Source organism: Zobellia uliginosa (assembly GCF_018860745.1).
In the GTDB taxonomy this organism is placed as follows: domain Bacteria; phylum Bacteroidota; class Bacteroidia; order Flavobacteriales; family Flavobacteriaceae; genus Zobellia; species Zobellia uliginosa_B.
Genome location: NZ_JAHKPY010000003.1, coordinates 632,062 through 862,747 on the forward strand (window position 1 = coordinate 632,062; position 230,686 = coordinate 862,747).

General features: G+C 36.8%; 211 protein-coding genes (1 of these 211 cut by a window edge). 141 read left to right on the forward strand and 70 right to left on the reverse strand.

What is annotated here, in order from left to right; translation table 11 throughout:
• Window positions 1-657: PKD domain-containing protein (locus KO521_RS06435; protein ID WP_215939078.1), on the forward strand; the 657-nt coding region annotated here is incomplete at its 5' end.
• A gap of 113 nt (window positions 658-770) precedes the next feature.
• Here the strand turns inward: KO521_RS06435 and recG are convergent.
• A complete protein-coding gene (gene recG / locus KO521_RS06440) occupies window positions 771-2,876 on the reverse strand; it encodes an ATP-dependent DNA helicase RecG (RefSeq protein ID WP_215939079.1) in 2,106 nt (701 codons plus the stop codon).
• A gap of 77 nt (window positions 2,877-2,953) precedes the next feature.
• Between recG and KO521_RS06445 the strand changes: the two genes are divergently transcribed.
• The gene (locus KO521_RS06445) at window positions 2,954-5,014 is read left to right on the forward strand and encodes a M1 family metallopeptidase (RefSeq protein ID WP_215939080.1); all 2,061 of its coding nucleotides are present in this window, start codon (window positions 2,954-2,956) and stop codon (window positions 5,012-5,014) included.
• Between the two features lie 2 nt (window positions 5,015-5,016).
• Window positions 5,017-5,937, forward strand: coding sequence for a patatin-like phospholipase family protein (locus KO521_RS06450; protein WP_215939081.1), 921 nt, complete (start codon window positions 5,017-5,019; stop codon window positions 5,935-5,937).
• A 67-nt stretch (window positions 5,938-6,004) separates the two neighbouring features.
• Here the strand turns inward: KO521_RS06450 and KO521_RS06455 are convergent, their stop codons facing one another.
• From KO521_RS06455 to KO521_RS06470, 4 genes are all read right to left on the reverse strand, one after another.
• Window positions 6,005-6,526, reverse strand: coding sequence for a hypothetical protein (locus KO521_RS06455; RefSeq protein ID WP_215939082.1), 522 nt, complete (start codon window positions 6,524-6,526; stop codon window positions 6,005-6,007).
• Between the two features lie 75 nt (window positions 6,527-6,601).
• Window positions 6,602-7,372, reverse strand: a complete 771-nt coding sequence (locus tag KO521_RS06460; protein ID WP_215939083.1) for a hypothetical protein — start codon at window positions 7,370-7,372, stop codon at window positions 6,602-6,604.
• Window positions 7,373-7,442: 70 nt separating this feature from the next.
• Window positions 7,443-9,011 carry an FMN-binding glutamate synthase family protein gene (locus KO521_RS06465; RefSeq protein WP_215939084.1) on the reverse strand — a complete coding sequence of 523 codons (1,569 nt, stop codon included), beginning with the start codon at window positions 9,009-9,011 and terminating at the stop codon, window positions 7,443-7,445.
• A 53-nt stretch (window positions 9,012-9,064) separates the two neighbouring features.
• Window positions 9,065-10,339: an amidohydrolase gene (locus tag KO521_RS06470; protein ID WP_215939085.1), complete on the reverse strand. Its 1,275-nt coding sequence runs from the start codon at window positions 10,337-10,339 to the stop codon at window positions 9,065-9,067.
• A gap of 255 nt (window positions 10,340-10,594) precedes the next feature.
• Between KO521_RS06470 and KO521_RS06475 the strand changes: the two genes are divergently transcribed.
• The 4 genes from KO521_RS06475 (at window position 10,595) to KO521_RS06490 (ending at window position 16,748) form a co-directional block, all read left to right on the forward strand.
• Entirely contained in the window at window positions 10,595-12,451 is a 1,857-nt protein-coding gene (locus KO521_RS06475; RefSeq protein ID WP_215939086.1) for a DNA topoisomerase IV subunit B, read from the forward strand.
• 31 nt (window positions 12,452-12,482) lie between these two features.
• Window positions 12,483-15,233: a DNA gyrase/topoisomerase IV subunit A gene (locus KO521_RS06480; protein WP_215939087.1), complete on the forward strand. Its 2,751-nt coding sequence runs from the start codon at window positions 12,483-12,485 to the stop codon at window positions 15,231-15,233.
• Between the two features lie 14 nt (window positions 15,234-15,247).
• On the forward strand, window positions 15,248-15,679 hold the full coding sequence (mscL, locus tag KO521_RS06485) for a large conductance mechanosensitive channel protein MscL (RefSeq protein WP_215939088.1): 432 nt from the start codon (window positions 15,248-15,250) through the stop codon (window positions 15,677-15,679).
• Window positions 15,680-15,791: 112 nt separating this feature from the next.
• Entirely contained in the window at window positions 15,792-16,748 is a 957-nt protein-coding gene (locus KO521_RS06490; RefSeq protein WP_215939089.1) for a sterol desaturase family protein, read from the forward strand.
• Window positions 16,749-16,992: 244 nt separating this feature from the next.
• Here the strand turns inward: KO521_RS06490 and KO521_RS06495 are convergent, their stop codons facing one another.
• Together KO521_RS06495 and KO521_RS06500 are read right to left on the reverse strand one after the other, a co-directional pair.
• On the reverse strand, window positions 16,993-17,370 hold the full coding sequence (locus KO521_RS06495) for a DNA topoisomerase IV (protein ID WP_215939090.1): 378 nt from the start codon (window positions 17,368-17,370) through the stop codon (window positions 16,993-16,995).
• A gap of 30 nt (window positions 17,371-17,400) precedes the next feature.
• Window positions 17,401-17,781, reverse strand: coding sequence for a helix-turn-helix domain-containing protein (locus KO521_RS06500; protein WP_215939091.1), 381 nt, complete (start codon window positions 17,779-17,781; stop codon window positions 17,401-17,403).
• Window positions 17,782-18,070: 289 nt separating this feature from the next.
• Between KO521_RS06500 and KO521_RS06505 the strand changes: the two genes are divergently transcribed.
• The 3 genes from KO521_RS06505 to KO521_RS06515 all read left to right on the forward strand — a co-directional run bounded on the left by KO521_RS06505 (window position 18,071) and on the right by KO521_RS06515 (window position 20,363).
• On the forward strand, window positions 18,071-19,180 hold the full coding sequence (locus KO521_RS06505; RefSeq protein WP_215939092.1) for a M14 family metallopeptidase: 1,110 nt from the start codon (window positions 18,071-18,073) through the stop codon (window positions 19,178-19,180).
• A gap of 115 nt (window positions 19,181-19,295) precedes the next feature.
• Window positions 19,296-19,775: an Lrp/AsnC family transcriptional regulator gene (locus tag KO521_RS06510; protein WP_013995861.1), complete on the forward strand. Its 480-nt coding sequence runs from the start codon at window positions 19,296-19,298 to the stop codon at window positions 19,773-19,775.
• Window positions 19,776-19,847: 72 nt separating this feature from the next.
• The gene (locus KO521_RS06515) at window positions 19,848-20,363 is read left to right on the forward strand and encodes a DinB family protein (RefSeq protein WP_215939093.1); all 516 of its coding nucleotides are present in this window, start codon (window positions 19,848-19,850) and stop codon (window positions 20,361-20,363) included.
• Window positions 20,364-20,391: 28 nt separating this feature from the next.
• Here the strand turns inward: KO521_RS06515 and KO521_RS06520 are convergent, their stop codons facing one another.
• Entirely contained in the window at window positions 20,392-20,712 is a 321-nt protein-coding gene (locus KO521_RS06520; RefSeq protein ID WP_215939094.1) for a hypothetical protein, read from the reverse strand.
• A gap of 131 nt (window positions 20,713-20,843) precedes the next feature.
• Complete coding sequence (gene aroB / locus KO521_RS06525) at window positions 20,844-21,908, reverse strand: 3-dehydroquinate synthase (RefSeq protein ID WP_215939095.1); 1,065 nt, start codon at window positions 21,906-21,908, stop codon at window positions 20,844-20,846.
• Window positions 21,909-22,034: 126 nt separating this feature from the next.
• Here aroB and KO521_RS06530 point away from each other — a divergent pair, with 126 nt between their 5' ends.
• Window positions 22,035-23,204 (forward strand): proline dehydrogenase family protein, encoded by a 1,170-nt coding sequence (locus KO521_RS06530; protein WP_215939096.1) that lies wholly within the window; start codon window positions 22,035-22,037, stop codon window positions 23,202-23,204.
• A gap of 34 nt (window positions 23,205-23,238) precedes the next feature.
• Here KO521_RS06530 and KO521_RS06535 read toward each other — a convergent pair whose 3' ends face one another.
• The 6 genes from KO521_RS06535 to KO521_RS06560 all read right to left on the reverse strand — a co-directional run bounded on the left by KO521_RS06535 (window position 23,239) and on the right by KO521_RS06560 (window position 28,227).
• Entirely contained in the window at window positions 23,239-23,619 is a 381-nt protein-coding gene (locus KO521_RS06535) for a DUF4258 domain-containing protein (protein ID WP_215939097.1), read from the reverse strand.
• A gap of 147 nt (window positions 23,620-23,766) precedes the next feature.
• Window positions 23,767-24,966, reverse strand: coding sequence for an alanine dehydrogenase (locus KO521_RS06540; RefSeq protein ID WP_215939098.1), 1,200 nt, complete (start codon window positions 24,964-24,966; stop codon window positions 23,767-23,769).
• 109 nt (window positions 24,967-25,075) lie between these two features.
• A complete protein-coding gene (locus tag KO521_RS06545) occupies window positions 25,076-25,753 on the reverse strand; it encodes a hypothetical protein (protein ID WP_215939099.1) in 678 nt (225 codons plus the stop codon).
• A gap of 91 nt (window positions 25,754-25,844) precedes the next feature.
• Window positions 25,845-26,078 carry a hypothetical protein gene (locus KO521_RS06550; protein WP_215939100.1) on the reverse strand — a complete coding sequence of 78 codons (234 nt, stop codon included), beginning with the start codon at window positions 26,076-26,078 and terminating at the stop codon, window positions 25,845-25,847.
• 180 nt (window positions 26,079-26,258) lie between these two features.
• Window positions 26,259-26,672, reverse strand: a complete 414-nt coding sequence (gene tsaE, locus KO521_RS06555) for a tRNA (adenosine(37)-N6)-threonylcarbamoyltransferase complex ATPase subunit type 1 TsaE (RefSeq protein WP_215939101.1) — start codon at window positions 26,670-26,672, stop codon at window positions 26,259-26,261.
• A 13-nt stretch (window positions 26,673-26,685) separates the two neighbouring features.
• Window positions 26,686-28,227 carry a bifunctional response regulator/alkaline phosphatase family protein gene (locus KO521_RS06560; protein WP_215939102.1) on the reverse strand — a complete coding sequence of 514 codons (1,542 nt, stop codon included), beginning with the start codon at window positions 28,225-28,227 and terminating at the stop codon, window positions 26,686-26,688.
• 144 nt (window positions 28,228-28,371) lie between these two features.
• On the opposite strand from KO521_RS06560, the gene KO521_RS06565 reads away from it, so the two are divergent.
• From KO521_RS06565 to hisIE, 20 genes are all read left to right on the forward strand, one after another.
• On the forward strand, window positions 28,372-29,601 hold the full coding sequence (locus tag KO521_RS06565; protein WP_215939103.1) for an HD domain-containing protein: 1,230 nt from the start codon (window positions 28,372-28,374) through the stop codon (window positions 29,599-29,601).
• Between the two features lie 23 nt (window positions 29,602-29,624).
• Entirely contained in the window at window positions 29,625-30,674 is a 1,050-nt protein-coding gene (lpxD, locus tag KO521_RS06570; RefSeq protein WP_215939104.1) for a UDP-3-O-(3-hydroxymyristoyl)glucosamine N-acyltransferase, read from the forward strand.
• Window positions 30,655-32,040 (forward strand): bifunctional UDP-3-O-[3-hydroxymyristoyl] N-acetylglucosamine deacetylase/3-hydroxyacyl-ACP dehydratase, encoded by a 1,386-nt coding sequence (locus KO521_RS06575; protein ID WP_215939105.1) that lies wholly within the window; start codon window positions 30,655-30,657, stop codon window positions 32,038-32,040. Before lpxD ends, KO521_RS06575 begins: the two co-directional genes overlap by 20 nt.
• Before the next feature lies 1 nt (window position 32,041).
• Window positions 32,042-32,827, forward strand: a complete 786-nt coding sequence (gene lpxA, locus KO521_RS06580; protein WP_215939106.1) for an acyl-ACP--UDP-N-acetylglucosamine O-acyltransferase — start codon at window positions 32,042-32,044, stop codon at window positions 32,825-32,827.
• Window positions 32,828-32,910: 83 nt separating this feature from the next.
• Window positions 32,911-33,474: an elongation factor P gene (gene efp / locus KO521_RS06585; protein WP_215939107.1), complete on the forward strand. Its 564-nt coding sequence runs from the start codon at window positions 32,911-32,913 to the stop codon at window positions 33,472-33,474.
• Window positions 33,475-33,533: 59 nt separating this feature from the next.
• Window positions 33,534-34,466, forward strand: a complete 933-nt coding sequence (locus tag KO521_RS06590; protein WP_215939108.1) for a UDP-3-O-(3-hydroxymyristoyl)glucosamine N-acyltransferase — start codon at window positions 33,534-33,536, stop codon at window positions 34,464-34,466.
• Window positions 34,467-34,536: 70 nt separating this feature from the next.
• Window positions 34,537-35,409 (forward strand): succinate--CoA ligase subunit alpha, encoded by an 873-nt coding sequence (gene sucD, locus KO521_RS06595; protein ID WP_215939109.1) that lies wholly within the window; start codon window positions 34,537-34,539, stop codon window positions 35,407-35,409.
• A 116-nt stretch (window positions 35,410-35,525) separates the two neighbouring features.
• Window positions 35,526-36,272: a 3-oxoacyl-[acyl-carrier-protein] reductase gene (gene fabG, locus KO521_RS06600; protein ID WP_215939110.1), complete on the forward strand. Its 747-nt coding sequence runs from the start codon at window positions 35,526-35,528 to the stop codon at window positions 36,270-36,272.
• Window positions 36,273-36,338: 66 nt separating this feature from the next.
• Complete coding sequence (locus tag KO521_RS06605; protein WP_215939111.1) at window positions 36,339-38,366, forward strand: VWA domain-containing protein; 2,028 nt, start codon at window positions 36,339-36,341, stop codon at window positions 38,364-38,366.
• A gap of 10 nt (window positions 38,367-38,376) precedes the next feature.
• On the forward strand, window positions 38,377-39,192 hold the full coding sequence (locus KO521_RS06610; protein ID WP_215939112.1) for a prohibitin family protein: 816 nt from the start codon (window positions 38,377-38,379) through the stop codon (window positions 39,190-39,192).
• 203 nt (window positions 39,193-39,395) lie between these two features.
• Entirely contained in the window at window positions 39,396-40,253 is an 858-nt protein-coding gene (gene hisG / locus KO521_RS06615; protein WP_215939113.1) for an ATP phosphoribosyltransferase, read from the forward strand.
• A gap of 9 nt (window positions 40,254-40,262) precedes the next feature.
• Window positions 40,263-40,700: a GNAT family N-acetyltransferase gene (locus KO521_RS06620; protein WP_215939114.1), complete on the forward strand. Its 438-nt coding sequence runs from the start codon at window positions 40,263-40,265 to the stop codon at window positions 40,698-40,700.
• 6 nt (window positions 40,701-40,706) lie between these two features.
• The gene (gene hisD, locus KO521_RS06625) at window positions 40,707-41,996 is read left to right on the forward strand and encodes a histidinol dehydrogenase (protein WP_215939115.1); all 1,290 of its coding nucleotides are present in this window, start codon (window positions 40,707-40,709) and stop codon (window positions 41,994-41,996) included.
• A complete protein-coding gene (hisC, locus tag KO521_RS06630) occupies window positions 41,989-43,038 on the forward strand; it encodes a histidinol-phosphate transaminase (protein WP_215939116.1) in 1,050 nt (349 codons plus the stop codon). The genes hisD and hisC overlap by 8 nt, the downstream gene beginning before the upstream one ends.
• Before the next feature lie 24 nt (window positions 43,039-43,062).
• The gene (gene hisB, locus KO521_RS06635) at window positions 43,063-44,199 is read left to right on the forward strand and encodes a bifunctional histidinol-phosphatase/imidazoleglycerol-phosphate dehydratase HisB (RefSeq protein ID WP_215939117.1); all 1,137 of its coding nucleotides are present in this window, start codon (window positions 43,063-43,065) and stop codon (window positions 44,197-44,199) included.
• Window positions 44,200-44,274: 75 nt separating this feature from the next.
• Entirely contained in the window at window positions 44,275-44,859 is a 585-nt protein-coding gene (gene hisH, locus KO521_RS06640; RefSeq protein WP_215939118.1) for an imidazole glycerol phosphate synthase subunit HisH, read from the forward strand.
• Between the two features lie 225 nt (window positions 44,860-45,084).
• The gene (gene hisA / locus KO521_RS06645; protein WP_215939119.1) at window positions 45,085-45,840 is read left to right on the forward strand and encodes a 1-(5-phosphoribosyl)-5-[(5-phosphoribosylamino)methylideneamino]imidazole-4-carboxamide isomerase; all 756 of its coding nucleotides are present in this window, start codon (window positions 45,085-45,087) and stop codon (window positions 45,838-45,840) included.
• Window positions 45,841-45,872: 32 nt separating this feature from the next.
• Window positions 45,873-46,628, forward strand: coding sequence for an imidazole glycerol phosphate synthase subunit HisF (gene hisF / locus KO521_RS06650; protein ID WP_215939120.1), 756 nt, complete (start codon window positions 45,873-45,875; stop codon window positions 46,626-46,628).
• Window positions 46,629-46,663: 35 nt separating this feature from the next.
• Window positions 46,664-47,356 (forward strand): aspartate/glutamate racemase family protein, encoded by a 693-nt coding sequence (locus KO521_RS06655; RefSeq protein WP_215939121.1) that lies wholly within the window; start codon window positions 46,664-46,666, stop codon window positions 47,354-47,356.
• A 10-nt stretch (window positions 47,357-47,366) separates the two neighbouring features.
• The gene (hisIE, locus tag KO521_RS06660) at window positions 47,367-47,966 is read left to right on the forward strand and encodes a bifunctional phosphoribosyl-AMP cyclohydrolase/phosphoribosyl-ATP diphosphatase HisIE (RefSeq protein ID WP_215939122.1); all 600 of its coding nucleotides are present in this window, start codon (window positions 47,367-47,369) and stop codon (window positions 47,964-47,966) included.
• An 8-nt stretch (window positions 47,967-47,974) separates the two neighbouring features.
• Here the strand turns inward: hisIE and KO521_RS06665 are convergent, their stop codons facing one another.
• From KO521_RS06665 to KO521_RS06680, 4 genes are all read right to left on the reverse strand, one after another.
• On the reverse strand, window positions 47,975-48,697 hold the full coding sequence (locus KO521_RS06665; RefSeq protein ID WP_215939123.1) for a head GIN domain-containing protein: 723 nt from the start codon (window positions 48,695-48,697) through the stop codon (window positions 47,975-47,977).
• Between the two features lie 55 nt (window positions 48,698-48,752).
• On the reverse strand, window positions 48,753-48,947 hold the full coding sequence (locus tag KO521_RS06670) for a hypothetical protein (RefSeq protein ID WP_194527438.1): 195 nt from the start codon (window positions 48,945-48,947) through the stop codon (window positions 48,753-48,755).
• Window positions 48,944-49,612, reverse strand: a complete 669-nt coding sequence (locus tag KO521_RS06675) for a hypothetical protein (RefSeq protein WP_215939124.1) — start codon at window positions 49,610-49,612, stop codon at window positions 48,944-48,946. Before KO521_RS06675 ends, KO521_RS06670 begins: the two co-directional genes overlap by 4 nt.
• Window positions 49,613-49,741: 129 nt before the next feature.
• Window positions 49,742-50,062, reverse strand: coding sequence for a winged helix-turn-helix transcriptional regulator (locus tag KO521_RS06680; protein ID WP_215939125.1), 321 nt, complete (start codon window positions 50,060-50,062; stop codon window positions 49,742-49,744).
• 118 nt (window positions 50,063-50,180) lie between these two features.
• Between KO521_RS06680 and KO521_RS06685 the strand changes: the two genes are divergently transcribed.
• Window positions 50,181-50,693: a lactoylglutathione lyase family protein gene (locus tag KO521_RS06685; RefSeq protein WP_215939126.1), complete on the forward strand. Its 513-nt coding sequence runs from the start codon at window positions 50,181-50,183 to the stop codon at window positions 50,691-50,693.
• Between the two features lie 105 nt (window positions 50,694-50,798).
• On the opposite strand, the gene KO521_RS06690 is transcribed toward KO521_RS06685, so the two are convergent.
• From KO521_RS06690 to KO521_RS06700, 3 genes are read right to left on the reverse strand one after another with little or no spacing between them, the layout of a single operon-like run.
• Window positions 50,799-51,887, reverse strand: a complete 1,089-nt coding sequence (locus KO521_RS06690) for a hypothetical protein (protein WP_215939127.1) — start codon at window positions 51,885-51,887, stop codon at window positions 50,799-50,801.
• Window positions 51,871-52,410 (reverse strand): hypothetical protein, encoded by a 540-nt coding sequence (locus KO521_RS06695; protein WP_215939128.1) that lies wholly within the window; start codon window positions 52,408-52,410, stop codon window positions 51,871-51,873. Before KO521_RS06695 ends, KO521_RS06690 begins: the two co-directional genes overlap by 17 nt.
• Window positions 52,410-52,952: an RNA polymerase sigma factor gene (locus KO521_RS06700; protein WP_252729897.1), complete on the reverse strand. Its 543-nt coding sequence runs from the start codon at window positions 52,950-52,952 to the stop codon at window positions 52,410-52,412. Before KO521_RS06700 ends, KO521_RS06695 begins: the two co-directional genes overlap by 1 nt.
• 239 nt (window positions 52,953-53,191) lie before the next feature.
• Here KO521_RS06700 and KO521_RS06705 point away from each other — a divergent pair, with 239 nt between their 5' ends.
• Entirely contained in the window at window positions 53,192-55,600 is a 2,409-nt protein-coding gene (locus KO521_RS06705; RefSeq protein WP_215939129.1) for a TonB-dependent receptor, read from the forward strand.
• A 4-nt stretch (window positions 55,601-55,604) separates the two neighbouring features.
• Window positions 55,605-56,450: a DUF4249 domain-containing protein gene (locus KO521_RS06710; protein WP_215939130.1), complete on the forward strand. Its 846-nt coding sequence runs from the start codon at window positions 55,605-55,607 to the stop codon at window positions 56,448-56,450.
• Window positions 56,451-56,667: 217 nt separating this feature from the next.
• Here the strand turns inward: KO521_RS06710 and KO521_RS06715 are convergent, their stop codons facing one another.
• Window positions 56,668-57,474: a DUF1853 family protein gene (locus KO521_RS06715; protein WP_215939131.1), complete on the reverse strand. Its 807-nt coding sequence runs from the start codon at window positions 57,472-57,474 to the stop codon at window positions 56,668-56,670.
• A gap of 152 nt (window positions 57,475-57,626) precedes the next feature.
• On the opposite strand from KO521_RS06715, the gene KO521_RS06720 reads away from it, so the two are divergent.
• From KO521_RS06720 to KO521_RS06735, 4 genes are all read left to right on the forward strand, one after another.
• On the forward strand, window positions 57,627-59,024 hold the full coding sequence (locus tag KO521_RS06720; RefSeq protein ID WP_215939132.1) for a Gfo/Idh/MocA family protein: 1,398 nt from the start codon (window positions 57,627-57,629) through the stop codon (window positions 59,022-59,024).
• A gap of 119 nt (window positions 59,025-59,143) precedes the next feature.
• The gene (locus KO521_RS06725) at window positions 59,144-60,301 is read left to right on the forward strand and encodes a vWA domain-containing protein (protein ID WP_194534805.1); all 1,158 of its coding nucleotides are present in this window, start codon (window positions 59,144-59,146) and stop codon (window positions 60,299-60,301) included.
• 16 nt (window positions 60,302-60,317) lie between these two features.
• Entirely contained in the window at window positions 60,318-60,767 is a 450-nt protein-coding gene (locus tag KO521_RS06730; protein ID WP_215939133.1) for a cytochrome c oxidase assembly factor Coa1 family protein, read from the forward strand.
• An 11-nt stretch (window positions 60,768-60,778) separates the two neighbouring features.
• Window positions 60,779-62,248: a magnesium chelatase gene (locus tag KO521_RS06735; RefSeq protein WP_215939134.1), complete on the forward strand. Its 1,470-nt coding sequence runs from the start codon at window positions 60,779-60,781 to the stop codon at window positions 62,246-62,248.
• A 69-nt stretch (window positions 62,249-62,317) separates the two neighbouring features.
• On the opposite strand, the gene KO521_RS06740 is transcribed toward KO521_RS06735, so the two are convergent.
• On the reverse strand, window positions 62,318-63,664 hold the full coding sequence (locus KO521_RS06740) for a Kelch repeat-containing protein (protein ID WP_215939135.1): 1,347 nt from the start codon (window positions 63,662-63,664) through the stop codon (window positions 62,318-62,320).
• 311 nt (window positions 63,665-63,975) lie between these two features.
• Between KO521_RS06740 and KO521_RS06745 the strand changes: the two genes are divergently transcribed.
• On the forward strand, window positions 63,976-66,294 hold the full coding sequence (locus KO521_RS06745) for a chondroitinase-B domain-containing protein (RefSeq protein ID WP_215939136.1): 2,319 nt from the start codon (window positions 63,976-63,978) through the stop codon (window positions 66,292-66,294).
• Window positions 66,295-66,353: 59 nt separating this feature from the next.
• Window positions 66,354-68,696 carry a polysaccharide lyase 6 family protein gene (locus KO521_RS06750; protein ID WP_215939137.1) on the forward strand — a complete coding sequence of 781 codons (2,343 nt, stop codon included), beginning with the start codon at window positions 66,354-66,356 and terminating at the stop codon, window positions 68,694-68,696.
• A gap of 96 nt (window positions 68,697-68,792) precedes the next feature.
• Here the strand turns inward: KO521_RS06750 and KO521_RS06755 are convergent, their stop codons facing one another.
• A complete protein-coding gene (locus tag KO521_RS06755; protein WP_215939138.1) occupies window positions 68,793-70,286 on the reverse strand; it encodes a sensor histidine kinase in 1,494 nt (497 codons plus the stop codon).
• Window positions 70,283-70,981 (reverse strand): response regulator transcription factor, encoded by a 699-nt coding sequence (locus KO521_RS06760; RefSeq protein WP_215939139.1) that lies wholly within the window; start codon window positions 70,979-70,981, stop codon window positions 70,283-70,285. The genes KO521_RS06755 and KO521_RS06760 overlap by 4 nt, the downstream gene beginning before the upstream one ends.
• Window positions 70,982-72,491: 1,510 nt before the next feature.
• Between KO521_RS06760 and KO521_RS06765 the strand changes: the two genes are divergently transcribed.
• Window positions 72,492-73,583, forward strand: coding sequence for a T9SS type A sorting domain-containing protein (locus KO521_RS06765; RefSeq protein ID WP_215939140.1), 1,092 nt, complete (start codon window positions 72,492-72,494; stop codon window positions 73,581-73,583).
• Between the two features lie 100 nt (window positions 73,584-73,683).
• Here the strand turns inward: KO521_RS06765 and KO521_RS06770 are convergent, their stop codons facing one another.
• Both KO521_RS06770 and KO521_RS06775 read right to left on the reverse strand, forming a co-directional pair.
• On the reverse strand, window positions 73,684-74,166 hold the full coding sequence (locus KO521_RS06770) for a hypothetical protein (protein WP_215939141.1): 483 nt from the start codon (window positions 74,164-74,166) through the stop codon (window positions 73,684-73,686).
• 175 nt (window positions 74,167-74,341) lie between these two features.
• The gene (locus tag KO521_RS06775) at window positions 74,342-74,779 is read right to left on the reverse strand and encodes a hypothetical protein (protein ID WP_215939142.1); all 438 of its coding nucleotides are present in this window, start codon (window positions 74,777-74,779) and stop codon (window positions 74,342-74,344) included.
• A gap of 72 nt (window positions 74,780-74,851) precedes the next feature.
• Here KO521_RS06775 and truA point away from each other — a divergent pair, with 72 nt between their 5' ends.
• The 3 genes from truA (at window position 74,852) to KO521_RS06790 (ending at window position 77,651) form a co-directional block, all read left to right on the forward strand.
• Window positions 74,852-75,649 (forward strand): tRNA pseudouridine(38-40) synthase TruA, encoded by a 798-nt coding sequence (truA, locus tag KO521_RS06780; RefSeq protein WP_215939143.1) that lies wholly within the window; start codon window positions 74,852-74,854, stop codon window positions 75,647-75,649.
• Window positions 75,650-75,689: 40 nt separating this feature from the next.
• Entirely contained in the window at window positions 75,690-76,781 is a 1,092-nt protein-coding gene (gene corA / locus KO521_RS06785; RefSeq protein WP_215939144.1) for a magnesium/cobalt transporter CorA, read from the forward strand.
• Between the two features lie 72 nt (window positions 76,782-76,853).
• Complete coding sequence (locus KO521_RS06790) at window positions 76,854-77,651, forward strand: alpha/beta hydrolase (RefSeq protein ID WP_215939145.1); 798 nt, start codon at window positions 76,854-76,856, stop codon at window positions 77,649-77,651.
• 23 nt (window positions 77,652-77,674) lie between these two features.
• Here the strand turns inward: KO521_RS06790 and cysM are convergent, their stop codons facing one another.
• The gene (gene cysM, locus KO521_RS06795; protein WP_215939146.1) at window positions 77,675-78,559 is read right to left on the reverse strand and encodes a cysteine synthase CysM; all 885 of its coding nucleotides are present in this window, start codon (window positions 78,557-78,559) and stop codon (window positions 77,675-77,677) included.
• A complete protein-coding gene (epsC, locus tag KO521_RS06800; protein WP_215939147.1) occupies window positions 78,549-79,343 on the reverse strand; it encodes a serine O-acetyltransferase EpsC in 795 nt (264 codons plus the stop codon). Before epsC ends, cysM begins: the two co-directional genes overlap by 11 nt.
• Before the next feature lie 93 nt (window positions 79,344-79,436).
• Here epsC and KO521_RS06805 point away from each other — a divergent pair, with 93 nt between their 5' ends.
• Window positions 79,437-80,114 (forward strand): DUF2461 domain-containing protein, encoded by a 678-nt coding sequence (locus KO521_RS06805; RefSeq protein ID WP_215939148.1) that lies wholly within the window; start codon window positions 79,437-79,439, stop codon window positions 80,112-80,114.
• Here the strand turns inward: KO521_RS06805 and KO521_RS06810 are convergent.
• Window positions 80,106-80,516 (reverse strand): glyoxalase, encoded by a 411-nt coding sequence (locus KO521_RS06810; protein WP_215939149.1) that lies wholly within the window; start codon window positions 80,514-80,516, stop codon window positions 80,106-80,108. The genes KO521_RS06805 and KO521_RS06810 overlap by 9 nt on opposite strands.
• 157 nt (window positions 80,517-80,673) lie before the next feature.
• Between KO521_RS06810 and KO521_RS06815 the strand changes: the two genes are divergently transcribed.
• From KO521_RS06815 to KO521_RS06830, 4 genes are all read left to right on the forward strand, one after another.
• Entirely contained in the window at window positions 80,674-82,026 is a 1,353-nt protein-coding gene (locus tag KO521_RS06815; protein ID WP_215939150.1) for an NAD-dependent succinate-semialdehyde dehydrogenase, read from the forward strand.
• A gap of 180 nt (window positions 82,027-82,206) precedes the next feature.
• A complete protein-coding gene (locus KO521_RS06820) occupies window positions 82,207-82,806 on the forward strand; it encodes a hypothetical protein (protein WP_215939151.1) in 600 nt (199 codons plus the stop codon).
• Window positions 82,807-82,914: 108 nt separating this feature from the next.
• Window positions 82,915-83,811 (forward strand): DUF72 domain-containing protein, encoded by an 897-nt coding sequence (locus KO521_RS06825; RefSeq protein ID WP_215939152.1) that lies wholly within the window; start codon window positions 82,915-82,917, stop codon window positions 83,809-83,811.
• Between the two features lie 57 nt (window positions 83,812-83,868).
• A complete protein-coding gene (locus KO521_RS06830; RefSeq protein ID WP_215939153.1) occupies window positions 83,869-84,264 on the forward strand; it encodes an acyl-CoA thioesterase in 396 nt (131 codons plus the stop codon).
• On the opposite strand, the gene KO521_RS06835 is transcribed toward KO521_RS06830, so the two are convergent.
• Window positions 84,261-85,562 (reverse strand): dipeptidase, encoded by a 1,302-nt coding sequence (locus KO521_RS06835; RefSeq protein WP_215939154.1) that lies wholly within the window; start codon window positions 85,560-85,562, stop codon window positions 84,261-84,263. The two genes, KO521_RS06830 and KO521_RS06835, sit on opposite strands and share 4 nt — an antisense overlap.
• A gap of 194 nt (window positions 85,563-85,756) precedes the next feature.
• On the opposite strand from KO521_RS06835, the gene KO521_RS06840 reads away from it, so the two are divergent.
• Genes KO521_RS06840 through KO521_RS06865 form a run of 6 tightly spaced genes read left to right on the forward strand, consistent with a single transcriptional unit; the run spans window position 85,757 to window position 94,901 of the window.
• On the forward strand, window positions 85,757-86,491 hold the full coding sequence (locus KO521_RS06840) for an Hpt domain-containing protein (RefSeq protein WP_215939155.1): 735 nt from the start codon (window positions 85,757-85,759) through the stop codon (window positions 86,489-86,491).
• A 10-nt stretch (window positions 86,492-86,501) separates the two neighbouring features.
• Window positions 86,502-86,873, forward strand: coding sequence for a response regulator (locus tag KO521_RS06845; RefSeq protein WP_215939156.1), 372 nt, complete (start codon window positions 86,502-86,504; stop codon window positions 86,871-86,873).
• 1 nt (window position 86,874) lies between these two features.
• Window positions 86,875-89,784, forward strand: coding sequence for a HEAT repeat domain-containing protein (locus KO521_RS06850; RefSeq protein WP_215939157.1), 2,910 nt, complete (start codon window positions 86,875-86,877; stop codon window positions 89,782-89,784).
• Entirely contained in the window at window positions 89,777-91,207 is a 1,431-nt protein-coding gene (locus KO521_RS06855; RefSeq protein WP_215939158.1) for a glycosyltransferase family 2 protein, read from the forward strand. Before KO521_RS06850 ends, KO521_RS06855 begins: the two co-directional genes overlap by 8 nt.
• A gap of 8 nt (window positions 91,208-91,215) precedes the next feature.
• Window positions 91,216-93,603 carry a sulfatase-like hydrolase/transferase gene (locus KO521_RS06860; protein WP_215939159.1) on the forward strand — a complete coding sequence of 796 codons (2,388 nt, stop codon included), beginning with the start codon at window positions 91,216-91,218 and terminating at the stop codon, window positions 93,601-93,603.
• Complete coding sequence (locus KO521_RS06865; RefSeq protein WP_215939160.1) at window positions 93,600-94,901, forward strand: YaiO family outer membrane beta-barrel protein; 1,302 nt, start codon at window positions 93,600-93,602, stop codon at window positions 94,899-94,901. The genes KO521_RS06860 and KO521_RS06865 overlap by 4 nt, the downstream gene beginning before the upstream one ends.
• 11 nt (window positions 94,902-94,912) lie before the next feature.
• Here the strand turns inward: KO521_RS06865 and KO521_RS06870 are convergent, their stop codons facing one another.
• Both KO521_RS06870 and KO521_RS06875 read right to left on the reverse strand, forming a co-directional pair.
• The gene (locus KO521_RS06870; protein ID WP_215939161.1) at window positions 94,913-96,211 is read right to left on the reverse strand and encodes a hypothetical protein; all 1,299 of its coding nucleotides are present in this window, start codon (window positions 96,209-96,211) and stop codon (window positions 94,913-94,915) included.
• 850 nt (window positions 96,212-97,061) lie between these two features.
• A complete protein-coding gene (locus tag KO521_RS06875; protein ID WP_038232786.1) occupies window positions 97,062-97,925 on the reverse strand; it encodes a sigma-70 family RNA polymerase sigma factor in 864 nt (287 codons plus the stop codon).
• Window positions 97,926-98,095: 170 nt separating this feature from the next.
• Here KO521_RS06875 and KO521_RS06880 point away from each other — a divergent pair, with 170 nt between their 5' ends.
• The 4 genes from KO521_RS06880 (at window position 98,096) to KO521_RS06895 (ending at window position 102,548) form a co-directional block, all read left to right on the forward strand.
• The gene (locus tag KO521_RS06880) at window positions 98,096-98,605 is read left to right on the forward strand and encodes a DUF6155 family protein (RefSeq protein WP_215939162.1); all 510 of its coding nucleotides are present in this window, start codon (window positions 98,096-98,098) and stop codon (window positions 98,603-98,605) included.
• A gap of 2 nt (window positions 98,606-98,607) precedes the next feature.
• Window positions 98,608-99,537 (forward strand): 2-hydroxyacid dehydrogenase, encoded by a 930-nt coding sequence (locus KO521_RS06885; protein WP_215939163.1) that lies wholly within the window; start codon window positions 98,608-98,610, stop codon window positions 99,535-99,537.
• 197 nt (window positions 99,538-99,734) lie between these two features.
• Window positions 99,735-101,246, forward strand: coding sequence for a DEAD/DEAH box helicase (locus tag KO521_RS06890; protein ID WP_215939164.1), 1,512 nt, complete (start codon window positions 99,735-99,737; stop codon window positions 101,244-101,246).
• A gap of 57 nt (window positions 101,247-101,303) precedes the next feature.
• Entirely contained in the window at window positions 101,304-102,548 is a 1,245-nt protein-coding gene (locus KO521_RS06895) for a glycosyltransferase (RefSeq protein WP_215939165.1), read from the forward strand.
• A gap of 195 nt (window positions 102,549-102,743) precedes the next feature.
• Here the strand turns inward: KO521_RS06895 and KO521_RS06900 are convergent, their stop codons facing one another.
• From KO521_RS06900 to KO521_RS06910, 3 genes are read right to left on the reverse strand one after another with little or no spacing between them, the layout of a single operon-like run.
• Window positions 102,744-104,960: a PAS domain-containing sensor histidine kinase gene (locus KO521_RS06900; protein WP_215939166.1), complete on the reverse strand. Its 2,217-nt coding sequence runs from the start codon at window positions 104,958-104,960 to the stop codon at window positions 102,744-102,746.
• A 56-nt stretch (window positions 104,961-105,016) separates the two neighbouring features.
• Window positions 105,017-105,433: a response regulator gene (locus KO521_RS06905; protein ID WP_215939167.1), complete on the reverse strand. Its 417-nt coding sequence runs from the start codon at window positions 105,431-105,433 to the stop codon at window positions 105,017-105,019.
• 6 nt (window positions 105,434-105,439) lie between these two features.
• Window positions 105,440-108,052 (reverse strand): PAS domain-containing sensor histidine kinase, encoded by a 2,613-nt coding sequence (locus tag KO521_RS06910; RefSeq protein WP_215939168.1) that lies wholly within the window; start codon window positions 108,050-108,052, stop codon window positions 105,440-105,442.
• 357 nt (window positions 108,053-108,409) lie between these two features.
• Here KO521_RS06910 and KO521_RS06915 point away from each other — a divergent pair, with 357 nt between their 5' ends.
• Window positions 108,410-109,252 carry a 1,4-dihydroxy-2-naphthoyl-CoA synthase gene (locus KO521_RS06915; RefSeq protein ID WP_215939575.1) on the forward strand — a complete coding sequence of 281 codons (843 nt, stop codon included), beginning with the start codon at window positions 108,410-108,412 and terminating at the stop codon, window positions 109,250-109,252.
• 280 nt (window positions 109,253-109,532) lie between these two features.
• On the opposite strand, the gene KO521_RS06920 is transcribed toward KO521_RS06915, so the two are convergent.
• Window positions 109,533-110,861, reverse strand: a complete 1,329-nt coding sequence (locus KO521_RS06920; RefSeq protein ID WP_215939169.1) for a serine hydrolase domain-containing protein — start codon at window positions 110,859-110,861, stop codon at window positions 109,533-109,535.
• Between the two features lie 96 nt (window positions 110,862-110,957).
• On the opposite strand from KO521_RS06920, the gene KO521_RS06925 reads away from it, so the two are divergent.
• From KO521_RS06925 to KO521_RS06940, 4 genes are read left to right on the forward strand one after another with little or no spacing between them, the layout of a single operon-like run.
• Window positions 110,958-111,917 (forward strand): 2-hydroxyacid dehydrogenase, encoded by a 960-nt coding sequence (locus tag KO521_RS06925; protein WP_215939170.1) that lies wholly within the window; start codon window positions 110,958-110,960, stop codon window positions 111,915-111,917.
• A 46-nt stretch (window positions 111,918-111,963) separates the two neighbouring features.
• Window positions 111,964-112,368: a 3D domain-containing protein gene (locus tag KO521_RS06930; RefSeq protein ID WP_252729902.1), complete on the forward strand. Its 405-nt coding sequence runs from the start codon at window positions 111,964-111,966 to the stop codon at window positions 112,366-112,368.
• Window positions 112,365-113,060: an N-acetylmuramoyl-L-alanine amidase gene (locus tag KO521_RS06935; protein WP_215939171.1), complete on the forward strand. Its 696-nt coding sequence runs from the start codon at window positions 112,365-112,367 to the stop codon at window positions 113,058-113,060. The genes KO521_RS06930 and KO521_RS06935 overlap by 4 nt, the downstream gene beginning before the upstream one ends.
• A complete protein-coding gene (locus KO521_RS06940; protein WP_215939172.1) occupies window positions 113,057-114,523 on the forward strand; it encodes a M14 family zinc carboxypeptidase in 1,467 nt (488 codons plus the stop codon). The genes KO521_RS06935 and KO521_RS06940 overlap by 4 nt, the downstream gene beginning before the upstream one ends.
• A gap of 15 nt (window positions 114,524-114,538) precedes the next feature.
• Here the strand turns inward: KO521_RS06940 and KO521_RS06945 are convergent, their stop codons facing one another.
• The 3 genes from KO521_RS06945 to KO521_RS06955 all read right to left on the reverse strand — a co-directional run bounded on the left by KO521_RS06945 (window position 114,539) and on the right by KO521_RS06955 (window position 117,061).
• Window positions 114,539-114,856 carry a hypothetical protein gene (locus tag KO521_RS06945; protein ID WP_215939173.1) on the reverse strand — a complete coding sequence of 106 codons (318 nt, stop codon included), beginning with the start codon at window positions 114,854-114,856 and terminating at the stop codon, window positions 114,539-114,541.
• Window positions 114,857-114,927: 71 nt separating this feature from the next.
• On the reverse strand, window positions 114,928-115,755 hold the full coding sequence (locus tag KO521_RS06950) for an OmpA/MotB family protein (RefSeq protein ID WP_215939174.1): 828 nt from the start codon (window positions 115,753-115,755) through the stop codon (window positions 114,928-114,930).
• Between the two features lie 220 nt (window positions 115,756-115,975).
• On the reverse strand, window positions 115,976-117,061 hold the full coding sequence (locus tag KO521_RS06955; protein ID WP_215939175.1) for a vWA domain-containing protein: 1,086 nt from the start codon (window positions 117,059-117,061) through the stop codon (window positions 115,976-115,978).
• 324 nt (window positions 117,062-117,385) lie between these two features.
• On the opposite strand from KO521_RS06955, the gene KO521_RS06960 reads away from it, so the two are divergent.
• The 8 genes from KO521_RS06960 (at window position 117,386) to KO521_RS06995 (ending at window position 124,954) form a co-directional block, all read left to right on the forward strand.
• A complete protein-coding gene (locus KO521_RS06960; RefSeq protein ID WP_215939176.1) occupies window positions 117,386-117,847 on the forward strand; it encodes a (2Fe-2S)-binding protein in 462 nt (153 codons plus the stop codon).
• Between the two features lie 57 nt (window positions 117,848-117,904).
• On the forward strand, window positions 117,905-120,133 hold the full coding sequence (locus KO521_RS06965) for a xanthine dehydrogenase family protein molybdopterin-binding subunit (protein WP_215939177.1): 2,229 nt from the start codon (window positions 117,905-117,907) through the stop codon (window positions 120,131-120,133).
• A 51-nt stretch (window positions 120,134-120,184) separates the two neighbouring features.
• Complete coding sequence (locus KO521_RS06970) at window positions 120,185-121,195, forward strand: XdhC family protein (RefSeq protein ID WP_215939178.1); 1,011 nt, start codon at window positions 120,185-120,187, stop codon at window positions 121,193-121,195.
• Window positions 121,195-121,803, forward strand: coding sequence for a nucleotidyltransferase family protein (locus KO521_RS06975; protein ID WP_215939179.1), 609 nt, complete (start codon window positions 121,195-121,197; stop codon window positions 121,801-121,803). Before KO521_RS06970 ends, KO521_RS06975 begins: the two co-directional genes overlap by 1 nt.
• Window positions 121,793-122,878 carry an amidohydrolase family protein gene (locus KO521_RS06980; protein WP_215939180.1) on the forward strand — a complete coding sequence of 362 codons (1,086 nt, stop codon included), beginning with the start codon at window positions 121,793-121,795 and terminating at the stop codon, window positions 122,876-122,878. Before KO521_RS06975 ends, KO521_RS06980 begins: the two co-directional genes overlap by 11 nt.
• 97 nt (window positions 122,879-122,975) lie before the next feature.
• Complete coding sequence (locus KO521_RS06985) at window positions 122,976-123,992, forward strand: M4 family metallopeptidase (protein WP_215939181.1); 1,017 nt, start codon at window positions 122,976-122,978, stop codon at window positions 123,990-123,992.
• Entirely contained in the window at window positions 123,992-124,258 is a 267-nt protein-coding gene (locus tag KO521_RS06990; protein ID WP_215939182.1) for a protealysin inhibitor emfourin, read from the forward strand. Before KO521_RS06985 ends, KO521_RS06990 begins: the two co-directional genes overlap by 1 nt.
• Before the next feature lie 24 nt (window positions 124,259-124,282).
• A complete protein-coding gene (locus KO521_RS06995) occupies window positions 124,283-124,954 on the forward strand; it encodes a haloacid dehalogenase type II (protein ID WP_215939183.1) in 672 nt (223 codons plus the stop codon).
• Here the strand turns inward: KO521_RS06995 and KO521_RS07000 are convergent.
• Together KO521_RS07000 and KO521_RS07005 are read right to left on the reverse strand one after the other, a co-directional pair.
• Window positions 124,951-125,094 (reverse strand): hypothetical protein, encoded by a 144-nt coding sequence (locus KO521_RS07000; protein WP_215939184.1) that lies wholly within the window; start codon window positions 125,092-125,094, stop codon window positions 124,951-124,953. The two genes, KO521_RS06995 and KO521_RS07000, sit on opposite strands and share 4 nt — an antisense overlap.
• Before the next feature lie 269 nt (window positions 125,095-125,363).
• Entirely contained in the window at window positions 125,364-125,990 is a 627-nt protein-coding gene (locus tag KO521_RS07005) for a GntR family transcriptional regulator (RefSeq protein WP_252729907.1), read from the reverse strand.
• A gap of 205 nt (window positions 125,991-126,195) precedes the next feature.
• Here KO521_RS07005 and KO521_RS07010 point away from each other — a divergent pair, with 205 nt between their 5' ends.
• Window positions 126,196-127,035, forward strand: a complete 840-nt coding sequence (locus tag KO521_RS07010) for a hypothetical protein (protein WP_215939186.1) — start codon at window positions 126,196-126,198, stop codon at window positions 127,033-127,035.
• Between the two features lie 76 nt (window positions 127,036-127,111).
• On the opposite strand, the gene KO521_RS07015 is transcribed toward KO521_RS07010, so the two are convergent.
• Window positions 127,112-128,578: a c-type cytochrome gene (locus KO521_RS07015; protein ID WP_215939187.1), complete on the reverse strand. Its 1,467-nt coding sequence runs from the start codon at window positions 128,576-128,578 to the stop codon at window positions 127,112-127,114.
• Window positions 128,579-128,985: 407 nt separating this feature from the next.
• Here KO521_RS07015 and KO521_RS07020 point away from each other — a divergent pair, with 407 nt between their 5' ends.
• On the forward strand, window positions 128,986-129,441 hold the full coding sequence (locus tag KO521_RS07020) for a cold-shock protein (RefSeq protein ID WP_215939188.1): 456 nt from the start codon (window positions 128,986-128,988) through the stop codon (window positions 129,439-129,441).
• A gap of 74 nt (window positions 129,442-129,515) precedes the next feature.
• Window positions 129,516-130,199 carry a 3-keto-disaccharide hydrolase gene (locus KO521_RS07025; protein ID WP_215939189.1) on the forward strand — a complete coding sequence of 228 codons (684 nt, stop codon included), beginning with the start codon at window positions 129,516-129,518 and terminating at the stop codon, window positions 130,197-130,199.
• A gap of 7 nt (window positions 130,200-130,206) precedes the next feature.
• On the opposite strand, the gene KO521_RS07030 is transcribed toward KO521_RS07025, so the two are convergent.
• Window positions 130,207-130,806: a pseudouridine synthase gene (locus tag KO521_RS07030; RefSeq protein WP_215939190.1), complete on the reverse strand. Its 600-nt coding sequence runs from the start codon at window positions 130,804-130,806 to the stop codon at window positions 130,207-130,209.
• Between the two features lie 163 nt (window positions 130,807-130,969).
• On the opposite strand from KO521_RS07030, the gene KO521_RS07035 reads away from it, so the two are divergent.
• The 13 genes from KO521_RS07035 to KO521_RS07095 all read left to right on the forward strand — a co-directional run bounded on the left by KO521_RS07035 (window position 130,970) and on the right by KO521_RS07095 (window position 142,422).
• Window positions 130,970-131,599, forward strand: coding sequence for an SDR family oxidoreductase (locus KO521_RS07035; protein ID WP_215939191.1), 630 nt, complete (start codon window positions 130,970-130,972; stop codon window positions 131,597-131,599).
• A 73-nt stretch (window positions 131,600-131,672) separates the two neighbouring features.
• Window positions 131,673-132,599: a sugar phosphate isomerase/epimerase family protein gene (locus KO521_RS07040; RefSeq protein WP_252729908.1), complete on the forward strand. Its 927-nt coding sequence runs from the start codon at window positions 131,673-131,675 to the stop codon at window positions 132,597-132,599.
• A 9-nt stretch (window positions 132,600-132,608) separates the two neighbouring features.
• Complete coding sequence (locus KO521_RS07045; RefSeq protein WP_215939192.1) at window positions 132,609-133,811, forward strand: PQQ-dependent sugar dehydrogenase; 1,203 nt, start codon at window positions 132,609-132,611, stop codon at window positions 133,809-133,811.
• Window positions 133,812-134,153: 342 nt separating this feature from the next.
• Window positions 134,154-135,140, forward strand: a complete 987-nt coding sequence (locus KO521_RS07050) for a hypothetical protein (RefSeq protein WP_215939193.1) — start codon at window positions 134,154-134,156, stop codon at window positions 135,138-135,140.
• A 259-nt stretch (window positions 135,141-135,399) separates the two neighbouring features.
• Window positions 135,400-136,044, forward strand: a complete 645-nt coding sequence (locus KO521_RS07055; protein WP_252729914.1) for a CPBP family intramembrane glutamic endopeptidase — start codon at window positions 135,400-135,402, stop codon at window positions 136,042-136,044.
• A 47-nt stretch (window positions 136,045-136,091) separates the two neighbouring features.
• On the forward strand, window positions 136,092-136,625 hold the full coding sequence (locus tag KO521_RS07060; protein ID WP_252729916.1) for a DUF4269 domain-containing protein: 534 nt from the start codon (window positions 136,092-136,094) through the stop codon (window positions 136,623-136,625).
• A 472-nt stretch (window positions 136,626-137,097) separates the two neighbouring features.
• Entirely contained in the window at window positions 137,098-137,634 is a 537-nt protein-coding gene (locus KO521_RS07065) for a GNAT family N-acetyltransferase (protein ID WP_215939195.1), read from the forward strand.
• A gap of 154 nt (window positions 137,635-137,788) precedes the next feature.
• Window positions 137,789-138,520 carry a peroxiredoxin gene (locus KO521_RS07070; protein ID WP_215939196.1) on the forward strand — a complete coding sequence of 244 codons (732 nt, stop codon included), beginning with the start codon at window positions 137,789-137,791 and terminating at the stop codon, window positions 138,518-138,520.
• A 205-nt stretch (window positions 138,521-138,725) separates the two neighbouring features.
• The gene (locus KO521_RS07075; RefSeq protein WP_215939197.1) at window positions 138,726-139,919 is read left to right on the forward strand and encodes an Nramp family divalent metal transporter; all 1,194 of its coding nucleotides are present in this window, start codon (window positions 138,726-138,728) and stop codon (window positions 139,917-139,919) included.
• Window positions 139,920-140,132: 213 nt separating this feature from the next.
• On the forward strand, window positions 140,133-140,615 hold the full coding sequence (locus KO521_RS07080) for a MarR family winged helix-turn-helix transcriptional regulator (RefSeq protein WP_215939198.1): 483 nt from the start codon (window positions 140,133-140,135) through the stop codon (window positions 140,613-140,615).
• Window positions 140,612-140,857 (forward strand): YgjV family protein, encoded by a 246-nt coding sequence (locus KO521_RS07085; protein ID WP_194534874.1) that lies wholly within the window; start codon window positions 140,612-140,614, stop codon window positions 140,855-140,857. Before KO521_RS07080 ends, KO521_RS07085 begins: the two co-directional genes overlap by 4 nt.
• A gap of 87 nt (window positions 140,858-140,944) precedes the next feature.
• Complete coding sequence (locus KO521_RS07090; protein ID WP_215939199.1) at window positions 140,945-141,481, forward strand: sigma-70 family RNA polymerase sigma factor; 537 nt, start codon at window positions 140,945-140,947, stop codon at window positions 141,479-141,481.
• Between the two features lie 56 nt (window positions 141,482-141,537).
• On the forward strand, window positions 141,538-142,422 hold the full coding sequence (locus KO521_RS07095; RefSeq protein ID WP_215939200.1) for a PhzF family phenazine biosynthesis protein: 885 nt from the start codon (window positions 141,538-141,540) through the stop codon (window positions 142,420-142,422).
• A 149-nt stretch (window positions 142,423-142,571) separates the two neighbouring features.
• Here KO521_RS07095 and KO521_RS07100 read toward each other — a convergent pair whose 3' ends face one another.
• Window positions 142,572-143,570, reverse strand: a complete 999-nt coding sequence (locus KO521_RS07100) for a hypothetical protein (RefSeq protein WP_215939201.1) — start codon at window positions 143,568-143,570, stop codon at window positions 142,572-142,574.
• A 318-nt stretch (window positions 143,571-143,888) separates the two neighbouring features.
• Here KO521_RS07100 and KO521_RS07105 point away from each other — a divergent pair, with 318 nt between their 5' ends.
• Window positions 143,889-144,452, forward strand: coding sequence for a Crp/Fnr family transcriptional regulator (locus tag KO521_RS07105; RefSeq protein WP_215939202.1), 564 nt, complete (start codon window positions 143,889-143,891; stop codon window positions 144,450-144,452).
• Between the two features lie 259 nt (window positions 144,453-144,711).
• Window positions 144,712-145,101 (forward strand): RidA family protein, encoded by a 390-nt coding sequence (locus tag KO521_RS07110; RefSeq protein WP_215939203.1) that lies wholly within the window; start codon window positions 144,712-144,714, stop codon window positions 145,099-145,101.
• Between the two features lie 87 nt (window positions 145,102-145,188).
• Here the strand turns inward: KO521_RS07110 and KO521_RS07115 are convergent, their stop codons facing one another.
• The 5 genes from KO521_RS07115 to KO521_RS07135 are packed head-to-tail and all read right to left on the reverse strand — an operon-like array spanning window position 145,189 to window position 149,338.
• Complete coding sequence (locus KO521_RS07115) at window positions 145,189-145,866, reverse strand: type 1 glutamine amidotransferase domain-containing protein (protein ID WP_215939204.1); 678 nt, start codon at window positions 145,864-145,866, stop codon at window positions 145,189-145,191.
• A gap of 23 nt (window positions 145,867-145,889) precedes the next feature.
• Window positions 145,890-147,050 carry an iron-containing alcohol dehydrogenase gene (locus tag KO521_RS07120; protein WP_215939205.1) on the reverse strand — a complete coding sequence of 387 codons (1,161 nt, stop codon included), beginning with the start codon at window positions 147,048-147,050 and terminating at the stop codon, window positions 145,890-145,892.
• Between the two features lie 33 nt (window positions 147,051-147,083).
• Entirely contained in the window at window positions 147,084-148,079 is a 996-nt protein-coding gene (locus KO521_RS07125; RefSeq protein ID WP_215939206.1) for an NADP-dependent oxidoreductase, read from the reverse strand.
• Window positions 148,080-148,098: 19 nt separating this feature from the next.
• Window positions 148,099-148,731, reverse strand: a complete 633-nt coding sequence (locus tag KO521_RS07130; protein WP_215939207.1) for a nitroreductase family protein — start codon at window positions 148,729-148,731, stop codon at window positions 148,099-148,101.
• Window positions 148,732-148,759: 28 nt separating this feature from the next.
• The gene (locus KO521_RS07135; RefSeq protein ID WP_215939208.1) at window positions 148,760-149,338 is read right to left on the reverse strand and encodes a TetR/AcrR family transcriptional regulator; all 579 of its coding nucleotides are present in this window, start codon (window positions 149,336-149,338) and stop codon (window positions 148,760-148,762) included.
• Window positions 149,339-149,529: 191 nt separating this feature from the next.
• On the opposite strand from KO521_RS07135, the gene KO521_RS07140 reads away from it, so the two are divergent.
• On the forward strand, window positions 149,530-150,006 hold the full coding sequence (locus KO521_RS07140) for a GAF domain-containing protein (RefSeq protein ID WP_215939209.1): 477 nt from the start codon (window positions 149,530-149,532) through the stop codon (window positions 150,004-150,006).
• Between the two features lie 8 nt (window positions 150,007-150,014).
• Here the strand turns inward: KO521_RS07140 and KO521_RS07145 are convergent, their stop codons facing one another.
• Window positions 150,015-150,776 carry a DUF481 domain-containing protein gene (locus KO521_RS07145; protein WP_215939210.1) on the reverse strand — a complete coding sequence of 254 codons (762 nt, stop codon included), beginning with the start codon at window positions 150,774-150,776 and terminating at the stop codon, window positions 150,015-150,017.
• Between the two features lie 219 nt (window positions 150,777-150,995).
• Here KO521_RS07145 and KO521_RS07150 point away from each other — a divergent pair, with 219 nt between their 5' ends.
• Window positions 150,996-152,210 carry a sensor histidine kinase gene (locus KO521_RS07150; protein WP_215939211.1) on the forward strand — a complete coding sequence of 405 codons (1,215 nt, stop codon included), beginning with the start codon at window positions 150,996-150,998 and terminating at the stop codon, window positions 152,208-152,210.
• 13 nt (window positions 152,211-152,223) lie between these two features.
• Here KO521_RS07150 and KO521_RS07155 read toward each other — a convergent pair whose 3' ends face one another.
• The gene (locus KO521_RS07155; protein WP_215939212.1) at window positions 152,224-153,684 is read right to left on the reverse strand and encodes a pyridoxal phosphate-dependent decarboxylase family protein; all 1,461 of its coding nucleotides are present in this window, start codon (window positions 153,682-153,684) and stop codon (window positions 152,224-152,226) included.
• 112 nt (window positions 153,685-153,796) lie between these two features.
• Here KO521_RS07155 and KO521_RS07160 point away from each other — a divergent pair, with 112 nt between their 5' ends.
• Both KO521_RS07160 and KO521_RS07165 read left to right on the forward strand, forming a co-directional pair.
• Window positions 153,797-154,678, forward strand: coding sequence for a LysR substrate-binding domain-containing protein (locus KO521_RS07160; RefSeq protein WP_215939213.1), 882 nt, complete (start codon window positions 153,797-153,799; stop codon window positions 154,676-154,678).
• Window positions 154,679-155,167: 489 nt separating this feature from the next.
• On the forward strand, window positions 155,168-155,755 hold the full coding sequence (locus KO521_RS07165; protein ID WP_215939214.1) for a thioredoxin family protein: 588 nt from the start codon (window positions 155,168-155,170) through the stop codon (window positions 155,753-155,755).
• On the opposite strand, the gene KO521_RS07170 is transcribed toward KO521_RS07165, so the two are convergent.
• Entirely contained in the window at window positions 155,749-156,666 is a 918-nt protein-coding gene (locus KO521_RS07170) for an AraC family transcriptional regulator (protein WP_215939215.1), read from the reverse strand. The genes KO521_RS07165 and KO521_RS07170 overlap by 7 nt on opposite strands.
• Window positions 156,667-156,838: 172 nt before the next feature.
• On the opposite strand from KO521_RS07170, the gene KO521_RS07175 reads away from it, so the two are divergent.
• The 19 genes from KO521_RS07175 (at window position 156,839) to KO521_RS07265 (ending at window position 175,523) form a co-directional block, all read left to right on the forward strand.
• Window positions 156,839-157,894, forward strand: a complete 1,056-nt coding sequence (locus KO521_RS07175; protein WP_215939216.1) for an L-dopachrome tautomerase-related protein — start codon at window positions 156,839-156,841, stop codon at window positions 157,892-157,894.
• Between the two features lie 17 nt (window positions 157,895-157,911).
• Window positions 157,912-158,211 (forward strand): putative quinol monooxygenase, encoded by a 300-nt coding sequence (locus KO521_RS07180; protein ID WP_194550220.1) that lies wholly within the window; start codon window positions 157,912-157,914, stop codon window positions 158,209-158,211.
• Window positions 158,212-158,400: 189 nt separating this feature from the next.
• Window positions 158,401-159,180: a glycine betaine ABC transporter substrate-binding protein gene (locus tag KO521_RS07185; protein ID WP_194550219.1), complete on the forward strand. Its 780-nt coding sequence runs from the start codon at window positions 158,401-158,403 to the stop codon at window positions 159,178-159,180.
• A 13-nt stretch (window positions 159,181-159,193) separates the two neighbouring features.
• A complete protein-coding gene (locus KO521_RS07190) occupies window positions 159,194-160,291 on the forward strand; it encodes an L-dopachrome tautomerase-related protein (protein ID WP_215939217.1) in 1,098 nt (365 codons plus the stop codon).
• A gap of 11 nt (window positions 160,292-160,302) precedes the next feature.
• Window positions 160,303-160,932 (forward strand): alpha-ketoglutarate-dependent dioxygenase AlkB family protein, encoded by a 630-nt coding sequence (locus KO521_RS07195; protein ID WP_215939218.1) that lies wholly within the window; start codon window positions 160,303-160,305, stop codon window positions 160,930-160,932.
• Window positions 160,933-160,993: 61 nt separating this feature from the next.
• On the forward strand, window positions 160,994-161,293 hold the full coding sequence (locus KO521_RS07200) for a putative quinol monooxygenase (RefSeq protein ID WP_215939219.1): 300 nt from the start codon (window positions 160,994-160,996) through the stop codon (window positions 161,291-161,293).
• Between the two features lie 209 nt (window positions 161,294-161,502).
• Window positions 161,503-162,162, forward strand: coding sequence for an oxygen-insensitive NAD(P)H nitroreductase (gene nfsB, locus KO521_RS07205; protein WP_215939220.1), 660 nt, complete (start codon window positions 161,503-161,505; stop codon window positions 162,160-162,162).
• Window positions 162,163-162,182: 20 nt separating this feature from the next.
• Entirely contained in the window at window positions 162,183-163,190 is a 1,008-nt protein-coding gene (locus tag KO521_RS07210) for a zinc-binding alcohol dehydrogenase family protein (RefSeq protein WP_215939221.1), read from the forward strand.
• Between the two features lie 30 nt (window positions 163,191-163,220).
• Window positions 163,221-163,694, forward strand: coding sequence for a cupin domain-containing protein (locus tag KO521_RS07215; RefSeq protein ID WP_215939222.1), 474 nt, complete (start codon window positions 163,221-163,223; stop codon window positions 163,692-163,694).
• A 335-nt stretch (window positions 163,695-164,029) separates the two neighbouring features.
• Window positions 164,030-165,583 (forward strand): DEAD/DEAH box helicase, encoded by a 1,554-nt coding sequence (locus KO521_RS07220; RefSeq protein WP_215939223.1) that lies wholly within the window; start codon window positions 164,030-164,032, stop codon window positions 165,581-165,583.
• A 32-nt stretch (window positions 165,584-165,615) separates the two neighbouring features.
• Entirely contained in the window at window positions 165,616-166,482 is an 867-nt protein-coding gene (locus KO521_RS07225) for an AraC family transcriptional regulator (RefSeq protein WP_215939224.1), read from the forward strand.
• Window positions 166,483-166,693: 211 nt separating this feature from the next.
• A complete protein-coding gene (locus KO521_RS07230) occupies window positions 166,694-167,539 on the forward strand; it encodes an enoyl-CoA hydratase/isomerase family protein (protein WP_215939225.1) in 846 nt (281 codons plus the stop codon).
• Window positions 167,540-167,700: 161 nt separating this feature from the next.
• Window positions 167,701-168,684, forward strand: coding sequence for a zinc-dependent alcohol dehydrogenase family protein (locus KO521_RS07235; protein WP_215939226.1), 984 nt, complete (start codon window positions 167,701-167,703; stop codon window positions 168,682-168,684).
• A gap of 243 nt (window positions 168,685-168,927) precedes the next feature.
• The gene (locus KO521_RS07240; protein ID WP_215939227.1) at window positions 168,928-169,890 is read left to right on the forward strand and encodes a 2OG-Fe(II) oxygenase; all 963 of its coding nucleotides are present in this window, start codon (window positions 168,928-168,930) and stop codon (window positions 169,888-169,890) included.
• A 74-nt stretch (window positions 169,891-169,964) separates the two neighbouring features.
• Window positions 169,965-170,756, forward strand: a complete 792-nt coding sequence (locus KO521_RS07245; protein WP_215939228.1) for an SDR family NAD(P)-dependent oxidoreductase — start codon at window positions 169,965-169,967, stop codon at window positions 170,754-170,756.
• Between the two features lie 81 nt (window positions 170,757-170,837).
• Window positions 170,838-171,431, forward strand: a complete 594-nt coding sequence (locus KO521_RS07250; RefSeq protein ID WP_215939229.1) for an NAD(P)H-dependent oxidoreductase — start codon at window positions 170,838-170,840, stop codon at window positions 171,429-171,431.
• A gap of 4 nt (window positions 171,432-171,435) precedes the next feature.
• Complete coding sequence (locus KO521_RS07255; protein ID WP_215939230.1) at window positions 171,436-173,322, forward strand: monovalent cation:proton antiporter-2 (CPA2) family protein; 1,887 nt, start codon at window positions 171,436-171,438, stop codon at window positions 173,320-173,322.
• Window positions 173,323-173,611: 289 nt separating this feature from the next.
• A complete protein-coding gene (locus tag KO521_RS07260; protein WP_215939231.1) occupies window positions 173,612-174,577 on the forward strand; it encodes a family 16 glycosylhydrolase in 966 nt (321 codons plus the stop codon).
• A 220-nt stretch (window positions 174,578-174,797) separates the two neighbouring features.
• The gene (locus KO521_RS07265; RefSeq protein WP_215939232.1) at window positions 174,798-175,523 is read left to right on the forward strand and encodes a phosphatase PAP2 family protein; all 726 of its coding nucleotides are present in this window, start codon (window positions 174,798-174,800) and stop codon (window positions 175,521-175,523) included.
• A gap of 216 nt (window positions 175,524-175,739) precedes the next feature.
• Here KO521_RS07265 and KO521_RS07270 read toward each other — a convergent pair whose 3' ends face one another.
• From KO521_RS07270 to KO521_RS07280, 3 genes are all read right to left on the reverse strand, one after another.
• A complete protein-coding gene (locus KO521_RS07270) occupies window positions 175,740-176,048 on the reverse strand; it encodes a DUF3817 domain-containing protein (protein ID WP_215939233.1) in 309 nt (102 codons plus the stop codon).
• A 2-nt stretch (window positions 176,049-176,050) separates the two neighbouring features.
• Complete coding sequence (locus KO521_RS07275; protein WP_215939234.1) at window positions 176,051-176,509, reverse strand: hypothetical protein; 459 nt, start codon at window positions 176,507-176,509, stop codon at window positions 176,051-176,053.
• 68 nt (window positions 176,510-176,577) lie between these two features.
• Entirely contained in the window at window positions 176,578-177,171 is a 594-nt protein-coding gene (locus KO521_RS07280; RefSeq protein ID WP_215939235.1) for a TetR/AcrR family transcriptional regulator, read from the reverse strand.
• 922 nt (window positions 177,172-178,093) lie between these two features.
• On the opposite strand from KO521_RS07280, the gene KO521_RS07285 reads away from it, so the two are divergent.
• The 12 genes from KO521_RS07285 to KO521_RS07340 all read left to right on the forward strand — a co-directional run bounded on the left by KO521_RS07285 (window position 178,094) and on the right by KO521_RS07340 (window position 191,007).
• The gene (locus tag KO521_RS07285; RefSeq protein ID WP_215939236.1) at window positions 178,094-179,569 is read left to right on the forward strand and encodes a CotH kinase family protein; all 1,476 of its coding nucleotides are present in this window, start codon (window positions 178,094-178,096) and stop codon (window positions 179,567-179,569) included.
• A gap of 705 nt (window positions 179,570-180,274) precedes the next feature.
• Window positions 180,275-181,606, forward strand: coding sequence for a TolC family protein (locus KO521_RS07290; RefSeq protein ID WP_215939237.1), 1,332 nt, complete (start codon window positions 180,275-180,277; stop codon window positions 181,604-181,606).
• Window positions 181,606-182,838, forward strand: coding sequence for an efflux RND transporter periplasmic adaptor subunit (locus tag KO521_RS07295; protein ID WP_436801484.1), 1,233 nt, complete (start codon window positions 181,606-181,608; stop codon window positions 182,836-182,838). The genes KO521_RS07290 and KO521_RS07295 overlap by 1 nt, the downstream gene beginning before the upstream one ends.
• A 2-nt stretch (window positions 182,839-182,840) precedes the next feature.
• Entirely contained in the window at window positions 182,841-183,584 is a 744-nt protein-coding gene (locus tag KO521_RS07300; protein ID WP_215939239.1) for an ABC transporter ATP-binding protein, read from the forward strand.
• Between the two features lie 2 nt (window positions 183,585-183,586).
• Window positions 183,587-184,807, forward strand: coding sequence for an ABC transporter permease (locus KO521_RS07305; RefSeq protein WP_215939240.1), 1,221 nt, complete (start codon window positions 183,587-183,589; stop codon window positions 184,805-184,807).
• A 6-nt stretch (window positions 184,808-184,813) separates the two neighbouring features.
• Complete coding sequence (locus KO521_RS07310) at window positions 184,814-185,848, forward strand: sensor histidine kinase (protein WP_252729918.1); 1,035 nt, start codon at window positions 184,814-184,816, stop codon at window positions 185,846-185,848.
• A complete protein-coding gene (locus KO521_RS07315; protein ID WP_215939241.1) occupies window positions 185,849-186,586 on the forward strand; it encodes a LytR/AlgR family response regulator transcription factor in 738 nt (245 codons plus the stop codon).
• A 139-nt stretch (window positions 186,587-186,725) separates the two neighbouring features.
• Window positions 186,726-187,232 (forward strand): GreA/GreB family elongation factor, encoded by a 507-nt coding sequence (locus tag KO521_RS07320; RefSeq protein ID WP_215939242.1) that lies wholly within the window; start codon window positions 186,726-186,728, stop codon window positions 187,230-187,232.
• Window positions 187,233-187,396: 164 nt separating this feature from the next.
• Entirely contained in the window at window positions 187,397-187,843 is a 447-nt protein-coding gene (locus KO521_RS07325; protein WP_215939243.1) for a KTSC domain-containing protein, read from the forward strand.
• A gap of 123 nt (window positions 187,844-187,966) precedes the next feature.
• Window positions 187,967-189,298, forward strand: coding sequence for a DEAD/DEAH box helicase (locus KO521_RS07330; protein WP_215939244.1), 1,332 nt, complete (start codon window positions 187,967-187,969; stop codon window positions 189,296-189,298).
• Between the two features lie 3 nt (window positions 189,299-189,301).
• The gene (locus KO521_RS07335; protein ID WP_215939245.1) at window positions 189,302-190,615 is read left to right on the forward strand and encodes a DEAD/DEAH box helicase; all 1,314 of its coding nucleotides are present in this window, start codon (window positions 189,302-189,304) and stop codon (window positions 190,613-190,615) included.
• A 200-nt stretch (window positions 190,616-190,815) separates the two neighbouring features.
• Entirely contained in the window at window positions 190,816-191,007 is a 192-nt protein-coding gene (locus KO521_RS07340) for a cold-shock protein (protein ID WP_194527301.1), read from the forward strand.
• Between the two features lie 57 nt (window positions 191,008-191,064).
• Here KO521_RS07340 and KO521_RS07345 read toward each other — a convergent pair whose 3' ends face one another.
• Window positions 191,065-191,820, reverse strand: coding sequence for a helix-turn-helix domain-containing protein (locus tag KO521_RS07345; protein WP_215939246.1), 756 nt, complete (start codon window positions 191,818-191,820; stop codon window positions 191,065-191,067).
• 241 nt (window positions 191,821-192,061) lie between these two features.
• Here KO521_RS07345 and KO521_RS07350 point away from each other — a divergent pair, with 241 nt between their 5' ends.
• From KO521_RS07350 to KO521_RS07380, 7 genes are all read left to right on the forward strand, one after another.
• A complete protein-coding gene (locus KO521_RS07350; RefSeq protein ID WP_215939247.1) occupies window positions 192,062-192,457 on the forward strand; it encodes a YbjN domain-containing protein in 396 nt (131 codons plus the stop codon).
• A 12-nt stretch (window positions 192,458-192,469) separates the two neighbouring features.
• Window positions 192,470-193,183, forward strand: coding sequence for a PspA/IM30 family protein (locus KO521_RS07355; protein ID WP_215939248.1), 714 nt, complete (start codon window positions 192,470-192,472; stop codon window positions 193,181-193,183).
• A gap of 4 nt (window positions 193,184-193,187) precedes the next feature.
• Window positions 193,188-193,898, forward strand: coding sequence for an OB-fold-containig protein (locus tag KO521_RS07360; protein WP_215939249.1), 711 nt, complete (start codon window positions 193,188-193,190; stop codon window positions 193,896-193,898).
• A gap of 14 nt (window positions 193,899-193,912) precedes the next feature.
• Window positions 193,913-195,979 (forward strand): SPFH domain-containing protein, encoded by a 2,067-nt coding sequence (locus KO521_RS07365; RefSeq protein WP_215939250.1) that lies wholly within the window; start codon window positions 193,913-193,915, stop codon window positions 195,977-195,979.
• 62 nt (window positions 195,980-196,041) lie between these two features.
• Window positions 196,042-200,931, forward strand: coding sequence for a DNA repair ATPase (locus KO521_RS07370; RefSeq protein WP_215939251.1), 4,890 nt, complete (start codon window positions 196,042-196,044; stop codon window positions 200,929-200,931).
• A 248-nt stretch (window positions 200,932-201,179) separates the two neighbouring features.
• Entirely contained in the window at window positions 201,180-201,770 is a 591-nt protein-coding gene (locus KO521_RS07375; RefSeq protein WP_215939252.1) for a DUF6515 family protein, read from the forward strand.
• A gap of 262 nt (window positions 201,771-202,032) precedes the next feature.
• Window positions 202,033-203,583, forward strand: coding sequence for an SDR family oxidoreductase (locus tag KO521_RS07380; protein ID WP_215939253.1), 1,551 nt, complete (start codon window positions 202,033-202,035; stop codon window positions 203,581-203,583).
• 13 nt (window positions 203,584-203,596) lie between these two features.
• Here KO521_RS07380 and KO521_RS07385 read toward each other — a convergent pair whose 3' ends face one another.
• From KO521_RS07385 to KO521_RS07395, 3 genes are all read right to left on the reverse strand, one after another.
• Window positions 203,597-204,208, reverse strand: a complete 612-nt coding sequence (locus KO521_RS07385; protein WP_215939254.1) for a DEAD/DEAH box helicase — start codon at window positions 204,206-204,208, stop codon at window positions 203,597-203,599.
• A gap of 199 nt (window positions 204,209-204,407) precedes the next feature.
• Entirely contained in the window at window positions 204,408-204,893 is a 486-nt protein-coding gene (locus KO521_RS07390; protein ID WP_215939255.1) for a hypothetical protein, read from the reverse strand.
• 143 nt (window positions 204,894-205,036) lie between these two features.
• Window positions 205,037-205,936, reverse strand: a complete 900-nt coding sequence (locus KO521_RS07395; protein WP_215939256.1) for an EamA family transporter — start codon at window positions 205,934-205,936, stop codon at window positions 205,037-205,039.
• Window positions 205,937-206,162: 226 nt separating this feature from the next.
• On the opposite strand from KO521_RS07395, the gene KO521_RS07400 reads away from it, so the two are divergent.
• The 5 genes from KO521_RS07400 (at window position 206,163) to KO521_RS07420 (ending at window position 212,262) form a co-directional block, all read left to right on the forward strand.
• Window positions 206,163-207,371 carry a patatin-like phospholipase family protein gene (locus KO521_RS07400; RefSeq protein WP_215939257.1) on the forward strand — a complete coding sequence of 403 codons (1,209 nt, stop codon included), beginning with the start codon at window positions 206,163-206,165 and terminating at the stop codon, window positions 207,369-207,371.
• Window positions 207,372-207,603: 232 nt separating this feature from the next.
• Window positions 207,604-208,359, forward strand: a complete 756-nt coding sequence (locus KO521_RS07405) for an HNH endonuclease (protein WP_215939258.1) — start codon at window positions 207,604-207,606, stop codon at window positions 208,357-208,359.
• Complete coding sequence (locus KO521_RS07410; RefSeq protein WP_215939259.1) at window positions 208,356-209,111, forward strand: HpaII family restriction endonuclease; 756 nt, start codon at window positions 208,356-208,358, stop codon at window positions 209,109-209,111. The genes KO521_RS07405 and KO521_RS07410 overlap by 4 nt, the downstream gene beginning before the upstream one ends.
• Window positions 209,112-209,326: 215 nt before the next feature.
• Window positions 209,327-210,595, forward strand: a complete 1,269-nt coding sequence (locus KO521_RS07415) for a DUF2130 domain-containing protein (protein WP_215939260.1) — start codon at window positions 209,327-209,329, stop codon at window positions 210,593-210,595.
• Between the two features lie 191 nt (window positions 210,596-210,786).
• Window positions 210,787-212,262, forward strand: a complete 1,476-nt coding sequence (locus KO521_RS07420; protein ID WP_215939261.1) for a T9SS type A sorting domain-containing protein — start codon at window positions 210,787-210,789, stop codon at window positions 212,260-212,262.
• Window positions 212,263-212,299: 37 nt separating this feature from the next.
• Here KO521_RS07420 and KO521_RS07425 read toward each other — a convergent pair whose 3' ends face one another.
• The 3 genes from KO521_RS07425 to KO521_RS07435 are packed head-to-tail and all read right to left on the reverse strand — an operon-like array spanning window position 212,300 to window position 214,672.
• A complete protein-coding gene (locus KO521_RS07425; protein ID WP_194530527.1) occupies window positions 212,300-212,620 on the reverse strand; it encodes a DUF1330 domain-containing protein in 321 nt (106 codons plus the stop codon).
• Between the two features lie 6 nt (window positions 212,621-212,626).
• The gene (locus KO521_RS07430) at window positions 212,627-213,688 is read right to left on the reverse strand and encodes a Glu/Leu/Phe/Val dehydrogenase dimerization domain-containing protein (RefSeq protein ID WP_215939262.1); all 1,062 of its coding nucleotides are present in this window, start codon (window positions 213,686-213,688) and stop codon (window positions 212,627-212,629) included.
• A 9-nt stretch (window positions 213,689-213,697) separates the two neighbouring features.
• Complete coding sequence (locus KO521_RS07435) at window positions 213,698-214,672, reverse strand: quinone oxidoreductase family protein (RefSeq protein ID WP_215939263.1); 975 nt, start codon at window positions 214,670-214,672, stop codon at window positions 213,698-213,700.
• A gap of 105 nt (window positions 214,673-214,777) precedes the next feature.
• Here KO521_RS07435 and KO521_RS07440 point away from each other — a divergent pair, with 105 nt between their 5' ends.
• Complete coding sequence (locus KO521_RS07440) at window positions 214,778-215,233, forward strand: MarR family winged helix-turn-helix transcriptional regulator (RefSeq protein WP_252729920.1); 456 nt, start codon at window positions 214,778-214,780, stop codon at window positions 215,231-215,233.
• A gap of 286 nt (window positions 215,234-215,519) precedes the next feature.
• On the opposite strand, the gene KO521_RS07445 is transcribed toward KO521_RS07440, so the two are convergent.
• Window positions 215,520-215,882, reverse strand: coding sequence for a hypothetical protein (locus tag KO521_RS07445; RefSeq protein WP_215939264.1), 363 nt, complete (start codon window positions 215,880-215,882; stop codon window positions 215,520-215,522).
• 134 nt (window positions 215,883-216,016) lie between these two features.
• Window positions 216,017-216,709, reverse strand: coding sequence for a nitroreductase family protein (locus KO521_RS07450; protein WP_215939265.1), 693 nt, complete (start codon window positions 216,707-216,709; stop codon window positions 216,017-216,019).
• Window positions 216,710-217,049: 340 nt separating this feature from the next.
• Here KO521_RS07450 and KO521_RS07455 point away from each other — a divergent pair, with 340 nt between their 5' ends.
• The gene (locus tag KO521_RS07455; protein WP_215939266.1) at window positions 217,050-217,850 is read left to right on the forward strand and encodes a DUF6503 family protein; all 801 of its coding nucleotides are present in this window, start codon (window positions 217,050-217,052) and stop codon (window positions 217,848-217,850) included.
• An 84-nt stretch (window positions 217,851-217,934) separates the two neighbouring features.
• On the opposite strand, the gene KO521_RS07460 is transcribed toward KO521_RS07455, so the two are convergent.
• From KO521_RS07460 to KO521_RS07470, 3 genes are all read right to left on the reverse strand, one after another.
• A complete protein-coding gene (locus tag KO521_RS07460) occupies window positions 217,935-218,981 on the reverse strand; it encodes an alpha/beta fold hydrolase (RefSeq protein WP_215939267.1) in 1,047 nt (348 codons plus the stop codon).
• The gene (locus KO521_RS07465; protein ID WP_215939268.1) at window positions 218,981-219,601 is read right to left on the reverse strand and encodes a hypothetical protein; all 621 of its coding nucleotides are present in this window, start codon (window positions 219,599-219,601) and stop codon (window positions 218,981-218,983) included. The genes KO521_RS07460 and KO521_RS07465 overlap by 1 nt, the downstream gene beginning before the upstream one ends.
• 349 nt (window positions 219,602-219,950) lie before the next feature.
• Window positions 219,951-221,474, reverse strand: coding sequence for a sulfatase family protein (locus KO521_RS07470; protein WP_215939269.1), 1,524 nt, complete (start codon window positions 221,472-221,474; stop codon window positions 219,951-219,953).
• A 425-nt stretch (window positions 221,475-221,899) separates the two neighbouring features.
• Here KO521_RS07470 and KO521_RS07475 point away from each other — a divergent pair, with 425 nt between their 5' ends.
• A complete protein-coding gene (locus tag KO521_RS07475; RefSeq protein WP_215939270.1) occupies window positions 221,900-227,359 on the forward strand; it encodes a hypothetical protein in 5,460 nt (1,819 codons plus the stop codon).
• Window positions 227,360-227,417: 58 nt separating this feature from the next.
• Here KO521_RS07475 and KO521_RS07480 read toward each other — a convergent pair whose 3' ends face one another.
• A complete protein-coding gene (locus tag KO521_RS07480; protein WP_215939271.1) occupies window positions 227,418-229,466 on the reverse strand; it encodes a tetratricopeptide repeat-containing sensor histidine kinase in 2,049 nt (682 codons plus the stop codon).
• A 483-nt stretch (window positions 229,467-229,949) separates the two neighbouring features.
• Here KO521_RS07480 and KO521_RS07485 point away from each other — a divergent pair, with 483 nt between their 5' ends.
• Window positions 229,950-230,686, forward strand: partial view of a hypothetical protein gene (locus KO521_RS07485; RefSeq protein ID WP_215939272.1) — the 5' portion only. It continues 424 nt past the right edge of the window; the window shows 737 of its 1,161 coding nt (coding positions 1-737); its start codon is at window positions 229,950-229,952; the stop codon falls past the right edge of the window.

A 230,686-nucleotide genomic window follows, 5' to 3' on the forward strand; every position in this document is an offset into this window, starting at 1 on the left:
GTAACCCTAACTGTTACGGACAACCGTGGTGCAACGGATTCCGAAACCGTAACGATAACTGTTAGTGAAACTTCTAATCAGCCGCCAAAGGCAAATGCAGGAGCCAACCAGAGTATCACTTTACCTACAAATATGGTTACTTTGGATGGTTCGGACAGCGAAGATTTAGATGGTAGTATTAAGTTTTATAAATGGACAAAAGTTGGAGGAACTGGTACTATTAACAGTCCAAACAGTATAAGTACATCTGTAACGGGCTTGACGAACGTAGGAAGCTATACATTTATACTTACTGTGACCGATAATGAAAATGCTGAGTCTAGTGATTTAGTAATTGTAACAGTTTCTGATCCAGTTGTGCCAAAGGCAACATGGAATGGCTCACAAAATGTAAGTATTGGACAACCATCGGTTAGCGGGACGGTTACAATTTCAGGTGGACCAATGACTTTTATTTTTGGAATAGGTTCATCAGGACCTGAGAGCGGAATTATAACCTTTATAATAGATGGAAAGTCGTACACAGCATCTGTCTCAGGAGGGGGGGCGAACGAACGAATAACCGAAAGTTTCCCTCCTGGGACATATAATTACAGCCTAACTTTAAGTGGTTCTGGTAATTATAGCGGAGGTGTTAATGCTCAGGGAAGTCCATAAAGATATTAATTCTTTATTAATTTTTAATTTTGGTATAACTCAAAACACATTTTTTATTTATCATCTGAATAAAGTACAATTTTAAAATCACCAAATGAAATTTTAGTTTATTCTCAACTTATATAATTCCAAATATTCTTGTATTTCACAAGCTGCGAGTAAGCATGTCTGATAACTAAATTTTCTGGTTTTTCAAGAGAAGGGTCGTCTTTTAAAATTTGCATGGCATGGTAGCGAGCTGTTTTGAGAATGTCATTATCTTTTACAATATCTGCAATTTTTAAATTGAGTACGCCGCTTTGTTGAGTTCCCATAATATCACCTGGGCCTCGTAGTTTTAAATCGACTTCTGCAATTTCAAAACCATCGTTGGTCTGTACCATGGTTTGAAGTCTAGTTTTTGCTTCTGTAGACAATTTATGACTCGTCATTAATATACAGAAACTTTGGTCGGCACCACGACCTACACGACCTCGAAGCTGGTGTAATTGCGATAGTCCAAAACGTTCCGCACTCTCGATGATCATTACCGAAGCATTGGGAACGTTAACCCCAACTTCAATAACTGTTGTAGCTACCATAATTTGAGTTTCGCCTTTTACAAACCGTTCCATTTCGTAATCTTTGTCCGCTGGTTTCATTTGTCCGTGGACAATTGAAATTTGATAATCTGGCATTGGAAAATCGCGAGCAATACTCTCATACCCATCCATTAAATCCTTATAATCCAAAGCTTCGGACTCTTGAATAAGAGGATATACGATGTAAATTTGACGGCCTTTCTTTATTTCGTCCCGTATGAATTGAAATACTTTTAAACGATTACTATCAAACCTGTGTACGGTTTTTATGGGTTTTCTTCCAGGAGGAAGCTCATCAATAGTTGAAACATCCAAATCGCCATATAGACTCATGGCCAATGTTCTCGGAATAGGCGTTGCCGTCATTACAAGAATGTGAGGTGGTATTTCATTTTTATGCCAGAGTTTAGAGCGCTGCGCTACACCAAAACGGTGTTGTTCGTCTACTATAGCCAAACCCAAATTTTTAAATTTCACTTTGTCTTCAAGAAGCGCGTGTGTACCAATAAGAATCTGGAGTTCTCCGCTTTCTAACTGTTCATGAATAGGGCGGCGAGCAGATTTCTTGACGGAACCTGTTAAAAGAGCACAAGTAATCCCTGTACCTTCTAATAATTCTGAAATACCTGTATAATGTTGATTTGCTAAAATTTCCGTGGGCGCCATTAGGCAAGCTTGAAAATCATTGTCTATTGCCAAAAGCATAGCCATAACCGCAACAATGGTCTTTCCGGAACCAACATCTCCTTGCAGCAATCTATTCATTTGGGCATTACTTCCCAAGTCCCCTCTAATTTCTTTGATTACTCTTTTTTGAGCGCCTGTGAGTTCAAAAGGTAAGTGGTTTTTGTAGAATTCATTAAATATTGTTCCTACCTGATCAAAATTAAACCCTTTTATTTTCTTCTTGTGAAGCATGTTCTTCGCAATCAGCTGCATTTGGATATAAAAGAGTTCTTCAAATTTTAATCTGTACTGTGCTTTTGCTAAGAGCTCTTGATTCTTTGGAAAATGTATGTTGAAAAGTGACTCGCTTTTGGGCAGCAGCTTTAATTCAAATAATAATTTTTCAGAAAGGGTTTCTGTGAACCGGCCTTTGGTTTCAATAAATATTTGTTGGACCAACTTGCTTATCATTCTATTAGAAATACCTTTATTGCTAAGTTTTTCAGTAGAGGGGTAAACAGGTTGCATAGCTATCTTAAGACCTTGTTCGTGGTCTTTTTGAGGCTCCATCTCCGGGTGCGGCATTGAAAACTTGCCGTTAAACCAATTGCACTTTCCAAAAATTACATAAGGCGTATTGAGCTTTATGTTCTCACGAATCCATTTTTGACCTCTAAACCACACTAATTCCATTTCCCCTGTATCATCAACAAAACTTGCTACAAGACGTTTACCTTTTTTCTGTTCTACGGTTTTGAGGTGGACAATCTTACCAACTATTTGTACATCTGCATTGCTACGCTGTAACTGTCCAATTTTATAATAGTGGGTTTTGTCTATGTATCTATTGGGGAAAAGATTCAGTAAATCTTGAAACGTATGTATCCCCAGTTCAGACTGCAAGGTCTCAGCACGATTAGGTCCAACACCTTTTAAGTATACAATAGGAGTCTGAAGTGAATTAGCGTTCATGGGACTAAATTAAGTGATAGTATAATTGCAACAAACTAAAACGTTAAATTTGGTGTACAATTTGTTCCTAAGACTTCATGAGAAACCTTTTCGCACTCTTTTTTTTCTTTTCGATATGTTCTTGCTTTGGTCAGCATCAAGATAAAGTCGACTTTATTCAAGCCGATGTGTTTATTGAGCCTATTCCATTAAATAAGGAGATAAAAGGGGGTGTGATTTATCGGTTTGACATACTTCAAAATGTTGATTCCGTTTTCCTTGATGCCAAAGATATGGCATTTACAAAAGTTGAACTGGACGGAAAAAAAGTGGATTTTGTTAAAACGGACAAAACCATTTCAATTTATAAAAAGTTTAAAAAAGACAAATCGTATAAACTCACTATTGAGTATTTAGCCAAACCAAAGCAAACCGTTTATTTTTTAGGCTGGGGAGATACTATAGAAGGGAACGAACAGATTTGGACGCAGGGTCAAGGCAAGTATACCAGTCATTGGTTGCCCAGCTTTGATGATATGAACGAGAAAGTTGAGTTTGATTTATTTATTCAGGCGGGTAGAAAATTTGATGCAATAGCAAATGGTAAATTAGCTGTGGTTCCTCCTCAAATGGATGATAAACCTGTTTGGCTTTTTAATATGGAAAAACCCATGAGCAGTTATCTTCTGGCTTTTGCTATTGGTGATTACAGTAAACAGGAAATAGCTTCTTCTAGTGGCGTGCCCATTGAAAATTATTATTATCCTCAAGATAGTACAAGGCTAGAGCCAACTTACCGTTATACACAACAAATTTTTGATTTTCTAGAAGATGAAATTGGAGTGCCTTACCCATGGCAGAATTACAAACAGATTCCTGTTCGCGACTTTCTGTACGCAGGAATGGAAAATACCGGAACTACAATTTTTTCAGATGGATATGTTATTGATTCCACTGCTTTTGTAGATAAAAATTTTGTAAATATCAATGCCCATGAGATGGCGCACCAGTGGTTTGGGAACTTGGTCACTGAAAAGGACGGAAACCACCATTGGCTGCATGAAGGATTCGCAACTTATTATGCTTATTTAGCCGAAAAGGAAATTTTTGGCGACGACCATTTTTTTTGGAAGTTGTTTGAAACGGCAAAAGAGCTTCAGGAAATATCTGAGAATGGTAAAGGGCAAGCTTTGGTAGACCCCAAAGCGAGTAGTGCTACTTTTTATGAAAAGGGAGCATGGGCCTTGGTTATGTTAAAAGATAAAGTGGGGGATGAGGCGTTTAAAAAAGGGGTTTCAGCTTATTTGAATAAACATCAGTTTAAGAATGTAACAATTGATGATTTTATAAAGGAAATTGAACTGGCATCAGCTTTAAATCTAGATGGGTTTAGAGCAAAGTGGTTGTTGTCCACTGAGTTTCCTTATACAGATGTGAAGACCTTTCTAATGGCGAAAAACAAATCTATCCGGACTTTTTTCCTATCTAACCATTCCGAAAAAGATCTTAGTGTTTGGCTATATGAAAAATGGCCCATAGAATATAAAGAGGCATTAATAGATAAATTTGAGAAAGGTATAGTCACAGGCGGATTGGAGATGATATTAATGGAAAGTCCTTATTTAGAAGTTCGTCAAAAAGGGCTTCAGCTAATTCAAAAAATTCCAATCAACAAAAAGGAAGCAGTGGAGAAATTATTGACGGATAAAAGTTATGTGACCCAAGAACTGGCTTTGTATAAACTATGGTCAAATTTTCCTGAAAGTCAAAAAGTGTATTTAGATGCTACTAAAAGTGTTATTGGCTTGCCAAACAAAAATGTACGGCTATTGTGGTTGTTGTTAGCGGTTGCCACTAATGATTATGAAGCTCAAAACACCACAAAGTATTTTGCGGAATTGAGCGGTTATACTTCTCCGGAATATGGATGGGAAGTTCGTATGTCCGCATTTCAATACTTGCGCGAAATAGGTTTTACAGATGAGGGACTCCTTAATCTTATCTATGCCACAAATCACCATTCATGGCAGTTTAAGAGATTTGCCAGAAGTTTAATAGATGAACTTTTGGAAGATGAAGATTATAAAATTCGTATCCAAAAACTGGTTGGGAAACTAAACGAAGACGAATCACGTTATATGAATACAAAACTTAAGTAATAATGAGGGCATTGGTTATATCGGGTGGAGGTAGTAAAGGTGCTTTTGCAGGCGGCGTTGCGCAATACCTAATGGAAGAACTTCATCATGAATACGATTTTTTTCTTGGCACCTCTACAGGTAGTTTGCTTATTTCTCACTTAGCTCTAGCTAAAATTGAAAAAATAAAAGAGGTTTATACAAATGTGAATCAGCATAGTATTTTTAGTAATTGCCCGTTTACGATTCAAAAAAAACATGGTGTGCATACCATTGGGATAGATCACTGGAATGTTCTGAAGAACTTTTACAAAGGAAGAAAGACCTTTGGAGAAAGTAGAAACCTTCTAAAACTGATAAAAAACACCTTAACAGTAGAGGAGTTCGAAAATTTGAAGAACGGCCCCAAAGAGATTATAGCAACGGTTAGCAATCTTTCTTTAAATCAGGTAGAGTACAAAAGTATTAATGATTGCACTTATGATGAGTTTTGTGAGTGGATTTGGATTTCATGCAACTACACACCTTTTATGAGTTTAGTCCGCAAGAATGGCTGTGAATATGCAGATGGAGGATTGGGAAACATGGTGCCTATAGAAGAAGCTCTTAAAAGAGGAGCTACTGAAGTTGACGTTATTGTTTTACAAACCGAAGTAAGTCACTTAAATCGTTTGCCGTCCCGAAACGCCTTCTCATTACTGACCACAATGTTTGAATATATGCTAGACCGTATTGAGCATCAAAATATTCGTATAGGTAAATACGTGGCAAAGCATAATGATGCTATTATAAACTTCTATTATACGCCAACGGTATTGACTACAAATTCATTGATTTTTGACAAGGAGAAAATGACGGTGTGGTGGAAGAGTGGTTACAACTTCGCAAAATTTAAAAATATAGAACTAAATCAAATAGAGCCAGAAAAGGGAGAGGTGTTGTAAAACTAAAACCGCCCTAAATAATAAATATTAGAGCGGCTTGTTTTAAACTGGTTAAGTTTATTATATTTTATTTCCAGAGAAAACCTATTTCCTTTTTTATATAAGATAAAGCTGTTGAGGAAGGTGATTGTTTTTCCATGGTTTCGGTTAGAATATCCTCACGTAATTTATCTGCAGATTCCGTTTCGCTCATTGCTGCTTTTCTAATCATTTGAACAGTTGCGCTTTTGGCTGCTTTAATAACGTTCCAACATTCATCTGTCATATAAATCTGTTGAGACAGGTTATGCTCAAATTCCGTCTCTATACTTTTTATCAAAAGGCTTTCGTATGCATTCTTGTCCGTAGATTTTGGAGCTACTCTTACCACTAGACTAGGTATAGCGATGCGCTCAAGAAAAAGTGCCATACGCTCGTATGCTTGTAAACGAACAGGTATAGTATTCTTCTGCGAGTCTTTGTGTAATAGAAAGCGTCTGCGGCCATCTTCGTTTTTAGTATGCAACTTAAAAAAGTAAAAGGCAACGACCCCTGTAACTACTGCAGGCAATAAAAAGCCGAACATTTGTAAAATTCCTTCTCCAGACATTTTTTTGGTATTTGGTTTATTTGGATAATAGAACGGGGGATTTTATCAAAAAGTATACAAAAAACGGGATAACTTTTAGTTCTTCATCTGCTCTCTTACCATGAGATAAAATTTATTGAAATCAGGGTGAATATTGACTTGTACACCTTCTTTTAAATTTCCATCTCTACCCAAGGCCATAATACGCTCAGGAGCAATTTTAAATTTCTTCTGAAGGAGTGAAGCTATTGCCATGGCTTGTTTTGCCGGTGTTTCTATGTCTCCTGTCATGCTCAAACCTTCTATGGTAACACTTGTACTTGGATTTGCCATTAAAATATTAGCAATTTTTTCTGTCCAGGCTTCCGCTTCCGGAGTAAGTGCAGTACCCGTATCGCTTCCGTATAAACTTGATAAATCCGATGAAACAACAACAGCCCCTTCAGAAACACTTATTTTGGCATTTTCGCCCATGGTTTGCTTAACATTGGTCAAAACAAGAATAGTTATGGAATCATTGGTGGCAATTGATGCTTTTATAGCTTTTAGCTGGTCTTCTTTAGCCTCAAGATTAGCCATTGCAGTAGTTACCATATTAGAGTTCTTGTTAGAAACTTCTGCAAAACTGTTCAGGTTCTTCATTAAAGTGTTATTTGCCGTTTGAAGCTCAGTAACCTGGGTTTCGAAAGATTCTGCTTTGGTTACTGCTACTTTTTCGTTCTTTCTTGCGTCAAATATTTCTCCATTTACAGAGTCCAACTGCATTTTTAATTGAGCTATTTCTTCTAGAAGGTCACTTTTTCGTTGTGCTTGTAACGATAAGCTAGCGAAAAGAATAAGAGCAAGGGTAAGTAGGGCGTGTTTCATAAATTGCTTAGATTTAATTCGTGTTATATGATTTGGAAAAAATAAAACGTCTAACAAATGTATATTATTCTTAGCTGTTTTCACAATGCTTTCCTCCCAAGTGGATACAATCATGCAGTTTTTGCATATTGACAAAAGGAACCTTAGCCTTGTTATAACCGTAAGAAGAAGCCAAGCTTCGGTTCAAGTCGTTATCATCTACGTTAAGCTGAATATCATCCATTGTATATTGGCAAGGGTGTTCATAACCAGAAGCATGTGTAATTTCTAAGAGTTCCTTTCTAAAGGTCATAAAATATTGCGCCAGACGGTCAGATTTTAGAGGTACATCAATACCTTTTTGCAACCATTTGTTTTGTGTAGCCACTCCTGCTGGACAGCGGTTGGTATGGCAAACTTGGGCTTGGATACAACCTATACTCATCATAGCTTCACGGGCTACATTAATACAATCTACGCCCATTGCAAATGCCATTGCCGCTTTGGCCGGAAATCCTAATTTACCACTGCCAATAAATACAACACGGTCAGTTAACTTTCGGGTCAAGAAAACTTTATAAAGACTGGAAAAACCATATACCCAAGGTAAGGAAACGTGGTCAGCAAAAGATGGAGGAGCAGCACCAGTGCCGCCTTCACCACCGTCTATGGTAATAAAATCGGGCCCCTTTCCTGTTTTTACCATCAAATCTGCCAGTTCTTCCCATTGGTTCAATTTACCTATAGCTCCTTTAATACCGACGGGTAACCCAGTTTCTTCTGCAATTTTCTCAATAAGCTCCAATAGCTCTTGTACATTATTAAAAGCTTTGTGTGTGGCGGGAGAAAGCACATCTTTACCTACTTCAACGCCTCTTATCTCGGCTAATTCCGGGGTTATTTTTGCGCCTGGCAGTACGCCTCCCTTCCCGGGTTTAGCGCCTTGTGATAATTTAATTTCTATAGCTTTTACGCTTGGGTTTTCCGCAACGAGCTTTTTCATTTTTTCCATGGAAAAGTTTCCGTCCGGTGTACGAACTCCAAAATAACCCGTTCCAAAATGAAAAATAACATCGCCACCTTGCTTGTGGTATGATGAGAGCCCGCCTTCTCCGGTATTGTGATATGCATCTGCTTTAGCAACACCTCTGTTCATAGCTTCTATGGCAGCGGCCGATAATGAGCCAAAACTCATGGCAGATACATTAATTATGGAGCTGGGTCTAAAAGGCTTCCTTCTTTGATTGTAAGCTCCCATAACCTTAGCACAGGGAATAAATGTTTTGTCCGTTATATTTATATGATTTTCAGGCACCTTATATGCCATCATTTGATTTTTTACAAAAATATGTTGATGGGCATAAATATCTCTGTCCGTTCCAAAACCCTCATAGTTGTTTTCTTTCTTTGCAGAAGCATATATCCATCCTCTTTCTATTCGGTTAAATGGAAGTTCTTCTCGATTGTTGGCCACAAAATATTGACGCATTTCTGGCCCTATACTTTCTAACCAATACCGTAAATGGCCTACTACGGGAAAGTTGTGAGAGATGGTATGAGAGCGTTGAAAAAAGATATCTCGGAAGGCAACAATCAGAAGAAAGACTACACCCCATACCCACCACGAAATACTCTCAAAAAAGGAAATAAATTGCTCCATAAATGTGTGAAATACTATTTAAACTGATTATTTAAGTTATATTTTTTAAAATATTATTTATCAAGGTAATCAATACTCATTTCGGTCAACGCCTTTACCCCTAATAGCAAACCGCTGTCATCTATTATGAAATCCGGTGTATGATGTGGAAAAGATTCTGTATTCCCAGGGGTCATTCCTCCTAAAAAAAAGAAAAAACCCGGTACTTCCCTTTGATAATAAGAGAAGTCTTCAGCACCTGTAACGGCTTTTTGTGTTTGTACATTGTCCGCTCCCGCAACTTTGTTGAGAGTGGGTATCATTTTTGTAACTAAATCAGGGTCGTTGTAAGTGATGTCTGTAGCATCTTTTATTTCAATAGTTGCTTCGCCACCGTATGCTTTTGCCAAGGCGGGAACCATTTCTTTCATTCTTTTGTTGATGAGGGTTTTCATGTCATAGTCCAGTGTACGTATGGTGCCGATCATTTCTGCGCTTTCGGGTATAATATTAAATCGTACACCGCTTGTTATTTTACCTACGGTTATTACCGCTGCTTCATTGGTTAGTTCTGCTTCGCGGCTGATTATGGTTTGCAATCCATCAATAATTTTGGCGCTAATTAGAATGGGGTCAATACCCGACCAAGGTCTTGCTCCGTGACTCTGCTTACCTTTTACGTTAATCACAAATTTTTGTGCAGCGGCCATAGTGCCACCAGACTTGTAGCGTATAACGCCTACAGGTGTTTGCGAATTAATATGGAGCCCAAAAATAGCGTCCACATCCGGATTTTTAAGAACACCTTCTTTTACCATTAATAAGGCTCCTCCCTCTTCACCCTCTGGCGGGCCTTCTTCGGCAGGTTGAAATATAAATTTAACCGTTCCCTTAATTTGATCGGTGTGTTTTGATAGTATCTCCGCTACACCCATTAAAATGGCCATATGTGTATCGTGCCCACAAGCATGCATAACGGGCACTTTTTCCCCTTTATAATCTGTTGTGACTGTAGATTTGTATGGAAGATCGTTGCGCTCAAAAACAGGAAGGGCATCAATATCAGCACGCAATGCTATGACTTTACCGGGTTTCTTCCCTTTTAAAACACCTACTACTCCAGTATGGGCAACGCCGGTCTGCACTTCCATTCCTAGTGAACTTAGGTGCTTTGCTATTTTTTCCGCGGTTTTAAACTCGCGATTGGACAATTCCGGACTTTGGTGAATCTCCCTCCGCCATTCAATTACTTTGGGCTCTATGGTTTTGTAATCTTTCTCAAAATTTTGGGCGAGGGTAGAAGCAAGACTTCCTAAAAATAGAATTAATACTAACAGGAGTTTTTTCATTCTTTAATTTTTTAAGGTAAACATTCAATGTTTGACGGCTTTGTGTAGGTGTATTCCGTTTGTTACAGATTGAATTGCATTAGATTTTCAAATTTTTATCTAAAATAGCTCGTAATGACCGCTAAATTTGCCATATTAAGCGAATATATCAACAAAATGCATAAATTCATTGTTAATTACTTTAACAGTTTGGGGTTTCATCTTTTTAATTGTCGTATTATCTTTATCGGTAGTTTAGTTCCAAACCCCTGATTTATGTCCGAAAATTCCAATTACACAGAAGATAACATCCGTTCACTCGACTGGAAAGAACACATTCGATTGCGACCTGGTATGTACATCGGTAAATTGGGTGATGGTTCTTCGGCGGATGACGGGATTTATATTCTTCTAAAAGAAACTATTGACAACTGTATAGATGAATTTGTGATGGGGGCGGGTAAGACCGTTGAGATTTCAATTCAGGGCGATAGGGTAATCGTTCGTGATTATGGTCGTGGTATTCCTTTAGGAAAGGTGGTAGATGTTGTTTCTAAAATGAACACTGGCGGTAAGTATGATTCCCGTGCGTTCAAAAAGTCTGTTGGTCTAAACGGGGTGGGTACAAAAGCGGTAAATGCACTTTCCAGTTATTTCAGGGTTGAAAGTACAAGGGACGGAAAATCAAAGTCCGCTGAGTTTCAAATCGGAGAGCTACAGAATGAGGAACTTCTTGAAGAGACTACAAGACGGCGTGGTACAAAGGTTAGTTTTACGCCAGATGAATCTATCTTCAAAAAATTTAAGTACAGAGCTGAGTATGTGGAACGCATGGTCAAGAACTATGTATATCTAAATCCAGGATTGACCATTGTTTTTAATGGGGAGAAATTTCACTCAGAAAACGGATTAAAAGATTTACTTGAGGATAATAACAATACAGATGATTTTCTTTACCCTGTAATTCATTTAAAGGGCGATGATATTGAAATAGCGCTTACGCATAGCAAAACACAGTACAGCGAGGAATATCATTCTTTTGTAAACGGGCAAAACACTACACAAGGAGGAACGCACCAGACAGCGTTCCGTGAGGCTTTGGTAAAAACCATTCGTGAGTTTTATGGTAAAAATTACGAGTCTTCTGATATTAGGAAATCCGTGATATCCGCCATATCCATAAAAGTGATGGAGCCGGTTTTTGAAAGTCAGACCAAAACCAAATTAGGTTCTACTGATATGGGTGGTGAACTGCCTACGGTAAGAACATATATAAATGACTTTGTTGGAAAGTACCTTGATAATTATCTGCACAAGAATCCGGATACCAGGGAAGCTTTACAGCGAAAAATTTTACAAGCAGAAAGGGAGCGTAAGGAATTGTCCGGTATTCGCAAACTGGCGAAAGACAGGGCAAAAAAAGCAAACCTTCACAATAAGAAATTACGTGATTGCCGTATTCATTTAGGTGATACCAAAAAAGACAGGAATTTAGAAAGTACACTTTTTATTACAGAGGGTGATTCTGCTTCCGGATCAATTACGAAATCTCGTGATGTTAATACACAGGCGGTTTTTAGCCTAAAAGGAAAGCCTTTAAATTCCTATGGATTATCTAAAAAAATAGTCTACGAGAATGAAGAGTTCAATTTGTTGCAGGCAGCATTGAACATTGAAGAGTCTATGGAGGACTTGCGATATAATAATATTGTTATCGCAACTGATGCGGATGTTGATGGTATGCACATTCGCTTACTGTTGATTACCTTCTTTTTGCAATTCTTTCCTGAATTGATAAAAGAGAATCATTTGTATATTTTGCAAACTCCGTTATTCCGTGTTCGGAACAAGAAGGAGACTATTTATTGCTACAGCGAAGAAGAGCGGAAAAATGCAATGGAGAAACTTTCGGGCAAACCGGAAATTACCCGTTTCAAAGGTCTGGGAGAAATTTCACCAGACGAGTTTCAGCATTTTATTGGAGCTGATATCCGGTTGGAGCCGGTAATGTTAGATAAGGCGATGTCTATTGAACAACTATTAAGTTTCTATATGGGAAAAAATACCCCGGATCGTCAAAAATTTATCATTGAAAATCTTAAAGTAGAGATTGACTTGGTAGAGGAAAAATAATTATAAACCAAAGAAATACGAGTTTTTCTGAATGGAGGAAAATGACGAACTGAACGAAGCTGAAAACCAGAATTCACCTGAAAATCATTCTGGAGAATCTGCTGATCAGAACCAGGAGCAGCCTGAAAATATTGAAGTAACGGAAGGTGAAGAACAATCACCAGACGATGCTCTTACCCGTGTAACGGGCATGTACAAGGATTGGTTTTTAGATTATGCATCTTACGTAATTTTAGAACGTGCCGTACCTGCAATCGAAGATGGATTCAAGCCGGTGCAGCGCCGTATCATGCATTCACTTAAGGATCTTGACGATGGGCGTTACAACAAAGTAGCAAACGTAGTGGGGCACACTATGCAGTACCACCCGCATGGTGATGCGAGTATTGCGGATGCTATGGTGCAGATTGGTCAAAAAGACTTATTGATCGATACACAGGGAAACTGGGGTAATATCTTGACCGGTGATCGTGCTGCGGCTTCAAGGTATATTGAAGCTCGACTTTCAAAATTTGCGTTGGACGTGGTTTTTAGTCCGAAGATTACCGAGTGGCAGCAGTCATATGATGGTCGTAAAAAAGAACCTGTAAACCTTCCCGTTAAGTTTCCGTTGCTTTTAACGCAAGGGGCAGAAGGTATTGCGGTTGGTCTTTCTACCAAGATAATGCCGCACAACTTTGTTGAGGTTATAGATGCTTCCATCAAGCATTTAAAAGGTCAGCGTTTTAAGTTGTTTCCTGATTTTCCTACCGCAGGAATTATTGACGTATCCAATTATAATGAAGGGTTAAGAGGAGGAAAAATAAGAGTCCGGGCTAAAATAGCACAGCACTCGAAGAACACATTGATTATAAGTGAAATACCTTTCGGCACTAACACCTCTTCTTTAATAGATTCTATATTAAAAGCAAACGATAAGGGCAAGATAAAAATAAAAAAAATAGAGGATAATACTGCTGCAGAAGTGGAAATCTTAGTTCATCTGCCTACAGGTATTTCACCTGACAGGACTATTGATGCTCTTTACGCCTTTACAGCTTGTGAATCTTCAATTTCGCCATTGGGTTGTATTATAGAGGACAACAAGCCTCTGTTTATTGGAGTCATTGAAATGCTGCGCCGTTCAACCGATGCTACAGTGGAATTACTTCGCCAAGAATTGGAAATTCAACTTTCGGAATTAGAGGAGCAATGGCATTTTGCTTCGCTGGAAAGAATATTCATTGAAAACCGCATTTATCGGGATATAGAGGATGAGGAAACCTGGGAAGGGGTAATAACCGCAATCGATAAAGGTTTGGCTCCGTTTACAAAACATCTTAGACGTACGGTTACAGAAGAAGATATTGTACGTCTTACTGAAATTCGTATTAAACGTATCTCAAAATTCGATTTGGATAAAGCGCAGCAATACCTTGATAATTTAGAAGAAAAGATTGCAGAGGTCAAGCATCATTTAGCGCATCTTGTGGATTATGCCATTGCGTATTTCCAAAGATTAAAAGACACTTACGGTGAAGGTCGTGAGCGCAAATCTGAGATACGTCTTTTTGATGATATTGAGGCTACCAAGGTGGTTATTAGAAATACTAAATTATATGTAAACCGAGAAGAGGGTTTTGTAGGTACGTCCTTAAAAAGGGATGAATATGTTACCGATTGTAGTGATATAGACGATATAATTGCCTTTACACAAGATGGTAAAATGATGGTCTTTAAAGTAGATTCAAAAACATTTGTTGGCAAGGGTATTATATATGTGGCTGTTTTCAAGAAAAAAGATAAGCGCACTGTTTATAATATGATTTATAGGGATGGCAAAGGAGGGGCAACCTATATTAAACGGTTTAATGTTACCAGCATCACTAGAGACAAACATTATGAAATGGGGAGTGGCAAGGCTGGTACTTTTGTGCATTATTTTTCCGGAAACCCTAATGGAGAGGCAGAAGTAGTTACCGTTAATCTGCGTCATGTAGGTAGTATCAAAAAATTGAAATGGGATATTGATTTTGCCAATATCATGATTAAAGGGCGTTCTTCAAAAGGAAATATTGTCACCAAGTATTCTGTAAAGCGTATTGAGTTAAAGGAAAAGGGGCTTTCTACCTTAAAACCAAGAAAATTATGGTTTGATGATACGGTCCAGCGTTTAAATATCGATAACAGAGGTGATTTCTTAGGAGAATTCACAAGTGAGGATCGTTTGCTGATCGTAAATCAAAACGGACTTGTTAAAACCGTTATTCCTGAATTAACTTTGCATTTTGACGAGGACGTGGTTGTTCTTGAAAAATGGATTCCTAAAAAACCGCTTTCCGTGGTGTATTGGGAAGGCGAAAAAGAACTATTTTATGTAAAACGTTTTGTAATAGACCAACCGGATAAGGAGGAAAATGTATTAACGGACCATCCTAAATCTCATTTGGAGATTGCTAGCACGGACTATAGGCCAGTGATAGAATTGGTCTTTGCAAAGAAGCGTGGTCAAGACCGTAAAGAGAACTTAGAGATTAGCCTTGAGGATTTTATTTCCTTGAAAGGAATAGGGGCAATGGGCAACCAGTTAACAAAAGATAAGGTTTTGGAAATAAACAGATTAGAGCCATTACCTTATGTAGAGCCTGAACCTATTGAAACTAAAGAAATAGAAGTGATAGGAGAGGAGAATGTAAATAAATCGGGGAGTACTGATAGCGCTAAAGCAGGAAAAACAGAAACAGGCGACAAACCTAGTAAAGGAGATGATGATGAAGATGTTCAAACCTCTTTGTTTGAATAAACAGTAAATCTATTATGAAAAATTTTATACAGGAATTCAAGAATTTTGCCATAAAAGGTAATATGATTGATATGGCGATCGGTATAATTATCGGTACAGCATTTAATAATGTAATCAACACGCTGGTTAAAAAAGTTATTATGCCGCCATTATCGCTACTTACCGATGATGTAAACCTGAGCAGTAAAAAATATATACTCCGTGAGGCCATTAGTGATGTTCAGGAAGTAGCAATTGGATATGGCGAAATGTTAGAGGTTCTAATTGATTTTTTGATTATAGCATTAACGATTTTTGTTGTCATAAAAGGGTTTCATAGCTTTAAGTCAAAGGCGGAAGACCCTGATAATAAAGAGGTTGAAACGCCAAAAAATATTGAATTGTTGGCAAGTTTGGAAAAGCTAATGCAGGAACAGAATACTTTGTTACGAAATAAAAAAATGTAATCACTTCAGAAATTGGCATCTATGTAGGCTATGTTAGAATAGTCTTAATTAATGGGGTTTACACAAATTAGGCCTTATTAATGCTATCTTTGCAAAAAAAAATTGTTTAAATATGGATTTGACGAACCCTCTAGTTTATGGCGTACCCTGCTTTATAGCATTTATATTGCTGGAAATCTCCTATAGTCACACGCATGGAGATAAAGACCTCTACGTTTGGAAAGATTTTATGGCAAGTGGAGCAATGGGTATCGGTTCGGCAATATTAGGTCCGCTTATTAAAATTACGGTTCTAATTACCGTTTTCACATATACTTATGAATTTTTCAATCCAATTGTTGATGGGGTACGTACCAACATTATGGGGTACGAATCTTTTGGCTATGCTTGGTATGTCTTTGTTTTGTGTCAATTAGCAGATGACTTCACATACTATTGGTTTCATAGGGCCAACCATGAAGTAAGATTACTATGGGCGGCGCACATTGTTCATCATTCTTCTGATCATTTTAATTTGGGTACGGCTATACGTAATGGTTGGTTTACACTTCTGTACAAGCCCTTTTTCTATATGTGGATGCCTGCTATAGGTTTCCCTGTTGAAGTTGTGATTTTTGCTTTGGCTATTGAGTCTTTCTGGCAGTTTCAGTTGCATTCTCAGTACGTACCAAAAATGGGATGGGTAGAAAAGATTTTTAATACACATACTATGCACCAGGTACATCACGCGCAAAATGTGGAGTATTTAGATAAGAATCACGGAGGTTTCTTGAATATTTTTGACAAGATTTTTGGTACTTGGAAAGAATTGGATGAAGATATTGAGGTGAAATTTGGGGTGATTCACGCGCCAAAATCCTATAACCCTATTGTAATATTAACACATGAGTTCAAAGATATTTGGGCGGACGTTAAAAAGGCTAAAAAATTCTCTCATAAGTTGATGTATATTTTCGGACCTCCAGGTTGGAGCCCAGATGGCAGTACGCTTACGGTTAAGCAACAGCAGCGATTATCTAGAGAGCATAGTGAGAAAAGCCCAGAGGTTGCTTATAGTAGACCTAACTAAATGAAAATTTAAACATCCGCATAAAATAGCCCGACTTCTTGAAGTTGGGCTATTTGTTTTTTGGAACGAAGAGAGGCTTTTAAGTCTCTTTGCTATGTTTGTAACGGAATTACATCCCTTTCCGTTTATGATGTCTTAAAAAAGCTGAGAAAGCTGTTTTCTAAAATGTAATAAACCTTTAGAAAGAGATTGGATGTGGTTCAAATTCAAATGCGATCTTACAGTTCAATTGTTGGATGCGTTGTTATTTGATTTTAATAGCGGTACCCCTGTCATGCTTGTTCTGGCCTACAATATTAAATTCAAAGGTATATGAATCCTTTGTGGTGGTCAGTATTTTCATGTGAATTGACTGTTCTTCGGATTTGTTCTTCGGGTTCAGTTTCTTTGTGATGTACTCGCAATCGTTTATCCATCGCACAGAAGAAGAATCGGACTTGCCGTTAAAATAATCAACCTCCAAGTTACCATCACGAATGAACGTGGTCGTTTGCTCTTCACCATCTATAGTTGTGGTAAAACTAAATTCCCCGTTTTTAAAGTCGGCACAATTTCTTTCAGGCTCATAGCAAGAAGTCATAAGAAATAGTGCTGAGAGTATAGGAAGTATTTTCTGTATCATCTCAACAAAATTAAAGAAAATAAAAGTCTGTTATTTGTTATAAGCGTCAAAACTTCCGTCGATATAAAAAATAACAATCTTATCAATTTTCTTCTCAGGCGAGGGAATGGTTCTGGTTGGGGTTTCGTCAGATTCAATCTTCGGTTTTGGTGAAGAGGGTGTTTTGACAATCTGCTTTTCGGAATCGGAAGGGAACGAGCCTTTGCCGTTCAATAGCCAGTACAAATTTACTTCAGGAAAAACGCCTACCACTTTAAGAACAAAATCTAAACTTGGTTTATTTCGTCCGGATAGAAGATGAGAAATACTTGATCGTTGCACATTAATTCTATCGGCAAAACTAGAGGCTGAGAGCCCGTAATAACGTAGTAAATGCTCAAGACGCTCAATAAAATCAGAAGTGTTTACCATTGTAAATAATATTAGGTTAAAAGTAATGAAAACGTTTGTTATTTAATAAAAAACCTAACTAATTAATAGAATTAATCCAATTTTGATGTTTAAGTAAGTAAAAGTAAAATACTGATTTACAGTTAAATATATTAATTATATAATATAAGCGAGTGCGCATCTCTTTTTTTGGTTACAAATGTATCTTATTACAGAAAATGAATCATAAAAATAGTTTACAAATGTATATTTAGTTAATTACAATTGTAAATAATTAAGATGTTACTTTTGTAATCATAAATAATGGCAAATGAGTATTTCGGAATCTGATTACAGTTTGATAAAAGAAAAATCAGTTGGTGGGCGTTACGTGATTAACGAGCAAATCCTTCAGTTTTTAGAGAATAATAATAGGAAACTTTTAATTAGAGCGATAGGTAAATCTGTTCAAGAAAGAGAAATAAAGAGTCTAAAATTGGGGACAGGTCCTATTAAGATTTTAATGTGGTCTCAGATGCATGGGAATGAATCTACAACTACAAAAGCGGTTTTGGATTTTATTAATTATTTAAATGCAGATTTTGCTGTAGCTTCATTTATTTTGGAACGATGTACATTGATGATCATACCTATGTTAAATCCTGATGGTGCCGCGGCTTATACGCGAATAAATGCAAATGATATAGATTTAAATAGAGATGCTCAAAATAGAACGCAACCTGAAAGTGTGGTTTTAAGAAAGGCATTTGATGACTTTGAACCACATTACTGTTTTAATCTTCATGATCAGCGCACAATTTTCAATGTTGGAAATACGCCTAAACCTGCAACGGTTTCATTCCTAGCACCAGCTCATGATCCAGAGCGTACTATTTCAAAAACAAGAGGTGTTAGTATGCAATTGATTGTGGCAATGAATAAAACTTTGCAAGAAATTATTCCGGGACAAGTCGGTAGATATGATGACGGCTTTAATAGCAATTGCGTTGGGGATAGCTTTCAAATGCTTCATGTGCCTACCATTTTGTTTGAATCTGGTCATTTTCCAAAAGATTATGAAAGAGAGCGTACAAGGGAATTTATTTTTCGTGCTATGATAAGCGCGGTACAAACTATCGCTGAAAACAAAATTGATAATTATAAGAGAGATGATTATTTTCAGATACCCGAAAATGGTAAACTCTTTTTTGACATACTAATTAAAAATGCCGAGATTATTGATTCAAGTTTGAAAGAAAGTGCCTCTATAGGAGTACTTTATAAAGAAATATTAAGCAAAGGAAGGGTTGAGTTTGAACCCGTAATCGATAAAAGGGGTGTTCTTTCCGATTATTATGGACATGAAATTTATGACTGTTCAAACGAAGCAGATTTAATTAAACTTAGACAACAGTCTTTTTATCAGCTTGTTAAAGAATGAATTTTTGAGCATAATTTTTCAAAACCATTGAATCCTTACGTTTTTGTTAAAAAAACACAAGTTTTAATGCGTATTATATCATAATTTTTTATTTTTGCCCAAAACACGACCAAATATGGGAAAAGTAAAATTAGACGAGATAGATCACCAGATTCTGGATATGTTAATTGATAACACCAGAACTCCATTTACCGATATAGCTAAAAAGCTTTTGATTTCTGCAGGAACAGTTCACGTTCGTGTTAAGAAAATGGAAGAAGCAGGTATAATAAAAGGGTCTTCTCTTACATTGGATTATGTAAAACTTGGATATGCATTTATAGCTTACGTTGGTATATTTTTAGAAAAAACGCATCAAACCAAATTTGTTTTAGAGCGTTTGGAGCAAATACCAAATGTAACCGTCGCTCATATTACTACAGGAAAATTCAATATTTTCTGTAAAATTAGAGCAAAGGATACCAATCATGCTAAAAACATTATTTTTAGAATAGATGATATTGATGGAATTAGCCGTACGGAAACAATGATTTCATTGGAAGAAAGCATTAATGATAAGAAGAGGTTAATGCATACGATTTTTAACGAATTGTAAATTTGACTTTTAAACAATTATTTAAATTCCCGGGTAGTTTCTTCTACTTGGGAATTTTTTATTTTAGAGCTTATGAGAACTTCAGAATTGAATATAGCCCCACCCGTTCCATTTTATAAAACCTACATAGATGTACTGGGCGAAGTAGATTTGTTAGAGATGCTGGAACGACAACTTCAGAATTTTCCAAATTTCATTGAAAGCATCCCTAGTAGCAAACTGTCTCATGCGTATCAATCAGATAAGTGGACCATAGCCGAAGTCCTATTACATATTATTGATTCTGAAAGGGTTTTTCAATACCGTTCTTTACGATTTTCAAGAGGTGATAAAACGCCTTTGCCGGGCTTTGAACAAGACTTGTACGCTCCTAGTTCTAAGGCGGAAAAACGCACAAAAGAAAGTATAATAGAAGAATACAGGGCCGTAAGGCAATCCACCATAGCACTCTATAAGAGTTTTGATACAGATACTCTACAGAATGAAGGAATAGCCAGTAATTTATCCTGGAATGTTGCTACTTTAGGTTTTGTTATTTGTGGACACCAAAAGTACCATCGCAATATATTGCGAGAGCGATATCTTTAGTAAAGCTTAACTATATGGTCAACCTTGTTTAGTCTTGGTCTTCAGCCTTGAAATCTGACTCGCCATCTAAATCATAATTTTGGTTTTCCGTATCTACGGGTAAAGTTACTTTTTCAAGTTCCTTTTCGATATTCTCTTCAAAATTGGCAATAAAATTAGAAAGGCTCTTGCTTATCTTGACAAGGTAGATCGTGTCTTTTGTTTTTAGCTCAACGGCCTCAACTGTTTCGCCTTTTAAGTTTTTAAAAACAATGATGTCATCGTCTCCGTAGCCATCAGAATATGTTTCTATTAACAAAGCTCCAAGTTCACGGTCTAACTTTTTGTAATCAACTAATTTACGTAACATAGTAGGTTGGTTTTGTTCCCGTTAGTTTCGGGTAGGTTATTGATTTGGGTTATAAATCTGTACCTAAACTATGTCTTTTTTGCCACGGTTTCTTCAAAGAGTTGTCAAACTAGAGGAATTAGTATATGTAACTATTGTTCAGCGTAGTAAGCAAAAGCATCTTTATACAATTCATGGGGAATAGTAATATCAATTTCCGGTTTCCCGATTGCTGAAATAAGTACGAAATTAATGTTACCGTGAGAATTCTTTTTATCAAATTTCAATAAAGATAATATACTGGTAATGTCTTCGCTGGAAAAACTAACCTTATCATAATGGGAAAGAAAAGTAGCTTTTATATCCGCTAATTCTTCATAGGATAGGCCAAGGAGTTCTTTGGATAAATAGGCCTCTAGAATCATGCCTATACCAATGGCCTCACCATGCAGTAAGGTCTTGTGTACTTTGCTTTCCAGGAAATAGGACTCAATAGCATGACCTAAAGTGTGACCGTAGTTTAATATTTTCCGTAAATGTTGTTCCGTGGGGTCCTGTAACACAACTTCGTTCTTTATAACTACGGAATCATAAATCAAATCATCAATATTTAAGAAATCGGTTACTTTTTTAAGGTTCTCCCAATAATTTTTATTTTGAATAAGTCCATGTTTCAGCATCTCCGCAAAACCACTTTTTAATTGTCGTTCTTCCAGTGTTTTTAAAAAACCGGTAACTATCAGTACCATTTCCGGTTGGTTGATGACGCCAATTTGATTTTTAAGTGGGCCAAGGTCCACTCCGGTTTTTCCTCCAACTGAAGCATCAACCATAGAAAGGAGGGTAGTTGGCACATTAATAAAGTCTATACCCCTTTTAAAGGTTGAAGCTACAAATCCTCCTAAATCAGTCAAAACACCTCCACCTAGATTAATGACAAGGCTTTTTCGGTCGCCATCAAGTTCTGATAAAGCGCTCCAAACCCCCGTGCAGGTATCAATATTTTTGTTCTCTTCCCCAGATTCTATTTCTATAATCTCAAAATCATAATCTCCTTGTATCTGCGCCATAAATATCGGTAAACAGTTTTCATGGGTGTTTTCGTCTACTAAGATGAAGATTTTAGAATAGGTTTTGTTTGAAAGGTGAGCATTTAACGCATCGTACGCTCTTTGATTAAAATGTACTGCGTAAGAAGATGATGATATAGATTGCATTAATAATTTTTTTATTTCGCCTATGCGGGATATTTTTTACGGACTGGTTCACAAAATAAAGCATATTTTTTATCTAAAGAATACAATTTCTGTCTTTATATTTGGTGCAGCTAGAAATCACTGTAAATGAAACAAATTTTTGAAGATACTGCAACCGCTTTTGCATTGAAAACCGACTCTGAGCTTGAACGTGCTTATTTCTTGTTCCGAATGATCGCAAATGAGCCTCTTGTAAGAATAGGAACCGCAATGACAAATTTTGCTATAAAAGCACATCTCCCTGTTGAAGGTTTGATAAGGGCTACCGTCTTTGACCACTTTTGCGGAGGTGTAAATGAGAGGGATTGTATGCCTGTAGTTGATAAAATGTACACTAAAAATGTGTGCTCTGTTTTGGATTATTCGGTGGAGGGAAAAGATACGGAAGATCCTTTTGATGATGCCATGGAAATGATTTTGAAAGTGTTGGATTTCGTAAAGGAAAAAGACGCTATTCCCTTTGCCGTTTTTAAACCTACGGGTTATGGTAGATTCGCTCTTTTTCAAAAGCTCAATGAAGGAAAATCCTTAACGGCTAAAGAAGAAGAAGAATGGCAAAGAGTTGTAGCCAGATTTGATAAGACTTGTAAAAAGGCGCATGATTTAGATGTTTCGTTGCTTATTGATGCGGAAGAGAGCTGGATGCAGGATGCGGCGGATCAATTGGTGGAAGAAATGATGCGTAAATATAATAAGGAAAAAGCAGTAGTATTCAATACGCTGCAGATGTACCGGTGGGATCGGTTGGATTATTTAAAAGAGCTGCAGAAGCGTGCCAATAAAGATGGATTCAGAATTGGAATGAAAGTAGTGCGCGGAGCGTACATGGAGAAAGAAAATGAAAGAGCTGAGGAAAAAGGGTATAAATCCCCTATTTGTGCTTCAAAACAAGAAACCGATGATAATTTTGATAATGCCGTAGCCTATATACTGAATCATCTGGATACTGTTTCAATCTTTGCCGGCACGCACAATGAAGATAGTTCATATAAATTGATGCGTCTTTTGGCAGAGAAAGGTATTGCCAATAATGATAACCGTGTATGGTTTGGGCAATTGTATGGCATGAGTGATCATATCTCTTTTAACCTTGCGGCCAAAGAATATAATGTAGCCAAATATCTTCCATTTGGCCCTGTACGTGATGTAATGCCTTATTTGATTCGTCGCGCAGAGGAAAATACATCGGTAGCAGGTCAAACCACAAGAGAATTGTCTTTGCTGAAAAAAGAAAGACAGCGAAGAAAAATAGTGTAAAATCTTTTTAGCCCCAGAATTTTAGTTTGGGTGTTTAAAATGAAATAGATTCTAGTAGTGCTTTTTCTTGACAGTTTCTCACCTTAAGTGTAGCTTCCTTCTCCTTAATAGAGCCTTCTATGATGTAGGTTTTGCATGGGGAGGTTTTGGTTTGGCTACTAGAAAAATCTACCTCACCATTTCTTAGAATATTAATAATATCTACTGTATCCAGTTTCTTTTCAGAAAAAAGTCTACTTACGTCTTCAGAATAGGACATAGGTTTTGAGCGGATGTCCTTTAATGTTCTGCAGTTCGGAAAATAGCAAAAAGAAACCCCTGTTTCCTCAGATTTTTTCTTGAAAAAGAACGTTAAAAAAACAATTCCGATAGAAAGTCCTATAAGATAAAAGCCTAAACGTTTTAAGAAATCCATTAGCGTTATTTGCTGATTTTAATGTTTTGGAATTTTCATTTCAGCGGATTTTTCTTAAAGTAGATAAGTCCGTTCAAAACGATTGCAAAAATAGGGATAAACAGTCTATTTATAGTCAGGAAGTAAAATTGTTATTAGAGGAAATTCTTAAAAAATAAGAAAATTAATGTCACTATACTGCAAATCAAACCATTCGCCTACAGATTTGTTGGTCAGTATTCCGTGATACATGTATAGTCCGTTTCGCAAACCTTTGTCAAACCGAAGTGAATTCTCTAACCCCCCATTTTCACCTAATTCCAATAAGTAGGGAGTAAAAATATTACTAATAGAAAGAGTGGCTGTTTTTGGATAACGAGAAGGAATATTCGGAACCCCGTAGTGGATTACCCCAAATTTTTCGCAGGTAGGTTTATTATGCGTAGTAACGGTGCTAGTTTCAAAACATCCCCCCATATCTATACTTACATCAATTATTACCGCACCTTTTTTCATGTGCTCTACCATGCCGCTAGTTACAACTACTGGCGATCGGTCTTTTCCGCGGGTAGCGCCAATAGCTACATCACAACGCTTTAAAGATTTTAAAAGGTTTTTAGGTTGAATAGTGGAAGTGTAAACCGTTTGTCTTAAGTTAGACTGTATGCTGCGAAGTTTTGAAATGGAATTATCAAAAATCTTAACATTAGCTCCAAGTCCAATGGCGGAACGAGCCGCAAATTCACCAACAGTTCCTGCTCCAATAATTACTACTTCAACGGGCGGTACACCACTAATATTACCGAACATGAGTCCGTTGCCATCATTGGTGGCCGCCATAATTTCAGAGGCGATCAGAACAGAAGATATTCCTGCAATTTCACTTAAAGAACGAACGGCAGGGTATTTGCCATCTTCATCTCGGATATATTCAAAAGCAATAGCGGTAATTCGTTTCTTGGCCATTTTTTCAAAATAGGCCTTGTTTTGTGTTTTTATCTGTAAAGCCGAAATGATAGTTGTTTGCGGATTCATCATTTCAATCTCCGAAAGGGTAGGGGGTTCTACCTTTAAAAGTAAAGGACAGGAAAAAACCTTTTTAGTATCTCTGGTTATTTCACCTCCGGCATTCGTATATTCTAAATCCGTATAATGAGCTCCCTCTCCAGCTCCCGCTTCAATTAGTACGCGGTGACCGTTAGAGGTTATGGCGTTAACAGCATCCGGAGTAAGGCAAACTCGTTGCTCTTGATATTGATTTTCTTTTGGGATGCCTATAAAAAGCTCACCCTTTTGTCGGAGAATTTCCAAGGTTTCCTCTTGTGGAAGCAACTGATGTTTGCTAAAAGGAGAAGAAGGTTGGTTCATAGTTATTACATCTAATCGTACGATACGCGATTAATAGTAAAAATACGACATTTTGTTGAACTTTAGATGATACAGCATTTTGCTACATCATAAAACAAGGAGGCTGAAATTAAAATTTTAAGTGTAACCAGTTAGTGAGCCTATGTTGAAACTGTTTTATAGTAGATTCAATATTATGGGTAGACAATTTCGTTTCAATTTTATCGGACATAGATTGGTATCCTTTGGGCTTATTGGAAGTTTCTGAAGAAATAAATTTATCTAGTTTTTTGTCCTTAGATCTGTCTGCCTGCTTTTTCTTTAAAGCCGCTAACTCCGCCTCCATCGCTTCTAAATCAATACCATTAACATGTTTATCATATAATTTGATTCGGATGAAATAAACAATAGGTACCACAATCATACAAAATGGAAGTAGCCAAAGTATATTTTCGGAGTCGATATATTTATCATCCGAAATAACACCCTCGAAGATTTGGAAAGCATACATCAAAGCTGGGATTAAAATAATGTGATACCACCAGTGTTTGCAAGTTAAGAACCAGATTAATAAAAGGTATAGAGGAACGACCTTGCCTAATAAAAACCAGACATAAACATTAATATTTGGAAATCCGTTTTTAGTAATAATGATTCCCAAAAAATTTATCACTGCATCGGGGTCACTTGAAACATACTCATGTAATTTAAAAATAAAAGGAGATATTAATACTAAGAATGCTATAAACGATTCAATTAATATCCTCTTCTTGATTTTAAGTCGAGTCTCTTTCGATTCTTCGGTCATTTGGCCTTAATTATCATTTATTCGATAAGTTGCTAACGAAAAAAAGGACAATTTATGATTGTCCTTTTAAAATTAAATAAACATTTTGGATTTATTTTCTTCTGCTATCTCCGTTTATTAATTGAGTTTTGTCAACACTTCTTCTGTTATCACCATTGATCAATTGCGTTTTGTCAACACTTCTTCTTCTTTTGTCACCATTAATTAACTGTGTTTTGTCGACACCTTCATCATATAAAGAATCATTTGAAGCAACATCGCTAGATTCGCAGGAAACAGTTAACAGGGCAACACATGCCAAAAGGCCAAATACTAAGTTTTTCATTTTTAGGGGTTTTAAATAAAGATTATTTAGTTATTTAGTCAAAAGTAGGAAAAAAAACTTTCGAAAGTACGTTTTTAAACGTTAATAAGGAGCTTTTTGTCCGATAAATGCTACAAGTTAACTAAATTAACAAGTTTTGTACAATAATCTGAATTTCCGATAAAAAAAATAAACATACCATTATAAATCCATTTTGATACGTCTTGTCTGCATGTCTATAATTTCTATGTGTATGTTCGTACTGTGTTCTGGCAGAAAGGATTCAATTTTATTAGGCCATTCAATAAAAATCCAAGCATCTTGGTTTAGATAATCTTCAAAACCCATGTCTAATGCCTCCATTTCATCATTTAATCTATAAAAATCAAAATGAAAGGCTATTAGATCTCCTTTTTCATTGTCGTATTCATTCACAATTCCAAATGTTGGGCTATTTCCTGGCGCTGTAACGCCTAAATTTTTTACAATTGCTTTTATTAGTGTGGTTTTCCCTGCTCCCATGGCCGCATGGAAAAGTAGGGTTTTATGCGGAGCTTTTTCAATTACCTTTTTGGCAACTTTATCAATCTCATTTTCTGTATAAGTAATATTCATAAATCAGCAAGTACTATTTTGGCGATAAAACTATGAAAGGAATAATCATTTCTTCAAGAGATACCCCACCATGTTGGTAGGTATTCCTGTAATAGCTAACATAGTGATTGTAATTGTTGGGATAGGCAAAAAACAAGTCATTTTTAGCAAATATAAATGAGCTACTCATATTTATACGTGGTAAATGAATATGTGCAGGGTCTTTGGCGGCTAGAACATCTTTGTCTTCGTAAGTAAGGCTTCTGCCGGTTTTATAACGCAGGTTGAGGCTGGTTTCTTTATCGCCAATGACCTTGGAGGGTTGTTTTACGTTGATTGTGCCATGGTCTGTGGTGATAATCAGTTTCATTCCCATTTGTTGTGCCTGCTGAATTATCTCTAATAAAGGAGAGTTCTTGAACCAACTCTGGGTTAATGATCGATAGGCTTTGTCGTTACTTGCTAGTTCTTTAATGACTTCCATTTCTGTTTTTGAGTGTGAAATCATGTCTACAAAGTTGTAAACGAGTACCGTAAGATCATTATCTTTTTGCGACTTAAAATTTTGTGAAAGATTTTTGCCTTGTTTTAGGGTGCTTATTTTATGGTACTCCCATTTAATGTTCAGGGCTAATCGTTTAATTTGCTCTCTTAGAAAGTCGGCTTCATGAAGGTTTTTGCCTCCTTCATCAGTGTCATTTTTCCACCACTGTGGATATTTCCTTTCCATGGCCATTGGGGTGAGTCCAGAAAATATTGCATTACGGGCATACTGTGTGGCTGTTGGTAAAATACTAAAATAAGATTCCTCCTTGTTTTTTTTGTAAAAAGAACTTACCGAATCTTCAAACGCATACCATTGATCGTATCTTAAGTTGTCAATAACCAGAAGTAGTGTAGGGCCGTCCTTCAACTCTGGTTTTACTAATTCTTTGAATAAGGTATGTGAAAGTACAGGCCCGTTGCCTTCAAACCAGCTTTCGTAATTTCGTTCTACGAATTTTCCAAAATGGTTATTAGCTTCGGCTTTTTGAGACTCCAGAATTTCAAACATACTACTATCTTCAATATCTTCTAAGCGTAGTTCCCAATATATAAGACGCTTATAAAGATCAACCCATTCTTCAACTGTGTTTACCATGGATAGGTCCATGGCAATTTTTCTAAATTCTTGTTGATAGTTGGATGTGGTTTTTTCTGAAACTAAACGTGAATGATCTAAGTTCTTTTTTAGGGATAGAAGAATTTGGTTAGGATTAACAGGTTTAATTAGGTAATCTGCTATTTTAGAGCCAATAGCTTCCTCCATTATAAATTCTTCTTCACTTTTGGTAATCATAACTACAGGAATTGATGAATCTAACACTTTAATTTCGGCTAAAGTTTCCAAACCTGATATACCGGGCATGTTTTCATCTAAAAAAATTATATCAACCCTGGATTTTTGCAGCTCTTCTATGGCTTCTTGTCCACTTTGGCAGGTGATGACATCGTATCCCTTTCCTTGTAAAAATATAATATGTGGTTTGAGTAGGTCAATTTCGTCATCTACCCATAAAATACTGATTTTGCTCATGTAAAAATTGTGTTACCTCAATTTGAAAACGGTAAAGATGGTCTTTACAAAAAAAGTGGACTATCAAAAAATCAATTTACCGCGTCTATTACTTTGTCTTTTGCCTAACTTTACCATCGTGAACATTGCAAAGCAACCCTCATTTTGATAAACTCTAGGAAACTTAAAATCTTTAATGATCCAATTTACGGATTTATTACTATTCCCAACGGACTAATATTTGACTTGATCGGTCATCCCTATTTTCAGAGATTGCGAAGAATATCTCAAATGGGCTTGTCTTATTTGGTATATCCGGGGGCTCATCATACCCGTTTTCATCATGCTTTGGGGTCCATGCATTTAATGCAGAAAGCGCTGCAGGTATTGAAGTACAAGGGTGTTGAGATTAACAAGAAAGAGGAAGAGGGGCTCTATATTGCTATACTTTTACATGATATTGGCCACGGTCCATTCTCTCATGCTATGGAACATAGTATTGTAGAAAGCACGGATCACGAATACATTTCCCTACAGTTTATGCAGGCTTTAAATGAAATTTTTAAGGGAAAATTAACGCTTGCTATATCAATTTTCAAAGGTCAATATGAAAAACGATTCTTAAATCAGTTAGTCTCTAGTCAACTAGATATGGACCGTTTGGATTATCTTAAAAGGGATAGTTTCTATACAGGCGTAGCTGAAGGGAATATAAATTCAGAACGTTTAATTACCATGCTAAATGTGGTTGACGGTAACCTAGTGGTGGAAGAAAAAGGAATTTATTCCGTAGAAAAATTCTTGATGGCTCGCAGATTCATGTATTGGCAGGTGTACTTGCATAAGACAGGCATTGTAGCTGAACAATTATTGATACGTATTCTTAAGCGTGCTAAGGAAATCATGCATGAAGGCAAGGTTATTGTTTGTAGTGATGCGCTTAGGTTTTTTATGGAGAACCGGGTAGAAAAGGAAAATTTCGACCAGAAAATTTTAAACACTTTTTCTAAGTTAGATGATGTAGATGTTTTAGCTGCTATAAAATTGTGGCAAGAACATGATGATTTTGTGTTATCTAACTTGTGTGAAATGCTTCTTAATCGTCATTTTTTAAAGGTTAAACTAAAAAATAGTTCTATTGATAGGTCGCTTCTTGAAAAACATGCAAAACGGGTAAAGGAAAAATATAAACTAACAGATCAGGAAACATCCTATTTTGTTTTTGAAGGAAAGATAGAGAACAAGGCTTATGACCGCCATCATCAGAACATCAATATATTAAGGAAGAATAAAAAGCTTATAGACGTTGCACGAGCGTCTGATCAGCTAAATTTGAAAGCCCTTTCTAAAACAGTTACAAAATATTATATCTGCTATCCCAAAGATTCTGTTTAACTATTTTTCTTACTTTTGTGCCCATGGTATTTACAGCAGGTCAAATTGCAGGTATTTTAGAAGGTGAACTAGAAGGAAATCCGGAGGTTACCGTTCACAAATTGGCCAAGATAGAGGAGGGCGAGAAAGGCGCTTTGACTTTTTTGGCCAACCCCAAATATACTTCCCATATTTATTCCACTAAAGCTTCCATTACAATAGTTAATAAGGATTTTGTTCCAGAGCATAAGCTTGAGACTATACTAATTAAAGTAGAGGATGCTTATGAGGCTTTTTCAAAAATATTGGAATTCTACAATCAGGTTAAGAACAACAAGATAGGTATAGAGGAACCGGTGTTTAAATCGGAATCCGCAACTTATGGTACCGATTTTTATCTGGGAGCCTTTTCTTATTTAGGTAATAATGTAAAGATCGGTAACAATGTAAAAATACACCCCAATGTATATGTCGGTGATAATGTTTCTATTGCGGATAACGTTACCATTTTTGCTGGTGCTAAAGTTTATTCGGAAACTATTATCGGCAATAATTGTGTTATTAATAGTGGAGTAGTCATAGGTGCTGATGGATTTGGGTTTAGTCCCGATAAAAATGGAGAGTACCAAAAAGTACCGCAGACCGGCAACGTTATCCTGGAGGATAATGTAGACGTGGGAGCTGGCACCACTATAGACAGGGCTACTTTGGGTTCTACTATTTTACGTAGAGGTGTAAAATTGGATAATCAAATTCAAATTGCGCACAATGTAGAAATTGGAGAACATACTGTAATAGCGGCACAAACCGGAATTGCAGGTTCAACCAAGATAGGAAGGCGTTGTATGATTGGCGGTCAAGTTGGTATCGTCGGTCACATAACTATTGGAGACAATGTAAAGATACAGGCTCAATCAGGAATAGGCCGTAATATAAAGAGTAACGAAGTATTACAGGGGTCTCCAGCCTTAAACTATGGAGATTATAATAAGTCATACGTTTACTTCAAGAATTTACCGAAGATTTTAAATCGAATTGACGAACTGGAAAAAAACTACAGCGATCAATACAAGAATGAAACAGAGAACCATTAAGAAAGAGGTTATTCTAAAGGGCGTTGGTCTTCATACCGGTGCCGAGGTAACCATGAAATTTGTTCCCGCACCAGAAAACCACGGGTACGCATTTAAGAGAGTAGACCTAGAAGGAGAACCGATTATTGAGGCTGATGCCAAATATGTAATCAATACTCAGAGAGGTACTAATTTAGAAAAGAGAGGAGTTAAAATCCAGACTTCAGAGCATGTTTTGGCTGCTTTTGTTGGGTTGGAAATAGACAACGTTCTTATAGAACTAGATGCTCCAGAACCTCCGATTATGGACGGTTCTTCTAAATATTTCGTAGAAGCATTAGAAACTGCTGGCGTCGTTGAACAAGAAGCGGAGCGTGAAGAGTACATTGTAAAGGATGTTATTAGCTATAAGGATGAAGCTACAGGTAGCGAAATAACCGTTATACCTTCAGACGAGTATCAGGTAACTACAATGGTAGATTTTGGTACCAAAGTTTTGGGAACTCAAAATGCGACTTTGGAACGGGTGTCCGATTTCAAGAATGAAATTTCCGAAGCACGTACGTTTAGTTTTCTTCATGAGCTTGAAATGCTTTTGGAAAACGGACTCATTAAAGGAGGGGATCTTAATAATGCCATTGTTTACGTGGATAAAGAGATTTCAGAAGAAACCATGCAGAAGCTGGAAAAGGCCTTCAACAAAAAGAAGCTAACAGTTAAGCCAAACGGAATTCTAGATAACCTTACTTTGCACCAGCCAAATGAGGCCGCCCGTCATAAGTTACTTGACGTAATTGGAGATGTTGCTTTGGCCGGCACACGCATTAGAGGTAAGATAATTGCCAATAAGCCAGGTCATTATGTAAACACTCAGTTTGCTAAAAAACTGGCTAATATTATAAAATTAGAGAAACGAAATAAAGTTCCTCAATATGATTTGAACCAACCGCCTTTGATGGATATCCATCAAATTATGGATGTATTGCCTCATAGACCTCCGTTTTTGTTGATCGATCGTATTTTAGAATTATCGGATACGCACGTAGTGGGAATGAAAAACGTAACGATGAATGAGAATTTCTTTGTTGGTCATTTTCCCGGATCACCAGTTATGCCAGGTGTCTTACAAGTTGAGGCGATGGCTCAAACAGGAGGTATTCTAGTATTGAGTACGGTTCCTGACCCAGAAAATTACTTGACTTTCTTTATGAAAATGGACAACGTTAAGTTTAAACAGAAAGTACTCCCAGGCGATACGTTAACATTTCACTGTAGTCTTATAACACCTATAAGAAGAGGTATTTGTCATATGCAAGCTTATGCTTACGCAAATAACAAGTTGGTATGTGAAGCAGAATTAATGGCGCAAATAGCTAAAAAGAAATAGAATGAATCAACCCCTTGCCTATATACACCCAGGCGCAAAAATTGCTAAAAATGTTGTGGTAGAACCTTTTACCACAATTCATAACAACGTAACCATAGGTGATGGCACTTGGATCGGTTCTAACGTAACTATAATGGAAGGTGCTCGTATCGGTAAAAATTGTAATATTTTTCCTGGTGCCGTAATTTCAGCTCCGCCCCAGGATCTAAAATATAATGGCGAAGATACTATTGTGACTATCGGTAATAACACTACTATTAGAGAGTGTGCTACTATTCATAAAGGTACTTCTGATAGAAATAAAACGGTAATTGGAGAGAATTGTTTAATTATGGCATATTGTCATATAGCTCACGATTGTATTGTAGGGGATAATTGTATCTTTTCAAACAATTCTACACTAGCGGGCCATGTTACCATTGGAGATAACGTTATTCTGGCAGGCTTGGTGGCGGTGCATCAATTTGTGTCAGTGGGTCAACATGCCTTTGTTACGGGTGGGTCATTGGTAAGAAAAGATGTACCTCCCTTCGTGAAGGCTGCCCGTGAACCTTTATCCTACGTAGGAATCAATTCTGTAGGTTTGCGTAGACGTGGTTTTTCTTCGGAAAAAATCCGTGAAATACAGAATATTTATCGCATTTTATATCAAAAGCACTATAACAATTCACAAGCAACTCAAATTATAGAAGCTGAAATGGAAGCCACTCCTGAAAGGGATGAGATTCTTCAATTTATTCGTGATTCCCAACGTGGAATAATGAAAGGGTATTTCAGCAATAATTAATCATAGATTTTAGAAAGGAAACCAATCTCGATTTTGAGTTGGGTATTCACAAAAAAATCAATCAATAAAATAGTAGATCACAAATGGCATCAACATCAGATATTAGAAAAGGACTTTGCATTCGTTACAATAATGATATTTACAAAATCATTGAGTTTTTACACGTTAAACCGGGTAAAGGTCCTGCTTTTGTTCGTACCAAATTAAAAAGTGTTTCCACTGGTAAAGTATTGGATAACACATTTTCTGCAGGACATAAAATTGAAGATGTGCGCGTTGAAACTCGCTCATATCAGTTTTTATACCCTGAAGGTGAAACTTTTCACTTTATGAACACGGATGATTATAACCAAATCACACTTCAGGAAAGTTCTCTTGATGCTCCAGGATTATTGAAGGAAGGTGAAGTTGTGAAAATCCTTTTCAATACGGAAGACAGCATGCCATTATCTGTGGAAATGCCTGCTAGTGTTGTATTAGAGGTTACCTATACAGAGCCTGGAGTAAAAGGTAATACGGCAACTAATGCAACTAAGCCTGCAAAAGTTGAAACAGGAGCAGAAGTAAATGTTCCTTTGTTCATTAATGAAGGTGATAAAATTAAGGTAGAGACCGAAAAAGGAACCTATATGGAACGTGTTAAGTAGTAGTAACTTATTTAACTGGTTATATAATTTTTTAAAGTAATAATTCATATTCTGTTCCATTGAAATTTCCACAACCACAAAATCTAAAAACAATTGCCGGATTAATCAACTGTGATTATGTTGGTGCAGATGATTTTCAGGTGTTGGGTATGAACGAGATTCATGTGGTACAAAAGGGTGATATTGTTTTTGTAGACCATCCTAAATACTATGATAAAGCACTGGCTTCAAAAGCAACAATTGTGCTAATTAATAAAAAAGTAGAATGTCCAGAAGGAAAGGCGTTACTGATTTCTGATGATCCTTTTCGCGATTTTAATAAACTTTCGGTTCATTTTAGACCGTTTGAAAGAGCAGCTAGTGCAGTTGCGATTTCTGCAGAAATAGGGGAGGGATCTGTAATACAGCCTAATGCTTTTATAGGCAATAATGTAAAAATCGGGAAGAACTGCCTAATTCATGCAAATGTCTGTTTGTATGATAATTGTATAATTGGAGATAATGTTATCGTTCACTCCGGTTCTGTTCTAGGTGGAGATGCTTTTTATTATAAAAATCGTCCAGAAGGTTTTGATAAACTCATTTCTTGTGGTCGTGTTGTAATTGAAGACCATGTTGAAATTGGCGCGCTTTGCACTATAGACAAAGGAGTTACCGGAGATACAACCATTAAGAAAGGAACCAAGTTGGATAATCAAGTACATGTTGGGCATGACACTGTAATAGGTGAAAAATGCTTGATTGCATCGCAAACCGGTATTGCGGGGTGTGTAATAATAGAAGATGAAGTAACGTTGTGGGGCCAAGTAGGCACCAATAGCGGAATTACAATAGGAAAGAAAGCGGTAATCATGGGCCAAACTGGAGTAACTAAGTCCGTTGTGGGCGGTAAGAGTTATTTTGGCACACCCATTGAAGAATCACGTGAAAAGCTAAAACAATTGGCTTATGTGAAGAAAATTCCATTCATTCTTAAAAAATTAAAAGAATAATATGCCGTCTGAGTTCAGATTTCATTTGTAAACCTATATTTTTGTCACATTAAAATAAACTAGAGAGTATATGAGCGTTTTAGTCAATAAAGATTCCAAGATAATAGTTCAGGGCTTTACAGGTAGTGAAGGTACTTTTCACGCAGAACAAATGATCGAGTACGGAACCAACGTTGTTGGTGGTGTAACACCGGGTAAAGGTGGTCAAGAACATTTGGGAAGACCTGTTTTTAATACAGTAGAAGAAGCTGTGGAAAAAGTTGGAGCAGATACTACGATAATTTTCGTACCACCGGCTTTTGCCGCTGATGCTATTATGGAAGCCGCTAGTGCAGGTATTAAGGTAATTATTACTATTACTGAAGGTATACCTGTTGCCGATATGGTGAAGGCATCAAATTATATTGAACATATGGATTGCCGTTTGGTAGGTCCTAATTGTCCTGGTGTAATTACTCCAGGAGAGGCTAAAGTAGGTATCATGCCTGGTTTTGTGTTCAAAAAAGGAAACGTTGGTATCGTATCTAAGTCAGGTACATTAACTTATGAGGCTGCGGACCAAGTAGTACGTCAAGGTTTAGGAATTACAACGGCTATCGGTATTGGTGGTGATCCAATTATAGGTACTACTACAAAAGAAGCTGTTGAGCTTTTGATTAATGACCCAGAAACGAATTGTGTTGTTATGATCGGTGAAATAGGTGGTCAATTAGAAGCGGATGCTGCTAAATGGTACAAAGAAAGTGGAAGTAAGAAACCGATTGTAGGTTTTATTGCGGGTGAAACTGCTCCCGCAGGTAGAACCATGGGCCACGCTGGTGCTATTGTAGGAGGAAGCGATGATACGGCTCAAGCTAAAAAGAAAATCATGAGAGAACACGGAATACACGTGGTAGATTCTCCAGCAGAGATTGGCTTGAAAGTTAAAGAAGTCATGGGTTAATTCCCTTACGGATATATGAATCCCGTTTTCGATATTTCGGAAACGGGATTTTTTTATAGCCGTTTTATGAAACAAAACTTATATTTGAAGTAGAACAAAGCAAATCTATTTAGAACATGAAATTGTTAGAAGGGAAAAACGCGATTATTACAGGGGCCAGTAGAGGAATAGGAACTGGTATCGCAAGAGTTTTCGCTGAAAACGGAGCTAATGTAGCTTTTACATATAGCTCTAGCGAAGCACCGGCATTAGAACTTGAAAAAGAACTAACGGCGTTAGGCATAAAAGCGAAGGCTTACAAAAGTAATGCTGCAAGTTTTGAAGCTGCGGAAAAACTGGTTGCCGCTGTTCTTCAAGATTTTGGAGGTATAGATATTCTGATTAACAATGCGGGTATTACTAAAGATAATTTGCTTATGCGTATGTCAGAGGCTGATTTTGATAGCGTTATAGAAATTAACTTAAAATCTGTTTTCAATATGACCAAAGCGGTTCAGCGTACCATGTTGAAACAAAGAAAAGGAAGTATTGTAAATATGAGTAGTGTGGTTGGTGTTAAAGGTAATGCAGGACAGACCAACTATGCGGCTTCTAAAGCGGGTATGATTGGTTTTACTAAATCTGTTGCTTTGGAGCTAGGCTCAAGAAATATTAGATGTAATGCCGTAGCACCAGGTTTTATTGAAACTGAAATGACCGGTAGATTAGATGAAAAAGTAGTACAAGGTTGGAGAGATGGTATTCCTCTTAAAAGAGGTGGTTCTCCAGAAGATATTGCAAATGTCTGTCTTTTCTTTGCTTCGGACTTATCTGCCTATGTTACGGGTCAGGTACTGAACGTAGATGGTGGCATGCTTACATAAGATATATATTCCCGGAAGGTCGTTAATGCTCTTCCGGGCAGTATAGCTTCAAAAGAAACTTCCTTAATGAATACCCAGACGATTCTATTTATAATCTTAGCCGCAATTGTTTCGTTGGTGCTGGTGTTGTTTCAATATTTTTATAAAAATAAACGTAAAGGTAAGCTCTACATTGCGTTGGCATTTTTGCGTTTTATTGCTTTTTTCTGCGGATTCCTACTTCTTATTAATCCAAAATTCACCAAAAACGAGTATACCACTGAGAAAGTTAATTTGTTGGTGTTGACGGATAATTCTTCTTCTGTAGCTTATTCCAAATCAACTATAGAAAAGACAGTAGAGAGTCTTAAGCAGAGAAATGAACTAAAAGAGCGTTTTTCAATTTCGGAATATAATTTTGGAACAACTTTAAAGGGTAATGACAGCCTGACTTTTACCGAAAAAAATACGAATATTTCAAAAGCATTATCGGCATTAAAAGAAGTGTATTCTTCTACCAATTCTGCTGTCGTACTAATTTCCGATGGAAACCAAACATTAGGGCGCGATTATGATTTTCAGAGCGAACAACAGCAATTTCCTGTGTACCCCGTTGCTGTAGGTGATACTACCCGTTATGAAGATATGGCCATTTCTCAAGTAAATACAAATAGATACGCCTTCCTAGAGAACAAATATCCCGTAGAAATATATGTTTCGTACACAGGAAATGAGAAAACAAGTGTTCCTGTGCAGGTCTCATTAGATGGTAAGACCGTTTTTAGGCAAACACTGTCATTTTCTAATACGAATTCGAGTGAGGTTGTGCATACGCTTCTTGACGCGAATACTGTTGGGGCTAGAAATCTTCAGATTTCTGTTGGGGAACTTAAAAATGAACGAAATGTAGCGAACAATAAACGAACGGTAGTTGTAGAGGTTATAGATGAGAAAACGAATATAGCCTTGGTTTCTAGTCTGCTGCATCCGGATATCGGAGCTTTAAAAAAATCCATAGAAAGCAATGGCCAGCGCTCAGTTTCAATTCTAAAGCCTAATGGTAAAGCTAATACATGGGAGGATGTAGATCTTTTTGTTCTATATCAGCCCAATGGGTCATTTAAAGACTTGTTTGATTATATTGAGAAAAAACAGGCCAATACATTTACGATTACAGGTCCAAAAACGGATTGGAACTTCCTGAACAAGGTACAAAAAGAATACACCAAGAATAGTTATAATCAAGAAGAAGAGGTCTTCCCAGTTCTAAATAAGGGCTTTGGACTTTTTGGTAGCGGAGATTTCTTTGTAGATGATTTTCCGCCACTTCATAGTAGTTTGGGAGATATAGTATTGCATGGTAAGAATGATGTATTGTTGACTCAACGAATAAAAGGTATTGATTTAAATCAGCCACTATTATCTGTGTTTGAAAGAGGAAAAAAAAGAGATGCAGTACTGTTTGGGGAGAATATCTGGAAGTGGCGTATGCAGGCGTACAGAAATTTACAGAGTTTTAAGAATTTTGATGACCTTATGGGTAAGCTGGTTTTATATTTGGCCACAAATAAATCTAGACAAAGACTCACTTTGGACTATGAAAATATTTACGCAGGTAGTAGCAAAACTAGAATTTCCGCGACTTACTTTGACAAAGCATTTGTTTTTGATTCAAATGCTGAAATAGTACTTAAGCTAAAAAATGTAAAGACAAATGCAGTTGTAGAAATACCCATGTTATTGAAAGGGAACTACTATGAGGCAGATCTAAAAAATTTACCAGCTGGGACATATGATTTTACTGCAACAGTAAAAAAAGATAACTTATCTAAGTCGGGAAGTTTTACTATTTTGGATTTTGATGTAGAAAAACAGTTCTTGGCTACGGATGACAAAAAGTTGAAACGGTTGGCTGAGAATACGGGCGGACGCTTGTTTTACCCTGATGAGAATGAGGATTTAATAGCAGCATTATCAAATGACAAACGCTTTTTGCCTACTCAGAAAAACAAGCAAAATGTCGTATCTTTGATAGATTTCAGACTTGTGTTAGGACTAATGGTTATCGCCCTAGCTATAGAATGGTTTTTGAGAAAATATAATGGATTAATATAAATTAAAATAAATGGACAAATTACCCAAGATTGCATTACCAGTAATATTCGTTTTTATAGTTGTCATCATCTTGATTTCAAAATCTGCCGTTACCATAGGTTCTGGTGAGGCCGGTGTGCTTTATAAAACTTTTGGAGGTGGTGTTGTAACTGATGAGCCACCTTTGGGCGAAGGTTTTCATGTAGTCGCGCCTTGGAACAAGGTTTTCGTTTATGAAGTAAGGCAACAAGAAGTACTTGAGCAAATGAACGTTTTGTCAAGTAATGGTCTGGATATTAAATTGGAAGCATCTGCATGGTTTGAACCCATCCGTAGTGACTTAGGAAAGTTGCATCAAGAAAAAGGAGAGGCTTATGTTCAGCGGGTATTGCTGCCAACAATACGATCGGCAGCTCGTTCGGTAGTTGGGCGTTACACACCGGAACAATTATATTCAAGTAAAAGAGATGCCATTCAGCAAGAGATATTTGACGAGACTCAAAAAATTGTGTCAGGTCAATATATTCAATTGAATGAAATATTGGTAAGAGATGTTACATTACCACCAACCATTAAAGATGCTATTGAGCGTAAATTAAAACAAGAGCAAGAGTCTTTAGAGTATGAGTTTAGACTGGTTACCGCTAAAAAGGAGGCGGAAAAAGTAACCATTGAAGCTCAAGGTAAGGCAGATGCGAACAAAATTTTGAGTGCATCTCTAACAGACAAGATTCTGCAGGACAAAGGTATCGATGCAACGTTGAAGCTGGCGCAGTCTGCAAATGCTAAAGTTGTAGTTGTTGGTAGTGGTGAATCAGGATTACCTTTAATATTGGGAAATAACTAAAATAAATTTGGTCGATTAAAATTTAGTTTTAATTTTACGCTTGTAATGAAAAACATAACTACACATCATCATTTCCATATTCACGCTCAGGCGAGGTAGGAATGTATTGTAGTAGTGCAACATATTTAAAAACCCGTTTGAGCAATCAAACGGGTTTTACTTTTAGAGCTCTTTTGATGGCTTGAACATAACCAAAGAAGAAAATGACAAAAATTAGAATTGCTATTCAGAAATCAGGTCGGTTAAATGAAGATTCACTTCAAATCTTAAAAGATTGCGGTGTTTCTATTGATAATGGAAAAGATCAATTAAAAGCCTCTTCAAGAAACTTTCCGTTAGAAGCGTTTTATCTTCGTAACGGAGATATTCCACAGTATTTAAGAGACGGTGTGGTTGACATTGCTATTATAGGCGAAAACGTGTTAATTGAGAAAGGTGAAGATATTGGAATAGCTGAAAAATTAGGTTTTTCAAAGTGCAAGGTGTCTTTGGCCGTACCTAAATCAGTGAAATATAAATCGGTTCAAGATTTTGAAGGTAAGCGTATTGCTACTTCATACCCAAATACGGTTAAAAAGTATTTAAAGGAAAAAGGAGTAAACTCAGATTTACACATCATTAATGGTTCTGTGGAAATTGCGCCAAACATTGGTTTAGCAGATGGTATTTGCGATATTGTTTCCAGTGGTAGTACACTTTTCAAAAATAACTTGAAAGAAGTTGAAGTAATGCTGACCAGTGAAGCTGTTTTAGCGGTTTCTCCTAAAATATCCGAAGAAAGAAAGGAGCTCTTAAGTAAACTTCAGTTTAGAATAAAATCAGTTCTCCAGGCACGTCAATCAAAATATGTTCTTTTAAATGCACCTAATGACAGACTGGATAAAGTATTAACACTGTTACCAGGAATGAGAAGCCCAACAGTTTTGCCATTGGCAGAAGAAGGTTGGAGCTCTGTTCACACGGTAATCAACAAGGACAAATTCTGGGATGTTATAGATGAGCTCAAACAAGCTGGAGCAGAAGGTATTCTGGTTTGCCCGATCGAAAAGATGGTACTTTAGTTTTCAGCGATGGAGGGCGAATTGATACTGGAACTGATTCCTTATGAAAAAATGGAGTCGATTCTACCTTTGGTCTATGATTTAAATGAAGGTAAGCTTTCAAAAGAGGTATTGCAAACCCGGTTGGAATCAATGAAGGCTATGGGCGGTTATGAATGTCTCGGGGTATATGATAATGAAAACCTAATTGCTTGTTGTGGTGTTTGGTTTTTACATAAGTTGTATAAAGGCAAACATATTGAGCTTGATAATGTGTTTGTAAATGAAAAATACCGTAGTAGAGGAGTAGGTAAACTCATGATGGATTGGCTCGTAGATTATGCAAAAACTAAGGATTGTAATAGTCTTGAACTCAATGCTTATGTAGCAAACGAAAAGGGAGTAAAGTTTTGGAAACGTCATAATTTTGTTCCTTTAGGATATCATATGATCAAGAATTTAGAGTAAGAAACGATGAAAAAAATATATAATCCTAATAAATCGGATTGGAGCTCGGTATTGGAGCGCCCAACACAAACGGTTGCGGATATAGAAGAGACCGTTGAGGCAATTTTTAGAGAAGTGCAAAGCAATGGTAATGCCACTATAAAAAAGTACACTGAGCAGTTTGATGGTGTTTCACTTGAAAATTTAATAGTTTCTGAGCAAGAAATAGTAGAGGCCGAAAGCTTAGTTTCTCAGGAGCTAAAGGATGCTATTCAATTGGCGAAAAATAATATTGAGGTTTTTCATAAAGCGCAGAAAACGGACAAAGTTACTGTGGAAACTGCGAATGGTGTGCAATGCTGGCAAGAAAAAAGACCCATACAAAAAGTAGGGCTTTATATTCCCGGTGGTACGGCACCTTTATTTTCTACAATCTTAATGCTTGCTGTGCCCGCTACCATTGCAGGTTGTGAAGAATTGGTATTGTGTTCGCCTCCAAATAAAGAAGGGAAAATCAACCCAGCTATTCTATATACCGCAAATTTATGTGGCGTTAAGAAAATCTTTAAAGTAGGCGGTATTCAGGCAATTGCCGCTATGACATTCGGAACGGAGACTATTCCTGAAGTTTATAAAATATTTGGTCCAGGTAACCAATACGTAACGGTTGCCAAGCAGATTGCAACTAAATATGGAATTTCAATAGATATGCCGGCGGGACCTAGTGAATTGTTGGTTTTGGCAGATGATTCCGCAAACCCAGCTTTTGTAGCTTCAGATTTGTTGAGCCAGGCGGAGCACGGTGTTGATAGTCAGGTGATTTTGGTATCTACTTCTAAATCTATGATTGATGTTGTGGAAAGCGAAGTTGAGGCACAGCTTCAAAAGTTACCTAGAAAAGAGATTGCAGAGAAAGCTATCGCCAATAGTAAGCTGATATATGTTGAGAATGACCAAACGGCAAATGACCTTATAAATGAATATGGCCCTGAGCACTATATTATTTGTGCGGAAAATGCGGGTTTCTTTATCGATAACGTTAAAAATGCAGGTTCTGTTTTCATAGGCAACTACACTCCTGAAAGTGCAGGTGATTATGCCTCAGGAACGAATCATACGTTGCCTACCAATGGTTACGCCAAGCAGTATAGTGGTGTAAACCTAGATAGTTTTATGAAGAGTATGACGTTTCAGAAAATCAGTGAAACGGGTATTCAAGAAATCGGAAATGCCATTGAAATTATGGCAGAAGCCGAAGGGCTTCAAGCACACAAAAATGCAGTGACACTCCGACTCAACAGTTTGAAAAATGAATAAGCAGTTCAATATACAAAATCTCATCAGAGAGAACGTAAAAGGCTTGAATCCTTATAGTTCTGCTCGGGATGAGTACGTTTCAGATGGTTCCGAGATGGTGTTTTTAGACGCGAATGAAAATCCGTATGAGAATGGAGTAAATCGGTATCCTGACCCGCAGCAAAGAGGTTTAAAGTCGGTTTTAGCGGAACAGAAAGATATTTCGGCCGACAATATTCTTTTGGGGAATGGAAGTGATGAAGTATTGGATTTAATTTTCAGGACGTTTTGCGAACCTAAAATTGATAATATAATTTCTTTACCTCCAACTTATGGCATGTACAAAGTATTGTCTGGGATTAATACGGTAGAGAATAGGGAAGTGCTTTTGACCGAAAATTTCCAACCAGATGTTGAAGCTATTTTAAATACGGTTGATGAGCATTCAAAGCTGTTATTTTTATGCTCTCCAAACAATCCTACCGGGAATATATTTCGTGAAGATATTATGGTTAATTTGTTGAATAAATTCAATGGTTTGGTGGTTATTGATGAGGCATATATAGATTTTGCAGAAAGCGAAAGCTGGGTCTCTAGATTGTCCGAATTTCCAAATTTAGTGGTGACACAAACGCTTTCCAAAGCATACGGAATGGCCGGTATTCGCTTGGGAATTTGTATGGCATCCAAAGAAATTATAGCAGCACTCAACAAAATCAAACCACCATATAACGTCAATGAACTCACGCAGCAAAAAGCTTTAGAACGGGTTCTTGACGTACAGTCTGTAAAAAGCGAAGTATCCAGTATATTAAATGAAAGAGAGCAATTACTTAAAGTATTGCGTGAAGTATCATTTGTAGAGAAAATATATGCTTCTGATGCCAATTTTGTGCTGGCTAAAGTAGATGATGCCAATAAACGATATAGCCAAGTATTGGCAGAAGGAGTGGTAGTTCGGAATCGAACAACGCAACCCCTTTGTGAGAATACATTACGTTTTACCGTGGGTACGCCAACGGAAAATAAAAAATTAATAGAAGTGCTGAATAAACTGACCTAAACTCAAAGTTCAAGAAACCATATCATGGCAAAGAAAGTTTTATTTATAGATAGAGACGGAACGATTATTAAAGAAACCGTTGACGAGCAAATTGATGCGTTTGAGAAGATGATTTTCTATCCTAAGGCATTTACTTTTTTGGGTAAAATAGCCAAGGAATTAGATTATGAACTGGTAATGATCACCAATCAAGACGGACTTGGAACAGATGTTTTTCCTGAGGATACATTTTGGCCGGTTCATAATTTTATATTGAAGTCTTTTGAGAATGAAGGCGTTGTCTTTGACAAGGTTTTTCTAGACCGTACGTTTCCCCATGAAAATGCAAATACCAGAAAACCAGGTACAGGTTTGTTGACCGAGTATTTTGCGGAGGAGTATGATTTAAAAAATTCATTCGTAATCGGTGATCGATTGACGGATGTTGAACTGGCTAAAAATCTAGGCTCAAAAGGAATTTTTATTAATGATGATACCAACTTAGGTACGGGTGAAATCACAGTGAAACGTGATGCTTTGGATTCGGTTATTGCCCTAGAAAGTAATGATTGGGAAAAAATTTACGAGTTTTTGAAGTTGGAAAACCGAGTGTCAGAAACGCACAGAAAAACTAATGAAACGGATATTTACATCAACCTAAACCTGGACGGGACGGGCAAAAGCAATATCAAAACAGGACTTTCTTTCTTTGACCATATGCTAGATCAATTGGCTCGCCATGGTCAAATGGACTTGGAAATCAAAGTAAATGGTGACTTGGAAGTAGATGAGCACCATACTATTGAAGATACAGCTATTGCTTTAGGAGAGGTTTTTCACACGGCACTAGGTTCTAAAATGGGGATTGAACGCTACGGTTTCTGCCTTCCTATGGACGACTGTTTAGCACAAGTGGCCATAGATTTTGGTGGACGTAACTGGTTAGTGTGGGATGCGGAATTTAATCGTGAAATGGTGGGGGATATGCCTACGGAAATGTTTTATCATTTCTTTAAATCATTCACGGACGGGGCCAAAGCCAACCTAAATGTAAAAGCGGAAGGTAAAAACGAACATCACAAGATTGAGGCTATATTTAAAGCCTTTGCAAAGGCAATTAAAATGGCCGTGAAACGTGATGTAGAAAAAATGGTGTTGCCAAGTACAAAGGGAATGCTTTAAATAATAGTATGAAGTATTGAGTACAAAGTATTGATTTTCTTTGTACTCAATACTCGGTACTCATGACTAGAAAAGATGAAAATAGTAATCATAAACTACGGTGCAGGTAATATTCAGAGTATCAAATTTGCTATAAAGCGTTTGGGCTATGAAGCAATTTTGAGTCACGATATAGTAGAAATACAGTTTGCTGATAAGGTTATTTTTCCTGGTGTGGGCGAGGCGAGTAGTGCCATGTCTAAATTACGGGCGAGCGGCTTGGACAAACTGATTCCGAATTTGAAGCAGCCTGTCTTGGGTATATGCTTGGGGATGCAGTTAATGTGCCATTCTTCAGAAGAAGGTGATACTAAAGGCTTAGGTATTTTTGATGTGGATGTAATCAAATTCACAAATGAGGTTAAGGTTCCACAGATTGGTTGGAATCAGATTACCAACTTAAAGTCGGAGCTTTTTAAAAATATTGAGGACAAAGAGCATATTTATTTAGTTCACAGTTTTTATGCGCCACTTTGCAAAGAAACCATAGCGGAATCAGAATACGGAATAAAATACAGCGCTGCACTGGCGAAGAATAATTTTTATGGCACCCAATTTCACCCGGAGAAAAGTAGTGATATAGGCGAAAGGATTCTTGAGAATTTTTTGAAGAATATATAGAAGAATTAGTACTGAGTACAGAGTATTGAGATTCCAAAGGTGAAATATATAAAATATGGCTTAGTTAGAAGTAGAACAAAAGGATGGTTAAACGAAAAAAAGCTTTAGCAAAGCATTTTTTTAAGGGTGTTTTCATAACTTTTACTAACTACTAACTACTAACTACTAACTACTAACTACTAACTACTAACTACTAACTACTAACTACTAACTACTAACTAAACAATGAGAATAATACCAGCAATAGACATCATAGATGGTAAATGTGTTCGCCTTTCAAAAGGGGATTATGATACCAAGAAAATATATAATGAGAATCCGTTAGAAGTTGCCAAAGAGTTTGAGGCCCATGGTATTCAATATTTACATTTAGTAGATTTAGATGGTGCTAAAAGCAAGCATATCGTAAATCATAAGATTTTGGAGCAGATAGCTTGCGGTACTACGCTGAACATTGATTTTGGAGGCGGACTGAAAACGGACGATGATTTGCGAATCGCATTTGAGAGTGGTGCTAATCAGATAACCGGTGGTAGTATTGCTGTAAAAGATAAGGAGACTTTTTCCAATTGGATTCAAACCTATGGAGCCGAAAAAATTATTTTGGGTGCGGATGCCAAAGATGAAAAAGTAGCAGTTTCCGGTTGGCAAGAAGAGTCAAAGGAAGAATTGATTCCGTTTATTTCATCATATCAGGAAAAAGGAATCGCTTATGTAATCTGTACGGATATTTCAAAGGATGGAATGCTGGAAGGTCCTTCTTTTGACTTGTATAAAAAGATTTTAGCACAATGTAAAGAGGTTGGTGGTAATGTAAGCCAAGGATTAAAATTGATTGCCAGTGGTGGAATTTCTACTTTTGATGAATTGCCAAAACTGGCAGAGATGGGATGTGAAGGTACAATCATTGGAAAAGCCATTTATGAAAATAGGATCAGCCTAAAACAGTTGGAAGATTTTATTTTGGAAATAGGGATGTAGATAAGAAATTAAAGTAAAACGAACATTGTACTATGTTAGCAAAGAGAATCATACCCTGCTTGGATATAAAGGACGGGAGAACGGTAAAAGGCGTAAATTTCGTTGATTTACGTGATGCGGGCGACCCAGTGGAATTGGCAGAGATCTATAGTAAAGAAGGAGCGGACGAGCTTGTTTTTCTGGATATTTCGGCAACAGAACAAAAACGCAAGACTTTAGCCGAACTGGTTTACCATGTAGCGGAGAAAGTAAGTATTCCTTTTACTGTGGGAGGAGGAATTTCATCTGTTGAAGATGTTGATGTTCTTTTGCACAATGGAGCGGATAAGGTTTCCATTAATTCATCGGCAGTAAAAAATCCACAGTTAATAAACGACTTGGTGGCTAAATTCGGTTCACAGTGTATTGTGGTAGCCATAGATGCCAAACAGATAGATGGTGAGTGGATTGTTCATTTGGTAGGAGGTAAAGTACCTACGGAACGTAAACTGTTTGAATGGGCCAAAGAAGTTGAAGAGCGTGGTGCAGGAGAAATTCTTTTTACCTCAATGGATCATGACGGTACCAAAGACGGTTTTGCGAACGAAGCGTTGAGCAAACTAAGCACGGAATTGAACATTCCCATAATTGCATCGGGTGGTGCAGGAAATATGCAACATTTTACGGATACCTTTGTAGAAGGAAAAGCAGATGCAGCGCTTGCAGCCAGTGTTTTTCATTTTAAGGAAATTGGTATTAAAGATTTGAAAGAAGAGTTAAAAGATAAAGGAATTCCCGTACGATTATAAGTTCGATTTGGACTCTAACCGATAAATAAGAGATAATGAAAAAAATAGGTCTAATAGGAGGCATCACTTGGCAGTCAACACAGTTGTATTATCAGTTGTTGAACACAAAAGTAGCTGAAACTTTAGGAGGTTCTAGTTCCTGTGAGTGTCTTATTGAATCTGTTAACTTTGCGGAGATTTCGGAAAAACAGGGCAAAGGAGATTGGGATTCCTTACATGAGAAGATGGCGGATATTGCCTTGCGTTTACAAAATGCCGGTGCGGAAGTTATTCTCATTTGTGCGAACACCATGCATTTGAGTGTTCCTATAATTACACAAAAAATAGCTATTCCTATTTTGCATATTGCAGAGGTAGCCGGAGAAGCGGTAAAAGCCAAGGGATGTCAAAAAGTGCTTTTATTGGGTACAAAATATACTATGGAACTGGATTTTTATAAGGATATCCTTAAGAATCAGTTTCAAATAGAAGTTTTAATTCCTTCTAAAGAAGATAGAGAGGTGGTTCATGACGTAATATATCATGAACTCTCCAAAGGCATTATTACCGAAGAATCAAAAAAGAAATATTTAGACATTATTGGCAAAGCCGAAAAAGAAGGAGCGCAAGGTGTTATTTTAGGTTGTAACGAAATACCGTTACTAATTCAACAAGAAGATTGTACGATAGCGGTTATAGATACCACAAAAGAACATGCTCATGCGGCCGTAAAATTCGCACTAGCTTAAAATATTTACGATGAAAATAGATTTCAATAAAAATGGAGACGGACTTGTGCCGGCAATTATTCAGGACGCAGTTACAAAAAACGTTTTGATGTTTGGGTACATGAACCAAGAGGCTTTTGACAAAACTGAAGAGACCAAAAAAGTAACGTTTTATAGTCGCACCAAAAAAAGATTGTGGACCAAAGGCGAGGAGAGCGGAAACTTCTTGGAGCTGGTAGATATTAAAAACGATTGTGACGATGATACACTTCTAGTTTTTGTAAAACCCGTAGGTCCTACTTGTCATAAAGGAACAGATACGTGTTGGAACGAAGAAAACACTTCAAATTTTGGATTTCTATCTCAATTGGAAGAAGTTATAACACAGCGTCGTGAAGCTTCGGATTCTAGTAAATCATATGTTGCCTCTTTATTTGAAAAGGGCATAAACAAAATAGCCCAAAAGGTTGGTGAGGAAGCCGTGGAAACTGTAATAGAGGCCATGGATGATAAGGATGACCTCTTTTTATATGAAAGTGCAGATTTACTTTTTCATTACTTAATATTACTTCAGGCAAAAGGATTCACCTTAAAAGATATAGAAGCGGAACTAGTAAAACGACATAAATAGTCGTTTTACTAGTTTCTGTTTTTTAGCTGTGAAGCACCTTTTATTCGTTCATGATTGATAACCGCAGTACCCTTGTAGTTTAGAGTGCTCGCTCCCGTTGCCTCTACATCTATTGATTCCGTGGCAGTAAGAAAAGCTTCACTGGCTCCTGAAAGATCTATGTTCAAACGCTCTATTTGTAAATCGTAATTTCTAAAATCACTGCTTCCGGAAAGGTTGGCATGTACGGATTTTACTTCCCCGTAAATATCGGCTTCAGATGCACCGTTAAGGTCAACATTCAGATAATCTGCAAAGACTTCACCGGTAAGGTCAGACGCTCCTGAAAGCTCGATTTTACCACGTTCGGTATTCCAAGGACTTTCTAAGGTTACGCTTGCTGCTCCAGAGAGGTCGAATTCAGAAATATCTTTGGTGGTTATAAAAGCCTTCAATGTGGGATTGCCACTTACTGTTGTGTATCTTTTAAGTTTGATGATAACTTCGTTTCCTTCTCGTGCAACAACAATACGGTCTTGTAAATTGTCATTCGCTTCAATTTGGATTTCCTCTTCATTATCTGAAAAGGTAACGTAGACATCAAAAGCATTGGAAACTTTTAATTTGTCATAATCAGAAATTGTTAAATCTTTGGTGGTGATTTCATCCGAAGCTCGTATATGGTCATAGTCACAAGAGGTAAGAATTCCACATGCCACGGCCATGGCGATAAAAATCGTTTTTGTTTTCATTTTGATTGTTTTTAAGCTCGCCCAAAGGGAAAGCAGATTGATGAATTGTGGTGTTTTAGACGTTTACTAAACGCTCCTGAAGCTTAACTACAGGAATCCACTGAAAGTTAATGGGTGACCATTCTTCTTTAGTTGAGGAACTACCGGTACAATTGTTTCTAAGAAATACTTGGTTGTTTTCACTGAATACATGCTGTGTTTCTATAACATCGTGACAATGCGGACAGATTTTTTCGTTTGTTGCTTTCATTGTACGTTCTTTTTGTATCTATTACGACCCATATTAAAAATACCCACTTTAACTCCTATTCCGGCCGAAAAGCCATTAATACGAGTAGTGCGTGTAGGGGGAAGTTCAATTCTACTAGAAAAACGATACTTGACGCCTGCTTCTAGTTGCAAATAGCGAGAGATATTAAAAAGAGCACTTACGCCAGGTTCGGCTACGAAGACAACATCAAAATCATCTTCGGTAAGCTCTTCTTCGTAGGTATCATCATCTTGAAAACGATTATCAATATAACCAACGCCACCGGCACCCAATAAAAGGGGAAAAGAAAGATTAACACGTTTTTTACTAAAGAAAATAGGTTCTAAGTGAAGACCGCCGTAGGCACCTATTAAGTCTTCGTAACGCGCTAGACTGTTGTTATAAATATCTTGTTCCGAGTATAGAAAATTGCCCGCAAAGCCTATTTCAAATTGACGATTGGCTACATAGGCAACTTTAAGCCCGCCCATGAATGCATTTTGGTCATCAATTTCGCCAACACCCATAGTAAGACCTAGGTATACCCCGTGAACGACATTGTTACGATCATTAAATTCCAAGTATTCTTCCGTTTCATTTTGGGCGGAACTAAAGAAAGTTGCTCCCAAACATAGTATAAGAAGACCCGTTTGTAATAATTTCATCACTGTTCATTTTTTGATTGATTACCTAATAGACAACCTAAGGCACGAAAAGTTGCATCAAAAACGAATTATTTTCAAAAAAAATGAATTTTTTACTGTAATAGGCATCATGGGAAGTGAAAAGGATACTTAATTTAATGGCGGATTACTATTGTCGGCGCCCCATTTATCCAGACTTTCCAAGATGTCTTTGAGTGATTTTCCTTTTTCTGTTAAACCGTATTCAACTTTTGGAGGAACCACGGGAAATACCTCTCTTAGGACCAACCCGTCTTTTTCTAGTTCACGTACAGTTTGAGTAAACATCTTATTTGATATTCCTATAATTTTTTTCTGCAAAACGCCCGAACGTAATGGCCTGTCAAGAAGATGAAACAGAACAATTGGTTTCCACTTGGTACCGATTAAATTCATGGTGTAATCTAAAGGGCAGTAATTTTTGTTATTCATTTTAGATACAAAATGTTGATAATTAGAAATTTACTCTTTTTGGTAACTATATAACTTTTGGGTAAGTTATTGTCTATAAGTCAAATATAGGTTTGTTTTGTAGTGTAAAACTAAAAATATGAACACAAATAAAGAGTATCCAAAATCATTTTCACATATTGGTATTACGGTTCCCAAATTAATAGAAGCCGTTACATTTTATTCTGATGTAATGGGGTGGTATGTGATAATGGCTCCATCAAAAGTTAAAAAAGAAAAAGAAACAGCCATTGGCCAGATGTGTATTGATGTTTTTGGTGAAGACTGGGAAGAATTTGAAATTGCCCACATGTCCACTTCAGATGGTGTTGGAATAGAATTATTTTCATTTCCACAGGGGGTTAAAGAGGCACCAAATTTTAATCCTTTCAATACGGGACTATTCCATTTCTGCATACAAGACCCAAACATTGAAGATTTGGTTGATAAAATTGTAGCGTATGGTGGAAAGCAGCGTATGCCCATAAGGTCTTATTATCCTAATGAAAAGCCCTATAGAATGTGTTATGTGGAAGACCCTTTCGGAATTGTTTTTGAAATCTACTCGCACAGTTATGAGTTGACGTATTCTTCCGGGGCATATACGGAGTAATTGAAACAAAATTTAAAATGAAAGCCACCAACACTCTTTAAGTATTGGTGGCTATTTTCGGTTCATAGAAGTTATCAAAGGCTAGCTGCTCACTTCCCACTATATCTAAAGCTCTTTGAGTAATACCACGCCCTTTTTTCCGGTAATGGAAATATGACCTTGCACTTTCTTACCATAAACAGCGTTGATTTCACGAAGCTTTTTACCCTTATCCAGCATCTCCGAATCTACATCGTGAAATGATTTAGGTAAGCGCACCAGGCCTTCCTCCAGTACTGCCGAGAATTCGTGAGGAAAGTCCGTAATATTAAGACTTACTTCTGATGACTCTTGCTCAATAATAATTGTACCATTAGTAGATAGGATGTGATCAACTCTAAAATCAGATATTTTCAGGACCAAATCTATATCCTTTGCCAACCTTCCCAATTGAATCGTACTGAACTTGAGCATCCCGTAAAAAGTACCTATTTCCTCCAGGTCCACCTCATCCTTATTGGAATAGAATTCTAAAGAACCAATAGTGTGCATGCTTATATCACTGCCACTACTGTTTAAGCGCATAGTGTTTGAATCGTCCATATCCAACCCACCATTCTTCAGGTCAAGGTTCGCATAATAGATGTTTTTAGCTCGTAATTTTCCGTATTTTAGATTAATATCGGCTTTATTCAAATTATCATTTATCCACATATCGCCATGTTGCACATCGGCTTTTAAAACTCCTCTCCAATCTTCTATAAAAACATCGCCAAATTTATTAATGATTTCCATTTCTGCCTTTTCGGGCATGTAGACTTTGTAATCTATTTGCACATTACTTCGGTCAAAATCAAAAGGGTTAGCCTTCTCAAAAAGATTGGAAAAGAAACCAGAACTGTTTTCTCCAATCTCATAACCAACGGATAAAAAATCATCGCTTTCGCGAAGAATAGGTCTAATTCGCTCTAGAAGCTCTCGGGCGTTGTCACTCTTTTTATGGGTAACAGTAATATTCACAGTAATGGAAACCTCATTTTTGGTCCATCCGTAGATATTAATATTGCCGTATTTATTGTCTAAATGAATTTCTCCCCCGTTGGTAAACCCGTAGGTCTTGTTTACCTTTTTAGACACTTTTTCCTGCGCCATGACCGGAAGGCCAAGGAGCATCACCGCAGCAAAAAGGAGCAGTTTTTTATAAAGTGTATCCATAATCCTCATCTTTTAATTTTGATTCGTTTAGCTGGCGCAGTAGGTTCTCTATGAGCTCTATTCGCTTTCGGTAATTAGAAACAATAGCTTCCAATACCAATTCGTTATCCAGGTTGTTCTTCATCTCCAACTTCAACTGTTCGTATTCGGTATCCAATTCGTCCATAAAGGATAAAAACTCTTCTTTATCGGCATCTGATAGTTTGTCATTATTCTTTACCAATTGTACTTGGTAGGATACCAAGCCTTTGTAATGCATATCTATATCCTGTAATTCTTTGGATACAAAATTGTTCTCATTCGTAGAGCCATTTAGAAACGAGATACCGATCAGCCCGGAAATTCCTAGGATAACAAGTACAGTTGCCGCAATACGCAGCATAGGCAATTTCCATAGCGGGATTACCTTAGGTTCAGAAGGTTCAAGTTGAGCCTCTATATTTGCCCAAAGCTTGGCGCGATCTGCCTTTTGGTCATCAAAAGATGCTTTACTTGCCCTAATATGTTTTTCAAAATTGTCCATTATAAGGTGTTTATAATTTCAACTAGTTTCTTTTTGGCCCTGTGATACTGAGATTTGGAGGTTGATGTTGTAATGCCCAACACTTCACCAATTTCTATATGATCATAGCCTTCCAGTAAATACAGGTTGATAATATTTTTGTAACCTAAAGGCAGTTTTTCAATACCCATCTTAACTTTTTGAATATCAATTGCATCTACCGGGTCATTATGTATTTCTTCCGTTAGGTGATACTCATGATCATCCATGGCGGCTAAAGGAAGACGCTTTACTTTTAGATGATTTATGCTTTTGTTGATGACTATCCGTTTAAGCCATGCTCCAAAAGTTGACTCATATTTAAAGTTGTGCAGATTTTTAAAAGCATCTACAAAACTATCTTGCACAATGTCTTCCGCATCTTCTTTGACCCCCAAAAATCGCATCCCAATGTTATACATAGCATCTACATAGAGCTCGTACAGTTGGTACTGTGCGTTTCTATCGCCAGACTTGCTGCTTTCAACAAGGGACTTATGCGTAAAACGGATTTCGGTTTTCAATTAATTAAAGAGGGTTATTTGTTCTCTACAATTAGGTTTCAATAGCAAAGACAAGCAAAAGTTGCAAGGGTTGCATTTAGGGAGGAATATTTTAATGCTAAGATATTAATATAATAGGATTTATATTTTTCTGATTTACTAGCTTCGTACTTATATAATTGGAGAAAAAAACAAAGAGATGCAACCTTCTTGCAATTTGGTTGTCAATAGAAGTGTTCATCAATCAAAATAAAAATAAAATGATAAAAAAAAGAATTAAAAAGCTGGCTGGGCAAAGGTTAAAGGCCTTTTTCAGCCTGTTGCTATTGCTCATAAGCGCTTATAGTATGGCGCAGGAAAACTACACCGTAAGCGGAAAAATAACAGATCAACTTAACGGCGAAACCCTATTTGGTGCATCCGTATTTTTGGAAGAGACAACAATAGGAGTAGTTACCAATGAATACGGATTTTATTCCATTACAGCTCCGGAAGGCAACTATCGCCTACATATTTCTTACATGGGGTATTCAGACAAATACCAAGCGGTTACATTGGATAAAAACCAGCAGTTCGATTTTGAAATTTCGGAAGCCTCAACCGAGCTGGAAGAGGTGGTGGTTAGCGCAGATGAACCGGAAAGAGCTGTTTTGCGAAAACCGGAAATGAGTGTCGCTAAAATGAATATAGCAACCGTAAAGCAAATGCCCGTTGTTTTGGGAGAGGTAGATATTTTAAAGTCGTTACAAATGCTTCCTGGGGTAACCAATAATGGAGAAGGTACCGGTGGATTTCATGTACGAGGTGGTGCGGGTGACCAGAACTTGGTTTTATTGGATGAGGCAATAATTTACAATACTTCGCACATGTTCGGATTCTTTTCTGTGTTCAATGCAGATGCTATTAAGGATGTAAAATTATACAAAGGGGGAATTCCTGCCAGATATGGTGGTAGAGTTTCTTCCGTGCTGGATGTTCGTCAAAAAGATGGTAATAGTAAGCAATTTGCTGCAACAGGAGGAATAGGTATAATATCTAGTCGTCTTGCCTTAGAAGGTCCGTTGTTCAATGATAAAGGTTCTTTTTTAATAGCGGGTAGACGCTCATATGCCGATATATTGTTAAAAGCTGCAGGTGAGGACAACAGTGTCAGCTTTTATGACTTAAATTTAAAAACGAATTACAAAATAAATACGAACAACAGACTATATCTCTCTGGTTATTTTGGAAGGGATTCTTTTGAGCTAGGAGAGAATTTTGAAAGTAGTTATGGTAATTCAACAGGGAATTTGCGTTGGAACCATATTTTTAACGACCGGCTTTTTTCGAACCTTTCAGCAGTCTATAGTAAGTATGATTATGATCTAGGAATTACTACTGCAGAGTTTGATTGGGTTTCTTCCATCACAAATTATAACCTGAAGTATGATTTTAAATATTATTTGAGTGATAAGTTTAAACTAGATTTTGGGGCAAGTGGTATTTATTATGATTTTGATCCAGGGAAAATCAGTCCAACTTCAGAAACTTCAGCGGTAAATCCATTTACATTAGATAGTAAAAAAGCAATAGAAAGCGGAGTCTATATTAATGCGGAACATAAACTTACCGATAAGTTAACCGCCCAATACGGGTTGCGTTATAGCGGATTTACAAGACTTGGTGGGCAGGCAATGGTTGATTATGCCAACGAACAACCTGTAGTCTATAATCCCGCTTTGGATATCTATGAACGAGGAACCGCAATAGGGGAGACCAATTATGAAAAAGGAGATGCCATAGAAAAATTCGGAAATTTTGAACCTAGAGCATCTCTGGCGTATGTTTTAAATGACAACTCCTCCTTAAAAGCAGGTTTTTCGCGAGTTGCTCAATATATTCATTTGCTATCTAATACTTCTTCTGCTACACCATTGGATGTTTGGGCCCCAAGCGGCCAGTTTATAAAACCACAATTATCCAATCAATATGCATTAGGATACTTCAGGAATTTTAAGGATAAAGTGTATTCTATGGAGGCCGAAGTCTATTTTAAAAACACAGATAATAGAATCGATTATATTGATGGGTCTGATCTAATAGGGCAAAATACCATAGAAACCGAAATCTTAACAGGGGAATCAAGAGCGTATGGTCTTGAACTCTTATTACGAAAAAATGAAGGCGACTTCACGGGGTGGATTGCATACACTTTGTCAAAATCAGAACAACGAACTCCAGGTGGTATTGCCGGTGGATTGGGAATAAACGATGGGGATTGGTATAACACCCCTTATGATAGAACCCATGATATTTCTATTTCTGGGGCTTATAAGTTGAATGATAAATTAAGTTTTGGTGCCAATCTCGTATTTCAGACCGGTAGGCCGGTAACCTACCCAAATGGGCAGTATGAATATGAGGGTATTTCTGTGGCTAGTTATGCGGATAGAAATTCTGATCGTTTACCGTCTTATCACCGCTTAGATTTGTCGGTTAATTACAAACCGAATCGTAAACCGGAAAAACGTTTTAAAGGGGAGTGGGTTTTAGGTATCTATAACGCCTATAATCGTAAAAATGCCGCATCTATTTCCTTTGGTCAAAATTTAGAGACTGGAGCGAATGAAGCCACCAGAACGGCTATTTTTGGCATCGTTCCTTCGATAACTTATAATTTTAAATTTTAGAAACATGCACAACTATATAAAAATCACCGTATTAATTTTAATGACATCAATTACGTCTTGTACTGATGTTATTGACGTAGAGGTTCAAGAAGATACTACCCGGTTAGTTATTCAAGCCTCCTTGGATTGGGAAAAAGGAACTGCAGGAAATGAACAGTTTGTAAAATTGAGTACATCTACCAATTTTTTTGAAACTTCCAGTAGTACAGCTATTACTGGTGCATCTGTTTCAGTAATTAATGACACGAGTGGCGATGAATTTGTTTTTGCAGACCAAAATAACGGTATGTATGCCACTTCTGATTTCGTACCGGTTCTGAATCAGTCCTACACATTGGAAATTGTTTATAATGGTGAAACCTACACGGCAAAAGAAACATTAACGCCAGTTACTGATATCACGGATTTGTATCAAGGACGTGAAGATGGTTTTGATGACGAAGAGCTAGAATTACATGTGGAATTTACAGACCCTGAAGATGAAGAGAATTATTACCTATTTAGATTTCAGAAGGAAGGCGATTTATTGCCAGAATTTGAGGTGGGTGATGATGAGTTTATTAATGGTAATGAAATAGATACTTGGTATGAAACTGAAGAAGATGAAGATACAGATAAAATAGAAGCGATTCAGCCAGGTGATGTCGTTACGGTAGAGATGTACGGTGTGTCAGAAGCATACTATAATTATATGGATATCTTGATAGACCAAATAGGTGGAGTAGGTATTTTTTCTGCAACCCCCGTAGCGGTAAAAGGAAACTGCATCAACTTAACAAATCCTGATAATTATGCCCATGGTTATTTTAGAGTGACGCAAGTAGTGAAAGGGAGTTATACTTTTGAGTGATTTGGGTTGGTATTGAGTAGTTGGTATGGAGTAGTTGGTATGGAGTGTAGAGAAGAAAGTATTGGGTAGTTGTTTACAGTTTTAAAAGTTGGTATTGACGGATAATTAAAATAAAAAAAGCTTAGGTAAAGCATTTTTATGATGGGATTTTTTTTTCTTCTACTAACTACTAACTACTAACTACTAACTAATAACTCTCACCACTAACTACTAACTCTCACCACCAAACCACGAAAAACTTTTCGAACTCGGTATCGGATTTTTTCATCCAGAGCATAGGTGCATTTTCATTTAGGTTGCGCAAGTTTACTTCCATTAAGGTTTCAAAATGAGATGACCAACGTACTTTTTTATGGGGTTCAATTACCCATTCAGATTTGCTAGGAATGTAGTATTTATGAGGCTTAAATGCATTCTTTTCAAATTCATTGAACCTTAACCAATAGCCGTATATACATTCTTTGTTTAATGGGGTAATGTCCACTGTATTATTTGAGAAAGGCGTATAGAGTTGTGCCTTAAAACACGCCTGGTGCTCAATCTCTCCATGGTTTATTCCTGTTTCAGATAATGTTCTAATCCCACTTTCGGAATGTAAAAGAGCAAATTGTTTGTCTTTTATTTTTTCCATTTTCGTAAAGAACATATCTCTACGATTCGGCCCAATTAATCGGTGGATGGGTTCTGAAATCGTGGGGTCTATAATATAGAATTTATAGGTCAGTTCCACGTGAATCAGTTTTTTTGTCTCTCTGTTTTTAAGGATGAAATCGATTTCGCCAATGGTACGTTTTTCATCTTTTACAGGTTGGTTACTTAGGACCAGGTCATAGGTGCTGTTTCGTATTAAAAGTTGAGTAAATACATGTTCCATTTGATGACCTAAACGCAATTTTTTTAAAATGGGCTTTGGAAGAAATCTGTTCATTTTCAATTCTGGAAAAACAAATTGCTCTATCCCAAATTTCTCACCCGTCCACAAGACTGGCGTATTTAAAAATCCTAAACATTGTTCTTTTATCATCTTTTACGAAGATATGTTCTCTAAATGTGCTGTCAAAAAAATAAACGGCACTTTGTAAGACTTTGTTAGTGACAGCTCCAAAAGGGTTCAGATTAGGTAAAACTTCTTTATATTGTAGTTTCATATCTACAACAACTCACAAAAAAAGACAGATGAACTCAAATAGAAGAAATTTTCTAAAAAAAACATCATTGGTGGGAGCGGGCATTGCTCTAACACCAAGTATTTCCCAAGCTAATTTTCTAGGATCGGAGCGCCCTTTTTCTTCGCAATACATGGGTGACTTTAAAGCCCCAAAATTAGATAAAGTACGTTTTGCTTTTATTGGCGTAGGTGAAAGAGGTTCTGGTCATATAGCTCAAATTGCGGCTATAGAAAATACAGAAGTTGTTGCCATCTCCGATCTGTATGAGGACTTAGCCAAAAAGTCTGCAGATGTATGTAAAGAAGCGGGTAAAGGTCAAAGACATAAAAAGGTAAAGTTATATACCGATGGTGAAAACGATTGGAAAAAAATGCTGGAAAAAGAAAAGCCAGATGCCGTAATAATAGCTACTCCATGGGGGTTACACGCACCAATGGCCATAGCGGCTATGAACGCAGGGGCGCATGCTTTTGTAGAAGTCCCAATTGCTTTGTCAGTTAAAGAAATGTGGCAAATTGTAGATGCCTCAGAGAAGACCAAAAAGCACTGTATGATGATGGAAAACGTCAACTATGGTAGAGATGAGTTATTGTATTTAAATGTGTGCCGTCAAGGTGCTATTGGAGAATTATTGCATGGTGAAGCCGCTTACATTCATGAATTACGCTTCCAAATGGATCAAGTAGACCGTGGTACGGGTTCTTGGAGAACTCCACATTATGCAAATAGAAACGGAAACCTTTATCCCACACATGGCCTAGGCCCTGTGGCGCAATATATGAACGTAGGTAGAACGGATGATAACTTTAAGTTTATAAACTCATTTTCTTCTCCTTCTAAAGGTAGGCATTTGTACGCTGAAAAGAATTTCCCAGCAGACCACAAATGGAATAAATTGGATTATAAGGGAGGTGACATCAATACCTCCATCATAAAAACAACTTTAGGTAGGACCATTATGGTACAATGGGATGAAACGAGTCCACGGCCGTACACACGCCACAACATGATTCAAGGCACAAAAGGCACTTTGGCGGGATTCCCAACTCGTGTAGCCATAGAAGGTGGTGTTGAAGGTGCAACTGACGATCACCACCATTGGGCAGAGGGTGATGGATTGGCAAAAATATATGAGAAATATGAACACCCATTATACAAAAGAGTAGGAGAATTAGCAACAAAAATGGGCGGTCATGGTGGCATGGATTTTATGATGCTATTTCGTATTGTAGAATGCTTAAGAAACGGAGAACCTTTGGATCAAAATGTATACGAAGGTTGTCTTTGGAGTGCAGTTGCGCCTTTAAGTGAAGCTTCCGTAGCAAGTAATGGCGCTCCACAAGAATTTCCGGATTTTACCCGCGGCGCTTGGAAAACTACAGCGCCTCTTGGTATTATAAGTTAAAACATTCTTTCTCTTCAAAAATTAGCAAAGTTGCTATACTTTGGACTGACAATAGCCTGCAACCGTTAACATTTCCTAAAAATGGAGGTGTTAACGGTTTTATTAAGTAATTTTATATAATGGCTATGAACACAAGAAAAGGGTTCCGGTTTTCAACGTATGAAGCACCGGAACAAACTCCTTTCGATAAACTTTTTGATATTTTTCAAGAACTCATAACCCATACTTCGGGTGATTTTGACGAGGCCATAGATTGGCTTCGTGAATTGGATAAGGAGTATGAACTGACGGATGATGAATATACGATTGATGATTTTATTGAGGAGTTAAAGGCAAAAGGATACATTCAGGAAGAATTTGACGATGATGCTGCCGGTGGAGAAGGAGAAGAGGGCGATGAAAATGGTGGGAAAGGAAATATTTCTATTACTGCTAAAATGGAACGCCTTATTCGCCAACGTGCATTAGATCAGATTTTTGGTAAAATTAAACGGAGTGGTTCCGGAAATCACAAAACTGGTAAATCTGGACAAGGAGATGAACATACCGGCGATTTGCGAGAATACCGTTATGGTGATGGTTTAGAACATATTTCAATGACCGAAAGTCTGAAAAATGCCCAAATCAATCATGGTATGGGCAGCTTCACTTTAAATGAAGATGATTTAGTAGTTGAGGATACGCAGCATAAAGCACAGATGAGCACCGTTCTGATGATAGATATTAGCCACAGTATGATTCTGTATGGTGAAGATCGCATTACGCCTGCAAAAAAAGTGGCGATGGCATTGGCAGAGTTGATTACGACTCGCTATCCAAAGGATACTTTGGATATTTTGGTTTTTGGTAACGATGCTTGGCCTATTCCCATAAAGGACCTTCCGTACTTAAAGGTAGGGCCATATCATACCAATACGGTAGCTGGACTTCAGTTGGCAATGGATATGCTGCGACGTAAACGGAATACCAATAAGCAGATTTTTATGATTACTGATGGAAAGCCCAGTTGTTTGAGGCTTCCTGATGGTTCTTATTATAAGAATAGTGTGGGCTTGGATGAATATATAGTGGAGAAATGTTATAACATGGCACGGCAGGCTCGGAAATTACATATTCCTATTACCACCTTTATGATTGCACAAGATGCCTATTTAATGCAGTTTATCCGGCATTTTACGGAAGCCAACAAAGGCAAGGCATTCTTTACAGGTTTACAAGGTTTGGGTGAAATGATTTTTGAAGATTACGAAACGAATAGGAGAAAGAGATTGAAATAAGACGGGGCTAAACGGAATGACAACATATAAAAAACCTTGGTTTAAAAGAAAACGCACTTGGTTTTCGTTGTTTTTCTTGATTTGTATGAGCTTATTTATTTCGACCTTACCAAAGGATTTACCTAAAAATGTAGTGTATTTGGCAAGGGCATATTCTGAGCCTGAAGTCACAGAAGGAGCCTTAGCGATCACTAGAAAGAATTCGAAGATAATTGAACTGTTGGGCAATGTGAAACTTATTGGAACCTTTGATTTGTTAGAAGGTTCAGTAGGATATTCAAAACAAGGAGATACAATAGCTATAACTGTAAAGTTAAAAGGCGATAAAAAGGAAAAAAAGATTGGTGCTAATATGGATGTATTAGCAGAAAAAGTAAATGGAAGATGGCAATATTTAAATATTAAAGTACGAATTAAAAGACCGGAAGATTTAAAACAAACCATTCCTATTTTTGATAAACAATAGTATAGAAACATATGATTTTGAAACATAAAGAGATTACCACATTAAAGGAGTTAAAAGCTGCAGGTTACCAGGGCAAGTCGATAAAAGATGAGTTGCGAGACAATCTCATTCAAAAAATAAAAAAAGGGGAAGAAACTTTCCCGGGAGTATGGGGTTATGAAGATTCCGTTATTCCAGAGTTGGAGCGCGCTATTTTATCTCGGCATAATATTAATTTACTAGGATTGCGTGGTCAGGCCAAAACTCGTTTAGCTCACTTAATGGTAGATTTATTAGACGAATACATTCCGGTAGTGGAGGGTTCTGAAATTAATGATGACCCTATGAAACCAATGTCTAGATACGCCATGGAACTTATAAAAGAAAAAGGAGATGATACACCAATTTCTTGGTTACATAAAGATGAGCGTTTTGCAGAAAAATTAGCAACACCGGATGTTACCGTGGCCGATTTGATTGGTGATGTAGATCCAATAAAAGCGGCCAACCTTAAATTGTCTTATGCAGATGATAGGGTAATTCATTTTGGAATGATTCCGCGTGCTAACCGTTGTATTTTTGTAATCAATGAACTTCCGGATTTACAAGCTCGGATTCAAGTTTCGCTATTTAATATTTTGGAGGAAGGCGATATTCAGATTCGTGGTTTTAAATTGCGTTTACCATTGGATATTCAATTTGTATTCACTGCAAACCCTGAAGATTATACCAACAGGGGAAGTATTGTAACACCGTTAAAAGATAGAATTGGGTCTCAAATATTAACCCATTATCCAGAGGATATTGAAACGGCAAGAAAAATCACGGAACAAGAAGCGCATCTTGATGCACGCCAAACGGATGCAGTTTACGTGCCGGATTTGGCAAAAGACTTGTTGGAACAAATCATTTTTGAAGCACGTGACAGTGAGTATGTAGATGCTAAGAGTGGGGTAAGTGCAAGAACAAGTATTACTGCCTTTGAAAATTTATTGAGTACTGCCGAAAGAAGGGCATTATTGACTGACGCTGATAGTACATTGGTACGGTTGAGCGATTTCATGGGGGTGGTTCCCGCGATTACCGGTAAAATAGAGCTGGTTTACGAAGGAGAGCAAGAAGGTGCTGATGGTGTTGCCGCAATATTGATTGATGATGCCGTAAAAAGTCTGTTTCCTCAATACTTTCCTGCTATAAACAAATTGGAAAGAAAAGATGCTCCATCTCCTTATGATGACTTATTAAGTTGGTTCTTTCAAGGGGAAGGTTTTGAACTTCTAGATGAGTTTACCGATGAGGAATATAAACGGACTTTAGATAGTATTCCTGAGCTGAGTCAACTGGTAAAAGAACATCAACCAGATTTTCCAAAAGAAGATATATACTTTTTAAAGGAATTGGTTTTATGGGGATTGGTATCGCATAAAAAACTAAGCAAAAACAGATTTGCAGAAGGATATCAATTCAAAGACCTCTATGGTAGCTATATAGACGGTTTGTAAAAAAAATGGCATAAAAAGCAAAAAGCCCTTTCGTTAGAAAGGGCTTTTTTAATATTTGTAGAACTCTAATTATTCAATGACCCATACATCATTGTAGTGACTTCTAAGATTATCATCTTGGTCAATATTCAATCCACCGGAAATAAGTATTTTATTTTCAAATAACACAGAAGCGTGTCCTAATCTTCCAGTATAGGAATCGTTACCGTTCAATTTATTCCATTGGGTTCCATTCTCTGAATACCACACGTCTGCAAACGAAACAACATCTTGTTCCATTGTTTCTTGGTTCGTTAAAGCTTGCCAGCCACCAATGACCCACATTTTGTTATCATAAACCAATGAAGTTTGATTGGCACGAATTTCGAATACGGATTCAGTAGCTACTTCCGTCCAGTTAATACCATCTGTTGATGTATAAATATCATTATAGAATAAAGGTGAAAAATCTTGAATTGTAGTTCCTCCCATTAAATACATTTTACCATCAAATACAACAGTAGTGTGGTCTGTACGTGGTGAAAATTGGGTGCTTGAGGCAGCTTCTGTCCAAGTTATCCCATCTTCGGAATACCAAACGTCATTCATTTGCTCAGATCCTTTAGTACCACCAATTACCCAAAGCTTGCCATCATAAACTACAGTAGAATGCCCTTCTCTAGAACCAAATGGACCGGATAAATCGTTCCGTACCCAATCTATTCCATTGGTAGAGGACCAGATGTCACTAAAACCACCGCCAATAATCCAAAACTTGTTTTTGAAAACAATAGCGGTATGATTACTTTTACCACCAAATCCAAACGGATCCTCTGCTACTAGTTCCCATACTTTTCCATCTGTGGAAGACCAAACATCCTTATAACTTGAGTTGTCGTCCTGACCGCCGATCAACCATAGTTTTCCATCAAATTCGGTAATACTATGATTTCTTCGATCACTAAATTCTGCATTGGTGACCAAAGCTGATTCCGATAGGGTAAGTCCTTTGGTGGTAAAGCTAAAGACATCTGTACTTTCGGTTTCACCACCTTTACCATCCATAGCGATCACTTTCCAGTAGTATACTTTGTTTCGGTTCAAACCTTCGGTTATAGTATATTCTGTTGTTGTTAAGTTTTCTGCTATCGTTGTTTCAGGAGATTCGTTGGTGTCTAAAAGTAATTTATAGGTAATGTCATCCCCATCTTGATCCGTTGTAGCGCTCCACATCAAAAGCGGATTCATTTCAATATCTGATGCACCATTGTTTACAGCGGTTAGGTTGAATGTATCTGGTGCATTGTTATCAGGGTTCTGTTCTTCTTCTGGTTGCTCTGTATCCGTTTCAGGTACATCTACATCTAAATCATCACTAGAACATGCGCCAAAAATCAAAAGGGAAGTACTGATAAATAGTAGGTTTTTAAACTTCATGATAGGGATTTTAAGTTAGAAGTATATAACTAGTGATATTTAAAAAAATTTGAAGATTTAGACCAAGTGTAACTTCTGCCAGACGAACATCAGATTCAAATAATAACAGGGTTGCCCGGGTGTTTATTAAATAATGGAAAGATGTCCTTTATAGCTAATTCATATAACTTGTAATGTCTAAATAGTTTGTTTAAAAGAATAAATGAGTTATATTTGGTAAACCAGTTTGGTAAACCAATTAAAATCAGTAAACCAAACTTGCAACGGGTTCTAGAATTGAATAGAATAAACGCTCTCAACAAACTTCAAGAATGAAAACTAGTCTATTAATCATAAGTACCGCTATTTTATTTTTATCCTTTACCAAATCACCTCAAAAGGAAGGTGTTTTTGTAAAGAACAGTACCGAGCTGAATGCGGCAATAGAAACAGCAAGTCCTGGAGATGAAATTATCATGGCCAATGGGAATTGGAACGACATACAAATTAAGTTTGTAGGTTATGGCAATGAGAAACAACCTATTACTTTAAGAGCGGAAACAGCCGGTAAAGTGCATATTGGTGGGCAATCAGATTTAAAACTGGGGGGTGAGTATTTGGTGGTTAGCGGTCTTTATTTTACTAATGGCGCATCTCCTTCTAATGCCGTTATTAATTTTGCTATCAACAAGGATACGGTTGCTAATCATTCCCGTGTAACCAATACCGTAATTCTAGACTATAATAAAGCCCAAAGAAACCAAACGGACCTTTGGGTACTTTTTAATGGAAGATATAACGAGTTGGACCATTGTTACATTGCAGGCAAATCTAACAGAGGGCCAACAGTTAGAATTGATTTGGCAGGTAACCAAAGCATAAAGAACCATCATAAAATTCATGATAACTATTTTGGACCAAGACCTCCAAAAGGCGGACCCAGTGCAGAAACTATTCAACTTGGTAATAGTTATACCTCAATGGCGCCAAGTTATACGGTGGTGTCAAATAATTTCTTTGATAGATGTAATGGGGAAGTAGAGATTATTTCTAGCAAAACCAATTTTAATGAGTTTAGGAACAATGTCTTTTATAAGAGTGAAGGTTCTTTGGTAACCAGGCATGGTAATTACTGTATTGTAGACGGTAATTATTTTATAGGCGACACTAATTCGGAGCAAATAGGAGGAATACGGTTGATAGGTACCGGACATTGGGTCACTAATAATTATTTCTATGACCTAAAGGGAAAAACTTTTAGAAGTCCGCTTGCTGTAATGAATGGAATACCAAAATCGCCGCTTAACAGATATTTGCAAGTGACGGATGTTGTGGTGGCCAATAACTCATGGGTTAACTGTGACTCTCCTTGGCAGTTTGGAGTAGGGACAAATGTGGATCAAAAGAATATTCTTCCGCTTTCTGAAATCAGGTCGGCTAGACCTATTCGTACGATTGTAGCGAATAATTTAATTTATAACGATAAAGGTGATGCCCAACCCATTATTGCTCACGACTCCATAGATGGAATTGATTTTGAGAGTAATATAATTAATAATCAAGGTGTTTCTTTTACTGAGGTTTCAGGTTTGGAATCCAAGGATTTTAATGTATTGGAATTGGAGAAAAACATTTTTGTACCTGCAAGCGATATTTCAGGTGTGAAGCCATATAATGGATTTGAATTTGACCAGATTAAAACGGATATTTTTGGAAACTCCAGGGAGGATAAAAATTCTGTTGGAGCCGTCGTTAAAGCACCAGCCGAAAAACCAAATCTTATGGATAGGTCACAATACGGTCCAGATTGGTATACTTCTGAAACGGCAAATAGTGTTGTTAACAAGACTTATTCTGTAGGTTCTGTCTCTCAATTGACAAAAGCTATTGAAAAAGCTAAAAGTGGAGATACCATAGTTTTAACTTCAAGTCGGTATAAACTGAAAAACTTATTAAAGATTGATAAGAAACTCACTATTCACTCCGCAGATGCAAATAAAAAAGCAATCATTCAATATAATGGTCCGGTAAAAACTCCAGCATTTGAAATGAATCCAAAAGGACAGCTTACCTTAAAAAGTGTTATTCTAAAAGGAACCAATGGGCAATATGCCTTTGCAAGTTTAAAGAATAACATGTCCAGCCTGTATAATTTAACGGTTATGGATTCTGAAATATCTGATTTTGATTATGTGCTAAAAGCCTATAAATATTCGTTCTCGGAATACATTGTATTTAAAGGTACCGTGATTGCTAATTGTGCAAACGGAATAGAATTGTCTGAGGAAACGGATGATCGTGGTGAGTACAATGCCGAGAATATTTTAATTGATGCTTGTCAATTTAAAGAAGTAAGCAAAAATGTTATTGATTACTACAGGGGCGGCTATGACGAATCTACGGTAGGTGGAAACCTAAAAGTAATAAACAGTAGCTTCACTACATGTGGAGCACAGGAGGAAGATGGTATTTTATTAAATACTTACGGTATTATTAATGTGGAACTTTCAGGGAACAAATTTCTAGATAATGAAGTGAAATTTGTAGCTCGTCTATGGGGGGCAAAAAATAATACACATGCTAATAATGAAATAGAAAACTCAGGTGAAATGGCTGTTGAGGAAAACCTTCCGCTAAAGTTAATGTACTAATATAAGCCTGATTAAAGTTGTGAGACTATTTCTCACTTTCAGTTAACCAACTATTACAAATGAGACACTTACGTAAATTTTTATCGTTGATTATGATTACTGCTACTTGTTCTTTTGCTGAGGCCCAGCAAACAGCAACAGTAAAAAACGTAGCGGAATTTGAAAAAGCACTTCAAAATGTACAACCTGGCGAAAGTATTGTTCTTGCTAATGGCGTATGGACGGATGCAGAGCTTTTATTTGAAGCTAATGGTACTGCTGAAAAACCGATTACGCTGACGGTTGAAGAAAAAGGAAAAGTAACCTTAGAAGGAGCTTCAAATTTAAGAATCGCCGGGAATCATCTAATTGTTAGAGGTCTCGTTTTTAAAAATGGATACACCCCAACTAATGCCGTGATTTCTTTTAGGAAAAGTAGGGAAGAAATGGCAAATAATTCTAGATTAACAGAATGTGTTATCGATAATTTTAATAATCCAGAACGTCAAGTACAGGATTATTGGGTTACTATTTATGGCAAAAATAACAGAATAGACCATAACCATATTGTGGGTAAAAAGAATTTGGGAGTTACTATGATTGTAGGTCTGGATACTAAAGATAGTAGAGAGAACAATCATAAAATAGACCACAACTATTTTGGACCCCGCCCTACCTATGGAAACAATGGAGGTGAGACGTTAAGAATAGGAACCAGTCACCATGCATTGGAAAATTCCAATACTTTGGTAGAATCTAACTATTTTGATAGAACCAATGGCGAGCACGAAATAATATCAAATAAATCTTGTCAGAATATTTTTAAATACAATACTTTTTTTGAATGTACAGGAACATTAACCATGCGTCACGGAAATGAAACCTTGGTAGATGGAAACGTATTTATTGGTAACGGAAAACCTAGTACAGGTGGTGTTCGTGTAATTAACGAAACACAAACGGTGATCAATAATTACCATATTGGTTTAACGGGGTATCGTTTTAGAGGTGCATTTGTAATGATGAACGGAGTACCCAATTCGCCGCCAAACCGTTATGTACCCGTAATCGACTCTAAAGTGAACAACAATACTTTCGTGAATTGTGATAATATCCTTTTTGGAGCAGGAAGTGACGAAGAAAGAAGTCAAGCGCCACGAACATCGGAATTTTCAGAGAATATTGTTTATAATGATGTTAAGAAGGACATCTTTACCATTGATGATGATATTAGCGGGATTATCTTTAAGAATAATATTTTAGGAAAAAACTCTGAAACCAGTATTGAAAAAGGCTTTAAGAATGCAGATATTAAATTGATAAAAAATGAACAAGGGTTTTTAATTCCTACATCCAAAAAAATCAAAACTAAGGTTACGATTAGTCCAAAAATTGCAACCAAAGAGAATACAGGTACAACATGGTATTCCAAAGCGGACAACAGTTTAGCATTAAATTCAGGTAAAACGATAAAAGTAAAAGCTGGAATCAATACTTTGTTTGATATCGTAAAAAAATCGGAAGCGGGAGATATTATTGAGTTGGAAGAAGGAGGTAGTTATTTGTTGACAAAAGCAGTAAAAATTAAACACCCACTAACGTTTAAAACTAACGGAGTTAAAAAGGCGACTATTCTATTCGAAAGAATGATGGCTTTTGAAATTCAAAATGGAGGTAGTCTGTCTTTGGAAAGCATCACTTTTGATGGTGCTAAATCTCCTGATTACGCAGGTAATTCGGTTATCAGTACCAGTAAAAACTCTATGAATGACAACTACAAATTGTTTATTGATAACTGTGAGTTTAAAGATTTGGTCGTAAACCATTCTTTTGATGTACTGCGGGTTTCCAAAGGCACATTTGCAGATACCATCAGCATTCAAAATTCAACCTTCAAAAAAATTACGGGGAGCATCGCTGCATTAGATAAGGAAACGGATGATATTGGCGCTTATAACGTGGAGTATTTTATTATGAAAAACAACACTATAAGCGATTTACAGGGAGCTGCTTTACGTTTGTATAGAGGAGGTAAGGATGAAAGTACTTTTGGGCCTTTCTTGGAAGTTGATCACAACGTGTTCGATAATGTAGGTTTCGGAAAGAAAAACAAATACAAATCGGCTATCTCTTTATATGGCGTACAGGAAACAGATATTAAGAATAATATTTTTAAGGATAGTAAAGCCATAGAAATGCATTTGGTAGTAGGTGAGCCAATAGTTAAGGTTCGTAATAATGCGCTAAGCAATTCGGATGAAATGGTTGTGACAGGAGATCAGAAGTATTTTGTAGAAAACCAATGGGATTTGGCCCCTGAATTCACGGATGGTTCTTATTCTTTAAGTGCGGATTCTCCGCTAAAAGGAAAAGCTACGGACGGCAGGGATTTAGGAGTAACTACAGGGAGTAAGGTGAATTGAGAAAACAAACTCAACTATTGTTTATTTCCACAGTTTATAAAATTGATAAAGCTGAGCACTCCTTCGTTGTCTTACGAATAGTGCTCAGTTTTTGTTTTAAACTTGATAAGCTGGGAGGTTGAAAATAAAAGAGCTTCCTTCTTTAGGTTTACTCAACACGGTAATGGTAGTGTCATGTAAGTCCATTATCTTTTTCACTATGGCCAAACCAAGGCCGTAACCTTGCTTTTTAGCGCTCTTGTCTACTTGTTTGTAACGATCAAAAATAAAAGGCTGTTCATTTACAGGGATTCCGGTACCAGTATCAGTAATGTTAATTTCAACGTTTTTTCCTTTTTTCTGAAGCGATAGTGTAACCTTTCCATTCGCTTGGGTATACTTCAGTGCATTTTCTATCAGATTCTGCAAAGCTCTTTCCACAAGACTAACATCTGCAAAGACCATACAGTTTTCTTCAGGATTGTCTAATTGAAGATCAATTTGTTTTTGTTCAGCCAGTACTCTAAACTTTGCAATCAAATCATGCGATAGTTCGGTGATAGAGAAAGGTTCTTTTACTGGAGTTACTTGTTCGGCTTCCAGTTTAGAATATTCAAAAAGCTGATTGATTAGGTTTGACAATTTATCTACGTTATCGTGTGTAATTTGCAGATACTCTTGCTTTTGACCTTCAGATAGTGAATCGTTTTTAATCTGTAAAGTTTCAATATAACCTTTTAAAATAGCCAAGGGAGTCCTAAGGTCATGAGAGACATTGGCAATCAATTCCCTTCGTAACAAATCAATAGATTGCATTTTGTCCATGTTACCAACAATACTGTCTGCCATTTCATTAAACGAGTTGGCAAACACTTCAATGTCCGAATTTTCAGGATTTATAATTCGCGCCTGTAAATCTCCGTCGTGGAACTTACGGACGGTTTTTGTTATCAAACGTAAATTTTTGGTCAAGAACCAAATGGCAATAAGACCGATTATCAATGAGAAAAGCATGGTCAGTAAAGTGGCACCAATTCCTAATTTGGTAAAATATTGACTCAATAGGTTATCACTTACTTCTTGGAACTTTTCACCGGCAAGAACAATGTAAACAAACCCGTTTCGGCCATCCACAGAATAAGGTGCTGCAGAGAATATCTTTTGCTCTCCAATATTTCTTGGGTCATCACCCAGAACAAAACGCTCCCCTTTATTTTTAATAAAGAATTCTATGGGAGATAAGGAGACACTTTTAATTGAGCTTTTATCGCCATGGTCCAGTACTACGGAATACAAAACTTCTCCCGTTTCATTTAGTAAGTAAACCTCAATACTTTGGTTAACTGCCATCATATCGTGCATTAAATCTCCAAAAAGAGGTTTATTTACACTACCGTCAGCAAGAAATGGTGAAGCATCTTTAAATTTTTCAGCGATTACGTGATTAGCAACATCGGCATTAAGACGTTGGGTGGTCTCTTGGCTATACTTATTGGCAAAATAACCGGTAATAAATATGAATGAAGCCCCCATTAATAAGACAAGAAGTACAAATGCCAACCAGAGTTTTTTGACCAGCTTAGGCGTTAATGTTTTTTCTTTCTGACTCATAGTGATATGTCTTCGTTAAACTTATAGCCCACGCCCCAAGTAGTTAGAATAAAAGTAGGGTTGGCCATGTCAGATTCTATTTTAGCTCGTAGACGATTAATGTGAGAATTCACGGTATGTTCATAGCCTTCAAAATTGTATCCCCAAATCATGTTCAGTAATTCTGTTCGTGAGTAGTTTCTCCCTGGATTTGAAGCCATTAAAACCAGAAGTTCAAATTCCTTGGGAGATAGTTCAACTTTAGTATCGTTCAAAAGCACTTTTCGTTTATCAATATCTATAAACAGGCCTTCACAAGTTATGGTTGCAGTATTGTCAGCTTTGGATTGCTGGTTGTCCGTACGCCGCATTACAGCTTTGACGCGGGCTAACAACTCTCTAATGCTAAACGGTTTTGTGATATAATCGTCAGCACCTATTTCTAGCCCAAGCACTCTATCTATTTCTTCCGATTTTGCCGTTAGCATAATTACGGGTGTGTCCTTTTCCGTCCTTAATTTTTTACAAATTTCAACCCCATCCATACTTGGCAGGGTCAAATCCAATAGAATAAGGTCATAATCGTTATTCAAAGCCATCAGCAACCCTTCGGCACCATCCATGGCTTTGGCAGTCTTATAAATAAGATCGGTAAGATGAATCTCTAACAGTTTGATGATTTCTGGATCATCTTCTATAATCAATATTTCTTTCATAATTCTAAGTACGAATGACGTTAAAAAGTATCACATAGTTATCACAGTGTTTCTAAATTAGATAAACGGTAGGTAATGGTCTATTATATCCTTTGAAACCCGAAAATTATTGATAACCTGATGCTTAAGTCGTAAAAGTTCACAAAAGTATCACGGAATTAAAAGAAAACTTTAGCTTTTTGTGACTTTTCCATTCAATATATCAACTAGTTTGGGTACAACTTAAAAACAGATTATTATGGAAAGAAAATTACTTTTTAATTTGAATACGAACCACAGGCCACGCGCATTGTCGTGGTCTGCACTTTTGCTGACTTTTGTGATGTTTTTAATGTCACCTGAAATTTCCGCAAAAGATATAGAGGGCGCCTCTGTTGGCGGAGAAATTATCGGAGGTCCTTTTGAATTTTGTGTAGGGGATGATTATCCAGACCATGTTTCTGATGTAGAAGTCATGGGTAATAGTGGGGAAAACTCACAATGGGTAGTGACTGATGAGACCGGTAAAATACTGGGATTACCACCAAATCCCGAAGCAGTAAATTTTGATGGTGCTGGCGCAGGAACCTGCTTGATATGGCATCTAAGTTATTCTGAAGGCTTGAAAGGTTTAGAAGGAGGCCAAAACGTTTCTGGGCTAGAAGGCGAATACGACTTTTCAAACTCTATTACTGTATATAGAAATCAGCCTGACGGTGGCACAATGACGGGAGGGCCTTTTGAGTTCTACGTGGACGGCAGCCCCGATATGGTCAGCGGGATAGCTGTAACAGGTGAACGTTCTGGGAAGAACAGTACGTTCGTGATAACGGACGAGGAGGGGAAGATATTGGGCATTCCACCATCCATGGCGGCCGTTGAGGGTGTAGATTTTGACGGAGCGGGAGCGGGCACTTGCCTTATCTGGCACCTGCGTTACGAGGACGGACTTGAAGGTGCCGAGATGGGCCTTAATGCAAACGACCTTGTGGGATGTTACGACCTTTCCAATCCGATAGAGGTGGTACGAAAAGAGAGAACGATGGTCAATGCCGGGGAACTTTCCGGAGGTCCGTTCTATTTCTGTGTGGACGGCACCGAGGATATGGTTTCCGGGATAACACTTAGCGGAGAAGCCATGGGAACGAACAGTTCTTTCGTAATCACGGATGATACTGGAAAAATACTGGGACTGCCGCCAACAATGGATGCCGTTGAAGGCGTCAACTTCGATGGGGCAGGAGCAGGTACCTGTCTGATTTGGTACCTGAGATATGAAGAGGGACTTGAAGGAGCTGAGATGGGAATGAACGCGAATGACCTTCAAGGTACTTTCGACCTCTCCAACCCCATAACGGTAGTGCGCACCAAAACCGATGCCGGCACGTTAACGGGCGGACCTTTCGAGTTCTACGTGGACGGTACCCCAGATATGGTCAGCGGGATAACCGTTACGGGCGAGCGTTCGGGCAAGAACAGTACGTTCGTGATCACGGACGAGGAAGGGAAGATATTGGGCATTCCACCATCCATGGCGGCCGTTGAGGGCGTAGATTTTGACGGAGCGGGAGCGGGCACTTGCCTTATCTGGCACCTGCGTTACGAGGACGGACTTGAAGGTGCCGAGATGGGCCTTAACGCGAACGACCTTGTGGGATGTTACGATCTTTCCAATCCGATAGAGGTGGTGCGAAAAGAGAGAACGATGGTCAATGCCGGGGAACTTTCCGGAGGTCCGTTCTATTTCTGTGTGGACGGCACCGAGGATATGGTTTCCGGGATAACACTTAGCGGAGAAGCCATGGGAACGAACAGTTCTTTCGTAATCACGGATGATACTGGAAAAATACTGGGACTACCGCCAACAATGGATGCCGTTGAAGGCGTCAACTTCGATGGGGCAGGAGCAGGTACCTGTCTGATTTGGTACCTGAGATATGAAGACGGACTTGAAGGAGCTGAGATGGGAATGAACGCGAACGACCTTCAGGGTACTTTCGACCTTTCCAACCCCATAACGGTAGTGCGCACCAAAACCGATGCCGGCACGTTAACGGGAGGGCCTTTTGAGTTCTACGTGGACGGCAGCCCCGATATGGTCAGCGGGATAACCGTTACGGGCGAGCGTTCGGGCAAGAACAGTACGTTCGTGATCACGGACGAGGAGGGGAAGATATTGGGCATTCCACCATCCATGGCGGCCGTAGAAGGCGTAGATTTTGACGGAGCGGGAGCGGGCACTTGCCTTATCTGGCATTTACGTTACGAGGACGGACTTGAAGGTGCCGAGATGGGCCTTAACGCGAACGACCTTATGGGATGTTACGACCTTTCCAATCCGATAGAGGTGGTGCGTAAGGATGTTCCAGTTACTGAAGTAACTGCGAAAGCGTATCCTATACCGGCATTGGATGTGTTGAATGTTTCTTTGCCCGAGTTCACTGCAAGAAATGTTGATGTCTACTTATTTGATGCTGCGGGTAATCCAGTACAAAATTTGGTTAGTCAAGTAAGAGACCAAAAAATTGCTCTCAATGTGCAATCGGTACCAGGAGGTATATATTTTCTGCGAGTTAGCCAGCCAAATGGTAAAATGATTACTAGAAAAATTATAATCAAGTAATCCCAAGATTGACGTTGAATTTTTTAAATAGGATAGTACTTATTTAAAAAGAAAACCCCGTTGTAAAACGGGGTTTTATTATATAAATGCTATTGAACTTTCACTCCCAAGAATCAATTTGTTGGTTCATGTCATCAAAGATATATGGTCCTACCATATCTCTTCGATATTTAATAGCCAAAAGAGTCAGGCCCAATAAGAGCACATGTAATATGAATATTAATATTCCTACAGGGAAAAAACTAGATGGAATGATATGATTTTCGAACTCGGAAAAGCTTGTAAGAATATATAATGACTCCACAGTTTTAAATACATAAACACCAAAAACGGCATATAGAATATATTCTAGATTTCGCATTTGTGGATCGGTTAATTCATCTTCTTTAATTTTAAACCACAACACATATAAAAATGTAATATGACATAAAGTTAACAAAGGAAAAATATAATTGTTGGCTTTTAATAGATAAAAAGTGTTTGTATAGAGGCCGTAAAAACTAAAAATAATGAGTGCGGCAATGATTGCTATAGAAACATTTATGGTTCTTTTCCAGGGGAATATTTTTAATATAAACTTCATAAAAATTTGTTTTCCAGTGGTTCGGGGTTAAATAAGGAGACTAAAAAACGTCATTTTTCCTACTTTATTTAAAATAATCGTTAAAACGCAGTAAGCTTTGTTCATCTCAATTGCCTAATAGTTATTGGAGCACTTGCCACGTGTTAAGTAATCTATTTCGCCCTTATGGACAATATTATGAAATCCAACCTTTAGAATAGCATGATTTTGAAAATAAAAGTAGGGCAATACTAATTACAATTACCATAATAGGTAAAAACATAGCAGAAGTACCATATACTTCAAAAGTATTACTCATTAAAAACTGATACAGATTTTGAGCTATAACTCCGATAAGGGACACCAAAAATAACGTACGTGCCCATTTCTTTCTAAATAACAAGGCAATGCAAGCTAAGGTTCCTCCCCAAACGGCAATTGCATATGCGGAGGTAACCCAAACAGGCCTTGATTCATAAAGTAATCTTTGGTCTTGGGGTAAAGTACCCAAATCTTCTATGGTCATAAACGCATCGGCGAGATAAGCAAAAACACCCATTAAATTCCAGAGTAGGGCGAGTGTACTTACTATCCAGAACCATTTAGGCGGTCTGATGGATGAATTGATTTTCATTTGATAGGTTTTAATAGTTGGTTTATACAAAATACAAAAAAAATGGTAGCTTGGCAGTAAATAAACAATTGCATGCAAATACCCCGTTATTGTTATTTGGTTCGTCTTCAATATTTAGGCTTTCGGTATAGTGGATGGCAAAAACAACCTGGTCAAAAAACGGTTGAGTCAATGCTATCCAAAACCTTGAAGTTTATATTGGGTGGTACCAAGTTTAAAATTTTAGGAGCCGGTCGTACAGATGCCAAAGTTTCTGCCTCCAATATGGTTTTTGAATTGTTTATTGAAGAAGAACCTTTGGTTAATATGGACTCGTTTCTAAAAATCTTCAATAAGAACCTTCCACCAGATATAAGGGTGTTGGCTATTACGGAAACGAATAGTGCTTTTAATATTATTCAAGATGCAAAGGTTAAGGAATACGTTTACTTATTTTCGCATGGCCAAAAAAACCACCCTTTTTGCGCTCCTTTCCTGGCTAATATTTTAGAGGAACTTGACATAGACATAATGACCAAAGCAGCTAGTTTTTTTCAAGGAACTCATAATTTTCAAACTTACACGGCAAGACTCCAAGAAAACACTAAAACAGTACGTACCATAATCTCTTGTGAATTAAAGGAAAACGAACTTTTAAAAGCTAATTTCTTTCCAAAAAAAAGTTACGCCTTGCATGTTAGTGGTAAAGGTTTTATGAGATATCAGATACGCATGATGATGGGAGCCTTAATTCAACTAGGGAAAGGGGAATTGTCCATTGCGGACATCCAAGATTCCTTACAACCGCAAAGTACCATGAAGCTTACATATGTGGCACCAGGGTCAGGACTTCTTTTGCACGACCTGCAATTTATTGATCAGGAAATCTAATTCTACGCTTCTTATTATATTTATAAAAACTATTCTGTTCATGGCAAGACGAAAAAGGTTAGGGAAAATACTTCCAAAGAAAGCATCCAAATTTCAGAAGAAAATGGGCAAGGCTCCTGGAACTATTACCTACATGGGTAGAAGGGAGGGAGGCACTAGTGTTGTAAATATTCTTGAGTATAACGAACAAATCTATAATGAACATATTCCAGGAGATATAGATGCCATAGTAGCCCACAAAGAATTACCTGAAATTTCATGGATTGATATAGTAGGTATTAGCGATGAAGTTTTTATAGATAAAATAGGAAAACGATTTGGTCTTAACCCTCTTGTTTTAGAAGATATTGTGGATACCCACCAAAGACCAAAAATTGATGAGTATGAGGATTATATTTTCAGTGTTTTTAAAATGCTGTATATAAATGAAGAACAAGAAATCGTATACGAACATGTAGCAATGGTATTAATGGAAGGGTGTGTGCTGGTTTTTCAAGAAATGGACGATGATGTTTTTAAAGGGGTAAGACAACGAATTAAAAGTAAATCGGGCCGTATACGAACTAGGGGGTCCGATTACTTGTTATTCGCGTTGATTGATGCTATTGTGGATAATTACTTTGTAGTTCTAGAACATTTAAATCATAAAATAGAGTCCTTGGAAGAAGTTGTATATGACAATCCTACGCCGGAGATTGCCCAAGAAATTCAACAAATCAAAAAGGAGGTTTTACGAATTAGACGTTGGATTTTTCCTGTAAAAGAATTAATCAGTCGTTTGATTGATACAGAGAATTCTTTAATTACTAAGGATACCAAAGTTTTTCTTAGAGATGCCCTTGATCATTCTTTGGAAATTAATGAAAGTATCCAAATTTATAGGGAAATGTCTATGAGTCTCATGGAAATGTATATGAGCAATATGAGTAATAAGATGAATGAGGTCATGAAGGTCTTGACCATAATGGCTTCTATTTTTATTCCGCTTACATTTATTGCGGGTATCTATGGAATGAACTTTGAAAACATGCCAGAACTTCATTTTAAATACGGTTATTATTATGTTTGGGGGCTTATGATAGCGCTCTTTATAGGTATGATGATATATTTTAAGAGGAAAAATTGGTTGTGATAGTGCCTCTCTCTTTCATATTGTTATTTGTATTTTTTCAAAATAATTAGCACTAACAAAACTTAGTACTTCATGCGAAGATTAAAAAAATGGGGATTAATACTTACAATTTTATATGTTTTAATTACGGTCATAGCTTATAAATATCAAGAGCGATTAGTATTCTTTCCATCAACAATGCCACTTAATCATACTTACGATTTTTGTCAGGATTTTAAAGAGTTTAATTTAACTGCCAAGGACGGCGCCAAATTAAATGCAGTGCATATAAAACAAGACAGTTCAAAAGGCGTCGTTGTTTATTTTCATGGAAATTCGGGTAATATTTCTCATCTTATACACGTAGCCAATCTTTTTTCTCAAAAGGGATATGAATCTATTCTGGTAGATTATAGAACTTTCGGTAAAAGCACCGGTATTATGAGCGAACAAGCGCTATACGATGATGCACAGCTGTTTTATGACTATGCCAAGGAAATGTATGGCGAAGACGAGATCTTAGTTTACGGACGTTCATTTGGCTCCGGAATCGCAACTTGGTTAGCATCCAATAATAAACCGGAGAAATTGGTTTTGGAATCTCCGTTTTATAGCGCTGTAACCCTTGGTAAACATCGCTTTCCATTTTTACCTATAGATTGGTTGTCCAAGTTTAGATTTCCCTCTCATGAATATATTCAACATGTGGACTGTCCTGTTTATATTTTCCACGGAAAGGAAGACAGAGTAATTCCTTATGAATCTGCGAAAAAACTGTATGGGGCTATACCTGGAAACAATAAAGAACTTTTTAGTATCTCTGATGCAGGACATAATTATCTTCAGGATTTTCAGGTCTTTAAAGAGGGGATGAGTAAGGTGTTAGATTAAAGAACGAATATTCTGAAGGCCTGTTAATCGAATAGGTCAGATGAAAGGTAACGGTCTCCCCGGTCACAAACAATGGAAACTATTATCCCGCTTTGTAGTGTTTCGGCAAGTCGTAATGCTGCCGCTGCTGCACCGCCACTACTCATTCCAGAAAAAATGCCTTCCTCCTTGGCCAACCTCTTCGCCATTTCCCTAGCTTCCTCTTGGCTAACCTCAATCGTTTGGTCTACTTTTTTAGCATCAAAAATTTTCGGAAGATATTCTTTAGGCCACTTTCTAATGCCAGGAATGCTAGATTCATCGGTAGGTTGAACACCAACAATCTGAATATCGGAATTTTGTTCTTTTAGATAGGTGGAAGTGCCCATAATAGTTCCCGTGGTTCCCATAGCAGAAACAAAGTGGGTTACCTTATTACCTGTATCTCTCCAGATTTCTGGTCCTGTAGATTTGTAATGTGCTTTCCAGTTATCATTGTTAGAAAATTGGTTCATCATTACATATCCTTCATTTTTCACCTTTGCTTCGGCATAATCCCTTGCTCCTTCAATACCAACATCGGCAGGGGTAAGGGTAACTTTTGCTCCGTAAGCACGCATGGTCTTTACACGTTCTATTGTACTATTTTCTGACATTACCAATTCTATATCTAAACCATAAATACCAGCAATCATAGCCAATGCAATACCCGTGTTCCCGCTTGTAGCTTCGATAAGTTTTGAATTTTTATCAAAATCCCCTCGCTCAAGTCCATTTTTAATCATGTTAAAAGCGGCACGATCCTTAACGCTTCCGCCGGGATTGTGGCCTTCCATTTTAAAATATAGGGTAACATTAGGATTTTTGTTCAATACCTTGGATTCAACCAAAGGGGTATTACCGATTAGGTCTAGGATACTATGAGACATTAGGTAGGGTTTTAATTTTAATATCAGGCGTATGAAAAACAGTAGAATTTGCAGGAACAGAAGCTGTTAACCATGCATTACCACCAATAATAGAGTTTTCTCCAATAACCGTCTTCCCACCTAAGATCGTTGCGTTTGCGTAAATCGTAACGTTATTTTCAATTGTAGGGTGTCGTTTGGTGCTTTGCAGATGTTTCGCAACATACAACCCGCCTAAAGTTACGCCTTGATAAATTTTCACATGTTCTTTAATAATGGCTGTTTCGCCAATAACCACTCCTGTTCCATGGTCAATATGAAAAGAGTCACCTATTTGCGCTCCCGGATTAATATCCACACCAGTCTGGCGGTGTGCATATTCAGTCATTAATCTTGGGACCAAAGGAAAACCCTCATTATAGAGTTCATGCGCCAAGCGATAAATGGCAATGGCGTAAAATCCAGGATATGCCATATATACTTCCTCAACGGATAAAGATGCCGGATCACAATTTACAGTTGCTTCGGCATCAAGATTAAGACGTTCTAATATTTTAGGAAGTTTTTCAACGTAATTTTCCCAAACTTTTTTACAGGGCTTTTGAGTATCCCAACAGGCCAAATCAACCACATCGTCAAAAAGCATTTCTAATTTGTCTAGATTTTTTTCTACAGGCGTGTCAATATCAAAGAGGGTATAAAAGAGTAGATTGGTAAACTCTTCAACTTTTTCTTTAAGTCTGTATCTTAAATTAGGCTGTTTCTTGTGCCTATTAATTTTATCAATGATAGAAGTATGGTCCATATGCGATTGCTGAAAGGGCTAAATTACTCATAAATCTAAAAGCCGATTTCCTAAAAAGGTTAACTTTATCTAAAATAACAACATTTAGGTCGTATGTTAGATCCCATAATTACGAAAGGAACACTCAATTTTCTGATTCAGCTTAAAAAAAATGATAACAGGGAATGGTTTACCGAAAACAAACCGGAGTTTAAAACCCATGAACAGAGCGTAAAAGCTTTTTTTGAGGCTGTAGCGGGCAAATTAGGAGCGCATGATGAAATAGAGAAAACCAAAATGTTTCGTATTTACAGGGATGTTCGCTTTTCAAAAGACAAAACACCTTATAAGGCACATCTTGCCGGTTCTTTTTCTAGGGCGGGTGCCCAACGTCGCGGGGGCTATTATTTACATATAAAACCTGGAGATTCATTTTTGGCAACTGGTTTTTGGAATCCCAATAAGCACGATTTATTGCGTATTCGCAAAGAATTGGAACAGGATGCTTCTGAAATGAGAGAAATTATATCCAAAAGTTCTTTCAAAAAGGTATGGGGAGAACTCCAGGGAGATGAGCTTAAAACTGCTCCCAAAGGCTTTGACAAGGAGCATAAGGATATTGATTTAATAAAAAAGAAGCAGTTCATTTTTACCCGAAAACTTTTAGATAAAGAGGTGCTTTCTCCCAATTTTGCGGAAGAGGTCGATAAGGCCTACAGTGCAATTAGACCTTTTTTTGATTATATGAGCGATGTGCTTACGACCAATTTGAATGGGGAATCTTTATTGTAGAAGCACTTTCTCTTCGAAAAGTTGAATCTGGTCTTTAAGACGGTCTATTACCATGTTCATCATCCGCTTGTTTAAAGCAGAAGAGTTTTTGATATAGGTTTCATACTCTTCCACTGTGAATTGGCCAATAACGATTCCTTTCAAGGAATTACGAAACTTAATATCCTTTTGAATGGCGTTTTCTATGAATTCAAATCTTTTTTCCAGTGAAAGCTCGTAGAAACTGTTTTTGTGTTTTGCAATGTAATTCTTGAAAACAGCCACAAACATAAAATTTTGGAGCTTAAGAATAGGGCGAAGCGTCAGGTTTTGAAACCTTTCGTTATCACTCATGCCGTCAGTTATCTTGGCGGAAGTAATTTCTGGACGAATACTTAGTAAATTGCGAGATCGATCGCTCATAATAGGGGTTTTTATAAAGGTAGATATAAAGAGGGCTGTGCCTTTTTGTGTCAAAATTAGTTTTTAACGAGGTTATGAACATTAAGACAATGTATTTACTTTGTTTTGGAAATGGAACACCTACCATAATCTTGTTGATATAATAAAAAAACGAAAGATGAAAGAATCAATAAATCCTTATAACGGAGAAAAGTTGTTTGAATTTAAAGAGTTGAATGATAGTCAGTTGGTTGAAAAAATTAAAGTAGCACATGAATGTCATCTTAATTGGAAAGAGACCTCTTATGCTGAGCGTTCTAAAATGATGGTCAAAGCAGCAGAAGAGCTCAAAAGCAACAAAAGGAAATACGCTGAGATTATTACCAAAGAAATGGGTAAGCCAATTTCACAAGCCATAGCAGAGGTTGAAAAATGTGCATGGGCATGTGAGTATTATGCTGAAAATGCAGAAGAGCAATTAAAAGATGAAGTCATAGAAACCGATGCGGAAACTAGCTATGTAAAATATCAACCTTTGGGAGTTGTTTTGGCGGTCATGCCATGGAACTATCCATTTTGGCAGGTATTTAGGTTTGCTGCTCCAAATTTAATGGCAGGTAATGTAGGTATTTTAAAACATGCTTCAAATGTCATGAAATCTGCGGAAATGATTCAAGAGGTATTTGAAAATGTTGGTTTTCCAATGGGTTGTTTCCAAAATTTAGTACTAAGTAGCGATAAGATTAAATCGGTATTGGAAAATGACTTGGTGAAGGCGGTAACGCTAACTGGAAGTAAACCGGCGGGTGCATCCGTTGCATCTATAGCCGGAGATAACATTAAAAAATCCGTCCTAGAACTAGGTGGGAGCAACGCTTTGATAGTATTTGATGATGCCAATTTAAAAGAGACCATAGAAACCTGCGCTAAAGCACGTTTTCAAAACGTTGGCCAGAGTTGTATTGCCGGCAAAAGGCTTCTGGTCCATAAAAGCATTGCAAAGGAGTTTACAGAGCTATATATAGAACGAGTTAAAGAATTTATAGTTGGCGATCCTATGGATGAGGAAACTTACATTGGCGTAATGGCAAGGGAAGATTTAGCGGAAGACCTAGAAAAACAGGTTTCCGGTTCTGTTGAAATGGGAGCAAAGGTGGTATTAGGCGGAAATAGGAAAGGCACTTATTTTGAGCCGACAATACTAACGGATGTTACTTTAGATATGCCAATTTTTAAAGAAGAAACCTTTGGCCCAGCTATTGGAATTACCACATTTGACACGGATCAGGAGGCGGTAGAACTTTCCAATAGTTCGGTTTTTGGATTGGGTGTGAGCATCTTTACTTCAAATAATGAGCGGGTAAAAGACCTCGTTCCTAAACTTAATGAAGGTGCGGTTTTTGTTAATGAATTAGTTAAAAGTGACCCAAGATTGCCATTTGGAGGAGTGGGTATATCGGGTTACGGAAGAGAGCTTTCATCACATGGCATAAAGGAATTTTTGAACAGGAAAACGGTATATGTCAAGTAATGAAGTAATACTTTAATAAAATCTTATAATGCACTAAAAAACAAGTTTTTAATTTTTAAATTAATTATAAATATTTCCGATTTTAAAGTTGAGTAGTAGTTTTAGACGATAAAGTTTGCTCATTTTTGAAACGTTCGTATCTTGTATTGAATATGAATCTTTGTAATAAACAGTTATCAGATGCGTAAACATTTAGTATTGGCATTATTGGTTGTAACAGCTACTACCTATGCTCAGAAAATGAAAGTAAGTCAAGGTGATATCAAAAACCTGAAAGACATTTCGGCCTATTCCTTAAAATTCGACTACAGCAATCTTGAAATTCCTAAGTATGATTCTGAGGAAGATTTTTTAGCTGATAAAATGGCGAAACGGGAGGAAAAAGAAGCCGGTAAAGGTGAGGAATTTAAAAAGTCATGGTTTGCCGATCGTGAAGAGCGCTACGAGCCTAAATTCATTGAATCTTTTAACAAACGTTTTGATGACGGAGAGGTAAGTGTTTCAATGGATGATGCCGATTATACCATGAAAATACATTCAACCAAAATTTATGCCGGTTACAATGTTGGTATAGTTAGAAAAAATGCGGAAATATCTGCAATCATCACCGTTTATGAGACTGCGAACCCAACCAATATATTACTAGAAGGTTCGTATTCCGATGTTCAGGGATATGGTGCCATGGGAAACGACTATAATAGTGGTTATCGCATTTCAGAATGCTATGCTAAACTAGCCAAAAATATAGCTGGTTTCATTATAAAAAAAGCAATGAAGTAGTGTGTATAAAGGTTTTATGATAAAAGCGGCTGCGTGTATAGCCGCTTTTTTATTTTAGGGTGACTTCGTATTTTAAATTAAAAGAGCAATATTAGAAATTGAATTAAAATGAAATTTGGAAAAGTAGAGCATCCGGAACTAATTGACTTTACCCTGCCAGAAGACCATGCAGCTACTGCGGGAGTTTTGTCAAGTGCCGATAAAGCTCAACCTCTGCATATTTCTATTGGTTGTGCGAAGTGGAACCGTAAAGATCTTAAGAATTTCTACCCCCGTGGTACAAAAGATGAATTGGTATATTACAGTTCTCAGTTTAATAGTATTGAGTTGAACGCCACTTTTTATCGTATTTTTCCTGGGGAGCAGTATGAGAAATGGTATGATAAGACGCCAGAAGGCTTTACGTTTTTTCCAAAGATTTCTAGAGATATAAGTCATATTAGGCGCTTAAACGAAGCCTCCCTGCCCATATTAGATAGGTATTTGGAGAATACTTCTAACCTAAAAGATAAGTTGGGAACTATATTCTTACAAATGCATGACAATTTTGGACCTAAAAATTGGGACAGAGTAGTGCGCTTTGTGGAGTATTGGCCTAAAGAGTTTCCTCTAGCTATGGAATTTAGGCATACGGACTGGTTCAATAACGAAAATGTGAGCCAGGAACTGTACCATCTTCTACAAGAAAACAATATTGCAAATATTATTGTGGATACCGCTGGACGTAGGGATATGCTCCATATGCGCCTAACCAACAATGAAGCCTTTGTGCGTTATGTTGGAGCCAATCATGTGAGTGATTATAATCGTCTGGATGATTGGATAGAAAGATTAGATAGTTGGAAAAATCAAGGTCTTAGGAATATACATTTTTTTGTGCATCAAAACATGGAATTGGAGTCCCCTTTGTTATCGGCGCGATTTATTGCCAAATTGAATAAAAAATGGGACACCGACCTGCAAATCCCAAAAACCTTGCAAGATTCTACCGGTAAACTATTTTAAGCAGTGTTTCTTTCCTAATTTTACTTCAAAATTCAACACACTTAAACCATTAGTATCATGAGGTATCATTCTAGGAAATGGGTCAAACCCGGAGATTTAAATGCTAACGAAACCTTATTTGGGGGTCGCGTATTGGCTTGGATAGATGAACAGGCTGCTTTATACAGTATAATTCAATTGGAGAGCAAAAAGGTAGTTACCAAATACATGTCAGAAATCAACTTTATGAGTTCTGCTGTAAAGGGTGATATTGTTGAGATTGGTATGGAGGTTGTAAAATTCGGTAAATCCTCATTAACCTTGAACTGTGAGGTCAGAAACAAAATGACCCATGAGACTATCGTTACGGTTGACAATATTATAATGGTGAACCTTGGCGAAAACGGGAAACCCAAGCCTCATGGGAAAACAAAAATTGAATACGTTGTAGACCGATTGGCGTCAGACGATTAAGGTTTTTGAATGTCTTTGGCAATAGCCTGAACTTCGTCTAATACACGCATTAGGTTTTCGCCCCATAATTTGGCGATTTCTTCTTCGGTATATCCACGTTTTACAAGCTCTAAGGTTACATTAAAGGTTTCAGAGGCATCTGACCAGCCTTTAATACCTCCGCCACCATCAAAATCAGAACTAATACCTACATGGTCGATTCCTATTAAATCGACTATGTAGTCTATGTGGTCTACAAAATCTGATACATCTACCATTGGCGGAGCGTCTGGAGACTTATCTGCTATTGAAATTCCGATCTTTTTTACTTTAGGGTAATTCTTCATGAAAGTTTCCTTCTGCGCATCAGTTAGGGAACTAAACTGGTCTCGGGTATACCATTCAAGTCCCATAGAGTCCGCTACTTTTTCCAAGATACCTTTGGTGTAAGCATTGTATGCCTCATCTTTTTCAGTATTTAGATAAGAGCTAAAAGCAACGGTCTGTACAACTCCACCGTTTTCTTTCATAAGTTTTAATTGTTCATCATCCAAGTTCCTGCTATGATTGCACAGGGCCCGAGCGGAAGAATGAGATGCAATTATAGGTGCTTTAGATAAAGCGATCATCTGTTTTATAGCTTCTTTGGAAGGATGGGATACGTCTACCATAATACCAAGTCTATTCATCTCTATTATAGCTTTTTGACCCAGTTCACTTAAACCATTATGAAGCCATACACTATCTTTTTCCCCTGTATTGGAATCACTAAATTGGCTATGACCATTATGTGCCAAGGATATATAACGCGCCCCTTGATCATAATACTTCTTAAAGTTCGTAAGATCATCACCCATTGGGTATGCATTTTCAACACCGATCATGGCTACTTTTTTTCCTGACGCATGTATACGTTTTACATCCTTGGAAGTTAAGGCGAGTTCAATTTCTTCTGGAGCTATTTCTTCGCATAAACGATGAATGGATTCAAACTTTGAAATCGCATTTTTTTCTGCCTTAGCATAGCCTTCTTTTGTTAGCGTGTCTTGCCCCGTATAGACGATAAGCCAAGTAACATCCAAACCACCTTCTTTCATTTTGGGTAGATTTATCTGTGTTTCCAGACGTTGTGTATAGTTGAGCGTATGGGTGAAGTTGTTGACATTGATGTCGTTATGCGTATCTATCGTAACTACTTTTTCATGGATTCTCTTAGCTTTCTCCTCTACGGTTTCAGAGGGTGTTTCTTGTGTTTTCTTGTTGGTTTGGGCACAGGACATGACGGATAGGATACTTAATAAATAGATAAAATGCTTCATATTGATAGGGTTTAAACATCCAATTTAAGCACTTTGACAACATTAATGGGCTTCTAGAGAACATAAAGTTGCCCACACTTAACTAAAAAGAGAATTTTACTTTAAGAGCATATTTTAATTAAGATATTTATAAATGAAGTAATGAAAAAATAGTAAAATATCAGTCCCTTTCTTATTAACCTAAACTATCCAAATTGAAAACGAAAAACCTACTTTTCCAATTAACGGATTTAGAGTCTCACTTAAATGATTTTTCAGCTGAAAAATTAACTACAGAAGAGGCTTTTCATCTAAAAATATCTTTCCAGCACTTTAAAAAGAACCTTTTGGAATTGGTGTTCCTTTCCAAGGAGAAGCCCAATGCCCCCAGTAATACTGGTCGGGAGAAAAAATCTGCTATTAGGACCATTGAGTTTGAAAATGCATACCCCGAATTAGATATCGAGACTTATGAAGCTATTGTTGAGCATCATAAATCATATGGTAATGTTTTAAAGGATCTTAAAATTGAAAGCGCTATGGATAAAAAAGATGTTTTAATTCTAAAAGGAAAGAACAATAGCAACCAAAAATTAGATACTCAAATAGATTTAAGCCTTATTCTAGAGGAATGTATGGGCGAAATGAGCCTTTTACGTGAGCTAATAACTCTTTTCATAGGAAACGCCTTAGAGTTCATGGGAGCAGCTAAATTACATCTTCAGAGCGAAGATTTTGAACAATTAGATCTAGCGGCACATAAAGTAAAAGCCGGATTGGCCATGATGCGTACAGATGGTCTTCTTGATTTGATAATTCAGATACAAAAGGGCTGTAAGCTAGATAAAGACCCTAAGCATCTGGAATTTCTTTGTAAGTGTTTTAATGATGAATTTCCTAAAGTGAAGAAGGCATTGGACAATGCTTATGTTGAGTTGACAAATAGCTAAATCTCTTACAATGACCAAAAAGCGATTATTGTTAGCAGAAGACGATGAGCTACTGGCGTCATTACTCAACTTTCGATTAAAGAAAGGAGGATACGAGGTGAGCCATAGTGCCAACGGCAAGGAGGTAAAGGAATATTTGGAGCAACAAATGCCAGATATAATCGTAAGTGATATTATGATGCCCTATTTCTCAGGTATGGAGCTTATTGCTTATGTACGGAAAGAACTGAAATCTCAAATACCAATCATTATAATATCATCTGCGGGAAACGAAGAAAACGTTCTAAATGCATTTGAACTGGGGGCAAACGACTTTATATCAAAACCGGTAAGTCCATCGGAGCTTTTGGTGCGCGTTGCCCGCGAACTGAATAAAATTTAATTTGCTAAAGACCTATAACACATATTATGGGGTAGCTTTTATAACGGCACCTAAAATAGACACGGAACTTCTGTGGGGGTTATCTATATTCTTTACTGGGCTGGCTTTAGTTTACTTTGCTTTTATTTTCTTTTTTAGAAACAGAATAACTTCTACCGCAGCACTTACCAAACAACGCAAGAAAGAACTCTCTCCTATGATCAGTGAGTTTTTATTTCACGAGGAAGATGCTGATAAGGGAGAGAAATCTAATTACATCTCTTTAAAAATCGAAATTAGAGAACTTCTTAAAGATAACTTCAATAGAAAAATTCTTGTGGAGGTTCTTATGGATTTAAGAAAAGATGTTTCTGGAGATACCCAGATAAGACTTTTTAACCTTTACCAAGATTTAGGTTTGGAAAAAGATGCTTTCGACAAACTTAAAAGTTGGCATTGGGAAATTGTTTCTAAAGGTATTTTGGAACTCACCCAAATGCGAGTAGAAACTGCTTATGGATTCATTACCAAATTCATAAACCATAGAAAAAGCACTATTAGGAAACAAGCAGAAATAGCTACGGTTACCTTAAAACCCGAAGGGATAAATTATTTTCTAGACACCACACGCTACAGAATATCAGAATGGCAGCAGCTGAAATTATTGGATGTAATCCGCAATCAGGAAAATTTTCAGCCGCCTAGATTTAGAATGTGGTTGACTTCAAAAAACAAACATGTGGTTCTTTTTGCCTTAAGGCTAATAAAGTATTACAACCAGAATGATGCAAATACTTCACTAATAGAGTTGGTAAAGCATAAGGACAACCAAATTAGAAATGAGGCAATTGGCTGTATTAAAGAATTTTATGTGGTAGAATCCATACCAACTCTTAAAGCTGTGTTCAAAAAGTGTAATACGGACAGTAAGATTGCAGTATTGGGTGCAATAGCTGATCTCGGGAGTATAGAAGACATTGGTTTTTTAAAAACCTCAGCAAGAAATGAAAGTAATTTTTCCGTATCCAGTAAGGCCTTAGCTGCAATAAATACAATAGCTCCCGATACGGTTATGCCTTATGAAAACATAGAAAAGTCAAAAGCTTATATAGCCGATTTTGAGGAAGAAATTCCCCCTAAGAATATTGAAAATGTTGAAAAATCCTTACCTGAAATCGTTCAAGCTCCTATCAAGAAGGTAGAGGAGATGCAGGAAACAGGGAATATTGAGAATTTAGAGCTGAATCATGTTTTAGAAGAACAAAAAAACGATCAAACTATTAGGCCTCTTGAAAATTCAGAAGAGGAGGATATCCAGATTGATAGGCTATCAGATGTGATTGCCCAGGAAACAAAAGATGAGGAGCATTTAGAAGAGGAAAAAGAAGTACAGCTTCAGGTGATTAAGAACATTCCTCCAAATGCCGAGCATAAAGTACCTTCTCCAAAGAAAATTGAAGTGACAGAAATTACCGAAATGATGGTAATAGACCCTGTAATCGTAACATTTATTCACAAAGAATTAACTAGTGCTGGTGGGGAAACATTCTCAAAATCCTCTTTAAGATTCGACTTTTTGCCGATAGTAACTATAACCGAAACACACCTTAACCAAACTATAACAAAATACAAACCCATGGCCGATTCAGATAATAGCAGCCTAGACATAAGAAGTATTGATGTTGAATACGAAATCGTCAGTTCTACAACAGGAACCAAAGCACCTCCAGAGCATCTAGATTTTGATATTTCTACAGTTGACTTTCTTCCTATAGTAATTGATGGTAAAAATGAAGTGGAAGTTTATAATGAGGAAGTATCAACGGATCAAACTGATATTAAAGATTCTCCGGAATTGTTAAATGAAGTAAACGAACTGGATTTTCTGCCAATTGTAATGGACAACGAAGTATTGGATGAACAGGTGGTGCCAGATGAAAATACAGAAATAAAAGATTCTGAGGATTTAAATAGCCTAGAAGGCTACACCTTATCTGATTTTGAAGTTCAGTTTGAAAATACAGAAAATTTGGAACCTATTGAAAATGAAGAAATTTCAGAAGAGGAAAATGATATGGATGAACCTCACATCGTTAAGGGGTCTGAAGACGTCATTTCATGGTTAATGGCCGAAAATGAACTTCGTGACATTGAAACAGAAGATAGTACCAAGCCTTATGCAGATTTAATTCCGGAACCGATTTATTACAATGAACATGAAGCTTATATGATGGGCTTGCTTGATGATTTGGAAGAAATGGGTGATCATCGTGAGGTACCTTTATTACAAGAACTTTTAGCAGAAGAGAATAAAAGCTTCATTAAAGATCGTATCAATAGCCTTATTGAACGATTTTCATATACTGGTAACGGAAACAAAACCATTAGTGAGCCACTAGAGGAACCCACCATAGATTTGCCCGCTTTTAATGTGTTTGCAGATTTGTTCAAGAATATTGATGACGAATCTAAGATGGTGCTTCTAGATGAGATTGTTTATGTAGGAGACGAAAAAGAAATTGCTTTTCTAGATACGCTCTTGGACAGCTCAAATTTAAAAATTAGGGAAAGGGCACAGGAAGTCTTAAAACTTTTGGTGGAAAAAGTATCAAGAAAAACTGAATTCGAAAAAGACCTGCTCCCAAAACCCGTGGGAGAACTGCCTATAGACCTTTCACTTTTAGAACCCTTTGATGATTCTAAATCAAAAAAGAAGAATATTCCTCTTCAAAAACCGGTTACCTCAGCTCAGGACACTCTTATTTCTGATTTTGATTTTGAATTGATAGATACGGAAGTGTTGGATAAGAAGTATGATGAGAAAGTATTGGATATTGAGGTGGAGGTTACAGAAGTAGGTTTGGATGAGAGCTCATTTTTTACGAGCATTAGAGATTTACCTAGAAAATTGATAGGTAAATTAAATGGATAGTACATTCTTTAATATTGTTTTGGATTACATAAACATCGTTTTCTTGATGTTTACTGTCATTCTATTTACATTATTTACCTTAATGGGAATTTTATCTACTAGAAATTCTATCCATTACAGAAAGAAGAACAGTTTTGGGAACCTTTCAAAAGTTATGGCATCACCTTTGTCGCCAAGTATAACTATTATAGCGCCTGCTTATAACGAAGGAATGACCATTGTTGAGAATATACGTTCGCTTATGTCCCTTCGCTACGTAAACTATGAGGTTATGGTCGTTAATGACGGTAGTAAGGATGACACGCTTCAAAAGATGATAGATGCGTATGACCTTGTAAAAATAGAGCAAAAAATAGATCCTAATTGGAAGAACAAACCCATTCGTGGTATTTATAAATCCCCACATAGGGCCTTTTCCAAACTAACGGTTATTGATAAAGAAAACGGAGGAAAGTCAGATGCATTGAATACGGGCATGGCGCTTTCCACTAACCGCTATGTAGGTTGTATAGATGTAGATTGCCTTCTGCTTCCAGACGCTTTGTTGCACGTGGTTAAATCATTTTATCAACGTTCCGAAAAAAGGGTGATTGCCGTAGGCGGTGTTATACGGGTTGCCAATTCCTGTGTAATAGAAGGCGGGCAGTTAGAAGAAATACGTTTGCCTACCAATTGGTTGGCACGATTTCAGTTATTGGAGTATACTCGCTCTTTTATTTTGGGAAGAATGGCCTGGGGCAGTATAGATAGTCTTTTGATTATTTCCGGAGCTTTTGGTTTTTTTGATAGAGAAATAGCTATGGCCGTTGGTGGCTATGATACGGGAACCGTGGGAGAGGATATGGAAATCGTTTTTAAGATGCGTAGATATATGCATGACCGCAAAGAGCCATACACCATAGAATATATTCCTGATCCATTATGTTGGACAGAAGTTCCAGAAGACCTTAAAATACTAGTTAACCAAAGAGATAGATGGGCCAGGGGCAACTTGGAGACTTTGTTCAAGCACAAAGACATGTTCTTTAATTCTAAATATGGCCGGTTGGGCTTATTGAGTTATCCGTATTGGTTCTTTTATGAGTGGTTGGCTCCTCTAATGGAATTTTTTGGCTTTTTCAGTATTATCCTATTCATATATCTAGGCATATTAAATTGGGACTTCTTTGTGGCCATAACGGCAATGGTATATCTATTCTCCGTGATGTTTTCGTTTTATGCCATTTTATGGGATGTATACAGTTACAATGAATACAAGAAAACAAAAGATATACTAACCCTCATGCTTTGCGCCATTATTGAACCTGTATTGTTCCACCCAATTGTGGTGTGGTCCGCTGTTAGGGGGAATTACAAGAAATTATTTAAAATTAAATCGGGCTGGGGATCCCAGGTTCGAAAAGGTTTTGCCAAAGCCAGTTAAAAGTACAGATGAATACAAGCACTATAGACCGGTATACTTTAAAACACTACACAAGATTGATGATTTCATTCTTTGGTAGTCTTTTGGTGCTTACCATCTACCAATATACTACGCTCTATTTTAAAGGTGTTGTGGATATTATCTTTGGCTCTAGTTTTTTTATAGCTGTTGTACATCAAATGGGTTTTACCTCTTTGGTGGGTGTGATTTTGGCATTCCCATTTAACTTCTGGGAAAATTTACGCCCTAGATATGGTTTCAATTTGATTTTTGTATTGCTCTTAATTCTATTGCTTATAGAGGCAACGCTTATTAGCTATTTCTGTACGGCCTTGGTTCCTTTGGGTTCCGATTTATTGGGTTATAGCTTTAAGGATATAAAAATGACGGTTGCTAATTCTGGGGGAATCTCTTGGATTATTCCTTTAGCCTTCACAGTAATTATTAGCATGTTTGTTGGGTTGTACAAAATTTCATCAAAATACTATCATCACATTAGTAAAATGTATCCGTTTACCATCATTTTACTTAGTATGTTCATTGCTACTCTTTTTATTGAAGGTAAACCCATAAATCACAATAAAACACAATACCTAGCTCTTAATTTATATGATACATCTACGGAAGACACTTCGTATAATTCTGATGTGGAGTTTCCTTTGATAAAAACGCAACCTACAGAAAACGTACTGGGAGAATATTTTGAGCTAAAGGAGGAAAAGCCGAACATTGTATTCATAATGGTGGAAGGCTTGGGGCGCGATTTTGTGGGGGAAGGAGCGGAGTATGGTGGGTTTACACCTTTTTTAGATTCGTTGACCACAAAATCCTTGTATTGGGAAAATTGCCTAAGTAATACCGGACGTACTTTTGGTGTACTACCATCATTACTAGGTTCATTACCTTTTGGGAAGAGTGGTTTTATGGAACTTGAAAAATATCCTAATAAACTCACTTTGTTCAGTATACTTAAAAACAATGGGTATCATACTTCTTTCTACCAAGGCACTAATAGTTCTTTTGATAATGTAGACCGTTTCCTTTCAAGCGAAAATTTGGATTTTGTTTTAGACAAGTCGGGGTTTGGTAGTAAGTACCAGATGCAGGAAGAAGATGCCGCAGGTGCTTCTTGGGGTTATCCGGATAAAGAACTATTTAAAAAAAGTATGAGTTTGCACCGTAATGCAGAGCAGCCTCGTATGGAGGTTTATATGACGATTAGCACGCACGAACCATTTATGCCTCCTAAACAGGATTTATATGAAGCCGAGGTTGCTAAACTATTGTCTCAGGGGGATTTTGATGGTAAAACCGAGAAAGTAATAGAAAAGAATGACAATGTCTTTGCTTCATTGCTTTACACGGATGACGCTGTTAAATACGCTTTTGAAGAGTACCGTAAACAGCCTAATTATGATAACACCATTTTTATAATAACCGGCGATCACAGATTGATTCCAATACCACAAAGAAGTAATATAAGTCGTTTTCATGTGCCGCTGATAATGTATAGTCCGCTTTTAAAGAAAACAAGAAAAATGAGTGCGGTAAATTCCCATTTTGATGTTACCCCTACATTGTTAGCATTAATGGAATCCAAATATGAACTTACAATGCCTAAGAAGGTTGCTTGGATGGGAAATGCATTGGATATGAGTGAAAAATTCCAATCAAATAAAAACATTCCCTTAATGCGAAATAAGAATGAATTGAAGGAGTTTGTAGACGGTGAAAAATTCTACTCTGACGGGTCTGTTTATTCTTTGGATGATAATATGGAAGTGGGGTCCACTTTTGGAAGTTCTAATAGCGAGGATAAGTTAATGGCCTTTAAGTCTATGAACGCTTATGTTACGAATAACAACAAAATAATCCCTGATAGCCAAGCTATTTTTTCGATTAAAAAAGAAAAATTCGACGCTTCGGAGATAGTCTGGATAAATAGCGTTTACAACGGTCAGAATTTTGATAAGGTTTATATGATTGCCAGAGAATTGGCTTTTGAAAGAGAGTATAAGAAATCTTTGTTATTAAGCAGATATATCCTATCGGAAGCTCCTAGCCATATAGACACTAAAATTCTAACAGGTAGGGTTAATGTTTGGATGGGTAATTATGATAAGTCAATTGAAATATTACAAGAATGCATTAAGATGAATCCGAATTATATTGATTCTTATTCTGCCTTGTTTGATGTCTACTATTGGTCCGAACGACCTAAAGAAGCGTTAGAATTAGTAGCTAAAGTACAGGAGAATAGTTCAAGCGCCCATGAAATAAAAGATAAGATAGCACGTGCACGAAGAGAGGCCAAGAAGAAAAGAATTACCGCATCCATAGAAAAACATGAAATGCCCAATACGCAGACCGCTCTAAACACGTTTGAATTAGAATGAGTTTTAAAACTACATATCTACTGTTGTTTTGGGGTTTCGCCGGTATATTGGCCAATGGTCAAGATGTGGGTTATAATGAAGCTAGGAATTTAGCCTATGGAGGCGACTATATAGCAGCAAATACGATGCTAACCAAATTGGTAGGCAATGGTTCAAAAGATAAAGCGGCTCGTTCTTTGTTGGCTAGCACGTATAGTTGGAACGGTGAATATGATAAGGCACGGGATGAATTCAACATCATAGTTTCATCGGATAGGGAGAATAGAGATGTGTGGATAGCTGCTATTAAAAATGAACTTTATGCAAAGAATAATGCAACTGCAATTGGTTTGGCCAATAAGGCTTTAGTTTATCTTGATAATGACGCTGAGGTTGAAAGGTTAAAGAAGCTTGCCGAAAAAGGTATAACAGATACAGCATATCCGGAATCCGGATGGTTCAATCAAGATGATTCTGTTGAGGTAAAAAACGAAATAGTAGATCTTACGGAAGTAAAGGCGGCAGAAACACCAAAGCTAGAAGGATTAGATACGCTAGCAGCAAAAACACCCGTTACGGAGGAAGTGTTTAAAAATAAAGTTTCGGTAAGAAATTCCGCAACGGTTTATGATACCAGATATGACCCTATGTTCTATTCTAGTATTTCGTACAATAGGCAAACTTTGGCAGGAACCCTTATTCCTAGAATAAATTACAGTAACCGTTTAGAAACAAACGGGGTACAGTACGAATTGGATTTTTATCCAAAATTTTCAAATCGATTTTATGCGTATTTAAATTACGGATTGTCAAATGCTTCTATATATCCTAAACATAAATTTGGCGGTGATCTCTATGCGAATCTTCCAGGTGCTTTTGAGTTCTCGGCTGGGGGAAGATATATCAGTTATGACAATACCAACGTATCTGTAATAACTAACTCTTTAGGGCACTATAGAGGTAATTACTATATCTCTTTACGTTCCTATATAACACCTATGCCAGATAATTTAACCCGGTTTTCTGGAAACCTACTGGTTCGGAAATACTTAAAAGATGCAGAAAACTATCTAGGATTAAATTTGGGTATGGGGTATTCTCCGGAATTAAGACAATTGACTTCAGGAGATGAATTATTAGCAGAAACTCTTTTATATGTAGAGTCGCAACGCTTAAGTTTGGAATACCAATTTACGGGTAAGAACAATCCAAACATTTACAGAGCTAATCTGGGAGCTACTCGCCAAGAATTGGCATTTGCTTCTGGCCAATTCTTTTATGGAGTTTCAGCAGGAATTACTTATGAGGTTAAATTCTAAAAAATGTAAGGCTATTTACTTTTTTTTCCGTCCTGTGTATCAAACATCCATTTATCTGCATACATGCCATACACCAGGCCTATTTCATTCTCCTGTACATACTTTTCATCTTTACCTGGGTCAAAGTTTACGTTGAAGACATAAACTTTAATACCTGCGTCGCGTAATTGTAATATCAATTTATGCTGTGCAGCTAATATTCTACGGGAGAACGCTACATGTTTTACGTTGTTAATAGCCAGCCATTGGATTTTATCGCCTCTTATTTTCAATAAAGGCTCTTGGGAAATCATGGCATTTATGCCATTCTGCGAAGCTTCCTCTACAGCCATAGGGCTAAAAAGTTCCATGATTAAGCGATTTTTGTCTATAAATTGATTTGCGAAAGCAATGGGGTCATTTATCTTATCGGTAATTAGGGTAGCATCGGGGTGCGCTTTAAACCATGCGTTGATTCCCTTTAAATCCAACGTTGTATACGACCCGTAAATTCTATGCTTCATAAATTCCGAATGGGAGGGAGGAAGCGTTCCGGAATAATCCGTAAATCTTGCCCACATGGCCCAATCATGGGCAGCAACTAGTTTTCCGTCAGATGTTTCAATAATATCAAGTTCAAAAAGCCTAAATCCCTTTTTATAGTTTTCATCTAAGGAATTTTTGCTGTTTGTAGATTTAACGCCATCTATTTCACCTCCGGCATGTGCTATATACCGGTTGTTATTGGGTTCGAATTCATAGGTGATACGCGGGAAATAAATTTCTTCATCTTTTGATATACTCGGAACAGCCTCAGAAATTGTTAGAGAACTATCGTTTACCTCTTCCGTAATCATACCATTAAAATTATGCATAACATAGGCTTGGCGACCTTTAAGGAATCCTAGTTTCTCAAAACCCATTTGCTTCAACTCAGCTGAGGTGTTTAATTCACCATTTACCGCAGAATCATGGGCCAAAATGGCAAAGGTGGCTTTGCTAGCCTTTAACTTCTTCAATATGGCTGTTAGTTTTATTGCCTCATCAGAACTGGAATAGGTGTCAAAGGTTTTAAATTCAAAAGTGTCAGCAGAATGAAAATGAATTACAGTCAGTCCGCGTTGGGGATACTCCGTTTGACCCGCAATAGTAAAACTACTCTTTTGTCTTGCATTAAAACCATGGCTATTTAAAGTAATGGTCTGGGTTTTCGTAGAAACTGAAGAAAAATTTGGTTCAACATGCATCTTTAATAAAATACCTTCAGAAGCAATCATGCAAAAGTTGGTCAACATAAATATTAGAGTGGCTATTTGTGCTTTGTTTTTCATGTTATAGGTCTGAATGAGATACGGATACCTTTTGTAAATGTTTAAGTGAGATTCTAATACCTAATATTTAGGTTTTGATAACGTTTTAAAAGGCATGCTTATTGCTATATAGATAGAGAAAGAGAAATTGATTTGGTTTCTATTTTAAAAGCCGACTTTACTTACTAAAAATCATATTTGGTATTTGATTTTTTTAATTGGATATCCAAAAGCTTAGGTTAGTAGAATAAAGTAGCATAGATAAGGTTTGTGCTGGCCAAAAAAGCCCGGACAGCCTGTAAACATTGGTGTTTAAAACCGTTAAAAGTTTGAAATACAGAGAGTAGCAGATGAAATGAGTCATTTTTACGATGAATTGCACACCGGTTTTGTTCTTGAGAAGGGCATCTTTACAAGATTAACAGGTTTGACAACATTTTTCATTCGTTACACCACAATTTGTTGTTGAAGGCTGTCTTAATGAATAAGTTTACATCATAATAATAAGACACCGAATCAAAATATTAACTTAACCTATACAGATTATGCTTTACGATACCTACGGAGAAGAATACCTATCATTTCTACAAGACTTAAATGAGATTTTAAGTTTAAACGAATTGGTTGAATTAGATTATATGTAATCAGGATCCCAAATCCATTGAACCCCTTTAATACCTACAACTATGGCAAATCAAAACCCAGACAATGCAGCCTATTTAAATTTTATTAAAAATTTGAATGAAATCTTAAACAGTGAACAGATTAACAAATTAAATTTTTCTTAGTTATTTAGTGAATATTAGTTGTTCAAAAAAAGCCCTGACGTTTTTGCGTCAGGGCTTTTTTAATTGTTATTGTTCTTATAAACCTATCCTAGATAGGTCTTAAGTAATTTACTCCTTGAATTGTGACGTAATTTTCTAATGGCCTTTTCGCGAATCTGACGCACTCTTTCTCTCGTAAGGTCAAAAGTTTGCCCTATCTCCGCCAAAGTCATAGATTGCTGATCACCAATTCCGTAATACAATTTAACCACATCTGCCTCTCTTGGGGACAAAGTTTCCAAAGCGCGGTTAATTTCAGTATTCAGGGATTGCTGCATTAGGATTTTATCCGGCTTTGGAGATTCACCACTACGAAGTACGTCATATAGGTTGGAATCCTCACCTTCGCGAAGGGGCGCATCCATAGAAACGTGTCTTCCCGAGTTTTTCATGGATTGCTTCACCTCGCTAACAGTCATCTCTAGCTCTTTGGCTATTTCCTCTGCAGATGGTGGTCTTTCGTGCGCTTGTTCTAAATAAGAGAATGTCTTTTTTATCTTATTTATAGAACCAATTTTATTCAACGGTAGACGTACTACACGTGACTGCTCAGCAAGAGCCTGAAGAATAGATTGGCGAATCCACCATACGGCATACGATATAAATTTAAACCCACGGGTCTCATCAAAGCGTTTTGCCGCTTTTACAAGCCCAAGGTTACCTTCGTTAATTAGATCGGGTAACTTTAAACCTTGATTCTGATATTGTTTGGCCACGGAGACTACAAATCGTAGGTTGGCTGTAGTTAATTTTTCTAGGGCTGCTTGATCTCCAGCACGTATTCTTTGTGCGAGTTCTACTTCCTCAGACGCATTGATCAGATCAATTTTACTGATATCTTGCAAGTATTTGTCCAATGATTTCGATTCACGGTTTGTTACTTGCTTGATAATCTTTAGTTGCCTCATATATCTAGTATGTTTAGGATTACTACAAGAGTACAGTATACATTTTTATTATCAATTTTCCAAAGTATTGTCAGTATTCTTATACAAAATTTATGAGAAGTATAAGGTTTTTAGTACGAATGTAGGCGGATTCCCTTTGTTGGGTTATTTTTGAAATCAAATGATATCAAATGAGTAAAAGGAAGCTAAAGAAGTACCTCTCTGAAATAGATAAAGGCGCTATAGAGGAGCAGCTTTTGGATCTTTATGAACGTTTTCCTGAAGTAAAAGAGTATTATAACTTTATTTTCAATCCAAAAGAAGATAAGCTAGTACAGGAGGCCAAGACAAAAATAAGCAATGAATACTTCCCTGTAAGACGTAAAAGACCAAGGGCAAGGCGCTCCGTGGCTCAAAAATTCATAAAGCACTTTAGAAAACTGGGTGTGGATCCGCATCTTATAGCAGATGTTATGCTCTATAATCTAGAAATAGCCCAAGTGTTTGAAAAAGGCAGAAACATACCGGATTCATTCTATAAAAGCATGATGAATTCCTTTACGGAAGCGGTTCAGTTTATATCCGTGAACGGACTTTTACCGGAATACAAAGAACGTATTGTTAAAATTTACTCGATTACGGAAGAAGAAAATTGGCAATTTGGGGAGGGTTTTTCCAGAGCTTTGGATATAATAGATTAAATATGGCAATAGTAATCATTAGGCAAGACGATAAAATTGAGCTTTGGAAAAAAGCACTTCTAACTAAAGACCCTGATCTTGAAGTTTATGGCTACCAAGAAAATCATCCTAAAGAGAAAATAGAAATGGCGTTGGTCTGGAAGCATCCAAATGGTGCATTGGTGGACTATCCCAACTTAAAGTTAATAGCATCTAGTGGAGCTGGAGTTGATTTTATTATCGAGGATGAGACTGCCCCAAAAAATCTTCCCATAACACGTGTAGTAGATGATATGTTGGCAAAAGACATGAGCGAACATGTGTTGGCGGTCATATTAAGTCACCTAAAAAATCTTGATCAGTATAAAATAAATCAAATTAAAGGTATCTGGAAGCCTATGCAATACCATCGCATCTCGGATTTTACAGTTGGTATTATGGGAATGGGGGCTTTGGGAAAAGAATTGGCTACGGATTTAGTTAAATACGGATTTAAAGTTCGGGGCTGGGCTAACTCAGAAAAAAACATCGATAATGTAACTTGTTATGCTGGAGCGTCTGGCTTTGATGATTTTTTAAAGACCGCTCAAATTTTAGTTTGTCTTTTACCTCTTACGGATGAAACCTCTGGGATTTTGAATAAAAAACTATTTAAAAAGCTTCCCCGGAATGCATACGTAATTAACGTGGCTAGAGGAGGGCATATGGTTGATGAAGATTTGTTGGAGATGTTGAACAATGGTCATCTATCAGGTGCAGGGTTGGATGTATATCATCAAGAACCAATACCAAAAGAACATCCTTTTTGGAGTCATGAAAAAATACAGATGACACCACATTACGCCAGTGTTTCGGATACAAATTCTGTAGTGCCACAAATTTTGGATAATTATGAAAGGCTAATTAAAGGCAAAAAATTGCTAAATGAGGTTGTCATGCATAGAGGCTATTAATTATATGTTGTACGTATCATAAAAAGTTAGATAAACATCCTATTTATCTAGTTGGGGCGGAGCTTTTGTTTCTTCTTTTTATCGATTTAGTTGTAATAAATTTCAGATAAGTACAAATTTCCTTTAATTTTGTAAAATTGAGAATTTTGGGAAACCCCACCTGCTCGCAATATTGAACGCTAAATTTTAGACCCTACTTGGAGTTAAAAAAAAATACTACCGAAAAACAACTGTACGACTATCAGATTGAAGATCTGAATACCATTTTCAAGCATCTTGAGGATCCGGAAGAAACAGGAAATCTACTTTATCAATTGCCTACAGGTGGTGGTAAAACCGTAGTTTTTTCTGAGATTGCTCGGCGTTATATTGAAAAAACAGGTAAGAAAGTAGTTGTGCTTACGCACCGTATCGAACTAAGCACGCAAACTTCCAGAATGCTGAAAAGTTTTGGTGTCAAGAATAAAATCATAAATAGCGAGGTAAAGGAACTTACGGATCAGGATGATTTTATGTGTTTTGTTGCCATGGTGGAAACCTTGAACAATAGACTACAGGAAGAGAAAGTAGAAATCAATGATATTGGTCTGGTCATTATTGATGAAGCCCACTATAATTCATTTAGGAAGCTTTTTAAGTTTTTCAAAAAATCTACAATTTTAGGAGTTACGGCAACGCCATTGAGTTCCAATATTAAGTTGCCCATGAAAGACAACTATCAGAAGTTGATAGTTGGTGAATCCATAGGTGCTTTGATCAAGAGAAATTTCTTGGCTCAAGGTAATATGTATAACTATGATGTAAGTTTGCAGAGTCTAAAACTGGGTATTAGCGGAGATTACACCGTTAAATCATCAGATGAACTGTACAGTAACCAAAGTATGTTGGGCAAACTGTTATCTGCGTACAAAGAGATTGCAGAGGGTACAAAAACATTAATATTCAACAACGGTATCAACACTTCTCGTTACGTGTATGAAACCTTTAAAAAGGCCGGGTACAATGTTAGGCATTTAGATAATAAGAATACGGCTTCTGAGCGAAAGGAGATCTTAGAGTGGTTCTCTAATACACCAGATGCTATACTTACATCGGTAAGCATCCTTACCACCGGTTTTGACGAGCCTTCCGTTGAAACCATTATTTTGAATAGGGCTACAAGGTCGTTAACTTTATATTTTCAGATGATTGGTCGTGGGTCCCGTATAATGCCCAATAAGAGCGAATTTACTGTTGTAGATCTAGGGAATAATGTAGCTAGATTTGGTTTATGGGATGCACCAATCGATTGGCAGGAAATTTTTCATTTTCCCGATTTTTATCTTGAAAACATCAAGAATGATGAAGAAATTGAAAAGGAATTTGTTTATGAAATGCCGGCAGCTCTTCGTGAAAAATTTAAAAACTCTACCAACATTGAGTTCAATATAAAAGAAGAATACAAAAAAGTTTTTGCACAAGGACTTAGATCTAAAATTGTGTTGGAACGCAGTATTGACCAGCATGCCCAAATTTGTGTAGAGAATTCGGAAGATGTTTTTGATGCCCGTATTTTGGCAAAAGAACTCAAAGAGGAAATTAAATACCGTGTGCGTCAATATTCCTACTGTATCATGAACAATACAAAAAATTACAAAGAGTGGTTGGAAGAGGACTACGAGCGTAAATTGCGTTCCAGTATCTCAAAAATGTTTGCGGACAGGATGTAATTTCTATTTTAGAAATTGTATTTTAATTACCAGTTATTTACAGGAAAATAAGGTAAAGTGAAACAAAACGTACTTTTGGTTATAGGTTTTACTTGGCCGGAACCCGCTTCTACTGCCGCAGGAAACCGGATGCTGGAGCTACTGGATTTCTTTGGAAGCGAAGGTTACGAAATCACTTTTGCCAGTGCGGCTTCCCCAACAGAACTATCTCTAGACACCCAGGAATTGGGTATTCGGTCAAGGTCCATCGTTTTAAACGATTCTGCTTTTGACATTTTTATTAAAGAACTAGACCCTGAAGTGGTTCTGTTTGATCGTTTCCTGACGGAAGAGCAGTTTGGCTGGAGGGTTTCTGAAAATGCGCCAGATGCCCTTAAAATACTTGATACGGAAGATTTACATTCTCTAAGAAAGGTGAGGGAGATCTGTCATAAAAAAGACATACCGTTTTCAATAGATGCTTGGATGCAAGATGATATTACCAAGCGCGAAGTGGCCAGTATTCTCCGATCCGATTTGTCTTTAATGGTCTCTACTTTTGAGATGCAATTGCTGACGGAAACCTTAAAATTAGATTCGAATTTAGTATTGCATTTGCCTTTTATTCTGGATAAAATAGAACCGGAAGCTCAGGAAAAATGGGTGAGTTTTGGCAAACGATCAAATTTTGTGTGTATTGGAAACGGGAGACATGCACCTAATGTAGATGCGGTTTTGTGGCTCTATAAAGAGATTTGGCCTTTGATCAGAAAAGAACTGTCTAAAGCCCAAGTTTACATTTATGGAGCTTACATGCCTCAACAGATTAGCGAGTTGCATAAACCTGAAATAGGTTTTCATATAAAAGGATGGACTGAAAACGCAAATGAAATTTTGGAACAAGCGCGCTTAAATCTGGCGCCTTTGCGTTTTGGTGCGGGTATAAAGGGAAAACTAACAACGGCGATGTTGAATGGTACACCTAGCATTACTACTGGAATAGGGGCAGAGGGTATGCATAAAAATTTGCCATGGAGTGGAGTAATTGCCGAAACTACAGAAGATTTTGTACATGAAGCTGTAGGGCTTTACAAGAATGAGAAAGAATGGAATGCAGCACAGCAGCATGGAGTGGCTATCATTAATAAATTTTATAACCGAGCAAATTTAAGTGAGAAACTCTCACGGAAATTAATTTTTTTACGGGAAAATTTACGCGCACATAGGCTAGAAAATTTTATAGGAAGTCTGTTGATGCACCAGACGATGCAAAGCACAAAGTACCTCTCTAAATGGATTGAAGAAAAAAACAAGAAGATGTAGTACTCTTCTTTTAGTTCCCTAAGATCTATGCCTTTTCTATTGTTTCTTGAAGTCTATCGCTTTTAATGAGCCTTAATAGGTTTAAATGTCCAATAAAATAAGACCGAGTAATGTTTTTGGGTTGTTCCGATAGGCAGATATAAAACCGAAAACTTCTTCTCCATAAAGAAAAACGGAACTATATGTTGCATACCTCTAAATGAAATGAATAGTAAAGGTAGTGCCAAGATTCACTTGACTTGTTACCGTAATAGTTCCGCCCATAGCTTCAATTTGAGTCTTGGTCATAAAGAGGCCGATCCCTTTGGCTTCTGGGTGGTTGTGAAACACTTTGTTTAGGCCAAATATTTTGTGCCCATGTTTGTCTAAATCTATTCCCAGGCCATTATCCCTAAAGCTTAAGGTAACTTTACCATCAGTAATTTTTGAACTTACAGTAATTTCAGGAATACGGTTATCGGATTTATATTTTAATGCGTTTCCAATTAAATTTTGAAAAAAGCTTTCTAAATAGATTTTGTGGTACCAAACAACATCTACTTCTGAAAAACCACTTTTAATTATGGCTTGTGTTCTTTCAATTTCTGCGGTGAAAATTTCCTTGGTCTTGGTCAAGGTTTCACTAAAAGAAAGGTTGCTGCGTTCTAATGAAGTATGACTTTTTGCCGTTAAAGCTTCGATTAATGTGTTTAGTGTTAAGGTGAGATGGGAAATAACCGTTTCAAATTTTTTAAACAATTCATCGCGTTCAGCCTCATCTTCCATCAATTTATATAAATCCACAAGGGAATTTAGATTGCTTACCGGTGCTCTTAAATTATGAGAGGTTATTTGTGTAAAGTCCGCTAGCTGATGATTTTGAGCTGTAAGTTCTTTGGTTAGGATTTCTAAAGCTTTATTTGACTTTAAAATTTTGGCTTCTGCTATTTTATCGGAAGTAATATCGCGCACCGCCATGGATATAATTAATCCTTCATCTGTTTGCAATGGACCAAGAGTAGCAATTACAGGAATTTCTCTGCCGGATTTATGTATCATATAAAAGTCTTCGCCAAGGTCTATGGTTACTGCCTTCATATTTGTTAAAAATTGGTCTTTTTGTATAGCTCCTTTTTCGTTGAATCTAGGGGGAATCAGTTTCTCTATAGGTTTTCCTATAATTTCCTGCGTAGCGTAACCGAATAATTTGGTTGCTTCTTTGTTTATCATTTGTACAATGCCACCTATACCTATAATAAATGTTGCACTAGGGGCAGAATCTACTAACCCTTTAAACTTGGCCTCTTGTAATTGTTGTTCGGTTACATCTTGGCAAGTACCTACAAGCTTTGTTATTTCGTCCTGTTCATTTACAATGACCTCTCCCAATAATAAGATCCATTTAATAGTACCATCCTTTAAAAGAATGCGATGTATGATCTTGTCAAATCGTCTATTTTCTCTTGCCTTTGCAAAATGTTCGGTTACTATGGCCTGGTCTTCCGGATGTACATAGCCAATATAGGTGTTGAATTCTAGCTTAGAGTTTTGCTCCTGCTTAAAAAGATAGTATAAGTTAGCAGACCAGAAGACTTCATTGGTTACAGCATTTAAATCCCAGTGGCCTAATAAGGCTTTTTGTTCGGCAAAGCTTAACAGTTCGTTCTTTCTGACCAACTCACTTTCTATATCTTTATAACTGGTAATATCTTGGCAAATACCGATAACATTTATTATTTCTCCTTTATCGTCTAGGTGAATATCTCCTGATACTTGTATCATTCTTATAGTGCCATCCAAGGGCGGCATCCGATGGGTAAAATTGTTGAAAAATTTATTTTTAAGATTTAAGGCCAATTGCTTTTCAACATATTCCTTATCCTCTGTATTTACCTTGGATAACAAGGTGCCCACTGGTATTGGGATGTTGCTTGGGACGTCTATCATACGTGCCATATTCTCTGAGCAAACGAATGTATTGGTTTTAGTATTCCAGTTCCAATGCCCTAACTTTGCTTTTTCTTCTGCAAGATTTAGTAATTGGTTTTGTTTATAGAACGTTTCTTGAGATTTTTTACTTTTTGTAATGTCTTGCACGATACCAAAAATCTCTGTGCATTTCCCATTTTCCAATTTACGAGTTGCAATAACATGGAGCCATATTAAATCTCCTTTTAGGGTTTTGAACTCTAGTTCGTCATCATAGGGCGTGCCAGACTTTATCAACTCGTTAACACCTTTTGCAATTGATTTTTCGGTAGCGCTAGGTCTCTCAAAAGGAGTATCTTGTCCTCTAACCAATTTAGTATCGTAGGGCAGTTGTAATACTTCGCAAGTAACCTTGTCTAGCATGTAAACCCCTGTTTTCACTTCTAATTTCCAAGTGCCAATCCGTAACATGGCACGAATGGCTATTCCGCTCTTATCATCCATTACGACTGTGCTTTGTTATACGCTTCACTTAAACTTTAAAATTGGTACTTGTATGGTTATACGTTTAGATTTTGCAGCGTTCTCTCCATAATTTCTTTAAGTTTATCGCTTTTTAATGGTTTTGATAAATAATCCACAACGGAGGTGTAGCTCTTTGCTTTTTCAATATCTTCCGGGTCTACAGAAGAAGAAACCATGTAAATAGAGATTGGCCTACTTAATTTTGACTCAATAGCTTGGTAATCTTTTAAAAACTGAAATCCATCCATTATTGGCATATCTATATCCAATAATATAAGGTGCGGTAGATTGTCCGGATTATTTAGATTGTCCGTAATGCAAGTGATAGCTTCTTCTCCGTTAGGAAAAACAGAGGTTTTGTGTTCTATCTTCGAGAATTTTGCCGATTGAATAATAGTAAACCTGTAAATATCGTCATCGTCAATAATACACAGGTGAAAGGGGTTTTGCATGTTTTTTTAAATAAAATGAATACTAAAAGTAGAGCCTTGATCTACTTCACTGTTAACTGTAATTTTACCGCCCATAGCCTCAATTTGTGTTTTGGTCATAAAAAGGCCAATACCCTTTGCTTCTGGATGGTTATGAAATACTTTGTTTAACCCAAAAATTTTGTGTCCGTGTTTTTTTAAGTCAATACCAAGACCATTGTCCTTAAAGCTTAAAACTACTTTTCCATCAATTAATTTTGAATAGACCTCTATCTGAGGGGCGTGTGTCCTGGATTTATATTTTAATGCATTGCCAATTAGATTTTGAAAGATACTTTCCAAATATATTTTATGGTAACATATAGAATTCACCTCAGAAAAGTCACTGGTTATAACGGCATTTGTCCTTTGAATTTCCGCAGTGAAAATTTCTTCTGTTTTGGTTAACGTATCTCTAAAGGAAAGGTCATTGCGCTCTAATGAAGTATGGCTTTTTGCAGATAAAGCTTCTATAAGTGTATTTAAGGTGAGCGTTAGATGGGAGATTACGGTTTCAAATTTCGTAAACAATTCTTTACGGTCTTCTTCATCTTCCATCATTTTATAAATCTCAACTAGTGAGTTTAGATTGCTTACAGGAGCACGTAGATTATGGGAGGTGATTTGGGTAAAATCCGCAAGTTGATGATTTTGTGCGGTAAGCTCTTTTGTTAAGAGTTCTAAATCATTTTTTGCTTTTAAAATTTTACGTTCAGCGGATCTTTCAGTAGAAATATCTCTTATTACCATGGAAATTATAAGTCCACCTTTAATCCTAAGTGGCCCTAGCGTTACTTCTACCGGTATTTCGTTGCCAGCTTTATCTTTCATATAGAAATCTTCGCCAATATCAATTTTTTGTATTTTAGGATTGGCAAGAAATCTTTCTTTATGTGGTGCTCTCTTTTCTTTTAACCGTAAAGGAATAAGGGTTTCCACAGATTTGCCAACAAGCTCTTCCGAGGTGTAACCAAATAAGTTTACGGCCTCCTTATTAATCATCTCTACAATGTTGCCAGCACCCAAGATAAGGGTTGCGTTAGGCGCAGACTCTAAAAGCCCCTTAAATTTAATTTCTTGGGCACGCTGTTCACTTACATCTTGTAAAGTGCCAATCATTTCAATTAGGTTGCCAGATTTGTCAACGTTCACCGTGGCCAAAAGCTCCACTGTTTTAATAGATCCATCATGCAAAACAATACGATGAATTACTCTTTCAAAAATTTTATTTTCCCTAAGATTGTTGATTTTGGTGGTTACCATTTTCCTGTCTTCAGGATGTATATGTGTAAAATAAGTATCAAAAATTATTTCATCGTTTTCATTGATTTCAAAAATACGATAGAGGTTTGCAGACCATCTAATAATATTGGTAGAGAGGTCCCATTGCCAATTACCAATTTTTGAAATTTCCTCAGCAAAATTTAAAAGTTGGTTTTTACTGACAAGTTCATTTTCAATTCTTTTTTGATTGGTAACGTCTTGTGAGATACCTAAAACGTGGAGTACACTACCGTCCTTGTTTGTGTTAACTTTACCATACACTTGTATGTATCTGGTTCTACCATGAACGATAATTCTATGCAAAAAGCCTTCGAAAGATTTGGTTCTAACTATGTTATTTAAACAATCATTAAAATAATCTACGTCTTTGGGGTGGACATCTTGCAACAATTTACTTAAAGGAAATTGCTCATTTTCCTTGACGCTAAGAACACGCGCCATATTATCCGAACAAGTAACAAAATTTGTATGAGGGTCCCATTGCCAATATCCAAATTGCGCTTTTTCCTGAGCAACATTAAATAATTGGTTTCTCTTAAGAAGCTCGTTTTCAAAGTGCTTTCTGGCAGTAATATCTTGAGAGCTACACATAAAACCTGTTAACTCATCCTTATCATTAAAAATAGGCTCTCCTAAAACTTGAATAACACGTTCAACACCATTTTCAAAGATAAACCTGTGAACAAGAGTTTTAAAGTATTTGTTTTTTACTGCATTTTTTAAATGCTTTAGGGTATATTCCAAATCTTCCGGATGTATGCCTTCGGTTAATTTTTCAATTGTAATGGGTTTGCCAAAAGGAGTCCCTATGACACGAGATATGTTTTCTGAACATGTAATTAGATTCATGGTCAAATCCCATTTCCAGTGTCCTAAATTTGCTTTGTTTTCTGTATAATCCAATAGTCTTTTTTTATTGGACAATTCTTTTTCAGATACTTTTCTATCCGTAATGTCCTGTAGCATTCCAGAAATACTTATGCACTCTCCGTTACTGTAATCTCCTTTTCCTATCAGAAGTATCCATAATTCCTTTCCTTCAGGAAGGACAACCATTAATTCATGGTTAAATGATGTCTTGTGTACTATTGCCTGGTTTAGCAAATCTTGAATGTGATTCCATTTGTCTTGGTTTGAACAATTTGGTGGTTTTTCGTTTTTAGTTAAAACCGTATCGTGGGGTAGCTGTAAAATTTCACAGGATATATTGTCTAGTAAATAGATGCCAGCTTTGGTGTCTAGCTGCCAATAACCTATTCTGGCTATAGCATTTAAATCGGTTATCGAAATCTCTATATTTTGTTTTTTCTTACCCATATCTAATTACAATCTTATAAAATATTAAGAAAAAGACTAAGATAGTACAATGTAAAACTTAAATTATCTGAAATTTATTCTTTAGAAATTAAATGCATATAATTTGCTAAATTAATTTTTTTTAATCTAAAATACTGTAAATAAGGTTGTTTATTGGTTATTGTAATAAATTCATACCTACTTTTCTCTAATAGAAAAATTTTTCAACTAAAAATTATAGAAAGTTATGTTGTTTAATATTACATATATACGTGTAGGAAAAAGATTATTTTTTTTAATAAAATAGGGTTTACAAATTGTTGTAATAGTCTTTTGTTTTTTCAAATTGTTTTACTTTGCAATGCTTAAACTTTTATGATGCAAAAACCAAACTGGCAAACCGCTATAGAATTTGAAGACATAACTTATAAAAAAAGCAATGGTGTAGCCCGTATTGCTTTTAATAGACCAAATGTCCGTAATGCTTTTAGACCCAAAACAACCAGCGAGTTGTTCAAGGCTTTTTATGATGCGCAAGAAGATACTTCTATTGGAGTAGTTTTACTTTCTGCAGAAGGCCCTTCCACTAAAGATGGGATTTATTCTTTTTGTAGTGGCGGTGATCAAAAGGCTAGGGGAGACCAAGGATATGTTGGCGAAGATGGTATGCACCGTTTGAATATTCTAGAAGTTCAACGTCAAATACGTTTTATGCCTAAAGCAGTTATTGCCGTCGTGCCAGGTTGGGCTGTTGGAGGTGGGCATAGCCTTCATGTAGTTTGCGATTTAACCCTGGCCAGTAAGGAGCATGCTATTTTTAAACAAACGGATGCAGATGTCACAAGTTTTGACGGGGGATATGGCTCTGCTTATCTTGCTAAAATGGTAGGGCAGAAAAAAGCGCGCGAGATCTTTTTCTTGGGCCGAAACTATTCTGCACAAGAGGCCTATGAAATGGGTATGGTAAATGCGGTTATTCCTCATGACGAGTTAGAGGACACAGCATACCAATGGGCACAAGAAATTCTGGAAAAATCACCTACTTCTATCAAAATGCTAAAGTTTGCTATGAACCTAACCGATGATGGTATGGTGGGGCAACAAGTTTTTGCTGGGGAGGCCACACGCTTGGCTTATGGTACAGAAGAGGCAAAGGAAGGTAGAAACGCCTTCTTGGAAAAACGAAAGCCCAATTTTGGAAAAAATAAATACATCCCTTGATCTATATAGGGCTTTATGAAGTGTTTAAGTTGTATTTTCTGAAAATACAAGCCTCTTAAAACCAGAAAAAGCCTTCCCTGTCCGGAAAAGGCTCTTTCATCGAGAACACTATATGAAAATGAAAAAATTTACTTCTTGTTTTTTATTACACTGTAAACTTAGCATGAAGCTGCTTTACAACGAAACTATTGTTGCAAGGCAAGAGAAAATTGTTGTGTAACTACAATAAAAAGATATTTAAGCTTTTTCTTACGTGTTTCGTGAGCCTTAAAAATATTGGTTATTTGATAGCTGCGAGTATATTTTTCAAAAAGAGATTAATATCAAAGTCAGGTTCTTCAGCTAGGCCAGTACGCACCACAACCAAATCTTTAGAAGGAATAATAAATACACGCTGGCCTTGGTACCCGTTTGCGGAATAAAGGTCTTTGGGAACATCTGGATATTTTCCATTGGCATTTAACCAAAAATGCCCCCCGTACGTTCCGTTGGAATGTATGGTGGGTTCGGATACATAATTAACCCAAGAAGTTGCAAAGAGCTGTTCTCCGTTCCAATTTCCCTTGTTAAGATAAAGTAGTCCAAACTTGGCCCAGTCGCGTGTGTTGGCCCAAGCATAGGAAGACCCAACAAAATTTCCTTTCATATCAGTTTCTATAAGCATGCTGCTCATTCCTATTTTATCAATAAGGGCTTCATAGGGGTAGTTGATATAGTCCTGGTGAGAACTAAAACGTTTTCTCAAAATACCGGACAGTAAATTTGAAGTTCCTGAAGAATAGTTCCACACGTCAGTTGGGGGAGCTATTGTTTCTTTTTCGCCCTGAGCCTTAGTCATATCCGCATCCATAAAAAGCATACGGGTAACATCTGAAATTGAGGTGTAGTCTTCATCCCAGGCAAGTCCGCTTTGCATTCGCAAGAGGTGGTTCAAAGTAATTTTTTTTCTATCATCGTTCTCCCAACCGTCTAATAGTACGGGTTCGTTCAAATCTATTTTTCCTTGATATTCTAGAACCCCATATAAAGTAGCCAGTACGCTCTTGGTCATGCTCCATCCTAAAATTGGGGTGTCTTTCGTAAAACCTTCTAAGTATTTTTCTCCAATGATATGATTTTTATGCGCTACTAAAACAGTTCGTGTTTTTTGAATTTCGTTATTTGCAAAAGCTAGTTCTATCCCCTTTTGTAAAAGGTCGTAATCTACATTATCAAAAACAGTGTCTTTACCTTCTTTGTCACCGTAAGGAAAAGCTAGATTATTTTCATTTTTTACGCGTTGTGGAATTGGTATTTTAGTGTTAGGGTCATAGTCATCATTAACTAATGTACAGCCTAATCCTTCATTACAAATTGCTTTTCTTTCCATAAGTCCAAAAACAGAAGCAGATGCGCTGTTGCCATCCGTCTCTACATCAGCAAGATTAATTAGGGGTACATCATTATCGTTCATTTCAACAGATTCTGCACTGCGATTTGTTAGGAAAACGGTAGAGGCCATGTTTTTTGAAGCATAGCCAGAAATGAAATTCAGTTTGGGGAAATTAAAATATACTGCCACTGCTATAATTACGAATAAAATTAAAAAAATACGTTTGAGGATTTTCATAGAAAATTTTTGATTTTAAAATGAAAAGTACACTATAAGCATGTAAAAGTACAGGAATTTGTAAAACCGTTTGTTAGTTTTTATAAATTGCCGACCATGAAAATACTTGTACCCTTAAATATTCCGGATATTGGAGTAGAAATGTTGAAAAGTGAAGGCCTAGAAGTTACCAAATGGACTAAAGACAGGCCTATGACCAAAGCAGAGCTTTATGAAGCTGCATCTAATCATGACGGGCTTTTAAGTACAAATAACTACAAATTTGATGCTGAATTTTTAAACGCAAATAAGCACCTTAAAATCATTTCACAATACGCGGCCGGTTATGACAATATAGATTTAGAGGAAGCAAAAAAAATAGGAATTCTTATTGCAAATGCTCCAAATTCCATGACAGATGCTACGGCAGATATGGCCTTTACTTTAATGCTGGCGGTATCCAGAAAAATACTTTTTATGCACAAAACCATAGCAAAGGGAGAATGGCAACATTTTAGGCCTCAAGCGCATTTGGGTATAGAATTAAAAAACAAAACAGTAGGGGTTTTTGGATTGGGAAGAATTGGATTAGAATTTGCACGCCGTTGTAAGGGAGCTTACAATATGAATGTTATTTACTGTAATCGCTCTTTAAATCAAGAAGCAGAAGAACTATTACAGGCTAAAAAAGTAAGTTTTCAGGAGCTTTTGGAACAGAGTGATGTTGTCTCCGCTCACTGTGCGCTAACAGATGATACCAAGCATAAGTTTAACGAGGATGCTTTTAGAAGCATGAAGGCCACTTCTATTTTCGTGAATACCGCACGTGGCCAGGTACATCATGAGAAAGATTTGATTGCGGCTTTACAGAAGAATTATATATGGGGAGCAGGTCTAGACGTAACAGATCCTGAGCCTATGAAAAAAGATAATCCTTTACTTGCTATGGAAAATGTTGCGGTAACGCCCCACATAGGATCGGCTACTATAGAGGCTAGGAATAAAATGTCCGTTTTTGCGGCAAGAAATATAATCGCCCTTCACAAAGGGGAGCCTATTCCGTACCTCGTATCTTAAAAATTATGTAGCTTTAAGGTAAATCCCTTCAGCCATGTATAAAAAAATGACCCTGATCTTGTTTTTATCTTGTCTGTGTGATGCATGCACCGAAAGTGATAGGGATTATGTTTGGAAAAGTAGAACGGTTAATGTATCGGCTTACAATTCAGTAGAGTGGCAAACTGATGATGAGCCCAGTGTTGCAGCTTGGGGGGACACTCTAAAACCGGGAATGAAAACGGTGGCAGTCTCTCAAGATTTGCTTCAGCTTGGTTTGGAGCAAGGCACACAATTAAAGATCAAAGGTTTAAAAGGTATTTATATCGTAAAGGATAGAATGAACAGTCGCTGGAAAAATAAAATCGATATTTATATGGGAAATGATATTGAAAAAGCACGGGAGTGGGGCATGAAGGAAATAAAGATAGAATATCGCGTAAAACGTAAAGCCAATACAAAAACCGAATGATTCAAAATTCTAGGGCACTTATTGCCATTTGCATTTTAGTGATTTTCGCTAATTGTAAACCGATTAAGGAGTCTGTTAATATTCCCGAGCTAATAGATAGACCCATAGTTTTTGATGAAAACCGAAAACAACTTACGCTGGAATATCTTGAAAACAGGTATGGAATTCAACAAGAATCTCCTACTATAGAACCAAAAATGATTGTGCTACATTGGACGGTCATTCCCACCTTAGAAGAATCTTTTGAAGCTTTTAATCCTTCGGTTTTACCTAATTGGAGGCCGGATATAAAGGGCGTAAGTGGGCTAAATGTTTCTTCTCAATTTATAGTAGACCGGGATGGGGCTATTTATCAACTTTTACCAGAAACCACTATGGCCAGGCATGTAATTGGTTTAAATCATTGTGCTATCGGTATAGAGAATGTGGGTGGAACTGATGCTTTACCTTTAACGGAAGCACAACTTAAATCTAATATTGCACTAGTAAAATATTTGGCCAACAAGTATGTAATTGATTATCTCATAGGCCACTATGAATACACTTTATTCGAAAACCATCCATTGTGGTTAGAAAAGGACAAAGGGTATAGAACCAAAAAAACCGACCCTGGAGAAGATTTTATGTATAAAGTGAGACAAGCCACTAAAAACCTTAATTTTGAACCTCTACCAAAACCAATTACCCCATGAAAATACAGATTATCGTTTTATTTCTGTTCGCAAACTTATTTTGTTCTGCGCAGCAGAAAGATGTTACTACTCTGCTTTATGATACTTACGAAACGTATAAAGAACCTTCGCTTCGCAAAAGGCGTATAAAGCATTCTGACTTACAGCCCTTAATTGAAAAATATAGGAAAAACGATAAATTCAAAGTGAATAGGGTGGGAACTTCAATTGAAGGCCGTGCGTTATCACTTATAAGCATTGGAGAAGGGGGTACCCATGTTTTTCTCTGGTCTCAAATGCATGGTGATGAGACAACGGCTACCCAAGCAATTTTTGATATTTTCAATCTTTTTGATAGTCCTGATTTTGAAGCGGAAAAGCAAGAGATTTTAGCCAGTTGCACTTTGCATTTTCTGCCAATGCTGAATCCTGATGGTGCTGAAGTATTTCAACGTAGAAACCGCTTGGGAATCGATATTAATCGTGATGCGTTACGGCTGCAATCCCCGGAAGGGCAAACTTTAAAGCGAGTGCGGGACAGTTTAAATGCGGATTTTGGTTTTAACCTGCATGATCAGAGCACCTACTATAATGCGGAAAGAACGGAAAAACCAGCTACTATCTCATATTTGGCACCTGCCTATAATTATGAAAAGGATATTAACGAAAAACGGGGTAACGCCATGAAGGTAATCGTGTTTATGAACAGCATAATTCAAAAATACGCAGCAGGACAGGTAGGGCGCTATAATGACGATTTTGAACCAAGGGCTTTTGGAGATAATATACAGAAGTGGGGCACAAGTACCATTTTAATTGAGTCTGGAGGTTATCTTGGCGATGTTGAAAAGCAAGAAATCAGAAAACTGAATTATGTTTCAATACTGTCTGCCATTTATTCTATAGCAACTGAAAATTATAAGAAAATCGCTTTGGGGGAATATGAGAAAATTCCAGAAAATGACCGGAAGCTTTTCGACCTTAAAATAGAAAATGTAACCTACCCACTTTTAGGAAAGGACTATGTTTTAGATATAGGAATGAACCGTTTGGAAGTAGACAAAGAAGACCATGATGATTTTTGGTACAGCAGTCGTATCTTAGATCAGGGAGACCTTTCAACATATTACGGGTATGAAACTTTAGATGCCACCGGATATAGGGTAACACCTGGCAAGGTGTACCCTAAGTTGTTGAGTTCAATAGACGCTTTGGCTGCTATGGATATCAGGTCTTTATTGAAATCCGGGTACACGTATGTTCGTGTTGAGAACATTCCATCAGCTAAGTTAGCATCACCTTTTCCTATTCATATGATAGGCAAGCGCTACGAAGTTCCAGAATTTTCAATTGAAGTAGGCTTCAACCCAACCTTTCTTCTTAAAAAAGGAGAAGATATAACGCATGCCGTAATAAATGGTTTCCTTATTGACCTTAGTAGTGATAAGAAAATCAATTTTAAAAATGCAATGATTTACAGGTAAGGGATGTTTTAGCCTTTAATACCCAAATCTCGTTGCCATTTCGGACATTTCAGTGGCGTGAATGCCAATTTTAAAATACGCTGAAATTGCTACCGTAGCTATAATCGTAAACAACGATATCGTTAAAGCTTGGTACCACTTAGGCATTCCTTGTAAAGCGGTGTTCTGAATAATAATTGTAAATACATCCATATGTGTTCTAATTTTGCCATTTAGCATAGCATTCGTTCTCGGATGTAGGAATTCATTTTCGAATATGGGGTACTCGTTCTCTTTAGACAGCGAAGTAGCCAAAAACCCTACTGAATATTGTTTTAATTCGTTGTAACGCATAAAAAAAAGGGAGAACGGTATGTCCTCCCTTTTTCAATCACCAAGTTTAATAACTTGAAAAATTATAGGTCTTAAAGTGATTCGGCATCCAAAAGTGCAAAGAACTTGTTCAAGTTAGGAATGATAACGATTTTAGTACGTCTATTCGTTGCTCTGTTCTCTCTTGTGTCGTTATCTACTAAAGGCAAATAGCTACTTCTTCCGGCAGCAATCATCTTAGTAGGGTCAACGTTGTATTTGTTCTGTAGAATATCTACAACGCTAGTGGCACGTTTTACGCTTAAATCCCAGTTGTTACGGAACATTTCAGTGCTAATGGTTTTAGAGTCGGTATGACCTTCTACCATAACTTCCATACTTGGTTCAGAATTGATTACTTCCGCCAATTTACCTAGGATTTTATTTGCTTTACTGCTTACACGGTAGCTACCACTGTTAAACAGAAGTTTATCAGAGATGTTGATCATAACAACAGTCTTGTCAATATTAACATCTACATCATCTTCATCATCAGAAATAGATTTTTTTAAGTTGTAAGATATCGCCAAGTTCATAGAATCTTGTAAAGTTTTAGCCTCTGCCAATTTGGTAGGGTCAACTTTTGCAAGAGTAGATCGCATTTTAGCTTTGGTGTTGTTGCTCATTACGGCAACATCATCTACTGAAGTCATTTGGCTATCGTTGATTTCCTTTAAAGAATTGATTTTAGAATTGTACTCGGTAACACGAGCCTCTATCTTAGTCATTTTTCCTTCAAGCTCTTCCTTTTCAACTTGGGTCTTAGTTAATGCGCTTTGCGTTTCAGATAGATTGTTTTCAAGCTCAACATATTTTTTCTTTGAAACACAAGATGCCATTAGTGTAACGGCAAGCGTACTTAGGATAATAGATTTTTTCATTTTCAAATGTTTTGTTATAAAGTATTTTGATACTAGTGATACGAAGTAGGTTTAAAATTGGATGTCAAAGACTTCTTAAGATTAACGCTCGAAAGTCTAATAAAAACGATGAACGTTAGCTTAACTAATTGATTTTAAGTTATTAAAAGTTGAAAGTAAGGTAAAAAAAAAGACACCTAAAATAGGTGTCTTTTTTTTGTTTTTTTCTGAGTTTTACTAGCTATTCGCAGCCTCCGGTAAACCCATCCGCATTGAATTTGGTTTGAACAGCACCTTGTAGGCTTCCTTCTGTTACTTGAATGGCTAAGTTATTATCTCCACTTCTTTTAGGACTACAGTACTCAAAAAGGTAAAAACTACTTGCGCGTTCCGAAACTAAATCCGATATCCTGTTGAAGGTATCCTCTAAATCATCTTTGTTAGCCGCAAATTCGCTAGATGTTTTTCCTAGTGCCGTTAAGACAGCAGTATCAATTTCACCACCCAAACCAATAGTGAAAAAAGAAATATTAGGGTCTGCGGTGTCAACTTTTTCCTGAGCTGCATCTTTTGAATATCTAGAAGCTTGGTCAGTACCATCCGTAAAGATAACTACGGAAGCAGCTCCAATTCTTTCATCTTGGGTGCTTTCGTTCAATAATTCAGTAGCCTTATCGGTTGCCTTTATCACGGCACCATAAAGGTCTGTTGAAGCATCGCTACTAATATTAGCATCAATAGTTGCAATGGCCTGTGTCAATTCTGATTTTTCTGAAGTTAATGGATTAAGTTCATGAAGAACATCTTCTCCATCAAACCAATAAATGGCCATTTTATACGATTCTTGAGTTGTTTCAGGCATAACCGTATTTACAAAACTGGTACTTGCTGTTTTCAATTCTTCTAAGCTAGTCTCTAAAACACTACCGCTTAAATCAAGAATCAATAATGTATTACTTGAGAATATCTGTTCGTTAGGTGATATTCTAGCATTGGATTCGGAAGTTGAAATGGTATTGAAACAGTCGTCATTCCTTCCTTGCTCGTAGATGGTAAATTGATCCGCGGTTAAACCAGAAACTGGAGTGCCATCGCTATTAGAGACTTTAAAGAAAATAGAAACTTTCCCTGGATCTGTAGTGTACTGGTCTTGTATAGAGAGAATTAAATCGTTCTCGCCTAGGTCAAGGCATTTATCTACGGATTGCCCTTCCCCGAATCCATCGCCTGTGTTGAGGGCATAATTTACATCATCATCTGCATTTCCACAGGAAACGAATAAAGAAATGGATAGGAAAAATAGAATAAGCTTAAAGGAGGAATTCATTTTCGAGATTTTTACGTTCAACCAACACAACGTTAATTTTCGATTTAAAGTATGAATACGTTAAAAAAATATGTTAATAAATGTTAAGACCGCAAAACAGCCGGGTTATTAAGTTTTTAATAAAATCAATGTTTAGCTTATTGCCTACCAATGAAATTAAAAAGTATTGAAGTCTGGATGTTTGAAGGTTAGGGGCTTAAGGTTTGCCAATAGTTGTGAAGTAAGTTTTCAGAAGACCAAAGAAATTGTTAAAGTGCCAATTTAAGGTTATAATTTTAATATCTTGTAATGCTATAACAGCAAATCAAAACTAAAACGATATTTATGCCAACCTATCAACTAACGGTAAACGGAAAAGCTCATACGGTAGAAGCTAGTGAAGACACCCCATTATTATGGGTTTTACGAGATCATTTAGATATGGTCGGTACAAAGTTTGGTTGTGGCATTGCACAATGTGGGGCCTGTACGGTTCACGTTGATGGCAATGCTACAAGAAGTTGTTCATTACCGGTAGCATCTGCCGCAGGAATGTCCATTACAACAATAGAGGGTTTATCAGAAGATGGTTCGCATCCTGTGCAACAAGCTTGGAAGGAAGTAGATGTTCCCCAATGTGGGTATTGCCAAGCAGGTCAAATGATGACGGCTTCTGCTTTTCTAGCTCAAAATCCAAATCCTACAGAAGAAGAGATTAAAGATGCAATGAACGGTAACATCTGTAGATGTGCCGCATACAACCGTATTAGAAAAGCGGTAGGCGTAGCTGCTGAAAAAATGGCCTAAAAAAAATACTATTACGCTTTTAGAATATAAAAGCTGCAATTGTTTAAAATACTGCACATGTCAACACCATCCATACAATTCAGTCGAAGAAATTTTTTACGCACGTCATCACTGGCGAGTGGGGGACTTTTAATAGGTTTCAACCTTTTTACCGCATGTAAATCTGATGTAAAACCACCTGTGGATTTGGCGAATTTAAACTACAATGATTTTAATGCGTTTATAAAAATAGCCAAAAACGGAGCGGTGACTATTTTTTCACCAAATCCTGAAATTGGTCAGGGTGTTAAAACCTCAATGCCCATGATCATTGCCGAGGAACTAGATGTTTCTTGGGATAATGTATATGTGCAACAAGGAGTGCTTGATACCAAAAATTATACAAGACAGATTGCCGGAGGTAGCCAATCCATTCGTTTTGGTTGGGACGCCCTTCGTCAAACGGGAGCTACGGCAAAGCAAATGTTAGTGAACGCTGCAGCTGCGCGTTGGGGTGTAGATGCATCCGAACTTTCGGTTAGTGAAGGAGTCATTTCCAATAAAGCAGGAGAGACTTTAAGCTATGGAGATGTGGTAGATGAAGCTGCAGTTTTAGAAGTTCCTGAAAATGTTACGTTAAAAGAGCCAAAGGATTATACCATCATTGGAACGGATAAACGTAATGTAGATATTAATAAGATAATAACAGGGAAGCCATTATACGGAATGGATTATAAAGAAGACGGGATGTTGTATGCGGCTGTTCTTAGACCGCCTGCTTTTGGTCAGGAACTGGTTTCTTTTGATGCTACTGACGCTAAAGCCCTTCCAGGTGTGGTTGATGTTATTCAAATTGGTGATATGGCAAAAGCTCTTTTAAGCGAAGAGGAAGTAAATTGGACGGCTCAACTTAGTGGTAGTGGAAAAGTAGTTGTTCTGGCAAACTCTACTTGGGAAGCTTTTAAAGGAAAAGAAGCGATTAAAGCCACTTGGTCAGACGCTACACCTTTGGAAAGCACGGAGTTTCATGATAAAAAATTAAACGGACTGTTAGATGGTAAGGACTTTGTTACCATGCGAAAAGATGGCGATGTAAATAAAGCATTCGCAAAAGCGGATAAAGTTTTGGAACGTACTTACGAATCTCCATTCTTGCCCCATAACTGTATGGAGCCTATGAATTTCTTTGCCAATGTTACGGATGAAAAAATTCATTTGGTAGGTCCTGTTCAGACTCCAGAGGATGCTGCCAATACGGTTGCGGCACTTTTAGGCCGTGATGTTGCCGATATTCATTTAGAAATGACCCGTATGGGTGGTGGTTTTGGAAGAAGGCTATATGGCGACTTTGTTTACGAAGCGGCAGAGATTAGCGCTACGGTTAAAAAACCGATTAAAATGGTTTCTTCTCGTGAGGATGATATGTCTACGGGAGTGTACAGACCAGCGATCAAGTATAGGATTAAGGCGGCAATAAAGGATGGTCAGTTAACAGGCTATCAATTAAAGGAGGCTGCAATTAACACGAATATGTATGGTTTGATTCCTAATTTCTTTCCTGCTGGTGCCGTAGAGAATTATCAAGTTGATGTAGCTAATTATAAAAGTAACATTACAACGGGCGCATGGCGGGCTCCATATACCAATTTCTTAGCGTATGCTGAGCAGAGCTTCTTTGATGAGCTTGCAGAGGAAATGGAAGTCGATAAAATTAAAATGCGTTTAGACCTTTTGGAAAAAGTAAAAGGTACGGAAGATGAACGTATTCAATATTCGCCGGAACGCATGCAAGATGTAATTAAAATGGCCGTAGATAAGTCCGGTTGGGGTAAACAGCCCAAAGGAACGTATCAAGGGTTTGTGGCATATTACTGCCATAATACCCACGTTGCCGAAGTAGCGGATGTACAGATTGAAAATGGTCTGCCGGTCGTAAAAAAAGTGACTTGTATAGTTGACTGCGGTATTGTGATAAACCCAATGGGTGCTTTAAATCAAATTGAGGGCGGTATCGTTGATGGAATAGGACATAGTATGTATGGCAGTTTCGGATTTGAAAACGGAAAACCAACAGCTAACAATTATGATAAGTATCGTTTGGGTCGTATGAAGGAAGCGCCGGTTGTGGAAACTCATTTGGTTCAAAATGAGCTTTCTCCAACAGGGTTAGGAGAACCTACTTTGCCACCAGCAGGTGGCGCGGTAGCAAATGCCTTAAAAGCGGCTACAGGAAAAAGAGCCTACAAGCAGCCATTTATTCAGCAAGAGGAGCTATGGAAGGTAAAAAAAGAGGAGATATTGGGTTAGGAGCATGAAACCTAGTTTAATATCATTTTTCTTTAAACTATTCCGTTTTATATGACGCATGAATTAAAAAACATTATTAGGGCCTTTAAGGTCGCAAAAGAAAAGAAGCAAAAGACCGTCCTCGCGACGGTCGTTGCTTTAGAGGGCTCTTCATACCGTCGTCCGGGAGTGCGTATGCTCATTCGTGAAGACGGGAAAAGAACAGGGGCGGTAAGTGGCGGTTGTGTGGAAAAAGAAATCATTAGACAGGCGCAAAGCATTTTTTCTGATGATATGCCCAAAATGATGGTTTACGATGGTAGATATCGATTGGGTTGTGAAGGTGTTTTATATATTTTGATTGAACCTTTTGTTCCTAGTCACGCTTTTCTTGATGCTTTTAATGACGTGCTAAATAACAGGGCTCAATTTAATATTGTTTCAACTTTTACCAAAGAAGAAGGAAACCATTCAGATTTAGGTTCTTTTTTTATTTTTGGCGAAGAGAAATTTGCAGTGCGACCTGGTGTTGTTTTGGATAATAAAAGAACTTTGTTTGAGCAGGAAATGAACCCTTGTTTTAAGTTGGTAATAATAGGCGCGGAACATGATGCGGTTCAGCTGTGTTCTTTTGCCTCTTTGGCAGGTTGGGAAGTAACCATTGTTGCCGCTGCTGCAGAGGAAAAGAGCATTAATGATTTTCCTGGAGCAAGTCTTTTTCTTGCGGAAGAACCAGAAATGCTATCCATAAAATTGATTGACAAGCAAACTGCAATTGTTTTAATGACACATAGTTACGTTCGTGACTTAAAGTATCTGTTAACCATAAAAAAATCACGACCTATATACTTGGGATTATTGGGTCCTACTCAGCGCAGAGAGAAACTTTTAAATGAATTCATAGAACATTACCCCGAAGTTTCAGATACTTTTTTAGATATCATTCATGGTCCTGCAGGTTTGGATATTGGTGCGGAAACTGCGCAGGAAATCGCATTGGCTATTCTATCGGAAATACTTTCGGTAACGAGAAATAAGGAGCCTATAATGCTTAAAAATAAACAAGGAAGAATACACACCTAATGAATAAAAAACAGCACCATATTGCCGTAATGGTATTGGCAGCTGGAGCTTCCACAAGAATGGGGAAACCAAAACAACTCCTTCCTTGGAAAAACACTACGTTATTGGGGCACGTAATTCAGACCGCTAAAGCTTCAAAGGCTAGTAATGTATTAGCCGTTCTAGGTGCTCATGCAGACCTAATTAAATCAAACATAAAAGAAAAGGTTGTTTTTTTAGAGAATACTTCATGGCAGTCAGGACTAGGAACGTCTGTTACTGCTGGGACAGAATGGTTGCTTCAAGCTGATATAGAATTTCAAGGCATTCTGATTATGTTGGCGGATCAGCCATTAATCGACCCAGAATATTTGAATATGTTGATAGCTATCTCCAAACAAAATCCGGACAAAATTATCGCATCAGCCTATAAAAAACGGTCTGGAGTTCCTGCTATTTTCCCTAAAAAATATGCGGATGATCTTTTAAAACTGAATAAGGATTTTGGAGCAAAACATCTATTGCAACAGGAGCAACTTAATGTAGTCAAGATACCTGCTGCGCACCGTATATTGGATATTGACACTCAGAACGATTATGAACAATTAAAAAGAAGGAATGAAATTTAAAATTAAATTTATCTTATTCATATGGGTAAGTAATTTTTTGACTGCTCAAGAAATGGGTTTTGAAGAATACAATCCAAAATCTACTTTAGTCGTACCTGTTCACGAAGTGGTAAAAGCTAAATATCCATTTGTAGACATTCATAGTCATCAAAGAAGCATGAATGCTCAGCGTCTTAAAAGTTTGGTTGCTGACATGGATGCACTTAATGAAGCTGTTATGGTGAATTTGAGTGGGGGTTCTGGAAATAAGTTAGCTGAAAGCGTAAATAACATTGCGGAAAACTATTCAAATAGATTCGTTGTTTTTGCAAATGTAGATTTTGATGGAGCGGGAAAACCGGGTTGGACAGAAAAGACCGTTGCCCAATTGGAAACGGATATAAAAAAAGGAGCAAGAGGTCTAAAGGTCTTTAAGAGTTTAGGGTTGAGAAACACGGATAGTGACGGTAAGCGATTGGCGGTTGATGATGCTCGTTTAGACCCTATTTGGGCTAAATGTGGAGAGTTGGGTGTCCCGGTATTGATTCACTCTGCAGACCCAAAATCTTTTTGGGATGATATGAATTCGGATAACGAACGTTGGTTGGAATTGAAAACACATTCGAGAAGAAAACGCTCGGATACAGATCCTGCACCATGGCAACAAATCATAGATGAACAACATAAAATGTTCAAAAAACATCCAAAAACAAAGTTTATTAATGCCCATATGGGTTGGTACGCCAATAACTTAAAGCTACTGGGGAGTTACTTGGATGATATTCCCAATATGTCCGTTGGTATTGCTGCGGTAATAGCAGAATTGGGGCGTCAACCACAGAATGCGCGGGATTTTTTCATTAAATACCAAGACCGGATTCTATTTGGAAAGGATAGCTGGAAGCCAGAGGAGTTCCCAACCTATTTTAGAGTATTGGAAACCAATGATGAGTATTTTCCTTATTATAAAAAATATCATGCGTTTTGGGCTATGTACGGCTTGAACCTACCTGATGAAGTTTTGAGAAAAGTATATTATAAAAATGCCATGAATTTGGTTCCGGGCTTGGATAAAAGTCTGTTTCCTAAAGAATAGTTAGTATTAAAAAAATCATCTTTTGTAAACAGCTTAACGTATATATTTTGTAAAAGGATTAAGAACGAACGATATTAAAACCCTAAATTTTAGAACTATGTGCAAAAAAACCGAATGCTATATCATTCCTCCATACCTACTTGAAAAACTGGCCAAACATGGTAACAGTAGTTGTAAGCGAGCTTTAAACGATACGGGAAGGATTACGGAAAGGAGACGCAGTAGCTTAAACAACCTATTGTTGCGCAACCCAGCAGAAGGGAGTGGCGATAGATTCGTATACGATTCTCAGAACCAATTTGAGCAGCGTCAAAAATTGATAAGACAGGAAGGTCAGGAAGCAGTGGAAGATCAAACGGTAAACAATGCTTACGATACCTCCGGTTTCGTGCGTCAGTATTTTCAGGAAACTTTTGGATTGAATTCTATTGATGGTAAAGGGTTGGATATTATTTCTAACGTGCATTATGGCGAAGCATATAATAATGCGTATTGGGATGGTGATGAAATGACGTATGGAGATGGAGATGGAAAGGAGTTTACTGATTTTGCCAGTGCTATTGATGTGGTGGCCCATGAATTGGCCCATGGTTTGACTCAGTTTTTTGCCAATTTGGAATACCAGAGTCAACCTGGGGCGCTTAATGAGCATTTTTCGGACGTCTTTGGAACTGTAATTAAACAGAAATACTTGCAACAAGATATCTCTGAAGCAGATTGGTTAATAGGCGATACTGTTGTTACCGAAGAATTTCCCGGCGTGGCCATCCGATCTATGAAAGCTCCTGGGACAGCAAATGATTTTGACACCCAACCGGACCATATGGATAATTATTATAATGGTATGGGTGATAATCAAGGGGTACATATCAACTCGGGTATTCCTAATAAGGCTTTTTACTTATGTTGTCTTGAAATAGGGATTGATGATTGTGCATTGATATGGTTTGAGACTTTAAAGGCACTCTGGCGCACGGCAGATTTCAATGACATGGTTGAAACTTTGGTTAGTACGGCACAGCAGCTTATTTTAGAAAATAAAGTTACTGAGAAAGCTGTTGAAGCGATAAGTGCAAGTTTTTCGCAAGTAGGTTTAACTCCAATCGTAGTATAATGAAATATGATATTAACATAGAAGGTGGTTTTATGGGTATTCCCAAGAGACTTGAGGGAGAAATAAAACTGGACAAGAACGAAGAACAAGAAATGCGGGATGCTATTAGCATCAGGCAAGAAGACCAAGGTCATTTGCGAGATGGTTTTATGTATACGGTGAAGTTGACTGATGAAGAAGGGGTGTATGAATCGCAATTCAACGAATCTAATTTGCCCAAGAAAATCAGACATTTTATAACCGATATCCAGAAAGGTGGCAACTGAACTACATTTAAAACATCAGATAAAATGAAGAAGCCCAAGTTGCTTATTTTTGATATTAACGAAACGTTGTTGAACTTAAAACCGTTAACCGTTGCAATAAACAAGTCATTAGATTCAAAACATGCTTTCTCTCTGTGGTTCAGAACGTTGCTTCATTATTCTTTAGTTGAAACTTTAACTGGTAATTATGTGGATTTTAGCGTTATAGGAAAAGCTACTTTGCAAATGACCATGCAAAAGTTTAATAAAAACTTATCGGAAGATGTGTTGGATTCTATTTTAGGAAACATTAGAAAATTACCTGCACATGAGGATGTAAAGGAAGGGTTGAAGATTCTGAAGGAAGATGGCATTAAACTTGTAGCGCTTTCCAACAGTAATGAACAACTTTTGAACGAACAGCTACAATTTGCTGGGATTGCTTCTTTTTTTGATGCCATTGTTTCGGTCCAGGCGGTAGCTAGCTATAAACCAGAGCCGGCTCCGTATAAAGCCGTACTTTCTAAAATGGGCATATCACCAGAAAATACCATAATGGTTGCTGCTCACGGTTGGGATATTTTAGGTGCTAAGCGCGCAGGTTTACGAACAGCCTTTGTTGCACGTAAAGGTCACGCTATTTATCCTTTGGACGGAACACCGGAGATAGAGGGCAAAACTATTCTTGATGTAGCCCATACAATTTTAAAAAACTAGTTCTTGACTAGTTCGTCTTTGTCGTTCAAATCACCATAATCTTGAAAAATACCACAAGAGTATTCTTTCTTGATTAAAGATTTTTCTTCTTGCTTTCTCTTTTTGGCCAAAACTTCGATTTGAGGAGATAAGTAACCCATGGTTTTTGTTTTTTAGGTATCGTTAGAACGCCCTTAGTATAAAATTGTTGTCTTCGTTTTCAGTTTTTAGTCTAAATACAATTCAAATGTAAATGGGTAATCTGAAACCGAATATAATTTTACAAAAACTTTGTGATTTGTTGACCTATGAGTTGATAATGAACTACATAGAGGTATTCAACAATTTACTCCAGAACCATGAAGATATTGTTTTAGTTGTATGAAAATCACTAAAAATAATTAGGAAATTAAGATATTCGTTGAAAAATCTATAATACCACAAGTTGCTTTTCAATATAGCTTTTTACCAACATTAAATTCATTTTTAGAACTAGTGCAGCGGAGGGTATATTATCATCCTCAATGGCTGAAATTATAGCATCGTGTTGATCATTGGAGTTGTAATGGTAAGAATCGTTGGACATAAAAGCACGTTCGTAGAAAAATACACGGGTTTTCAAGTCTTTCAAAATTTGTTGAAAAACAGGGTTTTTATAGTTGGAAGTAAGCAGTCTGTGAAACTCCATATACGCATTCACCCGATTTTGAGCATCTTCTGAATTTGCAATACAATCTCTCTGTTTTTTGAGTTTGGATATTGAAAATTCATCAAAATTAGACTCTTCTAATGCCAGAACTTCCAAGTGGGCTACAAGTTCGTAAAGATTCTTTGCTTCTTCCGGATTTACCGCTGCAATTACAAATCCGCGGTTGGGAATAGCGCGTACAATGTGAGATTGCTGTAGTTGGGTAAGCGCTTCTCTAATAGGCGTTACACTTACTTTAAGCTTGCGGGATAAAGCGGCCAGATTAATGCCTTGCCCAGGTTGTAAATCGCCTTTTTGCATTTGTTTTAAAAGATGCTCCCTTACTTTATCACGTAATATTATACTCATTCCCATTTTGTAAATATAAGTATCGTATACGATTTTTCGGTTCTTTTTGTAAACTGTTTTATTACATTGATAAAGGGTTTTATTAAAATATGACCTTATATTTTGCCATCTGCAAGTATTTTGATGCCGTTCATCCAATTAAGATCCTTAACTATAATATGCTGCATTATTTCCCGTTTTTGAACGATAACCTAAAATCTTAAATATGACTTCCTATTTTAAACTTATTAGACCTTATGTTCTTGTTGGTGCATTTTCATTGTTAGCTTTTAGCTGTTCTGATGAGACCGATGAAATTCTAGATATAGGTCAAGAACAAGAAGATAAGCAAGAGCAAAAATTAGAATTGGAGCAAACGGAATTAGCCACTATTTTTGATTTAGAAGATTTGTCCAGTGCAGCGGATATAACGATTGATGGAATATATGGAAATCGCGATTCTTCTAATTCAGGAAAAGATGAAACGTGCTACACGGCGGTATATACGGATAAAGGTTTTACCGCAACCTTTAATGATTGTGAAGCTGCAACTAATGATTATATAATGAGTGGCTCAATAGAGGTAGTTTATGGTGATGAAGGTGATGCTCATAATTATACGGTTACTTATAACGATTTTTCAGTTGGTGGTATACAGTTAAATGGTAAAAGATCGGTAGGGGTTTCTGTAGAGGGATCTGTAAACGGATATGATTTGATTCTTGATATTGATGTAGATATGGGTGTAGTTTTGGAAGATGGTCGTGAACTTTCCGAAGAAGGCACTAAAAACTATAGGTTCATGTCTACAGATTCTGGCGAAGGCTATGTTTTGCAAATGAACGGAGAGTGGATAGTCAATACTGATGATGACACTTATAATATAGATATTGCAAATGTATTACAAGCGGAGTCGTCTTGTGATTATATTGGAAAAGGTATAATGGAACTTGCTAAAAACGGATTAACGGTAGATGTTGATTTTGGTGATGGTTCTTGTGATGATGTTGCAGACCTTATTTATCCTGATGGCACTAAAGAAGTTATTTTGCTTAAAAAAGAATAAAACTGTTATTTATTAAAAAAGCCCTTGTCATATTATGGCAAGGGCTTTTTTAATTGATTTTATTTAATTGAGAATATTATAAAGTTTTTAGATACTCCAGTAAAGCTAGACGCTGTTCGTTGGTTAATTTATCACCGAAAATGTGTCCGCCGTTTCCATATCCTTTTAAAGTGGTGTCATAGGTTTCTTTATCTGTTTTAAAAACTTCTTCGGTATAATTCCAACCTAAATTTTCTTTGTCATAATCAGTACTATTAAAACTTCTGCTCCAATATTTTGGGCGTGTTGAGCTGTCTAATACTTGGGCAATGGTAGCTACGGAACCATTGTGAAAATATGGAGCTGTTGCCCAAACACCGTCTAAAGGAGGCGCTAAATACCCCCCTTCGGCATTAAACTCCAAACCAGCGGAACCTGTCCCGAACCAACCAGTATTGAACCAATCTAAAAAGTAATCGTTTACATTGGAAGGCGTAGTGTATAGGTCGGAAAGTGCAGGGTCTGTCCCAATGGTTTTCAAGGAGACCAGAAGATTGGGGTATGACTCGTCATCGCCATAAGAACCGTGACATTTCACACAGTTTTCCTCAAATATAGGTTTGCCTTGGGCAGCACGATCGTCATCAATTTCAAAAGGATAAGAAGGAGCTTCCAAACTATAAATATAGGCTAGGATATCCGGCATTTTTGTATCTAGTTCTTCGGCTTTGGTTTTGTCGTCCAAAGTTAAAAGGGCTGAACCAATAAAAGATTTACAAAAATCCTTACGTCCAATAGCATGGTAGAACATGGCGTTCTTTTTCTTTAATAACCACCAAGCGGGCACGTCAGTTGGTATAACTTCATCACTTACATTAACATTTGGGGTATCTGTCCATTCCAACGAATTTTTATCTCTATGCGCTGCTAGAACTCTAGTGATTTTATCTGCAGGATTGGCCCCACGGGTTTTTGTAAGCGTTTTAGGGCCAATGGCTTCTATACTTTTCCTGAACTGGTTATAAGCCGCCCATTCATCACTGTTTGGACCACCATAAAGCAAAGAAATGCCGGTACTTACCAGGCCAATATTATCAGCTCTGTTGATGGTGAAGTCAGCCGCGTGGTTTCCCAATCCTACAACAAACTCATTATTTATAAAACCGGCATGACAGGACATGCAATTGGGAGAAACTATCCGGACCCCATTTGCTGCGTCAACCGCAGTATATTCATAAGCAATATTGGCATTATCTCCACTACGTTCTAAGACATTGGTGTTATCTTCTCCAGAGCCTTGTACAAAGGCTTGATACGGCACTCCAGAACTCATATAGTTACCGTTGATCAAAAAGTCATACCCCTTTACAACATCTCCAATTCTCTGGGCGGAAGAAGGAATAGCGTCCAGCTCTAATATGGGTTCAGGTTCCGGTTCGGGATTTGGGGCGGGAGATTGCTCATCCGGATCAGGAACTGGTTCATAATTGTTGCTGTCACTAGAGCAGGCATAACCAAAAAGCAATAGACCTGTAAGTGCAAAGATTTTAACGTGCTTTTTCAAAACATTAAATTTTACTCGCTTTAAGGAGAGCGATGTGACGCGGGCGTAAGATAGTAATAAAGCTGATTATAGTTATTTGATATTGATAATAAAACCAATATGCGGGAAGGAAACGGCGTTTTGTATAAAAGAAAGTATGGATAAATTGCCGCCCTAACTGTATATTATGACTTCTTTTTTGTATAAATCCATAACCGTTCATCGATTACTTTAAATATTGTTAAATGACCCACTGTCATTTTGTTTGTAAAAGGATGTTTATAATGTTGATAACAAGTATTTTGTGGGTTCGAACAAAGAATACGTCAACCCGTTGTACTCCCTGAATTTCTTCGATTATAAATGCAAAAAAAATCAAAATAATTTCTTACCTTATCCTCCTAATTTTAAAACAAGAAAAATACCGAATGGCTAAATCTCAGCAAACCTATAATAAGACTGAAAAAGAGAAGAAACGTTTAAAAAAACGTGAAGAAAAAGCAAAGAAAAAAACTGCACGTAAAGCGGCTGCAAAAGAGAATGATGAAGGAATTCCATTTGCTTATGTTGACTTTAATGGTAACCTTGTGGACACTCCGCCAGACCCATCACAAAAAATTCAGGTTGATGCCGAGGACATTGTTCTGGGGATTCCTAAGAAAGAAGAAGGAGACCAAGAAGAATTTGATCCGGTACGTAACGGAAAAGTGTCTTATTTTGATTTCTCAAAAGGATTCGGTTTCATTATCGATTCAGAGAACCAAGAAAAATACTTCGTTCACGTGAGTGGTCTTATTGACGAAATTAACGAGAACGACAAAGTATCTTTTGAACTTGAAAGAGGTATGAAAGGTATGAATGCCGTTAGAGTCAAGAAAATATAGCACTCTTATTGCTTCGCAATTTTCTGATTGCATCGTTTAATTAGGACATTACTTCGTGTCCGATTTTTATACTTATGAAAAAATTAATTTTGGTTTTTTCAGTACTTTTTGTCACATTATGGTCATGCAAACCAACAGCTAAAAGTCTGTTTAACGGTAAAGACCTTAGCGGTTGGCATATAGATGTTCCAGCAATGGATAGTACCGATGCAAGAAACCCCTTTATTATAAGAGATGGCATGTTGGTTAGCTTAGGCACGCCAGCAGGCCATATTATTACTGATGCTTCTTATGAGGATTTCCGACTTGATGTGGAATATCGTTTTGCAGGAGAACCAGGTAATTGTGGTGTTCTGGTTTTTGCTTCTACACCGCGTTCTTTATATAAAATGTTCCCAAAATCTATTGAGGTTCAAATGATGCATGAAAATGCAGGTGATTTTTGGTGTATCGTTGAGGATATTAAGGTGATAAATATGGAATCTCGTCGCGGTCCAAGAGAAGAGTGGGGGATTACCGAAGGAAAAAAACGAAGAATTCTTAATCTGACAGATGGTTCTGAAAGTCCATTAGGTGAATGGAACCACATGGTCATAGAATGTCTGGAAAACGAGATTAAGGTGTGGCTGAATGGGGACTTGGTAAACTACGGTTTTGATGCTACGGCACGAACAGGACAGATTGCCTTACAGGCCGAAGGGTCAGAAGTAGAGTTCAGAAAGATCTTGCTAACACCTATTGACGAACTCACAGAATAATCTGGTTTTATTTTAACTTTAAATTCAATTTTTGCGGTAAGTTGGAAAGAGCTATCACGTCAGATGGATTCATTCCTTTTAAGGTAATCTCGCCAATTCGTACCCGTACCAATCTCAGTGTGGGAAAGCCTACAACTGCGGTCATCTTACGTACTTGTCTAAATTTTCCTTCCGTTAAAGTAACTGACAACCAAGAATTAGGCCTATGGGTTCCAACTCGTAAAAGATGATGCGGTTCTGGAAAATCGGGCTCATCAGTAATCAGTTTAGCGTCACAAGGTTTTGTCAAATATTTTTTACCCTCAATACCAATCTCAACTCCTTTTTGTAATTTTTCTATAGCTTCGGGGGTAATGATACCATCTAATTGGGCATAATACTCCTTTTCTATTCCCGAGCGGTTAACGGTATCGCTCAGTTTGCCGTCTGTAGTCATTAATAACAGGCCTTCTGATTTTAAATCTAATCGGCCTATTGCCATAATAGTATCATCAAAAGCATGAAGCTCACTAATGAAACGTTTGGTTCGCTTCTCCTTAATATTATTGGACCCCATTTGACTTATAAATCCAAATGGCTTATATATTTTATAATGTTTGTGGGACATGAAGTTAAATTAGGGTGTAAAGATAAGGTAGACTTTAGTTCATTTGCTAAATGTAAAATAGCGTATAAGCTTATGTATATGTCTTTGGGTTAAAAATGCATTAATCTGCATCAACTAAACAGCTCAGTGTAGTATAATTTTGTTACAACTAAAAAATAATGAAATGGAAAATGTATTAGTAGCAGGCGCCAATGGCACTACAGGAAAAAAAATAGTAAAGCTTTTAAATGAATCTCAATATTTCAATCCAATTGCCATGATTCGCAAAGAATCGCAGAAAGAGCAATTCGAAAAGGATAATATCACCACGGTTATGGGTGATTTAGAAAAGGACATATCCCATACAGTAAAGAATATAGACAAGGTAATTTTTGCAGCAGGTTCGGGAGGAAAAAAGGTAGAAGCTGTTGATCAGGAAGGTGCTAAGAAATTAGTAGATGCCGCAAAAACAGCAAATCTCAAGAAATTTGTGATGCTCAGTTCTATGGGAGCAGAGAACCCGGCTGAGGCAAGTGAACTAAAAGAATATTTAAAGGCAAAACACAACGCAGACGTTTATCTCAAAGATAGTAATCTAACTTATGCCATAGTGCGACCAGGTTCGTTAACTAACGATAAAGGTACGGGAAAGATAAAGGCCCAAGCAAATTTAGAGCAATCGGGGTCGATTAGTAGAGATGATGTTGCCCAAACGTTAGTACGTTCTTTACATGATGATGCCGTTAAGAATGCTACTTTCGAAATCTTGGAAGGTGAAACTTTAATTGGAGAGGCCATAGATTCGGTTTCATAAAGTGTATATATTTTCGGTCGTACGGAAAGATTGTAATATATTCGGGTTTGTCTTTTAAGGCAAACCCATTTTTTTGTTGAAATTTTATGAAATCGCCCCATTTAATATGTATAGAAGAGACTTTATAAAACGGAGTAGTTTGGCTTATGCAGCTACATTTTTGCCGGTAACGGGCTTTACTATAAAAAACAAACCCAAATTTAAAATGGGATTGCAATTATTTACTATTAGAGATGCCATGAAAGCAGACCCATTGGGCAGTTTGAAAAAAGCAAAGGCTATGGGCTACGAAGACTTGGAAATTTATGGTTTTGATCCTGAACAAATAGGATATTATGGTTATGAGGCAAAAGAGTTTAAGTTAATATTAGACGACCTTAACCTTACAACTACTAGTGGGCATTATGACTTTTCGTCCTATTTTGATAAACCCGATGATGAACTTAAAAGCTATTTGAACTCTTGTATTCAAGGAGCACATATTCTTAACAAATCTTATATTACTTGGCCTTGGTTGGCACCTGAATTCCGAACCATTGAAAACTATAAAATGCTTAGCGGTAAACTCAATTGGATGGCAGAGCACGTAAATTCCGCCGGACTTGGTTTTGCCTATCATAACCACGATTTTGAATTTACGGACCATAATGGGCAAACCGGGTATGACATTCTATTAGAGGAAACAGATCCTGAATTGGTAAAATTACAGATGGATATGTATTGGGTAATGCATTCCTCAAAAAAAACACCACAACAACTTATTGCGGCAAATCCCGATCGCTATGTAATGTGGCATATAAAAGACATGGATAAAGTTTCTCGCGATTATACGGAATTGGGTAATGGCTCTATAGATTATGGGGCTATGCTTTCTCAGATAGACATCGGTGCATTACAGTATTATTATATTGAGCAAGGCAGTAATTTTGCTCAGAACTCCATGCAGAGTATTGCGGACAGCGCTAAATTTTTCAAAAAAAACTTACGACAATACCTTTAAAACAAACACATGAAAAACAACACTATTAAATCATTTTTAATCGCTATGACGGTTGTAGGTCTTGCCGCCTGTAATGAAAAAAAACAGAAAGTAGAGGAGAAAGAACCTATGGTAAACTATGATGAACCAGTTTCTGAACTGCCCGTTGACCGTTTGAACTTGCCCGCTGGTTTTAAAATAGAAGTATATGCAGATGGTATAGATGGTGCACGTTCCATGGCCATGGGAGATAACGGAACCTTGTTCGTTGGCACAAGAAATGAAAAACGTATTTACGCCGTTCAAGATCGCGATAAAGATTTTAAAGCAGATCATATTATTGAGCTAGATTCAACCTTGGAATCTCCCAACGGAGTGGCTTTTAGAAATGGGTCGCTTTATGTAGCGGATGTAAGTAAGCTTTTTAGATATGATAATATTGAGGAAAATCTAGACAGTGTTCCTAAGCCAACCTTGATTTATGAAGACTATCCTGAAAATTTTCACCATGGGTGGAAATACATTGCTTTTGGACCGGATGATAAGCTGTACGTGCCCGTAGGCGCACCTTGTAATATTTGCGATTCTACTTCCGTAGACAAGCGTTTTGCTTCTATTACCCGTATGGATCCGGACGGAAGTAACCGTGAGGTTTTTGCCCATGGCATTAGGAATACCGTTGGTTTTACATGGCACCCAGAAACCAAGGAAATGTACTTTACGGATAACGGTAGGGATATGATGGGCGATGATATTCCTCCATGCGAGTTGAACCGTGTTACGGAAGCCGGCCAGCATTTTGGTTATCCGTTTTGTCATGGTGGTACAATTAAAGACCCTGAGTTTGGTGACCAACATCCCTGTTCGGATTTTATAGCCCCTGTACAGACCTTAGGTGCCCATGTTGCGCCGTTAGGGGTCAAGTTTTATACGGGCGATATGTTTCCTGAAAAGTACAAGCAGTATGCTTTTATAGCTGAGCATGGCTCTTGGAACCGCTCCAAAAAATCTGGATATAGAATTTCTTTGGTAAAGTTTGAAAACAATGAAGCGGTGGCCTATGAAACCCTTATTGATGGCTGGTTAGATGATGAAACCCAAGATCAATTTGGTAGGCCTGTAGATTTATTATTTCTAAAAGATGGTTCGTTATTAATTTCCGATGATTTTGGAGATGCTATTTATCGTGTGAGTTTTGATGATGGGGAAAGCCAAGTAGCGAGTGTGGAGTAAGGAATAGTATGGTTACAGTTATATTAAACCTATAAAGTATGAAAATACATCGTTTGTATTCTGAAATTGGATATAACGATGTATTTTTCGTTTTGTTAGGCTGCGCTAATATTTATACAGATGATGGAACTTCTACGTTTATTGAATATTTCAACTAATACTCTGAAGGATGTTGAAATGAATATAAGACTCCAATACGAAACTGCTTCAGGAATTTTTGATCTGGAAAAATTGAAATTAATAGGAATTCCAGAAAACTATATAAGAAACGTCTCATAATTTAAAGCAAAATCAATCAGTTTCTTTTTCTACCAATCTAGAATCTTCCCTTAATTAAAAATTATGAAGTCATGTTTTAAATCAATAATTATAGTCCTTACCAGTTTGACGATTATACCTGCATACGCACAAGAGATTATTGATTCGTACAGGCAGGCAAAAAACGATAGTTTGCGAATAGGTGAATTGGACACTGATTTTTTAAAATTCACAGAAAAAGGGTATATGTTGGCTTTACCGGATAACGGAAAAGTAAATGGAGTCCTTATCTTTTTTGAAGACGCTAAATTTGATAACAAGAATAATAGCGCAAAACAAATCTATTCCCAATCAAATAAATCAGGATACGCAGTTTTGTCCGTTTCAACAGAAATACCGTTAGACTTTTTCTTCTCGGATACTTCAATTATAGATGCCCACAGCACAATAGAAAAGGCGTTCAAGGAAAATAAGCTGCCCAATGAAAATGTATTCTTAATGGGCGTAGGTTTATCAGGACATTGTGTTTTAAAATATGTAGAATTTGTAAAGAAAACCAATCTAAGTTTTATATTAAATATTTCTGGATTAGTAGTTTGTGATGCTCCCTTAGATTGGGTTAGACAGTATAATGAAGGAAAAAGAGATAGAAGAATAAACTTTGATGAAGGAGCGGTTTGGGAAGGCACTTTCTCTAATTTTGTTCTTGAAAAAAACCTTGGAGGCACTCCAGTAACCAACCTTGAAAATTACCTTGAATTTTCAACCTATAGTTATTCTGATGAAACTAATAGGCATATTGAATATTTTAAGAAATATCCCGTAAGGGCGTATATAGAAGTCGCTATAGAATACTGGTTGGAGAAAAAACGGAAAACCACAATTGATAATAATGGTCCGGATATGGTTGGATTCATTGCCCAGTTGAAACTGGCTGGAAATAAAAATTCAGATTTGGTTATCTTTTATCCCCAAGACAGTAAAACGGAGAAAAAAAATACCGCCGCGACTTGGGTGGCAGTAGATAAGGATGAACTTATGGTTTGGGTAAAAAAGCAATCTTCTAATTGAATATGAAAGGCTGAAACCATACAGATGAAAAAGAAGTGGAATGCATAAACTTTTATGCCCCATTATGCGCACACTGAATACAAAGAGTAGAAAAATGTTAATGCAGCTTTATAAGTGTAAATAAAGTGTATAGGTTAGAAAAAATTTAGATGCAAAAAAAGTGAAAGCTGAACTTAAACCGTTTTGGAGTAAGTTTTTTAAATTCGATTGGAAATTCGGGTTGTTTCTTCTCTTAGTTATTTGTGTACCAAGGTTTCTAATGGTATTACAAGCCAATCAGACAGGTAATTACGGTCCTATTGGTGTTATTATGGTTGTCTCTGCACTAGTCCCATTTATTTTTTTAAATAAAACTGCAAGAAATAAGATTGGTTTTAGAGGATCTAAGAAATGGAGTGCATTGGCATTGGCTTTAGGAGTAGGAGCTGCTTTTAGTTTTTTACTATACTTTTTAGGTCAGGAACTATATGGCAATTCATTTCAAAACTGGTATGAATATATTGGTAAATCATACCAAATTCCTGATGTAATTTCAGCTGAAGATAAGCTTTTTCTGTTCTCAATTATGGCAAGTACGGGTATGATATTTAGTCCTATTGGTGAAGAGTTGTTCTTTAGGGGTATTGTTCATGGAGCTTTTGCGAAGTCCGTAGGAGAAAAAAACGCATCGCTTATAGATAGTTCTGCTTTTGCGCTTACACATATAGCTCATTTTGGATTGTTGCATATAGATGGTAGATGGTATTTTTATAGTATTCCAACGCTGATATGGGTTTTGGGAATGTTCGTTGTTAGTCTCATATTTTTTAGAATGAAAACTTCTTCAGATTCTCTATGGGGCCCTATTATTTGTCATGCTGGGTTCAATTTAGGTATGATTTATAGTATATTCTACTTACTTTAAATTATAAAATGCAAGTACAGTTTTTAGAATTCTAATTAGGGATTGAATTGATCACAGACTTTAAAAATATAGTATACCTAAAACAAGGTAACGAGCGGCAAAAGTTGGCCTATGCCGCAATCGCTAAATATCAGGTATTAGAGAAACTAGAAGATTACAATCCTATTTTAACGGGTACGATTCCTATTGAAATAGATTTGCCGGATAGTGATTTAGATATAATTTGCCATTGCAAAGACCACATGCGGTTTGGAGACTTTTTAGAGAAGAAGTTTGGCAATGAAACAGATTTCAAATTAACCACTACACTCCAAAACGGAATTGAGGCTACGGTAGCAACATTCATAGCTGATGATTTTGAGTTTGAAATTTTTGGTCAAAACGTACCAACGGAAAGACAAAACGCCTACCGGCATATGTTAATTGAGCATTGGCTTATACAGGAGAAAGGAAACGATTTTAAACAGGCCGTTGTAGAATTGAAATCAAAAGGTTTCAAGACCGAACCTGCTTTTGCTAAATTATTAGGAATTAAAGGAGATCCGTATGTGGAGTTACTAAAACTGGAAGATAATCTATAACTAGAAACATAAAGCAAAACCGGACACTTATCTTAATTCTAATTACTTGTTTTATTTCATTTTCTCTATGTGCTCAGAGCGTAATTATAGGGTTAAAGAATTTTTATTTCAAGAACAGGATGCCAAGATTTTCTTCCAGACAAAGTATATGTTAATACCTGTTAGGTTTAGAAAGCCTGCTTTTAGGTACTGAACCGTAAGTAGATAAAGCCAGGCTAGCGCGAGCGTCACGCTCGTACCCACAACTAAAAAGGGTAATCATCTTAAAGCATGCGGGCTATTCGGCACAAACAAGATGCCTACGCTAGCGTAAAAAATGTAATCTAAGATTTTGTTTATTAATAATTTAGCGCAAACTTTTCGGGAAAAGAGCTTTAATTCTACCCTAACTATTGCAAGCATAGTTCTGGCAACTGATTACTACACTATAAAAGCATATTTTAGTTTAGCAACCTAGAACAGGACTATTCAAATGCATAAGTTAACAACAGACCTATATTTAGAATCTATTACGATAGGAGAATATCAAGAGCTATATGACTTAATGTCTAAAATATATCCGCCTGCATATTCACATTTGTGGCCGGACAAGGGAGCTTCGTATATAAACAGTTTATACGCTAAAGAGAATTTAGGCAAAGAGCTTGATCAGCCAAATTCCCAATACTTTTTCATCACCTATAAAAATGAAAAAGCGGGAATTTTAAAAATACTCTTAAATGAATCTTTGCCTACTGCACATGCAGTTAATGGAACCAAACTGCAACGTATTTATTTAGGCCAGTCACTGCAAGGTAAAGGTATTGGCAAAACGCTTATCCTTTGGATTGAGCAGGTATACAGAACCACGGAAAAATCAACTTTATGGCTAGAGGTTATGGATACACAACACCAGGCACTTCGGTTTTATGAGAAGTTAGGTTTTAAAAAGGTGAGTAGTTTTAGTTTTGATTCGGAGTTTATGTACGAGCCTATGAGGGGCATGTACCGAATGGCTAAGGAGATTTGAGAATTTCACTTTTTAATGGAGAAGTAAAAAAACAGTAACGCACTACTATAATCTTTCCGCAAGACAATTAAATCAATCTTTGTAACCAAGGTAACTGTGGAGATTTTGATTGTGAAATACCTTCGTACCATTATTAATTATAAATATAAACGTAATGGAACAAAATCAAGAATATGAGACCATCAGCATGCCAAGAATAGGAGATGCCGCCCCAGAATTTAAAGCAGTAACAACACAAGGAGATATCAATTTTCCTGCGGATTATAAAGGAAGTTGGGTCATTCTTTTTAGTCACCCGGCTGATTTTACACCAGTCTGTACTTCTGAATTTATGACTTTCGCCTCCATGGAAGATAAATTTAATGAGGCAAATTGTAAGCTTGTAGGACTTTCTATAGACGGTTTGTACAGCCATATAGCGTGGCTACGTACTATAAAGGAAAAAATAGAGTACAAGGGAATGAAAAATATTGAAGTTACCTTTCCTTTAATTGAGGACATTAGCATGAATGTAGCTAAGAAGTACGGTATGATACAGCCCAATGAAGATACCACAAAGGCGGTAAGGGCAGTTTTTTTCATTGATCCTAAAGGAATTATCAGAACTATGATTTACTATCCTTTAAGTTTAGGAAGAAATTTTGACGAATTATACAGGGTAATAATTGCTTTACAGGCAGCCGATGAATTTGATGTGGCAACTCCAGCTGATTGGCGCCCTGGCGATGATGTTATTGTTGGTCCTGCAGGTTCTTGTGGTACAGCTCAAGATAGAATGCAAGATGATGATATTGATTGTAAGGACTGGTTTTTCTGTACCAAGAAATTAGATAAAGATATGGTGCTGAATAGAATATTGAAAAATAAGCTAGTAGCGGAAGTATAGCTTAAAATTTGTACTAAAAAAAGAGGGTGCTGGTTTCAAAACCAATACCCTCTTTTTTTTAGTTATATATAAGCGTAGTGCTTGTACGTTTGCTTGATAGTAAATATCCTTATATTTAAATTTTTGTGTGAAAAACATCATTTTAAATTAATCTGTATTTTTTAGAATTACAGAAGGGTATAGCGCAACACCGCAATAAAAAACTATGTTTAAAAAAGTAGGCCCCGGGGTATTGGTAGCAGCAGCATTTATAGGTCCGGGCACGGTTACCGCATGCACGTTGGCTGGAGTTGAGTTTGGCTATGCACTTTTGTGGGCTATGCTTCTTTCCGTAATCTCCACCATAATTTTGCAAGAAATGTCGGCTCGCTTGGGCATCATCACACAAAAAGGCTTGGCAGCTGTTATTAAGCAAGAATTAAAGACGCCTTGGGTAAGAAATACGGTCATCACCATTGTTCTAAGTGCCATCGTTATTGGTAATACTGCTTATGAAGCCGGTAATATAGGAGGGGCATCATTAGGACTGGAAGCCATTTTTGGAGAGCGGTTCACGCCTTTTTATCCTTGGGTAGTTGGCTTTTCTGCATTTGTTTTACTCTATATAGGGGATTATAAAGTGCTAGAAAAAGTATTGGTTTCTTTAGTACTTGTTATGAGTCTTTCTTTTTTACTTACGGCCATAATCACTAAGCCCGATATTTTAGCTGTATTAAAAGGAGTGTTTGTGCCATCTGTTCCTAAGGAAAGTATATTAACGATTATAGCTTTGGTGGGTACCACTGTAGTTCCTTACAACTTGTTTTTACACGCTTCTTTGGTAAGTGAAAAATGGAAATCACCCAATGATTTAAAATCAGTTAAAAAAGATACCTACATATCAATTGCAGTTGGAGGATTAGTATCTATGTCCATTATCATTGCCGCAACAACAATTCAAAGCGGTGAAGTAAAAAGCGTGATGGATTTGGCCAAGGGCTTGGAGCCGCTTTATGGCAATGCTGCTAAATATTTTATGGGGATTGGGCTTTTTGCGGCTGGAATTACCTCGTCTATTACAGCGCCATTGGCAGCAGCCTATGTTGCAAATAGTTGTTTTGGTTGGAATGTTGGAATGAATCATATTAAATTTAAAATGGTTTGGATGGTTATTGTAGTCATCGGAGTTGTTTTTATGTCCTTAGGTATTAAACCCATAGAAATTATAAAATTTGCTCAAATAGCGAATGGCATCCTGTTACCGGTAATTGCAATTTTTTTGCTTTGGGTGGTGAATAGAGTGGCTGTTATGGGTAACTACAAGAATACCTTGCTGCAGAATATTTTGGGAAGTGGTATTATTATTCTCGCTATACTATTAGGAGCTAAAAGTATTTTTAAAGTGATTGGCGTTTTGTAGCAGTGCTGTCTATTCTTATAAAGTCAGTACAATCCTTAACTATAGGGTATAAATGTAATTTAGTGTTAATTTCATTGCAACTTAATTTTTGATCTTTTTTGCTTACAAGTTGACTCCAAAATATATCGGTTGGGCCACGTATAGATTTTTTACACTTATGTAACCAGTTACGATTAAATTATTATATTTGCGTAACCAGTTACGTATAATAGAATGAATGATTTTTTATCAGAGATTGAATTTGCAGGATTAAACAGTAGAATAAAACGGTTGAGTGACGAGATACTATATAGTACCAGAGATTATTATAAGACCATGGGATTGGATATTGAACCCAATTGGCACTTAATTTTTCTGTTGTTAGAGAAGTATGATTCTATGACCATAACGGACATATCAAAAGAATTAAGAATGTCGCATCCCGCTTGTGTGAAAATCATAAATAAAATGAAGAAGAAGGGGTACGTGAATTCTAGAACGGATGATAATGATTTACGCAAACAATTGTTGGAGTTGTCCGAAAAATCATTAAAACAGCTCCCCGTTTTTCGGGAACATTGGAATGCGGGCGCGAAGACCACCGAAGATTTGATGGAAAATAGTCCTCATTTTATTGATGAGTTAAAAGAGATAGAATTACGAATAAGCGAAAAAAGTTATAAAGAAAGAACCTTAAAACATTTAAATTTGAAATGAATCTGTTTGCTGAAATACTAGGATATATTGCAATTGCGACGGGCTTCTTCGCAGCTACAAAAAAAGAAATGGGGGCATTTAGAATATGGCACCTAATTTCAAGTTTTTTCTATATTATTTATGGGTTTTTCTTAGAATCCGCACCATTGATTATTGCAGGAGTGGTCTTCTGTATTATTCACGTGTATCACTTGTATAAGATGAAAGGCAATCAAATCAATAAACCTCAGAAGACACAATAGGGCAGATGTAATTAGATTTCTTATTTTTAGGTGAAATTGCAGGACTATTGATTTAAAAATCAGTAGTCCTGTTCAAATCTTTTTAGTTTGAAGCTAGATACACAAGCCATATGGATTGACCTAAATGAAGAACTGTACAAGTTTATTTTGGGTAAGGTTAACGATGAACAAACGGCTAAAGATATTCATCAAGAAGTTTTCTTAAAGATTGAAACTAAGATTTATCAACTAAAACATTCTTCAAAAATTACTTCTCGGATGTATACAATTACTAGGAACACCATTATTGGTTACTTCCGCAAAGCGAAGAATCAAAACATAGCCATAGGTGATTTGGATATTCCGGAAACAGCACGGGACAATTTTGAATATGCGAATTTATCCAATTGCATCAATTCAAAAATAGATAGTCTTTCCGCAGAACATAAGGAAGCAATTGTTTTAACGTCCTTTAAAAACTATTCTCAAAAGGAACTCGCTCAACATCTAAAAATCTCTTATTCCGGAACAAAATCAAGAGTTCAAAAAGCCCGAGAAATTTTGAAAGATAATATATTGGACTGCCCTAATGTTGCCTCCGATAGTTCTGGAAAAATAATCGATTTTGAAAAGAATGAAGATTAGCTACGTCTTTTTCCTTTTCATTCCGTCTATAAGTTGTAACCCAATACATAGATACAATGAACACTTCAAAAAAGAAAGTAACAGTACAGATTCTTAATGCCTTTGCCGAAAACGGAAAAGGAGGAAACCCCGCAGGAGTAGTGCTCAATGCAGATGAACTCACTGCAAAAAACAAATTAGAAATAGCTAGAAAAGTAGGTTTTTCTGAAACCTCATTCGTTTCGAAATCCAAGACAGAAGATTTTAAGTTGGACTTCTTTACGCCTAACAAACAAATAGCCCATTGTGGCCACGCCACCGTAGCTACGTTTTCATATTTAAAACAAATAGGGGCCTTAAAAAGCGATAGATCTTCCAAAGAAACCATTGATGGAAGCCGGAAAATTAAGATGATAGGAGACTTGGCTTTTATGGAGCAATTGGCTCCAAAATATTTAGATATTAGTCATAAAGAAAGTGATATTCTAAAATCCTTGGGGTTAAGCAAGACTGACCTTTTACTGAATGCTCCAATCCAATTAGTGAACACGGGAAACTCATTTATACTAATTCCGGTAAAGAGCAAAGAGATACTTAACAGCATAGTTCCAGATTTAAACCTAATAACTGAAGTCAGTAAGGAATTTGATTTGATAGGTTATTATGTTTTTTCCACCGAAACGGAAAGTACAGCATATGATGCTACTTCAAGAATGTTCGCACCCAGTTATGGAATTGAAGAAGAAGCAGGAACAGGAATGGCTGCCGGGCCGCTTGCCAGTTATCTGTTTGACGTTTTGAAAATGGAGCAGAGCAGTTTTAAAATCCAACAAGGAAAATATATGAAAGTACCTTCGCCTAGCTTAATTGTAGTAAATCTACAGATTGAAAAAGACGAGATAATGGGCTTGATGGCTGGAGGAGTAGGGTTGCTTCAACGTGAAATAGAGATTGATATTTAATAATAAACCACCTTACACTAGAAATGTAAGGTGGTTTAGTTGTAAACACTCCAAACTTTTACTCGATAATCGAGATTAAATGCTCCGAGGCTTGTCTCGAAATCAAAATGTATTCTTTTTAATGCCTCGTGGACTTGTCCCGAGGTAGTTTACTTCGTTGTTATTTCGCCCATTTGGATGACTTCAAAATTGTTTAGGGTAACTTGTTTTAACGCTCTAAGGTCGTCATTATCCCAGTTTTCATCTGGCGCGCCGGATATGAACATATTTGACCCAACATCTGCTAGTATTAACCCGTATTTTTTCATTGCTTGAAGAATTATTTTATTTGTTTCAGAAAAATCACTGGTATCAAATGTTGGTTTAAGTCTTAAAACAGCACCAAAAGGTAATAATTCACCGTTTGTATTGCCAGAAACTAAATGACGTGCCGGATGTATATACCCCTCATAAATTTTAGATCTAGGAATGGTGAACCTAATGGGGTGGTCTATTTCTCCTTTTTCAATTTCACTATACCTAACCAGTAATGGAAAAATTGGTAAACCTGCCGCATCTGCTGATGTCCATCCATCTGGCCTAAAGGTATTTTCATTTAAATCAAATGCAGCAGCACTTGCCACTTCAAAACCAGTACCAACTTGTTTTGAATAAAATAATTCATACAACATACCATTTTCTATATCTACAGAAATAACATGACTATCTCCTTTTCCATTACCTTCAATTGGTGCATCTAGGGGAATAGGAAAAGGACCCTTATCGCTTTCTGAAGGATAACCGTTTTCACTAAAAGAAATAGGCACATTTTCTTGGCTACCATCAACTACAACATAAGGTATGCCAATTGGAGCATCATTGTACAAACCACTACCAAAATCAGGAAAAAGCCCAGAATTTAAACCTATATTTTCTAGTATGATATCTGAATGTGGGTCTACAGGGCTATTGGTAACCTCTTTATTTAATGGATGATTTGATGGAAAAATCTGAATGTTCTCTGCACTAGATAGTTCAACTGATCCACTAGATAGCTCATTTGATTCACTATCGTCAATTAGAATTGTATCTGACTCCGATGAACAAGAAGTAGCGAGTATTACCATTGGTACAATTAAAAGACATTTTAGGTGAAGCAAATATTTCATAATTATAGATTTTTTTTGGTACGGTTTGATGGAGTAGTTTTTAATAATATGGCAACGTAAGATGTAAAAACGATTTTGTTAGCTAAAAGTCTTGCTCCTTGATTATTACTGGTGATGACGTTAGTTGAAAACTTCTTTCCTTATTCATTATTGTTATATGGTTTAAAAAAAATAGAGTTAGTAAAATATATTTGTGCAGTATTGAATAGAACTTCTAGAGACCTCATATTTTTTGGCGTTCTGATTTTTCGGAAATCTATTTATAAAAGTTCGTAAATTTTCAGTTCAAAAGAAGCATAAAACAAAACGTTATTCAAAATGGGTGATCGGCTTAGAAAACATATTGAGGAAGTAGTTCCTTTAAGTGATGACGAATATGCCTTTGTCCTGTCTCATTTCTCAAAAGAAGCCTATGGCAAGAATGATTTTATTATTCAGCAAGGAGAATCCGTAAACCATTGCTATTTTGTTATATCCGGACTTTTAAAATTGGACTATAATGGTCTAGATGGAAAAGATCATATTATATCTTTTGCTATGGAAAATTGGTGGGAAAGTGATTTTGCTGCTTTTTTTACCCAAACAAAGGCTCAGATGTCATTGCAATGTATTGAGGAAACTCATGTGCTAAGCATTAGTTTAAATAATTATAACAAACTGGCCGCGGACTTTCCTAAAATGGAATATTTCTTTTTAAAGAAATCCAATGCAGGTCATATAGCTTCCCAAAGAAGAATTTTATCTTTTTTAACTTCAAGTGCCAAAGAAAGGTATGAACAACTGTTGGAACAATATCCAATACTATTTCAACGAGTTCCTAAAATGCTTTTGGCTTCCTACTTGGGCGTATCCCGCGAAACACTCAGTAGGCTATCCCATTAAGAATCTTTTACTCGATAATCGAGATCAAATGCTCCGAGGTTTGCCTCATAATCAAAGCGTATTTCTTTTTATGTCTCGTGGACTTACCTCGAGGTTTCTAATTTTTTTTTCATAATTGTGATGTTTGTCACACAATAGTGAGTACCGAAGTTTAAATCTTTGTAAAGCACCTAATAATTAAATAGGTGACAAATAAAAAGAAATTTTAGTAATCGTGTTAGTGACCATTACATTGGTTTCCGCACAACATCAAAATCAAATGAAAAAAAGAATAGTTAACCCATGGAAATGGCAAAACGAAAGAAGTTATGTACAAGCTGTTGAAGTGACCAATACACAAGGAACACTCCATATATCTGGCCAGACGGCAATTGATGCAGATGGAAAATCTAGCACGGAGGATATGAAGCAGCAGTTGATAAAGGCAATTGAAAATCTAGAAAAGGTTATAGAAGAAGCCGGTTATGAATGTAGAAATATAGTTAGGTTAAACATTTACACGACATCTACCGAAGAGTTTTTTAGCTGCTTTGATGTGTTTCAAAATTGGACAAAGGAGAATAACGTGCAACAGGCAAGTACGGTCATTGAAGTGAAAGGCTTATTTGAAACTCTAAAAATCGAATTGGAAGCGACCGTAGTTAAGTAGGGTTGCAATAACTCCAAGAGAAATATATAAAACAAAAAAAGCTTACCGGATACCGGTAAGCTTTCTTACTAATTGGGGGATATGCAATTAGTTTAAACTAGCCAAAAGTTTCTCGGCTACTAACTCAGATGATGCAGGATTTTGTCCTGTAATTAAGTTGCCATCTTGTAAAGCGTAGGCAGCCCAATCTTCACCTTTGGAGTAGATACCTCCATTTTCTTTCAATGCATTCTCTACTAAGAAAGGAACTACATCCGTAAGTTGAACTGCATCTTCTTCTGTATTTGTGAATCCGGTTACTTTTTTACCTTTCACCAAGAATTCTCCGTCTTGTCCTTTTACGTTTTTTAAAGCAGCAGGCGCGTGACATACAAAAGCAATAGGTTTTTTCTGTGCGTTGAATTTTTGAATCAATGCTATAGAATTAGCATCGTTCGCCAAATCCCATAACGGACCGTGACCACCAGGATAAAAAACTGCATCAAAATCATCGGCGTTCATATCTGCCAATACTTTTGTGTTCTTGATTTTTTCTTGAGCTACAGCGTCTTTTTCAAAACGCTCTGTATCTGCAGTACTTGCATCTTGAGTATTACTACTAGGATCTATTGGTGCAGCGCCACCTTTTGGAGTTGCCAAAGTAATATCAGCACCTTTGTCCAATAATGTATAATATGGATTTGCGAATTCTTCTACCCAAAATCCAGTTTTTTTACCTGTGTCTCCCAATTTATCATGAGAGGTTAAAACGAATAATATTTTCATCTTTTTTAGTTTTTCAATTATTATTAATATGCCATTTTTACAATCTTCTCAGCATCCTGAGGTGTTAAAGCTTGGCGTTCACCAAGACCTTTCCAACCACGATCGGTAAAACGTTGTGCAATTTTTTCTGCGGTACCTTCATACTCAGAAGTGTAGTCAGACAATTTGGTATCAATACCTAACTCTTTAAAGAAAGCTTCCGTTTTTTCAATAGCAGCATACGCTTTATCATCCACACTTCCTTCGGTAATGTTCCAAACGCGCTCTCCGTATTGAGCCAATTTTTCTTTCTTCGCCTCAAAGTTATACTTGTAATGACTTGGTGCCACTACTGCCAAAGTTCTTGCGTGATCAATTCCGTACATTGCCGTAAGCTCGTGGCCCATCATATGTACAGCCCAGTCTCCAGGAACACCTTGTTGAATAAGTCCGTTTAGTGCCATAGTACAGCTCCACATAAAGTTGGCCGCAGCCTCATAATCAGTAGGGTCTTTAATTACTCTAGGAGCAATCTCAATAAGGGTCTGTAGAATACCTTCGGCAAAACGGTCTTGTAAAAGTCCGCCTGCTGGGTACGTCATATATTGTTCAAGAACGTGTGTAAACGCATCGGTAATTCCATTTACCAACTGTCTTTCTGGAATAGAGGTAATTACCTGTGGATCCAATACCGAAAACTGTGGGAATAGGGCAGGACCTCCAAAAGCTAACTTCTCTTGAGTTTCTTTTCTAGAGATAACCGTTCCCGAGTTCATTTCTGAACCTGTTGCCGGTAAAGTTAAAACCGTTCCAAAAGGCATTCCTTTTTTAATAGGCTTTCTTTTTTGCACGAAGTCCCATGGTTCATCACCTTCATAAACTGCAGCAGCAGACAAGAATTTAGTTCCGTCAATGACCGAACCACCACCAACAGCTAATAGATATGTAATATTCTCTTCCTTAATTACCTTTAGGGCATCCATAAGAACAGCGTATTCCGGGTTGGCAGGTATGCCACCAAACTCAACCACATTGGCATTGGCCAAAGCCGCCTTTACTTGGTCGTATATACCATTTTTCTTAATACTTCCACCTCCGTAAAGCATTAATACCTTAGCGTCAGAAGGTATTTCTTCTATTATTTTTTTGATTGTATCTTTTCCAAATATAATTTTGGTAGGATTCTTAAATTCAAAATTCGTCATAGTTCCTTTTCTTTAATTTTTTTAATTCAATCGTTATATTTTAACGATCATTTTTCCTTTGTTTTTTCCATCGAATAAATCGATAAAAGCTTGAGGGATATTTTCAAATCCTTCAACAATGGTCTCACTGTAGGTTAATTTGCCTTCAGCCAACCAAGTGGATAAATGTTTCATAGCTTCAGGGAATTTCTCGCTATAGTTTGAAACAATAAATCCTTGCATTAGCGCGCTATTCTTAACTAAAAAAGGTTGTACGCTAACACTTTTAGGCAGTTCTGTATTGTTGTATACAGAGATAGCACCACAAATAATCATTCTTGCAAAGTGATTTATGTTGAACAGCACCGCGTCCGAAATAGGACCGCCAACGTTATCAAAATAAACATCAACTCCGTTTGGCGCTGCTTTTGCAATAGCGGCCGTCATGTCTTCCGTAGTATTGTAATTAATGCCTTCATCAAAACCGAATTTTGATTTTAGCATATCTACTTTTTCATCGCTACCCGCTATACCAATAACACGAAGACCCAATATTTTACCTATTTGGCCAACCACACTACCTACGGCACCAGCCGCGCCAGAAACCACAAGAGTTTCTCCTTTTTTAGGCTTACCAATTTCAGTAAGACCTAAATAAGCGGTTAAACCGGTCATTCCTAAAATTCCCAAATAAGTACTTAAGGGAGCTTTTTTACCATCAACTTTTGTAAGACCTTCACCATTGGAAACCTGTTGGGTACTCCAATTAAGCATTCCGGCAAGGTAGTCGCCATTGTTAAATTCCTTGTGCTTAGATGCAATAACTTTTGCCACTATGCCTGAATGAACAGGTTTGTTCAATTCAAAAGGAGGCACGTACGACTTAGCATCGCTCATTCTTCCTCTCAAATAAGGGTCTACAGAAACGTAAGTCGTTTCCAAAAGCAACTCACCATCTTTAATATTTAAAGGCGAATCATTTTCTACAAATTCGAAATCAGAGACCGAAGGTTTTCCCTTAGGTCTGTTTTTTAATAATATAGTTTTCATAGTAGTATTCTTTTTGTAATTAGTCCATTACGGTTACCAAGTCTTCAGTGCTTTTTCTCACCTTAACCAAATTTGCCAACCAATCTTCATCTGTTTTTCTGTAGCCGATTGGCAACAATACACAGCTACGTAAACCTTTTGCTCTTAGACCAAGAATTTCATCTACAGCATCCGGATCAAAACCTTCCATTGGTGTGGAATCAACCCCTTCAAAAGCAGCAGCCGTAAGTGCTTCGGCAAAGGCTATGTATGCTTGTCTTGCTGCATGTTGAAAGTTGACTTCTGGGTCCCGTTGTGGATACATGCCCAATAATTGCTGTCTGTAATTTTCAAAACCTTCATTTTTAAACCCGCGAATTTCATTGGTTAAATCGAACATCTTATTAATCCGCTCTTCCGTATAGTTATCCCAAGCAGCGAAAACCAATAAGTGAGAACAATCTGTCACTACAGATTGGTTCCAAGCTACAGGCTTTATCTTTTCCTTTAGTTCTTGATTGGTTACCACTATTATTTCAAAAGGTTGTAAACCGCTAGAAGTAGGGGCAAGGCGAGCAGCTTCTAAAATAATGTCTACTTTTTCTTGTGGTACCGTTTTACCGTTCATTGCTTTAGTAGCGTATCTCCATTTTAATTTATCAAGTAATTCCATTTCTATTTTATATTTAAGATGATCGTATTTATTTTTTTATACTGCTCCATGCAGACTGGTAAGCTTCTTCTAAGTGGCTTTCATTTAATTGAAAGCCGCCTCTCTTTTGTGCTATCATTAAAAACGACAACGGGTTAATTGCATAGGCATATAATATGTAATCTGATAAGGGTTTGATAATGCCTTCTTTTTTACCACGTTCCCATAAATCCAATAAAGGTTGTAAGTGTTTAATGCCTTCTTGTCTGCTGGGTTCATCTATCATAGGTGTGTTGTCACACTGTGCAAGAAACATGGCCTCTTCGCATTCTTTTAATTTAAAGTCAGCAATACGCTTCCATATAATTTCAAAACCTTCTTCAACTCCCATTTTAGGATTAAATGTGGCAAACGCATATTGGGTAAAAGCCGCTTTCACTTCTATATATACTTGGTTAACCAAATCCTGCTTGTTCTCAAAATAGAGATATATAGTAGCAGGGGATACATTAGCCATTTTTGCAATCTTAGACATAGGCGCTGCATGGAACCCGCTGTTGTTTACTAACTCTATTGTGGCTTTCACCAATGCATTTCTTTTAATTTCGCTTTTTGTTAATTCTGCCATGATTTACAATTCTGGTACAAAGATATAAACAAAAATGAACGTTCATTCTTTTTTAACAAATGTTTAGTTTTTCAATTTTAATAGGGAAGGAGTATCCTCGGTTTACTTTAGTAAATTTGTAGGTAAAGGCTACTGTAAAATATGGGAGTTTTAGAAAAATGCAAACAACCAATTTAGTTAATATCAAGATTATGAGTGATAAGCAAGAATTGACAATAGACACTATTTTATCCAAATTGAAGCAAAACAATATAGATTGGCAACACGTTTTAGAAAATGTAATTAGTGTTTTTGATTGTACTACCGGAACCATTCATTTTTTAGATCAAGAAACAAAATTGTTACAGATACAGGCGCATAAAGGAATTCCTCCTTTTTTAATACCAAAGCTGTCTACTATTCCTATTGGTAAAGGAATGGCAGGCATTGCCGCTGAACGTAAGGAAGCGGTTGAAATGTGCAATTTGCAAACCGATGATTCTGGTGTAGCGCGTCCTGCAGCCAAAGAAACTAAAGTGGAAGGTTCTATTGCCGTACCTATGTTGCTAAATGGAAAACTTTTTGGAACCTTGGGTATAGCTAAACCAATATCTTACGATTTTACGGAGGATGAACGCAATAGTCTTCTTAAAATTGGTGAAGCTATGAGTAAGGCTTTATTAGCCTAGTTTTTTGATTAAAGGGAAAATGTAAGCCCTAGTTTAAGGTTGGAAGAACGATCACTTTCGGTAGTAGTTGAAAAACTGCTATAAGAATAATTGTATAAGGCAGAAATACTTAAGTGTCCCGTTAACGGCATTTCTGCTTTCAATTGGCTGAGTACCCGGTGGTTGGCTATGTAGCGGTATAGGGGCTGAAAATATACCGTGCCCGTAAAATCCAATCTAGTTTTAGGGAATGAATAGGTAGCCGACAGGTAGCTGCTGTTTCTGTGGTTGTAAAATCGATCTTCAGAATCTACGAGCTTCTCAATTTCATACATATATGCATTCCCGAAATAGACTTTTGCATGGTCTTGCGATATTAATTTTAAGCGAACTCCCACGCCTGCTAAATTTCTGTTGGATATGGTGAGAAGGGTGTTGTTCTGATTTTGTATAAAGCCTTCCAGTCTCAAGAAATCCGTAATTTTATGGTTGTATCTTAAATGAAAAAAGTAGGAGTTCTGAAAATCTTCGTCCTTACTTCTTATGAGGTTGTAATTACCGATAAAAAATAAAATTTTCTTCAGGTCCCTAGATTTTAACTGGGTTGTGATATTAGAACCTATTTGTAGAATATAGGCACCATTGTTATCCGTATAGTTAAAGAGTAAATCACTTTTTAGAGCAAAACGAACCGAATCTTTTTGCATGCGTTTAGATTCAATATTAACCAACTGTGCATTAACCTTACAAATGAAAATTAATAGAAAACAAAAGGATAATAGAAATTTCATGTACTAACCGATTTTATGAAAATGCAAAATTATCCAATTTCTTCTTTAATCAAATAGCTTATAGGGTTAATCTTACACTAAGTATTATTTTGATAAAAAATAGCAATCAACAGTGTAAACAGAAGGTAAAAATCATATAATTCAGTATTTTGCATAGAGCCGGAGGTATGTATGGGGTTAAATTGAAATATGGGAATAAATAATTAAAGGGCGATAGTTATGGAAATACTTGGGGAATTACAAAAGGATATTAATGACATTCAATCAATTAGTATCGTACCCACTATTTTAGATGTGGTCTGTAGAGCTACAGGCATGAGGTTTGCTGCCATTGCTCGGGTAACTGAAAAAACATGGATTACTTGCGGGGTTTTGGACGGAGTGCCATTGGGGCTTGCCATTGGTGATGAACTTGAGATAAGTACCACATTTTGTAAACAAGTTCGTGAAAGTAATAGCTTGGTAGTAATTGATCATGTGGATAAAGACGCAGTATATCACGACCACCCAATACCTGCACAATATGGATTTCAAAGCTATATTTCCGTACCTATAGTACGAAATGATGGAGCTTTCTTTGGTACACTTTGTGCTTTGGACCCTGAGCCTAACAGAGTCAATACTGCCGAAATTATAGGTATGTTCACCATGTTCACAGAGCTGATAGCATTTCATTTAGAAGCTATTGAGAAAATGGAGAAACAGGATAACGTTCTCAAAAAGAAAAATATAGAATTAGCGGCATATGATTTTATATCAAGCCATGATTTGCAAGAACCGCTACGTAAAATTCAGATTTTAACCAGTGCGCTGGAAAGGAAAGAGAAAGATAACCTTTCCGAAAGTGGAAAAAAGTATTTTAAATCCATTAAGAAAGCAGCCAAGAGAATGCGCAACATTTTTAAAGATCTGTTGACCTATTCGGAAGCGGAGTTTAAACCTCAAAGTTTTAAAGAGCGAGATTTAAAGGAGCTGGCTATACAGGCAAAATCAAGGCTTAGCAAGCAAATAGATAAGACGAACGCCATTGTAAATATAGATGAGCTGTGTAGGTTAAGTGTGGTTCCTATACAAATAGAACAGCTTTTCTATAATCTATTCGCTAATAGTTTGAATTTTAAAAGTGAGGATAGACCGTTACTAATTGAAGTAAGTAGCTCTCAAGGTTTGGGCGATACCTTTGGTGTTAAAGGTCTGCAAGCTAATGTAAAGTATTGTGAAATTACGGTAAAGGATAATGGTGTGGGATTTGATCAGCAATACAGCGAAAAAATATTTGATATTTTTCAACGACTTAAAACTAATGAAGATGATAAATCCACAGGCATAGGTCTTTCCATTGTAAAAAGAATTGTAGAAAACCATCAAGGAAAAATCATCGCTCTAGGAAAGCCAGATTATTTTGCTGTTTTTAAAATGTATTTACCTCTATAGCAAAGTTTCTTTATTAAGCCAACAGGGTTGTTTTATTCAAGATGAAGCTCCCTTGTTTTTCAATCTCATTGAGGAGTTCTATAAAATCCGATTTAGAGGTTAATGGATTCATAACCGTGCAACGCAATGTGCGTTGGTCAGCTATTGTGGTCTGTACAATATAGAAATTTCCTGAGGCGACTATTTTTTTTCTAATATCAGTATTCAAAGTATTCAATTCACTGATGCTCATATTTTTATGAGGTGCATATCTAAAATTCACAATATTGGATTCTGGTTCATGTACTAACTGAAAACTGGACTTTTCACTAACCAATTCTGATAGTGTTTTGGCAGAATCATATAACTGGTTCACATTTTTTTCAAAAATACCCATCCCATGCGTTTTAAGAATGAGATAAACCTGCGCCGATAAGAATGGTTTACTGCATTCAAAGGTTCTCTTTGCGGAATTATACCATTCTTCTGTTTCTGGAGAATCCCAAAGATATTGTGCTCGCTGCGCAAAGGTGCGGTATACTTTGTTTCCTTCTTTGAAAACCAAGGCAGTATTAAGAACGGGAGTCATTAACATTTTGTGAAAGTCTATGGCAACAGAATCTGCTTTTTCAATTCCTTTGGCGCGATTCCTATATTTTTCAGAAAAGACAACTGCCCCACCATGTGCCCCATCAACATGTAACCAAAGATTGTGTGCTTCACTAAATTTAGATAGCTCTTTAAGATCATCATATGAACCAGTGGCAGTAGACCCGGCACAGCCAATTATGCAAAATACATGAAGGCCATCGGCTTTGGCCTTTTCTAAATAACAGGGCAATAAATCTGTACGAATCTTAAAATTAGAATCCACAGGAACTTTAATGATTCCCTTATCTCCTAAGCCTAATATGCGTGCAGCCCTATCAATACAATAATGGGCTTCTGCAGAAACCAATACCGCTAGCTTTTTATTATGACCCTCTTCCCATACGTTATGCGGTGCTTTATCTTTTCTAGCAGCTAATAATGCTGTTAGATTGGCTAGACTACCCCCTGACGTCATTATTCCAGAGGAGGAAGAACCGTAGCCAATTTTTTTTGCCGTAAAATCTGTTATAACCCGCTCCATGGCATTAGAAACAGGACCCATTTCGTAAACCCCGGTGCTATTGTTTATCATGTTGGTTACCAGTCCGGTAAGTGCTGATATAGGAGCAGGGGCAGCTGTTTGGTGACCCATGTATTTGGGGTGTTGTGTTTGCTGTGAACGTTGGAGTATTGTTTTTAATGTTTGAATAGGCTCAGATGTAATACCTAAACTTTCTTTCCAAAATTGAAATTCCTCATCTGGAGCGTTATCAGGATAGACCTTATGTGCTTTCTTATTTTGTAGATCGCCTAAATGATCTGCAAGCGCATCTATCAATTCCTTTCCTAACATTCTAAATTGTTCTACGTCATAAACATCTGCAAGGCTACTTTCTGTGGTCATACTGAATATTTTAGAATTGAACATCTTCCCGTTCAGCACAAAACTAGGCAACAGTAGTTATAAATATAAATACTTAATTTTGATGAATTAATAACAAATATGTATTAGTTACATGGATTTACAACATATACGCAGCGCTATTCTCTTGTCAAAAAAACTGAATTTTACAAAGACAGCTGAGGCTCTCCATATTGTTCAGCCCGCTTTGAGTCGTAAAATTAAACAGTTGGAAGAAGCTATTGCATCACCACTTTTTATAAGAAACAAACGAAATGTTGAGTTGACCCATGCGGGAGCCTATTTCGTTTCCGAGATGGAGAAATTACTCATGCAGTATGATTTTATTCTAAAACGAACCACTCAAATTCATAAAGGGGAGGCCGGGGAATTGAAAATTGGTTTTACGCACTCCGTAATGCAATCCATTCTCCCGGAAATTTTAATAGATATCAGGAAGAATCTTCCAAATATTAAGACAATTTTGAAGGAGCTCAACAACCGGGACCAGTATGTGCGTCTGCAAACTGGGGAATTAGATATTGGTTTTGCAACGAACCCATTAGTACCAGTAGGATTAAAGAGCAAAGTTTTGCACATAGACAACTACGCGGTACTGCTCCCTAAGGCTTATGATTTAAGTAGGTTGGATGAACTGGGTTTTTTTGCATTTGCAAAGGAGCCCTTTATCTTTCCATCAAAAACAGATGGGCCTAATTATGTGAATATTATAGAATCTATTTGTACGGGAGCTGGTTTTATACCTAATGTTGTTCATGAAACGGATTCGGTAAGTACAAGTATAAGATTGATAGAAGCAGGTATGGGAGTATCTCTGGAACCAATTTCATCTATAAGAGGGTTACATTTGCCCATTGATTTTCATGAATTAAAAGATACACCTCAAAAAGCACAATTAACTATGATTTGGAATCCAAAATTAGAAACGGAACATCCAAAATTATTTGGTTTGTTAAATGCTTTTAATGAGCTTTAAAACTTCTATGGAAAGTGCAAAATTTTGTTATTTATGATGGCCGAGGTTACTGGAATTGCGTTTTAGAGGGAAAAAATAGACGTAATATAACGGGTGTAATTCCTATAAAATTTGCATTTTTTGGTATTTTTTAACATATGGTGCATAAAAAGCATCAAGATATATTTGTTAAAAATATAGTCTTGTTGTAATAAAAGAGGTCGTTTTAGTTCCTATTTTTAAATATATACTAATAATATGTCGTTTTTATGTGATTTTATCAAGGTATCATAGCATAGCATAAAAACAAAAATGCAAAAAAACCTTTATTTATACCTAAGTTAGTGGAATTAATTATTAAATTAATGTATGGTGCATTAACGGTTTGTTGGTACTGTAGAAAACGGCTTTCGGGTAATTCAAAATCCGGTTTATTAGGTTTAGAAAAAACAGGAATACGAATGGTTAAATTACGAATTAAGGATAGCCAATCTCCCAAATTATAGAATCATGACATTTGTTTTGTCTAGCATGATGGAATTGGGGAATAAAGCCCCGGATTTTACGCTTCCCGATACGGTTTCGGGAGAACTCATCTCATTGAGTCAAATTAAATCAGAAATTGCTACAGTTGTACTTTTTATTTGTAACCACTGTTTGTTTGTTCAACATATCAATTCCAAATTGGTAGAATTGGCCAACAAGTATCAATCGTTGGGCATGCAATTTGTAGCTATAAGCAGCAATGATATTAAACAATTTCCGCAAGACGACCCTGTTTTTATGGCTCAAATGGCAAAATATAATAAGTATTCTTTCCCGTATTTGTATGATGAATCTCAAGATGTAGCACTAGACTATGGAGCTGAGAGTAATCCTGATTTATTTGTTTTTGATAAAAGATTGGAGTGTGTTTATACTGGACGTTTTGATATGACCAGACCTGGGGTGCAATCTGCCACCGGAAGTGATTTGTCTGCCGCTCTTGACGCCGTGTTAAATGGAGAAGAGGTGGACCCAAATCAATATCCCAGCATGGGAACTAGTATTGCATGGAAAAGAGGCACCTCTAAAAACAATTTCAATATGTTTTACTGATTTGCCACGCTCAAATCTGTATTTCTTGGTGTGGAACAAGAGCTGCGTTTCAATAATATATATTCTCCATTCTTCTTAAATTCCCGAATAGAGGTGCCTATGTAACGCTTAAAAGTTTTGGATAAATGGCTAACATCTGTAAAGCCTAAATCATCTGCTATTTGAGTTAGGGTAAAATCCGAATTTAATAAGCGTATCTCAACAAGCTTTAGTTTTCCTTTTATTATGTATTCCCTTAGTGATAAATTTGTCTGCTTTTTGAAAAATTCACTTACATACGTAGGGGACATCATAAAGACTTCCGCTAGGTTTTCAATTCTTAGGAGTTCTGGGGAATCTATGTTTTCATTGATGTAGGTCAGCATTTTGGTAATACGGTCATCGGTATTTTTTTGAGGAATTTCATAGAAACTACCTTTTTTTATATTTCTTATTAGAATTTCCGTAACGGAAATCATCAGGCTCTGAATTAGTGCGAAGGATTTATTTTCACGATCTCTAGATTCCTGCAATATAATAGAGGTTAACTTTTTTAGATACTCTCTGTCTTTTTCACTTTTAATAATGTCACCCGGCAACTGATTGTAATTGGATAAGATGTACGATGCCTCTTTAAACCACTCATTTCTATCAATAGTAATCTTGTTCGCATTTTTAAAGAAAGAATCGGTAAACTTTAAAAAGACAAAACGTGTCGGTTTTATGATGGTAAAAGAATGGCATTTTAATGGCGGTAGCAAAAACATGCTATTCTTCTCATATGTATAATCGTTGTAGTTGATGCATTGGGTACCTTTTCCTTCCTTTACTAATACCAGCTCAAAAAAATTATTCTTAACGGGTCGTTGTTTCCAATCCGTCAGTTCAATTTCTTGTATTTCAAAAGGTTTATGTGCTTCTAGTATCTGCATAATAGGCCATTTAGGCTGCTAAAATACAATTTTATACGACCACAGTGCTGGTTTATATTCATTTTAACCTTTAAAAATACATAATTATCCTTTTTCTATACTTCTAAAGAGATACAAGTACAAATATCTTTGCCTTGTATTTATAAACGAATCAAATTTTAAAAATAACTATATGAAAAAAGTACTATTGGTATCCGCTTTAGCATCTGTATTTATGATGTGTAAATCACCAAACGAGAAAAAAAAGGTGACCGTTCAAGAATCAGCGCCAACCGAAAATGTTTCACAAGAAATAAAAACTGTAGAAACTATTTTTGCTAGTGATACCATAAGACCTGGTAATCTAGCTTTAACTGGTGATGGTAGATTATTTGTTACCATGAACCCTATGATGTCACCTGACACTAAAGTTTTTGAAGTGTATAAAAATGGTGAAAATAAGGCTTACCCAAACGCCGAATATGCGACCGGCGAAAACTCGGTTTTTAAGGCAGTTATTGGAATAAGAGCTGACAGCAATGACAATCTTTGGTTATTGGATATGGGAAACAAGCAATTTGTGATTTGGGATACTAAGTCAGAAAAATTAGTTAAAACTATAAAAATTCCGGCAAACGTAGTAAAACCGGCTAGTTTTTTACAGGATTTTGTGATTGATGAAAAACACAACCGTGTGATAATTGCAGATATGACCCAGGGTGATTTAAAAAGTGCGCCTGAGCCTGCATTTATCGTAATCAATACCGAGAATGGGGAAGCTAAGAGAATGGCACAGAGTCATCGATCATTGATGCCAGAAATGGAAGGTGGTTTCGCGCTAAATCCAATAGCTATTGATCCACTATATAACTGGGTATATTTTGGAGCCTTACACGGCAACACCATGTATAGGGTACCTGCAGCTAACTTTGGTAGCGATGAAGAACTAGTAAATTCTATAGAAACATATGGTAAAAAATCATACTCAGACGGCATGGCAGTAGATGCTGTCGGAAATGTGTATGTAACTAATGTAACAGATGGGGAAATAGGGCTATCTACTAAAGAAGCTTATGTTCCTTTAGCAAAAATTCCTGAAGGGCAATCTTGGCCAGATGGTCTTTATGTAGCTAACGATGGATTTTTATACGCTACAATTGATCAATTAAATAGAATACCACCTATGAACAATGGAAAAGATGATAGTGAAGGCCCTTATTTAGTAGTTAAAACAGAATTAGTAAAGTAATTTATAAACAAAACATCATGAGAAAATCATATTTGACAATAATAGCAAGAATTTTAGTAAAAGAGGAGCATAGAGAGTTTGTAAAAGCAGAATTACTTAAACTGTTAGATGTTACAAGAGCTGAGGAAGGTAATATTAGTTATGACCTTCACCAAGACAATGAAAATCCTAATTTTTTCTTATTTCATGAAAAGTGGGTTAATCGTGAGTTATGGCAAAAACATATGGATAATAAATATTTGGCCCATTATATGAAAGTAACTGATGGCAAAGTGGAAGAGTTTATATTAAATGAAATGTCGGAAATAGGGAACTAATAAATTTTTAAACACACGCAAGTAATACTGCGTGTGTGTTTATTTAAAACTAAATTTTTTTCAGTAACCAGATTTAGTTGTACAGATTTAATTGTACAGATTTAGGTAAGTAAATTGTCTTTCTTTTAAAAGCTACTTCTATCTAGATTAAAGTTGCAATTTCATGTTTCATTTTTAAAATTATAACAGATGTCAAAATCAATAAATTTAGGAGTAACCGATTTGTCTTTTCATCGTATAGCGGCCTCTTTGGTAGCCAACACACTGGAAGAAATAGGTTTTACCGTAAAACGCACATATTCACCTCACGAAGAGAATTTTGAGCGATTAAAAACAGGCGATGTAGATATATTGGCTTCGGCATGGTTGCCTTCCAGTCACGGTATTTATAAAAATGAGGTTGAAAAAGTAGTTCCTTTAGTAGAATTAGGACTTCACTATAAACCGTATGCTCTTTGGGGAGTACCAGATTATGTGCCAGAAAAAGAGGTTTCAAAGATTGCAGATTTGCTGAAACCAAATGTAGTATCAAAAATTAAAAAGGATATTCAAGGGATAAACCCAGGTGCTGGAATTACGCGTTTTTCTATTCAGATGATGAATGATTACGGACTTAATGACGCAGGATATTCATTTCATACCGGTACTGAAGAAGATTGCTTCAGTGCTTTTGAAAATGCGGTTGAAAAGAAAGAATGGATAATTATCCCTCTTTGGAAACCTCAATTTTTACATTATAAATACAATATAAGAGAACTAAAAGAACCTAAAGGTCTATTAGGTAGTGTTGACAAAGCTGTCTTATTGCTACGCAAAGACAAAGAAAATATGTTCAATAAGAAGCATCTTCAAAAATTAGATGGTTTACAATTCACTAATGACATTATTGCAGAATTAGACTATAAGGTTTCACGAGAAGGTAAAAATATAGATGAAGTAACAAAGCGGTGGTTGAAAAATCACCATTAAAAAAGAACACACAATGAAAAAACATATATTTATTTTGACTACAATTTTAACAGGCATGACGGCAAATGCACAAACAGAAGCTGAAGTTTTTACCACAACTGATGAAGCCGTGGGGAACATCACATTTACTAATAAGGGCGATTTGGTATACAGCCAACATCCTTTTTTTGAACCTGTAATCAGAGTTAAGATTATGGATGCCAAAACTAAGGAGAGTAAACCATTCCCCAATGAAGCATGGAATACACCTAGAGATACAGACGATAATTATTTAAGCAATGTATTAGGTATTAGAAATGATGAAAACGGAATTATTTGGATGCTAGATATGGCACAGCGTAATAATGTTACTCCAAAAATTGTCGGTTGGAACATGATTACCAATCAATTGGAACGTATCTACTATTTACCTGAATCATCTGCGCCAAAAGAATCACAACCAAATGATATGGTTGTAGATACTAAAAACGGATATTTTATTATAGCGGATGAAGGTATTGGTAATGGGGGAAATGGTAGTAAAGGGGCTTTTATTGTAGTTGATATGAAAACCGGTAAAACACGACGTGTTTTAGAAGGTACACGTACAACTTCACCAGAAAATACTCCTACGGTTATTAATGGTGAACATTTAGCTGTTGACGGTAAAGATTTGCTGATTGGTAATGACGGTATAACCGCCGATGCCAATTTTGAGTATATCTATTACGGCCCATTGAACGGAACTAAAATTTATAGAGTTAAAACGGTTGATTTGGTAAACGAAAATTTATCCGAAGATGAGCTCGACAGTAGAATTGAAACGTATTCTGAAAAGCCTAATAATGGCGGTATGAGTATCGATAAAGACGGTAACCTATATCTAACTGCTATAGAAACAAATAGAGTCGCTGTGGTACTAGCAAAAGATAGAAGTGTAAAAACTATGGCCCAAGACGAAAATATGGTTTGGCCGGATGGTGTAAGCTATAATCATGTAGATGGTTACATGTATGTATCTGCAGCTCAGGTAAACAGAGGTTCTGCCTTCAATGAAGGTAAAAGCGTTGCCACCAAACCCTTTTATATCTTTAGATTTCAACCTTTTGTAGAGGGCGTTTCATTTAGATAATTAGAAAAGAGATGGATTTATTTAGTCAAACAGACCTATTTTTCACAAATGAAGTCCGTAAAATAGAATTTGATCTACCAGGAGCCGATGTTACTTTATTTGAGAATTTCTTTAGTTTAGAAGAAAGTAATAAGTTGTATGCTAGCTTACTTCAAAATACACCTTGGCAGCAAGAGCAAATTACCATTCACGGTAAATTGGTAGATTACCCTAGGTTGACCGCTTGGTACGGAGATGCTGACAAAGACATTAAATACACGAATACAAAAAGTAAAATGCATTTATGGAATGATGATTTACTTTTCATTAAAGAACGTATAGAGAAGGAGGTAGCTATTAAATTTACACGCTGTTTGCTCAATTATTATCGCGACGGAAAAGATAGCGTAGACTGGCATCAAGATTATAAAGGAGAACAAAGAAAAAATACGGTCATTGCTTCTGTTACCTTTGGTGCAACCAGACCCTTTCAATTAAAACATGTATCAAGAACAGATTTAAAACGATTAGATATTCCATTGGCAAATGGTAGCCTTCTATTGATGCAAGGCGCTACCCAGGAAAATTGGAAGCATAAAATACCGAAGACCGCAAAACAGATTTCCCCAAGAATTAACCTAACCTTTAGATGGATCGGTTAATTTATCCGCTATCAATCTTTACTTTTATAATTCGAATTTTTGAACCAATTTAAAGCATCTTATGAAAAAATCTTATTTAACCTTAGTGGTACATATTTTAGTAAAAGAAGAATTTAGAGAAGAAATAAAAGCCGAGTTGCTAAAACTTGTTAGTCCCACTAGAGGAGAAGAAGGTTGTATTGCTTACGACTTACATCAAGATAACGATAACCCCAATCTGTTCTTATTTCACGAAAAATGGGTGAATCAAGATTATTTGACAAAACATTCGCAAAGTGACCATATTGCAGCCTATAGACTTGCTTCTAAAGATAAGCTTGAGAATGTTTCATCTTATAAAATGACAGAGCTTACCAATTAGAATTGTAATTATAAAGGCTTAACATTAAATTAATGTATTAAAAACCGGTAATTTTACCTATAACAAGCTTCTTTTGGCAATATTTTAAGATTTTACCATTTAAAAACCTCTATTTATACCTTATTCTCCTTTTTTTGTACTCTGTTTAGAGTGTTTGTTACAATTATCTTTGTTTTAAAATAAGAATCAACGGTATTAAATATAAAAAGATGAATTTACAAGAAACTATAGATTGGAGATACACAACAAAAGAATACAATACAAGCAAGAAAATATCTGATGCAGATATGACTAAAGTCAAAAACTTGTTGAGAATGAGTCCTTCTAGTGTAAACCTTCAACCTTGGCATTTTATAGTTACCGAAACTGCAGAAGGTAAAGCACGTATAGCAAAAGGAACTCAAGGTTTTTTTAGCTTCAATGAGCCAAAAGTAACTAATGCCTCTGCTGTTGTATTGTTTTGTTCTAAAATTGATGCGAATGATGCATACTACCAGCACATTGCAGACACTCAAGATAAAGATGGAAGATTTCCTAATGAGGATATTAAAAATGGATTTTTAGGGGCTGTAAAAGCTTTTACAGGGATTCATAAATACGATTTAAAAGATTTACAGCACTGGATGGAAAAGCAAGTCTATCTTAACATTGGAAATTTTTTATTAGGCGTTGCAAGTTTAGGTATTGATGCTACACCCATGGAGGGTATTGATGTAAAAGCTTTAGATGAAGAATTCGGATTAAGAGAAAAAGGATTCACCTCTTTAGTTGCTGTTTCTTTAGGATATAGAGCGGAATCTGATTTCAACTCTCCTGATAAAACGCCAAAATCTAGATTAGCGGAAAGTGAAATTTTTACGATAATATAATTTTAAAAATTCTAATACAGATGAAAGCAATAGGATACAAAGAGAACCTTCCAATTGACAATATAAAGTCTTTGCAAGATGTAGAATTGGAAACTCCAAAAGCTACGGGAAGAGATATTTTAGTAGAAATAAAAGCTATTTCTGTAAATCCTGTAGATTATAAAATTAGAGCCAACAGACCTTCTCCAGATGATAATTGGAGTGTAATTGGTTGGGATGCAACGGGAATTGTAACTGCTATTGGAGAAGATGTGACTCATTTTAACGTTGGGGATGAAGTTTGGTATGCCGGTGATTTAACACGACAAGGAAGTAATGCCGAATATCAAGTTGTAGATGAGCGTATTGTGGGTAAAAAACCTTCAAGTTTATCTTATGCTGAAGCTGCTGCATTACCATTAACCACACTTACAGCCTATGAAATGTTGTTTGATCGATTAGAGGTATCTAAAGACGATGCCAATAAATCTATTTTGGTTATCGGTGCTGCCGGTGGTGTAGGTTCTATTTTGGTGCAATTGGCTAAAAAACTGACGAAGTTGAACATTATAGGTACGGCTTCTCGTGAAGAAACTACGTCTTGGTTAAAAGAATTAGGTGCAGACACGGTTATTAACCACAAAAATAAATTGAGCGAAGAGTTCGAGAAATACAATTTACCGGCTCCAGAATATGTAGTAAGCTTAAATGCTACGGAACACCACGTAGATGAAATTGCTAAACTAATTAAACCTCAAGGGAAATTCGGATTTATAGACGATCCAAAATCGCTAAATGTAATGCCTTTTAAAGGTAAAGCGGTTTCTACGCATATAGAGTTAATGTTTACGCGCTCAATGTTTCAGACCGAAGACATGATTGAGCAACATAACATCTTAAATAAAGCTTCTGAATTGATAGATAACGGAACCGTAAGAACTACATTAGGTGAAAACTTCGGAACTATAAATGCTGAAAACCTTAGAAAAGCACATGCTTTCTTAGAAACAGGCAAAGCAAAAGGTAAAATTGTTTTGGAGGGGTTTTAGACTCAATGAATCAAATAAAACACATGTAAAATGAATTTCAAGTCAATTATAGCAGCAGTAGCTGTAACAGTATTTTTTGCTAGCAATACAGCAAACGCTCAAGTAAACACCATAGATTCTGTAGCAACCTCAAAAGTGCAACATTTTAATTTTGATGATATGGAATCTGAAACTATTGGAAAAGGTATCAAACGTAAATGGTTTCACGGTGAAAAAGGACAAATGACCATTTTCGATTTAGAGAAAGATGCACATATTCCTTGGCACCAACACCCTAACGAACAGATTACTTACATCATGTCTGGGAAGGTAAAAATCAAGACTATAATAGATGGTAAAGAGGAATTGGTAATTGTCTCTGGTGGTGAAGTAATTGTATTTCCTGAGAATGTACCGCACGAATTTTGGGCATTGGAAAAAACGGTGGATTTAGATGTCCACGTTCCGGTACGTCAAGACTGGTTGAGTAAAGAATTACCGGAATATTTAAAGAAAAGTGAATAAGATGAAAAAGTGTAGCGACCAAGCCTTTTTATATTTTCAGGTTTAAACTTATTGTTGAAGGCGTTTCTTTTAGATAAGGCTTAGTTAAATACTGAACAACCAGTCTAAAAGCCACTTTTTTTAAGTGGCTTTTTCATTTTAACGCTTTCTTGAATGTGTAAAGCAAACTGAAGTATTCAATTTTTAAGCGGTAGACTTTGTAAGATTAGTACGATGAATATCAGATAATCGATATCATTTATAAAAACGGCGGTGAATTGTTTCGGAAAGCCCTTCAATATATTAGTAATTACTTTCCGAAGGTTTTACCTTTGCATGCTACAGAAAATGATATCATGCAAGAGACTCAATTTGAACTACAAGAAAAGAAGACTGAAAAAGAACTTTATAGCTACCAGCAAGGTGCCATTCAGCGCATATTTGAAAAGTTCGATAATGAAAGAGATGATTATCATCTTTTATATCAACTACCAACAGGAGGTGGAAAGACCGTAATTTTTTCTGAAATGGTCCGCCAATACCTTAAAAATCACTCGAAAAAGGTTTTGGTAATGACACACCGTGTAGAGCTCTGTAACCAGACTTCTAAAATGCTCACCAGTTTTGGAGTGGTTAATAAAGTAGTCAACAGCAAAGCCAATTTAGATGACCATGAACGTTACAACTGTTATGTTGCCATGGTAGAAACACTAAATAATAGGCTTAACGATGGTATATTGGATATTTCGGATGTTGGCCTGGTCATTGTGGATGAGGCTCATTATAATTCCTTTACAAAACTGTTCAAGTTTTTCGAAAATTCTTTTATTCTTGGCGTTACCGCTACGCCTTTAAGCTCCAATAAGGAGCTGCCCATGAATGGTAATTATGATGAGCTAATTCCTGGGGAATCCATAGAAAACTTAATAGAAAACGACTTTCTGGCCAGGGCTGAAACGTATCAATATGATATGGGGTTAACCTCTTTGGAAGTAGGTTCCAATGGAGACTATACCGTTAAATCTTCTTCTGACCTTTATACGAGCCCTTCCATGTTGAATAAATTATTGGAAGCTTATACTTTACATTCCAAGGGTAAAAAAACGTTGATATTCAACAATGGTATAGAAACCTCAATTCAAGTTTATCATACCTTCAATGATGCCGGTTTGCCCATTATGCATTTGGATAATAACGCTACGAAAAAACAACGAAAACAAATATTGAATTGGTTTCATGAAACTCCAAATGCCATACTAACTTCTGTAAGTATTTTAACGACTGGTTTTGATGAACCCACCATAGATACCATCATCCTTAACAGGGCCACAAAATCGTTAACCTTGTACTACCAAATGATTGGTAGGGGTTCTCGTGTGCTAAACAACAAATCTAAATTCACCGTCATAGATCTTGGTAATAATATATATCGTTTTGGACCTTGGGGAGCGGACCTGGATTGGGAGACCATTTTTAAATCTCCAAATTTCTACATAGATCGTATAAAGGACGATGAGGATATTGAAGGTTCTTTTAAACATGAGTTGGCCGATGACATTCGTGAAGAATTTTCAAAATCTAAGGATACTTACCTAGATATTAAAGCTGTATATAAGGAAGCGACCTTTTCCGGAGAATCTTCTAAAGTGGTATTGGAAAAATCCATTGAACAACATGCCTATATCTGTATAGAAAACAGTGAAGATGTGTATGATGCGCTTGCGTTGGCAAAATTACTTAAAGATGATATAGATAATAGGATACAAGTTTATGGCAAGTGCATAAGTAAAAGCACCTATAATTTTATCAATTGGCTGAAAATGGATTACCAAAAAAAGCTTAATGCCTATCTTAGAGAAAACTTTGATACCGTTTTTGAGCAGATTCACGGGCATCTGCCGGAAGATTAGTCGACTTAATTCTCCGTTGAAAAGAAAACACTATGGCGCGTACTATCATTGAAAATATTGTAATTGCGAAATACAAGGACCAAACATTTTTTGAGTTTTGTAAATACACGACTATTCGTTTTTTTGAAATTGTATATTTTGAAAAAGGAACAGGAACTATTAAAATCAATGGTAATACTGTACCCTATACTTCTAACAGTGTTTTTGTTTTTATTCCTGACGATATTTACATCGTAAACCCTGATTCTGCGACCACTACAGTGGCTATAAAATTTTTAAAGAGCTTTTTTAGAAAAACATCTGCGCTAAACGAAACCTTACCAGTTAATGATTGGTTTCGAAAAATCGAAGAAATACTAAATAGCGAAAGTCATCAGCTTCGTGAAATGCAATTTGCAACCGAATCTGACCGGTCACACTTAGTATCTCTTATTAACATGGTTGCGACTGAATATATGAGCGAGCAAACTTTTGATATTTTCATTATTCAAAATTCCGTATCGGTTATTCTACATCTTATTGCCAGAAATATTCAATTCATTAATACGGCAGATACGGTAAAGAATGTGAAGTCATCTAAAATTCAACAAATCATTAACTACATTCACGCCAATATTTACAATTCCGAATTGCTTACCACCAAAAGTCTGGCAGAGGAATTTCATATGTCAGATAATTATATGAGTGAATATTTTAAAAAGCATACTGATGTTTCATTAAAGAAATACATTATCAACTACAAGTTAAAACTTGTAGAAACCCGATTAAAGTACACAGACATGCAATTTTCAGAAATAGCATTGGAATTGGGCTTTACAGATTCTAGTCATTTGAACAAGACTTTCCAAAGCTATAAAGGGATGACTATCGGTGCTTATAAGGCTACTATATCGGCATAAGCTTTACATAAAATATTTTAAGTCAGTATTAGTAATGGTTCAAAGTAATCGCTATTACTACTGGCTTTCTTATTTCATCTACTCAGAAAAATACCATTTACCTCTTTTTTTACCAAAACCACTTTGTTTTATACCCATTTTAAGCTGGTGTCCCTAAATAACTTTGTACTGTAATTAATACAGAATAAATATCAACCAAAAACATACTATTATGGACTACAAGAATTTTCAAACATTTACGGCAGAACAAAAAGGCGGAATTTTAAAAATTGATATCAACTTTGGACCAGTAAACGTACAAGGACAAGAAATGTTAGCAGATTTAAGCAGCCTTTGTTTACGGTTAGAAAGAGATAGAAGCGTAAAAGTTGTGGTTTTTGAATCTTCAAATCCAGGATATTGGGTATGTCATTATGATACGAACCTATTAAAAGATATGTCTACAGAAGCTGTTCCAAGAAATGAAGTGCAATTATTAGATCTTCAGTCGGTATTGGAAAGACTGAGCAAGGTACCACAAGCAACTATTGCGAAAATTGAAGGTTTTGCAAGAGGAGGAGGAAATGAAATGGCGTTGGCGTTAGATATGCGTTTTGCAGCTAGAGGAAAGGCTAAGTTCATGCAGATGGAAGTTGGCATGGGAATTTTACCCTGTGGTGGTGGAGCGTCTCGTATGGCTAGACAAACAGGATTAGGAAAAGCACTAGAAATTATTCTAGGAGCAAGAGATTGGGATGCCGATGAAGCTGAAAAATTCGGGACTATAAACAAAGCCTTAGACGCAGATGAAATTGGAGCTTATGTAGATGCCTTAGCACAACGTATATCTCAATTTCCAGCAGATTCTATTGCCGCTAGTAAACGTGCAGTATACGCGTCCATAGATTTACCAATAAAAGAAGCTTTAAAAGAAGAAGCATACCAATTGTTTCAAGCTACGAGTAGAACTCCTGCAATAAAAAGATTTGCCTATGCAGATGATAACGGAGCACAGTTTGACCATAATAACCAAAAGAATTGGGAGCAAATGGTGATGGATATTCAAGAAGTGAATTAAGGCGCTGAGCGCCATACGCTTTGCGCCAAGCGCATTTCGCATATCGCTTTTCAATTTTTATGTAGAGCGCATAGCGCACAGCGAACAACGAACAACGAACAACGAACAACGAACAACGAAAAACAATTAAATATTAACGAAATAAATAAAGAAGAAAGATTATGAAAGCAATGTTATTAAACAGTTACGGAGAAAATTCAAATTTTGAAGTTTCAGAAATAGCAAAACCAGCTGTAAAAGTAAATCACGTTTTAGTGAAAATAGCGGCATCTAGTGTCAATACTATTGATATGATGATTAAAAATATGGGGACAGATTTACCTTTGTCTCCTGCTACTCCAGCTTTATTAGGTATGGATTTTTCCGGAGTAATTGAAGCTGTTGGAGAAGGTGTAGAGGGTTATGCTGTAGGCGATGAAGTATACGGTTGTGCTGGTGGATTAGCAGATTTACCTGGAACATTGACAGAATACATTGTAGCCGATAGTAGTTTAATTGGTCACAAACCAAAAGACTTGACTATGCGCGAAACTGCAGCTTTACCTTTAGTTGCAATTACAGCTTATGAAGGTTTGACAAGAGCAGGCGTAAAAGCAGGTCAAAAAGTATTAATTCATGGTGGTTCTGGCGGTGTTGGTCATTTAGCGGTACAACTGGCTAAATATTTTGGAGCAGAAGTTTTTGCTACTGGTACAGGTGACAAACAAAAAGCAATTGTTGAAAAATTCGGGGCAACCTTTATCGATTTTAAAACTGAAAAAGTAGCAGATTATACAGCAAAATATACCGATGGTGGTTTTGATGTTGTTTTTGATACCGTTGGTGGTCCAAACCTGACAAACTCTATGGAAGCAGTTGCCCTAAACGGTCATATTTCCACAACGGTTTCCTTGTTGGAAATCGATTTAACTCCGTTGCACTTTAAAGGAGCATCATTACACGTGGTCTTTATGTTGATTCCGATGTTACATAACTTCAAAAGAGAAAATCACGGTAGTATTTTAGAAAAATTAGCTGAAATTTCTAACGAAGGTCATTTAACTCCGATTGTTGATGAAAATCAATTTTCATTAGAGCAAGTAGGTGATGCTTACGCACACTTAGCTAGTGGTACAGCTATTGGTAAAGTTGTGGTTGAAAACTAAATAATAGTAAATAAAATATGTAGTAAGATTAGAGTTGCAGGCTCTAAACATGTCGATTAATATGTACTGTTGAATGCCCCAGAAATGGGGCATTTTTTTGCTTTAAAAAAAAACCTTGAAATTTACCTAAACAACCGTTTTTACTACCAAAAAATTACTGCTGTCTCATACTACCTTTGTTATCAGAATAAGTAAATAAAACCAAAATACTTTTAAAGAGGTTTTGATTAAAACAAATATATCATGAAAACAATAACAAATACAAATGCACTCGCACAAGCTCGTGCGCTTAAACTACCAACTCGCGAAGCTTCACTAAATCGTGATCCTTCTGTGTCACAATTTTGGAATAGTAACCGAGAGTTACTTGAAGATGCTTGGAGCGAATGGGAAATTGAAAACAAAGACGGTTTGCTAGTTCCTGATGAAACCTTACTTGATCCGAAATTAAGAAAAGCTATAAACGATGCTTGGAAAAATCCAGAAAAGGAAAATGCTGTTGCTGATTTATGGGAAGAGATTATTCCTGGGGTATATTCTGCTCAGTTTTTTGATTTGGAACGTCTAGCAGATTTTCGTAAATATCTAGAAGCTACGGTAAATTCTGAAATTCCCAGACGTGCACCTTATGGCATTCAGTTGAATCGTTATGGCGTTATGTTAGACCCACGTTCAGAAGGTCATCTTGCTGCACCCAATTTTCAGGCATTTTACAACGAAATCATGGATCGCTATATGCGTCCGATCGCCCGTTTATTACTAGGTACTTATGGCTACGATAACCAAACCTTTGGTTTTTCTATTCAGTACAATCCAGATAAGGATAAAGATTTGCATGCCCATACGGATGCTTCTGCAGCTACCTTGAATATCAATATTAACTTACCTGAAGAAAAATTTACAGGTTCACAAGTCGATTTTCATGATACGTCTACAAGAAAGGTTGTTCAAACTATCTTTGAACCCGGCAAGGCAATAATTCATACTGGCAAAGTACCTCATGCTACCCATCCAATTACTAGCGGACAACGTAGTAACTTGGTTGTATGGTTGTATGGAGATCGTATGCAAATACCACGAGGGGGTGCAAGTAGTTATGGTAGTGTTGATAATTCAACATCAAAAGTTGTTGCAGCAGAAAATATTACGGCTCGCGAGCGTTGGAGTTTACCAGAAGGTCCCAAAGATACCTTTGCACCGTTTTAAAAATAAAAGAAAACAGAATTTTGGCAGAACATATTCTGCCAAAATTCCATTTATAAAATACTAAAGTCTAAAAAATGAAACATATATTAATTACGGGAAGCACAGACGGTATAGGAAAGCTACTGGCGCTTCGTTTGGCGAAAGAAGGTCATTTTGTTGGCGTTCATGGTAGAACCGATGCTAAGTTAAAGGCTACTGTAACCGAAATCAAAGCGGAATCAAAGAATGACAATATAGTAGGTTTTTTAGCTGATTTCTCAAACTTGTCAGAGGTTAAACAAATGGCAAAAGAAGTTGCTGAAAAAATGCTGAAAATTGATGTTTTGGTAAACAATGCCGGTGTTTTGAAAACTAAAACTGATACTGCTTCGAACGGAGTAGATGTTCGTTTAACAGTAAACTATTTAGCACCATATCAATTTACAAATGCGGTATTACCGTTATTGAAAAAGTCAGATACACCTAGAATTGTAAATCTTAGTTCTGCGGCACAATCCCCAGTTTCTTTAAGTGCATTAAAAGGTGAAATGAATTTAGGGGCTAATGATGCTTATGCTCAAAGTAAATTAGCGTTGACCATGTGGAGTTTTGATTTGGCAAAAAAAGAACCAAGTATTTTGGTTGTTGCCGTGAACCCAGGTTCGTTATTGAATACCAAAATGGCAAAGGAAGCCTACGGTCAACATTGGTCTCCTGCAGAAAAGGGAGTAGATATTCTTTATGATTTAAGTATGACCGACAAAGCGAAAACAAACGCTTATTTCGATAATGATAAAGGAAGTTATGCTCAAGCACACCCAGATGCCTATGATGATGAAAAAATTAAAGAATTGGTTGAGTTAAGTAATACAACTGTTTTACATTAGAAGGACTAATTAATGCCTATATTTCTTTTAAATAATAACTAGATTGATTTGTTACTTATCATTTTCAACTAAATTAGTAAAATGAAGAATATATTGGTTTTGTTTTCTCACCCTAAATTCGAAAAATCTAGGGCCAATGCTATTTTAGTTGATAAAGTCAAAAATCGGAAAGGGGTAACGTTTCATGATCTATATGAGTGTTACCCTGATTTTAATATAGATGTAGATGCGGAAAGGACATTAATGGAGGCACATGATATTATCATTTTTCATTACCCCTTTTATTGGTATAGCTGTCCTCCATTAATGAAGCAGTGGATAGATATGGTATTGGAGTTTGGTTGGGCTTATGGCCCCTCCGGAAATGCACTTTTAGATAAAAAATGGATAAACGTAATTACAACCGGAGGGTCTAAAGCTATGTATTGCGAAAACGGTACCAATTGTTATGCTATAAATGATTTTTTACGTCCATTTCAACAAACGGCCAACTTATGTGGTATGGGTTACTTGCCTCCTTTTGCGGTGATGGGTACCCATAAAATAGAAGATGAAACTTTGCATGCGTATGCCGATCAATATGATAAATTATTAGATCTATTGATTCAGGACCTAGTAGTTGTCGATATAGGCAGCACCTCTTTTTTAAATGATATTGCACAATTAAATACGTAAAGCTATGACGGGGAGTATTCTTTTTGAAGCTATTGTCTTTTTATTAGGCGCTATTATTTGTGTTTCTATAGCCAAGCGCATAGGGCTTAGTTCTGTTTTAGGATACTTAATTGCAGGTGTATTAATAGGGCCGTACGTCTTGGGATTTATAGGAAATGAAGGTGAGGATATTTTGCATTTTGCTGAGTTCGGGGTGGTAATGATGCTATTTTTAATAGGATTGGAGATAGAACCCAAAAACTTTTGGAAAATGAGGAAGACTATAATGGGTATGGGGGGTATTCAAGTCGCAAGCACCATGTTACTTTCCTATTTTTTGTTCGTTTTGTTTGGTTTTGATTGGAAGGTAGCTTTAACGTTTTCCATGGCAGTAGCCTTATCATCTACGGCTATAGCACTCCAAACCATAAAGGAAAAAGGACTTTTGAACACTACTTTCGGGACCTCATCTTTTTCCATTTTACTTTTCCAGGATATTATCGTGATTTTTATGTTAGGTGCCTTGCCTTTATTGGTAAACACAGATAAAACACAAACAGAAAATAGTGGGGAGCATGCTAATTTACTTCAAAATTTACCTTTAGGCTTGCAAACCTTGGCTATCTTGGTTTCTGTTGCTGCAATTGTTGTAGCAGGCCGTTTTTTAATTGTTCCTCTATTACGTAAAGTTGCCAAAACTGGAGTTCGTGAATTGCTTATAGCTGCGGCTTTGCTTATTGTTTTTAGTATTTCGTTTTTGATGGAGTTGGTAGGCTTAAGTCCGGCATTGGGCGCTTTTCTAGGAGGTGTAGTTTTATCAAATAGCGAATTTAAGCACGAGCTTGAAAGCACATTGGAGCCTTTTAAAAATTTGCTTCTAGGTCTGTTCTTTATGGCAGTTGGTGCTTCTATAAACTTTATTGTTATTGCTAAAAGTCCTTTGACTGTAGGAGGCATTCTAGTTGCTGTTATTCTCTTAAAAGGTTTGGTGCTATTTGTTACGGGAAGTCTTTTCAAATTAAGATTGAATCAAAAATTATTACTGACGTTTAGTTTGGCTCAGGTAGGGGAATTTGCTTTTGTACTGCTGTCATTTGCTTTCTCCTTAAATATTTTGGAGCAGGAGCAATTGGATATTATGCTCGTGGTCACAGCCTTGACAATGACCGTTACACCAATTATCGGAATGATAAACGAACGGGTTTTGTTACCACGATTAGGCACGAAGGAATCTATAAAAAGACCAATGGATCATATAGCGAAATCTCAGAAAGTAATTTTAGTAGGTTTTGGTCATTTCGGGAGTACTATTGGTCGCTTTTTACGCACTCACGGTGTAGAAGCAACTATTTTGGACCATGATTCCAATAGAGTGGATTTTCTACGTAAAATGGGTTTTGAGGTATATTATGGAGACGCAACCAGAACAGATTTACTAGAGTCTGCAGGTATAACGGAAGCTAATATTTTGATTTGTGCCATGGATAATCCGGAGGTGGTAAAACAATTAGCAAAAACCGTAAAGAATAAATACCCTCAAGTAAAGCTAATGGTGCGTGCTAGGGATCGGTATGCTGCTTACGAGTTTTTAAATATGGAGATAGACCATATTTATAGAGAATCTTTGGAAACGTCCTTAAAATTGGCCAGTGAAGTTCTAAGTCAAATGGGTTTTAGAAAATATACGTTACAACGCCAAATCCAGAATTTTATAAAGTACGATGAAGATAGCCTTAAACGATTGGCCAAAGAGAAGAAAATAGGTGATGAAAATTATATTTTTAAAGCACGTAAGGAACTAGAGCACCAAGAAAAATTATTAGAACAGGATTTTAAAAGGGGTATTGTTGAGTTTGATACCCATTGGGATGGGGAACAAATAAGGGCGGCTTTGGAAAATTCTAAAATATAAAATCGATTTACATTATTCGAAGTGGCTGATTATGGTTTGTTAAGCTAATTTTTTCTTTTTTTATTTCAAATGGATACAACGTATTTCTACGGTTGTGCCTATTCTGGGTCAAGTATATTAAAATTTGACTTTCTTTCTTATTTGTCAATATTCAATCATCTACAGATAATGTGTTAGAAATTGTACAGTGAATTTTTACCCATGTCAAGTTTTTGATCAGTGGTTTTTTTTACTTCAACAGGGTTCATCCTGTATCTTGGTGAAATCAAAGAAATAGAAAAAAGCCTCAATGAATTCTATAAAAATAGGAACCGTAATTCTCAGTCTTATTTGTCTTTGCTGTAAGAGCGAACCCCAAGAACAGCCTGAGCCACAACAAATTGAACAAAAATTACCGAATGAAGAGGCACTAACACCTACGGAAGGTGTTGAAGATGAAAATGAGACGAATGATATAAATAATAACATGGTATATGATTTTACCGGAAAAACACCGCCACAAGCGCCAGAAGGAATGGAGTGGAAGCTCGTTGATGAACTGACCGACGAATTTGGGAGTAACAATCTAAACACGTCTAAATGGACAAAATCATTATGGAATTATGGTGTTCCTGTCCAAATGATAGGGGAAAATTCAGGAGTAACAGATGGTAATCTCTGGATAAAAGCAACCCTGAACGATGATAAAGAACGTTGGTTTCAGAGCTCTCGAGTAATGTCCTTAGCTCAAATTAATTATCCTATGTATACAGTTAGCAGAATAAAAAATGCACACATATCTGCCTATAACACCTTTTGGATGAACAATGGAAACATTTCAAATCGAAATGAAATCGATATTATAGAAAACAATTCTAATCCTTCATGCAACTGCCAGCCAGATTTTCCATGGCAAATGAACGCTCAGTACTTTCATGTGGTAAATGATGATACCAAACGCAACAAAGGCAATTATGATAATCGTAAGTTATCAGATGGGAATCCGCTAAAAGGAGTGGCATGGAATGAAGAATACCACACTTTTGGAGTATGGTGGAAAGACGCTACCCACATTCAGTTTTATTTAGATGGAGAACCTGCGGGAAGTGTGGCTTCTGCAAGGGAATTTACAAGAGAGCTAAGTATCATATGGGATTTGTGGACTGTAGATGCGGACTGGTTAGGAGGGCTGGCTAAAAAAGAACACTTATCCGATAGTACTTTGAATACCATGAAAATAGATTGGATACACACATATAAATTAGTGAGTGAATAAAATTCTAAATAGTGAGTTGTTTATTTGAGTTGAATAGGGCATGAACATGACGTTCCTGCCTTATTTTTTTATTACTAATTACGCCGGATATTATTAATTTGGGGATATTAAAAACAAAATTCTTCTAAAACATTTAGTAAATTGTGGAAGTTCCAACATATTCGTACATAAAAGGGTTTCGTTTTTTGGAGTAAATATGATTTGCCGCACAACATTGAATATGAGAAAATACATTGCCACACTTCTGATGTTTTTTACAGTAGGAAGTATATTTGCCCAAGTTGATAGTTTAGAATTCAAACCAAAAAAGCAGTTATTCAAAAAGACTATTTTACCTCTTTCCTTACTTACCACGGGAATATTGTTATCCGATAGTGGATTTGAACAATCACTTCATGAGACAGCTCAAGGTTGGGTTGGCAATGATTTTCGAACCCACTTTGATGATTACACTAGATACGCGCCAGTAGCAACACTATTTATCGCTAATGTTGTTGGAGTCAAAGCTAAAAACCATTGGTTTGATCAGACCAAGAATCTGGCCGTCTCAATGATTCTAACAGATGTTTTCACAAGAGCCTTAAAGAATTCTATTTACAAAATTAGACCTGATGGTTCTAATGAACATGCATTTCCTTCTGGGCATACATCCATTTCTTTTTCGTCTGGTTCTGCGGTCTACGAAGAGTATAAAGATACCAATGTTTACTTAGCGTATAGTGGTTATGGGTTTGCAGCGGTTACGGGTGGCCTAAGGCTTTTCAATAATAAACATTACATTTCTGATATACTTGCAGGTGCCGGAGTAGGAATCTTGGTAACAAAACTTGTCTATCATTTTGATTATTTATGGAGATGGAATCCTTTCTTAAAATTTAAAGATGTAACACTGGTACCTCGTTATGCTCAAGGAAATGTTGGGCTATATTTCTCTAAATCTTTTTAAGAAGTTCATTTAAGTTCTACACATTCAAAATTTTGATTTTTTAATACGTTTACAACGTTATAAACTAAATCGTATTTACTTTCTATCCTTAGGATATTATCACAATCTTCTAAATCAAAATTCCATTTACACCCCTCTAGTAATCTATCAAGAATGGGTTTTAGGCTTTTTATTTGGGAACTAGATTGAACACTTGTTTTAAAGACAAATACCATGTTATAAGTTTAGTTTACTAAGAATCTTTTTATCAATATAGAAAGTTCCAAAAGGGATAAAACAGGCTAAAATCACTTTCCAAGTTGTTTTACTGAACTTCCAGTTCTGTTCAATACCTACACTCATCGTATTAATAATGAAAAGTAAAAATAAAGCCCCATGAATAGGGCCTAGAGATTTAGTTAAGCTAGGATTGTGAAAATAATATTTAAGGGGTACAGCAATAAAAACCAGTATCAAAAGAGAAATACCTTCTAAATAGGCTATAATACGTAATCTCCCAATAGTTGTTTTAAATAGATTTCCCATGTTTATCTTATATAAGGTCTATGTGCTAATGGTGAAAACGGCCAAGGAATAGCAATAAAAATGATTAAAAGTGCTAGTGCAAACCAAATCAGCATGGTTTTGAACTTTGCACTGTCTGTAGGTTTCCGTTTTGCTAACGCAGAGCCAATTGTTAGGAAAACTATGGCTAATAACATGAGTATAATGTGTATTAACCCAAAAAAAGTGGACTCTAAGTCTGTTATGGCTTGATCAAAGTTTTCCCAGAAGTATTTTATGGTAGGACTTTGACTATATAAAATAATACCAATAACCAATTGAATATGTGCTATTGTAGCGGTCCAATGTCTTGTAAGGTTATCTCGCTCGGTAAACTTTAAACCTTGAAAATACCCTTTGTATGCCCTGTATACTGAATAGATTAGGCTGAATAAAACAAGCCATCTAACAATGGAGTGCACGTATGTAAACGATTGATACATCAATATGTAAATTAAATATTGATGCAAAGATAATAAATAACATACTAGTTAGTATGTTTTGAGTTAAATTATGAATTCAGACTTTCTAAGTAGAGTTTAAGTTCTTGTAAATAAGAATGATAACAATCTATATTATTGGTTATTTTTCCAAAATTCCGAATGCCCCAGTAACCAGAAATTACAAAATAGGCTACTTGTTTGGGATTTATTCCAGCTTTTACGGTACCATTTATAATCTCTTTTTTTATAACATTTTCTATTGTGGTCAACCATTCTAGTGTTATCTCATTTAATACCGCAGAAAATTCAGTATTCCAAGGCGCCATTTCTTGTGATAAATTACTGGCAGGGCAACCATACTCGAATTTTAAAAAAGAGTTTTCTAAGAGAAGAGATTTTGTCATGAGATAGATTCCTTCCAATGGTTTTGTAGCATTGTCTAAATTTGTAATTAACAAATTATGCATGGCAGGTTTAACAATCTCTTTAATAACGGCAATGCCCATCTCATCCTTTGTTTTAAAATGATAATAGAAAGCGCCTTTCGTAACATTAGTTGTTGCTATAATTTCATCTATACTAGTGGTTTGATATCCTTTTTTATAAATTAAATCGAATGCTTTTTGAAGTATGGTAAGTCGAGTATTAGATGCTTTTGTCATAAAAAATACTAGTTAGTATGGTGTGCAATGTAAACAAAATAATAGTAATGGATGTACGATATGTAAAGTAAGGGGAAATCCTAAATACGAATCCATTAGAGGATATTGGTAATACTCAGGATATAAAATATGTGGCCAAAAGCGGCATTATAGTCCAATAATACTATTGTTGTAATAGGGTAGAAGTATACTATTTTTCTATGGTGATACCCACTTCAAATCACTATTATCTTGTTTCAAAATGTTATCTAACATCAAACACCGTATTGTCATGTATTTTAATACTACCTTGTTACGTTGCGCTTGCTTCTTCACCTACCAAAAAGTACCTTAATGAAATATAGCTCGGCCATATTCTTCTTCATGGGCCCAATCAATAGCGGCTTGTAGGTTTATTGTTGTTTTAATAGCATCTGTTCTATCATTGGGAATGGCCCCTTGGCCCTGGTCTACAAGCTATTCTTGACTGTTTTTTGTGGGTAATTCTGCTTGGGATTCTATTTTTGGTAACCCTAGTCCCTCTATATTTTACATATCCGTTTCTCATGCTTTGTCTTCTTTACCTAAGTTTAAAACATCTTTTTTACAGGAAACTACAGAGAGGATAGTAAAGAGAAGTAGATAGAATGATATATTTTTCATTTGAAAGGCTTGAAGTTTTAGCTATAAAATCAAACTCAATTTTAAAATGAAAAGTGTGTATAGCTACACTTTTTCAATACACCGCATCAAGCTATTTACTAAGATGATATGTTTAGGCCGGTACTGGTTTTAGTACTAGTGCGTTGATATTTTAAAATTGTCCATAGACCAGAAATCACCATTCACTGAAAAGACCACCGCATTCACAGATTCTATAAATTTGCTATTCTTCTTCTCTGCATCTTTACCCAGTAACAAAAACTAATAAACTGAATATAGAATGAAAAAAATAAGTATACTGCTACTATTAGCTATCCATTTTACCTTCATAATTTCCTGTGCAGATGATGATACCATCATTACCGATGAAGATTCTGAAAATGCGGAAGTGATAGATGACCAAACGGATGAACAAGATGAAACGACCTATGTAGAATCTTATGATGATACTGATTTTGATGCAACAGACTGGACCGATGCTACCCATAGCAAATCTGCAGACCCTAATTTTGATGTGGTTTTTGAGGATAATACGGTAAAACGTTTAGATCTTGTAATTACAGAAGAACGTTGGCAGAGCATGTTGGACGACATGACTTCCCTTTATGGCAATTTTGGTGGAACCAGTGGTCCTGGGTCAGGAGGTCCAGGTGGCGGTGGATTAGTAGAGACAGATGAAGATCCTATTTTCGTACCGGGAGAAGTACTTTTTGAAGATAAGGAATGGTACCGCGTAGGATTACGATTTAAAGGTAATTCTAGTTTACAGTCAAGCTGGTCAGCTGGTATTTTAAAACTATCGTTTAAGTTAGATTTTGATGAATTTGAAGATGAATATCCGCAAATAGATAATCAACGTTTTTATGGCTTCAAGAAATTAAGCCTAAAGAATAACTACAATGATAAATCTATGCTACGCGAAAAAATAGCGACTGATGTCTTTAGAGAGGCTGGTTTGGCCAGCTCACATGCGTCTATCTATGAAGTGTATGTTGATCATGGAGACGGCCCTGAATACTTTGGAGTGTATACCATGGTAGAAGAAGTGGATGATACGGTAATAGATACACAGTTTTCGGATAATGACGGGAATTTATACAAGCCAGATGGCGATGGTGCTAGCTTTGCAGAAGGTACTTTTTCAGAAGATGTATTCGTAAAGAAAACCAATGAGGATGAAGCTGATTTTTCTGATATTGAAAATCTTTTTGCAGCATTGCATGCAGATAACCGCACAACGGATCCAGAAGCTTGGCGTACCAATCTGGAGACTGTTTTTGATACGGATATTTTCTTGAACTATTTAGCGGTTAATACGGTTATCCAAAATTGGGATACCTATGGTAGAATGACGCATAACTATTTCCTATATAACAATCCTGATACAGAAAAGCTAGCATGGATTCCTTGGGATAATAATGAAGCGCTACAGAGAGGAAATCAGCAGGGTTCCTTGGCTTTGGATTTCTCTGATTTAAATGACACAGAATGGCCGTTAATAGGTTATTTGTATGAGGACGCAACCTATAAAGCAAAGTATGATAGCTATGTACAGGAATTTGTAAACAACGTATTCACAGTAAGTGCTATGCAATCTGAATATGCTGCCTACGCTTCATTAGTAGAACCTTATGCTACTGCCGAAGTTGAGGGGTTTACATTCTTGAATTCTAGTGCAGACTTTCAGGCAGCTATTAGTGAGTTGAATAGTCACGTGTCCGAGCGAGTGGCCGCAGCGGAAAATTATTTGAATTAGTGAGTTTTATATAGCGTGATGATCAAGAGGAGTTATTTGGGAGAAGAATCCGGTTACCAGGAGGTAATCGGATTTTTTTTTGTGATTTGGTTTCAGAACCTAAAACGTATGGATAATAAAAACTGGTTAGTTGCGGGTAGGTTAGATATGGTAGTTCTTCCGAATTGCACACCTATTTCTAATTTCATCTTTTTCTTTATTCTATAACCAATACCTAGGTTAACGTTAATTAAATTTCCTTCCGTAGTTACTGTAACTCGGTTGATGTCATAGGTTGGTCCACCGCGAAAAATAAATACTTCTTTTCGTTTAAATTATGTGTAAAACTACAGATAGAGTTATGCGCTCATGGGTTCCAAATTTGGCATAATCATGCTTCAAGCCTAAATATATTTTCTCTGATATTTTATACTCGAAAGCTCCAGTTGTAAATACTTCCCCATTTAAACTCATAGGGGTCTCAACGTTGTAGTGAAATAATTTTTAATGAGCAAAGAGTCCAATGAGAGATATTCCTTTTGTGGGATTTGCGCTTGTATATGAGAAGAGAAGCATAGATAAGGGCCACTAACTATATAGCTATCATTAAAATCCCGTAGATAAAATAGTGGTTTATGTATAGCTAAAAGGGCCAAACTTCTATTTCCTTTTAATTGAAGGATGTAAAGTTTCACTTTTGAAGTGTAAAATAATAACATCCTTCAAATGAAACTATATATAATCCTAGCAAGCGTTTTGTTCGCTCAGATTTCTTTCGGTCAACAGGCCGATGCCAACTCGGCATCAAAAATATGGTCTCTAGAAGACTGTATTGATTATGCTATTAAGAACAACATTACCATAAAAGATGCTACGTTAAACAAAACTATTACTGAAGTTGATTATAGCAAGTCCAAATCTGCGAAGCTTCCGGATTTGTTTGGGAGTGCTTCGCAAGGGTATTCTAGTGGTACCACCATAGATCCTATTACAAGTGATTATGTGTCCGACGAGATACACAATACCAATATTGGCATTAATAGTTCTATGACCCTTTTCCAAGGAAATCAATTGAACAACCAGGTTAAACAGAATAAATTGCTTGTAGAACAAAGTGCTCTACTGCAAGAAGAAGCAAAGAATAGTATTGTAATAAGCATTTTAGAAACCTATTTACAGACGTTGTTTAGTAAAGAAGGTATTGCCATTGCAGAGAATAACCTGAAAGCTTCGGAACAAGAGGTTATTCAGGCTAAATCTAGACTAGACGCAGGTTCTATTGCTTTAAGTGATTATACGGAGGCTCAAAGTCAAGCAGCTACAAACAAGTTCAATGTTATTTCTGCTAAAAATGACTATGAGCTAAACATTATCAGTTTAAAACAATTATTGGAATTATCTCCCTTAGAAGATTTACAAATTGAGACAGTTGACGAGAATCAGGATCTTATTAATCTAGAACTTAACAAAGAGGTTATTTATGCCAACGCATTGGCATATCTACCAGAAATAGAGGCAAGCAATACCAACATCATCATAAATGAAAAAGAATTGGATATCGCAAAAGGAGGTTACCTGCCTACATTATCCCTTATTGGTAGCTTAGGTTCTGGATATACCAGTATAAACGACAATACATTTTCTGATCAGTTAGATGTCAATTTTAACCAAAAACTCGGATTGAGTTTAAGTATACCAATTTTTAATAGAAATCAAACAAAGTCCGCGGTACAAATAGCAACTTTTAATATAGAAAAAGCTGAAATACAAAAACAAACAGTAGAAAAAGAGGTAATTAAAAAAGTAGAAACAGCATACCAAAACGCATTATCATCGCAAGAGCAGTTAGTTGCTGCAGAAGCATCACAAGATGCCGCAGAACAGTCGTATAATCTAGCTCAAAAGAAATATGAGTTGGGAGATTTAAGTACTACAGACCTTGTAGTCAGTCAAAATACGTATACAAATGCCCAACAGAATTATTTACAATCTAAATACCTAAATATTTTATACCATCAATTATTACAATTCTATCAAGGAAACGAAATTAAACTTTAATCAAAATGAAAAATAAAAAAAATATCATAATAGGCGGTGTCATTTTGGTCATCTTGGCTTTTGTTGCATATAGTTTTTTTAAGAGTGATGATACTGTTGCTATTGAAGCCAAAACAGTAGCTGCCAAAAAAGGTGATGTAACTACAATGGTAACAGCAACAGGAACTATTGAACCTATAAATCAAGTTGATGTAGGTACGCAAGTTTCGGGTGTTGTAGAGAAGATATATGTGGATTATAACAGTGTAGTTACAGAAGGACAATTGATTGCTGAATTAGATAAAACCAATCTTAGAGCTGCTATGACGCAGGCACAAGCTTCATATGATAACGCGGTAAGCAATCGTAATTATTTACAAACTATTTACGATAGACAAAAGTCCCTATATGACAATCAAGTTATTAGTAAATCCGATTATGATGATGCGTTGTACAATTACGAAACTGCAAAAGGTACGGTAACACAGCGTTTATCGGATTTGCAGCAGGCAAGAACAAACTTGGGGTATGCTAATATTTACTCCCCTATAAACGGTGTAGTGCTTTCACGAGATATTGAAGAAGGGCAAACGGTTGCCGCAAGTTACAGTACACCAACACTATTTACCATTGCCCAAGATTTAAAAGAAATGCAAGTGGAAGCTGATGTTGATGAGGCAGATATAGGTGTAGTAAAGGAGGGGCAACGTGTAAGTTTTACGGTTGATGCCTATCAAGGTCAAGAATTTGAAGGTGAGGTAACGCAGGTAAGGCTAGACCCTACAATTACTTCGAACGTAGTTACTTATACAGTGGTAATTAAAGCTGACAACCCTGATTTAAGATTAAAACCAGGTCTTACAGCTACCATTTCAATCTACACTTTAGAATTAAAAGATGTTTTATCTGTAGAAGCGAAGGCAATAAATTTTAAGCCGACTCCGCCAGAAATGATGGCTTATAATGAACAAGAACAATTGACTGTGGAACCTCCAAAAGGTGGCGGTCCAAAACCTGATGAGAATGATGATAGTACAAGGGTTTGGGTTCTCGAATCCAATGGTGCTATTTCTCCAAAAAAGGTGACTTTAGGAGCTAGTGACGGGGTAAATGTTCAAATATTAAGCAGTATTAATGAAGGAGATAAACTGGTGTATAGTTTAAAATCAGAAGCTACTCAATCTGGTGCCCCAGCAGGAGGTACAGAAGAGAGTCCGTTTATGCCACAACGCCCGGGAGGTAAAAAGAAATAACCATGAGTAAAGAAATCATAAAAATTGAAAACTTAAAGCGTGAGTTTACCATGGGTACCGAAACGGTTCATGCCTTACGTGGTATATCATTTACTATTGAAGAAGGTGAATTTGTAACCATCATGGGTTCTAGTGGATCTGGTAAAAGTACGATGCTTAATATTTTAGGGTGTCTGGACCAACCCACATCGGGTACCTATGAAATTGATGGTGTTAGTATGAAAGATTTAAGTAGAAATGAATTGGCGACAATCAGAAATGAAAAAATCGGATTCATATTTCAATCATATAATCTTTTAGCTAGAACTTCAGCCATTGAGAATGTAGAGTTACCGCTATTATATAATAGCAAGGTGTCTACAGACGAACGCAGAGAACGTGCGATAAAAGCTCTTGAAATGGTTGGTTTAGGAGATAGATTACATCATACTCCTTCTCAACTTTCTGGTGGTCAGCAACAGCGTGTAGCAATTGCCAGATCTTTAGTAAACAACCCAGTAATGATATTGGCCGATGAGGCGACAGGAAATCTTGACACGAGAACATCTTATGAAATTATGTCGCTATTTCAAGATTTGAACAAAAAGGGAATTACCATCACATTCGTTACTCATGAGCCAGATATAGCAACATTTAGTAGTAGAACAATCGTATTAAAAGATGGTAGTATTATGCAAGATTATAAGAATCATAAAGTACAATCTGCAGCAGAAGAATTAGCAAAATTGCCACAAGAAAATCATTAATTATGAGAATATTAAATCTACTTAAAATTGCATTCAAGGCTATTGTTCTCAATAAAATGAGAACATTACTGACCATGCTTGGTATTATTATAGGTGTAGCATCTGTAATTGCAATGCTAGCTATTGGGGAAGGTTCTAAAGAAAGTATAAGAAGTACCATTTCTAATATGGGTTCTAATATGATTACCATTAGACCTGGTACCGATGATAGAGGACCGGCAAGAGGTAGTGGTGGTGATGTGCAAACGTTGACACTTAAAAATTTTGAAGTCATTAAAGAGAAAGCTACTTTGTTAAGCTATGTTACACCAGTTGTAAATGGCGGCGGTCAAGTAATTAGCGGTGCAAATAACTGGCCTAGTACGATTTATGGTGTAAATCCTGATTATCTAGAAATTAAAGTTGTTGGTCTTCAAAGCGGTAGCATGTTCACCGATGCCGAAGTAAAATCTGCTTCTAAAGTGGTCATTCTTGGGCAAACGGTAGTCGATAATGTATTTCCTGACGGGCAAGAACCAGTAGGGCAAATGATACGTTTTGATAATATTCCGTTTAAGGTAATAGGAGTTTTAGAAGAAAAAGGGGAAAATACCTTTGGTCAAGATCAAGATGATGTTGTAATTGCACCATACACAACTGTTCAAAAACGAATTTTAGCAATAGATTATTTAAATCAAATAATGGGGTCGGCCGTTAGCGAAGATGACGCTCCCGATGCTGTTATAGAGGTCACCGATATTCTACGTGAAGAACATAAGCTCATGGATAATGAAGAAGATGATTTTACCGTACGGTCTATGGAAGAATTAATATCAACATTTAGTTCTACTAGTGAAATGCTAACTGTACTTTTAGTTGCTGTTGCCAGTATTTCATTGCTTATTGGTGGTATTGGCATTATGAATATCATGTACGTATCAGTAAAGGAGCGTACTAAAGAAATAGGGCTTCGTATGGCTGTTGGTGGTAAAGGATCAGATATTTTGCTGCAGTTTCTGATAGAAGCAATTTTAATAAGTATTACGGGCGGTGTGCTTGGGGTATTATTAGGGCTTAGCGCTACTGTTTTTATTGAAAAGTTCTTACATTGGCCTACAAGCGTAGCGATGTATTCTATAATAATTTCGTTTGCTGTTTGTGCGGTTACAGGTATTTTCTTTGGATGGTATCCTGCAAGAAAAGCTTCTGCATTAGACCCGATTACAGCTTTACGTTATGAATAAATAATTATGTACAAGAATAAAAAAATAGTAATTGCGCAGCATCTTATAATTTGGCTGGTGTTGTTTAGCATGCCCTTCGTTCTATCTTACGGGCAAGATTTGGATACAAATAGGTTGATTGCACATTTCTTAATACCAATGTTGTTCTATGCCGTAATATTTTATTTAAACTTTTTTGTACTCATAGACAGGTTTCTTTTCTCTAAAAAAACGCTGATTTTTATCATCGTCAATTTAGTCTTAATCGGTTTGTTTATTTTATTGAAAGAGTTTATTGAAGACAATTATTTTAGCGAACTAATTAATAATAGACCCCCAAATGCAAATAGGGAAGGACCACCGTTTAAATTGTTCATATATGTGCAAATGTTATCCTATGCGGCTCCTGTATTACTGTCCATAGCTATTAAATCGACTAAAAAATGGGTGAAGACAGAAGCAGAGCGAAAAGAAGCTGATAATTTTAAGTTACAAACAGAATTACAACATCTAAGATATCAGCTTCAACCGCATTTCTTTTTCAACTCTTTAAACAACATCTATTCATTGGTTGATATTTCGCCGGATAAAGCTAAATCTACCATACATAGTTTAGGCAAGCTAATGCGGTACCTTTTATATGAAACGAATACCGAATTGGTGCCACTTTCAAAGGAGATTGACTTCATGAGAAAGTATATCGATTTAATGAAGTTACGCTTAACCGAAAAAACACAAATCGAATCTAGCTTCCCATTAAGTGATTCACAAATTAAAATAGCACCCTTATTATTTATATCTTTAATAGAGAATGCTTTTAAACACGGGGTTTCCGCAAATCAAGAAAGTATGATTTCTATTGATATGAACATTCGGAAAAACGTAGTAAACTTTACATTGGAAAATCATAATTTTCCAAAAGAGGAAAGTGACAAGAGTGGTTCTGGTATTGGTTTAAAGAATCTAGAAAAACGGTTACGGTTATTATATCCAAATAAATATGCCTTTGAAAAGGAGCTTAAGGAAGGTGTTTATAGAATTAATCTAAAAATTGAAACTTAAATGGAGGCTGTTCAACTTACGTGCATGATTGTAGATGACGAGCCTATGGCTCTTAATCTCGTAGAAAGCTATGTGGCAAAGACCCCATTTCTAACGCTTAAAAATAAGTGTCATAGTGCCATTGAAGCATTACAGTCTATAAATACAGAACCGGTTGATGTTCTTTTTTTAGATATTCAAATGCCCGATTTAACCGGACTGGAGTTTTCTAAAATGCTTCCCAAACAGACACGTGTAATCTTCACTACAGCCTTTGATCAATATGCATTGGAAGGCTTTAAGGTAGAGGCGTTGGATTATTTACTAAAACCTTTTGACTATGCTGAATTTCTAGTAGCGGCCAATAAAGCTTTAGAGTGGTTTACATTGCTAAGAGGCAATAAAGAGGCTTCCGCTGTATCCGGGAAAAAAGAATTTCTTTTCGTGAAGTCGGAATACAAGCAATTACGCATCAAATTGGCAGATGTTCTTTATTTTGAAGGGTTGAAAGACTATATAAAAATATGGTTAAAGGATAACCCCAAAGCTATTTTAACGCTTATGAGTTTAAAGTCTTTAGAGGAAGAACTTCCAAAGACCGAATTCATGCGGGTACATCGTTCCTTTATCGTATCCTTAAAAAACATTGAGGTTATTGAACGGAGTCAGATTGTCATCAACAAACAACGTATTACGGTTTCTGAGCAGTATAAACCTAAGTTCTTGGAGTACATTAATGGTAATTCCCTAAATTCTTAAATTACAGAAACAGCTTCTTCCCGTGCATCCATCCATTATATTGCAGCTGTAATCATCTCGCTTTATTGTGCCAAAAATGTGTTGAATATAATCAATCGTAAATAGTGGTTTCTACTAAATTACATCAAAAACTAGATAGATGAGTAGAGGATTTGTAAAAGAAGAAGACCAAGAAGAAATACCAATGGTACCGCCAAGGGCTGATTTACCACAGGGAGCAATAAATTATGTTACGGAAAAAGGCTTTCTGAAGCTTCTAAACGAACGAGAAAAACTGATAGCGGATAAAGAATTATCTTATGAGGAGAATGAAAAGGAACAACGTATTGCTATCAACCTATTAAATTCAAAACTTCAATTATTAAATGAGCGTATCGCATCTGCCAAGGTAATTAATCTTGAAGACCAACCCCTAAACGAAGTACGTTTTGGAGCTAAAGTATTATTGTCGATTGACAATGCAAATACACCACAAGAGTTTCAGATTGTTGGTGTTGATGAAGCAAATATAGCTGAGAATAAAATTTCGTTTCTTTCTCCAATCGCTCGGGCCCTAATTTCAAAGAAAGTCAATGATGTGGCTTTACTCCACATAGGAAAAACGGATCGTTTATTCAAAATCCTAGGAATACGCTATAACAATTAGGGTGTTATTCCATCTAAGATATTCTTTGTTAACCCTTTTGAGCATACTAATTTGCGTTAAAAACACCTTATTTAAAGGTTAGTATCACCCAAATAAAAAAACGTAATATTTAACCTAACTCGTTCAAAATAAAGACGTAGCTTCGCGGCTTCAAAATTGGGTCTATGAAACGCATAAGTCAGTATAAGAAGTTATTCGGAATTGAGAAAGAGATTGAGCTGAAGTCACTTAAGTCTACGTATCGTAATTTGGTAAAAGAGTGGCATCCAGATAAATTTCAAGAAGGAGACGCTAAGCGTGAAGAAGCAGAAGTGCAAAGTCGCGCTATTATTGACGGGTATCACTTTTTAGTGAGTATCGCTCCAGAAACTATTGCTGCAAACTTAGATGCATACACAGAGACCACAAATTCTGGTATAGCAGATTACGTACACAAAGGAATGTTGCTAGAAATTACTTTTGTAGACGGCGCTACCTATGAGTATTTTGGTGTTACCAAGCCTGTTTATATAAAAATGGTGAACTCTAATAAGTTGAACCGTTTCGCTAAACGTAGCATTTACCCAAAGTACATCTACAGAAAATCTAAGCGTACGCTTCAAGAAGCATAAACGTTATTTTTTATAGAATTTTAAAAGGGGCTTAAAACTAAGCCCCTTTTTTAGAATTATTTAGTGCATTACTTTACACGATTCTACAAGCTCGTGTACCTATCTTTGCTTAAATTTATTTTTATGTCTAAATCATTTTCCGGATTAGGAATCAACGAACACGTACTCAAAAGTTTAACCCATTTGAAGATTTCCGTCCCTACGGATATTCAAATGAAAACCATTCCCATTCTTTTAAAGCAAAAAGAAGATGTGGTTGCATTGGCAAAAACGGGAACAGGAAAAACGGCAGCTTTCGGTTTGCCGCTGTTGCAGTTGATTCATACGAAAAACAAGGACGTACAGGCCGTAATACTATCACCAACACGGGAGTTGGGACAGCAAACATATGAGAACTTGGTTTCTTTTGCTGCGCATAGTCCTGCTATTTCTATTGCTTCGGTCTGTGGTGGAATTCCTATAAAACCGCAAATGGAACGCTTAAAGGAACCTACACATATAATAGTGGCTACGCCTGGGCGCTTGATAGATTTGATTCAGCGTAAAGCAGTCAGCATTAAAAAACTGAAATTTTTGGTATTGGATGAGGCTGATGAAATGGTAACTGCCCTGAAAACGGATTTGGACATGCTTGATGCCGAAATGCCAAAATCTAGAAGAACTTTATTATTCACAGCTACCATGCCGGGAACCGTAAAGCAATTGGTGCAAAATTATATGTCCAAACATGTGGTGCACTTAGAAGCGGACATGGCGCAAATGGGGCACCAAGGCATTGACCATAAGTACATTGTTGTAGAGCCTATTGAAAAACTTGAAGTGTTACTTCACTTTTTATATTCCAAAGAAGGGGAACGCGGTATTATTTTCTGTAAGACCAAAGCGGCCGTAAATAAGCTAGCCAAGAAACTGGCCATCAATAAATTCTCGTCCGGTTCCATCCACGGGAGTCTTTCACAGGGAATCCGTGATCGTATCATGGGGCAATTCAGGGAAGGACATATAGATATTCTTGTAGCAACGGACTTAGCCGCGCGTGGTATTGATGTAAAAGAAATTTCCTATGTGGTAAATTATCATTTGCCAGATACTTATGAAGCCTATGTACACCGTAGCGGTCGTACCGCAAGGGCAGGGGCAAAGGGACTTTCCGTGAGTATCATACAAGAAGAGGAGCGTGCTGATATTCCTGAATTTGAGGAGGAACTGGGACTGGTTTTTAAAGAATTAAAAAAGGAAGATGCTGAGTACAGGGAAGAAATAAATCTAGAGCTTTGGGCAAAGAAAATATTCAAGACCAAACCCAACCGTACAGTTTCACCTGAAACCAAAGACAAGATAAAGACTATTTTCCATCATTTAACGAAAGAAGAACTGATAGAAAAAGTGCTGGCCGATCATTTGATGCACAATTCCGCGGCTATACCAAAAATAGACGTACTTCAAAAGAACTAAGTCATGGCGAATACCATTCGTAATAAGCAGGAAATATTAGCTAAGTTGAAAATTTCCGCATTGAACCCAATGCAAGAGGAAGCCTTAGAGGTGATTGAAAATACAACGAATACCGTATTACTATCACCTACAGGTACAGGAAAGACGTTAGCTTTTTTACTACCGCTATTGGAAACATTAGATGCAGAATGTGAAGGAATTCAGGCTTTAATTTTAGTACCGTCAAGGGAATTGGCCATACAGATTGAGCAGGTAGTTCGTGATATGGGGTCTGGTTTTAAAGTAAATGCAGTGTATGGAGGGAGACCTATTTCCAAAGATAAAATTGAATTAAAACATACACCTGCCATTCTCATAGGTACGCCAGGAAGGATTGCGGATCACTTTGATGGCGAACGTTTTTCAAAAAGAAATATCAAAACCTTAATTCTAGATGAGTTTGATAAATCTTTGGAAACGGGTTTTGAAGGTGAAATGAGTTTTATTATCAGTGAACTGCCGAACCTTGAAAAGAGGATTCTTACTTCTGCCACGCAAGGTGTGGAGATTCCCAAATTCGTGAGGTTGGACGATCATACCGTTATTAACTTTTTAGATGCTAAAAGGGAATCTAAACTAGCTATTAGAACAGTCATTTCGCCTGATAAGGATAAGTTACAGACCTTGTTGGATTTGTTATTGCATATTGGCAATCAACCGGGTATTATCTTTTGTAATTACAAGGACAGTATTGAGCGTGTAAGTATGTTTTTAGAAAAAAACCGTATACACCATACATGCTTTTCGGGCGGAATGGAACAGCGCGATCGCGAACGTTCTTTAATCAAGTTCAGAAATGGTACCTGCCAAGTACTTATTGCAACGGATTTAGCGGCCAGGGGAATAGATATCCCAGAAATGAAATATATTATTCACTATGAGCTTCCTAGGGCGGTAGAGGAATTTACGCATCGTAACGGGAGAACGGCTCGTGTAAATGAAAAAGGCACGGCGTATGTTCTGCAGTCCAAAACCGAATATACACCGGATTTTATAATGGATGTAGAAGCAATAGATATTTCAAAGAAGGCAGCTTTAAAACCTCAATTTTGGGAGACCCTCTTTATCTCGGGAGGAAGAAAGGATAAAATTTCAAAAGGAGATATTGCCGGTCTGTTCTTTAAACAAGGTGGTTTAAATAAAGACCAATTGGGCGTAATTGAATTAAAACAAGACTGTGCTTTTGTTTCAGTTCCCAAATCTATGGCTAATATGCTGACACATAAACTAAACAACACCCGTTTAAAGAAAAAAAAAGTACGAGTAACCATTTTGTAACTCGTTATATATCATCAACAAACAGTACACCTAATCAACTGCAAACACTACATTATTAGGTGATTGTATATTTTAGTAGGAAATATTTTAAAAATAAAATGATAATAAGTTGAAAATAAGTGGATTAAAATGTTGCTGATAAAAAAAATGGCACCATCTTTGTCATTCAATAAGCATTATAAATTTTTAATTACATTACAATGAGTAAAGGAACAGTAAAATTTTTCAACGACACTAAAGGTTTTGGTTTTATCACTGAAGAAGGTGTTGAGAAAGATCATTTTGTACACGTTTCAGGTTTAGTAGACGAAATTCGTGAAGGCGATGAAGTTGAATTTGATCTACAAGAAGGTAAAAAAGGCCTAAACGCAGTAAACGTAACAGTATTATAATTCTATATATACTTTAAGTTTTACAAAAAGCCCATCTGTTTAGATGGGCTTTTTTTATTATCGATTATTCTTAAGTTGATTGAAATCTTTTTCTAATTGAAATAATTTTTCTTCCAGATTAAAATTGGTTTCTGGCAACCTATGGTAAAAAACATATCTCACCCGCCACATTTCTTTAATATCTTTCAATTGTAATTCAATATCATCTACATTTTTGTGTTCTGCTCGTAATACAAAATCACCGTTTGTACTAAACAACCTGCGTAGAATTATATTTTGATCTGTTACAGTAAACACCAAAGTACCATTGTTCAATTTAGAATACACATCTGGCGGAACAAATTCACCTATCGCAATATCTTTAGGGAACATACCTGATTCGTTCTTACTCATTTCTAAATTTTGAACGGTATAGGCTCTAAACTTTTTATCCGGATTAATGGGTAAGGATAGAAATGGAAGATCTTGTATGTAAGAATCTTTCCTGTAATACTTAATGTAATCGCTATGGTTTAAAGTAGTAATACATGGAACTTTAATAAAAAACTCTTGTTCACCTAAATCTTGTTCTACAGTTAAATTTCCTTTGAACTTTAGTAGATTATTTACCGTCAATTCTGTTGTTAACAGATCATCTATAGGTATGCTAAAATAATTAGCAATTTTTATTAAAGTTTCTAATTTAGGCTCACTCCGTCCTTCTTCATATGCACCTAAAGTACCTCTTTTTAGGTCAAAAAGCTCTGCAAACGCCTGTTGACTTAAGCTTTTTAAGCTTCTAATTTTTCTAATATTCTTTCCGAAATACGACATTCTTTGCTAATAAAATTTGCAATTAATAAAAATATAATTATATTTGTCTAACAAAATTAGCAATAAATTTTCAGTATGCTATTTTTTTGAGCAATTAATTTTAGTTTAACATTTTAAAATACACAATATTATGTTCATTGTATTTGTTTACATTTTGGCTCTGCTTATATAATAAAGGAAAACACACCGATAATATTTTGTATTATTGAATTAAAGAATCCACCTACAAAAATCAACATATATGAAAAACCATTTTAATATAACCAGAGATTATCTACTTCAATTAAACTTTAATATCGTTAAAGAGAATAGAGCAGACGGAATTTTGGTTGTAGAGAAAGAAGATTCTGGAATAAAAAATTTGATTTTAGGAGTTTCGCCTCCAATCTTGATTATGGAACAATTTATATTTTCTGTTCATAATCAATCAGAAAAAATCTTTAAAAATTTACTTCAGAAAAATAGAGATATCATTCACGGAGCTTTTGTTCTAGATGAAACTGCAAACCGGGTCATATTCAGAGACACGTTACAAATCGAGAATATGGACCTTAACGAGTTTGAAGCCAGCTTAAATTCTTTAAGCTTGTTAATGAGTGAATACTCCGAACAAATAATTGAATTTTCTAAATACTAAAAATAAAAAATCATGAATATATTTAAAAGACTATTTAAAATAGGAGAGGCTGAAACCAATTCAGCAATTGATAAGATGGAAGACCCTATTAAAATGACGGAACAAGGCATTAGGGATATGAAGCTAGACTTGGAAAAAAGTTTAGAGGCTCTCGCACAAGTAAAAGCTCTTGCCATACGTTCTAAAAATGATCAAGATGTTTATAGAAATAAAGCAAAAGAGTATCAAGATAAAGCCATTATAATTTTAAAGAAGGCAAATAGCAAAGAAATGGACGCTGCGGAAGCGGACAGACTTGCTAAAGAAGCTTTAATGCAGAAAGAAACTACTGAAAAGCAATTAGAAGCTACAAAAAGCGAAACTGAAAAATTTGAAGCTAATGTGAGTCAAATGCAAGGTAACGTAGAATCTTTAAAAGCAAACATAGGTAATTGGGAAAACGAGCTTAAAACACTTAAAGCACGTGTAAAGGTTAGTAATGCAACCAAAAACCTAAACAAGCAAATGGCTGAATTGGATAGCACCGGTACTGTTTCTATGCTTGAAAGAATGAAGGAGAAAATTGCACAAGAAGAAGCCTTGGCAGAAGCTTATGGTGATATCGCAAATTCGAGTAAATCTATAGATGAAGAACTTGACAAAGCTGCCGATACTACTGAAGCCGCTGCAGATGACGAACTTCAAAAACTTAAAGAACAACTAGGGTTTAACAAATCCAAAAAATAAAAATTTGAATCAACTAATAGACATATTATTTTCTGAGGTAAATATCACATTAACCTTATTATTGATACTCCTTCTGGTGTATTGGATCATAACCATGATAGGTGGCCTTGATTTTGACCTAGATGTTGATGTCGATATAGATGTTGACGCCGATATAGATCTAGACGCTGGTATTGAAGGTGGTAATCTTGATTTTGAAGATATTTCTAATACTGAAGTCAACCAGGAAGATGTCATAGGAAAGAGACGTAGACCACTAAAATGGTGGCAAATATTCCTTATCTATTTCAACTTTGTTGGACTGCCTTTTATGTTTACGTTTACCTGCTGGATATTTGTTTGGTGGTTGATGACAACGTTGCTGACGACCATTACCTTCACATACGAAAACTACATCGGTTTCATAATTATGTTAGCCACGTTTTTTCCGGCACTGTTCATTAATAAGTTATTTACCACTCCGTTCAAAGGCTTTTTTAAGCAACTGAACAAAGATGGTGATGCTCCTGTTGATTTTTTAGGCAGACAGGCAACTTTGCTATCTAATATTAGCGAAGATAAAATGGGTAACGCAGAAGTAAAAGCAGATGGTAATAGTCATTCTATCTATGTAAAATCTTTGGATCGTAAACCGTTAACCTACGGTAGTTCGGTTTTAATCATCAAACGATCTGCGGATCACACACACTTTTTAGTACAATCTTATAACCAATAAAACTTAAATCATTTATGGAATCCATCTTTTCAATTATCGGTATAGGTCTGGGGGTAATCCTCTTCCTTATCATTGTTTATTTTGCAATCATTGCAATGTTCTACAAAAAAGTTCATCAGGGTCAAGCCTTGGTAAGAACCGGATTTGGAGGAACTAAAGTAGCTACGGACAAAGGTCTGTATGTAGTGCCAGTATTTCACCGGGTTGAAGTAATGGATATTTCTGTAAAGAAAATTCAAATTGAAAGATTAGCGACAGAAGGTCTTATCTGTAAGGATAATATGCGTGCAGATATTAAAGTGGCATTCTTCGTTAGGGTAAATAATGAAGTAGACCTTATTAAAAAAGTTGCTCAAACCATTGGTGTACAGAGAGCTTCTAGACAAGAAACGCTTGAAGAGCTTTTTGAAGCCAAGTTTTCCGAAGCCTTAAAAACCGTTGGTAAAAAGTTCGATTTTATTCAATTATATGAAGCGCGTAGAGAGTTTAGAGATGAGATTGTTGATATTATTGGAATTGACCTAAACGGCTATACCTTAGAAGATTGTGCCATAGATTATCTGGAGCAAACTGCCGTAGCGCATTTGAAAGCAGATAATATTCTTGATGCAGAAGGTATCAAAAAAATAAATGATCTTACGGCTGCTCAAAATGTTAAATCGAACCTTATTAAGCGTGACGAGGAGAAGACCATACGTAAACAAGATGTTGAAGCACGTGAAGCTATTTTAGAGCTAGACAAGCAATTAGCTGAAAAAGAAGAGCAACAAAAAAGAGAAATCGCGAATATAAAATCTCGCGAAGAGGCAGAAACTTTAAAAGTTTCCGAAGAAGAGCGTTTAAAGTCGGAAACTGCTCGTATTGCTACCCAAGAAAAAGTAAAAGTTGCTGAAGAGAATATGGAGCGTCAAATTATTGTCGCTTTGAAAAACAAGCAACGTACAGATGCCGTAGAGACTGAAAGAGTAGAAAAAGACAGACTTTTAGAGGCTACGGAAAGAGAAAGAGTAGTTACTCTTGCACAGATTGAAAAAGAAAAAGTTGTTGAAGTAGAGAAAAAGAATATACAAGATGTTATTCGTGATCGTGTTACCCTTGAAAAAGGAGTAGTGGAAGAGCAAGAGAACATGAAGGATATTGAAGCTTTCAAAACTGCCGATCGTGAGAAACAAGTGAAGATTACAATTGCTGAAGCAAACGCTCAAGAAGATTTAATTAAAACGATTAAAGCGGCAGAGGCTCAAAAAGAGGCTGCAAAACAAAAAGCGGAAGAAATCAATATTGAAGCATTGGCTCATAAAGAGGCTAGTGAGAAAGAGGCTGAAGCACGTAAGATTTTGGCGGAAGCACAAGCGAAGGAGGAAGCAACCGTTGGTATGTCTGAAGCTCAAGTTATGCATGCAAAAGCAGATGCCTTTGAACGTGAAGGAATAGTACAAGCTATTATCATTGAGAAGAAAGCGAAAGCTGAAGCAGTTGGTATTGAAGCAAAAGCAGAAGCTAAGCGTAAAGATGGATTAGCAGAGGCTGATGTTATCAAAGAAAAAGCCATGGCAGATGCCGCTGGTATTGAAGAGAAGGCAAATGCAATGAAGAAATTAGACGGTGTTGGTAAAGAACACGAAGAATTTAAACTGCGTTTAGACAAAGAATTACAAGTAGATCTTGCCCACATTAATATCCAGAAAGATATTGCCGATGCACAAGCACAGGTTATTGGTGATGCATTAAAAGCTGCCAAGATTGATATTGTTGGTGGTGAGACCATGTTCTTTGACCAAATTATCGGTCAAATCACCAAAGGTAAGGGCTATGATAGATTGGTTGAAAATAGTACTAACATTCAAGATGTAAAAGATGCTATTTTAGGCAGCGATGATGTCAAAGGAAATCTTTTGGAAAAGGTAAAAGAATTCGCTGATAAATATGGTATTTCTACTGAAGACCTTAAAAACGTAACTATAGCAAATTTACTGATGGACTTAAAATCAAAGTCTAACGATAGTGAAGAGCAAACACTGTTTAGCAATCTATTTAACCTTGCAAAAGGGTTAGGTATGGGCGATAAAAAGTTGAAATAGACGCTTAACACTTAGAGTTTTAAAGTAATTTATAAATGTAGTACTAAAGCCTAGTTATTTTTATGGCAGAAGAATCCCGAACAGACAAAACGGAAGAACATATTTTAGATGGTGGTACTTATGATGTAATTAAAAACCGACTGCAAAAGCAGAAGGAATTGTTACAGAGTAAGCTAATTAATCTAAACGATGATAGAAAAACCGTTTTTGGTTCATTAGAAACTAAACTTATTGCGAATGATAGAATCAATACAGAGAACAATTGTATAGCAAGAGATATTGTTTCTTTTGGTGACACTTGCCTGTTCGGGTATAATGTTCATTTTGGTCTTAGAACCGAAATAAATATTAAAGATGTTTTTAGCAGTTACACTTTTACAGATAACAGTTTTAAAGCTGCTGATCTTGATCTGCTAGAAGATGCAACCTTTAAAACAGATTTTACTAATCTATATAAATACTATAGAAATACGATATTTTCCAACTTTGCCGTAATTGGAAATTATCTACATATGGTTTTTCAGCTAAGTGAGAGTCCCACAGATATTAAAACCTTTAAATGGTTAGTGGTAGACAATTCGCTAAAATATATTGATAACCGTAGCGAACATGAATACAAATTTCCTGTTCAACAAGAGTTTAAATGGCAAGAGGCTACAAGAGATATGCAACGTTATGGAGAACATCCTCATGTGTCTATAAAAGACCGGGTGTTCGTAGAAACCATTGGTGGCGACCTTACTATAAAAATTGAGGATAACACTACAGAGGGCAAAGGTATTTTAGATGAACCCGTAGAATATGTTGACCAAACTTTAGATGATGGTCAATATCGTTTTGGAGATTTAGGCAACCTTTTAATTTTAGAAATAAAGCCATTTCAAGAAGCTGCCCGTTATTTTGTTTTTAATGACAAAATGCGAGAGGTTCAAAAAATTGATTCTGTTAAAGATGCCTGTATTTTACTGCCAGATGATCAAGGTATCATCTTTCCAACAGGGTATTACTTGCAAACGGGAGAGTATCACATTTTTGATAATGCTATCCCTAATGTAAAATTTCAAGAACGTATTATTTCTCCGAATGGAGAAGATTTTCTTTATGTTTTTTATTCTGCTGCAGAGGGTTTATATAACCTCATGTCTTATAATATCATAAGTCAGGTTATTAAGACACCGATAATCTGTAACGGATTTACGATTTTAGAAAACGGTGAACTTTGTTATTTCAAAACAGAGCAAGAACAAACCAAGCACCATGTAGTTCAAATTTGGCAAACGCCTTATTTAAAAGGTGATTACGTGCCTTCACAGCATGAAGACACCTTACTTTATAAAATTGGAAATAAAGATATTGTAAAGGCTATGGCAGAAGTCAATGGCTTAATTACATTATTGAATAAAAACGACAAGTATGCGGGACTCTACAGTGATATAGCAAAGTTCTCGAAAGATATTTTAGATGCGTATTATTGGTTGCCAGAGCCAGATACACATCAATTAAACGAGCCCATTGAAGAAATCAACAAAGCATCTAACGCTGCTATTGATGAGTTTGAAAAAGTGGTTCAACTCCGTAAAAATGCCCAAAATCAATCTAAATTAATTCAACAGAATTCTGAGGAGTTATTTAATAAAATCAAGAGCACATCATTTAAAAGCATTGATGAGTTTGTTGCATTACTTACCAGATTGCGATCTTTAAGAGGTGAAGCTATTTCGCTTAAAGAAGTACGATATATTGATTTAGAATATATTGAGGTCCTGGAAGAACAAATAGGGGAGCAGACAAAAAAGATATCTGAACGTTGTGTTCAGTTTCTTTTAAACCCAAATGCATTACAACCATACCATGACGCTTTAAAAGATAAAAAAGAATTTATAGCTACTGTTGAAAAGGTAATTGTAGCTAAAGAGAAGGAAGAAGAAATTAATGAGATCAGTACGCAACTAGAAATGCTGATCGATATAGTTTCTAATCTAGAAATTGAAGATACTGCCCATTCTACTAAGATAATCGATGATATTTCATTGATTTTCTCAACTATAAACGAACTTAAGGCGGCTTTAAAAAACAAAAGAAATTCTCTTGGTATATCTGAAGCCAAGGCAGAGTTTGCTGCACAATTGAAATTGATTGATCAGAGTATCATCAATTACTTAGATATGGCATCTACACCAGAAAAGTGTGATGAATATCAAACTAAAACATCTATTCAATTAGAAGAACTAGAGGGTAAATTCACCGATTTCGAAGAGTTTATCGAAACCATTATTGAAAAGAGAGAAGAGGTTTATGCTGCATTTGATGCGAGAAAAAATTCTTTAATTGAAAAACGTAATAAAAAATCTAGCGCATTAGCCAATGCATCAGCCAGGATATTAAAAGGGGTACAGAAAAAGGCACAGAGTTTTAATTCTGCAGTAGAAATCAACGGATACTTTGCTTCAGATTTAATGATTAATAAGCTGCGTGATATTATTTCTCAATTGCAAGAGCTTGATGATAGTGGTAAAGCTGAAGAGATTGAAACCCAATTGAAAACGGCTAGGGAAGATGCTCTTAGAAAGTTAAAGGATAAGCTAGATCTTTATGAAGATGGCGATAGTGTTATTAGATTAGGTAAACACAAATTCGGAGTCAACAAACAACAGTTAGACTTAACGATTGTTTTTCATGATAACGAACTCAATTATCATTTAACAGGAACCGATTTTTACAAAGTACTGAACAATGAAGAATTTGTTAAGAATAGGCACTTATGGAATCAGGAATATGTTTCTGAAACCGATGATATTTATCGTGCTGCATATTTAGCTTACAAAATATTTTCAAAGTTCACCGAAGAAGATTTACTTCCTTTAAGTGATGAAGAGTTGTTGAAACTTGTTCAAGAACAAAGTAGAAATGACTATTCTGAAGGTTATATAAAAGGGGTTCATGATGTAGATGCTTCAAGAATACTGAAGCTTTTGGTACATAAACACCATGAATTAGATTTACTTACCTACCGACCAGAAATTCGTGGGTATGCCCAATTTTTCTGGTATGATTTGGATCAAGATATTAAAGCCGAATTAGATAAAGGTTTAAAAGCTGCAGGAGAGGTATTGCAATATTTTCCTGAATCTAAAGAATACGCTTCTATCATTGAGGGATTGAAAAAGAAAATAGAAGTCTTTTCTGAAGAAACAAAGCTATTTGACGCGCTATTAAGCGAAGATATTGCTGATTATTTGTTTGAAGAGCTAAAATCAGATTCTGAATTCGTGTATAGTGGTTTTGCTATTCAATTAAAAGATGAATTTTTAAAATTACTTAAATCTCAAAATGCAGATTTAAAGTTTAAGAAAAGTGTTGAAGAAGCTCCAGAATTTGCATCGAAAGTTCGTTTGGTGAAACAATGGGTAGGTGCATTTTTAAAATCTAAAAAAGCTGTCGATGCTAATATTAATTTAAACAGATATGAAAATGAAATTGTAGGAGCCATTTTGTTTAGAGATGAGTCTGCTTCTAAAATCAAGGCTGTTTCGCCGAATGAAAGTTTAAAAGAGCTGAGAGGCTCTCATGAAACTATTGTTGAAGGAGTTTATTCGTTCAATTATCATGATTTTATTTCTAGAATGAGCTTATTTGTGTTAGATGAAGTTCCGGCATTTCTAAAGTTTAAAAAGACAAAACACGAAATAACCGAAAAACTAAAAATTGATTTAAAGTTAGAGGAATTTAAGCCAAGAGTGCTTACATCATTCGTACGTAATAAATTAATTGATGAAGTATATCTTCCAATTTTCGGTAACAATTTAGCGAAACAACTAGGTACGGTAGGTGCAAACAAACGTACCGATAGAATGGGTATGTTGCTTTTGATATCGCCACCAGGTTATGGTAAAACCACCTTGATGGAATATATAGCAAACCGACTTGGATTAATTTTCGTTAAAATAAATGGACCGGCAATTGGTCATGAAGTTACCAACGTAGACCCAGCCTCTGCAAAAAACAGTGCTGCTCGTGAAGAGCTTAAAAAGCTGAACCTTGCTTTTGAAATGGGGAATAATGTCATGCTTTATATTGATGATATTCAGCATTGTAATCCAGAATTTTTACAAAAATTCATTTCCTTATCAGATGGTACTCGTAAAATAGAAGGTGTATACGAAGGGCAGCCTAAAACATACGATTTACGTGGTAAAAAATTCTGCGTAATAATGGCAGGTAACCCATATACGGAAAGCGGAGAGAAATTTCAGATTCCAGATATGTTAGCCAACCGTGCGGATATTTATAACCTTGGTGATATTATTGGGGAAACCGAACATTTATTTCGATTGAGTTTGGTAGAAAATTCGCTTACAGCAAATCCTATTTTACAGCAACTGGCAAGTAAAGAATTTGATGATGTGTATACATTGGTTGAACAAATTGAATCTAAATCAGATGAGGGTCAATTAATTGGCAACCATTCTAGTCAAGAAGTTGAAGAATATAAAAAGGTTCTCGAAAAAGTATTGCGGGTAAGAGATGTATTATTGAAAGTAAATGCAACCTACATTAAAAGTGCCGCAATGCAAGATGAATACCGTACAGAACCTTCTTTTAAACTTCAAGGCTCTTATAGGGATATGAACAAGTTGGTGGCTCAGATTGTGCCTATAATGAATGAGCGAGAGTTGAACACGCTTTTACGTTCACATTATGAGAATGAAGCGCAGACCTTAACTGGTTCTGCAGAAGCAAACTTGTTAAAGTACAATGAGCTGATCAATAATCTTACTACGGAAGAAGATGCGCGTTGGAGTGCTATAAAGGAGCAATTTGTAAAGAACAATAAATTAAAAGGGTTTGGTAATGCCAATGAGATGGCTCAAGTACTTTCCCAGATGATGGAATTCTCTGATAATCTTGCCGGTATCAAATCGGTTCTTGAAAAGGGACTTAAAAATGATTAAGGTTTAAATATATAAAGTAGTTTTTCTTTTATTACTGAAATTGAAAAGACGTATTCGGCCGAATACGTCTTTTTTTTGATAGGAACATTATTTTTCTCGTCTATGAAATCTGCTGATCCATAGATAAAAAAAGACTATTGGTCTAATTGCTCTCAAAATTGGGTCTTTTTAATTAAACCAGGCTTAAAAATTGCTGTCAAAGTAGTGATTGAATAAATGAAAGTTTAACCTTTTAAAATATAAAAATCATGAAAACAAATACTAAAACATACTTCGTATTACCTTTATTGTTAATCGGATTTATTTTTGCAGGTAATGCACAAATTCGGAAGCGTACATCAAAAACAACAACTACAACTACACGAACGGTAACCAAAAGTACACCTAATAGGGTATCCAGTAAAAAAGTAGTTTACAAAACCCCTAAAAAGAAGGTTACTGCAGTAAGGTCCGTACCTAACAAAAGAGTTGTGAAATACAAAGGTCAGAATTACTATTATGCAAACAATAGGTTTTATGCACCTTCCAGAGGTCGTTACATACCTATAGCCCCAAAAATTGGTTTCAGAATTAATACGTTACCCGTTGGGCATAAGAGAGTCCGTTTCAATAACCATATATACTTCACCATTGGTGGTACTTTTTATGCCGAAGTGGGTAACGAATATGAAGTGGTAGAACCAGAAATAGGTACTATAATTTACGAGCTTCCTGATGATTATGAAAAGGTGACGATAGATGGGCAAACCTATTACGAGTATGCAAATATTCTATATGAAAAAGTACAGGTAGATGGCACAAGGGCTTATGAAATTGTGGGTATTATAGATATGGAATAAGTAATTAGTTGCCTCGTTAATTATTATAGGAGTGCTTGCGGATATAACCGTAAGCGCTTCTTTATTTTGTGTTGTGAACAAGTCTTTAGTTAAAGTAGGAATTAGTTAAAAGCTTGTTCTTATTCATAAGTTTGGGTTTCATGGAGCCAAGATGCATAAAATAAAACACTGCGTTTACATAAAGTACAGGGAATAAAGATGTAATTTCGCGCGGCATAAAATGTGATTGAGCGGTGGTTTACTGCGGATAAAAATAGGCAGAATGAAGAGTGAAGAATTGGATGGTTCCCAAGAGATTTCTTTAGACGAAGTAAAACAAGCAATTACCGTTCTAGAGCGATTGGTGGCAGATACCAATCAGATATTTGAAATTCCAAAAGAACAACGTACCGCTTTGATAAAAGCTTCCGGACAGTTGTCCAGACCTAGTCGCGAAGAATTTTCCCGTCGTAAAAAAGATGCCAAAAAAGCGGCAAAACGCAAGCAAGCGGCAAAGGACAAAAGTGCACGCGCAGAAACGGGAATCCGCTATGCACGTGAGTCTTCGGTATTCGTAGCTCCAAAATTATTGGCTGCTGCAGACTTGGCACAAAAAGAGATGGGTGAACTGAAATCACCACGTGATTGCTACGTCTGTAAAGCAAAATTCACCAAACTGCACCATTTCTATGACACCATGTGTACCGATTGTGGTGACCTCAATTACGCTAAACGTTTCCAAACTGCCGATGTAAAAGGGCAAGTGGCCGTTATTACCGGTTCTCGACTTAAAATCGGGTATCATATTTCTCTCATGTTATTACGTGGTGGCGCTACGGTTATTGCTACCACTCGTTTTCCGGTTGATTCCGCTTTACGTTTCTCTAAAGAGGAAGATTTTATGGAGTGGGGACATCGACTTAAAATACACGGACTGGATTTACGGCATATTCCCAGTGTGGAGATTTTTTGTAATTATATTGAGCAGAACTATGAGAAGCTGGATATTCTCATTAACAATGCAGCACAAACGGTACGCCGTCCTGCAGGGTTCTATGCGCATTTAATGCCCAATGAAGAACGTCCGTTCGAATCGTTACCGGAATTTGCCAAAGGGGTTTTAAAAGACCATATGAGCTGTTTAGAGGAATTGACTACTTTGACCTCTACGGCATCTTCCAATAAAAATATGCCGGTTTCATGGCATGGTCCAGAACCTGGTATCGGGCTACGCTCTTCTGCAAAATTGTCACAAATTCCGTATAGTTTTGATGCCAGTTTGGTTACGCAAGAAGTATTCCCTGAAAGTGAATTAGATGCCGATTTACAGCAAGTAGATTTACGTAAAACCAACAGCTGGCGCTTAAAACTTGGCGCCATTGAAACCACGGAAATGGTAGAAGTACAACTCGTAAACTCCGTGGCACCTTTTGTGTTGTGCAATCGACTTTCAGAAGTCATGAAAAAGGAAAATACGGGTCAGAAACACATCATAAATGTGACGGCTATGGAAGGTAAGTTCCATCGCTTTTTCAAAGAATCGCGACACCCGCATACCAATATGGCGAAAGCAGCCTTGAATATGTTGACACATACCGCAGCAGGTGACCTGGCCAAATACGGTATTTTTATGAATGCGGTAGATACCGGTTGGGTTACGGATGAAGACCCAGCGGAATTGGCCAAAAGAAAACAAGAAGTACACGATTTTCAGCCGCCATTGGATATTGTGGATGGTGCCGCGAGGGTAGTGGACCCGCTTTTTGACGGTATCAATACCGGTAAACACTGGTGTGGTAAATTCTTAAAAGATTACTTCCCTATTTCCTGGTAAACGTACTTCAGGTTTACGCTTTAATGGTTCTGGAGTGTTCCATAAAGTGTTCTTCTAAACGTTTTAATTGTGGATGCTCTTTTTCGGCATAAATTACGAATTGCGATTTCTTAATACTGGCTGCCATAGCGATCAATCCTGTGGCGTCTTTTTTATTGGAAAGAAATTCGGCATCATCAACACTTATGATTTTCAATTCGGAAATACTCACGCCATTGGTCAAAAACAGGCTATGAAGGGTTTTAGGGGTTGTAATCAGAATATCTATACCCATGTATATTTCGGACTTCTGTACGTCTATATGCAGCTGCTCGTAACTTGCATAGACTCGTAACGAAGAATATTTGGTATATTCATTAAAAGCCTCATATAACTCAAGTACTTTTTCTTTGTCAGCAACCATAATCACGGCCCTTGGCGCATCGCCCGCAGCTTCGCACTTTAATTTTTGTAAAGTGGTCAAAATTAGCGTGGTGGTTTTTCCGCTTCCTTTCTTCGCAAAAGCAAAAACATTGATACCACTTTTAATTACGGGAATGCTACTCTTTTGAAATGCCGTTGGCGTTTCTATTTCCAATCGCTCTAAATTTTCTAATAAGTGCGGGTGTAATTTTCTAAATGGCATATACTGTTCTACTAAAATTGTGGTTCTAAATCAAACGGATTCCAAAGTGCAAAGATAGGCACAACCAATTGGGAAAGTGAAATTTGTAAAGGAACTTATTTTGAGGGTATCTGTGAATTATGGTAGGTAGCACCAAACTTGCTTGAATTCTATTTCTTGGCATTGGTTCTACATCAAATAGCTATCAGCTTGACACTGATTATCGCCTCCTTTTTATTTGAATCCACTGATTAATTTGCCATGTAACACCCCACAGCACTAATATGAGCATTACGATATTTAAAATAATCTGTAATATAAAACCCGAAGTATCAAGGCTGGGCTCATTTTCTATTGCGTATCTGTCGGGTATATTTTTGTGATGCCAAACCCAAATAGAATCGTTCATGGGTAGATAGAATGGCGTAGCATCATAGATTTTAAAGAAATGTCTATAATCATCTTTATCCTGTTTCCAAATAAAAATATCTCCTTCCGGTGAGTCCAAACTAACTTTTTCTTTAGGATTGTTATAGTGAACGTCGTAACCATACAAAGTAGAACTTCCTCCAATAGAAGTACCAACAATTGGCTGAATAGAATCTACTCTAACCCTTAGTTTGGTAAACTCATTTTTATGATTGAGGTAAACAAACTTTTCCTTTAAATTAAGAACGGTAAAAGGGGTGAAGAAAAATAGAAACATAAAAAGGAGCGTGAGAATTACTTTTAAAACTTGTGATCCTTTTTTATTGATGTTGTTAGCCATAAAGAAAAACCAATATCTTGATGATGATTATATATCACAACGGTATTTATATATGGAATGTTATAGTCTCTTTATAACCCCTACGAATACAAAATCAAAAACACCCCAATCAAAATACCGGCTAACGGCACTAGTTTCTTGCGTTTGTTCTGTTCTTTAAAAATGAGTCCGCCTACCACTACGGCAATGATAATCTGGCTGCGTTTAATGGCGGAAAGCAGCATAATCAACGCATCTGGGTCTTGCAGGGCCTTAAAATAGAAGTAATCGGCTATTTGCAACAAGATGCCCACAAGCGGAATAGACCAGCGCCACTTGAACGCTCTTCGCTTCTCCGCATTCGGAAACCAGGTGATGCTCAGGATTACCAATAGAATAAGAATGGTATAGAAACAAAACCAGAATTGCAGCGTCTGCGGGTTCAAGGTAAGACTCTGAATGAGGAATTTATCGTACAGTCCACTGGAAGCGCCTAAAAAAGTAGCGCCGATAATAGCGAATATCCATTTGTTGCTTTTAAAATGGATGCCTTCCTTTTTACCGATTCTGGAATACAGCAGCACCGAAAAGATAATCAGAAAGAATCCTATCCATTGCCAGCCGTTGGGCTTTTCTTGGTAGATGGTAATCGCGCCGATAAAAGTAAAAAACGGACCGGCAGACCGTATGGGCGTAACAATAGTAATGGGCAGATGCTTTAGCGCTTGGTAGGCCAATAGCCATGAAGCCGCCATGATAGCGGACTTTATAAAAATGTATCCGTGGGTCTTTAAGGGAATATCGGTAACGAAGAGTTGTAAGCCCAACATCTTAGCGGGAAACCAAATGGAACCCAAGTAACACGGCAGCAGCAATAAGAAACCCGAAGAAATGGTGCCCAAAAGCACCGGAAAGACCTCGTTGCCCTGAACGGCATGTTTTTTAAGTAGGTTGTGAAACCCTAAGAATAAAGCGGCCAGAAGCCCAAGATACATCCACATAGCGGGCGCGAAGATATTGGTTTTTTAGGGTTTGAAGGGCATGTGAAAAGCAAGATTTTAAAAAAGCGGCCTCGTAGTTTTAAAGAACGTAAAATTGTTTTGCAAGCATACGGGCGCTTACGCCAATTCTTGCTTTCTATTACGCTTTTCTGTAACCGATTACTTATTAAATTTTAATATATTTAGTGACTACAAAGCAGTGTTTTCCTGAATTCTGAATAACAAGATGTATAAAATTTTATCTCTGGACGGTGGCGGTAGTTGGGCCATAATTCAATTGCTTACCCTTAGGGACCGCTACGGGAATATGAACGGTCATGAGGTGCTGCGCAAGTTTGACTTGGTAATCGCCAATTCCGGTGGTAGTATTGTTCTGGCTGCCTTGGCGGAGAATTATTCTATTGATAAGGCGATTAGCCTGTTTAAGGAGAAAGAAAACCGAGAACGCATTTTTTGTAAAAATGCCTTCTGGGACCGCTTTTTTCCGGTGGATTATTTGCGGTTTTTCGGCATTGGGTTCGGGCCAAAATATAGTGCGACAAAGAAAAAAGAAGCTTTTGAATATCTGTTTCCCGAAGTGGATAAGGTGCAGATGTCCGAACTGCCCAAAATCATTGGTAAATCATCCCTTAAAATCGTGGTTTGTACCTATGATGCACTCAACAACCGCGCTAAGTTTTTTAAATCCTACGCCTTAACGCCATCGCGATATGACTCGGTGCGGTTAACGCAGGCCATTAACGGTTCTTCCAATGCCCCGGTGCAGTATTTTGATTTTCCGGCACGCTTTAAAGCAAAAGAAAGCGGTGTGTTTTTTGAACTGTGGGATGGCGCCCTTGGCGGATTCAACAACCCTATTCTAGCGGGTATTATTGAGGCCTATAAACTGAAAGTGGACCTAAAGGACATGCAAATCGTTTCCTTGGGGACCAGTAACCCTCTAATGTCTTCGGATAAAAAAGAGACGTTTTGGAACTGGAAACTAGACACCCAGCAATACCGAAGAAAGAAATGGGCTTTTCATAAATTTAAACCGCAAGTGAGTTTCTTTATGGAAACCGTTTTTAACCAAGCCAAGACTATTTTATACCAACCGCCAGATACCGCCAATTATATGGCCATGATGTTTTTTAAAGCCACCACGGGCAAAGATTTGAACGAAAGCATCATAAGGCTATCGCCACTTGTTCATTTTGATGATAAACTCTCTACGGAAGCCGTACCGCTTATAAAACAACTCTATGAGCTGGATATGGACCTGACCAAAGACACACAGATAGACTTGCTCCTACAATGTTTTGAGGCTTGGAAAGCTGGAAAAATCTACAACCAACCTGTAGAATTTGAGGTGGAAAGAAACAATGATTTGTTATTTCTTTCAGGTGATAGATGGTATCAGGATGGGATGGATAGATGGGGTGAGTGGGAGCTTTAGAAATATAGTTAAGGCCCATAATATCTTTTTTTTGTATAATTTGCTTAGCTGTTTTCCAATACTATAGAGAAAATATATTTTAGTACAGTAAAATGTATTGTATGTGAAAATTGTTGAAGCTTTTGTTTGTACTTAAACTCTAGATGCGCCTATATATTATGATAAACTTATTAATTTACAGAATACTCAACTACACTATTGATTCCACACTTGTGTCCTAATTAACTTAAGAATGTCTAAAAATTATTGGTCAAGAGAAGAAACAATTGTTGCATTTAATGTGTATTGTAAAATACCGTTTAAAAGCAGTAGTAAAACTAATCCAACAATAATTAAATATGCAAATATTATCGGACGTTCCCCTTCTGCATTAAATATGAAAATAGGAAATTTTGGAAGACTGGACCCAGAATTAAAAAAGAAAGGTATTACAGGTTTAATAAATGGCAGCAAGCTGGAAGAAAAAGTATGGGATGAGTTTAATGGTAATTGGGAGAAATTAGTATTCGAAAGCGAGGAGTTAATAGAGAAATTTCAAAATAAAACAAATGAAAATTCTGTTTTGGAAAAATTTCCAGAAGGAAAAGAAATAGATACCATAGTTAAGAAAAGGGTAAATCAGAGCTTTTTCAGAAGTACTATTCTGTCTTCCTACAATTCAAAATGCTGTATCACGGGACTTTCAATTCCCGATTTTCTAGTTGCGAGTCATATAAAACCCTGGTCAAAAGATAAAGAAAATAGAATTAACCCACACAATGGTTTGTGTCTGAATTCAATTCATGACAGAGCTTTTGATAAAGGATACATAACAGTTACTCCAGAATTTAAAATAAAGATTTCAAAATACTTTGATAATTATTCTACAGATAAATCGGTATTCGAATTCTTCTTAAAGTATCAGAATCAAGAAATTTTAAAACCTGAAAGGTTTTTGCCAAAAAAAGAGTTTTTAGATTACCATTATCAAACAATATTTTTAAAATGATTGAATCTATTTATACATATAAAATAATTGAAGGCGTAACAATTATCTCCAATGGTGAAAATAAAATAAGTGTCTCAAATGAGGTTTTTAAATCTAAATCCGATAAATTATATAAACTGATTATAGATCAGTTTTTGTTCCAAGAAAATAATATCAAAACAATTACTTATAAGATTTCTGGCTCATCTAATAATCCAATTTCTGCAGAGCGTTTAATTGAAGTCAATAATATTAAAACAGGGCATAAGTACATAAAACTGAATAAATTAGGTTATAAAGTTGACTTTGATTCGTATGATGACAGTACGTTTAAGCTGAATCTACAGGTAATAGATAGTGCTTTACCAGAGATTATTGCACATGTTGTGAAGGATAAGTATGTAAGCAAAATAACAAAAATTACAGAGGTTATTGATAAATTGGAAGTTGATAACCCTATGAATTATGACCTAACTCAAGGTCATAAATTTTATGAATATAAATTAGTCAATTTTTTAGTTGAAGCAGCTACAGGTATGGCTTCAAAAGCTGTTTTGTTAGGGAAGTGCGATGTTGTAGATGGAATAATAATTGTTAAGCCTGATACTGAAATACGTTGCTATAATCTAATTGATTTCAATAAGTTTACACAATATCTTAAGAACTCATCTAGATTGAATAATTCATCAGGTTCTAAAATGGGTTGTGGTTCAGTAGTATATATGGAAGGTGGAGAGTCTTTCGTAAAACTGAATTTTCAAATTAAAGCGTAATGAAAGACAAAGAGTTTAAAATGAGTTTTGCACATAAAACCCATTGAACATCTAGGGTTTAAAATGCATTCTCATGTGCCATCTGCCTTTGCTGAACAAATTACCAATCCCTATTTCTAGATTGGATACTAAACTACAAACGATGATTTGGAAATAGTAAATAGTACCTTTGAAAGGTCTGCAAAGGTGAATATTTAGAGAATTAATAAGAATACATGAAAGAAGATACTCAAATAAAATGCCCAAACTGTGGTACATCAATAGATGTACAAGATATTTTGGCGCATCAACTTGAAGAAGAAATCAAACAAAAATATCAGTCTCAAATAGCAGAAGAAAAGAAACGCTATGAATTTGAGCAAGAAAAACTGAGACGTGAAAAAGCGGAGTTTCTAGAGAAGAAAAAGCAAGAGAACGAGCTTTTTCAAGAACGATTGGAAAATCAGTTAAAAGAGGGCAAGAAAGAGATAGAATCCAAACTTAAACTCAAATTAAAAGAAGAGCAGTCTGAACAGTTTAATGCTTTGCAAAAAGAACTGAACGAGAAATCTGAGCAAATAAAAGAGCTCAATAGAACCAAGGCCGAAATTGAAAAGCTTAAACGCGAAAAATCCGAGCTAAAAGAGATTGCAGAAGCAGAATCTCAAAAGAAATTGAACGAGATTCTTATTGCAGAGAAAGAGAAAATCAAAAAATCCGAAGAAGATAAAAATGAATTGCGTTTTAAAGAAATGCAAAAGCAATTAGAAGACCAGAAGAAGCTTACCGAGGAAATGAAACGTAAGCAGGAGCAGGGTTCTATGCAATTGCAAGGCGAAGTGCAAGAACTGGCCATTGAGGAATGGTTGGCTGCGCAATTTCCTTTAGATTCCATTGAGGAAATCAAGAAAGGGGCCCGTGGCGGAGATTGTATTCAGGTTGTGAATACCCGTGCCGCTCAGAACTGTGGTTCCATCTATTATGAAAGCAAACGTACCAAAGATTTTCAGCCTACTTGGATAGAAAAGTTCAAAGCGGATATTAGAGATAGAGGCGCCAATATTGGTGTTTTGGTCACCGAGGTCATGCCATCTGGCATGGATAGAATGGGCTTACGAGATGGCATCTGGATTTGCAACTATGATGAATTCAAAGGGCTTTGTGCCGTTCTTAGAGAAACCATTGTGAAGTTGGATACCGCTATGAGTTCCCAAGAAAACAAGGGGGACAAAATGGATATGCTGTACACCTTTCTTACGGGAAATACGTTTCGCATGCAAGTAGAGGCCATTGTAGAAGGGTTTACCCAAATGAAATCGGATTTAGAGAGCGAGAAACGCTCAATGCAACGTATTTGGAAGCAGCGTGAAAAGCAAATTGAGAAAGTGGTTACGAATACCATAGATATGTACGGCTCTATAAAAGGGATTGCCGGAAACGCCATACAATCGGTTAAAGCATTGGAATTACCGGGTGGTGATGAGGATGATGAACTACTTTTCTAGCAGCAAGAGAATCCTGTAGCTTATTTAGTAGATTATCATAAAAACCACGGTAACGACAACATAATAAAACCCTTCTAAACTATATTCAAAATCAAATTTATACAGCAACATTTGTTTGAAGTTTGCGTTAATTTAAAGCTTTGTTGAAGCACACACGTAAATTGAAATATAGTCCCCAAAAACAACCTACCATGAAGTTTTTATCCATTATTTGGATGTTCCTAGTCATGTCCGTTTTCCCAATGTTCGGTCAAAGTCCAGAAGAACTTCCTTTATTTTCAATGCCCCAATTGACCTATGAAGGCGCATTTCGTATCAGTTCACATTCCAATGGTGTTTCCAACCTCAACTACAATCAAGGACCCATTGCCTATAATTATGAAAACCATTCCCTTTATATTGTTGGTCATTCGCACCACCAGGCCATAGCGGAATATGCGATTCCAGAAATCATAAAGAGCGAAACCCTTTCAGAATTGAATATGGTAGAAACGCCCATTCAGGTTTTTAGTTCCGTATTAACGAAAACAAATGACGGAAACCCTCAGAAAATCAATAGTGTAGGAGGGATGTATTATGTAAACCATGGCGGACAGGCCAAATTGATCGTGAACGGTTATGAATATTATGATGCACCGGCAGATAATACCATGACTACGGTAATCATTGAGGATGCCAATGCCATTGAAACTTCCCCAGTTAGTGGTTACTATAGTTTTAAAGGCGGTGCCGGCCATACTTCTGGATGGATTTCCCCAGTACCGGAAGCGTGGAAAGAAGCATTGGAAGGTTCGCATATTACGGGTCAGTCCAGTGGAATCCCCATTATATCCAGGGCCAGTGTGGGGCCGTCTGCATTTTCCTTTGAAATGAGTGATGCTTTGAACGCGGTAACATCCATAGAAACCAATACTTTGTTAGACTTTAGTTTGTCCAATCCCTTGAATAAGGATTTGAGCAACGAATCTAAAACCAACAATATCTGGACGCATCTATCCAGGGCCACCTACGGTTTTATCGTACCCGGAACCCGAACGTATTTGACCCTAGGTAATAGTGGCGGCCACGAAAGTGGCGTATGCTACAAGTGTACCCAAGACAATGGTAACCTATGTGGCGGATATTGCCCGCCTGTGGCTAGTGATAGGTATCAATACTACTGGCTGTGGGATATGAACGATTTAATGGCCGTAAAAAACGGAACGCTAAAAGCATATGAGGTAATGCCCTATAATCATGGCCTTTTTGAGTCCCCTTTTCAAGAAACGGGAAATAAAGGTATTGGTGGCGGTAGTTTTGACCCCAGTACCGGAAACCTCTATTTGACCATACAAAGTGGCGATATGGAACAAGGTACCTACTCAAATCCACCAGTTGTGGCCGTGTATAATACCAATGGCAGTGTTTCCGAAAATGAAATCTTGGAACATGTAGAGGTAACCATGTATCCTAATCCCACTTCTGATATCCTTAATATTGAGGGAATGGTTTCGGAATCGGTCATTCAAATCACTGATATGAACGGAAAACAGGTTAAAAGTATTACTACAAGTAAGTCTTCTTATCCTTTTGATATGAGTAGTTTATCCGAAGGAATGTATGTGGTTTCCGTACGAAATGTTGCTAAGTTTACCGTACACACCGAAAAGGTGTTAAAAGTAGATTAGGCTGATATCAACTTACTAAAACCGAACCTTTAAAACCTTAAATTTTAGGGTCGGGATTTAAGGTGTTTTCTCCACCATCCTGTACCAAAAGCATATTCATTGTAGAAGAAGCGTGACGGTATTTTACGGCCTCTTGGTATTCAGGGTCCGCAAACCAGTCATCTACGCTCTTTCTATTAGGAAACTCTAAAATTACCATTCTATCATTGTATGGTGTTCCTTCTACCGTAGAAACCGCTTCTCCACGCGTTAGGAATTTACCCCCGTATTTCTCCACTGTTTTAGGGGTTCTATCGGTATATTTTCGGTAGGTTTCAAAATCGTGAATAGTCATCATTGCAATTACATAGGTAGCCATAGGTTTTTATTTATTTGTGTTGGTCTTAGCATGGTTCATCCGGTCTTTGGCAATTTCGTCCGCCACTTCGGAAGTCGGTCGTTTTTCGTTTTTCGCTTTTTTCAAAAGGTTTAAGATGATATCGTATAAACCCGAAACCCGTTCTTTGGAGTCTTCCATTGTAGGTTTTGAGAATATTCTAGATCCCGCACCCATCATTCCGCCGGCATTGATTACATAATCGGGTACATAGGTAATTCCCAATTCCATAAGCTGTTTTCCGTGTGCAGCGGTAGCCAATTGATTATTGGCAAGTCCGGAAATGGCTTTGGCCTTTATTTCATTGATAGTAGCATCATTGATGATAGCACCCATAGCACAGGGAGCAAAAATATCTACTTCGGCAGCATGTATTTCTTTAGGGGAAACGGCCGTTGCTCCATAGGCTTTCACAACAAAATCCACCGCTTCTTGATTTACATCTGCCACCACCAATTGTGCACCTGCCTCATGCAAAAGTCGGGATAATTCTCTTCCTGTGGCTCCTAACCCTTGAATAGCGACCTTTTTTTGCGATAGATCAGTAGAGTTCCATAGGTGCATTGCTGCGGCTCTAATGCCTGTAAATCCACCAAAAGCGGTAAATAAAGAGGGGTTGAAACCAGTAGGGTATTGGCTTGCCCTGGCAAATATAAAATCGCAATTTTCAGCTAATACATCTGCATCTTCAGGACCTACGCCTACATCAATAGCGGTCCAATACCTTCCGTTTAAATGCTGGACATGTTTTGAGAACGCCCGTAACAATTGCTTTTTATTAGGCGTGTTGGGGTCTGTAATAATAACACATTTGCCGCCGCCCAATGGCAGTCCTGCGATGGCATTTTTATAGCTCATGCCTTCTGAGAGACGAAGTACATCTGTAAGTGCATCGTCATAGGTTTCGTAGGGATACATGCGGCATCCTCCCGCCGCAGGGCCTAAAGCGGTATTATGAATGGCGATTATGGCATGTAGGCCCACACTGGCGTCATGACAATATATTACTTGCTCATGGTCATTAAAATCTTTGTGGTTGAAAACGGACATATTGTTAGTTTATGGAATGAGTACAATGGATTGGGTGAGTGTTCTAGAGGTAAGTAGCTCGTGTGCTTTTGAAGCCTCTTTCAATGGCATTTGAAGTGGTTCGGTAGTTTTGATGTCGCCCTCTTTAATTGCCTTAAAGAGGGTCTGGCTCATATGCAAAAGTTCTTGCCGTTTGCGGACATAATGAAAAATCATAGGACGGGAAAGGGTAGCGGATTTCTTGGCCAGCATGGAAACCTCAAAGTTTTCGATAGGTCCTGATGATTGTCCAAAATTCACCAAATGGCCTCCAAAATCTAGGGAAGCCAGTGAATCGTAAAAAGTATCTTTCCCAACACTATCGTATATGATTCTCAGGCCTGTACCGTTGGTAACATCCATAACGCGGTCATAGACATTTTCTTCCCTGTACCGTATAATATGGTCACAGCCCTTGTTTTTTGCGATTTCGGCCTTGACATCCGACCCTACTGTACCAAAAACCGTTGCCCCCCTGTTTTTTGCTTCCTGAACCAAAAGTTGACCTACACCGCCCGCAGCAGCATGAACAAGAATAGCATCCCCTTTTTTAATCCGGGCCACTTTATTCGCAAGCATTTGTACCGTTAGCCCTTTAAGAATGACTGAGGCAGCGATAACATCACTTATACCGTCGGGAATGGGGACAGCTATAGCTGCAGGAAGGCTTCGTTCAGAAGCATAACCGCCGTAACTGGAAGTAATGTACGCAACACGGTCGCCTATAGAAAAAGAAGTAACCTCACTGCCAATTTTTGTAATGACGCCGGCACCTTCAATTCCAGGAATTCCTGGTAAAGAGAGTGTTTTATACAACCCGGAACGTACATAAATATCATGAAAATTAATACCGATTGCCGTTTGCCGAATCACTATTTCATCTGGTTTGGGTGTAATAGGAGAGAGGTCTGTTAATTTTAATACCTCTGGAGCACCATAACTGGATATTTGAATAGCTTTTGCCATATTCTTGTTTTCGGATTAATTATAAAGGGAATATAAAATACTTGCTTTAGGCAAATATAAATATTAATACTTGACAAAAGCAAGTAATTAATGTAGATTTGGATTATGGGATTAGAAACGATAGATCGGATACGGGCATTCAATAGATATTATGTTAGGGCGATAGGGCTATTGGAAAATACCGTAGTCAAGAGTGGTTATACGCTTACGGAAGCACACATCATCAATGAAGTGAATGCCACACCGAACACCACGGCAACGGAAATCAATAAAAAGTTGAAGCTGGACGAGGGATATTTGAGTAGGGTAATCAAAAAATTAATTTCTAACTCCCTTTTAACAAAATCACGCTCCGCAACGGACAAACGTGCGTACGTGATTAACTTAACCGAAAAGGGGAGAACGGAATATCAAAAACTGGATAGTCGTTCTACGGAATTAGTAGCCTCTAATATTAGCAATCTAGATAGTAAAGAGACTGTAGAACTTGCCAACCTCATGGATAGGATTCAGTTTCTTTTAGAGAAAAATACTTCGCTAGAGAAGGACATTATAAGCTGAGCAATTTAGCTACTCTTAAAATTCCGAAACTTCGCGTAACGTCATCCTTTATTACCTCTAAAATTACAACCAAAGATTTGGAATAGGAAGATATTAAAAATTAATAAGAAGTATTACTCTTATAGAATTCTATGTGAGGTTAAGTATTTGTATTAGTGTGATTTAAAATATTACATTTAAAGCTAAATATTAATATTCTGAATCTGTAAACTGACTGTAAAATAAGCGTTTGACTATAGCGGATTAATATTAAATGGCTCCGGCGGAACTAACAGATATTTTTTATTTACAACAAATGCTGAATATTTTCAATATTGGCTCTATGATATGAAATGAGTCGGTTCAGAGACAGTTCGTAGCTCAACTGTTTTACGGAATCACTAAGGTCGCTTTTGACGATTTCGTCCAGATTTTCGGTCATTTGATTTACAATGGAATCTACGGTGTTGCCAGGGTTTACGTGAAGGTTTCGGAGCATTTCTGCGGTCTGTTCTTCATGCCTACAGCTAAACTTTACGTAGTTGCTCAATAACTTTTGCATTCTAGTCTTAAGAAAACTGATATCGCTTCCGTTAAAATAGTGGTTTACCTGTTTTGCGATGGCGTAGAGGTTGCTCATCTCTTTTCCTAATAAATCGTCTTTTGTCATATTTCCGGTTTAAGGTGTTGTGTCCATATTTGATGTTTATGGATATCACGGAAAATAGACGTTCGTAGCCACTTCTGCGGGCTCATTCCGTAAAAATAGTGACACTTTTAAATGAGTTCTAGAACCTATAGAAACTACTCGTAGAACTCCGCCACCTCGTCCAACGGTTTTCTTTCAATATCCGGCACGTAGGTAGGTGATTTGGGATATCCGACGGGAAGCAACAAAAAAGCCCGTTCATTACTAGGTCTGTTTAATAGCTTCGCTAAGAAATTCATGGGGCTAGGGGTGTGGGTCAACGTAACCAACCCCGCATTATGTATAGCGGTGATAAGCATGCCACAAGCAATACCTACGGATTCATTTACATAGTAGTTGTTTACTTTTTCACCGTTCTCATCCAGGTCATGGACCTTTTTAAAAACGATAATGAGCCACGGAGCAATTTCCAGAAACGGTTTGTGCATATCCGTTCCCAAAGGTTCTAGGTCCTTTTTCCAACGGTCGCTCATTCGGCTTTCGTAGCTTTCTTTTTCCTCCGCTTCGGCAGCTTCCTTAATCTTGGTTTTAAGGGCAGGGTTAGAGACGGCACAGAACGTCCAAGGCTGTTTATGGGCACCGGAAGGAGCTGTTGAAGCTGTTTTTATTAAAGTTTCTATAACTTCCTTAGGTACAGGCGTATCCGCATATTCCCGTACGGACCTTCGTTTGTTCAAATGGGAATAGAGTGCCTGACTTTGTTTTAGCAATTCTTTTTGGGATAGTATATTCTCCTGGTAGCGTACATGCTTGTGTCCATTGACTAAAATATGAGGTGTTAAAGTCATAATTGGGGTGGTTTGTTAATTATAGAATCCGATTATCAAATATATCGCTTTTTTAGGCATAGTGATGTAATCCGTACTTACGACATGCAATTGAGTTTACGCGATAATTGAGAGTAAATGCTCGTGGGCTTGGCTTTAAATAAAAATGTATTCCTTTTAAAAGCCTTGTGGGCTTGCCCCGAGGTGGTTTACTGTAGTATTTGGCTATTATATGGGGCTAATGTTAAATGCATTCGTCTGTAATTGAGATAATTAATATTAAAAATTAAATTTTCTGTAAGGTTCGTATTTGTAACGGACTAATCCGCCTATTAGAAAACAGAATTATAAAAATAATAGGATGAATACAAAATTAAAAAATGTTTTTGCCGCTACGTTAATGACCTTTGCAGCAGTTACTGCAGTAAACGCCCAGGATACAGATGCTAAAGTAATAGAATTATTAGATGCATTAGAAGAGGTAAATGGTGGTTACGGAACTTTGGCCGCTAAAAAAGATGTGGAATACCACTATGTATATGACAATTTTGACAAAGGTAAAGATGTATCAACAGAACGTTACATTTTTAACGGGGAACAGTCCTGGGGTTCTTATGACCAACATGAGATTAATCTACTACCTACACAAAAAGGTGTAGCGGTACAGTCTTTAGTAGATGAAAAACCTGCATTGACATTAGATGGAAAAGCCATTACCGATGCTAAAGCTATTGGAGGTACGGTTTTCTTGCGTAAAGTAAACTTTTACTGGTTCGCAATGATGTACAAGTTAACGAACCCAGGAACAAACTATAAATACCTTGGCACCGAAAAAGTGGGTGATGTTACCTATGACAAAATAAGCTTGACTTATAATGCCGATGTGACCAAAAAAGAGCAAAACGATGAATATATTTTGTATTTCAATCCAGAAACACACTTAATAGATCAGTTTTTCTTTTCGTTACCAGCCTTTGGTGTTAATGCCCCTATTTTAAAAATGACCTTGACCTACGAAAACGTAGATGGTGTGTTACTATCTACCGTACGTGAGAGCTATATGCCAAACAAAGAAGGGGGTTATGTTAAAGGTGGTACATACACTATGACGAACATAAAATTCAATAACGGTTTTAAGAAAGAAGATTTTCTTTTGAAATAAAATCGGTACCCTATAAATTATAGAAAGCCCAATCTAAGATTGGGCTTTTTTTGTACCGTTTATTAATCAAACTCTGCAACTTACTTATTTAATTCTATCAATGAACTCAAGTATCTTCTCTGCAAACAACTCCTTTTCACTGGCCATAGGACTATGGCCTGAACGTTCAAAAACCAGAAGTTCTTTATCTTCCGACCCAATATTAGCTAATGCCTCTTCCGCAAACTTAGAAGGAACTATCAAGTCATGCTTTCCAGTAATAATCAAAGATGGAATCGTAATTTCAGAAAGTCTATCGGTATATGATATATCTTCCCAAAGGCCATTGTTCGTTAGGATTTTTAAAATTTGGCCAGAGTTCCATAAGGCCATGAATACGTTGTAGTTAACGCCAATTTCATCTTCCCAATTTTCTTCGTTTATAAAATCATCTTCTACAAGTTGTTCTTCTGCCGTAAAAGCTTCACGATTTAGATCAAAAAAATTGTCTTGATCATAACTCGGTGAAACGCTATCCGTTAACTGCAAAACTGTTTCCCAATAGTCAAGGCTATTACCCAAAGCTATTTGTTCGTTTGCTATTTTTGCATGGTTGGTAATATATTCCAAATACATTGCTTTAGGGTCGTGAGCCCCATCAACATCAATCCAACCCATAAACTCATCTTGATCTTTCAATAGGGTAGCGGTACCTAAGGTGCCTCCCCAGCTATGGCCCATTAAAACTAATTTAGAATCGTCTCCATATTTTTCTTTTATCACCTTGGCCAATGCTAAAACATCCTCGGCCATTAGATCTACAGTAACCTCTTTTTCTAAGTACTTGCCTTGAGAAACACCAGAACCGCGTTGGTCAAAATACACTACGGCATACTTTTCTTCAATTGTTTCTATAAAGGTTTTTGTCCTATAGGTCAAGCCAAAACCTCCCGGACCTCCGTTCAATACAATCAGAAATATTTTTTCTGTGGCGTTGCCATGAACATAAGCGGGCATATCTGCATTTTCATGACGCACAAAAAAAGTTTCGCTTAAATTATCTATCTCATCATCATTAGAACAAGAGAAAAGACTGAACAATGCAACTACTAGTAGAAGTGGCTTCATAAGATTTAAAGTATATCTGTGCATTATTTTTTCTTTTTAAAATTAAAACGATAGCCATATTCCAAAGAAACGACTGGTAGAGAACCTGCGTTATAGTCTGTACGCACAGAAAAATTTACGTTAAAATATCGCCCTGTGAGCTTTTTACCTTTTCGTTGTTTTCCAAAACCAATGGAGAGTGAGGGTGAGTAATACCCTCTACCTGCTAGGAAAACTTTATCTACATTATCTCCGTTTACTTCATATGTTTCCGGTAAAAAGGATCGGTAATATCCCAAAGGATTAAATTCCACACTGATTTGTTTCCCCTTGTGGTTCGTTCTGCGCCACGTTAGTCCGTAGTTCGTAAAAAGACCTGTATTTGTTTGGTTAAAAAAATTGGTGGTAGCGCCCAAGTTTCCATTTAATAAAAATTGGTGTGTGATGGTCTTGTTGCCTTTTTTTCGTTCTTTGATCCTTGAATTTTCTTTCCATAGATACTCGGCACCAACGTTAATTCCGTTGTTCCATAGGATGTTACCAAAATAACCTGCTTTGAATTCCGTGCGGTCTAAAAAAGAGTTCGGCATTTTTGTTTGTTCTTCTTTTTGGGCCTGCAAATGGGTACAACCTAAAAAAAGAAATAGGGGTAGATGTTTTATCATTTCTTGATTTTTGAGTCGTAAATATATAGGGCGAAGAATAAAATAAATGCTAATTGGGATATCGTTAAGTGGTAATTAACAGTAATTTGTGAGAACTTTCTTCTTGTTAATTAATGAATTACGACCTAATAAAAAGCTTTTTCCAGTCATTTAAATAGGCTTATTAAATTGAATTATTGTACCAAACACAATAGAATAAAAAACCTTAAGTGTTACTGCCCGTATACGGATTTTATGAAAGAAGACGTTCTTTTGAAATAAAACAATTGCGTTACAAATTATAAAAGCCCAATCTTAGATTAGGCTTTTTTGTGGGTCATATTTTATCACTTATTTCTATCGGATTGTACTAGTCAACAAAATCAGGATTCACCAAAACTCTACCTTCTTTGCGAGCTTTCATATAAACTGCTTTAGAGGGTCTTGGGCGTATGCGATATTTGGTAGGCAAGCCTGTTTCCCTGAAGAAATCGTCCGGAGTTCTTTCCGTAGGAAGTACATCATTAGTGGCGGTTCTGATTTTCTCCAATCTAGATTTTAAATCCTGCAATACGCCGCTGTATTCTGGGTTGCCTGCCAGGTTGTTCAGTTCGTTGGGGTCTTTGATGATGTCAAAAAGTTCATCGGTATCCCTAGGGGTAATAAAGCATTTTAGTTGCGCTTCGTTTAAGGTCCCTTTTTCTTTTTCCTCAAGCATGCTTTGCCAACCCAAACCTCTAATAATATCCGCCGAAGGTGTATTCGGTAAATCTGCATAGTAATTCTTTATGTACTTAAATTGTTTGGTACGTACTGCTCTGGTATAATCTTCATAATCATGAAAATGGTCTTCGGCATATATTTCATCGCGAATCGCTATATCATTGTTCTCCAATAAGGGCATAAAACTAAGGCCGTCAAACTCCTGCAAGGGTTCTAATCCTGCCATTTGCATAAAAGTTGGTGCTATATCCACAGAGCTAACCAATTCCGTATTGGTTTGTCCGCCTTTAATTTTTGCGGGCCATTTAATGATCCAAGGGGTTTTTATACCGCCTTCGTATAAGGTAGTTTTATCTCTTGGGAAAGCTCTCCCGTTATCCGAAACAAAAAGTATAATGGTATTATCGGCTACGTTCTGCGCTTCTAATTCCGCCACTACTTTACCGATATACTCGTCCATTCTAGAAACCTCATCGTAGTACAGAGCAAAGTCCTTTTTAACCCCGTCCGTATTAGGTACATAAGGCGGTAAAATCACATCTTCCGGTCCGTGTGGATTTTCAATAATGCCCTCATAAAAAGGTCTGTGGGCATCAGCAGAGGCTAACCACGTAAAAAACGGCTGGTCTTTAGGTCTTTCTTGTAATAGCTTGATCCAATCATCACAACCACTACCATCGCCAACTAATCTTCTGTCCAGACCTTTTAATCCAATGTTGTCATTCCATTGCATTTCCCACAACACATCAAAATCATCGTTTACGGATTCGCCAAGGTGATATTTTCCGGCCAAACCGGTCCAGTATCCGGCATTTTTCAGCTCTTGAACAAAGGTTTTTTTGTCTTCCGGTAATGGCCAAGCCAATTGTTCGGCATCCGTATTATGGGGGTATAGTCCAGAAATAATACTGGTTCTACTTGGGCTACATGAGCTTGTGGTTAAAAAGGCATCGGTAAATAACATACCGTCTTTTGCCAATTGGTCCAAATTGGGCGTTCTAATATTCTTATGGCCGTATGGGCCAATATCGTTCCAATTAACATCATCGGCAATAATGAAAACAATATTGGGTCTTTGGGTGGTTTCGCTTGCTGTTTTACCTTCCTGACTATATAATAAAAAGGGTAGCAATAAAAAGGAAAAATAAGTAAAAAAGGTATGATAACTCATGAGTCTTTAAGGTTAGTTCAGATACGAATGTTCATTACATTGAACAGCACAAAATACGTTAAAAAAAACAATTGTAAAATATACACGTTTTAATTTATAAAAGTTTGAAATCACTTTAAGCATTGTCATGCATTGGTGAAACAGGTATTTTATCGGATGCTAACCGTAAACATTCGGTTTCTGAGTGCATAGCTAAGAAGAATGGGTGTGGTTATTTAAGGTAAATCAAATACTTATAGCATATAACATCTTTTTTTTTATCCGTTAAAAGGTATTAAATGTTCGTTAAAAGGCTGTTTACCACAAAACTCCCTTAGTAGCCAACATAGAGTGTGGGATCCTAGTATAAACTTTTAAATTTGGTTGTTAACCACCAAAGCTACAATTGACTATTAGCTACAAAATAAGGGGTAATACCAAAGTATATGTATTATAGCGTAAAAGAATATTTAAAAAAGACAGCTTTTATAGGGGTCTTCCTGCTTTCCTTTTTTAGTTATTCGCAGTCCTTTTTGATTTCCTTTCCAGAGGCACCGGAAAATGCTACGGTGTGTAATCAGGCAAGTCTTTTGACGGTAAAAATGAACGTGATCGAAGCCTCCGCAACAGGCGCAACAGTTACCATAGATTTGGCCGATGGTATGCAATATGAAGTTGGGTCGGTTTTAAAAATAGGAGGAACAAGTAGCTTAACCATTTCAGATAATGGAGGGACTGCAAATCAACCTATTTTTACTATAGGACCAACCAACTTGGCCGTTGGTAATTTTATTGAATTTACTATCCTGAGAAAAGCTTATTGTGATGCTTATTCCAATGTACTTAACGGTAATGTTTTTGTAGATAAGGTAATTGGTGACATAAATGGTTCCGTATCCGATGAGGAAACAACGCCTTATACCATTAATTACCCTTCGCTAACATTCGTTCAGCCCCAAACATTAAATGATGCGCTGATCAATGATGTTCGTAGTAGAACTTTTAGTATAACCAATGGTGCAGATGGTTGCGCCAATGCCGTACATTTTACCATTGATTATAACGGTACTGGAATTGAGCAACAAAATCTAACATTGGGCGGAAACGTTATAAGTCCATCCTCGGTGGTAGGCTCTGTTTATAACTACAGTATTTCAGGTACGGATCTTACGGCTGATGGCCAGTTGTGCAATGGGGAAACATTGACTTTTACTGAAACTATTGAAATTAAAACGTGTAGTCCTGTTACGGATTATCAAACTGGTTGGGGCTGTAATTCGGATCCTGTAGATTGGTGTACAACAGTTAGCGGTACAGGGGGAATAAACATGGCAACGGGGACACCTGATTTTCAATCCAATAGAAATACAAAAATTGGTTATGTGGATATGTGTACGCCTTTTAAAGTAGAGGCGGAATATGTAAATGCAGGTACGGGAGATTCAAATGCCGCTACCATGTACAACTTAAAACTATTAAAAGGAAGAGGTACGGGCAGCTTATCCTTAACACCGTTGAGTACCATATATTCAATTTCCAATGCTACATTAAATTCGCAAAGTGTACCGTGGGTGTATGTAGGTAGAAAATTAACTGTAGACTTAGAGGATTATTTTACCACCGATCCAGACGGTGCCGGTGTGGGTCTAGATGACATTGATGGGGATGGTTTTTATGATGATTTACCAAAAGATTCTAAAGTTTCTATTGTGGTAGATGTAGCCATTAATTGTTCCCCTACCTGTGGAGTAAGCACGGTAATGGATAATTTTGCTGGATCAGTAATATATAGTACTATGTGCGATGAGACAGAGGTTTCATCACAACGTTTATATGCCCAAGGGTCCTCTTTGGCATATACACAATCTGCCTTTGTAACTACAGGTTACATTCCTGCAAACATTGATAATAACGTTCCTTTTAGAACCAGATTAAGTATTGGGTATTATAGACAGAAAGATGATTTTGACGATGCCAGTTCCAGATATGTATATGAGCTTACACTACCTCCTGGTGTTTCGGTATCTGGAACGGGTAACGTAGAATGGTTGTATGGCGAATTTCCAGGTTCGGGTAGTCCCGTTTCTTCTAGTTATACGCAATCAGGGAATATAGTCACTATAACATCACCCAACAATAATATTGGCTTTGCTTTAATTGATTTGGTTTATGATTGTAGTGCGGGTTCCGATCTTTCTTTGAGCTATAAATTCAAAAAAATAAACAATCCGGCTACAGGCTGTTCTTGTAAAGGAGAGCTTGCTTGCGGCACCCTGACCACCAACGCCAGTTGTCCTAGCACCTGTGTCATAGGGCCAACTAGCGGTATACCCATTGTAAGACGTGCCGATAATTCTTTAGGTTGGACCAATAGTTCCATGTCTACCAAGCAAGTAGCCGCCAATATAAGTGCATACGACTTATCCAAGGCATTATATTTAGATGAAATAGAACTACATGGCAACGCAATACAAAATGGGCCTTCTGCTACTTTAGGGGCCCGTTTGGTTTTAGATAAAATAAATGCCTCTACAAATAAAATAACGCCTTTAGAGGTAGATGTAACGATAAAAAGAAATGGTACCACGGTTTCTAACGGAACTCTTACCAATTTCTCTATGGCCAACTCAACTACCGCGGACCAAATAATAGATTGGAACTTAAGTGCCTTAATTCCTACTGGCGGATTATTGAATGGTGATGAAATAGAGACTATCTCCAGGTATCAAGTTACTTCTAATAGTATGACACAACATGATGTGCAATCTGGTGGACAATGGTATTTTTATAATACGGATGGCGTAACAGGCGATCAATTGTATTGTAATTTTTTTACCCCGGAAATGTATTTGGTAGGTACCCGGAGTTTAATAGGTACAAACACTTATTCTACCTACGGTTGTGATATAAGCTCCTTAGGCGGAAGCACTAATTATTTGGCGCGAAGATTTGATACGGCAGGGTTTTATTACCAATCCGAATATAGACCTGTAATGTACGTGGAATCCATAGAAGCCGTAATTCCACCTGGATACGAGTTGATAGAGGCAACCATTAGTGGCGGTGGGGTGTTAACTGCCAATACAGTTTCGGGCAATACGTATACGTTCGATAACCCCGGAGATTGGCCGGGAGTTGGCTTAACGGTTACCAATGCCTACGGAAGACTTTATCCTTTTAAAGTAAGGGCTACCTGTAATACCGAAAGAACAGAACCTATAAGGTTCAATTTCAAAATTAAAGATTATTACTATCACTATGCAGATGATGATCCATCAAGTACCGAATATGAAATTATACAAACAAATGCCAGAACCATTACACATTATGAACACCCGGAAATAACACTTACCAATCAAACAGGAGCAATCCAAGCCTCCGAACCTATTGAAAGTTGGGTGGTGCGCATGGCCAATTCAGGCTCCAAAACAGCGCCATACAATTGGTTTTCAATAGATGATGTTCCTAACGTACAGATTGAGAGGGTAGTGGATATGGCTACAGGTCTTGATGTAGCACCTACAGCATATCCCGGTGGAAATCTCTATCAATTGGGAACTACAGGTTTAACAAGCAGTAGTTATAAGGATTATAGAGTGGAATTCTCATATGCCAGTTGTGTAGAGACTACCTTGAAAGTTTTGGGCGGATGGAACTGTAATGAATACCCAACAGATCCCAACGTAGAGACCTGTAGTAAGGAAGAGCTAGACCTTATTTTTACCCCGGCAAGTGGCGAAGTAGAAATCATTTCTATTGAAGAGCCCAATACGGCAATAGATATTTGTACACCTCTGGATTACGCTTTTAATATAAATTCCGTTCAATCCGGTAATATAAAGGATGTGATGTTCACCATTATAGCTCCACAGGGAATGAATCCCGTTTCCGGGAGTTTTGAAGCTGAATATCCGGTAGGTTCAGGAAATTGGGAAGTGATTGGTGTAAGTTCAAACACAGGTTCCAATTATATATTCAATTTAACCCAGCATACCCAATTCCCTACTTTAGGATTGCCCGGAACTTTGAACGATGGCGGTAATGCCAATAGCAGATTAATGGCTACACGTTTTAAAATGACATCTGATTGTAATTTTGTAGCGGGTTCGAACTTTCAGGTTTCCGCATCGGCAAATAATATATGTGGTACGCCGGCATTGGGTAACAGTTTAGAATCACAGACCGTATCTACCAACGTTTCTGGTGTAGCGGCAGATTATTCCGTAGTTACGGATGTAGACATAGTTTCCGGTAGTTTTGATAATTGTGGTACTCCTGTAGTCATGGAGAACACGCAAACTATTATTACCTCTGAACCTATTGGCTCTAATGGGTTTGTTGAAATAGAATTACCGGTAGGTTATTCCTATGCGGCCAACTCTTACACCTGTACCTCTAGTTTATGTGCCACTTTTGATAGCGTTAGTACAAATACAAACGGAAGGGAAGTTATAAAACTCACTATTCCGCCCGGAATGGTTTCTGGGGATTTCTTTGGTTATACCTATGAACTAACAGAAAACACATCTGGTTTTATTAGCTGTGGTAACAAAACAATAACTATCACATCTTTAGATGAAACCCAAAATATATCCTGCTCTACGGAGTCTGGCGGATTCTGTCCGGTACTTTCCGTACAAACAGGTGAATACGATTATAACTTTAGTGTGGACCGCGCAAGCTTACAAATCACGTCCACAGCTACAAATGCACAATTGTCGGGTACAAATGAATCTGTTGTTACTACTTTTGATATTGAGAATACATCTGTATTTGATATTGCTGTAGGAACTACCGTTGAAGCTTTTTATGATGCGAACCAGAATGGCATTTATGATGCATCTGAAACTATTTTAGACGATAAAACACTTACCGTAGGCATAACAGCGGGCAATACGCTATCAGAATCCCTTAGCTTTACTATTCCGGCTTCGCAGGTGTGTAATGTGGTATTGGCTGTACGAACCAGCGAAAACCGCTGTTTCTGTGCAGATGCCTATACATCTATGATGTCTCCCACATCCCTAACCGGTGCAGCTGGTACGGACAAAGAAGTCTGTGAAATAACAAGTAGTGTTGCTATGGGTAATCCAAATGCTGCGTATACGTACCAATGGGCAGGTATATCGCCAGTGGAGACCGGATATTTAGATAATTCGTTATCAGGAAGTCCTATTTTTGAATATAATGGTCCAAAATTAACAACACCCATAAATTTAGTATATACCGTAACCGTTACGAGACCAAATGGTTGTAGAAGTACGGATACGATGACGGTAACTGTAAATCCGTCTCCGCAAGCGGCTGTAAATACTACTGATGCGAGTTGCGGATTAGATAATGGGAGTATTGAACTTGTATTTAGGGACTACCCCCAAGAAACTTGGATTGAATTTAGTTTGGATAATGGCAGTACCTACAGGTCTCAAATATCAGATGCCATGGGTAGCATTACCTATTCGGGTTTAGCTGCCGGAACTTATAGTTTATGGGCACGTTGGGGAGATAATTCTTGCCCGGTGAATTTAGGAAACCATACGATAAATACCACACCACAAGTTAATTATACCACACAGCCAATAGACGAAATAATACTAGTAGGTCAAGATGCTATATTCTTTTCAAATATACAAAATGCCAATACTTACCAATGGCAGGAAAGTACGGATAACGGAGCTACATTTAGTGCCATTACAGATGGATCGGAGTTTTCAGGAACACAGACCACTTCCTTGACTATATTAAAGCCAGGAATGGCTAAAACCAACAACCAATACCGTTTACTGGCTTCTAACTCCAATACGCCATTATGTGCGGCAATTTCTTCTAATACTGCGCTATTGACCATAAAATTGCCCAATGTTATTACTAACAGAAGAATTACGCATAGGGTAAAAAAGCAATAATGTAATTATGGTATACAGCTAAACGATATTAGGGTTTTGTGCTATACACCATCTTATTTTATGAGCTAAAAGGAACCGTAAAGAAGATAGAGGTTCCCTTATGTAACTTACTTTCCGCCCAAATGGTACCACCATTGCTTTCTACCATTTCTTTACTTAGTGACAAACCTAAACCCGAACCTTTTTCATTATTGGTGCCATGGGAGGTTTTTGTATTGTTCTTATCAAAAAGATTTGATTGGTTTTCCTGCGCCATACCAACACCGTTGTCCTTAACTTCAATTCGATATTTACGGTTCATCTCTACCACATTAATATTCACTTCGCCATTTTCATTAGTGAACTTTACAGCGTTGCTTATTAAATTTCTTAGGACAATATCTATAAGATCGCGATCACTGAAACTTATGATGTTTTTAGGGATATTATTAAAAAGAGTTATTGACTTTTTGTTTGCCAAGGGCTTCATTAGCTCAATATTTTCATTAACTAATACTCTTATATCTACATTACTTGGTTTAATTATAGTTCCGTTCAATTGTGTTTTGCCCCATACCAACAGATTGTTGAGCATATCGGAAATCCCTTTTATATTGTGGAGGGCCTTAGGTAGAACCATGTCTATTTGTTCTTTGGACAAACCATTTTCAACATATAGATTCAGTAAGGAATGAAATGAGTTTATAGGACCTCTTAAATCATGTGCAATAACAGAGAACAGCTTGTCTTTAGTCTCGTTAGCCTCCTGTAGTTCCGCTTCACGTTTAATTAAATCTTCTTGTTTAATTTGTAATTGCTTATTGAGCTTCTTTTGAATTTTATGTGTTTTATATAAGGATATTAGAAAAATTGCCAAAACCAACGATGCTGCAAATGCAGCAAAAATGTATAGCCTTTGTTTTGCTATAGCTGATTTGTTTTCCTCGATCAATAACTTTTTTTGATCTTCAAATTTTATTTCACTTCTAAGAACCCCCAATCCTTTTTGATAATTCTCGGCAGATGACTTTTTGAATAGTCTTAAATATTCGGTTAAGTACTCGTACGCTTTTAAGTGTTCTCCTTTTTCATGATAAATTTGAGACAACACAAAATTAGACTCCATGAGATCAGTAAATACTTTTAGTTCTTCGGATATTTTAAGGGCTTTTAGACCATAATCCTCTGCTCTGTCTAAGTTCGATAGCCCTAAAAAAGACCTTGCCATACCCATATAAGTTCTAGCATAACCAATATTCAAATCAATTTCATCAAAAATTTTCAAAGCTTTCTCAAACCATTCTTGAGCTTCTTTATAATTATGCTGATTGAGAATAATACTTCCTTTTTCATGATAACTATATCCCAACCAATCAAAATGATCGGTTTCTTTAAAAATGTTTATACAATCATCTACATTTTTACTGGCCATAGCATACTTCTCTTGTTTATTATACATTACAGCCATATTTAGCAATGTCTGGGCAAGAGCAATATCCAAATTGTTTTTTATACTAATTTGACGCGATTTTTCATTGAATAACAAAGCCGTGTCATAGTCTTTATTATCATCATACAATAAGGCAATATTATCATTAATTGCCCCCATCATGTAAACATCGTTAATTTTTTCAGCAATTGGCAACGCCTCTAGAAATTTGGTAAGAGCTATTCCGTTTTTCCCTTCTTGCCATAGCGCAAGTCCTATGAAATTTAAAGCATTGAGCTTCTCTTGTAACAAGTTGTGTGTATTTGCTATAGCAAGAGATTCTTTTAATTTTGAATTAGCTAAATCTAGATTTCCCCTATCCGTATAATAATTTCCTAAACCATTCAATGCACCACACTGTCCTTTAAAGTAGTTTAATCGCTTACTCAAATCATAAGCTTCATCTAGAAAAACTGTTGTACTATCGGGTTTGAATAAATAGGAGTCATTTCCTAGCCTAATAAGTAAGTCTATATACTTTTCACTTTCTGCATTAAAGTCTTTAGATGCTTTCATTCGCTTAAGTTCGGCCAAGTCTTCTTTATACGTTTGCTCTGGAATAGTAGTATAAGAAGATGCATAGAATGCTATAATAAGCAGCATTATACAGCGTAACTCATAAAGTATGGAGTACTTCATCAATAGATATTGAATTAAGCAGATTTTAGTGGTCTGTTTAATATTAAATTAATTATAGCATTAGACGAATAGAATATAATAGAAGGGTTTTGTCAACTTTCTATAATTTAAAAGCATTATTGATAAAACTGACTATTAAAGTATTATTTTCCTTACATAACCGTAAATTAAGTAAAAAATGTAGCGAATAATAAAATATACTGTATTAATTGGATTATTCTATGAATGTGGTAAAAAGGAATGAAAAATATTGCAAATCCTAGTGGTTATCTTTAAATACTCTATAAAGTTGAATTATCTATTTGTTTCTAAAACCTTATTTTTTGATTGGGCAAGGAAACTATGTTATTGGCACTCCTTATTTGAGTGAAAATAAAAATAAACATGCGTAAATGTTTACAATGGCCAAAAAAAAACATTAATTACAAGATTGTTACCTTAATAGCCTAACTAATAATAGTTTAACAAGAATAAACCAACACTATGAAAACCAAGAAATCTGTATTAATTCTTTTTACATGTACGCTCTTTCAAATCTGTTTAGCACAACAAATAGAAAATTACACGAAAGGGGAAATAGAAATTAAAGTCGCTTCTTTTGGATATGAAAACCCTTTAACGGTAGGCAAGGTTGCCGAAGATGGGAACATCCATTTTACTTGGCCAGAAATCAACCTTGATACCATAGAAAATAGCGATATGTACATGACATCAATTCAAGAAATGGCAGGAGGTTCTTTTTGTAAGGACCCTGATGCACTTTTCTCTAATGAAAATGCAAAATTGGTTAAAGTAGATTACATCGATGTTCATAAGTATGGTCAACGCGTAGGAACCATAATACCTTCAACACAGAAGGATCAAAAGCATAGAAAGGATCAACTGGGAACGACCCTATATTGGGTATTTAGTGATTCAGAAACTAGTGCAAATACAACTTGTGTAGAAAAAACGGAATGGGAGGGAGCCTACAGTTTTGATAAAATAACCACATATGACCTTCAGTTTTCAAAAGGATGGAATCTAGTGTCCACTACTTTGGAAGAAATGGAAGAGTGGGATAATGGCACAGAAAAGGGCAGTTTGCCAAAAATCATAAAAATTAAATCTGTAGATAAAATTCCGGACAGTATACATTGGTATCTAAACTACTGGGCAAATGATGAGCTATTGGAAAAAGAGCAGCAACTTATGATGCTTAAGCCAATTGCAAAGGAGAA

Bases quoted from the DNA above. Each gene is read 5' to 3' on its own strand.
- hisIE (WP_215939122.1), top strand. From the start codon at position 47,367: ATGAAAATAGATTTCAATAAAAATGGAGACGGACTTGTGCCGGCAATT.
- KO521_RS07310 (WP_252729918.1), top strand. From the start codon at position 184,814: ATGTACAAGAATAAAAAAATAGTAATTGCGCAGCATCTTATAATTTGG.
- nfsB (WP_215939220.1), top strand. From the start codon at position 161,503: ATGAATTTACAAGAAACTATAGATTGGAGATACACAACAAAAGAATAC.
- hisA (WP_215939119.1), top strand. From the start codon at position 45,085: ATGAGAATAATACCAGCAATAGACATCATAGATGGTAAATGTGTTCGC.
- KO521_RS07170 (WP_215939215.1), bottom strand. From the start codon at position 156,666: ATGCAGATACTAGAAGCACATAAACCTTTTGAAATACAAGAAATTGAA.
- KO521_RS06550 (WP_215939100.1), bottom strand. From the start codon at position 26,078: ATGAAAAACTTAGTATTTGGCCTTTTGGCATGTGTTGCCCTGTTAACT.
- KO521_RS06605 (WP_215939111.1), top strand. From the start codon at position 36,339: ATGAATACCCAGACGATTCTATTTATAATCTTAGCCGCAATTGTTTCG.
- KO521_RS06760 (WP_215939139.1), bottom strand. From the start codon at position 70,981: ATGAAAGAAATATTGATTATAGAAGATGATCCAGAAATCATCAAACTG.
- KO521_RS06505 (WP_215939092.1), top strand. From the start codon at position 18,071: ATGAGTATTTCGGAATCTGATTACAGTTTGATAAAAGAAAAATCAGTT.
- KO521_RS06740 (WP_215939135.1), bottom strand. From the start codon at position 63,664: ATGAAGTTTAAAAACCTACTATTTATCAGTACTTCCCTTTTGATTTTT.
- KO521_RS06960 (WP_215939176.1), top strand. From the start codon at position 117,386: ATGCCAACCTATCAACTAACGGTAAACGGAAAAGCTCATACGGTAGAA.
- KO521_RS07275 (WP_215939234.1), bottom strand. From the start codon at position 176,509: ATGTATCAATCGTTTACATACGTGCACTCCATTGTTAGATGGCTTGTT.
- KO521_RS07140 (WP_215939209.1), top strand. From the start codon at position 149,530: ATGAGTGATAAGCAAGAATTGACAATAGACACTATTTTATCCAAATTG.
- KO521_RS07120 (WP_215939205.1), bottom strand. From the start codon at position 147,050: ATGACGAATTTTGAATTTAAGAATCCTACCAAAATTATATTTGGAAAA.
- KO521_RS06510 (WP_013995861.1), top strand. From the start codon at position 19,296: ATGGGAAAAGTAAAATTAGACGAGATAGATCACCAGATTCTGGATATG.
- KO521_RS07010 (WP_215939186.1), top strand. From the start codon at position 126,196: ATGACTTCCTATTTTAAACTTATTAGACCTTATGTTCTTGTTGGTGCA.
- KO521_RS07175 (WP_215939216.1), top strand. From the start codon at position 156,839: ATGAAAAAAGTACTATTGGTATCCGCTTTAGCATCTGTATTTATGATG.
- KO521_RS07185 (WP_194550219.1), top strand. From the start codon at position 158,401: ATGTCAAAATCAATAAATTTAGGAGTAACCGATTTGTCTTTTCATCGT.
- KO521_RS07165 (WP_215939214.1), top strand. From the start codon at position 155,168: ATGACATTTGTTTTGTCTAGCATGATGGAATTGGGGAATAAAGCCCCG.
- KO521_RS07020 (WP_215939188.1), top strand. From the start codon at position 128,986: ATGGCTAAATCTCAGCAAACCTATAATAAGACTGAAAAAGAGAAGAAA.
- KO521_RS07365 (WP_215939250.1), top strand. From the start codon at position 193,913: ATGGAATCCATCTTTTCAATTATCGGTATAGGTCTGGGGGTAATCCTC.
- KO521_RS06475 (WP_215939086.1), top strand. From the start codon at position 10,595: ATGTCCGAAAATTCCAATTACACAGAAGATAACATCCGTTCACTCGAC.
- KO521_RS07265 (WP_215939232.1), top strand. From the start codon at position 174,798: ATGAGAAAATACATTGCCACACTTCTGATGTTTTTTACAGTAGGAAGT.
- hisB (WP_215939117.1), top strand. From the start codon at position 43,063: ATGGCAAAGAAAGTTTTATTTATAGATAGAGACGGAACGATTATTAAA.
- KO521_RS06755 (WP_215939138.1), bottom strand. From the start codon at position 70,286: ATGAGTCAGAAAGAAAAAACATTAACGCCTAAGCTGGTCAAAAAACTC.
- KO521_RS06450 (WP_215939081.1), top strand. From the start codon at position 5,017: ATGAGGGCATTGGTTATATCGGGTGGAGGTAGTAAAGGTGCTTTTGCA.
- KO521_RS07220 (WP_215939223.1), top strand. From the start codon at position 164,030: ATGCAAGAGACTCAATTTGAACTACAAGAAAAGAAGACTGAAAAAGAA.
- KO521_RS07445 (WP_215939264.1), bottom strand. From the start codon at position 215,882: ATGACAAAAGACGATTTATTAGGAAAAGAGATGAGCAACCTCTACGCC.
- KO521_RS07160 (WP_215939213.1), top strand. From the start codon at position 153,797: ATGGATTTACAACATATACGCAGCGCTATTCTCTTGTCAAAAAAACTG.
- KO521_RS06855 (WP_215939158.1), top strand. From the start codon at position 89,777: ATGGATAGTACATTCTTTAATATTGTTTTGGATTACATAAACATCGTT.
- KO521_RS07145 (WP_215939210.1), bottom strand. From the start codon at position 150,776: ATGAAATTTCTATTATCCTTTTGTTTTCTATTAATTTTCATTTGTAAG.
- KO521_RS07475 (WP_215939270.1), top strand. From the start codon at position 221,900: ATGTATTATAGCGTAAAAGAATATTTAAAAAAGACAGCTTTTATAGGG.
- KO521_RS06875 (WP_038232786.1), bottom strand. From the start codon at position 97,925: ATGAGGCAACTAAAGATTATCAAGCAAGTAACAAACCGTGAATCGAAA.
- KO521_RS06765 (WP_215939140.1), top strand. From the start codon at position 72,492: ATGGCGGCCGTTGAGGGCGTAGATTTTGACGGAGCGGGAGCGGGCACT.
- epsC (WP_215939147.1), bottom strand. From the start codon at position 79,343: ATGGACCATACTTCTATCATTGATAAAATTAATAGGCACAAGAAACAG.
- KO521_RS06610 (WP_215939112.1), top strand. From the start codon at position 38,377: ATGGACAAATTACCCAAGATTGCATTACCAGTAATATTCGTTTTTATA.
- KO521_RS06545 (WP_215939099.1), bottom strand. From the start codon at position 25,753: ATGACCGAAGAATCGAAAGAGACTCGACTTAAAATCAAGAAGAGGATA.
- KO521_RS07370 (WP_215939251.1), top strand. From the start codon at position 196,042: ATGGCAGAAGAATCCCGAACAGACAAAACGGAAGAACATATTTTAGAT.
- KO521_RS07455 (WP_215939266.1), top strand. From the start codon at position 217,050: ATGAATACAAAATTAAAAAATGTTTTTGCCGCTACGTTAATGACCTTT.
- KO521_RS06445 (WP_215939080.1), top strand. From the start codon at position 2,954: ATGAGAAACCTTTTCGCACTCTTTTTTTTCTTTTCGATATGTTCTTGC.
- KO521_RS07450 (WP_215939265.1), bottom strand. From the start codon at position 216,709: ATGACTTTAACACCTCATATTTTAGTCAATGGACACAAGCATGTACGC.
- KO521_RS06670 (WP_194527438.1), bottom strand. From the start codon at position 48,947: ATGAAAGCAACAAACGAAAAAATCTGTCCGCATTGTCACGATGTTATA.
- KO521_RS07280 (WP_215939235.1), bottom strand. From the start codon at position 177,171: ATGACAAAAGCATCTAATACTCGACTTACCATACTTCAAAAAGCATTC.
- KO521_RS07330 (WP_215939244.1), top strand. From the start codon at position 187,967: ATGTCTAAATCATTTTCCGGATTAGGAATCAACGAACACGTACTCAAA.
- hisC (WP_215939116.1), top strand. From the start codon at position 41,989: ATGAATAAGCAGTTCAATATACAAAATCTCATCAGAGAGAACGTAAAA.
- KO521_RS06745 (WP_215939136.1), top strand. From the start codon at position 63,976: ATGAAAACTAGTCTATTAATCATAAGTACCGCTATTTTATTTTTATCC.
- lpxA (WP_215939106.1), top strand. From the start codon at position 32,042: ATGAATCAACCCCTTGCCTATATACACCCAGGCGCAAAAATTGCTAAA.
- KO521_RS06530 (WP_215939096.1), top strand. From the start codon at position 22,035: ATGAAACAAATTTTTGAAGATACTGCAACCGCTTTTGCATTGAAAACC.
- KO521_RS06655 (WP_215939121.1), top strand. From the start codon at position 46,664: ATGAAAAAAATAGGTCTAATAGGAGGCATCACTTGGCAGTCAACACAG.
- KO521_RS07320 (WP_215939242.1), top strand. From the start codon at position 186,726: ATGAGTAGAGGATTTGTAAAAGAAGAAGACCAAGAAGAAATACCAATG.
- KO521_RS06500 (WP_215939091.1), bottom strand. From the start codon at position 17,781: ATGGTAAACACTTCTGATTTTATTGAGCGTCTTGAGCATTTACTACGT.
- KO521_RS06735 (WP_215939134.1), top strand. From the start codon at position 60,779: ATGATTTTGAAACATAAAGAGATTACCACATTAAAGGAGTTAAAAGCT.
- KO521_RS07410 (WP_215939259.1), top strand. From the start codon at position 208,356: ATGATTGAATCTATTTATACATATAAAATAATTGAAGGCGTAACAATT.
- KO521_RS07380 (WP_215939253.1), top strand. From the start codon at position 202,033: ATGAAGAGTGAAGAATTGGATGGTTCCCAAGAGATTTCTTTAGACGAA.
- lpxD (WP_215939104.1), top strand. From the start codon at position 29,625: ATGGTATTTACAGCAGGTCAAATTGCAGGTATTTTAGAAGGTGAACTA.
- corA (WP_215939144.1), top strand. From the start codon at position 75,690: ATGGCAAGACGAAAAAGGTTAGGGAAAATACTTCCAAAGAAAGCATCC.
- KO521_RS06730 (WP_215939133.1), top strand. From the start codon at position 60,318: ATGACAACATATAAAAAACCTTGGTTTAAAAGAAAACGCACTTGGTTT.
- KO521_RS06865 (WP_215939160.1), top strand. From the start codon at position 93,600: ATGAGTTTTAAAACTACATATCTACTGTTGTTTTGGGGTTTCGCCGGT.
- KO521_RS06845 (WP_215939156.1), top strand. From the start codon at position 86,502: ATGACCAAAAAGCGATTATTGTTAGCAGAAGACGATGAGCTACTGGCG.
- KO521_RS07420 (WP_215939261.1), top strand. From the start codon at position 210,787: ATGAAGTTTTTATCCATTATTTGGATGTTCCTAGTCATGTCCGTTTTC.
- KO521_RS06460 (WP_215939083.1), bottom strand. From the start codon at position 7,372: ATGAAACACGCCCTACTTACCCTTGCTCTTATTCTTTTCGCTAGCTTA.
- KO521_RS07240 (WP_215939227.1), top strand. From the start codon at position 168,928: ATGAAAACAATAACAAATACAAATGCACTCGCACAAGCTCGTGCGCTT.
- KO521_RS06470 (WP_215939085.1), bottom strand. From the start codon at position 10,339: ATGAAAAAACTCCTGTTAGTATTAATTCTATTTTTAGGAAGTCTTGCT.
- KO521_RS07245 (WP_215939228.1), top strand. From the start codon at position 169,965: ATGAAACATATATTAATTACGGGAAGCACAGACGGTATAGGAAAGCTA.
- sucD (WP_215939109.1), top strand. From the start codon at position 34,537: ATGAGCGTTTTAGTCAATAAAGATTCCAAGATAATAGTTCAGGGCTTT.
- KO521_RS06705 (WP_215939129.1), top strand. From the start codon at position 53,192: ATGATAAAAAAAAGAATTAAAAAGCTGGCTGGGCAAAGGTTAAAGGCC.
- hisF (WP_215939120.1), top strand. From the start codon at position 45,873: ATGTTAGCAAAGAGAATCATACCCTGCTTGGATATAAAGGACGGGAGA.
- KO521_RS07075 (WP_215939197.1), top strand. From the start codon at position 138,726: ATGTTTAAAAAAGTAGGCCCCGGGGTATTGGTAGCAGCAGCATTTATA.
- KO521_RS07210 (WP_215939221.1), top strand. From the start codon at position 162,183: ATGAAAGCAATAGGATACAAAGAGAACCTTCCAATTGACAATATAAAG.
- KO521_RS07225 (WP_215939224.1), top strand. From the start codon at position 165,616: ATGGCGCGTACTATCATTGAAAATATTGTAATTGCGAAATACAAGGAC.
- KO521_RS06920 (WP_215939169.1), bottom strand. From the start codon at position 110,861: ATGAAAATCCTCAAACGTATTTTTTTAATTTTATTCGTAATTATAGCA.
- KO521_RS07035 (WP_215939191.1), top strand. From the start codon at position 130,970: ATGGAAAATGTATTAGTAGCAGGCGCCAATGGCACTACAGGAAAAAAA.
- aroB (WP_215939095.1), bottom strand. From the start codon at position 21,908: ATGCAATCTATATCATCATCTTCTTACGCAGTACATTTTAATCAAAGA.
- KO521_RS06980 (WP_215939180.1), top strand. From the start codon at position 121,793: ATGAAATTTAAAATTAAATTTATCTTATTCATATGGGTAAGTAATTTT.
- KO521_RS06940 (WP_215939172.1), top strand. From the start codon at position 113,057: ATGAAAATACAGATTATCGTTTTATTTCTGTTCGCAAACTTATTTTGT.
- KO521_RS06465 (WP_215939084.1), bottom strand. From the start codon at position 9,011: ATGGAGCAATTTATTTCCTTTTTTGAGAGTATTTCGTGGTGGGTATGG.
- KO521_RS07260 (WP_215939231.1), top strand. From the start codon at position 173,612: ATGAATTCTATAAAAATAGGAACCGTAATTCTCAGTCTTATTTGTCTT.
- KO521_RS07215 (WP_215939222.1), top strand. From the start codon at position 163,221: ATGAATTTCAAGTCAATTATAGCAGCAGTAGCTGTAACAGTATTTTTT.
- KO521_RS07385 (WP_215939254.1), bottom strand. From the start codon at position 204,208: ATGCCATTTAGAAAATTACACCCGCACTTATTAGAAAATTTAGAGCGA.
- KO521_RS07235 (WP_215939226.1), top strand. From the start codon at position 167,701: ATGAAAGCAATGTTATTAAACAGTTACGGAGAAAATTCAAATTTTGAA.
- KO521_RS06805 (WP_215939148.1), top strand. From the start codon at position 79,437: ATGTTAGATCCCATAATTACGAAAGGAACACTCAATTTTCTGATTCAG.
- KO521_RS07470 (WP_215939269.1), bottom strand. From the start codon at position 221,474: ATGAGTTATCATACCTTTTTTACTTATTTTTCCTTTTTATTGCTACCC.
- KO521_RS07305 (WP_215939240.1), top strand. From the start codon at position 183,587: ATGAGAATATTAAATCTACTTAAAATTGCATTCAAGGCTATTGTTCTC.
- KO521_RS06495 (WP_215939090.1), bottom strand. From the start codon at position 17,370: ATGATACAGAAAATACTTCCTATACTCTCAGCACTATTTCTTATGACT.
- KO521_RS07155 (WP_215939212.1), bottom strand. From the start codon at position 153,684: ATGACCACAGAAAGTAGCCTTGCAGATGTTTATGACGTAGAACAATTT.
- hisH (WP_215939118.1), top strand. From the start codon at position 44,275: ATGAAAATAGTAATCATAAACTACGGTGCAGGTAATATTCAGAGTATC.
- KO521_RS06885 (WP_215939163.1), top strand. From the start codon at position 98,608: ATGGCAATAGTAATCATTAGGCAAGACGATAAAATTGAGCTTTGGAAA.
- KO521_RS06750 (WP_215939137.1), top strand. From the start codon at position 66,354: ATGAGACACTTACGTAAATTTTTATCGTTGATTATGATTACTGCTACT.
- KO521_RS07190 (WP_215939217.1), top strand. From the start codon at position 159,194: ATGAAAAAACATATATTTATTTTGACTACAATTTTAACAGGCATGACG.
- KO521_RS06775 (WP_215939142.1), bottom strand. From the start codon at position 74,779: ATGAAAATCAATTCATCCATCAGACCGCCTAAATGGTTCTGGATAGTA.
- KO521_RS06715 (WP_215939131.1), bottom strand. From the start codon at position 57,474: ATGATAAAAGAACAATGTTTAGGATTTTTAAATACGCCAGTCTTGTGG.
- KO521_RS07110 (WP_215939203.1), top strand. From the start codon at position 144,712: ATGAAAAAAAGAATAGTTAACCCATGGAAATGGCAAAACGAAAGAAGT.
- KO521_RS06945 (WP_215939173.1), bottom strand. From the start codon at position 114,856: ATGCGTTACAACGAATTAAAACAATATTCAGTAGGGTTTTTGGCTACT.
- KO521_RS07395 (WP_215939256.1), bottom strand. From the start codon at position 205,936: ATGTGGATGTATCTTGGGCTTCTGGCCGCTTTATTCTTAGGGTTTCAC.
- KO521_RS07405 (WP_215939258.1), top strand. From the start codon at position 207,604: ATGTCTAAAAATTATTGGTCAAGAGAAGAAACAATTGTTGCATTTAAT.
- KO521_RS06810 (WP_215939149.1), bottom strand. From the start codon at position 80,516: ATGAGCGATCGATCTCGCAATTTACTAAGTATTCGTCCAGAAATTACT.
- KO521_RS07115 (WP_215939204.1), bottom strand. From the start codon at position 145,866: ATGAAAATATTATTCGTTTTAACCTCTCATGATAAATTGGGAGACACA.
- KO521_RS06710 (WP_215939130.1), top strand. From the start codon at position 55,605: ATGCACAACTATATAAAAATCACCGTATTAATTTTAATGACATCAATT.
- KO521_RS06520 (WP_215939094.1), bottom strand. From the start codon at position 20,712: ATGTTACGTAAATTAGTTGATTACAAAAAGTTAGACCGTGAACTTGGA.
- KO521_RS06825 (WP_215939152.1), top strand. From the start codon at position 82,915: ATGAAATTTGGAAAAGTAGAGCATCCGGAACTAATTGACTTTACCCTG.
- KO521_RS07180 (WP_194550220.1), top strand. From the start codon at position 157,912: ATGAGAAAATCATATTTGACAATAATAGCAAGAATTTTAGTAAAAGAG.
- KO521_RS07095 (WP_215939200.1), top strand. From the start codon at position 141,538: ATGAACACTTCAAAAAAGAAAGTAACAGTACAGATTCTTAATGCCTTT.
- KO521_RS06540 (WP_215939098.1), bottom strand. From the start codon at position 24,966: ATGAACCAACCTTCTTCTCCTTTTAGCAAACATCAGTTGCTTCCACAA.
- hisG (WP_215939113.1), top strand. From the start codon at position 39,396: ATGACAAAAATTAGAATTGCTATTCAGAAATCAGGTCGGTTAAATGAA.
- KO521_RS06535 (WP_215939097.1), bottom strand. From the start codon at position 23,619: ATGGATTTCTTAAAACGTTTAGGCTTTTATCTTATAGGACTTTCTATC.
- KO521_RS07460 (WP_215939267.1), bottom strand. From the start codon at position 218,981: ATGCACAGATATACTTTAAATCTTATGAAGCCACTTCTACTAGTAGTT.
- KO521_RS06915 (WP_215939575.1), top strand. From the start codon at position 108,410: ATGCAAAAACCAAACTGGCAAACCGCTATAGAATTTGAAGACATAACT.
- KO521_RS06490 (WP_215939089.1), top strand. From the start codon at position 15,792: ATGGATTTGACGAACCCTCTAGTTTATGGCGTACCCTGCTTTATAGCA.
- KO521_RS06680 (WP_215939125.1), bottom strand. From the start codon at position 50,062: ATGAATAACAAAAATTACTGCCCTTTAGATTACACCATGAATTTAATC.
- KO521_RS07340 (WP_194527301.1), top strand. From the start codon at position 190,816: ATGAGTAAAGGAACAGTAAAATTTTTCAACGACACTAAAGGTTTTGGT.
- truA (WP_215939143.1), top strand. From the start codon at position 74,852: ATGCAAATACCCCGTTATTGTTATTTGGTTCGTCTTCAATATTTAGGC.
- KO521_RS07005 (WP_252729907.1), bottom strand. From the start codon at position 125,990: ATGAGTATAATATTACGTGATAAAGTAAGGGAGCATCTTTTAAAACAA.
- KO521_RS07415 (WP_215939260.1), top strand. From the start codon at position 209,327: ATGAAAGAAGATACTCAAATAAAATGCCCAAACTGTGGTACATCAATA.
- KO521_RS07430 (WP_215939262.1), bottom strand. From the start codon at position 213,688: ATGTCCGTTTTCAACCACAAAGATTTTAATGACCATGAGCAAGTAATA.
- mscL (WP_215939088.1), top strand. From the start codon at position 15,248: ATGAAAAATTTTATACAGGAATTCAAGAATTTTGCCATAAAAGGTAAT.
- KO521_RS07325 (WP_215939243.1), top strand. From the start codon at position 187,397: ATGAAACGCATAAGTCAGTATAAGAAGTTATTCGGAATTGAGAAAGAG.
- KO521_RS07100 (WP_215939201.1), bottom strand. From the start codon at position 143,570: ATGAAATATTTGCTTCACCTAAAATGTCTTTTAATTGTACCAATGGTA.
- KO521_RS06985 (WP_215939181.1), top strand. From the start codon at position 122,976: ATGTGCAAAAAAACCGAATGCTATATCATTCCTCCATACCTACTTGAA.
- KO521_RS07055 (WP_252729914.1), top strand. From the start codon at position 135,400: ATGGTATTACAAGCCAATCAGACAGGTAATTACGGTCCTATTGGTGTT.
- KO521_RS07195 (WP_215939218.1), top strand. From the start codon at position 160,303: ATGGATTTATTTAGTCAAACAGACCTATTTTTCACAAATGAAGTCCGT.
- KO521_RS07050 (WP_215939193.1), top strand. From the start codon at position 134,154: ATGAAGTCATGTTTTAAATCAATAATTATAGTCCTTACCAGTTTGACG.
- KO521_RS07425 (WP_194530527.1), bottom strand. From the start codon at position 212,620: ATGGCTACCTATGTAATTGCAATGATGACTATTCACGATTTTGAAACC.
- hisD (WP_215939115.1), top strand. From the start codon at position 40,707: ATGAAAAAAATATATAATCCTAATAAATCGGATTGGAGCTCGGTATTG.
- KO521_RS06935 (WP_215939171.1), top strand. From the start codon at position 112,365: ATGATTCAAAATTCTAGGGCACTTATTGCCATTTGCATTTTAGTGATT.
- KO521_RS06455 (WP_215939082.1), bottom strand. From the start codon at position 6,526: ATGTCTGGAGAAGGAATTTTACAAATGTTCGGCTTTTTATTGCCTGCA.
- KO521_RS07350 (WP_215939247.1), top strand. From the start codon at position 192,062: ATGAAAAACCATTTTAATATAACCAGAGATTATCTACTTCAATTAAAC.
- KO521_RS06685 (WP_215939126.1), top strand. From the start codon at position 50,181: ATGAACACAAATAAAGAGTATCCAAAATCATTTTCACATATTGGTATT.
- KO521_RS06975 (WP_215939179.1), top strand. From the start codon at position 121,195: ATGAATAAAAAACAGCACCATATTGCCGTAATGGTATTGGCAGCTGGA.
- KO521_RS07270 (WP_215939233.1), bottom strand. From the start codon at position 176,048: ATGGGAAATCTATTTAAAACAACTATTGGGAGATTACGTATTATAGCC.
- efp (WP_215939107.1), top strand. From the start codon at position 32,911: ATGGCATCAACATCAGATATTAGAAAAGGACTTTGCATTCGTTACAAT.
- KO521_RS07435 (WP_215939263.1), bottom strand. From the start codon at position 214,672: ATGGCAAAAGCTATTCAAATATCCAGTTATGGTGCTCCAGAGGTATTA.
- KO521_RS07135 (WP_215939208.1), bottom strand. From the start codon at position 149,338: ATGGCAGAATTAACAAAAAGCGAAATTAAAAGAAATGCATTGGTGAAA.
- KO521_RS06880 (WP_215939162.1), top strand. From the start codon at position 98,096: ATGAGTAAAAGGAAGCTAAAGAAGTACCTCTCTGAAATAGATAAAGGC.
- cysM (WP_215939146.1), bottom strand. From the start codon at position 78,559: ATGTCTCATAGTATCCTAGACCTAATCGGTAATACCCCTTTGGTTGAA.
- KO521_RS07375 (WP_215939252.1), top strand. From the start codon at position 201,180: ATGAAAACAAATACTAAAACATACTTCGTATTACCTTTATTGTTAATC.
- KO521_RS06720 (WP_215939132.1), top strand. From the start codon at position 57,627: ATGAACTCAAATAGAAGAAATTTTCTAAAAAAAACATCATTGGTGGGA.
- KO521_RS07400 (WP_215939257.1), top strand. From the start codon at position 206,163: ATGTATAAAATTTTATCTCTGGACGGTGGCGGTAGTTGGGCCATAATT.
- KO521_RS07130 (WP_215939207.1), bottom strand. From the start codon at position 148,731: ATGGAATTACTTGATAAATTAAAATGGAGATACGCTACTAAAGCAATG.
- KO521_RS07315 (WP_215939241.1), top strand. From the start codon at position 185,849: ATGGAGGCTGTTCAACTTACGTGCATGATTGTAGATGACGAGCCTATG.
- KO521_RS06560 (WP_215939102.1), bottom strand. From the start codon at position 28,227: ATGAGCAAAATCAGTATTTTATGGGTAGATGACGAAATTGACCTACTC.
- KO521_RS06675 (WP_215939124.1), bottom strand. From the start codon at position 49,612: ATGAAATTATTACAAACGGGTCTTCTTATACTATGTTTGGGAGCAACT.
- KO521_RS06955 (WP_215939175.1), bottom strand. From the start codon at position 117,061: ATGAATTCCTCCTTTAAGCTTATTCTATTTTTCCTATCCATTTCTTTA.
- KO521_RS07080 (WP_215939198.1), top strand. From the start codon at position 140,133: ATGAATGATTTTTTATCAGAGATTGAATTTGCAGGATTAAACAGTAGA.
- KO521_RS07290 (WP_215939237.1), top strand. From the start codon at position 180,275: ATGAAACTATATATAATCCTAGCAAGCGTTTTGTTCGCTCAGATTTCT.
- KO521_RS06695 (WP_215939128.1), bottom strand. From the start codon at position 52,410: ATGGACAATTTTGAAAAACATATTAGGGCAAGTAAAGCATCTTTTGAT.
- KO521_RS06575 (WP_215939105.1), top strand. From the start codon at position 30,655: ATGAAACAGAGAACCATTAAGAAAGAGGTTATTCTAAAGGGCGTTGGT.
- KO521_RS06870 (WP_215939161.1), bottom strand. From the start codon at position 96,211: ATGAAAAACAAAGCACAAATAGCCACTCTAATATTTATGTTGACCAAC.
- KO521_RS07335 (WP_215939245.1), top strand. From the start codon at position 189,302: ATGGCGAATACCATTCGTAATAAGCAGGAAATATTAGCTAAGTTGAAA.
- tsaE (WP_215939101.1), bottom strand. From the start codon at position 26,672: ATGAATATTACTTATACAGAAAATGAGATTGATAAAGTTGCCAAAAAG.
- KO521_RS07000 (WP_215939184.1), bottom strand. From the start codon at position 125,094: ATGGGTTACTTATCTCCTCAAATCGAAGTTTTGGCCAAAAAGAGAAAG.
- KO521_RS07345 (WP_215939246.1), bottom strand. From the start codon at position 191,820: ATGTCGTATTTCGGAAAGAATATTAGAAAAATTAGAAGCTTAAAAAGC.
- KO521_RS07390 (WP_215939255.1), bottom strand. From the start codon at position 204,893: ATGTTTCTATTTTTCTTCACCCCTTTTACCGTTCTTAATTTAAAGGAA.
- KO521_RS07065 (WP_215939195.1), top strand. From the start codon at position 137,098: ATGCATAAGTTAACAACAGACCTATATTTAGAATCTATTACGATAGGA.
- recG (WP_215939079.1), bottom strand. From the start codon at position 2,876: ATGAACGCTAATTCACTTCAGACTCCTATTGTATACTTAAAAGGTGTT.
- KO521_RS06900 (WP_215939166.1), bottom strand. From the start codon at position 104,960: ATGGATGATAAGAGCGGAATAGCCATTCGTGCCATGTTACGGATTGGC.
- KO521_RS06815 (WP_215939150.1), top strand. From the start codon at position 80,674: ATGAAAGAATCAATAAATCCTTATAACGGAGAAAAGTTGTTTGAATTT.
- KO521_RS07030 (WP_215939190.1), bottom strand. From the start codon at position 130,806: ATGTCCCACAAACATTATAAAATATATAAGCCATTTGGATTTATAAGT.
- KO521_RS06820 (WP_215939151.1), top strand. From the start codon at position 82,207: ATGCGTAAACATTTAGTATTGGCATTATTGGTTGTAACAGCTACTACC.
- KO521_RS07025 (WP_215939189.1), top strand. From the start codon at position 129,516: ATGAAAAAATTAATTTTGGTTTTTTCAGTACTTTTTGTCACATTATGG.
- KO521_RS07085 (WP_194534874.1), top strand. From the start codon at position 140,612: ATGAATCTGTTTGCTGAAATACTAGGATATATTGCAATTGCGACGGGC.
- KO521_RS06515 (WP_215939093.1), top strand. From the start codon at position 19,848: ATGAGAACTTCAGAATTGAATATAGCCCCACCCGTTCCATTTTATAAA.
- KO521_RS07465 (WP_215939268.1), bottom strand. From the start codon at position 219,601: ATGATAAAACATCTACCCCTATTTCTTTTTTTAGGTTGTACCCATTTG.
- KO521_RS06930 (WP_252729902.1), top strand. From the start codon at position 111,964: ATGACCCTGATCTTGTTTTTATCTTGTCTGTGTGATGCATGCACCGAA.
- KO521_RS07355 (WP_215939248.1), top strand. From the start codon at position 192,470: ATGAATATATTTAAAAGACTATTTAAAATAGGAGAGGCTGAAACCAAT.
- KO521_RS07250 (WP_215939229.1), top strand. From the start codon at position 170,838: ATGAAGAATATATTGGTTTTGTTTTCTCACCCTAAATTCGAAAAATCT.
- KO521_RS06690 (WP_215939127.1), bottom strand. From the start codon at position 51,887: ATGGATACACTTTATAAAAAACTGCTCCTTTTTGCTGCGGTGATGCTC.
- KO521_RS06950 (WP_215939174.1), bottom strand. From the start codon at position 115,755: ATGAAAAAATCTATTATCCTAAGTACGCTTGCCGTTACACTAATGGCA.
- KO521_RS07200 (WP_215939219.1), top strand. From the start codon at position 160,994: ATGAAAAAATCTTATTTAACCTTAGTGGTACATATTTTAGTAAAAGAA.
- KO521_RS07150 (WP_215939211.1), top strand. From the start codon at position 150,996: ATGGAAATACTTGGGGAATTACAAAAGGATATTAATGACATTCAATCA.
- KO521_RS06910 (WP_215939168.1), bottom strand. From the start codon at position 108,052: ATGGGTAAGAAAAAACAAAATATAGAGATTTCGATAACCGATTTAAAT.
- KO521_RS06480 (WP_215939087.1), top strand. From the start codon at position 12,483: ATGGAGGAAAATGACGAACTGAACGAAGCTGAAAACCAGAATTCACCT.
- KO521_RS07045 (WP_215939192.1), top strand. From the start codon at position 132,609: ATGAAAAACAACACTATTAAATCATTTTTAATCGCTATGACGGTTGTA.
- KO521_RS07125 (WP_215939206.1), bottom strand. From the start codon at position 148,079: ATGAAAACTATATTATTAAAAAACAGACCTAAGGGAAAACCTTCGGTC.
- fabG (WP_215939110.1), top strand. From the start codon at position 35,526: ATGAAATTGTTAGAAGGGAAAAACGCGATTATTACAGGGGCCAGTAGA.
- KO521_RS06830 (WP_215939153.1), top strand. From the start codon at position 83,869: ATGAGGTATCATTCTAGGAAATGGGTCAAACCCGGAGATTTAAATGCT.
- KO521_RS06995 (WP_215939183.1), top strand. From the start codon at position 124,283: ATGAAGAAGCCCAAGTTGCTTATTTTTGATATTAACGAAACGTTGTTG.
- KO521_RS07480 (WP_215939271.1), bottom strand. From the start codon at position 229,466: ATGAAGTACTCCATACTTTATGAGTTACGCTGTATAATGCTGCTTATT.
- KO521_RS07230 (WP_215939225.1), top strand. From the start codon at position 166,694: ATGGACTACAAGAATTTTCAAACATTTACGGCAGAACAAAAAGGCGGA.
- KO521_RS06835 (WP_215939154.1), bottom strand. From the start codon at position 85,562: ATGAAGCATTTTATCTATTTATTAAGTATCCTATCCGTCATGTCCTGT.
- KO521_RS06965 (WP_215939177.1), top strand. From the start codon at position 117,905: ATGTCAACACCATCCATACAATTCAGTCGAAGAAATTTTTTACGCACG.
- KO521_RS07285 (WP_215939236.1), top strand. From the start codon at position 178,094: ATGAAAAAAATAAGTATACTGCTACTATTAGCTATCCATTTTACCTTC.
- KO521_RS06970 (WP_215939178.1), top strand. From the start codon at position 120,185: ATGACGCATGAATTAAAAAACATTATTAGGGCCTTTAAGGTCGCAAAA.
- KO521_RS06860 (WP_215939159.1), top strand. From the start codon at position 91,216: ATGAATACAAGCACTATAGACCGGTATACTTTAAAACACTACACAAGA.
- KO521_RS06665 (WP_215939123.1), bottom strand. From the start codon at position 48,697: ATGAAAACAAAAACGATTTTTATCGCCATGGCCGTGGCATGTGGAATT.
- KO521_RS07255 (WP_215939230.1), top strand. From the start codon at position 171,436: ATGACGGGGAGTATTCTTTTTGAAGCTATTGTCTTTTTATTAGGCGCT.
- KO521_RS06790 (WP_215939145.1), top strand. From the start codon at position 76,854: ATGCGAAGATTAAAAAAATGGGGATTAATACTTACAATTTTATATGTT.
- KO521_RS06770 (WP_215939141.1), bottom strand. From the start codon at position 74,166: ATGAAGTTTATATTAAAAATATTCCCCTGGAAAAGAACCATAAATGTT.
- KO521_RS06620 (WP_215939114.1), top strand. From the start codon at position 40,263: ATGGAGGGCGAATTGATACTGGAACTGATTCCTTATGAAAAAATGGAG.
- KO521_RS07440 (WP_252729920.1), top strand. From the start codon at position 214,778: ATGGGATTAGAAACGATAGATCGGATACGGGCATTCAATAGATATTAT.
- KO521_RS06990 (WP_215939182.1), top strand. From the start codon at position 123,992: ATGAAATATGATATTAACATAGAAGGTGGTTTTATGGGTATTCCCAAG.
- KO521_RS07300 (WP_215939239.1), top strand. From the start codon at position 182,841: ATGAGTAAAGAAATCATAAAAATTGAAAACTTAAAGCGTGAGTTTACC.
- KO521_RS06925 (WP_215939170.1), top strand. From the start codon at position 110,958: ATGAAAATACTTGTACCCTTAAATATTCCGGATATTGGAGTAGAAATG.
- KO521_RS06725 (WP_194534805.1), top strand. From the start codon at position 59,144: ATGGCTATGAACACAAGAAAAGGGTTCCGGTTTTCAACGTATGAAGCA.
- KO521_RS07070 (WP_215939196.1), top strand. From the start codon at position 137,789: ATGGAACAAAATCAAGAATATGAGACCATCAGCATGCCAAGAATAGGA.
- KO521_RS07105 (WP_215939202.1), top strand. From the start codon at position 143,889: ATGGGTGATCGGCTTAGAAAACATATTGAGGAAGTAGTTCCTTTAAGT.
- KO521_RS06905 (WP_215939167.1), bottom strand. From the start codon at position 105,433: ATGCAAAACCCCTTTCACCTGTGTATTATTGACGATGACGATATTTAC.